Source organism: Arthrobacter sp. Z5-13 (assembly GCF_056499105.1).
On record NZ_CP096460.1, the window covers coordinates 1,250,118 to 1,480,803 of the forward strand.

209 protein-coding genes, 3 tRNA genes, 1 pseudogene and 1 riboswitch (1 of these 214 running past the window's edge) are annotated in these 230,686 nt (G+C 61.4%); of the genes and pseudogenes, 120 read left to right on the top strand and 93 right to left on the bottom strand.

From position 1 onward, the window contains the following. From M1E02_RS05950 to M1E02_RS05985, 8 genes are all read left to right on the top strand, one after another. Positions 1-210, top strand: the 3' portion of a protein-coding gene (locus M1E02_RS05950) for a P1 family peptidase (RefSeq protein WP_479377193.1). 744 nt of this gene lie to the left of the window's left edge; the window shows 210 of its 954 coding nt (coding positions 745-954); its start codon lies off the left edge, out of view; the stop codon is at positions 208-210. Between the two features lie 168 nt (positions 211-378). Next, complete coding sequence (infA, locus tag M1E02_RS05955) at positions 379-600, top strand: translation initiation factor IF-1 (RefSeq protein ID WP_009358723.1); 222 nt, start codon at positions 379-381, stop codon at positions 598-600. A gap of 69 nt (positions 601-669) precedes the next feature. Continuing rightward, the gene (gene rpmJ, locus M1E02_RS05960; protein ID WP_009358722.1) at positions 670-783 is read left to right on the top strand and encodes a 50S ribosomal protein L36; all 114 of its coding nucleotides are present in this window, start codon (positions 670-672) and stop codon (positions 781-783) included. A 182-nt stretch (positions 784-965) separates the two neighbouring features. After that, complete coding sequence (gene rpsM / locus M1E02_RS05965; protein ID WP_011692780.1) at positions 966-1,343, top strand: 30S ribosomal protein S13; 378 nt, start codon at positions 966-968, stop codon at positions 1,341-1,343. Between the two features lie 45 nt (positions 1,344-1,388). Further along, positions 1,389-1,790: a 30S ribosomal protein S11 gene (gene rpsK / locus M1E02_RS05970; protein ID WP_018773682.1), complete on the top strand. Its 402-nt coding sequence runs from the start codon at positions 1,389-1,391 to the stop codon at positions 1,788-1,790. A gap of 134 nt (positions 1,791-1,924) precedes the next feature. Beyond that, positions 1,925-2,935 (top strand): DNA-directed RNA polymerase subunit alpha, encoded by a 1,011-nt coding sequence (locus M1E02_RS05975; RefSeq protein ID WP_056626606.1) that lies wholly within the window; start codon positions 1,925-1,927, stop codon positions 2,933-2,935. 76 nt (positions 2,936-3,011) lie between these two features. After that, positions 3,012-3,605 (top strand): 50S ribosomal protein L17, encoded by a 594-nt coding sequence (gene rplQ, locus M1E02_RS05980; protein ID WP_479377194.1) that lies wholly within the window; start codon positions 3,012-3,014, stop codon positions 3,603-3,605. 31 nt (positions 3,606-3,636) lie between these two features. Further along, positions 3,637-4,527 (top strand): tRNA pseudouridine synthase A, encoded by an 891-nt coding sequence (locus M1E02_RS05985; RefSeq protein ID WP_479377195.1) that lies wholly within the window; start codon positions 3,637-3,639, stop codon positions 4,525-4,527. Positions 4,528-4,553: 26 nt separating this feature from the next. Here the strand turns inward: M1E02_RS05985 and M1E02_RS05990 are convergent, their stop codons facing one another. The 6 genes from M1E02_RS05990 to M1E02_RS06015 all read right to left on the bottom strand — a co-directional run bounded on the left by M1E02_RS05990 (position 4,554) and on the right by M1E02_RS06015 (position 9,789). Next, a complete protein-coding gene (locus M1E02_RS05990; RefSeq protein WP_479377196.1) occupies positions 4,554-5,606 on the bottom strand; it encodes a signal peptidase I in 1,053 nt (350 codons plus the stop codon). A gap of 3 nt (positions 5,607-5,609) precedes the next feature. Further along, positions 5,610-6,179 carry a SipW-dependent-type signal peptide-containing protein gene (locus tag M1E02_RS05995; RefSeq protein ID WP_479377197.1) on the bottom strand — a complete coding sequence of 190 codons (570 nt, stop codon included), beginning with the start codon at positions 6,177-6,179 and terminating at the stop codon, positions 5,610-5,612. After that, positions 6,176-6,787, bottom strand: coding sequence for a signal peptidase I (locus M1E02_RS06000; RefSeq protein ID WP_479377198.1), 612 nt, complete (start codon positions 6,785-6,787; stop codon positions 6,176-6,178). Before M1E02_RS06000 ends, M1E02_RS05995 begins: the two co-directional genes overlap by 4 nt. Beyond that, on the bottom strand, positions 6,784-7,338 hold the full coding sequence (locus M1E02_RS06005) for a hypothetical protein (protein WP_479377199.1): 555 nt from the start codon (positions 7,336-7,338) through the stop codon (positions 6,784-6,786). The genes M1E02_RS06000 and M1E02_RS06005 overlap by 4 nt, the downstream gene beginning before the upstream one ends. Before the next feature lie 23 nt (positions 7,339-7,361). Next, positions 7,362-7,904 (bottom strand): alternate-type signal peptide domain-containing protein, encoded by a 543-nt coding sequence (locus M1E02_RS06010; protein WP_479377200.1) that lies wholly within the window; start codon positions 7,902-7,904, stop codon positions 7,362-7,364. 154 nt (positions 7,905-8,058) lie between these two features. Further along, positions 8,059-9,789, bottom strand: coding sequence for a sensor histidine kinase (locus M1E02_RS06015; RefSeq protein WP_479377201.1), 1,731 nt, complete (start codon positions 9,787-9,789; stop codon positions 8,059-8,061). Between the two features lie 147 nt (positions 9,790-9,936). Here M1E02_RS06015 and M1E02_RS06020 point away from each other — a divergent pair, with 147 nt between their 5' ends. After that, positions 9,937-10,719: a response regulator transcription factor gene (locus M1E02_RS06020; RefSeq protein ID WP_479377202.1), complete on the top strand. Its 783-nt coding sequence runs from the start codon at positions 9,937-9,939 to the stop codon at positions 10,717-10,719. A gap of 8 nt (positions 10,720-10,727) precedes the next feature. Here M1E02_RS06020 and M1E02_RS06025 read toward each other — a convergent pair whose 3' ends face one another. From M1E02_RS06025 to M1E02_RS06110, 18 genes are all read right to left on the bottom strand, one after another. After that, a complete protein-coding gene (locus tag M1E02_RS06025; RefSeq protein ID WP_479377203.1) occupies positions 10,728-11,186 on the bottom strand; it encodes an Hpt domain-containing protein in 459 nt (152 codons plus the stop codon). Positions 11,187-11,314: 128 nt separating this feature from the next. After that, positions 11,315-12,199 carry a type II secretion system F family protein gene (locus M1E02_RS06030; protein ID WP_479377204.1) on the bottom strand — a complete coding sequence of 295 codons (885 nt, stop codon included), beginning with the start codon at positions 12,197-12,199 and terminating at the stop codon, positions 11,315-11,317. Between the two features lie 2 nt (positions 12,200-12,201). After that, entirely contained in the window at positions 12,202-13,134 is a 933-nt protein-coding gene (locus tag M1E02_RS06035) for a type II secretion system F family protein (RefSeq protein WP_479377205.1), read from the bottom strand. Further along, the gene (locus tag M1E02_RS06040; RefSeq protein ID WP_479377206.1) at positions 13,131-14,708 is read right to left on the bottom strand and encodes a CpaF family protein; all 1,578 of its coding nucleotides are present in this window, start codon (positions 14,706-14,708) and stop codon (positions 13,131-13,133) included. Before M1E02_RS06040 ends, M1E02_RS06035 begins: the two co-directional genes overlap by 4 nt. Then, positions 14,709-15,911 carry a CpaE/TadZ family protein gene (locus M1E02_RS06045; protein WP_479377207.1) on the bottom strand — a complete coding sequence of 401 codons (1,203 nt, stop codon included), beginning with the start codon at positions 15,909-15,911 and terminating at the stop codon, positions 14,709-14,711. Beyond that, positions 15,908-16,681: a Flp pilus assembly protein CpaB gene (gene cpaB, locus M1E02_RS06050; RefSeq protein WP_479377208.1), complete on the bottom strand. Its 774-nt coding sequence runs from the start codon at positions 16,679-16,681 to the stop codon at positions 15,908-15,910. The genes M1E02_RS06045 and cpaB (M1E02_RS06050) overlap by 4 nt, the downstream gene beginning before the upstream one ends. Before the next feature lie 24 nt (positions 16,682-16,705). Beyond that, positions 16,706-17,668, bottom strand: coding sequence for a pilus assembly protein TadG-related protein (locus tag M1E02_RS06055; RefSeq protein WP_479377209.1), 963 nt, complete (start codon positions 17,666-17,668; stop codon positions 16,706-16,708). After that, positions 17,656-18,042 (bottom strand): TadE/TadG family type IV pilus assembly protein, encoded by a 387-nt coding sequence (locus M1E02_RS06060; protein ID WP_479377210.1) that lies wholly within the window; start codon positions 18,040-18,042, stop codon positions 17,656-17,658. The genes M1E02_RS06055 and M1E02_RS06060 overlap by 13 nt, the downstream gene beginning before the upstream one ends. 110 nt (positions 18,043-18,152) lie before the next feature. Beyond that, positions 18,153-18,395 carry a Flp family type IVb pilin gene (locus M1E02_RS06065; protein ID WP_479377211.1) on the bottom strand — a complete coding sequence of 81 codons (243 nt, stop codon included), beginning with the start codon at positions 18,393-18,395 and terminating at the stop codon, positions 18,153-18,155. A 336-nt stretch (positions 18,396-18,731) separates the two neighbouring features. Then, positions 18,732-19,613 carry a type II secretion system F family protein gene (locus M1E02_RS06070; RefSeq protein ID WP_479377212.1) on the bottom strand — a complete coding sequence of 294 codons (882 nt, stop codon included), beginning with the start codon at positions 19,611-19,613 and terminating at the stop codon, positions 18,732-18,734. Between the two features lie 15 nt (positions 19,614-19,628). After that, positions 19,629-20,360: a type II secretion system F family protein gene (locus tag M1E02_RS06075; protein WP_479377213.1), complete on the bottom strand. Its 732-nt coding sequence runs from the start codon at positions 20,358-20,360 to the stop codon at positions 19,629-19,631. Between the two features lie 221 nt (positions 20,361-20,581). After that, complete coding sequence (locus M1E02_RS06080) at positions 20,582-21,919, bottom strand: CpaF family protein (RefSeq protein ID WP_479378077.1); 1,338 nt, start codon at positions 21,917-21,919, stop codon at positions 20,582-20,584. A 158-nt stretch (positions 21,920-22,077) separates the two neighbouring features. Continuing rightward, on the bottom strand, positions 22,078-23,283 hold the full coding sequence (locus tag M1E02_RS06085) for a CpaE/TadZ family protein (protein WP_479377214.1): 1,206 nt from the start codon (positions 23,281-23,283) through the stop codon (positions 22,078-22,080). Further along, positions 23,280-24,071, bottom strand: coding sequence for a Flp pilus assembly protein CpaB (gene cpaB, locus M1E02_RS06090; protein WP_479377215.1), 792 nt, complete (start codon positions 24,069-24,071; stop codon positions 23,280-23,282). Before cpaB (M1E02_RS06090) ends, M1E02_RS06085 begins: the two co-directional genes overlap by 4 nt. A gap of 49 nt (positions 24,072-24,120) precedes the next feature. Beyond that, the gene (locus M1E02_RS06095; RefSeq protein ID WP_479377216.1) at positions 24,121-25,110 is read right to left on the bottom strand and encodes a pilus assembly protein TadG-related protein; all 990 of its coding nucleotides are present in this window, start codon (positions 25,108-25,110) and stop codon (positions 24,121-24,123) included. 41 nt (positions 25,111-25,151) lie between these two features. Then, entirely contained in the window at positions 25,152-25,541 is a 390-nt protein-coding gene (locus M1E02_RS06100) for a TadE/TadG family type IV pilus assembly protein (RefSeq protein ID WP_479377217.1), read from the bottom strand. A 109-nt stretch (positions 25,542-25,650) separates the two neighbouring features. Beyond that, the gene (locus M1E02_RS06105) at positions 25,651-25,863 is read right to left on the bottom strand and encodes a Flp family type IVb pilin (RefSeq protein ID WP_479377218.1); all 213 of its coding nucleotides are present in this window, start codon (positions 25,861-25,863) and stop codon (positions 25,651-25,653) included. A gap of 279 nt (positions 25,864-26,142) precedes the next feature. After that, positions 26,143-26,808, bottom strand: coding sequence for a prepilin peptidase (locus M1E02_RS06110; RefSeq protein WP_479377219.1), 666 nt, complete (start codon positions 26,806-26,808; stop codon positions 26,143-26,145). 341 nt (positions 26,809-27,149) lie between these two features. On the opposite strand from M1E02_RS06110, the gene rplM reads away from it, so the two are divergent. From rplM to glmM, 3 genes are all read left to right on the top strand, one after another. Further along, complete coding sequence (rplM, locus tag M1E02_RS06115) at positions 27,150-27,593, top strand: 50S ribosomal protein L13 (RefSeq protein WP_015937805.1); 444 nt, start codon at positions 27,150-27,152, stop codon at positions 27,591-27,593. A 38-nt stretch (positions 27,594-27,631) separates the two neighbouring features. Then, on the top strand, positions 27,632-28,141 hold the full coding sequence (rpsI, locus tag M1E02_RS06120; RefSeq protein ID WP_479377220.1) for a 30S ribosomal protein S9: 510 nt from the start codon (positions 27,632-27,634) through the stop codon (positions 28,139-28,141). Positions 28,142-28,256: 115 nt separating this feature from the next. Further along, a complete protein-coding gene (gene glmM / locus M1E02_RS06125) occupies positions 28,257-29,618 on the top strand; it encodes a phosphoglucosamine mutase (RefSeq protein ID WP_479377221.1) in 1,362 nt (453 codons plus the stop codon). Positions 29,619-29,645: 27 nt separating this feature from the next. Here glmM and mscL read toward each other — a convergent pair whose 3' ends face one another. From mscL to coaA, 3 genes are all read right to left on the bottom strand, one after another. Continuing rightward, on the bottom strand, positions 29,646-30,026 hold the full coding sequence (gene mscL / locus M1E02_RS06130) for a large conductance mechanosensitive channel protein MscL (RefSeq protein ID WP_479377222.1): 381 nt from the start codon (positions 30,024-30,026) through the stop codon (positions 29,646-29,648). A 96-nt stretch (positions 30,027-30,122) separates the two neighbouring features. Next, complete coding sequence (locus tag M1E02_RS06135) at positions 30,123-31,091, bottom strand: M15 family metallopeptidase (RefSeq protein WP_479377223.1); 969 nt, start codon at positions 31,089-31,091, stop codon at positions 30,123-30,125. A gap of 6 nt (positions 31,092-31,097) precedes the next feature. Then, positions 31,098-32,063 carry a type I pantothenate kinase gene (gene coaA, locus M1E02_RS06140; RefSeq protein ID WP_479377224.1) on the bottom strand — a complete coding sequence of 322 codons (966 nt, stop codon included), beginning with the start codon at positions 32,061-32,063 and terminating at the stop codon, positions 31,098-31,100. A gap of 145 nt (positions 32,064-32,208) precedes the next feature. On the opposite strand from coaA, the gene glmS reads away from it, so the two are divergent. The 8 genes from glmS (at position 32,209) to M1E02_RS06180 (ending at position 45,001) form a co-directional block, all read left to right on the top strand. Then, entirely contained in the window at positions 32,209-34,101 is a 1,893-nt protein-coding gene (glmS, locus tag M1E02_RS06145) for a glutamine--fructose-6-phosphate transaminase (isomerizing) (protein ID WP_479377225.1), read from the top strand. Between the two features lie 4 nt (positions 34,102-34,105). Continuing rightward, positions 34,106-34,453, top strand: coding sequence for a holo-ACP synthase (locus M1E02_RS06150; RefSeq protein WP_247046454.1), 348 nt, complete (start codon positions 34,106-34,108; stop codon positions 34,451-34,453). Positions 34,454-34,510: 57 nt separating this feature from the next. Beyond that, positions 34,511-36,061: an NAD(P)H-hydrate dehydratase gene (locus M1E02_RS06155; RefSeq protein ID WP_479378078.1), complete on the top strand. Its 1,551-nt coding sequence runs from the start codon at positions 34,511-34,513 to the stop codon at positions 36,059-36,061. Positions 36,062-36,188: 127 nt separating this feature from the next. Then, positions 36,189-38,444, top strand: a complete 2,256-nt coding sequence (gene glgX, locus M1E02_RS06160; RefSeq protein WP_479377226.1) for a glycogen debranching protein GlgX — start codon at positions 36,189-36,191, stop codon at positions 38,442-38,444. After that, a complete protein-coding gene (gene treY / locus M1E02_RS06165) occupies positions 38,441-40,777 on the top strand; it encodes a malto-oligosyltrehalose synthase (protein WP_479377227.1) in 2,337 nt (778 codons plus the stop codon). The genes glgX and treY overlap by 4 nt, the downstream gene beginning before the upstream one ends. 40 nt (positions 40,778-40,817) lie before the next feature. After that, a complete protein-coding gene (gene treZ, locus M1E02_RS06170; RefSeq protein WP_479377228.1) occupies positions 40,818-42,569 on the top strand; it encodes a malto-oligosyltrehalose trehalohydrolase in 1,752 nt (583 codons plus the stop codon). 54 nt (positions 42,570-42,623) lie between these two features. Continuing rightward, positions 42,624-43,661, top strand: coding sequence for an L-glyceraldehyde 3-phosphate reductase (gene mgrA / locus M1E02_RS06175; RefSeq protein WP_479377229.1), 1,038 nt, complete (start codon positions 42,624-42,626; stop codon positions 43,659-43,661). A 254-nt stretch (positions 43,662-43,915) separates the two neighbouring features. After that, positions 43,916-45,001 (top strand): inositol-3-phosphate synthase, encoded by a 1,086-nt coding sequence (locus M1E02_RS06180; RefSeq protein WP_479377230.1) that lies wholly within the window; start codon positions 43,916-43,918, stop codon positions 44,999-45,001. A gap of 129 nt (positions 45,002-45,130) precedes the next feature. Here the strand turns inward: M1E02_RS06180 and M1E02_RS06185 are convergent, their stop codons facing one another. The 3 genes from M1E02_RS06185 to mshA form a co-directional block, all read right to left on the bottom strand. Then, complete coding sequence (locus M1E02_RS06185; RefSeq protein WP_479377231.1) at positions 45,131-46,087, bottom strand: endonuclease domain-containing protein; 957 nt, start codon at positions 46,085-46,087, stop codon at positions 45,131-45,133. A gap of 190 nt (positions 46,088-46,277) precedes the next feature. Beyond that, entirely contained in the window at positions 46,278-47,960 is a 1,683-nt protein-coding gene (locus tag M1E02_RS06190; protein ID WP_479377232.1) for a formate--tetrahydrofolate ligase, read from the bottom strand. Between the two features lie 33 nt (positions 47,961-47,993). Further along, positions 47,994-49,262, bottom strand: coding sequence for a D-inositol-3-phosphate glycosyltransferase (gene mshA / locus M1E02_RS06195; RefSeq protein ID WP_479377233.1), 1,269 nt, complete (start codon positions 49,260-49,262; stop codon positions 47,994-47,996). 192 nt (positions 49,263-49,454) lie between these two features. On the opposite strand from mshA, the gene M1E02_RS06200 reads away from it, so the two are divergent. Then, positions 49,455-49,889, top strand: a complete 435-nt coding sequence (locus M1E02_RS06200; RefSeq protein WP_479378079.1) for an N-acetyltransferase family protein — start codon at positions 49,455-49,457, stop codon at positions 49,887-49,889. 23 nt (positions 49,890-49,912) lie between these two features. On the opposite strand, the gene M1E02_RS06205 is transcribed toward M1E02_RS06200, so the two are convergent. After that, positions 49,913-51,331 carry a family 4 glycosyl hydrolase gene (locus tag M1E02_RS06205; protein ID WP_479377234.1) on the bottom strand — a complete coding sequence of 473 codons (1,419 nt, stop codon included), beginning with the start codon at positions 51,329-51,331 and terminating at the stop codon, positions 49,913-49,915. A gap of 59 nt (positions 51,332-51,390) precedes the next feature. On the opposite strand from M1E02_RS06205, the gene M1E02_RS06210 reads away from it, so the two are divergent. The 6 genes from M1E02_RS06210 (at position 51,391) to tsaD (ending at position 56,662) form a co-directional block, all read left to right on the top strand. Then, positions 51,391-52,482 carry a carbohydrate kinase family protein gene (locus tag M1E02_RS06210; RefSeq protein WP_479377235.1) on the top strand — a complete coding sequence of 364 codons (1,092 nt, stop codon included), beginning with the start codon at positions 51,391-51,393 and terminating at the stop codon, positions 52,480-52,482. Between the two features lie 71 nt (positions 52,483-52,553). Further along, a complete protein-coding gene (alr, locus tag M1E02_RS06215) occupies positions 52,554-53,756 on the top strand; it encodes an alanine racemase (RefSeq protein WP_479377236.1) in 1,203 nt (400 codons plus the stop codon). An 83-nt stretch (positions 53,757-53,839) separates the two neighbouring features. Next, positions 53,840-54,412, top strand: coding sequence for a tRNA (adenosine(37)-N6)-threonylcarbamoyltransferase complex ATPase subunit type 1 TsaE (gene tsaE / locus M1E02_RS06220; RefSeq protein WP_479378080.1), 573 nt, complete (start codon positions 53,840-53,842; stop codon positions 54,410-54,412). After that, positions 54,412-55,083, top strand: a complete 672-nt coding sequence (gene tsaB, locus M1E02_RS06225) for a tRNA (adenosine(37)-N6)-threonylcarbamoyltransferase complex dimerization subunit type 1 TsaB (protein WP_479377237.1) — start codon at positions 54,412-54,414, stop codon at positions 55,081-55,083. Before tsaE ends, tsaB begins: the two co-directional genes overlap by 1 nt. A gap of 41 nt (positions 55,084-55,124) precedes the next feature. Further along, positions 55,125-55,583, top strand: coding sequence for a ribosomal protein S18-alanine N-acetyltransferase (rimI, locus tag M1E02_RS06230; RefSeq protein ID WP_479377238.1), 459 nt, complete (start codon positions 55,125-55,127; stop codon positions 55,581-55,583). After that, complete coding sequence (gene tsaD, locus M1E02_RS06235; RefSeq protein ID WP_479377239.1) at positions 55,580-56,662, top strand: tRNA (adenosine(37)-N6)-threonylcarbamoyltransferase complex transferase subunit TsaD; 1,083 nt, start codon at positions 55,580-55,582, stop codon at positions 56,660-56,662. The genes rimI and tsaD overlap by 4 nt, the downstream gene beginning before the upstream one ends. Here tsaD and M1E02_RS06240 read toward each other — a convergent pair. The 3 genes from M1E02_RS06240 to M1E02_RS06250 all read right to left on the bottom strand — a co-directional run bounded on the left by M1E02_RS06240 (position 56,659) and on the right by M1E02_RS06250 (position 59,161). Continuing rightward, positions 56,659-57,525: a VanW family protein gene (locus tag M1E02_RS06240; RefSeq protein WP_479377240.1), complete on the bottom strand. Its 867-nt coding sequence runs from the start codon at positions 57,523-57,525 to the stop codon at positions 56,659-56,661. The two genes, tsaD and M1E02_RS06240, sit on opposite strands and share 4 nt — an antisense overlap. Before the next feature lie 119 nt (positions 57,526-57,644). After that, positions 57,645-58,796 carry a glutamate--cysteine ligase gene (locus tag M1E02_RS06245; protein WP_479377241.1) on the bottom strand — a complete coding sequence of 384 codons (1,152 nt, stop codon included), beginning with the start codon at positions 58,794-58,796 and terminating at the stop codon, positions 57,645-57,647. 155 nt (positions 58,797-58,951) lie between these two features. Further along, entirely contained in the window at positions 58,952-59,161 is a 210-nt protein-coding gene (locus M1E02_RS06250) for a hypothetical protein (RefSeq protein ID WP_479377242.1), read from the bottom strand. 79 nt (positions 59,162-59,240) lie between these two features. Between M1E02_RS06250 and M1E02_RS06255 the strand changes: the two genes are divergently transcribed. The 4 genes from M1E02_RS06255 to M1E02_RS06270 all read left to right on the top strand — a co-directional run bounded on the left by M1E02_RS06255 (position 59,241) and on the right by M1E02_RS06270 (position 63,067). Beyond that, entirely contained in the window at positions 59,241-60,674 is a 1,434-nt protein-coding gene (locus tag M1E02_RS06255; protein WP_479378081.1) for a glycoside hydrolase family 3 protein, read from the top strand. 46 nt (positions 60,675-60,720) lie between these two features. Continuing rightward, complete coding sequence (locus tag M1E02_RS06260) at positions 60,721-61,854, top strand: GTP-binding protein (protein WP_479377243.1); 1,134 nt, start codon at positions 60,721-60,723, stop codon at positions 61,852-61,854. A gap of 42 nt (positions 61,855-61,896) precedes the next feature. Beyond that, positions 61,897-62,019: a type B 50S ribosomal protein L36 gene (gene ykgO, locus M1E02_RS06265; RefSeq protein ID WP_011693081.1), complete on the top strand. Its 123-nt coding sequence runs from the start codon at positions 61,897-61,899 to the stop codon at positions 62,017-62,019. Positions 62,020-62,221: 202 nt separating this feature from the next. After that, on the top strand, positions 62,222-63,067 hold the full coding sequence (locus tag M1E02_RS06270; RefSeq protein ID WP_479377244.1) for a shikimate 5-dehydrogenase: 846 nt from the start codon (positions 62,222-62,224) through the stop codon (positions 63,065-63,067). 19 nt (positions 63,068-63,086) lie between these two features. Here the strand turns inward: M1E02_RS06270 and M1E02_RS06275 are convergent, their stop codons facing one another. After that, positions 63,087-64,325: a THUMP-like domain-containing protein gene (locus M1E02_RS06275; protein ID WP_479377245.1), complete on the bottom strand. Its 1,239-nt coding sequence runs from the start codon at positions 64,323-64,325 to the stop codon at positions 63,087-63,089. A gap of 56 nt (positions 64,326-64,381) precedes the next feature. On the opposite strand from M1E02_RS06275, the gene M1E02_RS06280 reads away from it, so the two are divergent. The 7 genes from M1E02_RS06280 (at position 64,382) to M1E02_RS06310 (ending at position 75,007) form a co-directional block, all read left to right on the top strand. Then, positions 64,382-64,765, top strand: a complete 384-nt coding sequence (locus M1E02_RS06280; protein WP_479377246.1) for a hypothetical protein — start codon at positions 64,382-64,384, stop codon at positions 64,763-64,765. Between the two features lie 227 nt (positions 64,766-64,992). After that, a complete protein-coding gene (groES, locus tag M1E02_RS06285; RefSeq protein ID WP_050054380.1) occupies positions 64,993-65,289 on the top strand; it encodes a co-chaperone GroES in 297 nt (98 codons plus the stop codon). Positions 65,290-65,371: 82 nt separating this feature from the next. After that, the gene (gene groL, locus M1E02_RS06290; RefSeq protein ID WP_479377247.1) at positions 65,372-66,982 is read left to right on the top strand and encodes a chaperonin GroEL; all 1,611 of its coding nucleotides are present in this window, start codon (positions 65,372-65,374) and stop codon (positions 66,980-66,982) included. Positions 66,983-67,188: 206 nt separating this feature from the next. Continuing rightward, positions 67,189-69,270, top strand: coding sequence for an acyltransferase family protein (locus tag M1E02_RS06295; protein WP_479377248.1), 2,082 nt, complete (start codon positions 67,189-67,191; stop codon positions 69,268-69,270). After that, complete coding sequence (locus M1E02_RS06300) at positions 69,270-71,318, top strand: acyltransferase family protein (RefSeq protein WP_479377249.1); 2,049 nt, start codon at positions 69,270-69,272, stop codon at positions 71,316-71,318. Before M1E02_RS06295 ends, M1E02_RS06300 begins: the two co-directional genes overlap by 1 nt. A 204-nt stretch (positions 71,319-71,522) precedes the next feature. After that, positions 71,523-73,034, top strand: coding sequence for an IMP dehydrogenase (guaB, locus tag M1E02_RS06305; RefSeq protein WP_479377250.1), 1,512 nt, complete (start codon positions 71,523-71,525; stop codon positions 73,032-73,034). Positions 73,035-73,159: 125 nt separating this feature from the next. Continuing rightward, positions 73,160-75,007 carry an ABC transporter ATP-binding protein gene (locus M1E02_RS06310; RefSeq protein WP_479377251.1) on the top strand — a complete coding sequence of 616 codons (1,848 nt, stop codon included), beginning with the start codon at positions 73,160-73,162 and terminating at the stop codon, positions 75,005-75,007. Here M1E02_RS06310 and M1E02_RS06315 read toward each other — a convergent pair. The 4 genes from M1E02_RS06315 to M1E02_RS06330 form a co-directional block, all read right to left on the bottom strand. Further along, positions 75,004-75,651: a hypothetical protein gene (locus M1E02_RS06315; RefSeq protein WP_479377252.1), complete on the bottom strand. Its 648-nt coding sequence runs from the start codon at positions 75,649-75,651 to the stop codon at positions 75,004-75,006. The two genes, M1E02_RS06310 and M1E02_RS06315, sit on opposite strands and share 4 nt — an antisense overlap. Beyond that, on the bottom strand, positions 75,648-76,280 hold the full coding sequence (locus M1E02_RS06320; protein WP_479377253.1) for a hypothetical protein: 633 nt from the start codon (positions 76,278-76,280) through the stop codon (positions 75,648-75,650). The genes M1E02_RS06315 and M1E02_RS06320 overlap by 4 nt, the downstream gene beginning before the upstream one ends. A 49-nt stretch (positions 76,281-76,329) precedes the next feature. After that, positions 76,330-77,229, bottom strand: a complete 900-nt coding sequence (locus M1E02_RS06325) for a WXG100 family type VII secretion target (protein WP_479377254.1) — start codon at positions 77,227-77,229, stop codon at positions 76,330-76,332. 144 nt (positions 77,230-77,373) lie between these two features. Then, positions 77,374-79,290, bottom strand: coding sequence for a S8 family peptidase (locus tag M1E02_RS06330; RefSeq protein ID WP_479377255.1), 1,917 nt, complete (start codon positions 79,288-79,290; stop codon positions 77,374-77,376). Between the two features lie 224 nt (positions 79,291-79,514). Between M1E02_RS06330 and M1E02_RS06335 the strand changes: the two genes are divergently transcribed. The 7 genes from M1E02_RS06335 (at position 79,515) to M1E02_RS06365 (ending at position 90,676) form a co-directional block, all read left to right on the top strand. After that, positions 79,515-80,651: a GuaB3 family IMP dehydrogenase-related protein gene (locus M1E02_RS06335; protein WP_479377256.1), complete on the top strand. Its 1,137-nt coding sequence runs from the start codon at positions 79,515-79,517 to the stop codon at positions 80,649-80,651. Positions 80,652-80,766: 115 nt separating this feature from the next. Continuing rightward, positions 80,767-82,518 carry a glycerol-3-phosphate dehydrogenase/oxidase gene (locus M1E02_RS06340; RefSeq protein ID WP_479377257.1) on the top strand — a complete coding sequence of 584 codons (1,752 nt, stop codon included), beginning with the start codon at positions 80,767-80,769 and terminating at the stop codon, positions 82,516-82,518. Between the two features lie 45 nt (positions 82,519-82,563). After that, positions 82,564-83,052 carry a PTS sugar transporter subunit IIA gene (locus M1E02_RS06345; protein WP_479377258.1) on the top strand — a complete coding sequence of 163 codons (489 nt, stop codon included), beginning with the start codon at positions 82,564-82,566 and terminating at the stop codon, positions 83,050-83,052. Positions 83,053-83,123: 71 nt separating this feature from the next. Further along, positions 83,124-84,044 carry an SURF1 family protein gene (locus tag M1E02_RS06350; RefSeq protein ID WP_479377259.1) on the top strand — a complete coding sequence of 307 codons (921 nt, stop codon included), beginning with the start codon at positions 83,124-83,126 and terminating at the stop codon, positions 84,042-84,044. Then, complete coding sequence (locus M1E02_RS06355) at positions 84,041-84,550, top strand: DUF3817 domain-containing protein (protein WP_479377260.1); 510 nt, start codon at positions 84,041-84,043, stop codon at positions 84,548-84,550. Before M1E02_RS06350 ends, M1E02_RS06355 begins: the two co-directional genes overlap by 4 nt. A 117-nt stretch (positions 84,551-84,667) precedes the next feature. Beyond that, positions 84,668-86,257 (top strand): glutamine-hydrolyzing GMP synthase, encoded by a 1,590-nt coding sequence (gene guaA / locus M1E02_RS06360; RefSeq protein WP_479377261.1) that lies wholly within the window; start codon positions 84,668-84,670, stop codon positions 86,255-86,257. Between the two features lie 198 nt (positions 86,258-86,455). Beyond that, positions 86,456-90,676, top strand: coding sequence for an AAA family ATPase (locus M1E02_RS06365; RefSeq protein WP_479377262.1), 4,221 nt, complete (start codon positions 86,456-86,458; stop codon positions 90,674-90,676). Positions 90,677-90,709: 33 nt separating this feature from the next. On the opposite strand, the gene cpaB (M1E02_RS06370) is transcribed toward M1E02_RS06365, so the two are convergent. From cpaB (M1E02_RS06370) to M1E02_RS06380, 3 genes are all read right to left on the bottom strand, one after another. Next, entirely contained in the window at positions 90,710-91,435 is a 726-nt protein-coding gene (gene cpaB / locus M1E02_RS06370) for a Flp pilus assembly protein CpaB (protein WP_479377263.1), read from the bottom strand. Between the two features lie 110 nt (positions 91,436-91,545). After that, a complete protein-coding gene (locus tag M1E02_RS06375; protein ID WP_479377264.1) occupies positions 91,546-91,878 on the bottom strand; it encodes an FmdB family zinc ribbon protein in 333 nt (110 codons plus the stop codon). Positions 91,879-92,005: 127 nt separating this feature from the next. Then, on the bottom strand, positions 92,006-92,629 hold the full coding sequence (locus M1E02_RS06380; RefSeq protein WP_479377265.1) for a 5-formyltetrahydrofolate cyclo-ligase: 624 nt from the start codon (positions 92,627-92,629) through the stop codon (positions 92,006-92,008). A 94-nt stretch (positions 92,630-92,723) separates the two neighbouring features. Between M1E02_RS06380 and galU the strand changes: the two genes are divergently transcribed. The 5 genes from galU to M1E02_RS06405 all read left to right on the top strand — a co-directional run bounded on the left by galU (position 92,724) and on the right by M1E02_RS06405 (position 96,330). Further along, positions 92,724-93,629: a UTP--glucose-1-phosphate uridylyltransferase GalU gene (galU, locus tag M1E02_RS06385; RefSeq protein ID WP_479377266.1), complete on the top strand. Its 906-nt coding sequence runs from the start codon at positions 92,724-92,726 to the stop codon at positions 93,627-93,629. A gap of 6 nt (positions 93,630-93,635) precedes the next feature. Further along, positions 93,636-94,253 carry a GNAT family N-acetyltransferase gene (locus M1E02_RS06390; RefSeq protein ID WP_479377267.1) on the top strand — a complete coding sequence of 206 codons (618 nt, stop codon included), beginning with the start codon at positions 93,636-93,638 and terminating at the stop codon, positions 94,251-94,253. Positions 94,254-94,397: 144 nt separating this feature from the next. After that, positions 94,398-95,381, top strand: a complete 984-nt coding sequence (locus M1E02_RS06395; protein WP_479377268.1) for a hypothetical protein — start codon at positions 94,398-94,400, stop codon at positions 95,379-95,381. Between the two features lie 28 nt (positions 95,382-95,409). Further along, positions 95,410-96,210: an SDR family oxidoreductase gene (locus M1E02_RS06400; RefSeq protein WP_479377269.1), complete on the top strand. Its 801-nt coding sequence runs from the start codon at positions 95,410-95,412 to the stop codon at positions 96,208-96,210. A 47-nt stretch (positions 96,211-96,257) separates the two neighbouring features. Beyond that, positions 96,258-96,330: transfer RNA gene (locus M1E02_RS06405), tRNA-Ala, on the top strand. Positions 96,331-96,389: 59 nt separating this feature from the next. On the opposite strand, the gene M1E02_RS06410 is transcribed toward M1E02_RS06405, so the two are convergent. The 4 genes from M1E02_RS06410 to M1E02_RS06425 form a co-directional block, all read right to left on the bottom strand. Next, positions 96,390-96,692, bottom strand: a complete 303-nt coding sequence (locus tag M1E02_RS06410; protein ID WP_247046398.1) for a DUF4193 domain-containing protein — start codon at positions 96,690-96,692, stop codon at positions 96,390-96,392. A 118-nt stretch (positions 96,693-96,810) separates the two neighbouring features. After that, on the bottom strand, positions 96,811-97,284 hold the full coding sequence (locus tag M1E02_RS06415) for a hypothetical protein (RefSeq protein WP_479377270.1): 474 nt from the start codon (positions 97,282-97,284) through the stop codon (positions 96,811-96,813). Positions 97,285-97,290: 6 nt separating this feature from the next. Next, positions 97,291-98,286 (bottom strand): magnesium/cobalt transporter CorA, encoded by a 996-nt coding sequence (gene corA / locus M1E02_RS06420; protein ID WP_479377271.1) that lies wholly within the window; start codon positions 98,284-98,286, stop codon positions 97,291-97,293. An 85-nt stretch (positions 98,287-98,371) separates the two neighbouring features. Further along, positions 98,372-98,923 carry an Lrp/AsnC family transcriptional regulator gene (locus tag M1E02_RS06425; protein WP_479378082.1) on the bottom strand — a complete coding sequence of 184 codons (552 nt, stop codon included), beginning with the start codon at positions 98,921-98,923 and terminating at the stop codon, positions 98,372-98,374. A gap of 170 nt (positions 98,924-99,093) precedes the next feature. On the opposite strand from M1E02_RS06425, the pseudogene M1E02_RS06430 reads away from it, so the two are divergent. Then, a pseudogene (locus tag M1E02_RS06430) lies at positions 99,094-100,308 on the top strand (MFS transporter); the annotation flags it as partial. Here the strand turns inward: M1E02_RS06430 and M1E02_RS06435 are convergent. Beyond that, a complete protein-coding gene (locus M1E02_RS06435; RefSeq protein WP_479377272.1) occupies positions 100,306-100,812 on the bottom strand; it encodes an Lrp/AsnC family transcriptional regulator in 507 nt (168 codons plus the stop codon). The pseudogene M1E02_RS06430 and the gene M1E02_RS06435 sit on opposite strands and share 3 nt — an antisense overlap. A 132-nt stretch (positions 100,813-100,944) precedes the next feature. Between M1E02_RS06435 and M1E02_RS06440 the strand changes: the two genes are divergently transcribed. Both M1E02_RS06440 and M1E02_RS06445 read left to right on the top strand, forming a co-directional pair. Beyond that, complete coding sequence (locus M1E02_RS06440; protein ID WP_479377273.1) at positions 100,945-102,108, top strand: trans-sulfuration enzyme family protein; 1,164 nt, start codon at positions 100,945-100,947, stop codon at positions 102,106-102,108. Positions 102,109-102,195: 87 nt separating this feature from the next. Further along, the gene (locus tag M1E02_RS06445; protein ID WP_479377274.1) at positions 102,196-103,155 is read left to right on the top strand and encodes an N-acetylglucosamine kinase; all 960 of its coding nucleotides are present in this window, start codon (positions 102,196-102,198) and stop codon (positions 103,153-103,155) included. Between the two features lie 16 nt (positions 103,156-103,171). Here the strand turns inward: M1E02_RS06445 and M1E02_RS06450 are convergent, their stop codons facing one another. Beyond that, the gene (locus M1E02_RS06450; RefSeq protein ID WP_479377275.1) at positions 103,172-104,227 is read right to left on the bottom strand and encodes a pirin family protein; all 1,056 of its coding nucleotides are present in this window, start codon (positions 104,225-104,227) and stop codon (positions 103,172-103,174) included. A gap of 319 nt (positions 104,228-104,546) precedes the next feature. Here M1E02_RS06450 and rsgA point away from each other — a divergent pair, with 319 nt between their 5' ends. From rsgA to M1E02_RS06470, 4 genes are all read left to right on the top strand, one after another. Beyond that, on the top strand, positions 104,547-105,740 hold the full coding sequence (rsgA, locus tag M1E02_RS06455; protein WP_479377276.1) for a ribosome small subunit-dependent GTPase A: 1,194 nt from the start codon (positions 104,547-104,549) through the stop codon (positions 105,738-105,740). A 282-nt stretch (positions 105,741-106,022) separates the two neighbouring features. Continuing rightward, the gene (locus M1E02_RS06460; protein WP_479378083.1) at positions 106,023-106,958 is read left to right on the top strand and encodes an ABC transporter substrate-binding protein; all 936 of its coding nucleotides are present in this window, start codon (positions 106,023-106,025) and stop codon (positions 106,956-106,958) included. Positions 106,959-107,019: 61 nt separating this feature from the next. After that, the gene (locus tag M1E02_RS06465; RefSeq protein ID WP_479377277.1) at positions 107,020-108,240 is read left to right on the top strand and encodes a pyridoxal phosphate-dependent aminotransferase; all 1,221 of its coding nucleotides are present in this window, start codon (positions 107,020-107,022) and stop codon (positions 108,238-108,240) included. A gap of 105 nt (positions 108,241-108,345) precedes the next feature. Beyond that, positions 108,346-109,200, top strand: coding sequence for a polyphosphate kinase 2 family protein (locus M1E02_RS06470; RefSeq protein ID WP_479377278.1), 855 nt, complete (start codon positions 108,346-108,348; stop codon positions 109,198-109,200). A 12-nt stretch (positions 109,201-109,212) separates the two neighbouring features. Here the strand turns inward: M1E02_RS06470 and M1E02_RS06475 are convergent, their stop codons facing one another. Both M1E02_RS06475 and xseA read right to left on the bottom strand, forming a co-directional pair. Next, positions 109,213-109,440: an exodeoxyribonuclease VII small subunit gene (locus M1E02_RS06475; RefSeq protein ID WP_479377279.1), complete on the bottom strand. Its 228-nt coding sequence runs from the start codon at positions 109,438-109,440 to the stop codon at positions 109,213-109,215. Positions 109,441-109,511: 71 nt separating this feature from the next. Further along, the gene (xseA, locus tag M1E02_RS06480; RefSeq protein ID WP_479377280.1) at positions 109,512-110,822 is read right to left on the bottom strand and encodes an exodeoxyribonuclease VII large subunit; all 1,311 of its coding nucleotides are present in this window, start codon (positions 110,820-110,822) and stop codon (positions 109,512-109,514) included. A gap of 202 nt (positions 110,823-111,024) precedes the next feature. On the opposite strand from xseA, the gene M1E02_RS06485 reads away from it, so the two are divergent. Continuing rightward, on the top strand, positions 111,025-111,882 hold the full coding sequence (locus M1E02_RS06485) for a hypothetical protein (RefSeq protein WP_479377281.1): 858 nt from the start codon (positions 111,025-111,027) through the stop codon (positions 111,880-111,882). 41 nt (positions 111,883-111,923) lie between these two features. Further along, positions 111,924-113,003, top strand: coding sequence for a 4-hydroxy-3-methylbut-2-enyl diphosphate reductase (locus tag M1E02_RS06490; RefSeq protein WP_479377282.1), 1,080 nt, complete (start codon positions 111,924-111,926; stop codon positions 113,001-113,003). On the opposite strand, the gene M1E02_RS06495 is transcribed toward M1E02_RS06490, so the two are convergent. After that, positions 113,000-114,223 (bottom strand): DNA recombination protein RmuC, encoded by a 1,224-nt coding sequence (locus tag M1E02_RS06495; RefSeq protein ID WP_479377283.1) that lies wholly within the window; start codon positions 114,221-114,223, stop codon positions 113,000-113,002. The two genes, M1E02_RS06490 and M1E02_RS06495, sit on opposite strands and share 4 nt — an antisense overlap. A 119-nt stretch (positions 114,224-114,342) precedes the next feature. Here M1E02_RS06495 and ychF point away from each other — a divergent pair, with 119 nt between their 5' ends. Then, complete coding sequence (gene ychF, locus M1E02_RS06500) at positions 114,343-115,428, top strand: redox-regulated ATPase YchF (RefSeq protein WP_479377284.1); 1,086 nt, start codon at positions 114,343-114,345, stop codon at positions 115,426-115,428. Between the two features lie 566 nt (positions 115,429-115,994). On the opposite strand, the gene M1E02_RS06505 is transcribed toward ychF, so the two are convergent. After that, a complete protein-coding gene (locus tag M1E02_RS06505; protein ID WP_479377285.1) occupies positions 115,995-116,768 on the bottom strand; it encodes an alpha/beta fold hydrolase in 774 nt (257 codons plus the stop codon). A gap of 84 nt (positions 116,769-116,852) precedes the next feature. Here M1E02_RS06505 and M1E02_RS06510 point away from each other — a divergent pair, with 84 nt between their 5' ends. After that, positions 116,853-118,619 carry a GNAT family N-acetyltransferase gene (locus tag M1E02_RS06510; protein ID WP_479377286.1) on the top strand — a complete coding sequence of 589 codons (1,767 nt, stop codon included), beginning with the start codon at positions 116,853-116,855 and terminating at the stop codon, positions 118,617-118,619. Positions 118,620-118,646: 27 nt separating this feature from the next. Here the strand turns inward: M1E02_RS06510 and M1E02_RS06515 are convergent, their stop codons facing one another. Together M1E02_RS06515 and M1E02_RS06520 are read right to left on the bottom strand one after the other, a co-directional pair. Then, positions 118,647-119,444, bottom strand: coding sequence for an alpha/beta fold hydrolase (locus M1E02_RS06515; RefSeq protein ID WP_479377287.1), 798 nt, complete (start codon positions 119,442-119,444; stop codon positions 118,647-118,649). Positions 119,445-119,482: 38 nt separating this feature from the next. Beyond that, positions 119,483-120,085: a hypothetical protein gene (locus M1E02_RS06520; protein WP_479377288.1), complete on the bottom strand. Its 603-nt coding sequence runs from the start codon at positions 120,083-120,085 to the stop codon at positions 119,483-119,485. 525 nt (positions 120,086-120,610) lie between these two features. Here M1E02_RS06520 and M1E02_RS06525 point away from each other — a divergent pair. From M1E02_RS06525 to M1E02_RS06535, 3 genes are all read left to right on the top strand, one after another. Continuing rightward, the gene (locus tag M1E02_RS06525; protein ID WP_479377289.1) at positions 120,611-122,365 is read left to right on the top strand and encodes an ABC transporter family substrate-binding protein; all 1,755 of its coding nucleotides are present in this window, start codon (positions 120,611-120,613) and stop codon (positions 122,363-122,365) included. Between the two features lie 104 nt (positions 122,366-122,469). Continuing rightward, on the top strand, positions 122,470-124,008 hold the full coding sequence (locus tag M1E02_RS06530) for an ABC transporter permease (RefSeq protein ID WP_479377290.1): 1,539 nt from the start codon (positions 122,470-122,472) through the stop codon (positions 124,006-124,008). Between the two features lies 1 nt (position 124,009). Then, entirely contained in the window at positions 124,010-125,101 is a 1,092-nt protein-coding gene (locus M1E02_RS06535) for an ABC transporter permease (protein ID WP_479377291.1), read from the top strand. 21 nt (positions 125,102-125,122) lie between these two features. Here the strand turns inward: M1E02_RS06535 and M1E02_RS06540 are convergent, their stop codons facing one another. Beyond that, positions 125,123-125,752 (bottom strand): PH domain-containing protein, encoded by a 630-nt coding sequence (locus tag M1E02_RS06540; protein WP_479377292.1) that lies wholly within the window; start codon positions 125,750-125,752, stop codon positions 125,123-125,125. Positions 125,753-125,831: 79 nt separating this feature from the next. Here M1E02_RS06540 and M1E02_RS06545 point away from each other — a divergent pair, with 79 nt between their 5' ends. Beyond that, positions 125,832-127,658 carry an ABC transporter ATP-binding protein gene (locus tag M1E02_RS06545; RefSeq protein WP_479377293.1) on the top strand — a complete coding sequence of 609 codons (1,827 nt, stop codon included), beginning with the start codon at positions 125,832-125,834 and terminating at the stop codon, positions 127,656-127,658. A 32-nt stretch (positions 127,659-127,690) separates the two neighbouring features. Here the strand turns inward: M1E02_RS06545 and M1E02_RS06550 are convergent, their stop codons facing one another. Further along, entirely contained in the window at positions 127,691-128,659 is a 969-nt protein-coding gene (locus tag M1E02_RS06550) for an SGNH/GDSL hydrolase family protein (RefSeq protein ID WP_479377294.1), read from the bottom strand. Between the two features lie 272 nt (positions 128,660-128,931). Between M1E02_RS06550 and typA the strand changes: the two genes are divergently transcribed. Further along, the gene (typA, locus tag M1E02_RS06555) at positions 128,932-130,860 is read left to right on the top strand and encodes a translational GTPase TypA (protein WP_479377295.1); all 1,929 of its coding nucleotides are present in this window, start codon (positions 128,932-128,934) and stop codon (positions 130,858-130,860) included. A 107-nt stretch (positions 130,861-130,967) separates the two neighbouring features. On the opposite strand, the gene M1E02_RS06560 is transcribed toward typA, so the two are convergent. Next, positions 130,968-131,471 (bottom strand): helix-turn-helix domain-containing protein, encoded by a 504-nt coding sequence (locus tag M1E02_RS06560; protein ID WP_479377296.1) that lies wholly within the window; start codon positions 131,469-131,471, stop codon positions 130,968-130,970. Positions 131,472-131,512: 41 nt separating this feature from the next. Next, positions 131,513-131,764 (bottom strand): putative acetyltransferase, encoded by a 252-nt coding sequence (locus M1E02_RS06565; RefSeq protein WP_479377297.1) that lies wholly within the window; start codon positions 131,762-131,764, stop codon positions 131,513-131,515. Positions 131,765-131,918: 154 nt separating this feature from the next. Here M1E02_RS06565 and fdxA point away from each other — a divergent pair, with 154 nt between their 5' ends. The 3 genes from fdxA to M1E02_RS06580 all read left to right on the top strand — a co-directional run bounded on the left by fdxA (position 131,919) and on the right by M1E02_RS06580 (position 134,936). Beyond that, complete coding sequence (gene fdxA / locus M1E02_RS06570; RefSeq protein WP_050685972.1) at positions 131,919-132,245, top strand: ferredoxin; 327 nt, start codon at positions 131,919-131,921, stop codon at positions 132,243-132,245. Positions 132,246-132,259: 14 nt separating this feature from the next. Continuing rightward, positions 132,260-133,408, top strand: coding sequence for a succinyldiaminopimelate transaminase (dapC, locus tag M1E02_RS06575; protein WP_479377298.1), 1,149 nt, complete (start codon positions 132,260-132,262; stop codon positions 133,406-133,408). Between the two features lie 229 nt (positions 133,409-133,637). After that, positions 133,638-134,936, top strand: coding sequence for a citrate synthase (locus M1E02_RS06580; protein WP_479377299.1), 1,299 nt, complete (start codon positions 133,638-133,640; stop codon positions 134,934-134,936). Between the two features lie 199 nt (positions 134,937-135,135). On the opposite strand, the gene galE is transcribed toward M1E02_RS06580, so the two are convergent. Then, complete coding sequence (galE, locus tag M1E02_RS06585) at positions 135,136-136,149, bottom strand: UDP-glucose 4-epimerase GalE (protein WP_479377300.1); 1,014 nt, start codon at positions 136,147-136,149, stop codon at positions 135,136-135,138. Positions 136,150-136,261: 112 nt separating this feature from the next. Between galE and M1E02_RS06590 the strand changes: the two genes are divergently transcribed. Next, positions 136,262-136,942, top strand: coding sequence for a TetR/AcrR family transcriptional regulator (locus M1E02_RS06590; RefSeq protein ID WP_479377301.1), 681 nt, complete (start codon positions 136,262-136,264; stop codon positions 136,940-136,942). Between the two features lie 63 nt (positions 136,943-137,005). After that, the gene (locus M1E02_RS06595) at positions 137,006-137,617 is read left to right on the top strand and encodes a hypothetical protein (RefSeq protein ID WP_458111500.1); all 612 of its coding nucleotides are present in this window, start codon (positions 137,006-137,008) and stop codon (positions 137,615-137,617) included. Between the two features lie 44 nt (positions 137,618-137,661). On the opposite strand, the gene M1E02_RS06600 is transcribed toward M1E02_RS06595, so the two are convergent. Both M1E02_RS06600 and dapD read right to left on the bottom strand, forming a co-directional pair. Further along, complete coding sequence (locus tag M1E02_RS06600; protein ID WP_479377302.1) at positions 137,662-138,516, bottom strand: hypothetical protein; 855 nt, start codon at positions 138,514-138,516, stop codon at positions 137,662-137,664. Between the two features lie 76 nt (positions 138,517-138,592). Then, positions 138,593-139,606: a 2,3,4,5-tetrahydropyridine-2,6-dicarboxylate N-succinyltransferase gene (gene dapD / locus M1E02_RS06605; protein WP_479377303.1), complete on the bottom strand. Its 1,014-nt coding sequence runs from the start codon at positions 139,604-139,606 to the stop codon at positions 138,593-138,595. 50 nt (positions 139,607-139,656) lie between these two features. On the opposite strand from dapD, the gene dapE reads away from it, so the two are divergent. Beyond that, positions 139,657-140,808: a succinyl-diaminopimelate desuccinylase gene (gene dapE / locus M1E02_RS06610; protein ID WP_479377304.1), complete on the top strand. Its 1,152-nt coding sequence runs from the start codon at positions 139,657-139,659 to the stop codon at positions 140,806-140,808. 1,310 nt (positions 140,809-142,118) lie between these two features. Here dapE and M1E02_RS06615 read toward each other — a convergent pair. The 5 genes from M1E02_RS06615 to M1E02_RS06635 form a co-directional block, all read right to left on the bottom strand. Further along, the gene (locus M1E02_RS06615; RefSeq protein ID WP_479377305.1) at positions 142,119-142,262 is read right to left on the bottom strand and encodes a hypothetical protein; all 144 of its coding nucleotides are present in this window, start codon (positions 142,260-142,262) and stop codon (positions 142,119-142,121) included. Positions 142,263-142,499: 237 nt separating this feature from the next. Further along, on the bottom strand, positions 142,500-143,351 hold the full coding sequence (locus tag M1E02_RS06620) for an amino acid ABC transporter permease (protein ID WP_479377306.1): 852 nt from the start codon (positions 143,349-143,351) through the stop codon (positions 142,500-142,502). Beyond that, complete coding sequence (locus M1E02_RS06625) at positions 143,348-143,995, bottom strand: amino acid ABC transporter permease (protein ID WP_479377307.1); 648 nt, start codon at positions 143,993-143,995, stop codon at positions 143,348-143,350. The genes M1E02_RS06620 and M1E02_RS06625 overlap by 4 nt, the downstream gene beginning before the upstream one ends. A 63-nt stretch (positions 143,996-144,058) precedes the next feature. Further along, a complete protein-coding gene (locus tag M1E02_RS06630; RefSeq protein ID WP_479377308.1) occupies positions 144,059-144,958 on the bottom strand; it encodes a glutamate ABC transporter substrate-binding protein in 900 nt (299 codons plus the stop codon). Between the two features lie 57 nt (positions 144,959-145,015). Next, on the bottom strand, positions 145,016-145,771 hold the full coding sequence (locus M1E02_RS06635) for an amino acid ABC transporter ATP-binding protein (RefSeq protein WP_479377309.1): 756 nt from the start codon (positions 145,769-145,771) through the stop codon (positions 145,016-145,018). A 161-nt stretch (positions 145,772-145,932) separates the two neighbouring features. Here M1E02_RS06635 and M1E02_RS06640 point away from each other — a divergent pair, with 161 nt between their 5' ends. From M1E02_RS06640 to M1E02_RS06655, 4 genes are all read left to right on the top strand, one after another. Next, complete coding sequence (locus tag M1E02_RS06640; RefSeq protein ID WP_479377310.1) at positions 145,933-146,796, top strand: LOG family protein; 864 nt, start codon at positions 145,933-145,935, stop codon at positions 146,794-146,796. 94 nt (positions 146,797-146,890) lie between these two features. Beyond that, on the top strand, positions 146,891-147,295 hold the full coding sequence (locus tag M1E02_RS06645; protein WP_479377311.1) for a DivIVA domain-containing protein: 405 nt from the start codon (positions 146,891-146,893) through the stop codon (positions 147,293-147,295). Positions 147,296-147,369: 74 nt separating this feature from the next. Continuing rightward, a complete protein-coding gene (locus M1E02_RS06650; protein ID WP_479377312.1) occupies positions 147,370-148,572 on the top strand; it encodes a hypothetical protein in 1,203 nt (400 codons plus the stop codon). Positions 148,573-148,803: 231 nt separating this feature from the next. Further along, positions 148,804-148,971 (top strand): DUF3117 domain-containing protein, encoded by a 168-nt coding sequence (locus M1E02_RS06655; RefSeq protein ID WP_009357720.1) that lies wholly within the window; start codon positions 148,804-148,806, stop codon positions 148,969-148,971. 107 nt (positions 148,972-149,078) lie between these two features. Here M1E02_RS06655 and M1E02_RS06660 read toward each other — a convergent pair whose 3' ends face one another. Next, positions 149,079-149,711 (bottom strand): O-methyltransferase, encoded by a 633-nt coding sequence (locus M1E02_RS06660; protein ID WP_247042416.1) that lies wholly within the window; start codon positions 149,709-149,711, stop codon positions 149,079-149,081. A 244-nt stretch (positions 149,712-149,955) separates the two neighbouring features. Between M1E02_RS06660 and sigE the strand changes: the two genes are divergently transcribed. From sigE to M1E02_RS06675, 3 genes are all read left to right on the top strand, one after another. Then, positions 149,956-150,585: an RNA polymerase sigma factor SigE gene (sigE, locus tag M1E02_RS06665; RefSeq protein WP_479377313.1), complete on the top strand. Its 630-nt coding sequence runs from the start codon at positions 149,956-149,958 to the stop codon at positions 150,583-150,585. A gap of 8 nt (positions 150,586-150,593) precedes the next feature. Next, entirely contained in the window at positions 150,594-151,559 is a 966-nt protein-coding gene (locus M1E02_RS06670; protein WP_479377314.1) for an anti-sigma factor, read from the top strand. Positions 151,560-151,637: 78 nt separating this feature from the next. Continuing rightward, positions 151,638-152,039: a twin-arginine translocase TatA/TatE family subunit gene (locus M1E02_RS06675; protein WP_479377315.1), complete on the top strand. Its 402-nt coding sequence runs from the start codon at positions 151,638-151,640 to the stop codon at positions 152,037-152,039. Between the two features lie 22 nt (positions 152,040-152,061). On the opposite strand, the gene M1E02_RS06680 is transcribed toward M1E02_RS06675, so the two are convergent. From M1E02_RS06680 to M1E02_RS06690, 3 genes are read right to left on the bottom strand one after another with little or no spacing between them, the layout of a single operon-like run. After that, positions 152,062-153,189, bottom strand: coding sequence for an Mrp/NBP35 family ATP-binding protein (locus tag M1E02_RS06680; RefSeq protein ID WP_479377316.1), 1,128 nt, complete (start codon positions 153,187-153,189; stop codon positions 152,062-152,064). A 10-nt stretch (positions 153,190-153,199) separates the two neighbouring features. Then, positions 153,200-153,940: a DUF1003 domain-containing protein gene (locus tag M1E02_RS06685; RefSeq protein ID WP_479377317.1), complete on the bottom strand. Its 741-nt coding sequence runs from the start codon at positions 153,938-153,940 to the stop codon at positions 153,200-153,202. Beyond that, positions 153,921-155,204: a magnesium transporter MgtE N-terminal domain-containing protein gene (locus M1E02_RS06690; RefSeq protein ID WP_479377318.1), complete on the bottom strand. Its 1,284-nt coding sequence runs from the start codon at positions 155,202-155,204 to the stop codon at positions 153,921-153,923. The genes M1E02_RS06685 and M1E02_RS06690 overlap by 20 nt, the downstream gene beginning before the upstream one ends. A gap of 77 nt (positions 155,205-155,281) precedes the next feature. Between M1E02_RS06690 and M1E02_RS06695 the strand changes: the two genes are divergently transcribed. Next, a complete protein-coding gene (locus M1E02_RS06695; RefSeq protein WP_479377319.1) occupies positions 155,282-156,136 on the top strand; it encodes a YflT domain-containing protein in 855 nt (284 codons plus the stop codon). Between the two features lie 140 nt (positions 156,137-156,276). On the opposite strand, the gene M1E02_RS06700 is transcribed toward M1E02_RS06695, so the two are convergent. After that, positions 156,277-157,860, bottom strand: a complete 1,584-nt coding sequence (locus tag M1E02_RS06700) for an aminopeptidase P family protein (RefSeq protein ID WP_479377320.1) — start codon at positions 157,858-157,860, stop codon at positions 156,277-156,279. Positions 157,861-157,988: 128 nt separating this feature from the next. On the opposite strand from M1E02_RS06700, the gene M1E02_RS06705 reads away from it, so the two are divergent. Continuing rightward, a complete protein-coding gene (locus M1E02_RS06705) occupies positions 157,989-158,837 on the top strand; it encodes a PHP domain-containing protein (RefSeq protein WP_479377321.1) in 849 nt (282 codons plus the stop codon). A 53-nt stretch (positions 158,838-158,890) separates the two neighbouring features. Beyond that, entirely contained in the window at positions 158,891-159,499 is a 609-nt protein-coding gene (locus M1E02_RS06710) for a MarC family protein (RefSeq protein ID WP_479378084.1), read from the top strand. On the opposite strand, the gene M1E02_RS06715 is transcribed toward M1E02_RS06710, so the two are convergent. The 3 genes from M1E02_RS06715 to M1E02_RS06725 form a co-directional block, all read right to left on the bottom strand. After that, positions 159,480-160,352, bottom strand: coding sequence for a DNA-methyltransferase (locus M1E02_RS06715; protein ID WP_479377322.1), 873 nt, complete (start codon positions 160,350-160,352; stop codon positions 159,480-159,482). The genes M1E02_RS06710 and M1E02_RS06715 overlap by 20 nt on opposite strands. An 8-nt stretch (positions 160,353-160,360) precedes the next feature. Then, positions 160,361-162,067 carry a DEAD/DEAH box helicase gene (locus M1E02_RS06720; protein WP_479377323.1) on the bottom strand — a complete coding sequence of 569 codons (1,707 nt, stop codon included), beginning with the start codon at positions 162,065-162,067 and terminating at the stop codon, positions 160,361-160,363. Between the two features lie 279 nt (positions 162,068-162,346). Beyond that, positions 162,347-163,888, bottom strand: coding sequence for an RNB domain-containing ribonuclease (locus tag M1E02_RS06725; protein ID WP_479377324.1), 1,542 nt, complete (start codon positions 163,886-163,888; stop codon positions 162,347-162,349). A 41-nt stretch (positions 163,889-163,929) separates the two neighbouring features. On the opposite strand from M1E02_RS06725, the gene M1E02_RS06730 reads away from it, so the two are divergent. After that, complete coding sequence (locus tag M1E02_RS06730; protein ID WP_479377325.1) at positions 163,930-164,649, top strand: ferritin-like fold-containing protein; 720 nt, start codon at positions 163,930-163,932, stop codon at positions 164,647-164,649. Between the two features lie 51 nt (positions 164,650-164,700). Here the strand turns inward: M1E02_RS06730 and thiE are convergent, their stop codons facing one another. Continuing rightward, the gene (gene thiE / locus M1E02_RS06735; RefSeq protein ID WP_479377326.1) at positions 164,701-165,387 is read right to left on the bottom strand and encodes a thiamine phosphate synthase; all 687 of its coding nucleotides are present in this window, start codon (positions 165,385-165,387) and stop codon (positions 164,701-164,703) included. Positions 165,388-165,413: 26 nt separating this feature from the next. Beyond that, positions 165,414-165,533, top strand: a riboswitch (TPP riboswitch). 33 nt (positions 165,534-165,566) lie between these two features. Between thiE and thiO the strand changes: the two genes are divergently transcribed. The 4 genes from thiO to M1E02_RS06755 all read left to right on the top strand — a co-directional run bounded on the left by thiO (position 165,567) and on the right by M1E02_RS06755 (position 168,740). Further along, positions 165,567-166,871, top strand: a complete 1,305-nt coding sequence (gene thiO, locus M1E02_RS06740) for a glycine oxidase ThiO (RefSeq protein WP_479378085.1) — start codon at positions 165,567-165,569, stop codon at positions 166,869-166,871. An 8-nt stretch (positions 166,872-166,879) separates the two neighbouring features. Then, a complete protein-coding gene (gene thiS / locus M1E02_RS06745) occupies positions 166,880-167,116 on the top strand; it encodes a sulfur carrier protein ThiS (protein WP_479377327.1) in 237 nt (78 codons plus the stop codon). Between the two features lie 43 nt (positions 167,117-167,159). Then, entirely contained in the window at positions 167,160-167,969 is an 810-nt protein-coding gene (locus M1E02_RS06750; protein WP_479378086.1) for a thiazole synthase, read from the top strand. A gap of 90 nt (positions 167,970-168,059) precedes the next feature. After that, positions 168,060-168,740 carry a 4a-hydroxytetrahydrobiopterin dehydratase gene (locus tag M1E02_RS06755; protein ID WP_479377328.1) on the top strand — a complete coding sequence of 227 codons (681 nt, stop codon included), beginning with the start codon at positions 168,060-168,062 and terminating at the stop codon, positions 168,738-168,740. A gap of 68 nt (positions 168,741-168,808) precedes the next feature. Here the strand turns inward: M1E02_RS06755 and M1E02_RS06760 are convergent, their stop codons facing one another. From M1E02_RS06760 to M1E02_RS06770, 3 genes are read right to left on the bottom strand one after another with little or no spacing between them, the layout of a single operon-like run. Beyond that, positions 168,809-169,111, bottom strand: a complete 303-nt coding sequence (locus M1E02_RS06760; protein WP_479377329.1) for a hypothetical protein — start codon at positions 169,109-169,111, stop codon at positions 168,809-168,811. Positions 169,112-169,129: 18 nt separating this feature from the next. After that, entirely contained in the window at positions 169,130-169,354 is a 225-nt protein-coding gene (locus M1E02_RS06765) for a DUF3107 domain-containing protein (protein WP_247042468.1), read from the bottom strand. 59 nt (positions 169,355-169,413) lie between these two features. After that, on the bottom strand, positions 169,414-170,133 hold the full coding sequence (locus M1E02_RS06770) for a TetR/AcrR family transcriptional regulator (RefSeq protein ID WP_479377330.1): 720 nt from the start codon (positions 170,131-170,133) through the stop codon (positions 169,414-169,416). A 41-nt stretch (positions 170,134-170,174) separates the two neighbouring features. Between M1E02_RS06770 and moeB the strand changes: the two genes are divergently transcribed. Further along, entirely contained in the window at positions 170,175-171,365 is a 1,191-nt protein-coding gene (moeB, locus tag M1E02_RS06775) for a molybdopterin-synthase adenylyltransferase MoeB (RefSeq protein WP_479377331.1), read from the top strand. Here moeB and M1E02_RS06780 read toward each other — a convergent pair. Continuing rightward, positions 171,362-172,762 (bottom strand): glutamyl-tRNA reductase, encoded by a 1,401-nt coding sequence (locus M1E02_RS06780; protein ID WP_479377332.1) that lies wholly within the window; start codon positions 172,760-172,762, stop codon positions 171,362-171,364. The two genes, moeB and M1E02_RS06780, sit on opposite strands and share 4 nt — an antisense overlap. Positions 172,763-172,920: 158 nt before the next feature. Between M1E02_RS06780 and hemE the strand changes: the two genes are divergently transcribed. The 10 genes from hemE (at position 172,921) to hemL (ending at position 183,760) form a co-directional block, all read left to right on the top strand. After that, entirely contained in the window at positions 172,921-174,051 is a 1,131-nt protein-coding gene (gene hemE / locus M1E02_RS06785) for a uroporphyrinogen decarboxylase (protein WP_479377333.1), read from the top strand. A gap of 61 nt (positions 174,052-174,112) precedes the next feature. Continuing rightward, the gene (gene hemG, locus M1E02_RS06790) at positions 174,113-175,495 is read left to right on the top strand and encodes a protoporphyrinogen oxidase (RefSeq protein WP_479378087.1); all 1,383 of its coding nucleotides are present in this window, start codon (positions 174,113-174,115) and stop codon (positions 175,493-175,495) included. Between the two features lie 103 nt (positions 175,496-175,598). Next, positions 175,599-176,210, top strand: coding sequence for a hypothetical protein (locus tag M1E02_RS06795; RefSeq protein ID WP_479377334.1), 612 nt, complete (start codon positions 175,599-175,601; stop codon positions 176,208-176,210). Positions 176,211-176,309: 99 nt separating this feature from the next. After that, positions 176,310-177,011, top strand: coding sequence for a hydrogen peroxide-dependent heme synthase (gene hemQ / locus M1E02_RS06800; RefSeq protein ID WP_479377335.1), 702 nt, complete (start codon positions 176,310-176,312; stop codon positions 177,009-177,011). Further along, positions 177,008-178,246 carry a ferrochelatase gene (locus M1E02_RS06805; protein WP_479377336.1) on the top strand — a complete coding sequence of 413 codons (1,239 nt, stop codon included), beginning with the start codon at positions 177,008-177,010 and terminating at the stop codon, positions 178,244-178,246. The genes hemQ and M1E02_RS06805 overlap by 4 nt, the downstream gene beginning before the upstream one ends. Then, positions 178,243-179,241: a hydroxymethylbilane synthase gene (gene hemC / locus M1E02_RS06810; protein WP_479377337.1), complete on the top strand. Its 999-nt coding sequence runs from the start codon at positions 178,243-178,245 to the stop codon at positions 179,239-179,241. The genes M1E02_RS06805 and hemC overlap by 4 nt, the downstream gene beginning before the upstream one ends. A gap of 20 nt (positions 179,242-179,261) precedes the next feature. Beyond that, positions 179,262-180,209: a uroporphyrinogen-III synthase gene (locus tag M1E02_RS06815; RefSeq protein ID WP_479377338.1), complete on the top strand. Its 948-nt coding sequence runs from the start codon at positions 179,262-179,264 to the stop codon at positions 180,207-180,209. 74 nt (positions 180,210-180,283) lie between these two features. Then, positions 180,284-181,267, top strand: a complete 984-nt coding sequence (gene hemB / locus M1E02_RS06820; RefSeq protein WP_479377339.1) for a porphobilinogen synthase — start codon at positions 180,284-180,286, stop codon at positions 181,265-181,267. Continuing rightward, positions 181,264-182,373 carry an LLM class flavin-dependent oxidoreductase gene (locus M1E02_RS06825; protein ID WP_479377340.1) on the top strand — a complete coding sequence of 370 codons (1,110 nt, stop codon included), beginning with the start codon at positions 181,264-181,266 and terminating at the stop codon, positions 182,371-182,373. The genes hemB and M1E02_RS06825 overlap by 4 nt, the downstream gene beginning before the upstream one ends. Before the next feature lie 37 nt (positions 182,374-182,410). Beyond that, positions 182,411-183,760, top strand: a complete 1,350-nt coding sequence (hemL, locus tag M1E02_RS06830) for a glutamate-1-semialdehyde 2,1-aminomutase (RefSeq protein WP_479377341.1) — start codon at positions 182,411-182,413, stop codon at positions 183,758-183,760. Between the two features lie 93 nt (positions 183,761-183,853). Here the strand turns inward: hemL and M1E02_RS06835 are convergent, their stop codons facing one another. From M1E02_RS06835 to M1E02_RS06850, 4 genes are all read right to left on the bottom strand, one after another. Next, complete coding sequence (locus M1E02_RS06835) at positions 183,854-184,696, bottom strand: MetQ/NlpA family ABC transporter substrate-binding protein (RefSeq protein ID WP_479377342.1); 843 nt, start codon at positions 184,694-184,696, stop codon at positions 183,854-183,856. Positions 184,697-184,805: 109 nt separating this feature from the next. Beyond that, complete coding sequence (locus tag M1E02_RS06840) at positions 184,806-185,477, bottom strand: methionine ABC transporter permease (protein ID WP_479377343.1); 672 nt, start codon at positions 185,475-185,477, stop codon at positions 184,806-184,808. Further along, positions 185,474-186,508 carry a methionine ABC transporter ATP-binding protein gene (locus M1E02_RS06845; protein ID WP_479377344.1) on the bottom strand — a complete coding sequence of 345 codons (1,035 nt, stop codon included), beginning with the start codon at positions 186,506-186,508 and terminating at the stop codon, positions 185,474-185,476. The genes M1E02_RS06840 and M1E02_RS06845 overlap by 4 nt, the downstream gene beginning before the upstream one ends. A 333-nt stretch (positions 186,509-186,841) precedes the next feature. Further along, positions 186,842-187,552 (bottom strand): exonuclease domain-containing protein, encoded by a 711-nt coding sequence (locus tag M1E02_RS06850; protein WP_479377345.1) that lies wholly within the window; start codon positions 187,550-187,552, stop codon positions 186,842-186,844. 95 nt (positions 187,553-187,647) lie between these two features. Between M1E02_RS06850 and M1E02_RS06855 the strand changes: the two genes are divergently transcribed. The 3 genes from M1E02_RS06855 to M1E02_RS06865 are packed head-to-tail and all read left to right on the top strand — an operon-like array spanning position 187,648 to position 195,052. Then, complete coding sequence (locus tag M1E02_RS06855) at positions 187,648-188,064, top strand: MGMT family protein (protein ID WP_479377346.1); 417 nt, start codon at positions 187,648-187,650, stop codon at positions 188,062-188,064. Continuing rightward, entirely contained in the window at positions 188,061-191,423 is a 3,363-nt protein-coding gene (locus M1E02_RS06860) for an ATP-dependent helicase (RefSeq protein ID WP_479377347.1), read from the top strand. Before M1E02_RS06855 ends, M1E02_RS06860 begins: the two co-directional genes overlap by 4 nt. Then, entirely contained in the window at positions 191,420-195,052 is a 3,633-nt protein-coding gene (locus M1E02_RS06865; protein WP_479377348.1) for an ATP-dependent helicase, read from the top strand. Before M1E02_RS06860 ends, M1E02_RS06865 begins: the two co-directional genes overlap by 4 nt. On the opposite strand, the gene M1E02_RS06870 is transcribed toward M1E02_RS06865, so the two are convergent. Then, positions 195,049-196,386, bottom strand: a complete 1,338-nt coding sequence (locus M1E02_RS06870) for a macrolide 2'-phosphotransferase (protein WP_479377349.1) — start codon at positions 196,384-196,386, stop codon at positions 195,049-195,051. The two genes, M1E02_RS06865 and M1E02_RS06870, sit on opposite strands and share 4 nt — an antisense overlap. A 145-nt stretch (positions 196,387-196,531) precedes the next feature. On the opposite strand from M1E02_RS06870, the gene nudC reads away from it, so the two are divergent. The 3 genes from nudC (at position 196,532) to M1E02_RS06885 (ending at position 200,490) form a co-directional block, all read left to right on the top strand. Continuing rightward, positions 196,532-197,605 carry an NAD(+) diphosphatase gene (gene nudC / locus M1E02_RS06875; protein ID WP_479377350.1) on the top strand — a complete coding sequence of 358 codons (1,074 nt, stop codon included), beginning with the start codon at positions 196,532-196,534 and terminating at the stop codon, positions 197,603-197,605. Between the two features lie 96 nt (positions 197,606-197,701). Next, positions 197,702-199,852, top strand: coding sequence for an ATP-dependent DNA helicase UvrD2 (locus M1E02_RS06880; protein ID WP_479377351.1), 2,151 nt, complete (start codon positions 197,702-197,704; stop codon positions 199,850-199,852). Beyond that, on the top strand, positions 199,849-200,490 hold the full coding sequence (locus tag M1E02_RS06885) for a M48 metallopeptidase family protein (protein WP_479377352.1): 642 nt from the start codon (positions 199,849-199,851) through the stop codon (positions 200,488-200,490). Before M1E02_RS06880 ends, M1E02_RS06885 begins: the two co-directional genes overlap by 4 nt. Positions 200,491-200,557: 67 nt before the next feature. Here the strand turns inward: M1E02_RS06885 and M1E02_RS06890 are convergent, their stop codons facing one another. Continuing rightward, the gene (locus tag M1E02_RS06890; protein WP_479377353.1) at positions 200,558-202,012 is read right to left on the bottom strand and encodes a zinc-dependent metalloprotease; all 1,455 of its coding nucleotides are present in this window, start codon (positions 202,010-202,012) and stop codon (positions 200,558-200,560) included. A 235-nt stretch (positions 202,013-202,247) separates the two neighbouring features. Here M1E02_RS06890 and M1E02_RS06895 point away from each other — a divergent pair, with 235 nt between their 5' ends. Together M1E02_RS06895 and M1E02_RS06900 are read left to right on the top strand one after the other, a co-directional pair. After that, entirely contained in the window at positions 202,248-203,369 is a 1,122-nt protein-coding gene (locus M1E02_RS06895; protein ID WP_479377354.1) for a YlbL family protein, read from the top strand. Between the two features lie 156 nt (positions 203,370-203,525). Beyond that, the gene (locus M1E02_RS06900; protein ID WP_479378088.1) at positions 203,526-206,507 is read left to right on the top strand and encodes a UPF0182 family membrane protein; all 2,982 of its coding nucleotides are present in this window, start codon (positions 203,526-203,528) and stop codon (positions 206,505-206,507) included. Between the two features lie 101 nt (positions 206,508-206,608). On the opposite strand, the gene M1E02_RS06905 is transcribed toward M1E02_RS06900, so the two are convergent. After that, positions 206,609-206,893 carry a PLD nuclease N-terminal domain-containing protein gene (locus M1E02_RS06905; protein ID WP_479377355.1) on the bottom strand — a complete coding sequence of 95 codons (285 nt, stop codon included), beginning with the start codon at positions 206,891-206,893 and terminating at the stop codon, positions 206,609-206,611. Positions 206,894-207,257: 364 nt separating this feature from the next. Here M1E02_RS06905 and M1E02_RS06910 point away from each other — a divergent pair. From M1E02_RS06910 to M1E02_RS06920, 3 genes are all read left to right on the top strand, one after another. Further along, positions 207,258-207,331, top strand: a tRNA-Met gene (locus M1E02_RS06910). A gap of 166 nt (positions 207,332-207,497) precedes the next feature. Beyond that, a tRNA-Met gene (locus tag M1E02_RS06915) sits at positions 207,498-207,574 on the top strand. 266 nt (positions 207,575-207,840) lie between these two features. Beyond that, positions 207,841-208,773, top strand: coding sequence for a cytochrome b/b6 domain-containing protein (locus M1E02_RS06920; RefSeq protein ID WP_479377356.1), 933 nt, complete (start codon positions 207,841-207,843; stop codon positions 208,771-208,773). A 93-nt stretch (positions 208,774-208,866) separates the two neighbouring features. Here the strand turns inward: M1E02_RS06920 and M1E02_RS06925 are convergent, their stop codons facing one another. Together M1E02_RS06925 and M1E02_RS06930 are read right to left on the bottom strand one after the other, a co-directional pair. Then, complete coding sequence (locus M1E02_RS06925) at positions 208,867-209,658, bottom strand: PspA/IM30 family protein (protein WP_479377357.1); 792 nt, start codon at positions 209,656-209,658, stop codon at positions 208,867-208,869. A gap of 110 nt (positions 209,659-209,768) precedes the next feature. Then, positions 209,769-211,820: a TPM domain-containing protein gene (locus M1E02_RS06930; protein WP_479377358.1), complete on the bottom strand. Its 2,052-nt coding sequence runs from the start codon at positions 211,818-211,820 to the stop codon at positions 209,769-209,771. A gap of 285 nt (positions 211,821-212,105) precedes the next feature. On the opposite strand from M1E02_RS06930, the gene M1E02_RS06935 reads away from it, so the two are divergent. The 4 genes from M1E02_RS06935 to M1E02_RS06950 all read left to right on the top strand — a co-directional run bounded on the left by M1E02_RS06935 (position 212,106) and on the right by M1E02_RS06950 (position 216,774). Continuing rightward, positions 212,106-213,959 carry a S1C family serine protease gene (locus tag M1E02_RS06935; protein WP_479377359.1) on the top strand — a complete coding sequence of 618 codons (1,854 nt, stop codon included), beginning with the start codon at positions 212,106-212,108 and terminating at the stop codon, positions 213,957-213,959. A 265-nt stretch (positions 213,960-214,224) separates the two neighbouring features. Further along, positions 214,225-215,025 (top strand): electron transfer flavoprotein subunit beta/FixA family protein, encoded by an 801-nt coding sequence (locus M1E02_RS06940; protein WP_479378089.1) that lies wholly within the window; start codon positions 214,225-214,227, stop codon positions 215,023-215,025. Between the two features lie 15 nt (positions 215,026-215,040). Next, complete coding sequence (locus M1E02_RS06945) at positions 215,041-215,994, top strand: electron transfer flavoprotein subunit alpha/FixB family protein (protein ID WP_479377360.1); 954 nt, start codon at positions 215,041-215,043, stop codon at positions 215,992-215,994. Between the two features lie 3 nt (positions 215,995-215,997). After that, positions 215,998-216,774, top strand: coding sequence for a PIG-L deacetylase family protein (locus tag M1E02_RS06950; protein WP_479377361.1), 777 nt, complete (start codon positions 215,998-216,000; stop codon positions 216,772-216,774). Between the two features lie 5 nt (positions 216,775-216,779). Here M1E02_RS06950 and M1E02_RS06955 read toward each other — a convergent pair whose 3' ends face one another. The 4 genes from M1E02_RS06955 to M1E02_RS06970 form a co-directional block, all read right to left on the bottom strand. After that, positions 216,780-217,583 carry an anti-sigma factor gene (locus tag M1E02_RS06955; RefSeq protein WP_479377362.1) on the bottom strand — a complete coding sequence of 268 codons (804 nt, stop codon included), beginning with the start codon at positions 217,581-217,583 and terminating at the stop codon, positions 216,780-216,782. A 1-nt stretch (position 217,584) separates the two neighbouring features. Then, positions 217,585-218,190: an ECF RNA polymerase sigma factor SigK gene (gene sigK / locus M1E02_RS06960; protein ID WP_479377363.1), complete on the bottom strand. Its 606-nt coding sequence runs from the start codon at positions 218,188-218,190 to the stop codon at positions 217,585-217,587. 203 nt (positions 218,191-218,393) lie between these two features. After that, on the bottom strand, positions 218,394-218,861 hold the full coding sequence (locus M1E02_RS06965) for a tRNA (cytidine(34)-2'-O)-methyltransferase (protein WP_479377364.1): 468 nt from the start codon (positions 218,859-218,861) through the stop codon (positions 218,394-218,396). A 58-nt stretch (positions 218,862-218,919) separates the two neighbouring features. Continuing rightward, a complete protein-coding gene (locus M1E02_RS06970) occupies positions 218,920-219,864 on the bottom strand; it encodes a J domain-containing protein (RefSeq protein ID WP_479377365.1) in 945 nt (314 codons plus the stop codon). A 206-nt stretch (positions 219,865-220,070) separates the two neighbouring features. On the opposite strand from M1E02_RS06970, the gene M1E02_RS06975 reads away from it, so the two are divergent. Both M1E02_RS06975 and M1E02_RS06980 read left to right on the top strand, forming a co-directional pair. Continuing rightward, positions 220,071-220,817: a hypothetical protein gene (locus tag M1E02_RS06975; RefSeq protein ID WP_479377366.1), complete on the top strand. Its 747-nt coding sequence runs from the start codon at positions 220,071-220,073 to the stop codon at positions 220,815-220,817. 72 nt (positions 220,818-220,889) lie between these two features. Next, the gene (locus M1E02_RS06980) at positions 220,890-222,137 is read left to right on the top strand and encodes a cysteine desulfurase family protein (protein ID WP_479377367.1); all 1,248 of its coding nucleotides are present in this window, start codon (positions 220,890-220,892) and stop codon (positions 222,135-222,137) included. Here M1E02_RS06980 and M1E02_RS06985 read toward each other — a convergent pair. Beyond that, the gene (locus M1E02_RS06985; protein ID WP_479377368.1) at positions 222,116-223,372 is read right to left on the bottom strand and encodes an NAD(P)/FAD-dependent oxidoreductase; all 1,257 of its coding nucleotides are present in this window, start codon (positions 223,370-223,372) and stop codon (positions 222,116-222,118) included. The genes M1E02_RS06980 and M1E02_RS06985 overlap by 22 nt on opposite strands. Before the next feature lie 239 nt (positions 223,373-223,611). On the opposite strand from M1E02_RS06985, the gene mnmA reads away from it, so the two are divergent. The 5 genes from mnmA (at position 223,612) to M1E02_RS07010 (ending at position 230,534) form a co-directional block, all read left to right on the top strand. After that, on the top strand, positions 223,612-224,733 hold the full coding sequence (mnmA, locus tag M1E02_RS06990; RefSeq protein ID WP_479378090.1) for a tRNA 2-thiouridine(34) synthase MnmA: 1,122 nt from the start codon (positions 223,612-223,614) through the stop codon (positions 224,731-224,733). A gap of 228 nt (positions 224,734-224,961) precedes the next feature. After that, positions 224,962-226,593 (top strand): ABC transporter substrate-binding protein, encoded by a 1,632-nt coding sequence (locus M1E02_RS06995; protein ID WP_479377369.1) that lies wholly within the window; start codon positions 224,962-224,964, stop codon positions 226,591-226,593. Between the two features lie 113 nt (positions 226,594-226,706). After that, positions 226,707-227,798, top strand: a complete 1,092-nt coding sequence (locus tag M1E02_RS07000; protein ID WP_479377370.1) for an ABC transporter permease — start codon at positions 226,707-226,709, stop codon at positions 227,796-227,798. 1 nt (position 227,799) lies between these two features. Continuing rightward, complete coding sequence (locus tag M1E02_RS07005) at positions 227,800-228,822, top strand: ABC transporter permease (RefSeq protein ID WP_479377371.1); 1,023 nt, start codon at positions 227,800-227,802, stop codon at positions 228,820-228,822. Continuing rightward, positions 228,819-230,534 (top strand): ABC transporter ATP-binding protein, encoded by a 1,716-nt coding sequence (locus M1E02_RS07010; RefSeq protein ID WP_479377372.1) that lies wholly within the window; start codon positions 228,819-228,821, stop codon positions 230,532-230,534. The genes M1E02_RS07005 and M1E02_RS07010 overlap by 4 nt, the downstream gene beginning before the upstream one ends. Positions 230,535-230,686: the final 152 nt, after the last annotated feature.

The window sequence follows — 230,686 nt, forward strand, 5'->3', positions numbered from 1 at the left end:
TTGGCCGATGGGGATACCGTGTTCGCGCTGGCGACGGGGGAGATCAAGCTGGATCGGAGCAGTGAGGAGGCCCGGATGCTGAGTCTCATTACGCTGCAAAGCGCGGCAGCCGACGTCGTGCGTTTAGCCATTCTGGATGGGGTTAACTGCGCGGAGAGTGTCAGCACCCTGGCGGGGGATTTTGCTGCATTTAGGGGCACCGTGCGCTAACATGGCAGGATTTAACATTTGCGCCATCATGGCGTAGTGTTGTCTGTTGGTTGTCTGCCCTGTTGCGCCCTTTTGCGGTCGCTAGGCGATGGCCAATCAATCAAAAAACGTTCACAGTCATGCCCGGTGCAATCCGGAGGGCTGTGGCAACAACAGTTAGCGGAGGATATGGCCAAGAAGGACGGGGTCATAGAGATCGAAGGCGTTGTGACCGAGGCGCTGCCCAATGCGATGTTCCGTGTTGAGCTCACCAACAAGCACATCGTACTTGCACACATCTCTGGAAAAATGCGTCAGCACTACATCAGGATTCTCCCTGAGGACCGGGTAGTGGTGGAGCTGAGCCCTTATGACCTGACACGTGGTCGTATTGTTTATCGCTACAAATAAGCTCTGGGCGGCAAAGGCATCAGCCGGAAGCCGCTCCAGTGGTCCAACTGCAACACGCAAAGGAACGCCATGAAGGTCAAGCCGAGCGTCAAGCAGATCTGCGAAAAGTGCAAAGTGATCCGCCGTAATGGCCGGGTCATGGTGATCTGCGAGAACCCGCGCCACAAGCAGCGTCAGGGCTAATTTCCTTCTGGAAATCCCTGGGTTGCTAACCCACGCAAGTAAATAAAAGGCAGCACAAGCTGAACCGGGACATCGAGTAATAACGAGCCTGGACAGCTAACCCCCGGTCGGAGGCTGGGGCCGCACAGAACGTGCGGGTGTACTGCCTACGACCTCCGGTTTATTCAAGGAGCACTGCCACTATGGCTCGTCTCGCTGGCGTAGACATTCCCCGCGAAAAGCGGCTGGAAATTGCGCTTACTTACATCTACGGCGTGGGCAAGACCCGTGCACACGAAACCCTGGCTGCTACCGGCATCAGCGCTGACGTTCGGGTCAAGGACCTGACGGACGCGCAGCTGGTTGAGCTGCGTGACTACATTGAAGGCAACTACAAGGTTGAGGGTGACCTTCGCCGCGAAGTAGCAGCTGACATTCGCCGCAAGGTTGAAATTGGCAGCTACGAAGGCCTGCGCCACCGCAAGGGCCTGCCAGTACGCGGACAGCGTACGAAGACCAACGCACGTACCCGCAAGGGCCCGAAGCGTACCGTCGCCGGCAAGAAGAAAGCCGGCCGCTAGAAATAGCTGCTGACTTTCCCCAATAAACTTTCTGTAGGAGAAATAATGCCCCCGAAGACTCGTGGCGCGGTTCGCAAGCCGCGTAAGAAGGACAAGAAGAATATCGCGCTTGGCCAGGCGCACATCAAGAGCACCTTTAACAACACCATCGTGTCCATCACGGACCCGAACGGTGCTGTCATCTCCTGGGCTTCGTCCGGTGAGGTTGGATTCAAGGGCTCACGTAAGTCCACCCCGTTCGCTGCCCAGATGGCTGCCGAAGCTGCTGCCAAGCGTGCACAGGAGCACGGCATGCGCAAGGTTGACGTTTTCGTCAAGGGACCGGGATCCGGACGCGAGACCGCTATCCGTTCACTGCAGGCCGCTGGCCTCGAGGTTGGGTCCATCCAGGACGTAACCCCCAGCGCCCACAACGGTTGCCGTCCGCCGAAGCGCCGCCGCGTCTAAGGCTGTTCCCAGCAGCGTGAGCTTGCCCGGACCGTAACAGGTCCGGGCAAGCCCGCCCGCTTTAAGTCTTTAGACCGAACTTTCCACCACCTGTGTTGCGTCATATAGCGGATGCTCGCCGAAAGGAAACCTAAGTGCTCATTGCACAGCGCCCCACCCTCTCCGAAGAGGTCGTCTCCGATAACCGCTCCCGCTTCATCATTGAACCGCTGGAGCCGGGCTTTGGATACACCCTCGGAAACTCCCTCCGCCGTACCCTGCTCTCCTCCATCCCCGGCGCTGCTGTCACCAGCATCCGGATCGATGGCGTGCTGCACGAGTTCACCACGGTTCCGGGTGTCAAGGAAGATGTCACCGAGATCATCCTGAACATCAAGAACCTTTCCGTGTCCTCCGAGCATGATGAGCCGGTTGTTGCTTACCTGCGCAAGCAGGGCCCGGGAGTCGTCACCGCCGCGGACATCGCTCCGCCGGCCGGCGTCGAATTCCACAACCCGGATCTGCACATTGCCACGCTTAACTCGAAGGGCAAGTTCGAGCTCGAACTGACCATCGAGCGCGGCCGCGGCTACGTTTCGGCAGCTCAGAACAAGTCCGGCGACGCCGAGATCGGCCGTATCCCGGTCGACTCGATCTACTCGCCGGTGCTGAAGGTTACTTTCCGCGTGGAAGCCACCCGTGTTGAGCAGCGCACTGACTTCGACAAGCTGATTGTCGACGTCGAGACCAAGCAGGCAATCGCTCCCCGCGACGCCGTTGCTTCCGCAGGCACCACCCTGGTGGAACTGTTCGGTCTGGCCCGCGAGCTGAACACCGCAGCTGAAGGTATCGAGATTGGCCCGTCGCCGACGGATGCTGCCCTGGCAGCAGACATGGCTCTGCCGATCGAGGATCTGGACCTCACCGTCCGTTCCTACAACTGCCTCAAGCGTGAGGGCATCCACACCGTGGGTGAACTCGTTGCCCGCTCCGAGGCTGACCTGATGGACATCCGTAACTTCGGTGCCAAGTCCATCGATGAGGTCAAGGCAAAGCTGGTTGAACTGGGCCTGTCCCTCAAGGACTCGCCTCCCGGTTTCGACCTGGCAGCCCGCGCCGCAGCCATCGAAGAGGACGACGCCGCGTTCAGCGACGACGAGCTCTAACAAGCAGATCTTGGCCAGCGGGCCGGCGCACCACGTTGTGCTCGGCCCACTGGCTTTCATATGAGGAGAAACAATTATGCCTACCCCCACTAAGGGTCCGCGCCTCGGAGGCGGCCCGGCTCACGAGCGTCTTATGCTCGCGAACCTGGCAGCAGCACTGTTCGAGCACAAGCGGATCACCACTACGGTGACCAAGGCCAAGCGCCTGAAGCCGTACGCCGAGCGCTTGGTGACTTTCGCCAAGCGCGGTGACCTCGCTTCCCGCCGTCGCGTACTCGGCCTGATCAGCAACAAGGGCGTCGTCCACGAGCTGTTCACCGACATCGCCAAGGCTGTGGAGAACCGCGACGGCGGCTACACCCGCATCACCAAGATCGGCAACCGCAAGGGCGACAACGCCCCCATGGCTGTCATCGAGCTGGTTCTTGAGCCGGTTTCCGCCAAGCAGGCCGTTGTAGCCGAGGCTACCAACGCTGCCAAGCGCGACGCCAGCAAGAAGGAAGCAGCTGCTGCTCCGGTTGCTGAGGAAGCTGCTGAGGCTGAGGTTGTTGAGACCGAAGCTGTTGAGACCGAAGCTGCTGAGACCGAAGAGGCACCTGCCGCTGAGGCCGAGACTGCTGAAGCTGAGACCGAAGAGGCACCTGCCGCTGAGGAAAAGGACGCGAAGTAATTCGCTAAAACCTTGGCTTAGACTTAAGTCTATGAACGACCAAAAACCCGCTGCCCCCGTTTTGGGGGACAGCGGGTTTTTGCGTATACGGCTGGATTTGGCGTACGACGGCGGGCCGTTCAGCGGCTGGGCAGTACAGCCCGGAATGCGAACCGTTCAAGGCGTCCTGGAGGAGGCCCTGGCCCTGTTGATCCGGCGGCCCGTACGGGTGACAGTTGCCGGACGCACCGACGCCGGAGTGCACGCCCGTGGTCAGGTGGTGCATCTTGATCTGACTCAAGCGGAGTGGCTGGGTCTGAACCGCGGTGCTGAACTGGATCCCGCCCTCGCCCTTCTCCGGCGCCTGAGAGGAGCCCTCAGCAGGGGCCTGGGTGACCTCACGGGGGCCATTGAAGTCCACCGTGTAACCCTGGCGCCCGAAGGCTTTGATGCCCGTTTCTCTGCCCTCTGGAGGCGGTACAGCTACCGCATCGCCGACGGTCCGGCACTCTGGGATCCCCTGGGCAGGTACTCCACCTTGTGGCACAAAACACCCTTGGACGTAACCCTGATGAACGAGGGGGCCGCCAAGCTCCTTGGCCTGCAGAACTTCCTCTCCTATTGCAAACCCAGGGAAGGTTCCACAACTATCCGGGAGCTCCAGCGGTTCGAATTCGCGCGGGGGAAGGACGGCGTCATTGTGGCAACGATCCAAGCCGACGCCTTCTGCCACAATATGGTACGTGCACTGATCGGATCGGCCCTTTACGTAGGCGAAGGAGTCGAGTCTCCAGGGTGGCTGTATGAGCGGCTGCTGCTGAAGAAGCGTGATGCCAGGTCCGTCTTAGCCGCCCCGCATCCGCTCGTCCTGGAGGAAGTTGCCTATCCTTCGGACAGTGAACTGCTGGCCCGCGCCGAACTTACCCGGGCGCTGCGGACGTAGCCGCAGCGCCCGGGGGCAGGTGCGGTCTAGGCGCACCGCAGCTTTGCGGGGGTCAAGCCAATAAACAGGATGTTCGTCTCAGGTGTGTAGGTGACAACTCTTGTGGCGGCTTGCGACGTCCAAAGGCCCAGTTTTGAGAGTCCCCGGAAGGTTACGTTGGTGGTCTGATTAAAGGTGAATGCAGAATGGTCAGCGTCTACCAAGTAGTTGACTGAACCCCCTGCTGGCCAGGTTCCGGTAGTCCAGGTCCTGACCGGCACTGTGGAGTTGAGCTCGTAAAGGGTAGCGGCGCCTCCGGGATGAGTCAGAGTCAGCGTCACGTTGTAACTTCCGGAATTTGTGCATGACAGTGTTGGTGCCTGCAGGGACATCGCCGTAAAGCCGGCCGAGGCGGAGGCTGCGTCCAAAAAGGCAGCCTGGCTGGGGGAGCCGGTCAGCAGGGCACCTGCCGCCACCAACGCGAGACTCGCCACCGAGGTTGCTGCCATCCGCTTGCTACGGCGGCCGGCTTTGCGCCCTGTGCCGGGACGTGAGGCCAAAGCGGTGGCGGGTTCGGCATTCCCGCTATCGTCGTGATCTTCCGGCCGCTCATCGGCGCGGTTGATACGAGCCGATCCGAAGGCCAGGTACAGGAGGAAAGCGGTGAAGAGGCCGCCCACAAACATAGCTGCAGGGCTACTGAGCCACGCCACCACGTAACCAAGCACAGGTACGGCAAGCACCAAACGGTCAGCCTTGGAAACGACATACCGCTCCGAGTCGGCAACCTGGTTGGCATCTCCCTTGATGGTTACAGTTGCTGACCCACTACCTGCCTCCGAGGTCACAACCCGGTGGGTGATCCGGACTCCCGCAGAGTTCTCGACACTGATGACGTCGTTGCTGTGGATCTCTTCTGCCTCGACGGGAAGGCTGATCCCCAAAGAGCCTGTAGGAATGGCCGGTGACATGGAACCCGAACGGAACACCAGCGGCTTAGCACCAAGCAGCATTCCGGCAAGGGCCACCAGCAGGCAGAGTGTTCCCAGAATTGCGCCAACGGTGAGCAGGTTGTTTTGGAGCGGTGACAGCTTACGCATCTGCTAGCTCCCCATGCTGCCGGTAAACGTGAATGTGGCGGCGGAGGCGGCGCCCTGGAGTGCATTGGAGGCGGTGGAAGGCAACTTCACCAGCAGGCAGAGGCTTTCCGTGCTGGCTGCCGGAAGGCTTCGTGCGGAGGAAATGAGCGTCCCCGTGAGCGGCAGATCCGCCGTTCCCAGTAAAGTACCGCTACAGGTTCCGGTCGCAGCGTCGTTGCTTGCCGTCCCTCCCGAATAAACAGTGACCTTCAACGCCGCGCCCAAGGTGCCTGTACCGGTCCCGGCCAGGGTGTATGACAGCGGCACGGTACCGGAGTTGGAGAGTGAGATCATCCCGGCTTTGCTCACCCCCGGATACATGGCCGGCATGTCCAGCGTGGTGAGTGCCACAGTATCTGTGAATGGCCCCTCCGGCAGCGTGCCCAACTTGAGGTCGAGGGTGCCTGCACTGAAGGTGGCCGTGGCTGAGGACTCATCGGTCCAGGCCGCAAGTGTTCCAACAGCGCCAAGGCCCAGGACCATTCCCAAGGACAGCAGGGCCTTGAGTCGAACGCTTCCATTTCCAAAGTTCATGACGTTTCCACCGTTCCGGGAAAAGCGGAGACCTTCCCTTTGGGCTTGCGTGTATCCAGCATTGCACTGACGCCCATGAATGCGGCGTATCCGAAAAGCAGCACCGCCACGGAGCCCACGGCCCAGATGCGCTGCTCGCCGGTCATCCAGGTGTTCGCGTAGCCGGCGAAGGGAATGCTGTACCAGACGACGCCCCGGATCTGCCCTGCCTTGACCGGATTTTCGTCCGGTTGAGGGTTGGCATCCCCCTGTGTGGTGAAGAGAGTTTCTCCAGCCAGGGTCTGCGATACGGAAATAATCCTGTGAGTGACCACGTCAGGCTCACCTGAACGGAGCTGGTAGGTGATGGCATCGCCGACTTTCAGGAGCCGGGCTTCAATTGGCTTCGTGACCACAAGGCTTCCGGGGGCCATGCTGGGCCGCATGGACCCGGTCAAGACGGTGTACGGCGTTGCCCCGGCGGCCCTCGGCAGGCCGATCATTGCCACAAGCAGGGCCGCAACGGTCAGCAGGAGTATCCAGGATGCGGTCTGCAGGATCCACCACAACGGACCCGTCGACCGGGATGTTGAAGTTGGCTCGGATGCCGAAGGCTTCGTCGTGGTCATGGTTTCTGGTCACCCCTGAAAGTGAACGTCGCCGTCGTCGAACCTGACGCGGCGGTGATGGGCGCATCAGCGTCGAGTCCGATTTCGATGCAAAGGGATTCAGAGGACGACGGCGCCAGGTCCCTTCCGGTGAACGTCGCCAAAGCGCCCATTGGTGCTTGGAAAGGAAGGCTTGCGTCCTGCGTTTGTGGAGCGTTGCAGCTGACATCGTCCGTAACGGTGAGGCGAAGCGAGGCAGCCAGCGCATCATCGGCCGGGCCGGAAGTTGAGGTGGTGACGGCTGTGAGACCGTAAACCATGTCAGTGCTTCCCGTGTTACTGATGGTGAGCGGAGCGCGGAGAGACTGTCCCGGGACAAGATTGCTGGCATTCAGCGCCGTGAATACGTACGTTCCTTCCTGGCCTCCTACTTGAAGCACCAGGCTGCCCGAGGTGATGGATCCGGCGTCGACCCTGGCCTGACTGTGCCACAGGGCGCCGGTGGTGCTGGTCGATGCGAGGAAGACGAGCGCCACCATCCCGGCAAGCGCAAACCCCAGGCTCTTAGTCATCCCAGTCATCGCCCAGCCGGGTGTTAGGCCTGCTCCAGCTTCACGGCGATTTGTGAGAGATCGATGTATGCGTCCTGCCCTACGAGATCAGCCACGTCATTGAAGACCACGGTCACCACAACATTGATGGTGTAGGTGCCTGCAGCATCGAAGGTGATTTCATCGCCCACCACATCCAGGCCCGTGACACTCTCAGCGTCAGAATCCATGGTTACGTCAACGTAGTCCACGGACACCCCTTCCACTGTTGCAGCGAGAGCGGAGTCATCCAGCGTGAGTTCACCCTGCAGGTTGTCGCCCGTTGCGGTGACAGTGACAGCCGTGGTGTATGTGACGGTATCGCCCGGCACCATGGCGAAATCCTGAATGTCTGCGATCGTGCCTGTTGATCCGGCAGTTGCGTCGGCCCATATTCCGGGGCCGAGCGCCAGAGTCAGTTCGCCGGTGGAAACGCCGCCGGCGTCGAGAGTCTTGGACTCTTCCCACAGAGCGAAGGATCCTGCTCCCCCCAGGAGCAGGATTCCCGCCGCGCCAGCTGCTACGGCACCTTTAGTTGCTTTATTCATTTTGAGTCCCCCCTGAGACCTTCTTACCGCTGAGACCTTACTGCGGGACCTGAGCGTCCCGTTGCAATAATTGTTGCGATCCCGACTCAAGGAGCCCTTGAGTTCTTCCCAGCGTTGACGCAGGAATGCTCAAGAGTCAGTCAAAACAACCGGACTAGGGCTGCGCAGGGGGCCCGTCCGTTGGAAGGGCCACCGTGAAAGTGCTGCCGGCGCCGGGTTTACTGATGCATGAGATTTCGCCGCCGTGGCGTTCCACGATGGCTTTCGTGATTGACAGCCCCAGCCCAACCCCTGGAATGCTGGCCTCTTTGGCTGCAGCGCTCCGGTAAAACCTGGTGAAGATCCGCGAAGTTTCGGCCTCCGTCATGCCCATCCCGGCATCCTGGACCTGAAGCCTTACCCAGCCCTTTTCCGAGCGTGCCGAAACCTTCACGTGGCCTCCACCAGGGGAGTACTTGATGGCGTTGGAAACGAGGTTGTCCAACGCTTGGCCGATCCTCAGGGGATCAACATGCACCCAAAGAGGGGCAGGGACGTCCGTATCCAACTCCACGCGGGACCGCTCAGCATGGAGATGGGCCGAGCCGATACTGGACTCCACCAAACCCGCCAGATCCGTTTTGCGAGGGTAGATATGGGCCGCTGCGGATGCGGAAACCAATAGGTCGGAGACCAGGGCAAGCAGGCGCTCCGCGTTCCTCTGTGCGACTTCGAGGCGTTCCACTGCCAGTGGCGACAGCGCCGTTTCGTCCTCAAGCACCAGATCCAGATTGCCGATAACCGCGTTCAAAGGGGTCCGGAACTCGTGCGAGACGTTCGCAACGAATTCATCTTTGGCCGAGATGGCCTCCACCAGACCTGTCACGTCGTTGAACACGACGACGGCGCCGTCGAATTCGCCGTCGTCGTTTCGAATTGCCCTGGCCGCGGTGGATACGGCGCGCTGGCGGGGGCTCTCACCAAACCATACGAGGTGATCGGCGAAGGTCTCCCCACGGATTGCCCTCTCTACCGGGTGCCTGTCGGGAGGGAGGGGAGTCTTGCGGTCCTGGCTCAGGAGCAGAGGCTGTGTCTGTTCCTTGTCGTTTCGGGCCGGATGGTCACCGTTCCCGGCAGGGTCAGCGTTGTGGGTTTGGTCAGCCGGACGGGCCGCGGACTCAAAATGATTCTGCTGATCGTTAACCAGCAGGACTTTTCCATCAGCATCAACAGCAATAATTCCCACATCAACTGTGTCCAAAATTGTGTGCAGTAGGCGCTCATTCTCCTTGCTCACGGCAAGAAGATTGCGCATTTCCGCCTCTTGGGATTCGAGACGGCGTTGCTGAAGCCTCATATTTACGCTTGCGAAACGAACGGCCAAGGAAACAGCCAGCATCATGAAGGGTAACAGCACGGCTGTGGTCATATCAGCCGGCGTGATGTGCGGAATTTTCGCCAACAGACTAGGCAGTCCAATGACAGCGGGCCCGAAAAAGCTCAGTATTATGCCTATTTTGGCGGCCATACCTGAGGCGGACAGCCAAATAACAGGAAATATTGCCAGTACGCTGAGTCCCTGCAAATTCGGCGCAGCACCATTGCGGCTGAGCCCGATGGCCACAAGGTCCAGGATGGGTATGGCCAGCTGGGCATGCGCACCCAACCGCTCCCAGGGAACCAACAGGCAACCCGCAAACAACAGGGCGTGTAATACGAGTGATGCAACGAACAGTTCGCTTGTGAGCACGGCCGGCCATGCGGCCGGTGCGGCAATAACCAGAGCCACAACGATGACCGTCAGCGGCAGCTGGCACAACGCCACCTGAGCACGTGGCCCGAGTCTCCGGAAGTACCGGTCAACCGTGCGCGCTATTAGGCGGTCACTCGATTCTTTATTTTGCATTTGGTGTCATGATAAATGACTCGGGGCCATTCGTGATGAAAAAAAGGCGTGCTAAGTGACAATGAGCCTTGTAGCGTAGATAGTGTTGCAGTGAATGCCACATTGGCGCTGGGCAGATGAGGGAATTCACCGGACATGGGGTAACAAATGAACGATCTTGGGGTGGCCGTCGTAATCGAAGACGACGCCGACATGCGTAACCTTTTGGAGGCGGTTTTGGGGCAAGCCGGCTTTGAGGTCCATTCGGCGGCTGACGGACGTCAGGGAGTTGAAATTGTGCGTGAGCATCAAGCCAATATTGTGACGCTTGATGTGGGGCTGCCGGACATCGACGGCTTCGAGGTGCTTCGGCGAATCCGCAATTTCAGCGATGCCTATGTGGTGATGCTGACTGGCCGGACCGAAGAGCCCGACGTGTTGATGGCTCTTCACGCCGGCGCGGACGACTACATCGCCAAACCTTTCCGACCTCGCGAACTACGGGCCAGGGTCGCCGCAATGATGCGTCGGCCCAGATACCAAGGTGAAGGCGTGCAGCCGCCGTCGGCTCCAGCTGCTTCGGCAGTTCCGGCCGTCCAGCAGGACACAGCTGTCCTGCGGCACAACGGGCTGGACCTGAACCGCAAAACCCGTTCAGTCGTGCTCCGCGGTGAGGCATTAGGGCTTACCCGCAGCGAGTTCGACCTTCTGCACGAACTGCTCCGCGGTGGGGGCGCCGTGTGCACGAAGGCTGATCTGGTACGCGTGGTCCGGGGCGATTACTACGAAGAAAATACGTATATCAGCGAATCGGACGAGCGGGCAGTTGAAGTTCACATCGGCAACCTCCGCCGGAAACTCCGTGAGGATCCCCAGTCACCGCGATGGCTTCAGACGGTGCGTGGAGTAGGTTACCGGCTGGCTCCGTCCAAGCCGGAAGAGTCCAGCTGAGGCAAACCCTACTCTGCGACCTCCAGGTAACTGAACCGAAGCTCGCGGATGGTTTGCCCGCCGTGGTCAGCAACGTCTGCCAGGACGGCATTTGCCGCAGTATAGTCCTCACGGCGGATGAGCTTTTCCAAGCTTTCGGCGAGCCATGCCAGCCGCTGTGCGCCCACCATGGACGAGGAGATCTTCAGGCTGATCACAGCATCCATTGCTGCTGGCCAGTCCTGGGTTGCGATGGCCGCGGCCAAACGACGGAACCGCTGTTCCCACATATCCGTGTAGTCACCGACGAACCTCAGTGCTACGGTCCGGCCATCCAGTTGGTCTTCGAGGTCCTTCAACACTGCGGGGTCCACGAGCAGAAGATCGTGCACTCCAAACTCTGATGCCAAGCCGGCGTGCCCGAGCGGTGCTGCTGGCAAGAAGCGGCTGACACCGCCATCACTGGACAAAGGGCTTGAAAAGGACATGGGTTAAGGCTACTTCCTGATTTGGCGGAACTGGCCGCCCTCGGCATATCCTGCGGAAACATTGTGGCTTCCTTGAGAGCCTGAACGCGGGCTTCCCAGCCTGGTCAGGTGCCGCTTGGCCACGCTCATCATTGGCCGCTGAAAGTGGTGATGGCGTTGATGACCGCAGGGCCCAGAATGGCGATAAAGAGCACAGGAAAGATGAAGAAAAGCAGGGGAAAGAGAATGCTCACGGGAAGCTTCATGGCTTTCTCCTCAGCCCGTTGACGGCGCTTCACCCTCATCACCTTGGCCTGGACTCTCAGTACCCGGCTGATGGCAATGCCATAGGTGTCAGCCTGGACGATCGCCTGGACAAAGCTGCGCAACTCGGGAAGGTTCGTCCGCTCGGCGAGCGCGAGATACGACTCCCGACGGCTGCGACCCACTTGCATGTCCTGGAGGGTTCGCACCAGCTCTTCGGCCAATGGGCCTTTGCCATTTTCGCCGGCGCGGGCCATGGCACCTTCGAAACCGAGTCCAGCTTCGACAGCGATGAGCATCTGATCCAAGGTGTTGGCCAGTTCAAGCTGCATGGCCTTCTGTCGTTCCATTCCTTTGCTGTAAAGCATGAGGTCGGGAATGAAGTATCCAAGGAAGAGCACGAAAAGGCCCACAAGCTTGATGAGTGGAGCAGGGCTGCTGGTACTGATCAGGAGTCCCAGCGCAGCACCGATCAGTCCCAAGACCGGTTTCATTGCCAGGATCCGGCCCAGCGGCCAAGCTACAGGCCTGCCGGCGAGCGAAAGCAACCTGTCGAGTTTTCGGACATAGGCTGTCGGCGTTAGACGGTAACCAATGGTGGAAAGTAAGTCGCTGCTGCTTTTCTCCGGAGCGTCCGTGTTCTGCCGGCCGCGCGTCAGGATATCCACTGTGGCTGTCCGGCTCTTGCGGTCAACGGAGAGGATGGACCAGGTGAGATAGCCGATGGACAGGGCCACCAGCAGGAGCGAGGACATTATCAGTGGATTCATGATCAGAACTTCAGATCGATGATTTTGCGCATCCACAAACTTCCGATTGTCATGAGGACGACGGAGAACCCCATCATGATCCAGCCCAGGGGGTTGGTGAACATCGGATTCATGTACCCCGGGTTTACCGCCATGAGCATGACCACGATTCCTATGGGCATCGCGATCAGAATGTAGGCGGAGAATTTTCCCTCTGCCGCCAGAGCCTTGATGTGACCCTTGATTTCGGCTCGCTCCCTAATAGTTTCGTTCACTTGATCGAGCACCTCTGCCAAGTTGCCGCCTACCTCGCGGTTGATCTGGATTGCCTGGGCTATCCAGACGAAGTCTTCGTTCTTCATCCGCTCGGAGGTGTCCGTCAACGAAGCCAGCATGTCGCGTCCAAGGCTGGTTTCGGTGATTACCCGGCGCATTTCTTCCGACGTCGGGCTCTGCGATTCATTGGCGGCGGCATCGATGGCGCGAAGGATACTGTGCCCGGCACGAAGGCCCCCGGCGAGAAGCTGAAGGGTGTCGCCGAGCTGTTGGTCGAATTTGTTGCGCCGTTTGCTTCCTAAGAAATTCAGGATCAGATGGGCAACAAAAGGTGCAAGGAAAAACAGGAGGATGGCGAGGACGGGTCCAACCACAATCAGTCCTGTCAGGGCACCAACAACTCCACCGGCCAGAACCAGGACGATGAATTCCGCCTGGGTCATGCGAAGTCCTGCGTGCTCCAACGCATCCCGGTTGAAGAGGCGAAGATTTCCGCCGGCGAGGGCTTTGTCAAAGGTACCGACCGTCTTACCGGCGATACGGGTGAGCTGCGAGGGAGGGCTGCCTTCGAAAGGCCGCCGTCTGTTGAGGGGTATTTCCGGAGCGGGGCGGACGATAAGGGCAACGCCGAAGAGAACGGCCGCAGCAAGAAAAAGAACTGCTCCGACTGTCAACATCATGGCCGGCCCGCGTTCGGGACGGCTGGAGCAGCAGGAGTGGCGAAGACCCCCGGGGACACGTGGATGCCCAGATCTTCAAAGCGGTCGATAAACCGAGGCCGGATTCCGGTGGCTACAGGGCTACCCATGAACCGGCCGTGCTGATCGACGCCCGCTGAGTAGTCAAAAACAAAAGCATCCTGAAGCGTGACGATGTCGCCTTCCATGCCCTGGACTTCCGTGACGTGGGTGATTCGCCGTGTGCCGTCCCGCAGACGGGAAATCTGGACGATGAGGTTCACGGCAGAAGCAATTTGTTCGCGAATGGCCCTCAGCGGCAGGTCCATGCCCGCCATCAGTACGAGTGTTTCGAGGCGTGCGACGGCATCGCGAGGAGAGTTGGAGTGCACGGTCGAGAGGGACCCATCATGCCCGGTGTTCATGGCCTGAAGCATGTCCAGGGACTCTCCGCCACGGACCTCGCCCACCACTATGCGGTCGGGCCGCATCCGGAGGGAATTTCGGAGCAGCTCGCGGATTGTCACTTCTCCCTTCCCCTCGGTATTAGGTGGACGGCTTTCCAGCCTCACCACATGCTCCTGCTGGATCTGGAGCTCGACGGCGTCCTCGATAGTCACGATTCGTTCATTCGCCGGAAGGAAAGATGAAAGCACGTTCAGAAGGGTTGTTTTCCCGGTGCCCGTGCCACCGGAAACAATGATGTTGAGCTTTGCCTTTACACAGGCGTTCAGCAGCTCCGCCATCTCAGGCGTGAGTGTGCCGAAATCGATCAGGTTCCGAACCGTCAGGGGCACCTTGCTGAATTTTCGGATGGTGAGTGAAGACCCACCAACGGCCAGGGGAGGGATCACAGCGTTGACGCGGGAGCCATCCTCAAGCCTGGCGTCAACCAGGGGCGAAGATTCGTCAATGCGCCGCCCCACCTTGGACACGATCCGTTCAATTACCTTCCGCAGATGTGCCTCGGAACTGAAGCGGGAATCAGTCAGCGTCAATTGTCCCTTGCGCTCCACGTAGATCTGGTCCATGCGGTTCACCATGATCTCGGTGACAGCCGGATCGTCAAGCAGCCGCTGGAGCGGCCCGTAACCCAAGACGTCGTCGGCCACGTCACGAACAAGCCGTGATCGCTCCTCTGCTGAAAGGGGAACCTGTTCGGTGTCGATAATCCTCGTCAGCTCTTCGCGCGCGCTGGTCCTGAGCTCATGTTCGGTGACCGCAGAATCGTTAAAGCGCGATCCCATGCGCTCAAACAACGCGGTAGCGGCCCGCTCTTTGAGGGCGGCAAACACATCAACCGGTTGCTGCGATTTCGGTTTGACCAGATCAAGCTGATCAACGAAACCCCCACCGGAAGGAGCGCTCGCCGCTGCTGCGTGGGGAGCATGGGGTGCTTCCAGACTCGACTTGGTGCCTTGACGGCTGATAGCAGTGAGCCTGGATTCACTCGGCTTAGAAGGGCTTGGCAGTGCTACCCGGGTGTTGTGGGCGGCGGCGGGAGAGGCTCCCGCTACGGTTGCCTGTTGCGGTTGCCCCTTTACTTGGGCCGCCTGGATGCGTTCCGAGAGTTTCATTTAGACAACCACCCTTCGGTGCAGCTTTCGTTGGGCCTGTGCGCGCCAGGTTGGATTGAACCTCTCGACAAGTTGGCGAAGCCCTTTGGTGGCCGGATCTTTAACAGGCTCCTGGAGAACAGGAATGCCTCGATTGGTGGAAAAGGCGACGGCCCTGGAACGAGGGATGCTGATGTCGACGGGAGCGCCGATAGTGGACTCGACGTCCTGGACTGTCAGACCGGCCTTGGCATCAGCCATGTTGAGGACTACGTGACGCGTCTCGGGCAGTATGTCGAGTTGGCGCAGGACATCCAGCCCGGAGCGCAGTCCGCGCACACTCGGGATGTCCATGCCGCTGACCCACACAACGTCAGTGCACCGTTCCATGGCGGCCAAGCCGATCTCGGGGAGACCAGGAGCAGTGTCCACCACAACGTACTGGAACTCCTCCGCCAACTGCTCCAGCAGGCGGCTGATCTGTTCGGGGGCGATTTCATCGGCTTCCACCGGATTAGGCGGCGCGCACAAGGCGTAGATGCTCCCGGGATGGACGGTCAGGAATGCTTTCAGAACCAGGGAGTCCTGGGCTGCAGCCGGCGAAACTGCGTCTGTAACATTGTGCTCCGGATCCAAATAGAGCCCTGAGGCAACATCGCCGAACTGCAAGTCAAGGTCCACAATTACTACACTCATCGGCGCGATCTTGCCGAGCCCGATAGCGATGTTGGTTGCAATTGTCGTCTTGCCCACTCCACCTTTGGGTGAGAACACACCTATAACGAGCCCTTTGGGTGTGCTTGGACTCCCTGGCTGTTTCGGTTCCTGCGCCCTATGGCGGCTTACAAACGATTGGCACGCCCGTTCCAAGAGCACCCGGATCTGGGCGGGATCGGAAGCGGGGCTGAGAATATCGCGAATGCCTGCGCGCATGGCGTGCAGGATGAACGATGGATCCGGTTCATTGACCAGGACGACGCTCAGCTCGGGAAACCCGACGGCCAACACTGTGGAGAGGCGGAGTGCGTCCTCCACGGCAACTTCGGGACCCAGGATAAGGACCTGGGGAAATTCCTGGTCAAGCTGGGCAAACAGCTCGTGGGGATCAGCGGGCAAAGTACTGGTAAAGAAGGTTTGGACTCCTCCTTGGAGTCCGCCGGCTACGGCCTGACGCACACGGCTGTCGAACCCGACGTCGGGAGTTACCAGTACGAAGCGGCTCACTTGTACACCTCCGTGCGTTCAAAGATGCGGGGTCCGTTGTCTTGCGCGTCAAGGGGTTCTCGTGTGAGCCAGATACTCGCAAACTCGGATGCGAAAATAATTTTGGCTGCGTCCACGTCGTTCACTGCCACAGTGAGCATCAGTGAACCTGTGGGGAGGGTGGAGTCCCGGCGGTTTGCCTCCGGGGCAGCGCTCGCGGATGGGGCAGGCTTTTCGTCAGCTTCTGCTTCCGGGGCACGTTGCACTGCCGTCACCAAGGCCTTGTGAACGGACAGCTGAGTGGTTTCTTTGTCTGGTTTGGCTTCAATTCCGCCCTCCGCCATCGAGATGAATACGCCGACGTGATCGCCGGGTGTTATCCGCCCGCCGACGACGCGCTGGGGCTCCAGTTGGAAGGACACCTCCTGCAGCCCTGCGGGTACCTTGACCGATCCGGATGCCTTCAATTCTCCAGGTGCCACGAGGCGCTCCTCGACAAGCTGTTCACCCGGAACGAGGTCCACTGCAGCTACTTTGCCTGTGATGCCGTCGAGGGACTTAAGGGAGCTCTTGGTAACGGATGCGCCAGGCAATTGTTCAAGGGCAACCGACGTCTTGATGGCTTCGACGGACGTACCGGCTGGGATCGCCGTTTTGACTACCAGGACACCCACGGGTTCCATGTTTTGAACCGCCCGCTGGTCTGCTCCCTGGGCGTAGGTGAACATCAGCACGGCGCCGATGATGGCCAGCACTACCGCTGCAACGCCTGCCAACAATCGTGACTTCACTTACTTGCTCCTGTACTTCGGAAACTATTGAGAGATGCGAATGATGGTGGTTCCGTAGTCCTCAGCAGTGCCAAGTTCGAGGGCGTCGGACAAGGAAACAAACTTTTCGAAGTAGCCCCTGAGTGTCTTGTTCCTGATATTCCCGCCGGCGGTCCAACTGTGGCTTTCGAACCTGTAGCCCGTGACGTGAAAGGCAGCAAAGCCCTTGACGTAATACTTTCCACTGGAGCCGTTTCCCGTAGCAACGTCATACAAAGGGAGAAGCACGGTTTGATCTTGCAGAGTACTGACGTCCGAATCGGTGCATGCGCTGGGCACGCTGGCACCGGTTTTGCTGGTGAACCATATCCCCGAGTTGCTTGCCTGGCCAGCTGAAACGGTGACGCCGCATGTACCATTCCCGGACTCAATCCAACTGAATCCTCCTGGAATCTCTCCACAGCCGCCCGTATCGAAGTCCAGCACCTGCTCGGAAGCAGTAGAAGAACCAGACAAGAGATTCAGCTTGCATTGCGGAATCGCCAGAGGAAGAATCAGCTTTGCCTTAGACGGGGTGCCCCAATTTACGCTTGTGCTGGCATCCACCTCCGCGCTGGATATGCCTAGTGCCTGCGCAAAGAAGAGAGTAACTGTGTTAGCCGGCTGGCCTTGCTCCTGGGCCCCGGCTGTCACCTTGACCGTCTTGTTGACTTTGTCCAGGACGATGGACTTTACGTTGCTTCGACCATCCAGGGCGTTGCCGTTGACAATGGAGGCTGCGTAGGTGGAGGTGGAGGAGCACTGGGGGTCGGCGGAATCCTTCGCGCATTTCTGTGCCACCAGCAGGGCGGCCGCATCAGCACCATTCTGGAGCTGTGCCTTCTCGGAGTAAAGCATTCCCACGTCGATGGCGACCGCCGCGAAGCCGAGCAGGGTCACCATAAGAAGGGCTACGATGACGCTGATGCCGCCACGCTCGTTGTCCTGGCGTAAATTTAGCCGTTGCACAGCATGACTCCTTTGCCACTCATCTGGAACGGTCCCGCAATACCAGTCAGCGTGCTCAGCGAGTAGGTGATTGTCACCGTCATCTGGTGGCTGGACGTACAGCTGCTCGTGCCGTTGGTGGCGCTGAAGGCGATATTGGAGTCAACGAGGGCGGGGCTGAGGGAAACTGCCGCATTCCTGGCAGCTGTTCTGGCCGAGGCCGGGTTATTGGAGACTGCCATCACCCGCACGCCCTCGCGGGCGGCGGAGGTCAGGGAGAGTTGTGCGTTGTAGGCCCGGCCAAACTCCATGATGCCCATGAGGATCATAATGAGAACGGGTGCCAAGATAGCGAATTCAACCGCCACGGCGCCGTGTTCGGATGCCCTGGACATGGTGTCGCCTTTCCACAGATTGTACGAATCAACTCGGGTGGCGGCTAGGTTCTGCCGCCACCCGAGTTGACTGATGCCTCCGTCGCGAAACAGCGGCTAACGTTCGGGACCTATGAGCAAGTGGCTCCGACTCGCGGAGCCGTTGCGGTTGCGGGAACAGCTTCGTCGAAGTCGCCGCCGGAGATTGAACACTGAACCTGCACAAACATGTCCGTAAGAGTGCTGCCAAGGAGTGTGACGGCAACGATGATGACAACGGCGATGAGGCCGACCATGATGCCGTATTCGACGGCAGTTGCGCCCTTTTCTTCGAGGCGAAGGCGGGCTGCGACTTTGGTGTAGAGAGAAAGCATTTGAGACTCCTGAGCGAGTTGAGGGGGAGGGAGCTGGTCCTGCACCGGCTCTGAAAAAAACATAGCAACGCTTGACGGAGGCTTGACCGGAACTCACAACATCCTGTGCTAAGGCTTCCCAATCGGCCCTTTTTCCTGCACAAATCCTGCGCAACCTGCGGTTTCACTTGGCTTTAGCTCAAGACTGCTGTTCGTCGGCGTGTGTTCTCTTTCAGGCTCAAATAGTTTGAGCACACACAAGAGGACCCCCCGCGGTCTGGGTTCCGCGGGAGGTCCGGTCTTGGGGCTGCCTCCAAAAGATGGCCATTGCTGGTTGTGCCAGCAAACGCGAGGAGGCTACATCGACGCGAAGAGCTCGATAATGGTCAACGTTGTCGGGCCAAGGACAACTATGAAGAGAGCGGGAAGGATAAAGAAGATGAGAGGAAAGAGCATCTTGACGGGCATTTTCATGGCGTGCTCCTCCGCGCGTTGCTTCCGCTTGATACGCATATCCTGCGCCTGGGCTTTCAGGACACTGGCGATGGCAACGCCGTAAGCATCAGCTTGAATAACGGCCCTGATGAAACTGCGAACATCCGGAACGTCCACTCTCTCCGCTAAAGCCAAATATGCATCCTTGCGCGAGCGTCCTACTTGAATGTCCTGCAGAGTCCTGATCAGTTCGTCGGCTAGGGGCCCACTCCCGTTGCTGCCGGCGCGTCCCATAGCCATTTCGAAACCCAGTCCCGCCTGAACCGAGATCAACATCTGGTCCAAGGCATTCGGCAGCTCAAGCCGGATAGCGGCCCTACGCTTTTGGGCATTGCTTCTCAGCAGGAGGTCGGGTACGAAATAGCACAGTGCCGTCATGGCAAGGAGGATCAGGAACGAAGGCGCTGAGGGGGAGAGCAGGAGCAACAGGCCGCCTAGTACGGCTCCGGCGAAGGCCAAGAGAGGCTTAATGGTCACTACCCGCTCGAGAGGCCAGCTTTTCGGCCTCCCCGCTCCTGCCAATTGCTGGTCCAACCAGCCAGCATAGCCCTTGGGGGTCATCCGCTGCCCAAGCTGTGTCAGCTTCTCGTTGACATTTAGACCGGCTCTCTTCTCCTTCGATTTCCGGCCCAGGTTGGCTTGGATATTTCTCATGCCTGCCCGATCGCCGGAGATCACAAGGAAGGTGAGAACTGTAACTGGCGCCACGATGGCCAGGATTCCTGCGTATGCGAGTGCCTGCATCGAAAACACCGACTTTCAGAACTTTGGTTTGATGAGTTGCTTGAGCCACAAGCCACCCACCGTTAGTAGGACAATTGCCGCCGCGATCAACACGTAACCCGGCAGAGTAGTAAAGAATGTGCGCGCATAGAGCGGATTGAAGAGTGTCAGGCCGACGAACATCACAACAGGCAGCGCCATGAGTACCAGGGCTGAAATTCTGCCTTCCGCACTCAATGCCCGGATCTGCCCTCGTACTTGATTGCGGTCCCGTACCGTTGCCCCCAAGTGATCAAGAACCTCCGCGAGGTCCCCTCCCACTTCCCTATGAATTTCTATTGCTTGCGCGATAGCCATGAAGTCTTCGCTATCTGCTCGCTTAGCCACGTCTGCAAGTGACTCGCCAAGGTCCCGCCCGATTCTCGTTTCATTCACGATGCGGCTCAGTTCCTCGGTCATCGGAATCTGGCTTTCCTGGCCTGCCGCATCAACGGCCCGCAGGAGGCTGTGGCCTGCTCGCAGGCCTCCCGCCAACATTTGGATCGTGTCGGGAACCTGCTGTTCAAAAGTCTTTCGACGGCGTGATGCCAGCATGTTGAGCACCAAATGGAACACAAGAGGCGACGCCAACGCCATGAGTATTGCTGGAACTACACCGCCCAGAAGGAATCCGGTAGCTGCTGCAAGTAGAGCGGCAACGCCGGCGATCAACAGGTAATCGCCAGGGTCCTTTTTCAGACCGCATTCGTCTAAGCGATCACGGCTCAAAAACCCATTCCCTCCCTGTCTCAGGCCTCGGTTCAGTGCACCAACGGTTTGATCCGTTAGGCGGGTTAGCCTGGAGGAATGCACGACTGCATCGGGACGCCGGCGGGAAAGGTCTATGCCCGTGCGGGATTTGAATGCAACCCAACCCATTAGAAACAGCGCCAAGTAAGCGAGGAACAACCCAACAACCAGAATTACTGGTGACGTCTCTTGCGGCATAGCTACCGACCTCGTCCCGTATGGCCGGGAGCGGAAACGGCACCAAAGACGGCCGGCGAAATGGGAATACCCAGCTCGGCAAAGCGATCCGTGAATCGAGGACGGACACCTGTAGGAACGGGCTTCCCCAGGAACCGGCCGTTGGCGTCCACGCCGGCACTATAGTCAAAGACGAAGGCATCCTGAAGGGTAACGATATCCCCTTCCATCCCCTGGACCTCGGTTATGTGGGTAACTCGTCTGGTGCCGTCCCGAAGCCTGGAGATGTGCACGATGAGGTTTACAGCAGAAGCTACCTGCTCTCGGACCGCCCGCAAGGGAATGTCCATCCCAGCCATAAGTACCAAGGTTTCAAGCCTGGCGATAGCATCTCGCGGTGTATTGGCGTGGACTGTGGAGATAGATCCATCGTGGCCCGTGTTCATGGCTTGCAGCATGTCGAGGCACTCCCCGCCACGGACTTCGCCGACAACGATCCGATCGGGGCGCATGCGCAACGAGTTCTTGACGAGGTCCCGGATCGAAACTTCGCCTTTGCCCTCGATATTCTGGGGCCTGCTTTCAAGTCGAATCACGTGGTCCTGCTGCAGTTGAAGTTCTACCGCATCTTCAATAGTGACGATCCTGTCATCGGCAGGAATAAACGACGACAGGACATTGAGGAGCGTCGTCTTTCCCGTTCCCGTACCACCGGAAACGATGATGTTCATTCTGGCGAGTACACACGCTTGAAGGAGTTCCGCCATCTCGGGTGAAAGGCTACCCAAGGCGATCAGGTTGTGAACTGTCAGCGGGTCCCGCCCAAACTTCCGGATGGTCAGGGCCGGGCCGTTTACGGCCAGTGGGGGAATGATGGCATTGACACGTGAGCCGTCGGCTAGTCGGGCGTCGACGAGCGGCGATGACTCATCGATTCGGCGTCCAACTTTGGAGACAATTCGTTCAATGACCCGTCGGAGTGCTTCGTCGGAGCTGAACTTTGTGTCGGTCATGAAGAGCCGCCCCTGCCGTTCCACGTAAACCTGGTCAAACCGGTTCACCATGACCTCGGTGATGGATGGATCGTCGAGGAACCGTTGGATAGGCCCGTGTCCAAGAACGTCGTCAATTATTTCGCGGATGAGCCGTTGGCGCTCGGAGCCGGATAGGGGAACCTGCTCCTCGTCGACCACGAGTTTGAGTTCGTCCCTTACATACTGATGGAGCTCTGCCTCTTCAAGAGAAGAGTCTGTAATGCGTGATCCGAGACGCTCATAAAGCGCCTGACTGGCACGTTCCTTGAGGGTGCTGAGTGCCTCGCTGGCTACTCCGGCAGTCTGTGGTGCCTCCAATTCGACTATGGCGCTAGCTGCTGCTTCCGCAGTTTTGGCTTCATGTATTTTGCCAAGAGTGGAAGGAGAAGGAGGCGCTTGGAACGCAGCGGCGTAAGGGCTCTGAGGCTTCGACTCCTGGGCTGGTTTTGATTCGCCCCGTAGTTGCTGAAAACGATCTGTGAGACTCACTGCACTACCGCCCTTCTGTGGAGCTGCTTATGCGGTCTGGCTTCCCAGCTCGGCTTGAATCGGTCGACGAGCTTTCGCAAGCCCTTCGCAGCGGGGTCCCGACTGCCGTCCTGGAGCACCGGGATTCCCTTGTTTGTGGAGAACGGGAGGGTTTTTGAGCGAGGTAGAACAACATCAACAGGCGCTCCGATCGTCGCCTCGACGTCCTGGAGAGTGAGGCCTGCCCGGCGGTCTGCCATGTTCAGTACCACGTGGCGTTGGGACGGCATCAGGTTCAGTTCATTAAGGATCTGAAAACCGGTGCGAAGGCCACGAATACTGGGAATGTCCATTCCGCAGATCCATACCGCATCGGTGGCCTGCTCCAATGTTGCAAGCACGTGTTCCCCTAATCCCGGTGCTGTATCCACGATGATGTAGTGGAACTCTTGGCGGAGTTGAGTGAGTAACCGGGTCACGTGTTCGCCGGATATCCTGTCCATTTCGACGGGGTTCTGAGGTGCACACAGCGCATAGATACCTGAGGGATGAACAGTCAGGTATGTTTTCAGAACCATAGAGTCCTGACTGGCCGCTCCCACAACAGCGTCCGTGATGGTGTGCTCAGGATCGAGCATCAGTCCGCTGGCAACGTCTCCAAATTGGAGATCCAGGTCCACAATCACAACACTCATTGGTGCGGCTTGTCCCAATCCAACAGCCAGGTTGGTCGCAACGGTCGTTTTGCCTACGCCACCCTTAGGTGACATGACGGCGATGACCCGTCCGCCTTCTCCATGGTCTGCATGTTCTGACGTACCCGGAGCGAGGCCCCGGCGGCGGCCGGCGGCAGCGAGACTTGCCCGCTCGAGAATTATCCGGATGGCGTCCGGATCTGCGGACGGATCCAAGAGGTCCCTGACACCTGACCTCATAGCCTGAATGACCACGTCTGAGGACTCAGGGACTACCAGGACGACGCTGATCTCCGGGTACTGGAGATCCATGATGGCTGCGAGCTTCAGGGAGTCATCGACAGGCAGTCCCGGCCCCAGGACCAGTACCTCCGGGGGCTCACCGACAAGTTGCCGAAGGAAGTCCTGCGGTCCTTCCGGCAGGTAATCGGCCGCAAATGTCTGCAAGGTGCCGGGCATGCCGGATGTAGCAAGGCGGAGGCGGCGTTCAAAGTCAGTATTTGGTGTGATCAGTACGAAGCGGCTCATTGGAATATCCTTGTCGTATCCACTACGCCCCGATTGCTCTCCACAGCGTTTTCTGGCTCCTTGGAGAGGTAGATCTTGCCGAACTCCGTCGCAAAAACAATACGTTCCGCATCTGAGGAGTTGCGCGCAATGGTTATCAGGTAGGTGCCGTCGCTGGCTGCTTCCTTTTTAGCGGAGGCAGCGCCTCCGGCTGGCGTTTCTGTCGGGCCGGATTGTGACTTGGCCGCGCTGCCGTTGCTGTACTGGGCCGCCGTGACCAGAACCTTGTGAAAAGAGAGCTGAGTGCCGCTGAACTCCTTGGTGGTCACACCAGTGGTGGCGTCAATGGTGGCATCTTCGAGAGATATAAAAACCCCAACGGTATCGCCTGCCTTGATGCTGCCCCCTACTACCCGTTCAATAGGCAGTTTCAGAGTGATCTCCTGCAGTCCCTCAGGAACCTGGACCCGTGAAGGACCGAGGAATGAGCCGGAGTCGACCATGCGGGTTGCGAGCAACTGCTCACCCGGAACCAACGAGACGCCTGTAACTTTGCTGCCCAGCTCGTTCAGGTCAGTCACGGTGTCCGCGGCCACCGCTAACTTCGGTACTTCCTTCTTGACCACGGAACCTGCTAGTTTATCCGCGCTCGTTCCGGCAGCAACCGGTTTTTCAACGACATATACTGCAGTAGTTTCGGTATTTGCCAAGGCACGCTTGTCCGCGGTTTGGACGTATGAGACCAATAGCACTGTTCCTATAATTGCCACAAGCAATGCGGCGATGCCTCCCAGTAGGCGTGTTTTCACTTTTTCCCCTTAGAACATAGACCTATATCAATTGATTCTTGATAAATCCTTAGTCGATAAGACGTACATCAACTGTTCCCAAATCCTCTCCGACTCCGGCACCTCCTCCGAAGGCCTCAATGGACTCGTACCTGACGAATTGTCCGATGATTCCAAGGCAATCACCCGTGCAATGGTCAGCAGGGTCGTCGCCTGGGGTGTTCGCATAGACTTGGGGCGTTTTGATGCCGCCAGCGAGCTTCCACCCTTGGATGTCGAAAGTGGCGTAGCCCCGAATATGGAACCATCCGCTGGTGCCAGAACCGCCGGCGTCGTCATAGACCGGAAAGGTGGCCAGGGCCTGGCGCCCGGCTTCTATCTCGGCGATCCATTCCTCCAAAATCGGATCGCAGACATCCGCGAAAGATGTATAGTCCTTGCCTGTGTCAGATGAGGCGGTGTCGTCCGCATCGGTACCGGCGACGCATGGGCCATCCTGATCCAGCCAGCCGAAGCCTCCAGGGATCGCATGTCCGCTGCTTGATGTGCAGCCAGGCACAGCAGGCTTTTTACCGCCTTTGTCCCCTGCGTAAGGTATGAGTTGGACTTCGCCCGTTTCGGAGGCCACGGCGAGGTCGTAATGGCACTCGGACAAGGCCAGTGGGAAGCCGCTCCCGGACGAAGGCGGGTCGATGATTGCAGTAGCGTAGGCCCCCACGGTCACCGGAGGGGCGTTGAGTGCGTTTGAGAACAATTGACTGAGGAAGCCGGCGCCACTTGTGCCGTTCCTTGTGGTGGTCCGAACAGTAACCTGATTGGCAACTGACAAGTCCACTTCAAGAACATTGCTGCCGGCATCGTTGGCGTTTGCGTTTGCTAGAGCTAGCGCTAGATTATCCGCCTCCAGTTGACTGCACTCAGTGCCGTAGCATGCCTGGGCTACGGCCATAGCTCCCGCATCGGCACCGTTTTGCAGTTGGGCGCGTTCGGCATAGATCTGGCCGACATCTACAGCCATGGCCCCCGCGCCGATCAGCACAAGCATTAAGACTGCGACCAAGACGCCCGCTGCTCCACGTTCCGTCTCAGAGTCTTGAGTTTTCAGCCGCCACATCGCATGGCTCCTACTCCCGTGAGCGTGACCGAAGTGCCGAAGAGCCCGGTCATCGTGTTTGCCGTATATGTAATAGTCACGCCGGCGTTTTCGCCTGCCGCGCACGTGGCGGGGTCGAAGTCATAGACAAAAGCGTCTGGATTTAATCCCGGAGCCCCGTCCAAGGCAGCGGTCTCAGCTTCCTCTTGGCTATTGGTGATTGCCATGGTCCGTGCTGCTTCACGCGCTGCCTGGCTAACCGAAATCTGCAGGTTATAGGCATAGGAGAATTCCACAATGCCGGCTATCAGCGCCAAGAGAATCGGGGCAACTAGGGCGAACTCGACGGCAACGGCGCCGCGGGCATGCTCGTTTTTAAGGGAATTGCTGCGTTTCAATGGATCCCCCCATGAATGGATGCAGCTGAAATGGAATAAGCCGGAGCGAAACGAGGGTGCCGCGTCCGCATTCAGCAGACGCGGCACCTGAACTGAAGTGAGGCTACGACTACGGGGCCACGGCCCAAGTGGCGATTTCATCCCCGAGGTCTTCGAACCAACCGCTGAGGGCACCGCCGAACAGCATTGCGCCGCCGATAATGGCAAATGCCACGAACGCAATGAGCAGCGAATATTCAGTTGCCGTTGCGCCCTTTTCTGAAGAGAGACGATCCTTGACGCCAGCGACAAAAGCGATCATTGAGACCATAAGAGAAGTCATTTTAATATCCTTTTCAAGAGATTGGATTACATGGAATTGGTTTACGGAATTCCAGCTGCCCCCATGTTTCCCAGACGCCTGGAGTTCCGTTGGGACAACAATTGCATGGTGTAAACAGGGCGAACAATGAGTGGCGGTACTCGTCTTTTTTCAGTGAAATTTCGGGCAGCACTTAGCCAAGAATTTGGTGTACTCAGTTTCTTGAGGGGTTCTTGAGCGCCGACTACTTGGTTTGCCAAGCAGGCTTAGTAGTTCAGGCGAAATGCAGCGCGCTGGACATCAGATCGGCAGCAGAATAACCGCAAGTGCGGCGGCAAACATGGATGGTCCAAAGGCTACTTCTGCGGGCTTTTCTCCGCGCGCAACCCGCACCAAGACGGCGGTAACCACACCGCCTGCCACGAATCCGAGGGCGCCGCCATAGAACACCTGCGACCAACCCAAGTAGCCAAGGTATAAACCGAGTGGTGCGGCGAGTTTCACATCACCCATCCCGATGCCGCGAGGCGAAATTATTGCCAGAATCAGGTAAATAACGAAGAGAATTGCCCCCGCAAAGACCCCCCGGAGCAGTGCGCCCCAGGAGGGGGAGGCAGCTGCGGCAGTGGCCAGCAATACGGCGCCGGCTATGAGGAGCGCTAACACCAGCCGATTGGGCAAAAGGTGATGGCGAATATCAATTAAGGCGAGCTGAACGGCAAGAATTACCAGGACCAAATAGGCCGCAAGTGCCCAAGACTGTCCAAACCGAAGTGCCATGGCGGCTGAAAGGGCGGCCGTGACGGCCGCCGTCGTGATTTTGAACCGTACTGACGTGTCTACGGAGAGCTGCGGAACGGCTTTCCGGACCCATATCTCCGCCAGTAACCCAAAGCAGGCACCGAGCATGCCGATTACCAGGACGAACAACGGCAGGTTGGCCTCACCAGTGGGGTACAGGGACAACGGTGCTCCTTATAAAGCAGGTCTGATGCTCGGGCTGCGGTTCGGGTCTGATGCTTGGCCGGCAGGTGGATGGAGAGTAGATGTCCTGTCCAGTTACCCCATTTTGACCCGGACGGCCCTGCCACGGTATATTTGACAGTCGTTGTGCGTGTCCTATCTCGATGATGCGTGCCCGCTTGAGAATCCGGTTGCAGGATAACTACTCAACGAGCACATTCGGGACTTCAGGATGACTGGTTACATAGAGCCCTCACCTCTGTTCCGGTAGCGCATAGATAGTAGGTGCACACGCTTGAGTGACACCTAAAAAAGAACGCCAGAATAAGAACGAGGCAAAAACCGTGCGTACGTACACCCCGAAGCCCGGCGATATCAACCGCCAGTGGCACGTCATTGACGCCACAGACGTTGTCCTTGGTCGTCTCGCGAGCCAGACCGCAATCCTGCTGCGCGGCAAGCACAAGGCCACCTTTGCGTCCCACATGGACATGGGCGATTTCGTCATCATCATCAACGCTGAAAAGGTTGCCCTCACCGGCGCCAAGCTGGAGCAGAAGCGGGCATACCGCCACTCCGGTTACCCGGGCGGCCTGACCTCCGTCAACTACGCGGAGCTGCTGGAATCAAACCCGGTCCGCGCTGTTGAGAAGGCCATCAAGGGCATGCTCCCGAAGAACTCCCTTGCTGCCCAGCAGCTGGGCAAGCTGAAGGTGTACCGCGGTGCAGAGCACCCCCACGCCGCCCAGCAGCCCAAGACTTTCGAAATCACCCAGGTCGCCCAGTAGTCCTGGCCACCAAACAACTTATCTATACAAGGAGAACCGTGGCTCAGAACGAAGAGACCACCGAAGCCGTTGAGGCTGAGGAAACCCTGACCAGCTACACCTCGGAAAGCGGAGCGGCTGCTGAAGCTGCTGCGCCGAAGAAGGAGCGCCCGGCCCTGACCGTTGCCGGCGCAGCTGTTGGCCGCCGCAAGGAAGCCGTTGCACGCGTTCGCGTTGTGCCGGGCTCCGGCAAGTGGATCATCAACGGCCGCGAGCTGTCCAACTACTTCCCGAACAAGCTGCACCAGCAGGACGTCAACGAGCCCTTCAAGATCCTTGATCTTGACGGCGCCTACGACGTCTTCGCCCGCATTCACGGCGGCGGCATTTCCGGCCAGGCCGGTGCACTGCGTCTCGGCATCGCCCGTTCATTGAACGAGATCGACACCGAGAACAACCGCGCCATCCTGAAAAAGGCCGGCTACCTCCGCCGTGACGCACGCGTCATCGAGCGTAAGAAGGCTGGCCTCAAGAAGGCACGTAAGGCTCAGCAGTACTCCAAGCGCTAAATCCGCTTCCGGAAGCCCGTCCTGTTCGCAGGGCGGGCTTCCGTCGTTAACCCGTGATGTCACCAGGTAAAGGGGCGGGATGGAGTAAGTGGCTGCGTCGTCTAAACTTGACCCGATGTCTAGATTATTTGGAACAGATGGTGTCCGTGGCCTGGCGAACGGCCTGCTTACAGCCGAGCTGGCACTAAAGCTGGCCCAGGCTGCCGCCGTCGTGCTCGGTCACGACCGCAATACCAACGGCACCCGGCCCCGCGCTGTCGTGGCCCGGGACCCGCGCGCCAGTGGCGAGTTTATCGCTGCCGCCGTGGAAGCCGGGCTGTCGAGTTCAGGAATTGATGTTTACGACGCAGGCGTCCTGCCCACGCCGGCCGCAGCCTATCTGGTAGCGGATTTGAAAGCGGACTTTGGCGTGATGATCTCCGCCTCCCACAATCCTGCCCCGGACAACGGCATCAAGTTCTTCGCCCGCGGCGGCCAGAAGCTCCCTGACGACGTGGAAGACGCCATCGAGGCCGAGATGGCAAATGAGGCCCGCCGGCCGGTCGGCAGCGATGTGGGACGCATCCAAAGGTTCTCCGACGCGGAGGACCGCTATATTGTCCACCTCCTCGGCACTCTCCCGCACCGTTTGAACGGGCTGAAGGTAGTGCTTGACTGTGCGCACGGTGCTGCCAGTGGCTGTTCCCCCCAGGTTTTCAAGGATGCCGGCGCTGATGTGGTGCTGATTGGTGCTGAGCCGGACGGACTGAACATCAATGACGGAGTTGGGTCAACACACCTTGGTCCGCTCAAAGAGGCTGTGCTGCGGCATGGAGCAGACCTGGGCATTGCGCACGACGGCGACGCCGATCGCTGCCTGGCTGTAGACCATGAGGGCAACGAGGTGGACGGCGACCAGATCATGGCCATTCTGGCCGTTGCCCTCAAGGCCTCAGGGAAGTTGCGGGACAACGTCCTGGTGGCCACCGTGATGAGCAACCTGGGCCTCAAGATCGCCCTCACGAAGGCCGGCATAAGCATGCGCGAGACGGCAGTAGGGGACCGTTATGTCCTGGAAGAAATGCGCGACGGCGGGTTCAACCTTGGCGGGGAGCAGTCCGGACACGTGATCTTTGCGGATCACGCCACAACGGGCGATGGGGTCCTCACCGGACTGCAGATTGCAGCGCAGGTGGCAATGACCGGCCGGCCGCTGAAGGAACTTGCCACAGTGATGACCAAGCTCCCGCAGGTCCTCATCAACGTTAGGGGTGTGGATCGCAGCCGGGTCAAGGGTGACGGCGTAGTTGCAGCTGCCATCGTGCAGGCTGAAGCCGAATTGGGTGAAACTGGGAGGGTGCTGTTGCGTCCGTCCGGCACCGAACCTGTTGTCCGGGTGATGGTGGAAGCTGGCGAGCAGACTACAGCTCAGGCGATTGCCGAGCGGCTAGCGGCAGTGGTCCAGAAGGAACTCGCGCTGGAACTCGTCACCGACTGACGTTTTGTATGGGACGTTATCAGCGCCCTACTTGCGCAAGGCGTCACGGATCTCGGTCAGCAGGGCAATCTGCGGGTCTTCGGACGCCTCGTCCTTGACGTCCGCGCTGATGCCCAGCCTGCGGTTGCGGCGTTCAATCATATGGTTCATCGGCACCACCACGATGAAGTAGATGGCTGCCGCTATGAGCAGGAACGAAATAACGGATGAGATTACCGAGCCGTACCGGAATCCCTCCCACGCCATGTCCTCGATGCCCTTGGCGTTGAACAGCCTGCCTATCAGCGGCGTGAGAAGTCCCTCCACGATGGATGTGACGACGGCGCCGAAGGCTGCACCGATCACCACTGCCACCGCAAGGTCAACAACATTGCCCTTAAGAATGAAGTTCTTGAATCCAGTGAACATGTGCCCAACCTAACGAGACCGAAGGCAAGTGGCTGGCAAGCGGAGCACCTGGCGTGATGCGTGTCCCTATGACTAGTCGCATCACGTTACGAGTTTTCAGAGGTAGGCCGGGGCCGCTTCCAACCCGAAGTATTCCTCGAGGGTGGAGATTCCGCGTTTCGCCATGTCTGTGGCGGCCTCGACGCCGATGTAGCGCAGATGCCAGGACTCGTAGTAGTAACCCGTGATCTCGTGGAACATCCAGGGATAGCGGACCACAAAGCCAAACCGGTGTGCCTGCGCCTTGGCCCAGACCGCGGCCGGTTGCTCGGCGAAGCATGGCTGAAAACCACATGCCCCGCCGCCATCGCCGATGTCGAAAGCCCAGCCAGTCTGGTGTTCCGAGTACCCGGGACGGGCCGACGCCGTGTCGGCCTGCGCCTGCCCTTGTGAGCTCACATAGCTGCCGTACGTCGCCGCCTGTGTGGCGTAGGACCGGTAGCCCGAAGCCAGCGTGAGGGTAACCCCCTCTGCGGCAGCCGCAGCGAACAAGTGCTCTGCGGCAGCCGCCGTCGTGCTGTTCAGCAGGGCTGCCTCCCCGCTCACTGCCAGCGGGACATTCGGTTGCACCAGATCGGACGGCGCATACTCCGGGGACGCCAGTGGGCGATGCTTGTTCACCACCAGCCAGGGGCTTGCCGGGTCAGTCAGGGAGTGCTGCTGGGCCAGGGCTGCGGCAGGGGAGGTGGGCGTCGGAACGGGCGACGGCGGCGCCGCAACAGCAGAGGTTGAGGCTGCGGCCGTGTCAGTTACCGGGGTGGCTGGCGCAGCCGCTGTCGGGGTCAGGGATGCCGTTGGCGTTGCTGCCTGTGAGGCTGCAGGGGAGTTGATAGATGCGTCGGTTGGTTCCGGTGTGCAGGCGGCAAGGGCAGTGAGGCCTGCCCCGGCAGCCAGGAGTCGAGTGAAAATCCGTCGGCTGGGCAGCGGCGCAGGCCCAGTAAGGAAGGGCTCGGCGGGCAAGGGCGCGGCGGACAAGGGCGCGGTAAGGAAGGGCTCGGCGGGCAAGGGCGCGCAGTCGCCGCACATGCGTGCTTAGACCTTCCTCAACAGCATGCGCCTGATGGAATGGTCCGCGTCTTTGGTGAGCACAAGCTGGGCCCTGCCTCGGGTGGGCAGCACATTCTCTTCAAGGTTTGGCTCGTTGATGCGCTTCCAAATATCCCGGGCGGTGCTTTCAGCCTCCTCATCGGAGAGCGTGGCGTACCGATGGAAATACGATTCGGGTTGCGCGAAGGCAGTGCTGCGGAGCTTCCGGAAACGGTCCACATACCATTCTTCAATGTAGGACGTCTTGGCGTCGACATAAATGGAGAAATCGAAGAAATCGCTCAGGGCGAGGCCTTGCCGGCCATCGTGACGGGGACGGGCCGGGGCGAGCACGTTGAGACCCTCAACGATCAGCACATCAGGACGCCGGACCACAACTTCCTTGCCCGGCACGATGTCGTACGTAACGTGGGAGTACCAGGGGGCGCGGACCTCCTCGGCGCCGCTCTTGATCTCACTGACGAAGCGCAGCAGCGCCCGGCGATCGTAGGACTCCGGAAATCCCTTCCGGTCCAGCAGCTGGCGGCGTTTGAGCTCAGCAAGCGGGTAGAGGAAGCCGTCTGTGGTGATCAGTTCCACGTTGGGAGTACCAGGCCAGCGGCGGAGCATCTCCCGCAGAACCCTCGCGATGGTGGATTTACCGACGGCGACAGAACCCGCCACGCCAATGACGAACGGTGTGCGCTGGGTGGTGTCACCCAGGAAGGTGGTGGTGGCTGCGTGGAGTTGGCCGGCTGCTTCGACATAAAGGTGCAGGAGCCGCGACAGTGGCAGGTAGACCTCACGTACTTCCTCGATGTCCAAGGGATCACCAAGACCGCGGAGACGAATCACGTCCTCTTCGTTAAGAGGCTGTTCCATCTGGGCGGAGAGCCGGGACCAGGTCTGCCGGTCCAGCTCCACGAACGGGGAGATACCCTCACCGTTCGATTCATTGCGTTGCAAAGTCACCCTAGAGATTCTGCCCTTGTTGCCGCCGAGAGCGAAATGGAGGACATGGAAACGTACGTTCAGGCCTGCGATTTGGCGATCCGCACGCTCCTCCTTTGCCGTCATCCCACAGCTTCAGTCGGGCAGACGCGTTAGGCTTGTGTCCATGTGTGGAATCGTGGGTTACGTTGGCCGTTCTTCGGACGGGAAAATTGCTGGCTATGGTGCGCTGGACGTCGTTCTTGAAGGACTGCGCCGTTTGGAGTACAGGGGGTATGACTCGGCGGGTGTCGCAGTAGTAGCTGACGGCGCTATCTCGTCCCGGAAGAAGTCAGGCAAGTTGAACAACTTGCTCGCTGAGCTGGACGAAAACCCCTTGCCAGGATCCTTGACCGGAATCGGTCACACACGTTGGGCCACCCATGGAGGACCGACTGACCAGAACGCGCACCCGCACTTAGCTGACGGCGGAAAACTGGCCCTGATTCACAACGGCATCATCGAGAATTTCGCCGAACTGAAGCTCGAGCTCGTCAGTAAGGGCGTTACCTTCCTCTCCGAGACGGACACGGAAGTCGCGGCTGCGCTTCTTGCGGACATCTTCCGGACCAAGCTGAACGGCGACGTTTCCGACGGCGGCCTCACCAAAGCAATGCAGCTTGCCTGCCAGCGGCTGGAAGGAGCTTTTACGCTCCTTGCCGTGCACGCTGACCAGCCAGACGTCGTCGTTGCCGCCCGCCGCAACTCACCGTTGGTGGTTGGCTTGGGAGAGGGGGAGAACTTCCTCGGTTCCGACGTCTCCGGGTTCATTGACTACACCCGGCGGGCTGTGGAATTGGGCCAGGACCAGATCGTGACGATCACCGCTGACAGCGTTGAAATTACGGACTTCTTCGGCGCTGCCGCCCAGGGGAAGGAATACCACGTTGACTGGGATCCCGAATCCGCCGAAAAGGGTGGCTTTGCGTCCTTCATGGAAAAAGAAATCCACGACCAGCCGGACGCCGTTGCCCAAACGCTCCTTGGCCGTTCGGATATTCACGGCAAACTCACACTTGATGAGCTCCGTATCGACGTCGAGCTTCTCAAGAACGTCAACAAGATCATTGTCCTCGCCTGCGGAACGTCAGCGTATGCGGGACAGGTTGCCAAATACGCCATTGAGCACTGGTGCCGGATCCCCACCGAAGTTGAGCTCTCGCACGAGTTCCGCTACCGCGATCCGATTGTGGACGGAAACACGCTGATAGTCTCCATTTCCCAGTCGGGAGAAACCATGGACACCCTGATGGCAGTCCGCTACGCAAAGGAACAGGGCGCCAAGACCCTCTCCATCTGTAACACCAACGGCTCCACTATCCCCCGTGAGTCAGACGCCGTCCTCTACACTCACGCCGGCCCGGAAATCGCTGTAGCCTCCACCAAGGCATTCCTGGCACAGATCACCGCTGCCTATCTCCTCGGGCTCTATCTGGCTCAACTTCGTGGAAACAAGTTCCAGGGCGAGATCAAGGACATCCTCGCTGACCTGGGGAAGATTCCGTCCAAAATCCAGCTCATCCTGGATAACGAGGAGCAGATCAAGGAACTGGGCCGCTCCATGGCTGGTGCCAAGTCCGTGCTGTTCCTGGGCCGCCACGTCGGTTTCCCGGTGGCCATGGAAGGCGCCCTGAAGCTCAAGGAACTGGCCTATATCCATGCTGAAGGATTTGCCGCCGGCGAGCTCAAGCATGGCCCCATCGCCTTGATTGAAGAGGGACAGCCGGTCTTCGTGGTGGTCCCGTCGCCGCGCGGTCGGGACTCCCTCCACTCCAAAGTTGTCTCCAACATCCAGGAAGTCCGTGCGCGCGGAGCGAAGACCATCGTCATCGCAGAAGAAGGGGACGAGGCCGTCAAGGCATACGCCGAGCACGTCTTCTACATTCCTGAGGCACCGACCCTGTTGGCGCCGCTGTTGGCCACCGTTCCGCTTCAAATCTTCGCCCTCGAACTTGCCCAGGCCAAGGGCTACGACGTCGATCAGCCGCGCAACCTTGCGAAGAGCGTCACGGTAGAGTGACGCCATGATTGTTGGCATCGGCGTAGACGTAGTAGATATCGAGCGCTTCGGCCGCCAGCTTGAGCGGACGCCGGGGCTGCGGGACAGGCTGTTTGTCCCGGCCGAACGGGAACTCAACACGAGGTCGCTCGCCGCCAGGTTCGCAGCCAAGGAGGCCGTGGCAAAGGTCCTTGGCGCGCCCGCCGGCATGAACTGGCAGGACTGCTGGATCGGACTCGACCAGCACGGCCCCACCATCCAGGTGAAGGGGACGGTTCTGGCGGTGGCTGAGAACAAGGGCGTCAAGCGCTGGCACGTCTCCATGAGCCACGATGGCGGCATCGCCACGGCTACCGTTATTGCGGAGGGCTAGGCACTTCCCGCCACGATTTGACGAGTATGAATGGACCAACAAGATTGGACCACCACGATGATCAGCGCCTACACCGGGACCCAGATCCGCGAGGCTGAAAAGCCTCTGCTGGACAACGGTATGGGCGCTGTTCTCATGGAGCGGGCATCGTACGGGCTGGCCAACGCGGTCATTGGGGAGCTCAAATCCCGTGGACGCCGCATCTACGGCTCCAGCGCCACTGTCCTCGTGGGCAAGGGCAACAACGGGGGAGACGGGCTTTTTGCGGCGGCCCTACTGGCTGGCCGTGGGATGCGGACGACGGCGGTGCTCACCGCCGGTGACGCGCACGCCGCCGGCCTCGCTGCCTTTCTCCGGGCCGGCGGAAGAACCCATTTGCTGGCGGAAGACAACATCCCTGACCTGTCGGCAGCAACCGCAAGCTCCGACGTCGTGATTGACGCGGTACTGGGCACAGGTGCCCGTGGCGGGCTTACGGGAGCAGCGGGCTCCTTGATGGAGCAACTGAGGGAGAACCTCCGGCAGACAGAGCTCCGCGGAGCACCGGGCCTTCCGGCCGTCGTGGCATGCGATATCCCGAGCGGCGTCGACGCCGATACCGGCGAGCTGAACGGACCAGTGCTGCGGGCCGACGTCACCGTTACCTTCGGAGGAGCCAAGGCGGGGCTCCTCACGGATCCAGGGGCCGGGAACGCCGGAAGGATTGTGACCATCCCCATCGGCATCGAGTCGATGCTGCCGTCCCCGGTTCTGCGCCGGCTTGAGCAGGACGATCTGCGGCTGCTGCTGCCCCAGCCGGAACGGAGTTCCCACAAGTACTCGCGGGGCGTGCTGGGTGTGATAGCTGGCTCCGAACGCTACCCTGGTGCGGCTGTTTTGGCCTGCCGTGGAGCGCTTGCCGCAGGTGTGGGCATGGTCAGGTATCTGGGGCCGCCCGAGGTTGCAGCAGCCGTTCGGGCCGCCTGCCCGGAAGTGGTCTGCGGACAGGGACGGGTGGTTGATGCGCACGTCCAGGCTTGGCTGGTGGGATCTGGCCTCGATGATTCTGCCGGGGAGCAGCTGGGCAGGGTCCGTGATGCTTTGGAGTCGGGGCTGCCTGTGATTGCCGACGCCGGAGCCCTCCAGGTCCTCCCCGGCCGCCTTGGAGCCCAAGTTGTCCTCACTCCGCACGCAGGGGAGTTGGCGACGCTGCTTACGGAGCTCGGCGCCGCCATTCACCGGTCCGAGATTGAAGCGGCCCCGTTGCCCGCGGCGCGCCGGGCCGCGACCTTGACGGGCGCCACTGTCCTTCTCAAGGGTTCTGCCACTGTCATCGCCGCGGCAACAGGAGCGGTCTTCAGCCAGGCGGAGGGAACACCCTGGATGGCCACCGCCGGCAGCGGTGACGTACTGGCTGGAGTGCTTGGCTCTCTACTGGCTCAGGTGGGGTCCGACGCCGGCCGGTTTGCCGCCGTCGGAATTGATCCAGACGAGCGGTGGGCAGCGGTAGCTGCGATGGCCGCCAGCATTCACAGCCTGGCTGGAAGCGCGGCGTCCGCTGGAGGGCCCCTCACGGCAGGTCGTCTCGCGGATGCTGTGCCCGGGGTCTGGCCCGCCCGGACAGGATAGTGGTGCGGTGTTTGTCACCGGCAGCGGCTAGTGTGCAATGGTCACACCCGCAATAATAGTAAGCTTACTTTCCAGTAATACGCTGGATGCGCGTGAATTGCCACTGTTGGACAACTGAGGAGTATTGATGGAAATCTGGCCCGGATCGGCTTACCCACTGGGAGCCACCTTCGACGGCACAGGAACCAACTTCGCACTGTTCAGCGAACGAGCGGAAAAAGTGGAGCTCTGCCTTTTCGACGAGGATCGGGTGGAAACCCGCTTCGAGTTGCAGGAAGTGGACGGGTACGTCTGGCACGGTTACGTCCCGCAGGTCCAGCCTGGCCAGAAGTACGGTTACAGGGTCCACGGGCCGTACGACCCCGCATCCGGGCTGCGGTTCAACGCCAATAAACTGCTTTTGGACCCTTATGCCAAGGCAGTCCATGGACAGGTGGACTGGGACCCCTCGCTGTTCTCCTACAACATGGGCGACCCCGACTCGAGAAATGATGCCGATTCCAGCCGGCACATGATGCTCGGCGTTGTCATCAACCCCTACTTCGACTGGGACGGCGACCACAACCTCCGGATTCCGTACCACAAGTCAGTGATCTACGAGGCCCACGTAAAAGGCCTCACGCAGCTCCACCCGGAGATTCCCGAGGAGCAGCGGGGCACCTACGCAGGTGTGGCGCACCCGTCGGTTATCGCCCACCTGCAGAAACTCGGAGTCACCGCGATTGAACTGATGCCGGTGCACCAGTTCGTCAATGACGGCATCCTGCAGGACAAAGGCCTCAATAACTACTGGGGCTACAACACCATCGGCTTCTTCGCCCCGCACAACATGTACAGTTCCACCGGTGACACCGGCCAGCAGGTGCAGGACTTCAAGGCGATGGTCCGCACCCTGCACCGTGCCGGGATCGAAGTCATCCTGGACGTGGTCTACAACCACACCGCCGAAGGCAACCACCTGGGCCCCACGCTGTCCTTCAAAGGCATCGACAACCCCGCCTACTACCGCCTCATGGAAGGCGATCAGAAGCACTACATGGACTACACAGGGACCGGTAACTCCCTCAACGTCCGCCACCCGCATTCCCTGCAGTTGCTTATGGACTCGCTGCGCTACTGGGTCACCGAGATGCACGTTGACGGCTTCCGTTTCGATCTCGCCTCCACCCTGGCCCGCGAGTTTTACGACGTCGATAAACTCTCCACGTTCTTCGAACTGATCCAGCAGGACCCTGTCGTCTCCCAGGTGAAGCTCATTGCCGAGCCCTGGGACGTTGGGCCGGGTGGCTACCAGGTGGGCAACTTCCCGCCGCAATGGACAGAGTGGAACGGCAAATATCGCGATACCGTGCGCGACTTCTGGCGCGGAGAACCATCCACCCTGGGCGAATTCGCTTCGCGGCTCACCGGTTCAGCTGACCTGTACGAGCACTCAGGCAGGCGTCCGGTGGCCTCCATCAACTTCGTCACCGCCCACGACGGCTTCACGTTGTCCGACCTCGTTTCCTACAACGAGAAGCACAACGAGGCCAACGGCGAGGGAAACAACGACGGCGAATCCCACAACCGCTCCTGGAACTGTGGCGCTGAAGGGCCCACGGATGATCCGAAGGTCCTGGCGCTGCGGGCACGCCAGCAGCGCAACTTCATCGCTTCACTGCTGTTATCCCAGGGCGTTCCCATGCTGCTCCACGGTGATGAACTGGGCAGGACTCAGCGAGGGAACAACAACGGCTACTGCCAGGATTCCGAGCTGACCTGGATCAATTGGGACAATGTTGACCAACCCCTGGTGGAATTCACGGCAGCTGTCAATTCCCTGCGGGCGAAACACCCCACATTCCGGCGCAGCAAGTTCTTTGACGGCCGGCCAGTACGCCGAGGTGAAGGCGAGCGGCTGCCTGACATCGTATGGCTGGACGTCGATGGTTCCACCATGCAGCCCGAGGACTGGGAGGCCGGTCTGGGCCGCTCAGTGGGCATGTTCCTCAACGGCGACGGCATCCAGGGCAAGGATATGAGAGGCCGCCGGATCACCGACGTCAACTTTGTCCTCTACTTCAACGCCCAGGACGAAGAAGTGAAGTTCAAACTGCCGTCCGATGAGTACGCGCCGGCCTGGGACATCATCATCGATACCGCCGGACACAATGCCGACACCGAACCCGTCATGGCTGGCGGCAGTCTCCCGGTAGACGCCAAATCCCTGGTGGTACTCCGGGCGCACAGCACTCCCGAAGTGGAGCCGGATCACTCGGTGGCCGCTTCCCTGGCCGCGTTGTCGCAGACTGCCACGCCCGAGTCGGCGGCTTTGACATCCCCGGCGTCACCCGAGCCCAAACACACCAGGAAGATAGGGCAGGCTGAGGAGGCAGGCTCATGAAAACCCCTGTCTCGACGTACAGGCTGCAGATCCGCCCGGACTTCACCCTGCACGACGCCGTAGAAATCGTGGACTACCTCCATGCCCTGGGCGTTGACTGGCTCTACCTGTCCCCGCTGCTAACTGCCGAAAAGGGATCAGGCCACGGCTACGACGTCACCGACCCGAGCGCTGTGGACCCGGACCGTGGCGGCCCCGAAGGGCTCGCAGCCGTGTCCCAGGCTGCCCGCGCCGTCGGCATGGGAGTGCTTGTGGACATCGTTCCCAACCATGTCGGCGTCGCCTCTCCCCACCAGAACCCATGGTGGTGGTCCCTTCTGAAGGAAGGGCGGCAGTCGAAATACGCGGAGGCGTTCGACGTCGACTGGGACTTTGGAGGCGGCCGCGTCCGCGTTCCGGTACTCGGGAGCGATGAGGACGTCGAACACCTGGAGATCCGGGATGGCGAACTCCGTTACTACGACCACCGTTTTCCCTTGGCAGAGGGGACATACGCTCCGGGCGACAACCCCTGCGACGTCCACGACCGGCAGCACTACGAGCTGATCGCTTGGCGCCGGGCGGACGACGAGCTGAACTATCGCCGGTTCTTCGCCATCAATTCACTGGCTGGAGTCCGGGTGGAAATCCCGGAGGTCTTTGACGAAGCCCATGCTGAGGTTGCGCGCTGGTTCAAAGAAGGCCTGGTTGACGGACTGCGCATCGATCACCCCGATGGACTTGCGGATCCGGGCGGGTATCTCCGCAGGTTGAAGGAACTCACCGGCGGCGCATACGTCCTGGCCGAGAAGATCCTGGAGCCGGGGGAGGAGATGCCGCCGGAATTCCAGTGCGAAGGTACCACGGGGTACGACGCCCTGGCCGACGTCGACCGGGTTTTCGTGGACCCCAAGGGTGAGGCGCCCCTGACGCGGCTTGATGCCCGCCTGCGTGGCGGCAAGAAGTCGAGCGACTACGCCGAAATGATCCATGGCACTAAGCGCGCTATCGCGGACGGGATGTTGCATTCCGAAATCCTGAGGCTCGTCAGGCTGCTGCCTGAGGATCTGGGGCTCACTGCCACTGAATCTGCCGACGCCCTGGCGGAGATTATTGCCGCCTTCCCCGTCTACCGCACCTACCTGCCGCATGGCGCAGAGGTGCTCAAGGAAGCCTGCGAAGCTGCCATGGATGCCAGGCCTGATCTGTCCGATGCCATTGCTGGAATCCTGCCGCTGCTCAATGACGCCGACGCGGAACTTGGACGACGGTTCCAGCAAACGTCCGGAATGGTGATGGCCAAGGGCGTCGAGGACACGGCTTTCTACCGCTATACGCGGCTGGGGACACTCACCGAAGTTGGCGCCGACCCCACGGAATTCGCCCTCAGCCCGCAGGAATTCCACGAACGGATGGCCCGCCGCCAGGAGCGGCTGCCACTCTCAATGACCACGCTGACCACTCATGACACCAAACGCAGCGAGGATACCCGGGCACGTATCTCCGTCATTTCCGAAATGGCCCCTGAATGGACGGCGGCCCTGGCGCGGCTGCGCGAACTGGCCCCGCTGCCGGACGGACCCCTCGCGGCGCTGTTGTGGCAGGCAATCACCGGGTCTTGGCCTGCTGATCGTGCCAGGCTCCGTGGATATGCGGAAAAAGCTGCACGCGAAGCCGGGAACTCCACCAGCTGGACTGACCCTGATAAGGAGTTCGAGCAGAAACTCCTGGCCGCTGTGGATGCCGTTTTTGACGACCCCGATGTCCGCACTGAATTGACGGCTCTTGTGGCACGGATTGACCCCCATGGGGCGTCGAATTCGTTGTCCGCCAAACTAGTCCAACTCACCATGCCTGGAGTGCCGGACGTCTATCAGGGCACAGAGTTCTGGGACCGCTCCCTGGCAGATCCGGACAACCGCCGGGCCGTGGATTTCGAGCACAGACGAAACACCCTGGCTGAACTGGATGACGGTCAGCTTCCGGCGGTCTTCCGGGCAGAGGCCTGCAAGCTGCTGGTGACTTCACGCGCCCTGAGGTTGCGCCGGGACCGGCCCGAACTTTTCAGGGGTTACCAGCCGGTGGAAGCCGTAGGCCCAGCAGCTGAGCATCTCCTCGCCTTCAGCCGCGCTGACAGTACGGAACCCGCCACGGCAGGGGCGTTGACCTTGGCTACGAGGCTCCCCTACGGGCTGGAACGCAAAGGCGGATGGCGGGAGACCGCCGTCGCGCTTAACACTGAAATGCAGGACGAGCTCACCGGGACCATCTTTGGCCCCGGTCCCGTGGAGGTGGCGGAAATCCTGCGGGTTTACCCGGTGGCGCTGCTCACCCCTATCAGCGAAAACGGCTAGCCAGCCTCCCAATCCACCCACTGAACGGAGAACCACCCGAATGACTCTTCCAGTGACCGGAAGCGAACGCTTCGACATTTGGGCTCCCGAGCCTGAATCCGTCACCCTGCTGGCGGGCGGCCAAAAATACCCCATGACACGGCGCGACGACGGCTGGTGGACTGCCGCGGACGCCCCGGCGGAGGGCGAGGCGGATTACGGCTACCTCGTCAATGACGAAGCCATCCCCCTTCCGGATCCTCGCTCACGCAGGCAGCCTGAGGGCGTGCACTCGTTGTCCCGCACCTACGATCCGACGGCCTATGAATGGCAGGACCGCGGCTGGAAAGGCCGGGAGCTGCAGGGCGCCGTCATCTACGAGCTGCATCTGGGGACCTTCACCCCTGAAGGGACCTTGGACGCCGCTGCCCAGCGCCTCGATTACCTGTCCGGGCTCGGCGTCGACTTTGTGGAGCTGCTACCGGTCAACGCCTTCAACGGCACTCACAACTGGGGTTACGACGGCGTGCTCTGGTACGCGGTGCACGAGGGCTATGGCGGGCCGGCGGCTTACCAGCGTTTTGTGGATGCCGCCCACGCGGCCGGGATGGGAGTCATCCAGGATGTGGTCTACAACCACCTGGGCCCCAGCGGCAACTACCTGCCCAGATTCGGGCCGTATGTCACGTCCGGAAAGGGCAACACATGGGGCGATTCCGTCAACCTTGATGGTCCGGACTCGGACCAGGTGCGGACATATATCCTCGAGAACGCTGCAATGTGGTTGCGTGACTATCACGTCGATGGGCTGCGTCTCGATGCCGTTCACGCGCTGAAGGACGAGCGAGCCCTTCCCATCCTCGAGGAATTTGGGGCTTTGGCCGCGGCCGTCTCCGTTGAAACTGGCAGGCCGGTCACCATGATCGCCGAGTCAGACCTCAACAACCCCCGCCTGCTCTATCCGCGGGAACTCAACGGGTACGGGCTCACTGGCCAGTGGAGCGATGACTTCCACCACGCAGCCCACGTAAACCTCACGGGCGAGACCACCGGTTACTACGGCGACTTCGATTCCCTGGCCGCGCTGGTAAAGGTACTGACAAGCGGGTTTTTCCACGACGGAAGCTATTCAAGTTTCCGCGGCCGACACCACGGCCGGCCCATCAACTCCAACCTCGTACATCCTTCGGCCTTGGTTGTGTGCACCCAGAACCATGACCAGATCGGCAACCGGGCTGTTGGTGACAGGCTCTCGCAGTCGCTTTCCTACGGTCAGCTGGCCCTGGCCGCTGTTCTGTCCCTGACCTCCCCGTTCACCCCCATGCTGTTCATGGGGGAGGAATACGGTGCCACAACCCCCTGGCAGTTCTTCACCTCGCATCCAGAACCCGAGCTTGGGAAGGCTACTGCGGAGGGGCGCATCAAGGAGTTCGAGAGGATGGGCTGGGACCCTGCTCTGGTTCCGGATCCTCAGGACCCGGCCACGTTCACGCGGTCCAAACTCAACTGGCAAGAGGCCGCAGAGGGGGACCACGCGCGACTGTTGGAGCTCTACCGGTCACTGACTGCTCTCCGGAAGTCCTTGCCCGATCTTGTTGCTCCCGGCTTGGAGGAGACGCAGGTGGAGTTCAACGAAGAGGACGGGTGGCTCCGGTTGGAACGCGGCGCCGTTCACGTCGTCTTCAATTTCTCCAGCGGGGACTGCAGGCTCAATACGGAAGCCGAGACTATCCGTTTGGCCACCGACGACGCCGTCTGGCTGGAGTCCGGAAAGCTGGAATTGCCGGGGCACAGCGCGGCGATACTGATCTGACCGAATGTTGGACGCCAGCCCCGGGATGGTCTCGTGGCTGGCAGGATGGTAAGTATGACTTATTCCGCTGCGGAAGACCGCTACGAATCCATGCCGTACCGCCGCGTTGGACGCAGCGGCCTCAAACTTCCGGCCATCTCTTTGGGCCTGTGGCACAACTTTGGCGATGACAAGCGCTTCGACGAACAGCGTGCCATTCTTCGCCGGGCCTTTGACCTGGGCGTGAACCATTTCGACTTGGCCAACAACTATGGCCCGCCGGACGGAACGGCTGAAACCAACTTTGGCCGGCACCTGCAGGACGATTTCAAGCCTTACCGCGATGAGCTGATCATCTCGACAAAGGCCGGCTACTTCATGTGGCCCGGCCCTTACGGCGAGTGGGGCTCCCGCAAATACCTGCTGTCCAGCCTGGACCAATCCTTGCAGCGCATGGGCCTGGACTACGTGGATATCTTCTACAGTCACCGTCCCGATCCCGAAACGCCGATGGAAGAGACCATGGGTGCATTGGACTATGCAGTGCGCTCAGGAAAAGCCTTGTACGCGGGTATTTCCTCCTACACCCCGGAACAGACCATTCAGGCCGCGGCCATCCTTAAGGAACTCGGCACGCCCTTGCTGATCCACCAGCCCAGCTACTCGATGCTGAACCGCTGGACTGAGAACGGCACACCAAACCTGTACGAGGCTCTGGAACAGGTGGGCGCAGGCTCCATCGCCTTCTCGCCGTTGGCGCAGGGCCAGCTGACGGACCGCTACCTCAATGGCATCCCCGCTGACTCGCGAGCAGCCAAGGAACGCTTCCTCTCCGGGGCGGCGATCACCGAAGACAAATTGGATCGCATCCGCGGGCTAAACGGCCTCGCTGCCGAGAGAGGCCAGACCCTCGCCCAAATGGCCGTCGCCTGGATTCTCCGTGACCAGCCGAAGGGAACTCCTGTCACCTCAGCTCTCATCGGTGCTTCCAGTGTCAGGCAGCTTGAAGACACGCTGTCCGCCATCAACAACCTCGGCTTTACGGAGGAGGAGCTGGCAGCGATTGACCAGTTCGCCGTCGAATCTGACATTAGCGCGGCTCTGAAGGCGTAACCAGTACCGGGGCAGTACGTCTCGGAGCTGAGTGGCTCGCTTGCCAGTTGAGACACTGTTGCCTCCCATCCTGCGGGATGGGAGGCAACAGTTGTCTGTAACACAGGCGGCATTGCCGGGGCCGCAAGGAGCGAAGCGACGGCACCATTGGATAGACTGCAAGGGCGCCGCATGGCGTTGTGCCCATCAGCCGCCGTTCCGCATCAGGGCAGGACCGGCGCAGGGTGCGTGACGTTTGTTCTCAAAGGAGTTCCGTGTCTTCAAATCCCATTCGTGTTGCAATCGTCGGTGTAGGCAACTGCGCCGCGTCACTGGTCCAGGGTGTTCAGTACTATCGGGATGCCGACCCCCAGACGACGATTCCGGGTCTGATGCACGTGGAGTTCGGAAAGTACCACGTCAATGATGTTCAGTTCGTGGCTGCTTTCGACGTCGATGGCAAGAAGGTCGGCGTCGACCTTGCTGACGCGATCCTGGCCAGCGAGAACAACACCATCAAGATCGCAGACGTGCCGCCCTCAGGCGTGACCGTACAGCGCGGCCCCACTCTTGACGGGCTCGGCAAGTACTATCTCGAGACTATCGAGCAGTCGCCGGCAGAGCCCGTGGACGTTGTCCAGGCACTGAAGGACGCCAAAGTGGACGTTATGGTCTGCTACCTGCCGGTCGGGTCGCAGGAAGCCGCTGAGTTCTACGCCCAGTGCGCCATCGACGCCGGAGTGGGCTTCGTCAACGCCCTCCCCGTCTTCATTGCCGGCACTAAGGCATGGGCTGAGAAGTTTGCGGCAGCCGGCGTGCCGATCGTGGGCGACGACATCAAGAGCCAGATCGGTGCCACCATCACCCACCGCGTGATGGCCAAGCTCTTCGAAGACCGCGGCGTTACCCTGGACCGCACCTACCAGCTGAACGTCGGCGGCAACATGGATTTCAAAAACATGCTGGAACGGGACCGCCTGGAATCCAAGAAGATTTCCAAGACCCAGGCCGTGACCTCCAACGTTGAGGCCGAACTTGCTGCCAAGGACGTGCACATTGGCCCGTCGGACTACGTCCAGTGGCTCGACGACCGTAAATGGGCTTTCGTGCGCCTCGAGGGACGTAACTTCGGAGATGCCCCTGTCTCGCTGGAGTACAAGCTGGAGGTTTGGGACTCGCCGAACTCTGCCGGCGTCATCATCGATGCCATCCGCGCCGCAAAAATTGGCTTGGACCGTGGTATCGGCGGCCCGCTTCTCTCCGCTTCGAGCTACTTCATGAAGTCTCCTCCGGAACAGTTCAACGATGACCTCGCCCGTGAAAAGGTGGAGGCCTTCATCCGCGGAGACCTCGAGCGCTAAGCCTAAACGCTCCCTCACGTTTCGCGGGTTTTTCGCTGGCGCTCCCTCACCTTTCGCAGGTGGGGGAGCGTTCGCCGTTCCTCCGACAAACGCTCCCTCACGTTTCGCGGGTTGTTGGGTGACGCTCCCTCACATCGCGTCGACAAATCCGGACGCAGCCGGATGGTCGAGCCGACCGGTGCGCAGTGCCCTGCGGATTTTGACGACGGCTTTCTGGAATCTGTCACTTAGATCGTCTCTATCGAAGATCAGTACGTCCCAGCCAGCGGCTTCGAATGCTCTATCCCGCCGTCTGTCACTCAGTCTCTGTGGCTCCTCAAGGTGATGACCGCCGTCGTACTGGATCGCTAATCGGCGCTGGCGATAGCCGAGGTCGGAAGTAGGCGAGTCCGGGTCCTCCTGCCTTAAAGCCAGCTGAAGCTCAGGTTCCGGTAATCTCGCGTCCAAAATCGCCAGGCGAAGCAGCGTTTCGGGGCCTGAATCGGCCCCCACCCGCATCAACTCCAGGGCTTCCCTGGCGTGCACAACCCCCTGCAGGTTCGGGTGGCGGTTCACGAGAGAGCGCAGACCTTCCAATGTGTCGAACGGCTGGGAGCGCCCTTCAAAATGCAGACGCGGAATTCTGACCAGCTGGTCTCCCATACATACGAGGTCATCAAGGGACACCCTTCTGGCCATGTCCAGCCAGGTTCGGGATGGAGTGCTGATTCGAATCCCGTCTTTCACCTCGATTTCATCGTCCCAAGCGAGGACTGTATGGCCCATGACACCTTTCCGCCGGACCTCGGGAAGTGACCTCGGCTTGCTCAGGTGGAGTTCAGTTGAGTCGGCAAGCCAAGGCGGCAGAATCAAACACTTTATTCGCGCCGCAGTGACGTGGGAGATCCAAGCGCCCGGTGACGCGGCAGACAGGGCTCGCGCCGCTGCCTCCAGGTCAAAGTCCCAGTTCAGAGGGCGGTACAAGCCCCGGCTGATGTGTGCCACATCAGAGTTCCGCAATCTCTTCTCCTTGACGCCCAACTCCAACGCAGATTCAAGAGTGAAGGGCATCGTTCCAAGGTCGCCCGGCAGGTTGGTTTTTTGCATAAGGGAATTGTTACCCCGCCTTGAGCGTTCCGCGCAGAAGTTATCCACAGCCTTGGCAGGGGGCGGCGGGAGGTGAGGGAGGGTTGGGTTTAGGGCGGCGGGAGGTGAGGGAGGGTTGGGTTTAGGGCGGCGGGAGGTGAGGGAGGGTTGGGTTTAGGGCGGCGGGAGGTGAGGGAGGGTTGGGGGCGGGTCAGGTGAGCCCTACCGGGTTGCCGTCGTTGTCGACGTCCATGCGCAGCGCTGCGGGGTCCTTGGGGAGCCCGGGCATTGTCATGACGGCACCGGTGAGGGCAACGATAAAGCCAGCTCCGGTCTTGGGCAGGAGATCGCGCACATGAATGACAAAGCCCTTTGGCGCCCCCATCCGTGAAGCATCATCACTGAAGGAGTACTGGGTCTTGGCCATGCAGACGGGCAGGCCGCTCCAGCCGTTTTTCTCGATCTCCGCCAGCCGCTTGAGGGCCGGTACCGAGAAGTCGACGCTGTCGGCCCCGTACATCTCCTGCACAATGGTGCGGATCTTCTCCTCCACCGACAACTCCAGCGGGTACAGATGCCGGAAAGTGTGCGGAACGTCGAGGGCCGCCGCCACCTTGGCTGCCAGATCGTCACCGCCGTCTCCGCCACCGCCGCGGCCCCATACATCTGCGACGGCGGCCGGCACCCCTTCCTGCGCGCACCAGTCCAGCAACCAGTCGAGTTCCTCGTCCGTGTCCGTCGCGAACTTGTTGACCGCCACCACGGGTGTCAGCCCGAACTTCTCCACATTGTGAACGTGACGCTGGAGATTGGCGACGCCGCCCGCCAACGCCTCAAGGTTCGGTGCAGTCAGGCTCTCCTTGGGTACTCCGCCATGCATTTTCAGTGCCCTGATGGTGGCCACCACCACCACTGCTGACGGGGCCACATCACCTACCCTGGCCTTGATATCCATAAACTTTTCAGCCCCGAGGTCGGCGCCGAAACCTGCCTCGGTAACAACGATGTCGGCGAGGCGCCGGGCAGTCTGGGTGGCAATCAGTGAGTTGCAGCCATGGGCAATGTTGGCGAACGGGCCGCCGTGGACCATGGCAGGAGTACCGGCGATGGTTTGCACCAGGTTGGGCTTGATGGCTTCCTTGAGGAGCAGGGTGAGCACGCCTTGAACCCCGAGATCGGCCACGGTCACAGGCTGGCGCTCATAGGTGTATCCAAAAGTGATCCGGCCCAGGCGTTCCCTCAAATCCGTCAGGTCCGTGGCGAGGCAGAAGACGGCCATGATTTCCGAGGCCACCGTAATGTCGAATCCGTCCTGCCGCGGAACGCCCTGGACCGGGCCGCCAAGTCCAATCACCACTTCGCGCAGCGAGCGGTCATTCATGTCCAGCACCCGCTTGAACGTCATCCTGCGGGGATCGATGTTCAGTTCGTTGCCCTGGAAGATGTGGTTGTCCACCAGCGCCATCAACGCGTTATTCGCCGAGGTGATGGCATGGAAGTCGCCAGTGAAATGCAGGTTGATCTCGTCCATCGGCAGGACCTGGGAGTATCCGCCGCCGGTAGCCCCACCCTTCATCCCCAGGACCGGTCCCAGCGACGGTTCGCGCAGGGCAATCATCACTTTGTGGCCGGCGCGTGCCAGGGAGTCCGCCAAACCCACTGTGGTGGTGGACTTTCCTTCACCCGCTGGAGTGGGCGACATCGCCGAGACCAACACCACCTTCCCGCGCGCTTCAGAGGCAGCAAGCCGGGATGGATCAATCTTGGCTTTATACCGGCCATAGGCCTCGACCGCTTCGTCGTTGATCCCCGCCGCTGCCGCAATCTCCCCGATAGGGCGCATGGTCGCGTGCCGGGCGATCTCGAGATCGCTCATCACCTTTTTCTCAGACATCGTCGTCCTTCGGCTAGGAGTGGCTAGGAGTGGCTAGGATGTGGCTCGGCCCGCCGGGACCTGCTGGTGTCCAAGATACTGCTCGACGGCGGCGTGGTAGCTCTCCAGCGTAATGGCCGCAGTGCGTTGCCAGCCGAAGCTTTCAGCATGCAGCGCTGCCGCCCGCCCCATATCCTCACGGGTGGTGGGGTCGTCGTAGAGAGCTTCAAGGACGTCGGCCCAGTCTGCAGGGCTGTGACCCTCAACAAGCAGTCCGGTCCTGCCATGAAAGACAGCCCGGGAGAGACCGCCCACTTTCGTTGCCACCACGGGCGTTCCGCAGGCCTGGGCTTCCAGCGCCACCAGCCCAAAGGACTCGCTGTACGACGGCATCACCACGACGTCGGCGGAGCGGTACCACCCGGCGAGGTCCATTGCGTTGACCGGCGGACGGTGCGTGACGACGTCGTCCATTCCTGCCGCCTTGATGAGGGCCTTCAGGTCAAAGTCCTTTGACCCGCTCAATGACCCGAGTATGGTCAGCCGCAAATCGATGTCCGGACGCCGGGTCCGCAAAAGCGTGGCCGCCTTCAGTAGAATCTGTGGACCCTTGAGCCTTTGGATGCGGCCGGCGAACAGCAGATGGAAGGTGTCGGGATGCACGCCGTGCTCCTTGCGGGAACGGCTCCGGAACGCCGGGGTAAAGACAGTCAGATCGACGCCGGGCGGGGCAACATCGATGCGGTCAAAATCGGCGTTGTAGTGGGAGACCAGCTCAGAAGCTTCGTGGGCGGTGTTGGCAATCAGCCGGGTGGCGCCGTCGACAATGCGGTGTTCGCCGTCCTCGCGGCGCCTCGGCTCAGGCTTTTCCCCGGAATGCAGGAGCAGGTTCTTGACCTTGGCCATGGTGTGCATGGTGTGCACCAAAGGGACATTCCACAACTGGGAGAGCTCCAGGCCAGCCACTCCCGACACCCAGTAGTGGGAGTGGATGATGTCGTAACGGCCGTGCGGCTGGCGCTCGCGAATCCGTTCGATTTCGGCGACCATGCTGTGCAGCAATTCGGGAAGATCCTCTTTGGGGAGCTTGCGCGGCGGGCCGGAAATCACGTTGTGGACGCAGACACCCGGATCGGGATGTTCGACGGCGGGCTGTCGGGCAGAGGTGGATCGGGTGAAGATCTCCACTTCCACACCAGCCGCCGCCAAGGCTGAAGCCAGCGCACGGACGTACACGTTCATGCCGCCGGCGTCCCCGGAGCCGGGCTGTTCCATCGGAGAGGTGTGCAACGACAGGAACGCGACACGCCGAATCAGGGTCACGGCTCTCCTTTCGGCCTTTCCAACAGCACTCGATAAAACACTACTCCTGTACACCGGGCCCAATTGCAGCCTGGACCGGCTGCTAACGTGGCGCGTGTGAGCCGAACACCAGAATCAGCAGAATCAGCAGAATCAGACCCCTTCAGTATCCGCCCCGCAACCCAGGACGACTGGCCCGGAATCTGGACCATTATGGAGCCGATCATCCGCGCAGGTGAGACCTACACCTGGGAGCGTGACACCACCGAGGGAAAGGCGAAGGATGTCTGGTTCAAGCAGCCACCAGGACAGACCTTCGTCGCGGTCCAGGACGGCACCGTAGTAGGAACCGGCGAGCTGCACCCCAACTACGGCGGCGCTGGAAGCCATGTGGCCAATGCCGGTTACATGGTGCATCCGGACCACAGCGGCAAGGGCGTGGCACGGGCCCTTTGCACCTACTCGCTGGAAGCAGCCCGTGAGGCCGGCTTCCGGGCCATGCAGTTCAACGCCGTCGTCGAGAGCAACACGAGGGCGGTGAAAGCCTGGCAGAGCCTCGGGTTCGAGGTACTGGCTACCATCCCCGAAGCCTTTAACCACCCGAAGGACGGCCTGGTGGGGCTTCACGTCATGTTCCGCAAGCTCTAGCGGCGCCCCCTTACGGTACCGCCCTACCGCCAGCCGTCCCGCAAAGCCGGGAAGGCGTTTTCGTAGCCGTTCAGCAACTCCGACGCCAGGCTCTCTGATGCGATCAACGGATGCTCGGCAAACGCGGCGACGGCAGCATCGCGGTCCCCAAGGGTTGCGGCGCGAATGGTCAGTCTTTCTACCTGCTTGATGAGGAGCATCAGGGATAGCTGCGAATCCTGGGGGACGCTCTGCGGTATAGGCTCGGCGCCCTCGGGGCTTACAACACACGGAACCTCGACGACGGCGTCACGTGGGAGGCCGGGAATCGCGGATAACGCTGTGCTTCCGTCGGCAGCGGGCTTGGCGCCGTAAGTGCCGCCGGCGATGTTGGCAGCGTTGGACGTATTCAGGATGAGTTCTGCGTTTCCCGCTCCTGCGAGCGCCCGCATCACGGAGAGCGCGACCCGCTCGTAGCCGCCGCCGTTGAGGTCCTCGGCGTCGCGTTCCTCGCCCTCAGGACGGGCCTCAGCCAGGTACCCTTTTTCGCGTGAGCGGCGGGCTGCGTCCCACAGGGAGTAGGCCTCCGGTCCTGCTGCGGCAAGGCGCGGGTAGAGGTTCCGCTGCTGGCTGTCGATGGATTCGCCTCGGGTACCTTCAGCTGAGCGCATGGCCGCAACGGCCTTGGCAGTGTCGTAGTAGTAGAAGAGGTACTCGTTGGGCAGGCAGCCCAGCTGCGCCAGGAATGGCTGCGGGAAGAGCCTCCCCTCCTCGAAGCCCGCCAATGCCTGAGGGTCCGATAAAAGCTCGGGCAGCAGGTCCCGGCCACCGGACTCCAGCCGGTACAGCCAGCCCAGATGGTTCAACCCGTAGTAGCCCACGCCGTCGAGCTTTCCCTCAGGAAGGGGTGCTCCGGCAGCTTCGGCTGCGCGCCGGACCAGGCCGCTGGCGGAGTCGCAGATGCCGATCACGCGGTTGCCCAGGATAGGCCTCAGAGCCTCCGTAACCATTCCTGCGGGATTGGTGAAATTGATTAGCCAGGCTTCCGGAGCGAGCTGCCGCATCGACTCGGCCAGTTCCAGCATGGCCGGAATGGACCGGAGGGCGTAGGAAATCCCGCCAGCTCCAGTGGTTTCCTGCCCCAAGAGACCCAGCTCAAGTGCGACGCGTTCGTCGGCTACCCGCCCTGCTGTGCCGCCGGGTCTGACCGCAGCGAATACCATGTCCGTGCCGCTCAAGGCTTGAGGCAGAGAGGTGGTGGTACGGATTGTGGGCTGGCCGCCGGAGGCTGAGGATGCTCCGGCCGCCATAGCAGCGAGCACTGCTTCCATTGCTTCCAGCCGTGCAGGGTCGACGTCGTACAGCACCAGTTCCCGGACCAGACCGGAAAAGGGGCCGGAGGCTAATGCACGGTAGACCAGGGGCACACGGAAACCGCCGCCGCCGGCAATCATAAGCCGCATGACCAGCAGTCTATGCCTCCCCCTTTGCAGCTGTAGCGTCACAGCGTAGTCTGCCGGACATGGACGCTATTCCCGCACGACGGTTCGATCCGCTGTCCAGTGTCCGTACCCCTGGGGCAGATGGTTTCGATTTGCTGCTTTCCGGCACGGTTTTTCAGGACATCATTTTCACCGGCTTGCCGCATGCACCGGAGCCAGGCACGGAAGTTTGGAGCGACGGCATGGGAAGCTGCCCGGGCGGCGTTGCCAACCAGGCCATAGCGGCCGCGAGGCTAGGCCTCCGGACAGGGTTGGCCGCGGCCTTCGGGGATGACGGGTACGGGGACTACAACTGGAAAATCCTGGCAGGGCAGGAACACGTGGACCTGTCCCTCTCCCGGCGGATTCCCGGCTGGCATTCGCCGGTCACTGTTTCCCTCGGCGTGCAGGAGGACCGGTCCATGGTCACGCACGGACACCCCGCACCACTGACGTCGTCGGACCTGATTGGACACCCACCGCCCGCCCTTGCCGCCGTCACCGACCTCGCCGAGGAAATGGAGCCCTGGGCCCTCGCAGCCCAGGGAGCCGGCGTCAAGCTGTTCGGGGATGTGGGGTGGGATCCGAGCGGGGCCTGGCTGCCCAGCAGGCTGGACAACCTGAAGTACTTTTACGCCTTTATGCCCAACCAGCGGGAGGCCATGGCGTTCACCGGCAAACGTGATCCTTGGGCAGCACTGTATTCCTTGGCTGACCGGGTTCCTGTTGCGGTGGTGACCCTCGGACCGCAAGGCGCAATGGCCGTGGATTCCGAGACCGGCGAAGAGGAATGGGTGCCGTCCCTGCCGGTACCCGCCCTTGATCCCACCGGCGCCGGTGACTGCTTTGGTGCAGCGTTCGTGGTGGGATGCCTGGCCGGATGGCCACTGGGTAACCGGCTTCGTTTTGCCAACCTCTGCGCTGCGCTGGCCGTACAGCAGGTGGGTGGGTCCCTGGCCGCACCTGGCTGGGGAGACATCGCTGACTGGTGGAAGAAGGCAAACGCGCGGCCCGAGCGGCAAGGGAGTCAGTGGCTGAGGCGGTACAAATTCCTTGAGGAGATCGTCCGGGATGTCCCGCCGGAGGCCCAGCGCCGCGCGACGGCCACCATCGCGCACCTCTCCGACGCCTGACCCAGCCGGCCCGGCGGCCAATTCGGGCAGCCAATTAAGCGACTCGTCCGGCCGCTACTAGAATCACTAGGGTGACTTATCCAGCAGCAGGCGGCCCTGCACCGGCGCCGTATGCTTCCCCCAACGCGAGCGACGAGCGGTCCGCCGTGATCGATCTTGAGGCGATCCGGCACAACGTGAGGCGACTGGTAGCTGTGGCTTCTCCTGCACGGGTCATGGCGGTGGTGAAAGCGGACGCCTACGGCCATGGTGCTGTTCCCGTGGCGAGGGCCGCGCTCGCGGCTGGAGCACAATGGCTGGGAGTTGCGCACGTCTCTGAGGCTTTGGCCCTCCGGGCTGCCGGCATCGACGCGCCAATACTCGCCTGGTTGCACACGCGCGAAACCAACTTCGTTGCAGCTGTTGCTGCCGGAATAGATATCGGCTGCTCAGGCTGGGAGTTGGACAACATCGTGGCCGCAGCCAGGGATCAGGAGCGGCCCGCCAGGGTTCACCTGAAGGTGGACACCGGCCTCGGGCGTAACGGCGCCACCATCGAGTCTTGGGACAAACTTGTGGGCGCAGCCGTCGAATACCAGGACGAGGGCCTGCTGCGGGTGGCTGGAATCTTCTCACACTTGGCCGTGGCGGACGAACCGGAGCGGCCCGAAACTGATGAACAGCTTGCAGCCTTCCGCGATGCCTTGGCCGTCGCCGAGGATGCCGGAGTGGATCCGGAAATAAGGCATCTTGCCAACACCCCCGCCGCGCTGTCCCGTCCCGATACCCACTTCGATCTGGTGCGAGTGGGGCTCGGCGTCTACGGGCTTTCCCCCTTCAGAGGTCAGACTTCGGCGGAGCTGGGGCTCCGGCCCGCCATGACTGTCCGCACCCTGGTGGCACATTGCAAAGACGTGCCGGCCCACCAGGGAGTTTCCTACGGACTTCGGTACCGTACGGAAGATGCCAGCACGCTCGGACTCATCCCGCTGGGTTATGCCGACGGCGTTCCCCGCGTTGCCACGGGAGGCCCTGTCCGCATTGACGGCGTGACGTATCCGGTGGTGGGCACTATCGCCATGGATCAGATGGTGGTGGACTTTGGACCGTTGCATGTAGCGGCGGGCGGGGACAGTCGGCTGGGAAGCGAGGCGGTTCTGTTCGGGGAGGGGAACGACGGCGGTCCCACCGCGGATGATTGGGCGCGTGCAGCCGGAACCATCAACTACGAGATCGTGACAAGAATAAGTCCGCGGGTGCCGCGACGATACATCAACGAAGAGACGACGCCGTGAGCGCTGAACAGGGCCAGCTACCCGAACCGGAACGGCCCGACTCAGCTGAATGGGACTCAGCTCAGTGGGAACAGACGTTCCACGTGGAAACCGCCGAACAGACTCACCAGCTTGCCAGCGCTATGGGCTCGGTTCTCGAGGCGGGGGACCTCCTTGTCCTTACCGGCGAACTCGGGGCCGGGAAGACCACTTTTACGCAAGGACTGGGCGAGGGCCTTGGGGTCCGGGCAGGAATTATTTCCCCCACCTTCGTGCTGGTCCGGATCCATCCCAACCTGCCGGAGGGGCCTCGGCCGGGCGGACCGGACCTGGTACACGTGGATGCGTACCGGCTGGAATCCGCGTCGGAGATAGATGACATCGACCTCGAGAACACGATGGACAACTCCGTGACAGTCGTGGAATGGGGGAGGGAGCGGGTAGAGCACCTGAGTGAGAGCCGGCTTGAGATTGAACTCCATCGCCGGCTTGGCTCCGCGGGACTTCCCCGTGACAGCAGCTCACCGGAGAGTCCCCGTCCGGCTGACGCGGAACCCGGTGTCCTCGATTTCGCTCCGGAGGACGACGACGAACCACGAACCATAGTGATCCGTGGGTTTGGGCCACGGTGGACCCGGCAACCGTCGTGGCCGGGCACCGCGGAAGGAATCTCCTGATGCTGATCCTTGCCATTGACACCTCGGCTGTGGCCAGTGCCGCCCTGGTTTCCGATGTTGCCATGGAAGGCGTGGTGGGCAACTTCTCCACCGAAGACACGCGAAGCCACGCCGAGGTTCTGGCGCCAGGCATTAACCGGATGCTTGCCGACGCAGGCATTACCGGCTCTGATATTGACGCCATCGTCACCGGCGTGGGACCAGGGCCGTTTACGGGGCTGCGTTCCGGTATCGCCACGGCGCGGACCCTGGCTTTCGTCTGGCAAAAGCCGCTTTACGGGATGATGAGCCTGGATGCGGTGGCCCTGGAGGTGGCTGAATCAACTGAGGCTGCCCCGGAGTTCATCGTGGCCACCGATGCCCGGCGCAAAGAGGTGTATTGGGCCCGCTACACGCTGGAACAAGGGCAATTGCCCCAACTCGTGGACGGTCCCCACGTAGGCTTCGCGGCGGACGTTCCTGATCTCCCCGCCTATGGCGCCGGAGCCGGGCTGTACCCGGACGCCCTCCGGGCCAATGCTGACTTCAGCTCGGAGCAACCGGATGCACTCTTTCTGGGGCAATTTGCCCTTGCCCGTTTGGCTGCAGGCGGGCAACTGCAGGATTCCACGCCGCTTTACCTGCGCGAGTCCGATGCCCAGGTCCCGGGCCCCCGGAAGCGTGCGTTATGAGTGGGGGCTATGAGGACGCGGACAATGTGATTTTGCGGGAAATGACAGCAGAGGACATTCCTGCAGTACACCAGCTTGAACGCAGACTCTTTCCTGTGGACGCCTGGCCCTTGCAGATGTTCGTCGACGAACTGGGCCAGTCAGACACCCGCCACTATCTGGTCGCGGAAACGGCAGGAACCATCGTGGGTTATGCCGGGCTCATGTGCATCCAGCCCATAGCTGATGTCCAGACGATCGCGGTGATCCCGGAGCAGGAAGGCAAGGGTATCGGCTCGGCCTTGCTAACCGCGTTGATCGGGGAAAGCCGCCGCCGGAATGCAGAAGACGTGTTGCTCGAGGTCCGGGCCGACAATCCCCGCGCCCAGCAGCTCTACATCCGCTTCGGTTTTGAGCAGATCCACGTCCGGCCCCGGTACTACCGGGACGGCGTGGACGCCCTGATCATGCGGCTCCAACTTTCGGAAACAGCGCCCACAACGGAAGCAGAACGCCCATGAACGGCAATGAGCCGTTGGTCCTTGGAATCGAATCATCCTGCGACGAGACCGGCGTCGGCATTGTGCGGGGAGCCACCCTGCTGAGTAATACGGTGTCGTCCTCCATGGAAGAACATGTCCGGTTTGGCGGCGTGATACCTGAGATTGCTTCCCGGGCCCATCTCGACGCATTTGTTCCCACCCTCCAGCAGTCACTCGCCGAGGCGGGTGTCACCCTGGACGAGGTCGACGCCGTCGCGGTCACTGCCGGTCCGGGCCTGGCCGGGGCACTCATGGTGGGGGTCTGCGCTGCGAAGGCGCTCGCCGTGGCCACCGGCAAACCCCTGTATGCCATCAACCACCTGGTGGCGCACGTAGGAGTAGGCGTGCTGGAGGCTGACGGTGAAAGGCGAGGAGACCTTCCGCAGAATCTTGGAGCCCTGCTGGTTTCCGGGGGTCACACTGAAATACTTCGGATCAGGAGCATCACCGACGACGTGGAGATGCTCGGCTCCACCATCGATGACGCAGCCGGAGAAGCTTACGACAAAGTGGCGAGGCTACTCGGACTGGGCTACCCGGGAGGACCGGCCATCGACAAGATCGCGCGAACCGGAAACGCCAAGGCAATCCGCTTCCCACGGGGACTGACCCAGCCGAAGTATATGGGCACGGCCGAGGAACCCGGCCCCCACCGGTACGACTGGTCCTTCAGCGGCCTTAAGACCGCCGTCGCGCGCTGCGTTGAACAGTTTGAGGCACGTGGGGAGGCCGTTCCCGTTGCGGACGTCGCGGCAGCCTTCCAGGAGGCAGTGGTGGATGTGATCACGTCCAAAGCTGTCCTTGCCTGCCGGGAGAACGGCATCACCAGCCTGCTTCTTGGCGGGGGAGTGGCCGCCAATTCCCGGCTTCGGCAGCTGACCGGTGAACGTTGCATCGCTGCAGGGATTACGCTGCACGTCCCTCCCTTGGAACTCTGCACCGATAACGGCGCCATGGTGGCAGCCCTCGGAGCCCAGCTCATGATGGCCGGCATCGGACCCAGCGGGATAGCTTTCGCGCCGGATTCATCCATGCCGGTCACCACCATTTCGGCCTAGACGAGGGTGTTGTAAGCCTCGGGACGCACGATTGCTTCCTGTGGCAGGATGTCCGCTGAAATGAGATCCCGGTCGTAGACCACCAGCGCATTGTTTTCCAGAATCTGCTCTCTGGAGACGATCAGGCCGCTCCGTTTATCCCTGGTCAGCCGGACAATCCTGTTGTGCCGGAAAACCTGCCCGCCGGACTCCTGGAAGTAGGCATCTTCTTCTTTGATATGGAACTTCACCGCGGGGACCTTCTCCGCCCGCAGCTCGCCGCACAGGTGCTCATCGGTGACAGATACCAAGAACTGAAAGCTCTGGTCGGTGTCATTGCGGACGCGGTAGTCGAGGTAGTTGTAGATGATGGACGTCCCGGATCCGAAGGGGATCTGCCTGTTAAAGTCAGGGAACAGGTCCAGTTCGCCGTGGTGATGGTGTTCCACAATGGTCAGTTCGCTGTGAAGGACCATCCAGTGCAGGAGGTTTGTGAACTGGCACAGCCCGCCGCCGATCCCTGACTCAGCCCGGCCGTTATTGATGGTGAGACCTTCGCGATAGCCTTTGGTGGCTGTGCAGCTTCCCACCAGATTCCAGAACGAAAACGTCTCGCCGGGCCTGATCTCCACGCGGTTCACCAACGGTGCGGCGATTCCGAGGCTGACGGCTTTATTCTCCTGAAAGCGCAGGTCCACGTTGCCGAGCTTCCTGCGGATCAGGGAGTTGTGCCGGTAGACAACCACCGGCAGCGTTTCGCCACCTCTGACAGCGGCGAACTTTGCCTCGGAAAAGACGTCCTGGAGCTTTCGGTGGAGGACCATCCGCTGTACCGATATCCAGTACGTCAACGGCGACAACTCACAGAACAACTTACGCGGCATACAGTATTTCCCCCGGATCGAACCCTGCATGGCATCGTGCCACACCCTTGAAGTTTCCGTTTCCGGGACTTTGGTTACACCGGTCGTGAACTAATTCTTTGCCCCCAAACGGCTCCCCTTCAGGCTGTGGGTCCGTTCCTCATCTGCTTCACGAGGTCCAGGACCACAGCCTGCAGATTCCCACCGTTTTCGGCCGCCACACGGCGCTGCCGTTGGTAGCCGGCGCCCCTGCGGATGATCTTTTCGACGTCGGCCAGCTCATCCGCGCAACGGAGCTTAGCGGCGACAGGTTCCAGCCGATTGAGTGTTTCCAGGAGGTGGTCGGTCACCAGCTGTTCATTGCCCTTGGCGTCCAGGATGATGATGGCGTCCATGCCGTACCGGGCCGCCCGCCATTTGTTCTCCTGGACGTGCCACGGAGGCATGGTGGGAATGGTGCCGCCGTTATCAAGAGTGGTGGAGAATTCGTCGACGAGGCACTGGGTCAGGGCAGCCACGGCCCCCACTTCCTCAAGCGTCGCCAAGCCATCGCAGATCCGCATCTCGATGGTTCCCAGATTCGGCACGGGGCGTATGTCCCAGCGGATTTCCGAGATGGTGTCGATGACCCCCGTCGTGAACATGTCCTGCACATACGATTCGTATTCATCCCAGGTGGAGAACTGGAACGGAAGGCCCGCGGTGGGAAGTTGCTGGAACATCAGGGCCCGGTGGGAGGCGTAACCGGTATCCTCGCCGCCCCAGAACGGACTTGAGGCAGAGAGCGCCTGGAAGTGAGGGAAATAGTTGACCAGGCCGTCCACAACGGGAAGGGCTTTTTCCTTACGTTCCAGGCCAACGTGGACGTGGACGCCGTAGATCACCATCTGCCTGCCCCACCACTGGGTGCGATCGATCAGCTTGGCGTAGCGGGCCTTGTCGGTGACGGGCTGAAGCTGCGGAGGGCTGAATGGGTGACTTCCCGCGCAGAAGACTTCCACGCCCATGGGGTCGGTGACCTCGCGTACTGCGGCGAGGGAACTGCTGAGGTCTTCTTTTGCCTGGGCCACCGTCTCACAGATGCCGGTCACGAGCTCCACCGTGTTCAGCAGAAGCTCCTGCTTGATGTGCGGGTGTTCGTCGTCGTCATTCAGTTCCGGGTGATTGGCGGCAACACCGCGCAGTACCTCATTGGCCACAGAGGCCAGTTCGCCGGTTTCAGCGTTGACGAGCGCAAGCTCCCATTCCACTCCAAGAGTTGATTGCCTGGAGGCAGCAAAATCAATCTTCATGTGGTCCCTTTACGTTTTACCTGCCGTTGCCCGCTGCCTCCCCCAGAGCGGGCAACCGTGCCTCAAGTCTAGTGCAGGGGTAGCATCGGTATGATGGCCTGGTTTCAAAGCGCACGTGACAGTTTTCACATCGGCCCCCTTCGGAATGGCAGCATTTACCCTGATGCTCCAAGGAATGCTCGTTCCAGCGGTTCTGCCACAGGAACCCTGACGATAATTTTCGCGACCGTCCTGTTGACTGCCGCCTGCACGCCTGCGCCCACCGGAGGCGAGACGCCGTCCCCATCCGCCGGTTCGTCGGCTCCCGTTGCCACCGCCTCACCATCGGCTCCGGAATCGACGACGGCGGCACCTCCGTCCGCCACTGACTCACCGGGCGGTGAACAACTGGGATGGGGCCCCGGGCAGAAGGATTCGGACGCCGCGTCTGCAGCGGTGTCTGCTATGACGGTCAGCCAGAAGGCGGGCCAGGTTCTTTTGCCGTTCTACCAGGGCCTGGACCATAGTGCCCAGACGGCCGCGATTGAGCGGCTGCATCTCGCGGGCTCCATAGTCATGGCGGACAATGTGCCAGGGACTCCCGACGGGCAGGTCGATGCGCCAGCCATGGGCAAGGTCACCGCGGACCTGCAGAAGGCCGCTATGGCCGACGGCCGGAAGTGGCCGGGGATGATCGCCGTCGACCAGGAAGGGGGCCTGGTGTCCAGGCTCCGCTCACCACTCACCGAATGGCCTACGCCCATGAGCTACGGGGCTGCCGGAGATCCCTCCTTGGCTTCCGACGCCGGGCGCTCGCTGGCGGGTGAACTGGCGGGGCTGGGATTCAACGTGGATTTTGCTCCCGACGCCGACGTCACCATAGGCCCGACGGATCCGACCATCGGGTCACGCTCAATATCAGGGAGCCCTGAAACAGTCGGCCAAATGTCTGTCGGCTTTTCCCAGGGCATGCTGGCCGCAGGGGTGCTTCCGGCCATCAAGCATTTTCCCGGCCATGGGTCCGTTACGGTCGACTCGCACCTGGATCTTCCCGTTCAGGCCGCCACCACAGCGCAGCTGGAGTCAAGGGACTGGTTGCCGTTCAAGGCGGGTATTGCTGCCGGCGTTCCCATGGTGATGACGGGGCACATCGCCGTGCCTGCCCTGGAACCCGGTATGCCTGCATCGGTGTCCAAAGCAACCTACACAGTACTGCGCAGCATTGGATTCAAGGGAGTTGCGGTTACCGACGCCCTGAACATGGAGGCTATTCAGAAACAGTTTCCGGGCGGTTCCGCTGCGCCCAAGGCTTTGGCGGCAGGCGCGGATCTCCTGCTGATGCCATCCGACGTTGAGGCCTCCCATCACGCCATTGTTGCGGCCGTGGAAAATGGCTCGCTCGCCAAGGAACGACTGGATGAGGCCGCCCAGCGGGTTGCAACAATGATGATCTGGCGCGGACGGACAGCCGTTCCGCCGGCACCCGGCCCGGGCAGCAGCGCAGATCTGTCACGGAAACTTTCGGCGGCTGCGGTCACTGTACTTTCTGGTCCTTGCCAGGGACCAATCATCCACGGCGGTGTCATGCTGGCCGGAGGTTCGGAAGCGGACCGTGCGCGCTTTGCGAAAGCCGCAGCGAGCGCCGGAGTCACCATCGGAACTGGCCCAACGGTCGGCCTCATGGGTTTTGGTGCAGGGCCTGTTAAAGCCGACGTCGCCGTCTCCCTCGACGCACCCTGGCCCCTGGCTTCATCAACGGCCGCCACTCGGATCGCTCTGTACGGGCGCACGCCAGGCGCTTTTGACGCACTGCTTGCGGTCCTCACCGGCAAGGCTGCAGCACCCGGAAAGCTGCCGGTCGACGTCGGAACTTATCCGAGGGGTTCTGGGTGCCCCTAACTGCAGCCAGTTGCTAATGAGAATGATTGTCATCTAAGCTCGGGGAATGCATTTATCCCTTGTCAGTTCCCTCGATACCCAGTGCCGTCAGGAAGCAACCTTCCGCTTGGGGGAGACCCATACAAATTCCGTAGTGGTGCATCATGATCTCCTTGAGGGGTACGTTGTACTGCGCCGGATATTTCGGAACGGTGTTCTGATCGAGCGGGCAGAGACACCGCTGGAGCATGGCTGCCTCAGCTGCACCGTCCGGCTCGACGTGGTGCCCACGGTGGAGCGGCTGATGGAGACGGACTGCACCCATGTGGTACTCGGCCTACCGCCCGGAGTTGCCACGGGATTGGTGGTTGCAGAGCTGACCGCGCGGCTTGGTGCCAACATCTTTATTGACAATGCCGTGCTCGCGGTCGATCCGGCCGAACTCGAGCACCAGATCTGGGACAGGCACACACTCTTCGAATCCGGATTCACGTCGGCGCGGGGAGATGACCGTACCAGCGGAGAGTTCCTGATCGCCGAATTCGCTCATGTGGACACCGTGATGGTCCAAGCCGGCCTCGGCGCCCAACTCGCCGGCAGCGTGGACAAGGAATCAAGCGACTGGCACTCCGGCATTCAACTTATGACGCAACTGGCACCCCATGCCGTTCTTGTGGAGGCTCAGGACGACTTCCGTCCCCGCTGCTACGACAGGCTGGAAGCCGTATCACGCTCACGGCTCGGTGCCGTCCGGGTTCCTGTCCGGGACCGCTCCGGGGATTTCTGCACCGTGCTGCACAGTGTTGAGCGGCCCCTTCATCCAGAACGTTTCCGGGAGGCGCTGCCTCGACTGGCCGCAGGATCACATTGGCTGCGGGGAAGGCTCTGGATGGCGTCCGCTCCGGCCCAGAGGATCGGCCTGATGGGCATCGGTCCCCGTGTCTGGCTGGAAAATACCGGCCGCTGGATGGCGGACCAGGAAGAGGGACTCTCTAACAACACGGCCGACGCCGAGGCCGTGCTTGCCTGGCACCCGAAGTTCGGTGACCGGAGCACGGTGGTGGCGGTTACTGGCCGCGATGAAGACATCGACGGCGGCGAGATCCGCTCCCTGCTTGATGCCTGCCAGTTGACTGACGAAGAGATGGCCCAGGACTTCGCCACCCTTGAGGATCCCTGGGAGCTGGAAAGCAGTCTGTAAAAATGCCGGCACATTGCCGGTGACAACCATTGAAGGAGAGATATGAAGGTCAGGAATTCACTGCGCGCCCTGAAAAAGATCCCGGGCGCCCAAATCGTCCGCCGAAGAGGAAGAACATTCGTCATCAACAAAAAGAATCCGCGAATGAAAGCCCGCCAGGGCTGAAATGAGTTAAGAGACGCCTCAGGGGTCCCCGCCCGAGGAACGAGGGCGGGGAAAAGGCGGAACGGAAAGCCCGCCAGGGCTGAAATGAGTTAAGAGACGCCTCAGGGGTCCCCGCCCGAGGAACGAGGGCGGGGAAGAGGCGGAACGGAAAGCCCGCCAGTGCTGGCGGTTTAATGGTGCTGTGCCCATTTTGAATAAAGACATGACCTTATGCATCTCGCTGTCGGCCCGGCCGAGCAATAACGGGACGCGTTTCCATAACCACCTGTATGAGCAGCTTGGCCTCAACTGGATCTACAAGGCGTTTGCCCCCACGGATCTGGGCCAGGCGATCGCGGGTGTTCGCGGGCTGGGCATCAGGGGCTGCGCCATCTCCATGCCCTATAAGGAAGATGTCATCGAGCTGATTGACGTCATGGATCCTTCCGCGAAGGCCATTGACTCGGTCAACACCATCGTCAACGACGCAGGCAGGCTTACGGCGTACAACACCGACTACGCGGCCATCGAACAGTTGCTGCAGCGAAACGAGGTCCCTAGCGACTACTCAGTGCTGCTCAAAGGGTCAGGAGGCATGGCGAAGGCCACGGCGGCTGCCCTCCGTGACGCCGGCTTCCGGGACGTGACCATCGTTGCCCGGAACGAGGCCTCGGGGCGCTCGCTGGCGGAGCTTTACGGCTTCAGCTGGCAGGCACAGGCGGATGGGGATAGCGACGGTCCGACGAGGGGGACCAATGGGGCAGGCAAGGCGGAAATGATCATCAACGTCACACCCGTTGGTATGGCAGGAGGTAAAGCCGGGGGAGCGGAGGCGAACGGTCTGTCATTCCCGCCTCGGGCGATTGATGCTGCAAAGGTGGTTTTCGATGTCGTCGCGTTACCGGCGGAAACGCCGTTGATTGCAGCAGGGAGAGCGGCCGGTAAGACGGTTATTACGGGGGCAGAGGTAGCCACCATCCAGGCGTTGGAGCAGTTTGTGCTCTACACCGGAATCAGGCCCACAGATGCCCAGGTTCGGGCAGCGGAGGAGTTCATGCGGGCGCAGTAAACCTGCGCGTCGAGCCGGGCTAAGGCACCTGGACTGGCTCCACAGAGATGGCCACCCGGTCCTCGCCGATCCTGGTGAGAACCAGGGTTGCCGACTTCTTGGAGGCGTTCCTTCCTGAGGACTTGCCACCGGGGAGCAACTGCTTGCGGAGTTCTTCAGGTGTTACGGAGGTGCCCCGCTTTTTGATGTCCAGCACGCCGATGCCGTTATCTTTTACCCACGATTTCAAAGCTTTGACGTTGTACGGCATGACTTCGAGAATCCTGTAGGCGCGGGCAAAAGGTGTATCCCTCAGATCCGCTGCGCAGATGTAGGCAATGTGCTCGTCCACCAGATGGCCATCGAGTTCAAGCGCGACGTCGGCTACTAGACCTGCGCGGATGACGGCACCGTCAGGTTCATAGAGGTAGCCTTCGACCGGCCCCACAGGGGCTACCGGACCGCCGTCGAAATCTTCCTCGCTGGTAATTTCCGCAGCCCCCTGGGCTCCCAGCAGCAGGGCGGCGCGGCGGACTCCAGGCCGGCGCACGGCGTTGAACCAGAGGGCCACTTCCGTGACGTCTCCGCCAACCGATACCCACTGGGCTTCACATCCGGCCGGTACAGAGTCATGCGGGATGCCGGGTCCCATCTTGACACCAACAGAGCGGCCCGATTTGGCAAGGGATTCAACGAAAGAGAGTGGAGGTGAGAAATCCTCCGGGTCCCAGATCCGCCGGGTTCCCGAAGTGGAGGTCGTGCGGCGCGCCGGATCCATCCACACGCCGTCGATGCCTTCAAGGGAGAGTGTGGTGGCGTCGGCATGGACCACGCTGGCGTTCGGGAACGGAATAAGGTTCATAGTGGCGCAGGCTGCAGTGGTTTCATCCTGCTCCACGGCAGTAACGCGAATGTCCAGCGATGCAAGGGCCATGGAGTCCGCACCAAGACCGCAGCCGAGGTCGGCCACATGTTCGATGCCCGCCTTGAGGTACCGTTCTGCGTGGCGCGCGGCAACCGGGAGGCGGGTGGACTGTTCCAACCCGGCCGGTGTGAAGATCATTTGACGGGCAAACTCACCGAATTTGCCCTCCGCCTTGGTGCGAAGGCGCGACTGGGTAAGGACGGCTGAGACGAGGGCAGGCGAGTGCCCGGCTTTTCTCAGCGCCGCATTCTGCTGGAAAGCCTCCGCTTCCCGGTAGGGACCCAGTGAAGCAAGCAGCTCCCACCCCTCGCTGGTCAGCAGTGGGGCAATAAGGTCCTGTGTTGCGTCAGCCATGCAATCAACCCTAGTGGAGGCCATGACTCGCCGGTGTCCCCGCTAGGGTTGAAGACATGGAAGAGCATGAAGAACAGCAGGCAGCTGCAAACAACCAAATTAACGCCGACGGCATCGTGAAGTACGCCCGGCCGGCCCTGATAGCGGCAGCTGCTGTCGCCGTCATCAGCCTTGCACTGCTGGTCATCATCTTCGCGCTCGATTCCTTCAACGCCACCGTGTACTCGGTGGGCGGCAAGAACATCAATGATCCCGGCGACGAAGCCAGGGATATCCGGGAGCTGTACTCAGCTGTCCGCGTCGGCGGCGTCGTTGTCCTCATCGCCTCGGCAGCAACAGCTATCGCCGCAGCCATTGTTTTGTTCCGCAGCCTTAACTCGCAGCAGAACAGGGAAGACAACGGTGAGAACCTTGGATTTGACGACCTGGCGGACTCCTAACCGTTGCCTGAACGTTTCCCAGTGTGTTCACCCGCGACGAAATTCTGGCACTCGCCTTGACCGAGTGCTAACGGTTACATAGAGTCTTCATTAGCACTCTCCCTAGGAGGGTGCTAACACATGAAGAACTGCCAGCCCGGCTGCTGCCGGCACCCGCGACGACGGTTTGCCAGCCAAAGGCACAGTTTTACTGTCCATGAATTTGCTGACGAAAAGGAGAGGTCCGAGTGTCGGTCTCTATTAAGCCTCTTGAGGATCGTATTGTTGTCCGCCCGCTCGAAGCCGAGCAGACCACGGCTTCCGGCCTGGTCATCCCGGACTCCGCACAGGAGAAGCCGCAGGAAGGCGAAGTTGTTGCAGTAGGCCCCGGCCGCTTTGACGACAACGGCAACCGCGTTCCCCTCGATGTCGCTGAAGGCGATGTCGTAATCTACTCGAAGTACGGCGGAACCGAAGTCAAGCACAGCGGCACCGAGTACCTCGTGCTGTCCGCCCGCGACGTTCTGGCGATCGTCGTTAAGTAACTCCTGGACCCCGCGCAGCTGGCTCGTCTGACTTGTCTGACGCTCAGCGGCGCGGGGTTTCTGTCTTTGAAAGGACACAACCATGGCAAAGCAGCTTGCGTTTAATGACGCTGCCCGCCGGTCGCTCGAAGCCGGCATCGATAAGCTCGCCAATACCGTCAAGGTGACGCTGGGCCCGCGCGGCCGCAACGTTGTTTTGGACAAGAAGTGGGGAGCTCCCACTATCACCAACGACGGCGTGACCATCGCCCGCGAAGTCGAATTGGATGACCCTTACGAAAACCTTGGTGCCCAGCTGGCCAAGGAAGTCGCTACCAAGACCAACGACGTCGCCGGTGACGGCACCACCACCGCAACCGTACTGGCACAGGCCCTGGTCAAGGAAGGCCTGCGCAACGTTGCTGCCGGCGCTGCCCCCGGCCAGATCAAGCGCGGCATCGAGGTCTCTGTCGAGGCCGTCGCCGCCCGTCTGCTCGAGAACGCCCGGCCGGTCGAGGGAACCCAGGTAGCCAACGTTGCAGCCATCTCGGCGCAGAGCGACGAGGTTGGCGAACTCCTGGCTGAAGCATTCGGCAAGGTTGGCAAGGATGGTGTGATCACCATTGAAGAGTCTTCCACCACCCAGACTGAACTGGTCCTCACCGAGGGCATGCAGTTCGACAAGGGCTACCTCTCCCCGTACTTCGTCACTGACGCAGAACGCCAGGAAGCTGTCCTCGAAGACGCACTGATCCTGATCAACCAGGGCAAGATCTCCTCAGTGCAGGAATTCCTGCCGCTGCTGGAGAAGGCACTGCAGAGCTCCAAGCCGCTCTTCATCATTGCTGAAGACGTCGACGGCGAGGCACTGTCCACCCTGATCGTCAACCGCATCCGCGGCACCCTGAACGTGGTTGCCGTCAAGGCTCCGGGCTTCGGCGACCGCCGCAAGGCAATGCTTCAGGACATCGCCACCCTTACCGGTGCGCAGGTAGTGTCCCCGGAGCTTGGCCTGAGCCTGGACACGGTTGGCCTCGAGGTTCTGGGTACGGCCCGCCGCATCACAGTGACCAAGGACAACACCACCATCGTCGACGGCGCCGGCACGGCTGAGGACGTCGCAGCACGGGTCTCCCAGCTGCGCGCCGAGCTGACCCGCACCGACTCCGACTGGGACAAGGAAAAGCTCCAGGAGCGCCTCGCCAAGCTGGCCGGTGGCATCGGAGTTATCAAGGTCGGCGCAGCCACCGAGGTGGAGCTGAAGGAAAAGAAGCACCGCATTGAGGATGCTGTCTCGTCCACGCGTGCCGCTCTTGAAGAAGGCATCGTTGCCGGTGGCGGTTCCGCCCTGATCCACGCCCTGAAGGCGTTGGATGAGGATCCGGCCGTCCAGGCACTCGATGGTGACGCAGCAGCTGCTGTTGGCATCGTGCGCCGTGCCCTCGTCCAGCCCCTGCGCTGGATCGCCCAGAACGCCGGCTTCGACGGCTACGTCGTGGTCGCCAAGGTGGCAGACGCAGAACTCCACCACGGGTTCAACGCCAAGTCCGGGCAGTACGAAGACCTCATCGCTGCCGGCGTTATCGACCCCGTCAAGGTGACTCGTGCGGCACTCCGTAACGCAGCGTCCATCGCAGCACTGGTCCTCACCACCGAGACCCTTGTTGTCGAAAAGCCTGCGGAAGAAGAAGAACACGCAGGCCACCAGCACTAGCTGAACCTGCAGTTCGCACAAAAAGCTCCGGCCGGAAAATCCTGGCCGGAGCTTTTTGCTTTCCCTTCACGAAACCGCCGGCCAATTCCCAGAAAAGCGTGAACTAATAGCCCCCGGGGACAAGCCGGCCCATGCTGTGGATTGGTACTAAAGATCACGAATCGGTAACATGGATGTTTTGATTAGGCGCTCCGAAGGGTTTTTCTTTGTCTGTTGCGAGAACCGCGATGCCGCCACGCCGTCATAGCGGTGTCCCGAATTCGCGTCGAAAATCTACCTTCCGCCCGGAAATTCAGGGCCTGCGGTCCCTTGCAGTGCTCATGGTGGTCAGTTATCACGTATGGTTCGGACGGGTTTCAGGCGGAGTGGATGTCTTCCTTCTGATCTCCGCCTTCCTGATGACTCTGCAGTTCGTGGCACGGTTCGAGCAACGTGTTCCGGTGAGCCTCCTGCAGCACTGGCTCCACCTTTTCCGCAGGCTCCTCCCTGCCGCTGTGACCGTGATCATCGCGACCCTGCTGGCCACTTTTCTGTTCCTTCCCCGGACCCGGTGGCTGGAAATCATTCAGCAGGGCTGGGCCTCCTTGGCATACACCCAAAATTGGCTGCTCCAGAGCGAGGCTGTGGATTACTATGCAACAGACCACAGCCTGGCCAGCCCTCTTCAGCATTTCTGGTCACTGTCCATCCAAGGGCAGGTCTTTATTCTTTGGCCGCTGATTTTCGTAATCAGCGCTTGGGCGGCCAGGAAATACCGGCTGCATTACCGGCCCCTCCTTGTTTATGTTTTTGGCGCCATTTTTGTGATTTCGCTGGGGTATTCTGTCTACTTCACGGCCAGCAATCAGGCCGAGGCTTACTTTGACACGTGGGCCCGTCTTTGGGAATTTGCGCTGGGGACACTCGTGGCCCTTATCCTCCCGGGACTGCGCCTGGCCCGGACGGTTCGCGTCGTGCTGGGCTGGGTGGGCATCGTTGCCATGCTGACATGCGGCATCCTCCTCAACGTCCAGGCCGCCTTCCCCGGCGAGGCTGCACTGTGGCCCACGCTTTCAGCGGCCTGCGTTATTGCGGCCGGCCAAACCAGGAGCACCCTTGGGGTGGACAGGATTCTCAGTTCCAAATTACTGGTGAAACTCGGCGACAACTCCTATGCGCTGTATCTGTGGCACTGGCCCATACTTGTCATCGGGCTGGCATGGAGTGGCAAAGAGCATGCCGGGTGGCTGTCCGGGACTTTCATCATCGCAGCGTCGGTGATTCTCGCGTTTCTCACTACCCATTTTCTCGAAAAGCCCTGGAGGGAATGGAAGTGGCCGGACGTCAACAGGCGCCGTTCGGCCTTGGCCATCCTGCTGTGCGCCGTAGTTTGCGCCACTCCGCTGGTTGGGTGGCGGTTCGGCATTGAATCCGAAGCCAAGGCATTGGCTGCGCAAGGTGACAAAGATAATCCGGGAGCACAAGCCATGCTGCCTGGTTTCGCATACGCTGGCGCCACCGATGCCAAAACCAAACCCGATTTGTCCAGTCTCCCGGAGGACTGGCCGACGGAACTTGGCGAATGTAAGTCCTTGCCTGGAAGCACGGATGCAGTAGGCAGGACCGAATGTGACACCGGCGAGACGTCAAATCCGACACGAACGATCGTGATCTTCGGAAGCTCACACACTTTCGTTCTCGCCACGCCATTTCTGGAAATAGCCAAAAAGAACAATTGGCGGGTCATCACCATCACAGGGAGCTTCTGCCCCTTGACCCAAGGAGCCGACAGCACCGTTCCCGAAGGATGTCCTCAGTTCATCGACGAACAGGTCCACAGCATTATCGAAAAGGACCCCGACGTTGTTGTCACCACCAGCACCCGGGCAGGATATTCGGACACCGATGCCGAGTATCTGGATCCGGGGTGGGAGCCTACGGTGAAGAAGTTCACCGATGCAGGGGTGCCTGTTTTCGCTATCCGTGATACTCCCAGGTTCGACAGGCGGGGTGCCACCTCCGGCCCTGACTGCATCGCGGCCCATCCTGACAGCACTGCCGGTTGCTCGGTTCCCAGGGCGGACGTACTCGATCCCGTCGATCCCACCCTTGCCGTCAGGGACCAGCTGCCCGGAGTGCATTTCGCGGACTATTCCAATTACTTGTGCTCGCAAATCGTTTGCCCGGCTGTCATCGGAAACGTCATCGTCTACAAGGACGCCAATCACTTAACAGCTACTTTTACCAGCACGCTCGCGCCGATCATCGAGAAGGATTTCCTGGCGTTCACCGGATGGAAGCAGCCTTGATGCGGACGGAAAAGGCGGTTGCCGTTAAGCCGATCCCCCGCAAGGAGCACTTTCTTTCCGAGGTCCAAGGGCTCCGGGCACTCGCCGTACTGATGGTGGTCACATATCATGTGTGGCTTGGCCGAGTCTCCGGAGGCGTCGATGTTTTCCTTCTCATTTCCGCGTTCCTGCTGACCCTATCCTTTGCCCGCAAAGCGGAGGCCAGGAAGCCCTTACGGCTGATCAGTTACTGGCTGCACCTTTTCAAACGGCTGCTGCCGGCCGCCGTCGTCGTCATTCTGGGCGTACTGATAGGCACTTGGGCGATTCTTCCGCCCGGGCGCTGGCCCGACGTGCTTGATCAGGCGTGGGCGTCGCTGCTGTACCGGCAGAACTGGTTGCTGGCCGACACCGCCATTGACTACTACGCGCAGGACCACGCCGCTGCCAGTCCGCTTCAGCACTTCTGGTCGCTATCCATCCAGGGCCAGGTTTTTATCCTCTGGCCACTGATATTTGCCGGTGCGGCAATCCTGCACCGCACCATTCTTCGGCGTACCGGGATCTCCTATCGGCTGCTGCTGGCTGTGGCTTTCGGGGCAATTTTCGCCCTCTCGCTCGCCTTCTCCGTCGAGCAGACCGCCACCAACCAGGCCTACGCCTACTTCGACACACGGACGCGCCTATGGGAATTCGCACTGGGCTCCCTGCTTGCCCTGGCCCTTCCGTTCATAAGACCCGGAAAGCTCGTGAGGACAGTCCTCGGCTGGACGGGGCTTATCGCCATGATTTCCTGTGGCCTGCTGCTGACCGTGGAGAGATCCTTCCCAGGCTATGCAGCTTTGTGGCCCACGCTATCGGCCGCTGCCATCATCGTGGCCGGCCAGAGCGGCAGCCGCGTGGGGGTCGACCGACTGCTCAGCTGGAAGCCGCTGGTCGCGCTGGGAAACAACTCGTACGCGCTCTATCTTTGGCACTGGCCTGTGCTGGTGTTCGTCCTGGCCCAACTGGGCATCTCAACACCCAGTCTTGCCCAGGGCCTCGCGATCCTGGCGGTATCTCTGGTCCTTGCAGTGCTCACCACCCGCTTCGTGGAGGCACCTTTGCGGCGGTGGCACTGGCCCGAGCGCAAAACCTGGCGCACCGCCGTCGTCGTCGTGGCGTGTGGAGCCCTTCTCGCCGGACCGGTGGCCCTTTGGCAGACCCAGCTCACGGCGGAGGAGGCTGCGGCCGCGGCGCAGCCGAGGGATCTGACCCCCGGCGCCGCGGCTCTAATGCCGGGGAACGCCGGAAAGCCTACTCCGGAGGCCACCGTTATCCCTGCCCCCGTGGCCATGAAGGATGAGTGGGCAAGCCTGGACGGGCCTTGCACCGGAGCCAATGTCCCGGAAGACCCACTCCTTTCCTCTTGCAGGGAGCTTTCAAAACCGGACGTTGTCACCAAGCGCATCGTTGTTCTTGGGGATTCCCATGCCCAGCAATACATGGCCGCCCTTGGCCCGATCGCCAAGCAGCACGGCTGGGAAGTAGTCACGCTGTTGCTGGGGAACTGCAGGTTCGGTGCGGAGTCACCTGACCGCGTGGTGGAGTGCAATGCGTTCAACAAGGCCAGCTCCGAGTACGTACTGCAGCACCGTCCGGATGCCGTCTTCACCGTAGCGTCCCTGACGCACAAGGAGGCGCCCTTCGAGACGGAAGTCCCCGGCTATGTGGACGGAATCCGGGCGTTCACGGACGCCGGCATCGATGTAGTTGGCATCCGGGACAACCCAAGGTTCACCATCAACATGCCCGAGTGTGTCCAGAAGAAAGGTGCGTCGGCGCCCGAGTGCAATCCGCCCCTGGCCGAATCCCTCGCGGCCTCGTCGCCTTTGGACGATTACAAGGGAAAGGTGGGCCGGCTCTACCTCATGGACATGAGCGACTTCATCTGTGCTCGTGGAACCTGCCCTGCTGTAGTGGGAAATGTTTATGTCTACAAGGACGACAACCACCTCACCAAGACCTATGTCCAAAGCATGATTCCCATGTTTGAGCAACGGCTCCTCGCAGCGACCGGCTGGAAATAGGCGGGAGTCTGCCGAGTGCGGTGGGTGCCGTTGCTCACATTAGGCTCACGGAATATGGGGATCGCCGTGGAGGTTCTAGTATTTATTCAACACTCCTGCATGGACCTCCTGCAGCAATCTCTGCACAGGCCAGTCCCGTAATGACGGGCTGGTCATCGGTTGCAACCCCTGACCGACCCCGTGACCAAGGTAAGAGGCGCACTCATGACCCAGCCCGAACACAACCCCTTCGGCTTCATCGGCCTGACCTACGACGACGTCCTGCTCCTGCCCGGGCACACTGACGTCATCCCTTCCGACGCGGACACTTCCTCCAGGATCTCCAAGCGAATCTCGGTTCACACACCGTTGCTGTCTGCAGCCATGGACACGGTCACTGAGTCCCGTATGGCGATCGCCATGGCCCGCCAGGGCGGCCTCGGCGTTATCCACCGGAACCTGGCCATCGCTGACCAGGCTGACCAGGTGGACCGGGTCAAGCGCAGCGAGTCGGGAATGATCACCAACCCGCTCACCATCGGCCCCGAGGCCACGCTCTCGGAACTGGACGAACTCTGCGCCCAGTACCGCGTTTCAGGGCTTCCCGTAGTGGACGACGGCGGCAGGCTGCTGGGCATCGTAACCAACAGGGACACCCGCTTTGTGCCGGAGTCGGACTTCCCGCTTCGCCTGGTCAGCGACGTCATGACAAAAATGCCGCTCGTCACCGGGCACGTCGGGATCAGCCGCGAAGAGGCCTCCCACAAGCTGGCCACCAACAAGATTGAGAAGCTCCCGCTGGTTGACGAGCAGGGCAGGCTCAAGGGCCTGATCACCACCAAGGACTTCACGAAGGCTGAGCAGTACCCGCTGGCCACCAAGGATGATGAAGGCCGCCTCCGCGTGGGCGCAGCCATCGGCTTCTTCGGTGACGGCTGGGAACGTGCCATGACTCTCGTCGATGCAGGCGTGGATGCACTTTTTGTTGACACCGCAAACGGCCACTCCCAGGGTGTGCTGGACATGATCCGCCGCCTGAAGTCCGATCCCGTCGCCGCACATGTGGACATCATCGGAGGCCAGGCCGCGACCCGGGAGGGCGCACAGGCACTGATCGACGCCGGCGCCGACGGCATCAAGGTTGGCGTGGGGCCCGGCTCCATCTGTACCACCAGGGTTGTGGCAGGGGTCGGCGTTCCACAGATCACTGCGATTTACGAGTCTGCCAAGGCAGCCATCCCCGCGGGTGTTCCTTTGATTGCCGACGGCGGGCTCCAGTATTCCGGCGACATCGGCAAGGCATTGGTTGCCGGGGCGGACACCGTCATGCTGGGTTCCCTGCTGGCAGGCTGTGACGAGTCACCGGGAGAGCTGATCTTTGTGAACGGCAAGCAGTTCAAGAGCTACCGCGGCATGGGTTCGCTCGGTGCCATGCAGTCCCGAGGCAAGAACACCTCGTACTCCAAGGACCGCTACTTCCAGGCAGATGTTTCGGGTGACGACAAGCTGATCCCTGAAGGTATTGAAGGACGCGTCGCCTACCGTGGTCCACTGGCCTCAGTCGCCTACCAGCTGGTTGGTGGCCTGCGTCAAACCATGTTCTACACGGGTGCTCCGACCATCGCCGAACTCAAGGCTCGCGGGAAGTTTGTACGCATCACTCCTGCCGGGCTCAAAGAATCCCACCCGCATGACATCCAGATGACGGTGGAGGCACCGAACTACGGTTCCCGCTGATCCTTCCGACTCAGGCAAGTCCTGCCCATCCCCGTTAGGGATAACTCCATGGATATTCGATGGAATCATCCATTGATTGGTGGGGCCGCTACTCTGGTGTCCGAGCATGGAACTAGGCTGAGGACATGTCTGAAGCACGCCATCCGGCCGAACTGAGTCCCAAGAGGGAACCTCAGCGAAGGCTGGCGGTGAGGCCGTACGCCCAGGCTGTGGCACAGGTTCTCCGGGTCAGTTTTCAGGCCTCGCCGGTCGCCGTCGTAATGAAGGTGGCAGGCTCGCTGATCTCGGCCTTGCTTCCCCTGGTGACGACATACTTCGCGGCACTCACCACAACAGCCCTGGCAGCGGCATACGCCGGTGACTCGGCTGCAGGCCAGCAGGCCGTCGTTTATGTCGTTATCACCGCGGCCCTGGGTTTGTTTTGGGGTGCTTTCAGCAGTGTGGACCGCTACATCCAGCAGCTTATGAGTTTCCGGGTCGGCGCCATCGTGGGGGACCTGATGTATGAGCGTTTCCTGGCTCTCGAATTCTGGCGGTACGACGACAAAGAGACCGTTGACCTCTATGACCGTGCCAAACGGTTTTCTGATTCCTACGCCCGCGTGCTGGACCGGATTGCCGCGATCTTCACCCAACTGGTTTCCGTCATCCTGGCCATCGGAGCACTGCTGCTGGTCAGCTGGTGGATTGCAGTGATTGTGCTGGTGGCGATCGTTCCCAGCGTGTACCTGCAGTTCAAGCTCTCCCGCGAGCAGATCGCGCACTGGAACACCCAGGTTGATTCCCGCCGGCAGCGCCGCATGATCGAGAACAATCTGCTGCGGCCCCAGCACATTGCCGAGATGCGGCTCTACGGAATTGTGCGCTACCTGATGGATCTGCGTTCCAGGTTGAGGGATGCGGACGAGCGCCGGCGCCTGGACTTCCAGAAGCGGTACATCCCCAAGCAGCTCGCTGCAGATGCGCTCCAATACGGTGCGGAAGTTGTTTCGCTTATCTGGGTGGTGGGCCAGATCATCGCCCGGGCCCAGCCGGTGGGGCAGTTCCTATACGTCCAGCAGATTGTGAGCCGGGCTTTGTCCACGGCCAACAACCTCGTCTCATCGCTGAGCTCAATCGATGAGGACCTGGCCAACCTCAAGGACTACGAGCAGTTTATGGCGCTGCCGGTTCACTCCGAACATGCCCCGCCGCTGCTCCAGCCGCCGCAGAAAGTGGAGCTCCGCGACATCCGCTTCACCTACACCGGCAGCGACATAGAAGTCATCCGCGGAATCTCCATGACCATCCAGGAGGGTCAGCACATCGCGATTGTCGGGGAGAACGGGGCCGGAAAGTCCACTCTGATCCGCATCCTGGCCGGACTTTACCGTCCGGATTCAGGACAGGTAATGCTCGACGGCGTTGACCTCGCCGCCGTCGACGTCACCTCTTGGCACCGACACCTGGCCGTATTGAGCCAGGAGTTCCTGAAGTATGAATTTGCGACGGCGGCAGAGAACATCTACTTCGGCGACGTCCACTCGTCCCGTGACGATAACCGGATCCGCAAGGCAGCAGCGGATGCTGAAGCACTCGAGTTCATCAACAAGCTCCCCAACGGCTTGGACAATCACGTCAGCAACTGGATGGAGGATCCGCGCGGACGGAAGGGGAGCGGGCTGTCCGGCGGCCAATGGCAGCGGTTGGCGATGGCCCGGAACTTCTACCGCGACGCTTCGTTCATGGTGATGGATGAGCCCACATCGGCCATTGATGCCTTGGCCGAGCACCGGATATTCTCCCGCCTCTTCGCAGAGCGCAGCAGTACCATCATCGCCATCAGCCACCGGTTGGCAACCATAGAAAAGGCTGATGTGGTGTACATGCTCGAAGATGGCCGCATCGTGGAGCATGGTACGCACAAGGAACTGGTGGCGCTTCAGGGCCGCTACTTCCGGATGTTCGAATCCCAGCTCAGCCTGGACGTTTAGAGCGGGCCGTAGCTCGCGTTGCCGTAAGGATCGCGCCAGGTGGCCAGATCGTGTTCCACCGCCGTGCGGAGGGCACGGTTCGTCTGGACCCTTCGTCGGAAGGACTCCCGGGCGCGTCCCATAACGACCGAAGGGACGAGGATGCATGCCACCAGGAGAAGCACAATAAGGAGATAGGTTACGGTTACGGCTGCGACTGTAGCGGTCCCGCGGGAAGCGATCCCTGGCAGGGACATGGCCAGGATCCCACCGAGGACCACGGCCAGTACCAACACCATCGCGATGCCCCCGCGGGCCGAGCCAGGGCCGCGGGTTATTTGAAGCCTGTCTGTATTCGGCAGGGTGGTCCTTGCCCGCTTCCAAAAAAATACGCCAAGGATCACCAGAGCAGCGCCCATGAGACCGAGGAACAGGACTCCGGCAAGATTTCCTGACATAACTGAAATGAACACACCACCCAGGAGCATGACGGGTCCGCCGCCGATCGCAGCGCTCCAGCCTGCCGCCCGGCTACCCTGGGAGTCAGCCAGTTGCCGCAGACGGGAAGGCGCATTCGGCGGACTGATCCGGGCAAGTCCCGGGGACAGCCAGTAATCGAGAGGATGAGCGGGTTGTGCGCCAGCGAAAGGAGCTGAAGTTGTCATGCCGCCAAGAGACCCAGCCCCTGGCGCAACCTGTCATCGAGGTCGTCCGCAAGTACAGGAGCGCTGGGAAGGTCTTCGCCCTCGCCGGTGGCCAGTACCAGGGCCCCATCCGGCCCCGCCTTGACGTGCACGGCCCGGAACGAATCGTCTGCAAGGTGCCTGCGGAGCGTTCCCGCCGCCGGCCGTCCGTCCGGCGCGGTGCCAATGTAGAAGTTCACCATTTCGATGGCGGTGGTGAACATGCCTTCGGCGCTGGTCAGGGGGCGCAACTCGTGAACGCCGTACTTGCTAAGGCTCAGGACCAGGGCCCCGTCGGCTGAACCGAAGAGGAAATAGACATGTTCCGCTTTCGGGGTGACCAAAGCGACTTCAAGCCAAGCGTCTGAGGTTGCCAGCACGGAGGTGACGCCGATTGCAGGACCCACGGGCAGAAGACTTTCTCCCTCAACTTTCATGAGCCCGCGTTCCAGGAGAGTGGCCACCCCGGCTTGTTCAAGGGGGGCGCCAGCGGCGTGGTCAAGCCTGAACATGCTCTGGCATTTGAGTGCCGCGCTGGTTCCTGCCAGCGCGATGAGGGCAATTAGTTCATGTTCGGTGATGAGCAGCGGTGCATCGTCTTGATTAGTCATATCAGCCTTCGGTCGACAGTCTCGGTTCAAGTCTAAGGAAGCTCAGCCGTCAGGTGAGCCAGCCCCAGACCTTCTTGGCGCCGTCGCTCACGGCTTCGGCCGTTTCCTCTGCCGCGTCGGCAACAGCGTCGGCGGTCTTAGTGGCCGCGTCGCCGATCATTTCGGAGGCGGAACCATAGCCGAGATGGGTGGCCAGCAGGCCCATGCCACCCCATGCGATACCGGCCACCGCGAAGAACGGGCCAGCGCCGGGGATGAAGCTTCCGGCAGCAAGGACAGTTGAGATGCCGCCGTCGATTGCCATCCCGGTGTTGCCGGTCGCCAGGCCTTGGGTCAGCTGCACGCCGCCGGTGACAATGCCAAGTCCGCCGGAGAGGCGTCCCAACATCGATGTCCCGTTGAGAAGCTGAGTTCCCCGGACGTACCCGACTCCGGCCGCTTCGCCATATTGTGCGCCAAGCCAGGGCCAGTTGCCCATTTTGGTGAGGAGCCCGCCCTTTGCCATGGTGGCCAGGAGATTGTCCGTGTAGAGGCCAGCCCCGGTGACAGCGGCATTTGCTGCCCACCACTGAGGGCTTCCGGCCACGGAGAGTATTCCTTCAAGCCCCGTGGTCGGGGTGCTTCCGCCTGGACCGGATCCTCCGGAAGCCCCGGTCGGACCATAGCCCACGGCGCCGCCATCGGTGCTCGCATTCTGCTGCTCATCGGCCTGTATGAGGAGCATTTTTGAGGCGTCGATCAGTGACTGTGAGGCCTTGGTCAGCATCGGGCGCAAGGTGCCGCTCCATTCGCGGCGGAACTGCCCGGCGTCGTTGCCTTCCCACGTAGTACTGGAGACCAGGCTACTGATCTGACGTTCCGTGTTCAGCAGACGCGACCCGGAAAGTCCAATGGATTTGGACAGCGACCGCAACTGCTCGACATCGGCACCGTAAAGGCCAGGGGCCATGATTCGTCCTCCTTGGAACTGGGCGCGTGAGGCCCGTGGGTCTCACGTTACGGAGTTCTGAAGACAACTGCCATGGGCAGTGCTGCCCACGTGGAGCCGTCGGAAGTGCTTCGCCTCCGACGGCTCCACTTTCGCGTGCCCTTTCTAGGCGGTGGTCAGGGCGGTGTCATCAAGGAAGAACGTGGTCTTCAAGGAGGAATCCTCTACGCCCAGGAACCGAAGGGTCACGGTCTTTCCTTTGAAGGCCGTGACGTCAAGCTGTTTCTGGACGTATCCGGTTGACCTGTTCAGGTTGGAATAGGTGCCCAGTGTGGTGGCTGTTCCATCGCTGATCACCTGGACTTTGAGGGTGTCATAGGCCGTGCCGCCGGCGCTCTCGTCAGTTTGGACGTTGAGGTGGAACTGCAGAGAAGCAGTGGAAGCGCCCGCAGGGATGGCAACTGACTGGTCAAGGCTGTACGAGCTGGACTGCCCCCAGCCGTTCAGGCCGGCGAATCCGGTACCCGTGCGGGCACCGGCGCCGGTCTCGAAGGTGTCTGCGTGGTCGGAGGACCATGACGCCGCTCCCGTTTCAAACCCGGGGTTCAGCAGCAGGTTGCCGGAAGGCGGCGGCGTGCTGGTTCCGGCGAGAAAACCCATGGTCTTGGCAGCATCCGAGAGCCCCGTCCCGCAGCCGAGGGTGCAGCCTCCAGGCATGGGCCGGGTGCCCTGCTTCAGTGTCGACTCCACCTGGGCGGGAGTGAGCGCGCTCTGCTTGGCCTTCATCAGGGCTACCAGCCCGGCAATGTGGGGAGCTGCCATTGACGTGCCCTGGTAGCTGGCGTATCCGGCTGAACCCGGAGTGGTTGTGCCGGTGTTGATGGTCGAAAGGATCCCGCCACCGGCCACCCTTACGTCCCCGCCGGGTGCTGTCAGATCCACAGCGGAGCCGTAGTTGGAGTAGTAGGACAATGCGCCGCTTGGATTGCTGGCGGCAACGGTGATGACGTTGCTGCAGTTTGCCGGCCGGGAGTTAGCAGCGTTCTGGGTTTCATTGCCTGCTGCCACCACCACTGCCGTTCCACGGTTCACGGCAGCATTGATGGCATTTTGATAGGTGGTTCCGCAAGTGCCTGCGCCTCCCAGGCTCATGTTGATGACCTTGGCGGGATTGGCGTTGGCGGGGACGCCGCTCACGGTTCCTCCGGCAGCCCAAATGATTGCATCAGCGATGTCGGAGAGGGAGCCTCCACATTTGGCCAGCACCCGGATCGGAACCACCTTGGCTCCGGGGGCGACGCCAGCCACTCCGGTAGCGTTGCCCGTAACCGCTGCCACAGTGCCGGCAACGTGCGTGCCGTGCCAGGAGGAATTGGCCGCCCGCGACTGGCCGCATTCTCCGGCTGCGTACCAATCGCCCTGGTCCTGGGGATTGGCATCCCGGCCGTTGCCATCCCGAGCGGCTGTGGCATCAGAGACGAAGTCATAGCCGGGGAGGATGTTGGCATTCAAGTCTGCATGGGAGGTGATGCCGGTATCGATGACGGCCACGTTCACACCCGTGCCGGTGGAGACGTCCCACGCACCGGGGATCCGCATGCCATTCGTGGCTGTGAAGTCCCATTGCTCGCTGTAGCGGGGGTCATTCGGAGTAAGTGAGGCAGTCATCCGGGAGTTTGGTTCCACGTAGGCGACTGCGCCTGACGCCGCCAGTTCTGTCATGAAGTCCTTGGCCGCCTGGCCGGAAAGCGCCTTGTCTGCAGCGATCAGGGTTGCCCCGGTAGCGAGTGAACGTACTTCGTGGACCGAGACTCCCTGCTGCTTCGCTGCCTTGCCCCACGCATTAGCGCGGGCCCCCGGCGTTGCCGAGGAAGGCCCGTCCTTGTATTCGACGATGAACTCTGTGTACGCCTCTCCGGGGGAGACATTCTGCACGAACGCGTCCCCGTTCGAATCTCCTGAACCGCCGCCCCCGCTGCCGGGATCACCGGTTGCGGGGGCTCCGGCCAACGCCATCAAGGCGACGGCTGCCGCCAACGACAATGCCAGGACACGGGGTCTTCTGCATTTTGCACTTTCCATGGGATCTGCTTTCTCGGAATCGGGCACAGCACTTCGTCCCGAATCTGGGTGGAGTGATGATGGTGCAAGCGGGATGGTGCTTGGCAGCCGAGAGCAAATGTAAACAGAATTCTGCCACGTGTAAATGCATTGACAAGATCCGTCAATTGAAATATGGCTATCACTTAACCCTGCCGAGAGTCACGTCTCGCGGGACCGCCTTTGCCGTCAAGTAAAGTGGTGACGTGACTTACGAGATTGAGATCGGCCGAGGCAAGCGTGGACGTCGTGCCTACTCCCTGGATGACATAGCGATCGTCCCCAACCGGCGTACCCGGGATCCCAAGGATGTGTCAGTCTCGTGGCAGATCGACGCGTACAAATTCGATATGCCGGTGATCGCCGCTCCCATGGACTCGGCGATGTCCCCGGCGACGGCTATTGCCTTGGGTCGCCTTGGCGGTCTCGGCGTGCTGGACCTTGAGGGTCTCTGGACCCGGTACGAAGATCCCCAGTCCATCCTGGATGAGATTGGCGCTTTGGAGGACGAGACCAACAGCCCCGCGGTGACAGGGCGGATGCAGGAGCTGTACCGCGCGCCCATCCAGCCGGATCTAATCACCTCGCGCCTCGCGGAAATCCGGGCGGCAGGTGTAACTGTTGCTGGCTCGCTGACGCCGCAGCGCACGCAGGAACACTACAAGACAGTGCTCGCTGCCGGCGTCGACATCTTTGTGATCCGTGGAACCACCGTCTCCGCCGAGCACGTCTCGAAGGACCACGAACCCCTTAACCTCAAGCAGTTTATATACGAACTGGACGTTCCGGTCATCGTGGGCGGTGCGGCCGGCTACACGCCCGCACTGCACCTCATGCGCACCGGTGCGGCAGGCGTTCTCGTTGGTTTTGGCGGTGGAGCAACCAGCACCACCCGGCGGGCCCTTGGGATTCACTCGCCCATGGCTTCCGCCATTTCCGACGTCGCTGCTGCGCGCCGGGACTACATGGACGAATCCGGCGGGCGGTACGTCCACGTGATCGCCGACGGCGGAATGGGCAGCTCTGGCGCCATCATCAAGGCGATCGCAATGGGCGCCGACGCCGTCATGCTGGGCAGCGCACTGGCCCGTGCAGAGGAAGCCCCAGGCAAGGGCTGGCACTGGGGCCAGGAAGCCCACCACCTTGAACTTCCGCGCGGCGACCGTGCAAACGTAGGCACGGTGGGTCCGCTTGAGGAAGTCCTGTTCGGGCCCGGACACCACACAAATGGAACGTCCAACCTGATTGGCGCGCTCCGCCGTTCCATGGCCACCACCGGCTACTCGGACCTGAAGGAATTCCAGCGGGTCGACGTCGTTGTCTCGCCCTACGCCGGCAACTGACCTCCCCAACAGGTGATGCGGGCGCCCGGGTCCTGATCGGCAGTAACTCTGCCCATCCATGAAACATGCAAGTAGTCTGGTGAACTACGAGCTTTGAAGTGGATGGAGACGAGAAATGAGCAGTCTTTCCAGCAGTTCGCCGCACGCAGCCGGGGCGTTGGGGCCCGAGGCCCGGAAGGCTTCCCTGTCCGCCCTGAGGGCTACCAATGATCCGGGCAAGGAACTGGACATCCTCATCGTTGGCGGCGGAATCGTTGGGACCGGCGCTGCCCTGGATGCTGTGACCCGAGGGCTCAACGTCGGGATTGTGGAGGCCAATGACTGGGCAGCCGGTACATCATCACGGTCCTCAAAGCTCATCCACGGTGGGCTCCGCTATCTGGAGATGCTCGATTTCGGCTTGGTCAAAGAGGCCTTGCAGGAGCGGGGCCTGCTGCTTTCGGAGCTCGCCCCGCACCTCGCCCGGCCTGTGCCTTTCCTGTACCCGCTGACCAGGCCATTTTTTGAGCGGCCCTATGTGGGGGCCGGAATTGCCCTCTACGACCTGATGTCTGTATCCAGCGGGCATCAGCGGGGCGTTCCTTTCCACAAGCACCTGACGCGCCGGGGCACCCTCCGGGCGGCTCCAAGCCTCAAGGACGATGCCTTCGTCGGCTCGATCCGCTACTACGACGGCCAGGTAGACGACGCCAAATATGTAGCCAACCTGGTGCGGACCGCGGCCTACTACGGTGCCCATGCAGTCAACCAGACCTCGGTGGTGGACTTCCTGCGCGAAGGGGAACGCGTGGTGGGGGCAAAGGTGGTAAACCACGAGGACGGCTCCACCTTCAACATCCGGGCCAAGCAGGTTATCAACGCCACCGGGGTGTGGACGGACGAGACCCAGGCCATGGTCACAGACCGGGGGCAACTGAAGGTCCGCGCTTCCAAGGGCATTCACCTGGTGGTGCCCCGCGACCGATTCCAGTCAACGGTCGGGCTTATCCTCCGCACGGAGAAATCGGTGCTGTTCGTCATTCCGTGGGGCAGGCACTGGATCATCGGAACCACGGACACTGACTGGAACCTGGACAAGGCCCATCCGGCGGCGTCGAGGAAAGACATTGACTACATCCTGGAGCACGTCAACAGGGTCCTTAAGCGCCCCCTGACCCGGGAGGACGTTGAAGGGGTCTACGCAGGCCTGCGGCCTCTGCTGGCTGGTGAAAACGACTCCACGGCCAAACTGTCGCGTGAGCATGTGGTGGCGCACCCCGTACCCGGCCTTGTTGTGGTGGCAGGCGGAAAGTGGACCACCTACCGGGTCATGGCCAAGGATGCGGTGGACGAAGCCACCCGCAGCATGGACGAGCGGGTTCCGCCCAGCTGCACTGACACCATTCCGCTCTTGGGGGCCAGCGGCTTCAAGGCAGCCTGGAACCGCCGTAACAGAACGGCGGAGGAATCAGGGGTCCACGTGGCGAGGATTGAGCATCTCCTCAACCGATACGGCTCCATGGCGCCGGAAGTCCTGGCGTTGATCAAGGATAATCCAGCACTGGCCGAGCCCATCCCCGGTGCTGATGACTACCTACAGGCCGAGGCAGTCTACGCGGCCACACACGAGGGCGCCCGCCATGTTAATGACGTCCTGACGCGCCGGACGCGGATCTCGATCGAGGCCTGGGACCGGGGTGTTTCTGCCGTTCCGGTAGTGGCTAAACTTATGGGGGAAATTCTTGGCTGGAGCGATGCGCAACGCGAAAGCGAAATCAAGCATTACCTTGCCCGGGTGGAAGCTGAACGGCTGAGCCAGGAGCAACCGGATGATGTATCTGCCGACGCCGCACGTTTGGGGGTCGAGGACATCGTTCCGCTGCGCTGAGCGGGCTGCCGCCTGCACCTCCACGCCGCACCGAAGGGACACCACTTGGCGGAACCACTTGACCGCTACGATGCAGAACTCACCACGCCGGAGATGGTGATTCTGGAGCTGGATGCCAAGGATAAGACCGATGCCGCTGTCCAGTTGGCGACACGGCTGCACGCTGCCGGGCGTGTCTCGGACCTTGAGGGATTCCTCCGCCACGTCAATGCCAGGGAACATCAGCTCGCCACGGGACTCCCCGGCGGAGTGGGACTTCCCCACGCGCGCAGCGAGTTTGTGGACCGGACGTCCATCGCTGTCGGGATTACCAAATACGGCAAGTCGCTGGATTTCGGCGCTTCTGACGGCCCGGCAACTGTCATCCTGCTGATCGCTACGCCGGCGAGTTCCTTCTCTGACCATTTGGAAGTCCTGGCAACCCTGGCCCGGTCCCTGTCCAAGGAATCGTTCCGTGAGTCCCTTCGCCGGGCATACGATGCCGAGGTCATCGCGGAGCTCATCAACTCCAGTCTCGTGTTCTTCGACCACTAAGGCGCTTCCGCAGAGTATCCGGATTGCAGGGCGTTTCGTTGTTCTACGCGGTGACGAAGTACGGTTAATGTGTGTTGAAAACTGCCCTCAAACCCCGCTGGATCTTAGGCTTGGTATTTGCCATAGCCATTTCCGGCGTCTTTGTTCTTTTGAGCCAATGGCAGTTTGGTCGATCCACGCAAGTGGAAGTCCCGGTTTCAACAGGTACGGAGGACGTCCGTTCCTTGACCGCAACGCTGCAGCCGGGCACGTTCTTCCCCGGTTCAGTCGCCGACCAGATGGTTACTGCCAACGGAAGCTACGACCCCAGGAAGCAAGTGCTGGTTCCAGGGCGCTTGAATAACGGGGCCACCGGCTATTGGGTGGTGAGCGCCTTCGCTGTCCAGGATGCCCCGCTTCTTTCCGGGGCAGGGGCGTCGCCTCAAATGTGGATTCCGGTCGCCCGCGGTTGGGTGGCAGATCCCGCAGAAGTGCCGGCACCGCCGTCGGGCGTTATTGAACTAACAGGCAGGCTCCTGCCCTCTGAAGCGCCTTTGCCGAACACAGACGCAGCCCCAGGGCAGGCGACTGCTGTCTCGGTTGCGGAGCTCATCAACATCTGGGAACTGAGCAGCTACCCTGGCTTCGTAACTGCCACCGTCGAAATGGCGGGAAGCTCCGACGTCAGCGCAGCGGCCGTGCCGGGCGATCTGAAGCCTTTGAAAATCGGCCCCCAGCCTCCGCCCCAGCAGGTCAACTGGCTCAATCTTTTCTACTCTGTGGAATGGGTCGTTTTTGCGGGTTTCGCTTTGTTCATCTGGTGGCGCCTCGTCAAGGATGACTATCGCAAGGACCTTGAAGACGAAGACGACGACGGCGTCATCCCCGAAGATGATGGGGACCACTACGGAGCCAAGCCCAGCCCGTCTGAACGAGCCGCCGGCCCTCCTGAACCACCAGCCAGCGCACACGAAGCCCAGCCCAGCCCTTCTGAACAAAAGGTACAACCATGATCGAGCCCAAGCCCGCCATTCAGCCCCAATCGCCCAGCGGAGCCTGGTCAAAAGGTAAGAAGCGCCGATTTGGTGGCACCGAGGCGCAGATCCGTTCGGCACTGAAGTTCTACAAGGTCCTCGCCTATCTCACCGGCGCAATGTTGCTGCTCCTATGCGCTGAACTCATTGCCAGGTACGGCTTCGGTCAGTACCTCTTTGCCGGTGGTACCAACGCGGTCACAGGGCAGCCACACGGCTTCGGTTTCGCTGACGCAGAGCCCAAGGGCGTCCTGGAAGGGTTCAACGTCTCCGTCACCGTGCTTATTGTCCACGGCTGGATGTACGTCGTGTACCTCATGTCGAACTTCCGCCTGTGGTCCCTGATGCGGTGGCCATTTATGAAGATGATCATTCTTGCCCTGGGCGGAGTGGTGCCGTTCCTTTCCTTCATCGTCGAGAAGAAGTTCCATGCTGAAGTGGAGGCAGAACTCGCTGCCAACCCGCAGGCGTCCAAGCGCTACTGATTCCGTACCCTTTGTTCCTGACGCCCACGTGTGAGTTGCCTTACGTCCGGGGGCAGAAGGCGCGTAAGGCGGCTTCTCAAGGTGCGACGGGGCAACAGCGCCAAGTACCCTAGGACAGTGACTACTCCCACTGCATCCCAGACTTCCCAGAAGCCGGTGCTGGTTGTTGACTACGGTGCCCAGTACGCGCAGCTGATTGCCCGCCGCGTCCGGGAAGCGAATGTGTATTCGGAAGTGGTTCCGCATACCCATAGCACCGAGCAACTGCTAGCCAAAAACCCCGCCGCCATCATCCTTTCGGGTGGCCCTTCCAGCGTATACGCGGACGGTGCTCCGAGCGTGGGCGCCGATCTGTTTGAGGCCGGGATCCCCGTCTTCGGCATTTGCTACGGCTTCCAGGCCATGGCGAACGCCCTCGGCGGGAAGGTGGACAAGACCGGTCTGCGGGAATACGGGTCCACCCAGACCACCATCCTCGGCGAAGGCCGGTCCGTTCTGGAAGGGATGCCCCAGCACCAGAACACCTGGATGAGCCACGGCGACTCCGTGCATGAAGCACCGGAGGGCTTCGAAGTACTCGCGACGACGGCGGGTGCTGAAGTAGCGGCTTTCGCCAATGAAGAGAAATGCCTCTACGGCGTTCAGTGGCACCCGGAAGTGAAGCATTCTGCGTACGGCCAGCAGGTCCTCGAAAACTTCCTGTTCAAGGGTGCAAAGCTGCAGCCTAACTGGACCACCGGCAACATTCTTGAAGAGCAGGTTGACCGGATCCGGAAGCAGATCGGCGATGCCAGGGTCATCTGCGGGCTTTCAGGTGGAGTGGATTCAGCCGTGGCGGCTGCATTGGTCCAGCGGGCGGTAGGGGACCAGCTCACCTGCGTCTTTGTGGACCACGGACTGCTGCGCGAGGGCGAAGCGGAACAAGTGGAACGCGATTTTGTGGCCGCTACCGGCGTCAAACTTTATGTCGCGAACGAGCAGGAGCGCTTCCAGGCTGCGCTTGCCGGCGTCAGTGACCCGGAGACCAAACGCAAGATCATTGGCCGCGAGTTTATCCGCGCCTTTGAAGAGGCCGAGCTCGCCATCATCGCCGAAGCTGCTGCCCATGGCGAGAAAATCAAATTCCTCGTCCAGGGCACGCTGTACCCGGATGTCGTTGAATCCGGCGGCGGCGAAGGCGCAGCCAACATCAAGAGCCACCACAACGTGGGCGGCCTTCCGGAAGACCTGCAGTTTGAGCTTGTTGAGCCGCTCCGTGCCCTGTTCAAGGACGAGGTTCGTGCTGTAGGAGCTCAACTCGGCCTGCCTCAGGAGATCGTGGGACGCCAGCCGTTCCCCGGACCAGGGCTTGGCATCCGTATTGTCGGGGAAGTCACGAAGGAACGGCTGGACCTGCTCCGTAAGGCTGACGCCATCGCGCGGGCAGAGCTCACCGCTGCCGGACTGGACAACGAAGTCTGGCAGATGCCGGTTGTGTTGCTGGCGGACGTGCGAAGCGTTGGTGTCCAGGGCGACGGCCGGACATACGGTCATCCGATCGTCCTTCGTCCGGTGTCCTCGGAAGACGCCATGACTGCCGACTGGTCAAGGCTGCCTTATGAACTGTTGGCCAAGATTTCGAACCGGATCACGAACGAAGTCGAGGGCGTGAACCGTGTGGTCTTGGACGTCACCAGCAAACCACCGGGAACCATCGAGTGGGAGTAGTCCTCTGAGTGGCCGGTCTCCGTCGGGAGGCCGGCCACTCTTTTTAATCGGTATGGGCTAAAACCCTGCAATTTTGCCGGCCCCAGTGTTGCGGAGTCTCACAGACGGCCAATTCCGGCTACGCTCGAAACTATGCCGGTATGGTCCAGGGCGTCACGCGCGAGCACAGAAAACGCGAGCACAGAAAAGAAGGCAGCAGTGTCAGTAGGGCAAGACAACCCAGAGGGCTCTGAGGAGTTCAGAAAATGGCTGTCGGGGCTCAAACCGGTAACCGGTGCAGACACAATGCTGCGCTTCACCAAAACCCCTGAAGGTTCCATCGACCTCACCCATGCCCATCCCTCAGGGCTCGCCCAGCTGATGGCAGGGCGGCGGACCCGTTTGTCCACCCTCATCCGGGACCGTCAGCAGTATGTCGTAGCGGCCCGCGCATCACGGAACCTCCGCTCCAAGATCTTTGAACTCGCCAATGATCGGGGAATCGACGCAGCTTACTTTTCCGCAGGCACCGTCGTGTGGACTTCCGCGGTGGGGGGCAAGCCGCAGCGTGTCTCGGCGCCGGTCATGCTTACTGCCATCTCCCTCACAGTCCGGCCCGGTGAAGATGACTATGAACTGCAGCTGACCGAACAGGCGCAGATCAACCCTGCCCTTATCCGGCACCTGAAGAAGATCCATGGCATCGTTTTCGATGTAAACGCCGTCACGAGAATGGCTTACAGCACCGCCCGTTTCGATCCTCAGCCTGTTCTCGACCGGCTTGCAACCCTTGTAAAGCCTATTCACGGCGCCGAGGTGGAGCACAACCTCCTGGTTTCCACTTTTGCGGACCTGTCAGGAAATCTCGACGATCCCTGGATCAATCCGAACCACGCCGTGGTGGCTGAATTGGCCAAAGCGGCCGCAGGGGAGCATGTTGACGTCCCTTCCCTCAAGGAAGACCGATTCCCCCCGCTCGACGAGCGTGATCCGGCCAACGAACTGCTTCTGCTCGACGCCGACGTGGATCAGCAGTACGTGGTTGACTCCGTACGCGCCGGTGAGTCACTGCTGGTCAGCAGCCCGCCAGGCACCGGGCAGACGCAAACGGCCATCAACACCATCGGGGCGTTGGTCGATGAAGGCAAGTCCGTTCTTGTAGTGGGGGACAGGCGCGCCAGCCTTGGCGAAATATCCTCAAAGCTGGAAAGCCTGGGGCTGGAATCCATCCTCTTCCAATTGGCCGGCAACGCTGCCCCGCTGCAGCTGAAAGGCCAGTTGATCCGTGCGATTGTTCGGAACGAGAAGTCACTCCAGCCACAGTTGGATAATCTTCACAAGACGCTGACTGAGCATCGTCATGCCCTGCTGGATCACGTGGCTTCCCTGCACAATGTCCGCCAGCGTTGGGGATGCTCGCCATACCAGGCCATGCAGTCACTGGCCGAGTTGACGTCCATTCAGCCGGCACCTGCTACTACGGTCCGGCTCAAGCGAAGCGTACTGGACAGCATCAGGGACCGTGCCGAACTTGCCGGACGGCTCAAGCGCGCGGCAGAGCTTGGCAGCTTTAGCCGTGCTTCTACGGCAAGTCCGTGGCACGGGGCGCGCCTGGTGACGCGAAAGGAGACAGAAGAAGCCCTCGATGTGGCTCGATCCGTTGAGAAAAAGCTTCCGATGCTCCGGGACCGGATGAAGGATGTGGCCGAACACGCAGAAATCAGCCTGGGTTCCACCTTCTCTGAGTGGGGAGCTCAGCTCGAACTGCTGATGGCGGTCCGGGAAAGCCTGGATAAGTTCACGCCCGACATCTTCGACCGCCCCGTCCATGACCTTATTTCCGCTACTGCTTCCTCCGCTTGGCGTCGGGAGCGCAGCATCGACATGCCCTCCATGCAGCGGTCACGCTTACGCCGGGTCGCGAAGGAGTACGTGCGCCCGGGCGTTCACATCGCTGACCTCCACAGCTCGCTGGTGCTTGTTCAGGATCAGCGTGCGCTGTGGGCCAACTACGCCACAACCCAACGGCACCCTGCGGTGCCTTCGGGCCTGGGCGAAATGAACGTTATGTATCGGGGCCTCGAACGGGAACTGCTGCAGCTTGGAGCGGCATTGGCCCACACCGCGGCCGGGGGTGACCTCCACCACGCCCGCTACGAGGAACTGATGGAACGCCTCGAAGGGCTCGTGGCAGACAGCCGGACCCTCAAGACCCTTCCCGAGCGGACGCTGTTGATTGAAAACATGCGCGAACACGGCCTCGGGGAACTCCTGACCGACCTGGCCGACCGGGAAGTGCCGCCGGATGCCGTGGCTGCCGAACTCGAGCTCGCCTGGTGGCAGTCAGCACTGGAAGCCATGATCAGTGGCGATGATTACCTGGCGATGTCCGATGGAGATGCCTTGCGCCAGCTTGAAGCGGAGTACAGGCTGGCGGACAACGCTCATATAGCCAGTGGCGCTGCACGGCTGCGGTGGCAGTTGGCAGAGCGGTGGCGTGCGGGAATCGCACAGCACGCGCGCCAGGCAGATCTCCTCAGAAGCCTGCTCAAGGACGGACGCATCACCCTGAGCGCCTTGACCGCCCAAGCACCGGACCTCGTGCCTATGCTCGTCCCGGTATGGTCGGTAAGCCCGTACTTGCTGACCGGGCTCCTCCCCGTTGAACAGCGCTTCGATGCCGTTGTTATCCTTGACGCCGAAGCCACCTCGCTGCAGGCCGTCCTGCCGGCCATCGCCCGTGCGCGGCAGGTTATTGCCTTCGGAGATGACAAGATTGCCAGCCCCCGGACATTCACCGTAGGTGTGGAACGGCTGGCTGCCGGCGAAACCCCGTTGCAAGGTGTGGAGAGCGCCTACACGGCACTTTCAGCGGTGTTACCGGTATGGCGGCTGCGGTCGGTATACCGCGCGGTGGACGAGGACCTCGTGCTGCAGTTGAGCAAGAGCTTTTACGACGGCGAGCTCCGCCGCCTGCCTGAGGGACAAGCCGCTACCGGCCTGGATCGTTCCTTGTTCGTCGAGTACCTCCCGGACGGAACAGGCCTTCCCAGCGCGGATCAGGAAGGGGTGGAATCCGCGGCTGCAGAGGTCAACCGTGCCGTACAGCTTGTCTTCGAACACGCACGGCTGCGTCCCAGGACCTCCCTTGCGGTGGTCACGGCGAGCCTTCGCCATGCTGCCCGCATCGGTGAAGCCATCCGCCTGCAGCTTCCCAATTATCCGCTGCTTGCCAGCTTTTTCACCGCCGGTCCTGAATCATTCCGGGTAGTTGATCTGGAGCGCGCGCAGGGCCTTGTGCGTGATCACGTGATCTTTTCCCCTGGGTACGGCCGTACTCCACATGGGCGTGCACTTCACACGTTCGGACCCTTGTCGGCCGAAGGCGGCAGCGCCAAGTTTGCCCTTGCGATGACCCGGGCGCGCCGGTCGATGCACGTTCTGACCTGCTTCCGCCCGGAAGATCTGGACGTCAGCCGGTTGAGTTATGGAGCCCTCAACTTCTACGAATTGCTGAACCGGGAGATCGCCGGCAACACGGACCTGGGGACTCCGGCGTCACGCGCCGCCGCCAGTGAGCAGGCCTTGGGAGCCGACCCGCTGGTCGCGGATTTGGGTGACCGACTGCGGGCGCGCGGAGCAAGGGTCTGGCACCAGTACGACGGCGTTCTCGATGTTGTGGCAGCTGCCGATCCAATGAACACTATTGGCCAGGAAGATGCTGAGATACCGCGGCCCGTCGCCATCGAATCCGACGGCACCGAGCAGTACAGGCTGATGAGTGTCCGTGAACGGAGCCGGCTCCGCCCGCAACTCCTGGAGCGGCTTGGCTGGAGGTACCTGTCACTGTGGACTATCGAAGTGTTCACTGACCCTTCAGCCTGTGCAGACCGCATCGGAGGTTACCTGGGATTGGAAAAACCGGTGGCGTCTGCCCGGTCAACACCTGTGGGGTTCCTGGATGAAGACGTGGATGGGTTGTTGTCCTTCGACCCCGAAGCCACAGGCGAGGGGACAACCGCACATGGGACAACTGAGCATGGAACAACACAGCACGGAACAATTGACCATGGGACGATTGACCATGGGACCACTGATCAACGGGCGGTTGAAAGCGGAGCCAGCTCTGCTGCCACAGACAGTGGGGACGAGGAACATCAGGAAATGAATCAGAACGACGAACCAGCGGTGCCCGTAAGCGCCAGCCAGAACTCCTCGAACGTTACTGCCCGTCAAGAGGATGGAACTCATAAGAACGAAACGGAGAGTTCTCCCAGCCAGGATCGGAGTGTATCCAAGCCGGTGCTGACCGGGACGGCATCGAACGACGTCCTCCCGAACAAGGCCTCCGAAGATGACCCGCGCCGATGGGGAGATAACGCGTCCGGGTACGATCACGATTCATGGCTGAAGGAACAGAAACCGCCACACTGGGACTGAGCCTTCCAGGAGATGTCGGGAATGGCCGTCCGGTCAGCCCACCAGAACGAAGAACAGTTTCCCTTTCGTTGAGGCTCCGGCAAGCCGAACCGCCTGATCCGGATTGGCTGTGACGACTATGAGGCCGTCGGCGTCTTCGTTTTCCAACCATTGACCTGTCTTGCCGCCTTGGGAAGAAGTCCACAAAACTGGCACCCCTTCGGCCAGAACCTCCGAAGTACCCTGTTGTTCGAATCCGTTGCCTGCGGTCAGGACAACGTTGATGAGTTGTCCCGGTGCAAGAAGCTGGATGGATGACGGATCCGCCAGGCGGAGCGGGACGGCTGCAGAACCGGGCGGCGCTCCAGTGAGAAGGCCCGGCCCCACCAGATGGGAATCGGCGAACAACTGTCCCTTCCTCAAAGGTGCCGCCAGCTGTTTTCCCTTCAGCCCGTTGGAGTCCGTGAAGGTTCCTTCCGGCAGGAGCTCCATGGGAAGATGGACCTCCGCAACGTCATCAGGGCCAAGCGTCCTACCTGCGGGAAGGTCCTGGACAGCTGCCATGACGGCCAGCGTTTGTGCTGGGGCAGGGGTGAGCTGGTGGACTCCGATGCCGGCTGCTGCGCTGAGCAAAAGCGCTACGGCAAGCCGACGGTTCCTGTTGAGCCAGCCCAGCAGTCTGCGTTGAGGTGATCTCGAAGGATGCCCGATACGGGCGCTTCGCAAGCGGGAACTACGGAAGTTTGGACCGTTGGCACGTGCGGTTCCTCTGGGCGGCATACAGCCAAGCTACAGAGGACGGTATGCCAGAAACAGAGTTGCCTGTGCCTATGTGGAAAACCGCTGTGCGGCTAAAACCGCCGTGCGCTTGAAAAACTACTGAGGAAGCGTCAGCTGGCCGCGGCAGGCGCGGGAGTGGCGGTGCTGGAAGAAGCTGTGGTTGAAGAAGCGGCCCCGGAGGAAGCGGTGCTCGAAGCAGCTGCACCCGAAGTGCTATCCCCTGCAGCATTGCTGGGGGCTGAGGCGGAGATGCCACCTGCCTTGGAGTCGCGTGAATCCGTCCGGTAGAAGCCCGAGCCCTTGAACACAACTCCGACGCTGTTGAACTTTTTACGCAACGTACCCTGGCACTCAGGGCAGGACGTGAGGGTGCTGTCAGTGAAAGACTGCACGATGTCGAAGGCGTGGCTGCAGTCCTTGCAGGCATATGCATACGTGGGCACTGAAATTCCTCCTTTTGGGCATACGATCAGGTCCCGCGCTGCCCGACAGATTTCCGTTTCCGGATGTCAGTCATTAGCAGTCGCAGGGCCTGAGTGCCAATTCTATCATCCCGGCAGTTGGCGTCGATCAAAGCTGGATGATCGCCGAGGGTGTCAGGATTGAGCGGACCGGCCGGTCGAAAACTTCAGTCGGAATGGAACCCTCTGCCAACACTTCGTTGTCATAGACAATGGCGATTCCGGGAACATTCCACCCGCCTTCACCGAGTTCAGCCAGTAGGCGGTCGTAATAGCCACCTCCCTGCCCAATTCTGTTGCCCGTTCGGTCCACTGCGGTTGCTGGCAGGAAAATTCCTGCTGATGACCCGACAACACTGATGTCATGATGTTCCCCCACTGGCTCTTGTATGGGGGCGTATTCGCTTCTTGTGAAGGCTGATTCGGGGGTCCAGTAGACCCAGCTCAATTTGCGCTCCGGCATGCAGACCGGCAGCAGAATCCGGTTGCCGGCCGCGTAGAGTGCATTTATGAGGGGGAGGGTGGGCGGTTCCGTTCCAACTCCGAGGTAAGCGGCAAAGGTGGCTGATCCTGTTGGTCGCAATCGACCCGAAGCCAACTGCTCCGAAATCTGCTGGTTTGCCCAGGTCAGACCGTGGATCACCAGGTCCTTACCTGCCTGGTCCCGGGCATTCGCGGGCATGGCGGCACGTGCCGCCCGGTGCCGGGAACGCAACATTTCTTTCACTGACATTAGGCCCCTTTCAGCCTCCGCCACCGCGTCTTTTAGGGCAATCTCAACACATGAACGATTACCCAATAGCTGGCTCCTCCGTTAGATTAGTCCAGTGACTACCACCAACGCATCCGTCCGCAAAGCTGTCATCCCCGCCGCGGGTCTCGGAACCAGATTCCTCCCGGCAACGAAGGCAATGCCGAAGGAAATGCTCCCCGTCGTGGACAAGCCAGCCATCCAGTACGTCGTCGAAGAGGCGGTCAGCGTGGGTCTCAGTGACGTGCTGATGATTACGGGCCGGAACAAGCGTGCACTGGAGGATCACTTCGACCGGGTCCCGGCCCTTGAGGCCATGCTGGAGGCCAAAGGGGATACCACCAAGCTGGAGTCTATTCAGGCAGCAAGCAACCTGGGCGACATTCACTATGTGCGGCAAGGCGATCCCAAGGGGCTTGGCCATGCGGTCCTCCGCGCCAAACAACACGTTGGGCATGAGCCCTTTGCCGTGCTTCTGGGCGATGACCTGATTGACGCCCGGGATGAACTGCTTAGCACGATGATCGAGGTGCAGGCCAAAACAGGTGGCTCAGTTGTGGCGCTCATTGAGGTGGAACCTTCACAGATCAGTTCCTACGGTTGTGCCGACATCGAGGAGCTTGATGGCGAGAACTATGTCAAGGTCAACCACTTGGTCGAAAAGCCCGAACCGCATGAGGCCCCCTCAAACCTGGCCTTGATTGGCCGTTACGTCCTCCACCCCGCAGTGTTCGAGGTGCTGGAAGGCACTGAACCAGGCCGTGGTGGGGAGATTCAGCTGACGGATGCCCTGCAGGAACTGGCTGCTAGCGACGCTGATGGTTATGGAGTCTATGGTGTTGTTTTCCGGGGCCGGCGCTACGATACCGGTGACAAACTGAGTTATCTGAAAGCCTGCGTGGAACTGGCCTGCGACAGCGACGACCTTGGCCCAGGGCTTAGGGACTGGTTGCCTGACTTCACGGCGAGCCTGTCTAAATAGCTGTCGATGGGCAGTTCCATTTGGCCGGTGACGCTAACCTGCGGCGAGCTCGTACTACGGCCCATCCGCTACCGGGACCGCAAGGAATGGACAGAGGTCCGTTCCCGCAACCGGGACTGGCTGGCGCCTTGGGAGGCTTCAAACCCCACGCCTGGCGGCGGACTTCCCAGTTACCGTCAAATGGTCAGATCGCTCAACATCCAAGCGGCTCAAGGAACGGCGCTGCCTTTTTTGATTACCCAGTGGACTCCGAATGTCCGTGAGCCGGTAATTATCGGGCAGCTCACTGTGTCCTCAATTGTGTGGGGCTCTGCCATGATGGCAACCCTCGGCTACTGGGTGGACAGGTCGCATGCAGGCAGGGGTGTTGCCCCCACTGCGGTGGCTATGGCCACTGACCACTGCTTTGGTGCCCTGGGGCTTCATCGCATGGAAATCAACATCAAGCCAGATAACGGCCCCAGCCTTCGCGTTGTGGAGAAGCTCGGTTTTCGGGATGAGGGTTATCGGCCGCGTTTCCTCCATATCAATGGCGAATGGGCGGACCACCGGTCATTCGCTCTCACATCTGAAGAAGTTCCGGAAGGAATTCTCAACCAGTGGCTCCAAAACGGTCCACACTAGGACCAGCTCAGACTCAGGTTCAGATGTCCCTGGAAGACAACGCGATGCCGAAGGCCACGATTAGACCACTGATTTTGACACCGACCTGCGACACACCGTGGCCAATGCGAGTCCCCTTCGTGTATTGCTCATACCGTTTTGAGTGTGGACTTCCCTCTTAGCAGCTCAGTGATCCTTGTTATCGCTGTCGCGCTCTGGATTGTTTGGGTTGCCCCCTATGTGCTCCGTAACGGCCGGCAGCAGCTGCAGGCCGCTGGTGAGGCAGTATTGGAACCCGTCGACGTCGAAACAACAGACCCCCAAGCCGGAACGGTCATGAAAATGGCCGTCCAGCAGGAGAAAACCATGGACAGCGTGCCCGGTACTGAATCCGTCAGGGAAGCATCACCCCGCGACTCGGAACGCCAGCCTGCGGTGCCTCCTAAACCATTCAGGATCCGCTATGGGCGCTGCGCAATTGCGCTGATCGGATTGCTGTCCCTTCTCGCTGCGGCAACGTCGGGGGCCTTTCGTCTTTTCAGCATTGGGCCGATTTGGTTGCCGTTTGTTGCTTTGGCAACCGCCATTCTGACAGTGGCTTTGCTCCGGCGGCTCGCGGTGCGGGATCGGCGCGCTAAAGTGCAGGCCGCGTTCAGATCCGCGATGAGCGCTCCAGGAGGGAGTGCCAGTCAAGGCGCGGATCGGACCACGGGAAACCAATCTGATGTCCGGAACCGCTCGGAAACCCGATCGAATGGTGACGTCCCTTTATTTGATGCCGAAGCTTCCCGCCCGCAGGTCAAGCCGCTGACCGCATTGGAACTTCGGCAGGCTGCTTTGGCTGAAGCGGTGGCGTCAGGGGATCACAGTGTGCGGCGTCCGTTTATGTCGGCCGATGTGCCAGGCGGGATGGGTGCCAGCTGGGAGCCGGTGGAGGTTCCCAAGCCCACGTATGTTGAGGCAGCCAAAGCCGAGCGCGCAGCGCCGGGACCCCTCGAACTGCCGGAGGCCCCGAAGGCAGCAGGCAAGCCTTCCTTGAAACAGGGCGCGTCCGCTGCGCCTGCCGCCCCGCAGGCAAAGCAGCCAGTCACGAAGCCTCAAAGCGCGCTGAGCAACCTGGATGACGTCCTTCAGCGCCGTCGCGCCTGATAAGCCCAAGCTGTCGTGACCTCTGAACATGTTTAGTATCTGCGTTGCTGGTGGCACCGGCCAAGTGGGCAAGGAAGTTGTCCGCCTGGCACTTGAGCGTGGTTTAGAGGTTGCCGTCTTCAGCCGCCACCCACCAAGGCCAGGCTCGACTGAGTATCACGAGGGCGCCATCTATTGGACTGCAGACCTTGAATCGGGATCAGGCGTGGCGGAAGCCTTGGCGGGTGCCGACGTCGTCGTAGATTGCGTCGAGGGGCGATCGCCAAAGGCGACTAAGGGCTTCGCTGATGCGGGAGAGCGGCTGCTGCACGCTGCGAGGCTGCAAGGGGTCCGGAAGGCCGTGCTGCTTTCCATCATCAATTGTGATCAGGTCAGCCTGGCTTACCAGAGATCAAAAGCTGAGAAAGAACAAAGGTATGCCCGCGCGGACTTGGGGACTGTTGTGGTCCGGACGACTCAATTCCACAGTCTCCTGGCAGAGGTGTTCTCGGCGGGTTCACGGGTGGGGCTGATACCGGTTATCAAGGGTGCACGCTTCCAGACGATTTCTCCCTCAGAAGCAGCTGCTGCCCTGCTGGAGGAGGCTTTGGCCGACCGACCGCCGGAGGCTCACCGCGTGCTTACGGTTGGCGGTCCTGAGATCCTCACAATGAGGTCGATGGCAGAAACCTGGCAGAAGACGACGCACGGCCGCGGAAAAGTCATTGAACTGCCGTTGCCAGGCAGTATGGGTAAGTACCTTCGAGGGGGACACAACCTGATCCCTGAACAAACGTTTGGCCGCGAGACCTTCTCCGCCTGGTTGGCAAAGAATGCGGATAGTTTGTAGCCTAAGGACGGCAGTACTGGACCAGACGCAAAAAACGTTCTTGTCTGGGGGCTATAGCTCAGTTGGTAGAGCGCTTCGTTCGCATCGAAGAGGTCAGGGGTTCGAATCCCCTTAGCTCCACATTTTGCAGGGCCTGAGGAAGGCCGGGAAACCCGGCCCTCCCACTTGCTTGGAAGTTCTCAGCCTTCGCAGTCGATGCAGTAAGCGTGCCCGCCCTTTTCACGGGCGATCTGGGAACGATGCCGGACAAGGAAGCATGAGTAGCAGGTGAATTCATCCGCCTTCTGGGGGATGACCTCAATACTCAGTTCCTCACCGGACAAATCGGCGCCCGGCAGTTCAACGCCGTCTACCGTGTCCGTCTCGTCAAGTTCCCGCACGACGCTCCGTGCATCCGGAGAATTCGCAGACTTGAGCGCCTCGAGTGATGCGTTCCGCGTCTCCGCGACGTCTGATCGGATTTCGTCGTAGTCCGTTGCCACCTGATATGTCCCTTTGCTTTGCCTAAACCTGTCGGGATAGAACGGTACATCATGAAAGCAAGTACTGCCCGTTTCTTTGCCCGCATACGAAACAGGTTGCGCTAAGGCCAGACGATGTTCAGGACCCCTGGACACCTTCAACCGGCAGCACTTCTGAGGATTCAACAAGCTCGAGGGCAGAAAGCGGGTTCGCAGGATCCAAGTTCAGCGGGCTTGCTGAGACAAGAAACACGGTCACGTTGCACTGCTCCAAGACGCCGGCGACTTCAACAAAGCGATTCGCCAACCGGCTGGATCCGCTGACCATCCCCGCGACACCGGCGTCCACCACCCACGTCCCATATGCGGCCGCAAGTTCAGTCAGCTCCTTTGCCGGAATGTTCTGCTCCAGCAAATCGCCGAGGCTTATCCACAACACTCCGCCCTCGGGGTGATCACCAGTCAGACGAGGCTGGCCGTCCCTGGGTGGCTGTCCCTGGTGAGGCGGAGGCCGGAAGAGCCCGAAAGCACCCAACTGCCGTGCTGTCCCAGGGACAATGATCCGCCCGCCACCGAAACCCAGGCTCCAGTCAGTATTCTCTGTGCCGGTCATCCTGAGCTACAGCCAGCCCTTCTTTTTGAAGATGACGTACATGAGTCCGGCCATGCCTGCCATCAATGCAAGGGACATGGGGTAACCGAATGCCCAATGAAGCTCCGGCATGAAGTCGAAGTTCATGCCGTAAACGCCGGCCACAAATGACGGGGCAAAGAAGATAGCCGCCCAGGAAGAAATCTTCTTTACCTGTTCGTTCTGTTCTGCACTGGCTTCGTTTTGCCGATTGGCGGTCAGAGTGCCGTCCAGGGTCAAGGCGTTCTGCAGCAAATCACGGAACGAATCTGCGCGGGAAATCAGCCGTTCCACGTGGTCCTCAACGTCCCTGAGGCTGTGCTGGAGTTCGGTGTCGACGCTGTATTTATCGAATCCCCGCTTGAGGAGTTGCATCATTCCCGGTAGCGGATGGATAGCACGTTGGAATTGGATGACTTCCCGGGCCAGTTCGTAGATTCGTCGGGAAACGTGGGAGTCACCGCTGAAAAGCTGGTCCTCGATCTCATCGATATCATTTTCCAGCCCGGCCACCACTGGAACATAGTCGTCAACCACCTGGTCCATGAGCGCGTAAAGAACGGCCTCCGGTCCGTGGGCGAGCAGTTCCGGCTTGCTTTCGAGCCTGCGCCGCACACGGGCAACGCCGCCCGTTTCAGCGTGGCGTACGGTGACCACGAAGTTTCGGCCGGTAAAGATGTGCAGCTCGCCGAACTCCACTGTTTCGGATTCGTCGATGTACCTGGCCGGCCGCAACACGGTGAAGAGGTTGTCCCCGTACCGCTCCAGCTTGGGACGCTGATGGGCAGAGATCGCATCTTCGACCGCAAGCTCATGGAGCCCAAACTCTTCGGCTACCTCTGCCATCTCGGTTTCAGTGGGCCGGTACAAGCCTATCCATGCCATTCCGCCATGCTGGCTGAGCGTCTCAAACGTCTGCTCAAGAGTGTGGGGTTGCGAACTGCGGACCCCGTCCACGTAGACGGCGTTGTCGATGATCGTCACGAAACGGACAGCCTGTCATTCAGGCATGCGGAAGCCCTTAGGGGCTCGCATGGGGCCGGGTGGGTAGGAGACGGGGGCACCAATTTCATGTTGAAATCCTATTCCCCTCTTTGGGACCGGATGTTCCCTCCGCGGGGTTGCCCCGATTCTGTTGCCGGGCCAGCGCATCTCCCTGCGTAAGGCGGCTAATCAATGGCTCAGTCCGGTAAGGAATGTGAGTGTGCAGAGCCAAGACCGTCTCTGTCCGGATTACGCCTTTGATCCGGAGAACGGAGCGAAGAGCTGACTGGAGATTATGAGTGTCAGTGGCCACCACCCTGCACCACACGTCTCCACGACCGGAGATTTCGTGGACTTCCAGTACCTGGGGCAGCAACCGTAAGGCGCCAACCACTCCGTCGAGTTCGCGGTGGGTCACTTCGATGGTGACAAAGGCGACGACGTCGTATCCCACAGCTTCAAGGTCAATTTCGCGACCACCATGGTGAAGGATGCCCGAGCGGAGCATTCGCCGTACCCGGGACTGAGCGGTGTTGCGGGCAATCCCCAGCAGTTCGCTGAGTTCGCCGATCTGAATCCGCGGGTCCCGGATCAATTCAAGAAGGATCTTCAGATCCGTGGGATCTAGTTGGTTCAAATCGTCACTCCGGCTCACTGTAGCGGTCACTGATTGACAGTTTTGATCAAGTTTTGCATCTTTTTCAGTTCTGGGAGTCATTCGGGAGGGACTATGTAGCTATCAGATTTGCCCGGCAAGCTCCGGATCCCACAAGGATCAGGTTGTCCGGAACAAGAAAAGGCATTGAAATGACTGTCTTCAGCGAGCTCCGTATGTCCGCCGCCGCCGTCAGCCCCAGGGGCTGGGATGCTTCCACCACGGCCCGCCTGGTCCTGGCGGGCATCGTGATCTTCACCTTGCTGGTTGGAGCGAATTTAGCGACGCCGCTGTACTCCTTGTACCAGTCCCAGCTCGGGCTCACTTCGCTGGATATCACCCTTGCCTTCTCCGCGTATGTGCTCGCTCTGGTGGCCACGCTTGTACTTGCCGGCCATTGGTCGGACCATATTGGCAGGCGCGCTGCACTGCTGCTGGCAGTTTTGGTGGGGTTGATGGGCGGCCTGGTCTTCGCGACGGCGGGTAATCTTGCCGCGCTTTCGGCAGGCAGGGCACTCCAGGGCATTGCGGTGGCACTCGCGACAGGCGCAAGTTCTGCAGCGCTTCGCGAACTTCTGCCCTCGCGGCCGGACTGGGCTTCCCGGTTCACGCTGCTTGCTTCGGCCGGCGGTGTGGCGGCCGGTCCAATGATCGGGGGAGTGCTTTCGCTTCTGCCGGGGCCCACATCGACGCCCTTCGTCGTCCACTCCCTTGTCCTCAGCGGCCTGCTCGTGCCTCTGTACCTGCTGAAGGCCCGCCCTGCCGCCCGGCCGGTGGAGGGTGCATGGCCCATCAAGGCGCTGGCGCCCCGGCGGCCATCGGTCTCCCCGGAAGCCCGTGGGGCGTTCTGGCTCGCCGCCGCCGTGGGCTTCCTCAGCTTCGCGGTGTTCGGATTCTGCCTGTCCCTTGCCCCGGGGTTCTTTGCCGCGATAGTCCATGTGGATTCGAGGCCCATGATTGGTGTCCTCGCAGGATTGACGCTGGGTTCATCAGCGCTGAGCCAATTGCTTGCGGTCCGCGGCCGTTATGTGGTCCCGGTGGGCCTTGTTATCCTCGCATTTTCGGTCGGGCTGATAGCCGTCGCGGCTGCTTGGAGCAGCCCTTGGTTATTGGTCCTTGCGAGTATGGGCGCAGGACTCGGCCAAGGCATTTCTTTCCGGGCCGCCTTCAATGACTTGGCTGGCAGGACACAACCGTCCCGGCATGCGCAGGTCATCAGCGCTGTCTATGTCATCACGTATCTGGGCAGCGCCGTGCCGGTGATCGGCTTGGGGTTTGCGACGACGGCGTGGGGCCTTCCGGTGTCCGTCACGGTCTTTGTGCTGCTCTGCGCATGGTGCGCAGTCATTCTCGCGGTGGTCAGCTTACTCCGGCAGCGGGCCGTGGTTGCCCTGAATATGCTCGAACACCAGGGTGGTTTCGGTGTGGCCCACGACGGGGTCGGTGGCCAGGTTGTCCAGCACCCAGTCCCTGAGGTCTTCCGTCGTGGCGACGGCGATATGCAGCAGGTAATCGACCGAACCTGACGTGTGAAATGTCGACAGTACCGCTGGGAGTTGAGGTACGCGGGCCGTGAACCTGTCAATCTGGTCACGGTCGTGCGCGCGCAGCCGGACGGCCACGAGTGCCTGAACCGATCGACCGATTGCCGAGAGGCTCAGTTTTGCCTCATAGCCTTGCACTATTCCCCGCTCGGACAGGGCACGGGTGCGCATCAGCGCTGTTGAAGGGGCAATTCCCACCAGTTCAGCGAGTTGCTTGTTGGAGATCCTCGCATCGGCCACGAGAGCCGCGAGAAGTTTCTCGTCAATGGCGTCCAGCGGCTCGCTGGTCAGTGATCCCGGCCGAATATTCTTCGCATTACTCGCCACAAGTCCTCCTCAGGGTGTGCTCGGTTCATCATAAACCGCTCCTTCTGCTCAAAGAATTCAGCCCACCTGTGCAATCCCGAATAAATGCCACATACTTTCGACGTTCAATGATGAATATTCAGAAGGAGTCCGGTGCTTTCGTTCGATTCACTTGCGGTACATGCGGGGCGCGACGGGTTGACAGAACAAGGCGTGCACGCAGTCCCTATCGATTTCTCCACTACCGCACCGCTGCCTTCTGTGGTGGAAGGCGGGCTGGCTTATGAACACCTGGCGACCGGCGGTGCGCATCTTAAGGATCAGAGTACGGTCTACCAGCGGTTATGGAATCCGACCGTCGCACGGTTTGAAGATGGGCTTGCTGCCTTGGAAGAGGCTCCTGAGGCTGTTGCCTTCGCCACGGGGATGGCTGCTCTCTCGGCAGTGCTGCTTGCCGTTGCTTCCGCTGGCAAAAAGCACGTTGTCGCGGTCAGGCCGCTCTACGGCGGAAGCGACCACCTCCTCGCCACAGGATTGCTTGGGACAGAGGTTACCTTCGCAACTGTTCAGGAAATCAGGTCTGCCCTTCGACCGGAAACTGGCATGGTGATTGCGGAGACCCCCGCAAATCCAAGCCTGGAGCTGGTAGATATTGCGGCGTTGGCCGCCGCCGCTGATGGCGTTCCACTGCTCGTGGATAACACTTTCGCAAGCCCTGTCCTGCAACAGCCGCTGAGGCACGGGGCAGCCTTGGTTCTGCATAGCGCCACGAAGTTCCTGGGCGGCCACGGAGATGCAATGGGCGGAATTGTGGCAACCTCGCCCGAATGGGCGGCCAGGCTCCGCGCCATCCGCGCGGTCACTGGAGGGATCCTCACGCCCTGGCCCGCCTACCTGCTTCACCGCGGACTTGCCACCCTGCCCATCAGGGTTAGGGCGCAGCAGGCCACGGCGTCCAAGGTGGCGTCGGCGCTGGCGGGACACGGTCTGGTCAAGAGGGTCCTCTATCCGGGATTGCACGAGTGCGATCCCTTGGGGCTGGTGGGCACTCAGATGTCCGGTCCGGGCTCCTTAATGGCCTTTGAGGTGGGCAGCCCTGAGCATGCCCAACGCATTCCATCGGCGGTCAGCCTGATCACTCATGCGGTATCACTAGGTGGAATTGACACGCTCATCCAACATCCTGCAGGCCTGACCCACAGACCGGTGAGCGGGAAAGCGCGGCCAGGGCCAAACCTGCTGAGGCTCTCGGTGGGGCTTGAAGGTGCCAGCGATGTGGTGGCGGATCTCGTACAGGCCATTGAGCGCACCCACTAAATGACGGAAGTAAATCCCAGACAATGTTGCAGCCTTTGTTGCGCCTTCATTGCAGGGCGTCTGCCGCAGGTTAAGTAGTCTGTTCAGGTGAACAGTGCAGACAGCTTCCCGGAATCGAATCCAGTCGACGCAGACCGCCTCCCTGCCGGGACGGTTGCAGGCAGTGTCATCGGCCTGGACATTGGAGGAACCAAGACGCACGGTGTCCGCTTCCTCGACGGCGAAGCGGTCGCAGACGAGGTTGTGGGCAGCGCCAACGTCCAGAACGTCAGCCGTGACGAAGCGGCTCGGAATCTAGCCGAACTGTTCGCCCGAATAGGCGGAGGATCCGTCGCGCACGTGTACGCCGGGGCCGGAGGAATAGACACCGACGACGACGCTGCCGCGCTCGCGTCGCTGATCGCACCCCATGTACCGGGGGCGCGGATCACCGTTGTCCATGATTCACGGCTGCTGCTTGCTGCGGGGAGCGCCAGCACGGGCGTCGCTGTTATTGGTGGCACAGGATCCGCGGCCTGGGGGCGAAACGAGGCCGGCAAAGAAGCCAGGGCTGGCGGCTGGGGATACCTCTTGGGAGACGAAGGCAGCGGCTACTGGCTCGGCCGTGAGGCTGTCCGCCACAGCCTCCGGCGAATGAACCAGGGCTTCGAACCTGACGAGCTCACCATTGCACTGCTTGAATCCTGCGCTGTTGATCACCCCAACAAGCTCATTGCACTCTTCCATTCGGCTAAGACAGGGCGGCGGTATTGGGCCCAGCGGGCCCGCCTGGTCGTGGAGGCAGCCGCGAACGGCCACGCCACCAGCCTGGCCTTTCTGGTACAGGCAGGCAGCGACCTGGCGGATTTGGCCGCGGAAACGCTTCGGCAGCTCGACGCCGACGGCCCCGTAATTCTTGGAGGAGGGCTTGCCATGCACGTTCCGTGGATCCAGGACTCCTTCCGTAAACACCTGGCCGCCGAAGGTATCAAGGACGTGCGGGTGTTGGACCGGGAACCGGTATTCGGGGTTCTTCAGCTTCTTCAGGAGCAGCCGGCAGGGGACTGATCCGCACCACCCCCGATCAGGAACGTGTTCGCGGCCTAAGCCGTACACCCGGCAAGGGCGGGGCGGCTATGCGGCCAGCTTCGGGGCCAGCGTCGGGACCATGCCCCCTCACCACTCCGAAACGGCCGGCCTCCACTGAATATTCAGTAATGCCTGCCTGGGCCTCCCAATCCTCACGGGCCAGCGCCACTTCATCGTGGGTCCGGCCAACGAAGTTCCACCACATCAGCAGCTCTTCCTGGAAAGGCTCGCCGCCCAGCAGGATGAAGCGGGTACCTGCAACCGCCTCGAGATCAAGGAAATCCCGTCCGGTTCCGAGATAGCACAGGGGGCCCGGCGTCACGTGCTGCCCTTCAATGCCCACGCTGCCGTCCAGAACCAGGACGGCATGCTCAAACTCCGGGTTAAGGGGTAACCGGATAGGTCCCTGGGCTGTGATGTCCGCTCCTACGATGGGCGAATACACGGTTGCCGGCGACGTTGATCCGCCGAAAGTTCCCACCATGACCGTTGCCAGGAAGCCCTCGCCCTCAACAGTGGGCAACTCGCGGTGCTGCTCGAATGCTGGCGTCCTGTCCCGTTCGCTGTCCGGCAAGGCAACCCAGAACTGAAGTCCCCGCTGCAGCGGCAGTCCCTGGCCGCCGTCGGGCGTTTCCTCCTGATCCGTGACATGGGAAGGCTGAGGGAGCACGGCGAATTCTGAGTGTGAAATGCCATGGCCGGCTGTCATGATATTCAGTTCACCGGGGCGGACGATAACGTCGCTCCCCACGCTGTCGCGGTGGCGGATGGTGCCGAGGAGTGGCCAGGTGACCGTTTGCAGGCCGGTGTGCGGATGGGGCAGGACGGACATTGCCACTCGGTCGGGCCCGAAGCTGTCCAGGAAGCACCAGGCTCCCACGGTTGGCAGGCCTCGCTGGGGGAGAGTGCGCAGGACATTCATTGCACGTACACCGCCCAGCGGAACTTCGCGGGCCGGCCACAGCTGCAGGCAAGGACCGGCCCCTGAACCTTCGCCAATGTCTGCAGGCGGGCATATTTGTTCCCGGGGACTGACTTCAAGATTGGTCACCTCCCCACTGTAGAACCGAATGCAGCGCCTGTGCATGGCAATGGCAACGGCAATCTGCGGATCCTGCAGCCGGTATCTGGTCCTGCCCGTGGTATGGCCAGCAGCGCCAGAGTTCGATAACCTGTCAGAGTTGCCGGTTTGCCCGGCCATTTCAAGGACGCTCTGTGGAAGTAAAAGGGAGGTGGAAGTGATGACTGTCATAGTTCTGCGCGCCTCGCGCCTCAATCACTTTAATCTTCCTGCCCTGTCTGAACAGACTTCCTAGCGGCTCACAGAATCGCTGTCGAAGCACTGGCGGGGCCTAGCAAAAGGCTTCCCATTGAAAAACATCAACAGCCTTTCATCGGCTGAATACCCTCTAGAAAGACCCTCAAACAGCAGATCCGAGCTGGCCGGTCCCGTTCAATACGGATTCACGCCAGCCAGAGCTGCGTACTTCGCGGCCAATCCTTCAACAGGCGGAACGATGCCTGGGCGGGTGGCGCGGGTGGACCGCAACCTCGTGTTGGTGGCGGCCGCTGAGCAGTTTTTCCATGTCCCCTACCCCCTCCATAGCTCTGTCCCTGCAACGGGCGACTGGGTCTGGCTGGGCATGAACGCATCAGCCGAGCCCGTCATTGCCGGTGTCCTCCCGCGCTACTCGGAACTAAGCCGAAAACGTGCATTTGCAGCGTCTTCGGAAGTCCAGGTACTCGGGGCGAACGTGGACATCGTGGGGGTCGTGGTCCCGGTGGACCGCCCGCTCACCCACAACAGGATCGAGCGCACCCTCGTAGCGGCCTGGGATTCAGGCGCCACTCCGCTCGTCATCATCACAAAGGCGGATCTGGCCAACGTCGCGGACGACGTCGTGGGTCAGGTCATGCTTCAAGCAGCCGGTGTGGATGTGGTCACCACATCGGCAGAACAGCACGACGGTTTGGAGGAACTCTCAGGCCGTTTGCCGGCAGGGAGCACAGTGGTTCTGTTGGGGCCTTCGGGAGCGGGAAAATCCACGCTGATCAACGCTTTGGTCGGATACCAGGCACAGGACACCGGTGATGTCCGCGCCGGCGACGGCAAGGGCCGGCACACCACTACCGCGAGGGAATTGGTTCCGCTGCCTGGCGGTGCCGTCCTCATGGACACCCCCGGCGTTCGTGGCTTCGAACTGTTCGACGCTGAGGGCGGCATGGGCCAGATGTTCGGCGACCTTGCGGAACTCATGGAGGGCTGCAGGTTTTCTGATTGCGCCCATGATCTGGAGCCCGGATGTGCTGTGCAAGCTGCACTGGACGACGGATCCCTGGATAGCCGTCGCTGGGCCAACTACCTGAAGCTCCAGCGCGAGCTTGCTGCATTGAACAGGCGCCACGATGCTGCGGCGCGGAGGGCTTACCAGCGGGAATGGCATCAGAAAGTGGTGACGGCAGGCAAAAGCCAGCGGGCCGCTGAACGCTATGGCCATGAACAGTCTGTGGGGCGGGACGGTAAACCTCGAAAGCCCGGCAAATCCGGAAAGTCGAGGAATTAGGGCAACTCCGGAAGGAACTAGCGGCCGCAATGGGGACGGATTCGCATCAGGACCCATCCACTGCCGGCTGGTTCCGAATCCAGGGTGACACCATTCTGGCCTACCCGGTCCCTCAGACTTTCTTTGAGGGGCTGGGTAGGCTGTGGTTGGCACTTCCGCTCATCGGGACCGCCCACAATGCCCGACCGCGGCCAGCCAGGCTGCAGTCGATTGAACAGCCTCCGCAACGCTGGAGCCTGTTGTCCGAGGAGGTACGTTTTGAAGGATTTACGACGTCAATTGATGCGACGCCGTGCGTGGGGCGGATTCGTCGCAGGTTTGGGCCTGGCCCTGGCCTTGAGTGCTTGTGTGGGCTCATCGGATCCGCTGACCCCTGCACCTTCGACCAGCAGTTCCGGTTCAGCCAGTGAGCCGCTTGTGATCGCTTCGGGGGACTTCGCAGAGAGCCAGATCATCGCCGAGGTGTACGCGGGAGCTTTGAACGAAGCCGGGATTACGGCCAGCACTACGCCCAATATCGGCTCCCGTGAGGTCTACTTCAAGGCGATCCAGGACGGCTCCATCGACGTCGTCCCGGACTACAGCGGCAAGCTGCTGCTGCTGACGGACAAGGAGGCCACCCAGGTCTCAGCCGATGAGATTTTGAAGGCGCTGCCCGGCAAGCTGCCGGACGGCCTGGGGGTGCTTGATGCCTCCAAAGCCGAGAACAAGGACGCCATGGTGGTAACAAAGGCAACCGCGGAAAAGTATCAGCTGAAATCCCTCGCCGACCTGGCGAAGGTATGCAGCGAAGTGGTGGTGGGTGCTCCGGCCACGTTTGCCGAGCGCCCCCATGGCCTCCCCGGCCTGAAAAAGAACTATGACTGCGTGCCCAAAAAGCTGGAACCGTTCAACGATGGTGGCGGAGCCGTTACTGTGAGGGCACTGCTGGAAGACCAGGTGCAGGTTGCCGATATCTACACCACCAGTCCGGCCATTGCCGACAACGATCTTGTGGTGCTGGAGGACCCGAAGAACAACTTCATTGCCCAGCAGGTTCTTCCGCTCTACAACAAAGCCAAAATGACCGACAAGGCGAAGGAGACGCTGAACAATGTCTCCAAGGCGCTGACCACGGAGGACCTCATCAACCTCAACCGGGCTGTCAGCGGCAACCAGAAGCAAGAGCCAAAGGAAGCAGCACTGGCCTGGCTCAAGGACAAGGACTTCATCAAGTGAGGGCCCCGGGTGTGAGTCAAGTCTCAGGGGATTAACATCCTCCATATGGCATATTTGATGGATGGCAGAATTCAAGCAGTCCACCAAGCTTCATAATGTCCTCTACGACATCCGTGGACCGATCCTCGAGGCTGCGCAGCAGATGGAGGCGGAGGGTCACCGAATCCTCAAACTGAACATCGGCAATCCTGCCCCGTTTGGATTTGAAGCGCCCGACGCCATCCTGGTGGACATGATTCGCCATCTTCCCCATGCCCAGGGATACAGCGATTCCCGAGGCATCTTTTCTGCCCGGACAGCCGTTTCCCAGTATTACCAGACCCGCGGCATCCAGAGCATAGACGTTGACGATATCTACTTGGGCAATGGTGTGAGTGAGCTCATCACCATGTCTCTGATGGCATTGCTCAACGATGGCGACGAAGTGCTGATACCCACCCCGGACTACCCCCTTTGGACGGCTTCGGTGGCACTGGCAAGCGGAAAGCCCGTGCACTACCTCTGTGACGAGGAGTCGGGCTGGCAGCCTGACCTCGAGGATCTGGAAGCGAAGATCACTCCCCGCACCAAGGGGATCGTAGTGATCAACCCGAATAACCCCACTGGCGCTGTTTACCCGGAGAGCACGCTCCGGAAGATTGTCGCGCTTGCCGAGAAGCACGGGCTGGTGGTTTTTGCGGACGAGATTTACGAGAAGATCCTGTATGAGGACGCCGTCCATGTGAATATGGCTGGCCTCACGGGTGACGCCGTTCTCTGCCTTACTTTCAGCGGCCTCTCCAAGGCCTACCGTGTCTGCGGCTACCGCGCCGGATGGATGGCCATTTCGGGACCCAAGAAGACAGCGGCTGATTACCTCGAGGGAATCAACTTGCTGGCCAATATGCGCCTGTGTGCGAACGTGCCTGCGCAGCACGCCATTCAAACGGCGCTGGGGGGCTATCAAAGTATCAACGACCTCATCCTTCCCGGCGGCCGGCTCCTTGAGCAGCGAAACAAGGCCTACGATCTTCTGAACGCCATCCCTGGTGTGAGTACGCAGCAGGCCCGTGGTGCGCTCTATCTCTTTCCCCGGCTGGACCCCGAGGTTTACCACATCCGGGACGACGAGAAGTTTGTCCTTGACCTGCTGCGTGAGCAAAAGATCCTCGTGTCTCATGGGCGGGCGTTCAACTGGGTGCGGCCGGATCACTTCCGGATGGTCACGCTTCCGAACGTGAAGGATATTGAGGAAGCAATTGGACGCATGGGGGACTTCCTGAGCCGATACCAAGGCAACTAGCCTGTTCTCATCAGTTCACGCCCGGTTCCCGGAGGTGAGCGTGCGGATTGTGCTGCTTAAGCAGTCACAGCCGTCAGGATGCACGGCAGCGGAAAGAGGCTTCCCATGGCAGCGGTTGTGAAGTTCGGACAGAAACCCTCGCAAACTCTCGTGTCGGCAAAAGGCTTCAAGTTGGTGGATGTCGATGCTGACTCGACGCCTGGCTACGCCGGTGTAAAAGAGGACGGCAAGGCCCTTCTGAAGAACCTTGATGGCGAACTGACGGAATTGCAGGAGATGCTTTTCGCGGAGGCCAAGTTCGGCGGAACCAAGCGCATTCTGTTGATTTTGCAGGCCATGGACACAGCAGGCAAAGGGGGCGTTGTCTCTCACGTTATGGGCGCTATGAATCCGCAGGGGGTGCAGTTGAAGGCCTTCAAGGCACCCACGGACGAGGAGAAGTCCTACGACTTCCTCTGGCGGATTGAAAAGGAAGTGCCGGCAGCGGGCATGGTGGGAGTCTTTGACCGCTCGCACTACGAAGACGTCCTGATCCACCGTGTATACGGCTGGGCTTCAAAGAAAGAGCTGGAACGCCGCTACATTGCCATCAACGAGTTCGAAGCGCGGCTGACCGACTCCGGAACCCGGATTGTGAAGGTGATGCTCAACATCAGCCGGGATGAACAAAAGAAACGTCTGCTGGCCAGGTTAGACAATCCTGCGAAGCACTGGAAGTACAGCACCGGGGACCTGAAGGAACGGGCCTTCTGGGGCGACTACATGGATGCTTACCAGGCTGCCATCGATGCAACGAACACCAAGATTGCGCCTTGGCATGTCATTCCTGCGAACAAGAAGTGGTATGCGCGGATAGCGGTCCAGCAGTTGCTCCTGGACGCGTTGAAGGAGCTGAAATTGAAGTGGCCGGTGGCTGACTTCGACGTGGATCAGGAAAAGGCACTTGTTGAGCGGTCCTGAGTAACGCTCTGGTCAGCTCTCCTGGACGTGGTCCCGTGCTGCGGCGAGCCTCTTACGTGCGCCTTCGAGCCACTCCTCACAACGTTTGGCCAAGGCTTCGCCACGCTCCCAGAGGGCAAGCGATTCTTCCAGGCTGGCTCCTCCCGCCTCCAGCTTTCCCACAATTCCCACCAGTTGCTCCCGCGCTTCTTCATAACTGAGCGAATCGATGTCCGCCTGGTGGTTCTGTGCCGCTGCCATGGTGGTGCTCCTTGCTGGGTTATCGGGTTAGTGCGACGTCCAAGGTGAGGGACGTCAGTGCTGGATGACTATCAGTGTTCGATGATTTCTGTTCCGCCGGTGGATACGGCCGTAAACCTGCCACCGGCCACGCGGACCGACAGTTGCGCGTCCGCAGGAGCCTGGGAAGGGTGGCGCACAATTTCCCTGCGCGGGGGTTCCCCGGGATTTCCTGAGCTGCCGTTCAGGGCAAGCTGGACCACCGCGTATCCCCGGTCCAGGGTCTTCTGGGGTGACAGGGCACGCACTTGCGCTGTCAGGTGTACCAGCCCATCGGCTGCCCTTGCCAACGCGATGTCTATTGACGAACCGGAACGGCTCCTCAATCTTTCGAGATCTTCGTGCCGGCTGGTCAGGAGGGCCTCGGGTGCTGCAAGAACGGGACGGCTTCGCAAGGAACCCAATCGCTCGCTTTCCCGTTCCACAAGGCGGGTTACACAACTGCGAAGACGGTCCCTGGACTGCCTGACCCTGAACAGTTCCTCCACAACATCCGGAACAATTCTTTTCGCCGCGTCTGTGGGGGTTGAAGCACGTAGATCAGCGACGTCGTCGAGGATAGGACGGTCCGCCTCGTGGCCAATGGCGCTGACCACAGGCGTGGCAGCCCGTGAAACGGCCCTGACGAGCTCCTCGCTGCTGAACGGCAGGAGGTCCTCCAAGGCGCCTCCGCCTCTGGCGATGACGATGACGTCGACCAGAGGTGCCTCGTCCAGTTCCTTCAGTGCTGCGATCATTTGGGAGACCGCCGTGTTCCCCTGGACGGCGACTTCCCGGATCTCGAACTCGACGGCAGGCCAGCGCAAAGCCGCGTTCCGGAGGATGTCCTTCTTGGCGTCTGAATCGCGGCCCGTGATGAGTCCGATCCTGTGGGGGAGAAGGGGGAGTGGTTTCTTCCTTGCGTCGGCAAAGAGTCCTTCAGCGCCCAGCGCCTGCCTGAGCCTTTCGATCCTTGCCAGAAGATCGCCGAGGCCGACAGGACGTATGTCTTTCACGGCCATATTCAGCCGGCCTGTTTTTACCCAGAACTCCGCTTTGAGCAGCGCGACCACACGTGATCCACGCTCAAGGGGCGCGGTTTGGCGGTCCAGAAGTTTGGTCCAGACGGAAGCGGGAAGGGAGATCTCCGCATCGACATCCCGAAGGGTGAGGAACGCGTTGGTTCCCCGGCGGTTGAGCTCAATAACCTGGCCCTCCACCCAGACCGACGGCGCCCGTTCAATGTGCGCCTTGAGCTTTTGGGACAGCAGTTGCAATGGCCACGGGTTCTCAGGGCTCGTTTCCGCAGCCGTAGCCGGCACCGTCGTTGTGGTCGTGATGTCTTCAGACACGCGGCAATCCATCGGTGGTACCTGGCTGATGCATGGGCGGTGATCCTTTGAGGGTGTTTAGAGCGGGGTGTTTCTGGGCGTTCCGCAAGGTGGTTCAGATATTAATCACTCTATCCATAGCTCTATCATCACGGGCCGACATCCCTGTCTGGCACGTGGCTCTCCGGCCCGGCCTCTAGGATGGCTGTATCCCAACCAACAATTTAGGACTCCCTTGCGCACATTTGTTTCCGCCATAGCGGTCATGATCGGCTTACTGCTTGCGGCTGTGGCCGTTCCCGCGATGTGGGTCGATCAGAACGTTGTTCAGGAGAACGGTTTTGTCCGGTTGGCGTCTCCGCTGGGTCAGGATCCGGAATTCCAGCGACGCCTGGCATCAGCTGCTGTAGCCAGTTTCAACCCGGCAGGACAGACGCCGGATTTCCTGGCGGACGGCATGGTGCCGGTCCTGGAGGCTGCGGCAAGTTCCCTTACGGGCCTGCCAGGCTATCCTGCAGCGTGGGAGGAGACCTTGCGGAGGAGCCACAGGCTCAGCTTCGCCGAGCCCGGCAGCTTTCCGCCCGAGGCTGCTGCCTCGACGGCCCTGACACTTGATGTTGCCCCGCTGCTTGGTCTGCTGACACAACAGGTTTCGGAGGCCTCGGGATTGCCCTTAGACCCTCCAGGCGAAACGCTCATCAACGTCGGACAATCCGGACACCGCGAACTGATCGCGAACCTTACTGCGTACGCGCCCATGGGATATGCCGTGGCCGCCGGCTCCGGGCTGGCCTTTGTCCTCGCGCTGGTCTCGGCCCGCCGTCGCTGGCTCATTTTCCTGATGGCCGGGGTAGGAGGACTATTTCTGGCAGCAATTTGGAAGCTTGGATCTGATTTCGCATCCGCCGCCGCCTCCGCATTGCCGTCCGGGAACGCTGTTGCAGAAGTTTTCCAGAAGGAACTCGTCGACGCGTCGGCTGGATCGTTTGGCCAGTGGATCAACACGTCTTTCTGGACGGCAGGGTTCCTGTTGCTGGCAGGAATAATTCTGGCGATCTTCCAGGGACGTCGGGCTGGATCCCGCCCGGACTGACCGAAGCAAGGCACCTGCAACGGAGCCGGTAGCATTGAACAATGACCTCCACAGCTGTATCCGTACCAATGCCAACAGTTCCGCGACGGCGGCGAACGCCTGAGGAAGTGCTGGCGGCGGGCCCCGTCACGGGCCCGAAAAAGGTCCTCCTGGCGGCTCCCCGCGGCTACTGCGCCGGCGTCGACCGCGCCGTTATTGCAGTGGAGAAGGCCCTGGAGCACTACGGCCCGCCGGTCTACGTTCGCAAGCAGATTGTGCATAACGTGCACGTTGTCAGTTCCCTGGAGGAAAAGGGAGCCATCTTTGTTGACGAAACTGACGAAGTCCCCGAAGGTGCGCTGGTGATCTTTTCGGCACATGGCGTCTCCCCGGCAGTGGTTCAATCAGCCGAGGACCGCGGGCTTAGGACCATCGACGCCACCTGCCCCCTCGTCACCAAAGTCCATAAGGAAGCGGTGCGTTTTGCCAAGGATGATTTCGATATCCTCCTGATCGGCCATGACGGCCACGAGGAAGTGGAAGGAACGGCAGGCGAGGCGCCCGAGCACATCCAGATCATCAATGGTCCGCATGAAGTGGACAAGGTGACGGTAAGAGACCCGGAGAAAGTAATCTGGCTGTCCCAGACCACTTTGAGTGTGGACGAGACCATGGAAACCGTCCGCCTCCTCAAAGAGCGTTTCCCGACGCTTCAAGATCCGCCCAGTGACGACATCTGCTACGCCACGACCAACCGACAGGTGGCCATTAAGAAGATCTCCCCTCAGGCCGAACTGGTTATAGTCGTCGGCTCCGCCAACTCGTCAAACTCGGTTCGTCTTGTGGAGGTCGCTCTGGAGTATGGCGCGAAGGCGTCCTACCGGGTCGATTTTGCCAACGAAGTGGACGAGACCTGGTTTGAGGGTGTCGCGACAGTCGGCGTCACTTCCGGTGCCTCCGTACCTGAAGTGCTGGTCAAGGACGTCCTCCGCCTCTTGGCTGACTACGGCTACGGAACGGTTGAGGAGGTCGTCACCGCTGAGGAAGACCTCCTGTTCTCGCTGCCTAAGGAGCTCCGCGCCACCCTCAAGCAGGCCGGCGACGTGACAAGGGCCTTGGGCGGGCGCGGAGCCCGCTCCTAGGCCGCGGATTCCTCTTCGCGCAGTTCGGTCTGCAGCTCGGGAGCTGCGATGGAACGAGGCGTGACCTCGACGGCGGCGGGTGTTACCAGGCCGCTGGCATCAAGGGCGTTCAGCTTGCGTGCGGTGGGCAGAACCCTTGCCTCAAGGGTGCCTACCAGCGAGTTGTAGCGGTCTACGGACGTTTTCAGCGACGAACCCAGCTTGGTGACGTTCTCTCCCAGCGTTCCCATGCGCTCGTACAGCTGCTGACCCAGCTCAAACAACTCCCGTGCGCTGTCAGTCAGGACATCCTGCCGCCAGGTGAAGGCAACCGACTTCAGGACCGCCAATAAAGTCCCGGGCGACGCCAGGACCACGTTCTTGTTCAGTGCATAGTCCAGAAGCCCAGGGTCTGCCCCTAGAGCCGCGGCGAGAATGGATTCTGCGGGCAGGAAGCAGATCACGAGTTCCGGCGAATTGCCCGGAATGTCCCAGTACTTCTTATTGCTCAAGGAATCCACGTGCGCCTTTAGTGCCTTTGCGTGCGCGGCCAGAAGCATCTGCTGGGCGTTTGCCCCTGCCGCAGGTTGTGACCGGACGTCAATGGCCACGGACTCCTGAGCCTGCAGATAAGACGACAAAGGCACCTTGGCATCGACAACCAGTTGCTTGTCACCTGGGAGCTGAACCACCAGGTCAGGGCGGACCGAGTTGTCTGTTCCTGCGCTGTGGAGCTGCTCATGGAAGTCAACGTGGCGCAGCATTCCGGCGGCTTCAACAACACGCCTGAGCTGCACCTCGCCCCATTGGCCGCGTGCGCTGTTCGAACGAAGGGCTGATTCCAAGGCATGCGTTGACCTCAGGAGCTGTTCGTCGGAGAGGCGGGCCTCCTGCAACTGCTGGGCCAGCTGCCCGTACTGCTCCAGCCGGTCACGCTCGAGAAGCGACACCTGCTGCTGTACCGCGGAGAGCTTTTCGGCTACAGGGCCCAACGCCCGGAGAACGCTTCCGTCCTGGTTCCGCGACTCACCCAGCTCCCGGTTTTGTGCCGCTAGGAGCCGGCGTTCGGCGTCGGCTGCCGCAAACTGTGCCGAAACCTCGGAAAGCCGGGCGGAGACGCCGTCGAAATCCTCTTCAAGGTCCCGATTGCGGCGCCGGAACATTACAAAGGTGACAACGGCCCCGGAAACGGCACCCAAGAGGAACATCAGAAGAGCGAGAATCAGTGCAAAAGCGTCCATGCCTTCACTGTGACATGCGCCTACGACAGTTTTAGGAACAGACGCACCAGGTTCGGCCCCCTGGTGGATTTTCGGCACCGGCCCCGGCTTTTACGGCGGTGCGGGTAGAATCTATGCTCGTGGCTCTTACTATTGGCATCGTCGGACTGCCCAACGTCGGCAAATCAACTCTTTTCAACGCACTGACCCGGAATCAGGTGCTGGCTGCGAACTATCCGTTCGCCACCATCGAACCGAACGTGGGCGTTGTGAACCTGCCCGACCCCCGGCTTCAGGAGCTCGCGAAGATCTTTGGCTCCGCGCGTCTCCTGCCGGCGGCCGTCTCCTTCGTTGACATCGCAGGCATCGTCAAGGGCGCCTCCGAAGGTGAAGGCCTGGGTAACCAGTTCCTGGCGAATATCCGCGAGGCAGAAGCCATCGCTCAGGTGGTCCGGGTCTTCGATGACCCCGACGTCATCCACGTCGACGGCAAGGTGGATCCCCGCTCCGATATGGAGACAATCAACACCGAGCTGATCCTCGCAGACCTGCAGACCATCGAGAAGGCCATTCCCCGGATCGAAAAAGAAGTCAAGATCAAGAAGCGGGAAGCTGCCGAGCTGGCAGCCATCAAGGCTGCCCAGACCGTCCTGGAACGCGGCGACACCATCTTTTCGTCCATCAAGAGCGACAAGCTTGAGATGGAGCACCTCAAAGAGCTCAGTCTCCTCACCGCCAAGCCCTTCATCTACGTGTTTAACTCGGACGAAGGAATCCTCGGCAGCCCCGAGAAACAGGCTGAACTGCGGGCCTTAGTGGAACCCGCCGACTGCATCTTCCTCGACGCCAAGCTGGAATCCGACCTCGTTGAGCTGGACGAGGAAGAGGCACGCGAAATGCTGGAAATGAACGGCCAGGACGAATCCGGACTGGATCAGCTGGCACGCGTGGGCTTCCACACCCTCGGGCTGCAGACCTACCTCACGGCGGGCCCGAAGGAAACCCGGGCCTGGACCATTCACCGGGGGTACACTGCGCCACAGGCGGCGGGGGTCATCCACTCGGACTTTCAGCGCGGCTTCATTAAGGCTGAGGTTGTTTCCTTCAAGGACCTCATCGAGGCCGGATCCATGGCCGAGGCGAAGTCCCGCGGTAAGGTCCGCATTGAAGGCAAGGAATACGTCATGGCCGACGGCGACGTCGTGGAGTTCCGCTTCAACGTATAGTCGAGTTCCGTCTGACCTGGGGTTTGGTCTTCCTGACTTTGGGTGATGCTTGACGACAAACTGATTCTGTTGGTTTGTCAGCGCCAGTCTAGAAGCTCTCCGGTCGCCAGCCCGATAGATCCTTGTCCGCGGGCTGGAGAGCTTCGTTCAACAAACTCGGTCTGAATCTGCTCGGCGAACGCTTCATTCATGAGCTTGTGACCAGCGACCTCTCGGTATCCGACGCTATGTATGAAGTCGGCGCATGGCGCAAAAGATGAATGCGACGCCCCCATAGGGTGTCGCAGAGTAAGACGTTGGTCTGTACCGGAACTCGGTGGAGTTTAGAGCCGCTGAGAACCAGTCCGAATGCTTGCAGCCGCAACCGCCAGCCAGCAGGCCAGCGCATTCACGTCCGGCGAATTGACCAGATTGCACTGTCGGACAACTGTGCGGGCATCAACGCGGCTTCCTGGGCCCTGCGGCGATCGCATCGGAGCGTTGCAGGGCTGATGAATCGGAAGAAGCGCGGCGAACAGACGAACGGTCGGCTTGAGGCCGACAGTGAGTAAGCGGTCGAGTAATAGTCAGGTGGCGACGTCCTGGCTCAGAATGCTGGGCCAGGTCTCGACATCTCCTGGTGTGCGGGCGACCGTCAGCGTTGCTTGCGGGAGCAGCCCGGCAAGGGATTCCGCGGTTGACAGCGGGTGGCCCGGATCATCGACCCACGCCAGGATCGTTGTCGGTACGTGGATTCGCGCGAGGGAATCAGGAGCAGGCAGATCACTGAGTGCCGCGCCTCGAAACACCCACGGCAACAGGGCGCCGTCGACGTCGGGCACCGTCTCCGGGGCACCAGTCATGGCTGGCGGCGGTGCCGCTCCCCGCGTGGTGGCCAGGAATGCCTCGACACCAACGGACTCGATGAGCGCAGCGGAAACCCGGTAGTTTTCAGCTTGTGCAGCTCGGGTTCCCCACGCGGTGGGCGGCACCATAAGCGTGAGCCCGGTAAAGCGGTCCGGCTCGCGGGAGGCGGCGTGCAAGAGCGTGCCGGTGCCCATGGAGGGACCAACCCCGTGTACACGTTCTCCCGGGAACCAGTGATCGAGCAGTCGCAGGAGATCGTCGGCGAGGCTTTCCCATTGATAGTCCTCGGGAACCTTCCGTCCCGTCGAGCGGCCATGGCCGCGTGCGTCGTACCGCAGCAGCCGAGTTCCACTAAGCCCCCGACCGAGGTCGAGGTTGAGCACCCGATCGTGCGCGCGGCTTGAGGTAAGGCCGTGGAGTTGGACAACTGGATGTCCGCCTTCGTCGCTCAAAGCAACTGCAAGCTCGGCTCCGGGAACCTCGAAAGTGGGCATCAGGCTCCTCGTTTCGTTACTGACGGCTGCGCCGCGAGCGGCCGCGTTGAGCATTCAGGCTATCTGGGCGGATAGGATACTGCCATGCGGCTGACCAACGTCACGCACCTGCGCCTACCGTTCGGACGACTTTGGGGCTATGACGTCAGTGTGTCTGCTCTCCACGGGCGTCTTCCTGTGTCCTTTGACCAGCGGCTGCATGTGGGGGCAGGCGACCGCCCCGGCTCCTGGATGGCATTGTCTTTTCGGCTGCCTACACCAACCCGTCGTGATGCTATAGCCGATGCCTGGCTGGCTGTAGTCAACCGTCACGGAACACTTCGAACGGCGTTCGTGCCCGGAGCCGACGGTGATCCGGAGCTCCACGAAATATCCATTGGTCAGGGGACATGGGTGGAGCATCAGGTATCTCCTGGTCAGGCCGTCAATGACGCTGTGAAGGAAATTCTCGACGCCACATGTTCGCCCTACGCACAGCCCTCGCACCGGCTGTGCGTATTGGAGACTGCTGCTGGACTTACGGTCGTGATTGCGGCCGACCACGCCCACGTCGATATGTGGTCGATGCTGGTGATCGCGCGCGACCTGTTGTCGGTCCTGGAAGCTGGGAGTGCGAGCCACGAACTGTTGCCCGGGCCAGCGCCCGCATTTGTTGAACACACACAAGCACTGCTGGATCGGAATGCGGCGCCGGACCACGTGCGTCATAGATGGAAGGACATCATCGGGGACAGCGGCGGCGTAATGCCGCAATTCCCCCTGCCGCTGGGTGCGCCGGATCCCCAGCGCGAGCGCGTAGAAGTGCGGGACGTGTTCGACGTCGACGACGCCGCGGCATTCGCTGCCCAGGCCCGCAACGACGGTGTCTCGACCCTCGCACTCGCTGTTGTTGCGATGACTGCAGTGACCCGAGAGTTGGCAGGAACCCCCCTTCGAGCCGTTTTCCCCGTACACAGCCGCTTCGACGACAACTGGCATGACTCAGTCGGCTGGTTTATTACCAATTCCGTGCTTGAGTCGGCGGTGGCGGAACCACACTCTGCTGCGGCCGCGGTAAAAGAGGCAGTACAGCTCGGCTCGTGGCCGCTCGCGGATGTGCTGGCTCCATGGGGCGGCATGCCTGTAGCTCCAGGTATGTTCGCGATCTCCTGGCTGGACCTGCGCAGGCTGCCGGTGCGAATCGATTCTGTCGGACTCGACGCCCACTATGTGAGCGCGACAATCGACACCGACAACGTAATGCTTTGGTTCATCCTGGACGAGTCCGGTCTGCACTTGAGATGCCGGTATCCCGACACCGATGAGGCCCGATTCAACGTTGGGGGATGGCTTGATCTGCTGGTTACCCGTTTGCAGGCGGATGCGCGATCCTCGGTTCGAGGACTGCTGCGGGTGGCGGGCCGGACCTTCAGGCTGGAGCGGGCAAACCGCGATGACGTTGGGGCCATTGCCGCGCTGCTCTCCGATGATCAGTTCGGTCCTGATCGCGAGTGCGTTGAGCTCGAACGATACGAGGCCGCCTACAGCGTGGTTGTTCGCGACAGTTCCAATTATCTGGGGGTTGTCCGCAATGGTGCCGATCGCATCGTTGCCACAATGCAACTGACTGTCATTCCAGGTCTTTCCCGCGGTGGGTCTTCCCGGCTACAGATCGAGGGACTCCGGGTTGCGTCCGCGGAACGTTCACAGGGCTTGGGGACGGCGATGCTTGAGTGGGCTCACAATTTCGGGCGGACACGCGGGGCGGAACTGGCACAGGTGACCACAGACGAAGCACGGGAACGGGCTCGAGCCTTCTACACCAGACTCGGATATCGGACTGCTCATGTCGGGTTGAAACGGCGCATCTAGGCGCCTCATCTTCCCGTCCCTAGTTAGCTACGAATGACCTCTGTCCGGTTCAAGGCTGCACCGCATCAGCCAATCCTTCAATAGGGCGGCGGTGAGGTCCGGGCGTTCAAGGTGAGCGTTGTGGCCGGCGGCGTCGAGCACCGCATAGGTGCCGCGAACATAGTGGTCCCTCAGGTTCCACCCGTCCTCATATCCTGTTATATGGTCCTGACGCCCAAATAGATGCAAGGAAGGCGCTTCAAAGGGAGCAGGGTGAGCGACCTCCGGTTCGACAGAGAGCGCGTAGTCCGCCCCCACCCGTTCCAGAACGGTTTGGTTCGCGCCGCGAAGGCCGGGAAGTGCGTACCGGATGAATGCATGGAGTGTGGCCTCGCTCTGAACGACGGTCAACTCTTCGTAGTCGTCCCTCACCTGACCGGCCGTAGCCAGGACGGAAGGATCGTTTCGGACAACCTGCCGAGGGGGAAGGCTGCGTGCTTGATGGACTGGTTCGAAGACACCCGCAAGAGTGGCCAGGCCAAGGACCTGATCCCGGAGTTCGTGCGCTACGTACCGGGCGATCATGCCGCCGTAGGAATTGCCGATCACCGCGAACGGTTGGTTTCCTAGATAGTCCTGGATGTCCTCCAGAGCCCCTTGTGCGACCTGGGTTGCGCTGGACGCGTGAATGTCGGTGTTCCCTTCAGCCCAAGGGAGGTCAATGTAAATGCGCTGCCACCCGGCACCATCGATGACGTCCTCCAGCGGGAGCATGATTCGATGGTCTACCCCGAATCCGTGGACGGCGACGAGGGGGAGACCTTCTCCGGAGACATGAGCAATCACGAACCAGAGCATACTAGCCTCAGTCGATGCAGCAGATTTCAGGCCGGGTTGACGTGCACAATGATGACCTGGACGTCCTTGGATCGGTCGTAGCGGAGATCGTAGGTAATTCGGAGCCCCGTCGATTTACCCGACACCAGTGCGAAATTGCTCTTGTCCTCCGGGCTGCTGGAGGTGGATTTGTTCCAGCGCTCCGCCGAATCAGAAGGGATGCCGTACCGGTCTACGCCGTCACGAATCAAGGCAGTGTAGTCCTCCAGCGAATGGGCCGCGAGGAAGTACGTGACCTCGCTGAAGAAGGGCCCCTTGTTCATGCCGTTCAGGCGTAAGCGGTCAGTTCTGGCGCTGATGCTCCCTTGGGGTCCTGCAATATCCAGCGTCATGGTGCCGCTGCTGATCGTGACGTCAGGGGCTTGGCTCGTGCCGTCCTCGAGGCCGACGCTCTCTTTAGTGAGCTTGCCCGAAGTCATATCCAGCCGTGCGGCTTTGGACGCCTTGATTCCTGCAATAGCCGCGGCATCCAGTGTTGAGTACCCGTTGGCGGCGGTGGCCGTCGCAGTTGCGTCACTGCCTCCATGGTGCACGACACAGCCGGTGAGCAGCAGCGGTACGAGCAGAAACGACGCGGCAACGCATCTCATATGGGGCCACTTCGACCGCCTCCGCCGACAGCAGGCGCGGGAATCGATAGGGTCCCAAATCGACAACGCGCGCCAGACAATCATTTCGTTAGGTTATCTGGGCTCTCCCCGATGTCCGCCGCAAGCGATGCGGAGGCCAGGCCGAAAGCGGCTCGAACTTCCAATGAGGCGATGAAAAACGGCCTGTGCAGGAGGGCCAAATGGAGGGCCATTCTTCTGCCGCCTCTCCTTCAAGTCGGTGATTTCAGTGATTGAGGATTAACAGCAGAGGCGCCAATTCCTTTGAATCAGGGCTTTCGTTGTGATTGGGGATTGTTCCCGACAAGTAACAGGCATGTTGCGTCGAGGAGGCCAAAAGCGGCCGGGAACTGCCCTTGGTTGCATCTCGATAACAAACCTTACTAAGAGGTAACTTTCGCGCCAGCGGCGATACTTTCGGGTCTAGGCTTCTTCTCATGTGAGACACGGCACAATCCCGCCTGGGATTGCGGCGGTCTTTTTCCAGACGAAAACATAGGAGGCGGAATGCGTTTCGGACGTATTTCCAAAGCAGTTGGCCTTGCGGCTGCTGCAGCGCTCGCACTGAGCGCCTGCGCAACGCAGGGTGGCGGCGGCAATTCGACGCCAGCACCTAGCGCGAAGACCGGCGGTACCGTGACCGTGGCGGAGGTGAACGGCTTCAGCTCGTTCAACCCGGGCACGGCGGACAACAACGTGGATATCAACGGCCGCATCGGCTATGCCACCCACTCGAACTTCATCTACATCGACAACAAGCTGAACATTGTCAAGAATGACAAGTTCGGTACGTACGAGAAGACCTCCGACGATCCCTTGACGGTGAAATACACCATCAAGGAGGGCGTCAAGTGGTCTGATGGCGCGCAGGTCAGCGCTGCGGACATGATCCTCTCCTGGGCATCAGGTTCGGCGTACTACGACAGCGATGCAACGACGTACTTCACCACCGCTGCGGATACGTCGGGTCTGAATCTGACGGATTTCCCGGAGATCGGTGATGATGGACGCACCATCACGCTTAAGTACTCCAAGCCCTTCGCTGACTGGGAGCTTGCTTTCGGCACTGCCGGAAACGGTGGCATCGATGTTCCGGCTCACGTAGTTGCCAAGCAGGCTGGCCTCGCTGACGCTGATGCTCTTGTAGATCTCCTGAAGTCCATCCCGCGTGGCGCGGCTTCGGGAGACGCTGCAACCCTGAAGAAGGTGGCCGATTCCTGGAATACGGGCTTTGACGCCACTTCATTGCCGGCAGACTCGAGCCTGTACCTTTCAAACGGGCCGTTCATTGTCAAAGACATGGTCCCGGACCAGTCGATGACCCTTGTACGGAACAAGGACTACAACTGGGGTCCGGTTCCGAACATCGACGAGGTCGTTGTCCGTTACATCGGTGAAGCTCCCGCCCAGGTTCAGGCGCTGAAGAACGGCGAGGCAGACATCATCGCCCCGCAGGCTTCCGCCGATACCCTTGAGCAGCTCAAGGCACTTCCCGGCGTCACGGTCCAGACGGACAAGCAGCTCGCCTACGATCACCTCGACCTCAACTTCAGCGGCGTTTTCGCAGAGCAGGATGTACGTACTGCATTCATGCTGAGCGTGCCGCGCAAGGACATCGTGGACAAGATCGTGAAGAAGCTCGATCCTGAAGCTACTCCGCTGGATTCCCAGCTCTTCGTGCCGGCTCAGGCTTCCTATGATGAGACCGTAAAGGGCAACGGATCCTCGGACTACAGCGATGTGAACATTGACAAGGCTAAGAGCCTCCTCGCCGGTAAGACTCCGGAAGTCCGCATCATGTACAACAAGGACAACCCGAACCGCGTCGATGCGTTCTCCCTGATCCGCGAATCCGCAGAGAAGGCCGGCTTCAAGATCGTCGACGCCGGTCTCCCCAAGGATCAGTGGAGCAAAGCCCTGGGTGACGGCAGCTACGACGCTTCGATCTTCGGCTGGATCAACTCGGGCGTCGGCGTGACCGGTGTACCGCAGATCTTCAAGACGGCTGCAGGAAGCAACTTCAACGGCTTCTCCAGCCCTGAGGCGGACAAGCTGATGGACGAGCTCGTGGTCACCACGGACAAGGCCAAGCAGGATGAGCTCCAGGTGAAGATCGATGCGCTGATCTGGAAGAGCAGCTACGGGTTGCCGCTGTTCCAGTCGATCGGTGTCGATGCCCACAGCGACAAGGTCACCGGCGTTCAGTACATGCCAAACCTGACCGGTGTCTGGTGGAACATGTGGGAGTGGTCGGTCAAGTAGTCTGATCGATTTCTCAGGCAGGGAGGAGCGTTGGGATCGGGCAAGTGGGTCCCAGCGCTCCTGTCTGTGTCATCCGTCGCATCTTCCGATCCGAGGTACACCCCATGGTGACGTACATCGTCCGGCGGCTCATCACAGCCGCGTTTATCCTGCTCGGCGCCTCATTCGTCGTCTACATCCTGACGGCCATCTCCGGTGACCCCCTTGGAGAACTCCGAGCCCTTAACACCGCCAACCGCGATCAGCTCATTGAGGCCCGCATTGAACTGCTGGACCTGAACACTCCGGCCCCCATCCGATATTTCAAATGGCTCGGCGGGGCCGCCCAATGCCTCGTTCCATTCGCTAATACCTGCGATCTCGGCCGCAATGTCACCGGCCAGCCAGTCACCGAAGCTCTCGGCCTGGCGCTGATCCAGACCCTCTCGCTCGTTACCGCAGCCACCGTGCTCGCCATCCTGATCGGCGTCGCGCTGGGTATTGTGACCGCCCTGCGGCAGTACAGCACCCTTGACTACGGCGTTACGTTCATGGCGTTCCTGTTCTTTTCTTTGCCGATCTTCTGGGCGGCCGTGCTGCTCAAGGAATACGGTGCCATTGGTTTCAACGACTTCCTCCGGAACCCCGACATCCCTTGGTATACAGCATCCGGCATAGGTATCCTCGCCGGAGTTGTCCTTGCGGTCGCTGCCGGAGGCGACATCAAGCGCAGGCTGATTCTCGGTGCGGTCGGCTCCGGCTTTGTCACTGCAATCCTCGTTGTGGCATCCGTTACCCGCTGGTTCACGACTCCAGGCCTCGGGATCGTTGTCATCCTGTTGGCCGGTGTGGGCCTGGCTTTCGCCATTACGGTCCTTGTTTCCGGTCTGCAGAACAAGAAGGCCTTGTACACAGGGCTCACCGCGGTGGCAATCGGCGTCGTCGTGTACTTCCCGATCCAGGGACTGTTGAACGTGGCCACGCCACTGATGATCTTCATCCTGGCCATTGTTGCCGTTCTCGTGGGCGTCGGTGTTGGCTGGCTCTGGGGAGGCTACGACCGCGGTCAGGGAATGCGGGTTGGTGGAATCACTGCCTTCCTCGTCGGAGGACTCATCGTCCTGGACCGCTTTATGCAAGCCTGGCCCTCCTATTTCAACAACGGGAAGATCAGGGGAAGGCCAATTGCCACCATCGGCGCAAGTACACCGAACCTTGAGGGTGACTACTGGGTCACCACCCTGGACTCCTTCACCCACCTGATCCTGCCCACCATTGCCCTGATTCTCATCTCGCTGGCGAGCTACACGCGTTTCACCCGCTCGTCCATGCTCGAGGTGATGAACATGGACTACATTCGTACGGCGAGGGCGAAGGGTGCCACCGAGCGTTCAGTGGTGATGCGTCACGCTTTCCGCAACGCCCTCATCCCTATCGCCACAGTTGTTGCATTCGACATCGGAGCACTGATCGGTGGCGCAGTCATCACTGAACGCGTGTTCTCCGTGCAGGGCATGGGAACGCTGTTCTTCGACGGGCTTGGACATGTAGACCCCAACCCGGTGATGGGCGTTTTCATCTGCACGGCCGTTACGGCATTGGTATTCAACCTCGTCGCTGACCTGGCCTATTCAGCACTCGACCCGCGCGTAAGGGTGAAGTAACATGACTCAGCCATCCCAACAGAACGAAATTCTGGCCGAGCGGGCTGCGAAGCTCGAGGAGCCCTTGGCCGGCATCGAGGACGTCCGCGAGGCGAAAGGCCTGAGCCAGGGCCAGATCGTCCGCAAGCGTTTCTTTGGACACACCGGAGCCCTCGTAGGGCTCATCACCTTTGCCTTCATCTTCCTGCTCGCCTTCACGTCATTGGGCTGGGCGGGCATCCCGGGCTGGTGGAAGTACAGCCACATCGACGTCGCACCGCTGGTGAACGACGGCGCTCCCACCCTCTCGCTGACGTCCATCGGCGAACACCCCTTTGGGCAGGATCGCATTGGCAGGGATCTCTTTGCCATGACGATGCGCGGCGCACAACAGTCCATCACTGTGATGTTCATCATTGGGCTGATCGCAGGCCTGATCGGGGTTGTCGTGGGCGCTCTTTCCGGCTACTTCCGCGGCTGGACCGAAGCGGTGCTGATGCGCATTACGGACATCATCATCATCGTCCCGGCCCTGCTGCTGGCTGCGGTGGTATCGCAGATAGCAAACCGTCGGGACTCCGGAAGCTGGTTCTCCGCCTTTGCAACGAACTACGGCATCGTGGTGCTCGGTGTATTTCTGGGATTTGTGGTGTGGGTGGGCCTCGCGCGGCTGGTACGCGGCGAGTTTCTGTCCCTGCGGGAACGTGAGTTCGTTGACGCGGCCAGAATTTCCGGCTCAAGCAACGCCCGGATCATCTTCAAGCACATCCTGCCCAACGCCATCGGTGTGGTGATCGTTAACGTCACGCTCACCATGTCTTCAGCCATCCTGCTGGAGACCTCCCTCAGCTATCTCGGCGTGGGTGTAAAGGCTCCCGATACCTCCCTGGGCCTGCTCATCTCTCAAAACCAGGAAGCCTTCTCTACCCGCCCCTGGCTCTTCTGGTGGCCGGGCCTGTTCATCGTAGTCATTTGCCTTTGCATCAATTTCATCGGCGACGGGCTAAGGGACGCTTTCGACCCCCGGCAAAAGAAGTTCAACGCCAAGAAGGCCGCAGACTCCGCTACCAGTCCGGCACCGGCAGCAGCCATCGATTTCTCGAAAGGCGCCTAAATGGCAGCCTTGGCAGAATCGTTAGAACAGGAGAATGGCGCCGTAACCGGCGCCGGCGAGGATCACGGTCACGGCTACGCGGGACCAGACGACGGCGGTCCGCACCTGTGTCTCTTCGGCTTGCCCGGACTCCACACCGCCGCTTTCCAGGAGCTGCTGCCAGCGGGCCCTGACAATCTGGGCTGCGGCGCCGGAGTCAGTGCTTTTGAGATCGCCGGGGCGCACGAAGTTCCCGGGCCCATAGCTCGATTCAGGCAGTCCGCGGAGATGGTCGGGGTGCGCGTTGCGGCCTCCCCAGATCCCCGGCGCCGGCGCAGCCCAGGCCGAATACTTCCCACGTGGCGTGATCAAGGTGAGGGAGTAGCGTGTGTCGACCTGAACCAAGGCTTCCCACGGGACCTCCACCACGCGGAACGGATTCTCGAGGGTTACTCCGGTATCGCTGACTGTAACGGCGGGACGCCAGAACAGCAGCCAGCCGAGGTAGGCCACAAACAGCAGGGGAGGAGTGCCGGCCAGTGCCGCCGTTCCGCCGCTCAGCACGGAGACCACAATGCCGAACGCCGCTACAGCCCAGCAGGTCCAGGCGAACAGCCGGCTGATGCCAGGTTGGAAGACTTCGACATTTTCGGCGTTGGGCAAGGGACTCATGCCTCCAATAATTCAGGATTCAGGGCCACGGAACTAATCACCCTCTATTCAGTGGCTCCGGTGAAAGGAAACCCAAACCATGACTGATAATCTCAGCCCTTATCCCGCCGCTACCGGCGGCCCGGAATCCGCCAAAAGTCCCGTAGTCCTTGAGGTGCGTGACCTCAGTGTTGACTTCGGAGTGGACAAGAAGTGGGTGCCCGCGGCGATCGGCTTGAACTACGAGGTGCGCGCGGGAGAAGTCCTGGCCATCGTCGGAGAGTCGGGCTCCGGCAAGAGCGCCAGTTCGATGGCATTGCTCGGCCTCCTTCCCAGCAACAGCAGGGTGACTGGCAGCGTTAAGCTGGCAGGAAAGGACCTGCTTGGAGCCGATGAAACCAATCTGCGAAAGATCCGTGGCCGGGACGTCGCGGTGATATTCCAGGAGCCCATGACGGCACTCAACCCGGTTTACACCGTGGGCGCCCAGATTGTGGAAACACTCCGGCTCCACAATCAGATGTCCCCGGACGAGGCCAAAGAGCGGGCCCTGCACATGCTGGACCTCGTGGAACTTCCCGATCCTGAAAAGGCCTACAAGTCCTATCCGCACCAGCTCTCCGGGGGACAGCGGCAGCGTGCCATGATCGCACAGTCGCTGTCCTGTGACCCCAAGCTGCTGATTGCTGATGAGCCAACCACAGCCCTGGACGTTACGGTCCAGGCCGAGATCCTGGATCTCATGAGGAACCTGCGCAACAAGCTGGACAGCGCAATTGTCCTCATCACCCACGACATGGGTGTTGTGGCCGACCTCGCGGACAGAATCGCCGTGATGCGCAAAGGCCTCATTGTTGAAACGGGCACGGCAGAACAGATCTTCAGCAACCCTCAGCACCCCTACACCCAGGCGCTTCTGGCGGCTGTGCCGCATTTGGGGCAAGGGGCCGATACCGACGTCGAGGTGGACGTCACCGCGGCCTTGGCCGCTGCGACGCAAGCAGAGCTTACGTCCGTCGATCCTGAGGAACTCGTTCGCAGGGAACGTGAGAACGCTGCTGCCCTTGCTGCCGCTGAGGCAGCCAGGCCCAAGGGCGATCCGGTCCTCGAACTGACTGACGTCGCCATCGAATACCCCAAGCAGGGAAGGGTTCCGGCTTTCAGGGCAGTAGAGGGCGCCAACCTGGTCATCTATCCCGGTCAGGTGGTGGGACTGGTAGGGGAGTCAGGCTCAGGCAAGACCACCATCGGTCGTGCCGCCGTCGGCCTCTTGCCTGTCGCCGCGGGAACAATGCGGGTGGTGGGGGAGGACATCTCCGCGGCCAAGAAAAACGGGAAACAGCTGCACCAGGTGCGGCGCCATATCGGCATGGTGTTCCAGGATCCTTCATCGTCCTTGAACCCCCGGCTTCCTATCGGTGAGAGCATCGGCGAGCCGATGTTCCTTGCGGGGGAGGCCAAGGGGTCAGCGTTGCAGAAACGGATCGAGGCCCTGCTGGACCAGGTGGAACTGCCCCGGGACTACCGCAACAGGTATCCCCACGAGCTATCCGGTGGCCAGAAACAACGGGTAGGAATTGCCAGGGCACTGTCCCTCAAACCCAAACTGATGGTGGCGGATGAGCCGACGTCGGCCCTCGACGTTTCCGTGCAGGCGAAAGTCCTGGAACTGTTCCAGAACCTGCAGAAGGAACTCGGCTTCGCCTGCCTTTTCGTGACGCATGACCTGGCGGTGGTGGACGTCCTCGCAGACAGGATCTGTGTCATGCAGCGTGGACGGATCGTGGAGCAGGGAACCCGGGACCAGATTCTCCGCAACCCGCAGGAAGCCTACACTCAGCGGCTTCTCGCCGCCGTTCCGTTGCCTGATCCCGAGAAGCAGCGTGAGCGCAGGGAATTGAGGGCTCAGTTGGCAGGGATCGAGTAGCAGTACAGCGCTGAGGGCCGGGACGTCGGCCCTCAGCCCAACTGGGGACCCGGCCCCTCACCTGGTAGGGGAGCCTGAAGACGCAGTTGGGCCAGACGTCCTGCCAGCAGCTGGCCGAGGGCTTTGTGGCCGTGCGCGTCCATGTGCACGCCGTCAGCCATGTTCCGGGCGAGGCCATAACGGGTCAGCCAGTCGCCCACGCTCACGAACGGCAGGGAATGTTTGGCGGCAACAGTGCCCAGCAGCGCGTCAACTTCCGTGCGGCGGCCTCCGCCGTGCCCGGCTCCCTTTGCCAGGGTGCCGATCATAGCCATTTCCGCATCCGGGTATCTCTGCTTCAAGGCGGCTATCAGCCGCTCAGCGTTGGCGACGATCTGGGTATCGGTGGCTCCCTTTCCCGCATCGTTCCCGCCGCCTTCAATTACCACCAGGGGCAGCGAACCGTATGGCAGCGTCCACTCTCCTCGATTCAGGGCGTCTATATAGTTCCCGTAGCGCCCGTTCGCCGCGACGAAACCTGTTCCACCCTTGCCGCAGAAGACCACCTTGTAGCCGGCGGCGGCCAACCCGGCACGAGGCCAGGAGTTGGACGGCTCGGACTGGGAATCGCCAATGAGCAGTACCGTGCGGCGGACATCGGCCACGATGAGTTCATTCTGGCCAGTGGCAGGATTCAGGTAGATCGAACCGGGAGCTAACGCGGCCGGATCGGGGAGAGCGGGTCCTTTGGGTGCAGGCGCAACAGCTGTTGACCGGGCCCCTGGCCCCGTCTTGGCACCGGTCGCAGAGGACTCCGCGGTGCGGGGGGATTTTGTCCCTGAGGCTCCGGTTGAATGATCTGATCCCGGCTTGGCAGCGTCGGAAGGTGCCGGCGTTGCTTCCGAGGCGTTGCCGGCCCTGGCGGCGTTAGGTGAGGCGGGTGGCTGTCCGCAACCAGTCATGATCAGGCCCAAAACGACCATCGGCATGGCGGCGCGGTACAGAGCCGTGGCAATTGGCATTGATGGTCTCCGGACTTCCTTGCAAGTAACACAGTCATCATGGGCTATCAAGTCAGGAATATCCAGTGACTTTAGCTTCATGTCCGCAACGCTCTGCTCACGATTTGGTCACGGTGCCTACCGGGACTGTTTTTCGCTTTTTAGGCCAATAAATGCACGTTCGACTAGACTTGCTATAGGTGCCCTGTGCAAAGGGCCTGATCTGTCGTGCGTTCCGATTGGAAATGTCGCGATACTACAGCTGACTTCACCATCGAATCGAGCCATTACGCATGTCTGAAACCACCACCAAAACCGCCGCAAACACTGCCTCGCGCAGTGATCTGCGCAACGTCGCGATCGTGGCCCACGTTGACCACGGCAAGACCACCCTGGTCGACGCCATGCTCAAGCAGACCAACTCCTTTGCCGAGCACAACCATCTCGAAGACCGCGTTATGGACTCGGGTGACCTGGAGCGCGAAAAGGGCATTACCATCCTCGCCAAGAACACGACGGTTGCCTACAACGGCCCGTCGTCCAAGGGCGAGACCATCACCATCAACGTGATCGACACCCCGGGGCACGCTGACTTCGGCGGCGAAGTCGAGCGCGGCCTGTCCATGGTTGACGGCGTTGTGCTCCTCGTTGACGCCTCCGAGGGTCCCCTCCCGCAGACGCGCTTCGTACTGCGCAAGGCCCTGGCTGCCCACCTTCCCGTCATCCTGCTGGTCAACAAGACGGACCGCCCCGACGCACGGATCGATGAAGTTGTCCACGAGTCCATGGACCTGCTCCTCGGCCTGGCGTCCGACCTCGCTGACGAAGTTCCGGACCTGGACCTGGACAAGATCCTCGAAGTTCCCGTGGTCTACGCGGCAGCCAAGGTTGGCCGCGCTTCCCTCGAGCAGCCGGCAGATGGCACCGCCCCGGAAAACGAAGACCTGGAACCGCTGTTCCAGACCATCATCGAGCACATCCCGGCACCGACCTACAACCCGGACGGTGTCCTGCAGGCGCACGTCACCAACCTGGATGCCTCGCCGTTCCTTGGCCGCCTTGCCCTGCTCCGTATCTACAACGGAACCCTCCGCAAGGGCCAGACCGTTGCCTGGGCACGTGCCAACGGCGAGCTCAAGAACGTCAAGATCACCGAACTCCTGGCCACCAAGGCCCTGGATCGCGTACCCACCGAATCCGCAGGCCCGGGTGAAATCGTCGCCGTCGCCGGTATCGAGGAAATCACCATCGGTGAGACGCTCACCGACGCCGACAACCCACAGCCGCTGCCGCTGATCACGGTGGATGATCCTGCGATCTCCATGACCATCGGTATCAACACCTCGCCGCTGGCCGGCAAGGTTAAGGGTGCCAAGGTCACCGCCCGCCAGGTGAAGGACCGCCTGGACAAGGAACTGATCGGTAACGTCTCCATCAAGGTGCTCCCCACCGAGCGTCCGGATGCCTGGGAAGTCCAGGGCCGTGGCGAGCTCGCACTGGCTATCCTCGTGGAGCAGATGCGACGCGAAGGCTTCGAGCTGACCGTCGGCAAGCCGCAGGTAGTCACCCGGACCATCGACGGCAAGATCCACGAGCCGATGGAACACATGACCATCGACGTGCCGGAAGAATACCTCGGCGCTGTTACCCAGCTCATGGCAGCCCGCAAGGGCCGGATGACGAACATGGCAAACCACGGTACCGGCTGGTGCCGCATGGAGTTCATTGTTCCCGCGCGTGGCCTGATCGGTTTCCGCACCAAGTTCCTGACGGACACCCGTGGCGCAGGCATTGCAGCCTCCATCTCCGAGGGCTACGAGCCGTGGGCCGGCCCCATCGAATACCGCACCAATGGTTCGATGATCGCCGACCGCGCAGGCGTCGTGACACCCTTCGCCATGATTAACCTCCAGGAGCGCGGTTCCTTCTTCGTGAAGCCGACCTCTGAGGTCTACGAAGGGATGATCGTTGGCGAGAACTCCCGCGCCGATGACATGGATGTCAACATCACCAAGGAAAAGAAGCTCACCAACATGCGTGCCGCTTCATCCGACACCTTCGAGAACCTGACGCCGCCGCGCGACCTGACCCTCGAAGAGTCCCTCGAATTCGCCCGCGAGGACGAGTGCGTTGAAGTGACGCCGGACTCCATCCGTATCCGCAAGCTCATCCTGGACACCAACGAGCGTGCCAAGGCCAACCGCGCCCGCGCCAAGGTCTAACCAGGCGAGGCCCAATCCGGCCAAGCTTCATAAAGCAGCAACCACAAAACTGCCAGTACGGCAGGCGGTCCGCCGTCGTCGTACTGGCAGTTTTTGCTTGTTCTGTTTCAGTCGGCCGAAGGATCCCGGTGGTGGGCAATCATCAGCGACGTGGCCTCGCCGTCGTCATCGGGCGGCAGTTCCGTGTATTCCTCCAGGACGGCCTTCAGTTTTGCCAGCATTTCCCCCCGGCGCTGAGCGTTGAACTTTACGCCCAGGCGCCACACTTCCATGTCAGTCGGGGGCAGGCCCCTGGTCTCCTGCAGGAAGGTCTCGATGAGGATGGGGGAGACGTTCGGCAGGGGTGTCCGCCACGATTCCTTGCTTGCAATGTACGGTACCTCGGTGGCTCCGCGCTTGCCCTTCCTGCGCTCTTCCGTGAGCAGCAGTCCGGTACGCACAAGGATGCGCACATGGTGAAGGCTGGACGCCGGATTAATTTCCAACAGCTCGGCTATTTCCTTGTTGGTGCGCGACTGGTGAAGGCATAAGCGCAGGATCCGCAACCTCAGCGGGGAGTTTAATGCACGCTCCCTTGCCGCCAGGTCTGCTTCCGTGCCCTCGTCATCCATAGTGGCTAGTGTAGTCAGCCACGGAGGGGCTGCAGAAGCGCTCAGGCAGAGCGGCGGGCGCGCCGTCGGGGCGGCGCCGGAGGGACTTCCTTCGCGGCCACCACAAGGGCCAGGGGTATGACGACGTCGGTGCGCCGCGTACGCACTGTGCACTCCCCGCCGGTGACAGACACAGAAATAAGATCTCCCAGGGCATCGGTGAGTCCGCCCTCGATCCTGTACCGGACTACGACCCGCGTTCCGGGGGCTGTGCCGGCGAGGAAGTCCTGAGGCGTTTTCGGTGGGGAGGTCACCCCTTCATCGTAAATCGGCCCGGCAGTATGACGCTCCGCTACGTTCGCGCGAAAGGCTGGGAGATAATAGGCTCGGAAGTCGATAAGTCCGGCGCGCGCGCCGGAAGCATTAACTGGCAGGATTGCCGGAACCAACGTGGAAAGGCAAAGGGACGTGACGTACGTAATCGCGCAACCGTGTGTAGATGTCAAAGACAAGGCATGTATTGAGGAGTGCCCCGTCGATTGCATCTATGAGGGTGAGCGGTCCCTCTACATCCACCCCGACGAGTGCGTGGACTGTGGCGCCTGTGAACCGGTGTGCCCCGTTGAGGCAATCTACTACGAGGACGACACCCCGGATGAGTGGGCCGACTACTACAAGGCCAACGTCGAGTTCTTTGACGACCTCGGTTCGCCTGGCGGAGCTGCGAAGGTCGGCAACACCGGTAAGGACCACCCCATGATCGCCGCCCTGCCCCCGCAGAACCAAGACCACTAAGGGCGGACGCGCCAGTGACCTCTGCCCTCCGCAGCTTTGGCCTCAGCCTTCCTGACTACCCGTGGGAAGCCATGGCGCCCTATCTCGCTACGGCGGCAGCGCATCCCGGCGGAGTAGTGAATCTGTCCATCGGCACTCCCGTAGACGGCACTCCTGCCCTGATCCAGGACGCCTTGCGCCGCGCTGCTGATGCTCCCGGCTACCCGACGGTCCATGGGACCCAAGGACTGCGCGAAGCGATCTCCGGCTGGTTCGAACGGCGCCGCGGCGTCCCCGGGCTGGATCCCCGGGACATTATGCCTACCGTTGGCTCGAAGGAACTGGTGGCCTGGCTTCCGTTCCTGCTGGGACTCAAGGCCGGCGACGTCGTCGTGCGTCCTACTGTTGCCTATCCCACCTACGACATCGGCGCTACATTTGCGGGCGCCGTTCATGTGGCAGCCGACGACTTGGACGAGCTGGATGCCCCTACGCGCTCACGCGTCCGGCTGATCTGGATAAACTCTCCAGCCAATCCCACCGGCAGTGTCCGCGACGTCGCTTCCCTCCGAAAGATTGTCGACCAGGCCCGGGAGATCGGCGCTGTGGTTGCCTCAGACGAATGCTACGCCGAACTGGGCTGGGACGAATGGGACCTGCAACTCGGCGGGGAAGCCGTACCAAGCATCCTGGATCCACGGGTCTCCGGCGGCTCCAATGAGGGTCTGCTGGCCGTGTACTCACTCAGCAAGCAGTCGAATCTTGCGGGTTACCGGGCAGCTTTTGTTGCAGGCGATTCAGCCATCATGGCCAACCTGGTTAACAGCCGCAAGCACGCCGGCATGATTGTGCCCTATCCCGTTCAGGAAGCGATGCGGGTGGCTATCGGGGACGACAACCACGTGCAGCTGCAAAAGGACATCTACCGTTCACGCCGGCAACGGATTGTCCCGGCGCTGAAGGAATTCGGCCTGGAGATCCAGGAATCCAAGGCCGGCCTCTACCTCTGGTGCACTGCCGGCGAGGCCACGTGGGACACCGTGGGGAGGCTGGCGGAGCGCGGAATTGTTGTAGGCCCGGGTGTCTTCTACGGCGATGCAGGCCATGGCTTCATCCGGGTGGCACTGACCGGAGCGGACGACAGAATCGACGCTGCAGTTCAACGGCTCTCCGTAGCGCCGTAACAATCATGTGACTCGTGCCACAACTCGGCGGTTTTGCGGCAGTTTCGTAAGGGTCGGATTAGTACCACCTGCGCGGGGGCGGTACTTTTTAACTGAATATCAATGGTGGCTTTCTACAGGAAGGCAGCCCGGCTGTTGGAAACCTGCCTGTGCAGCGACTGCGGACGGTCCCACCTGATGTTGGATCAAGCTTTCTAGAGAGGCCCAGAGGCCTCATGAAGGGGACTCCATGACTGAGACCACCAGTACTGAGACCACCAGCGCAGTCCTGCGCCATGCGGGCGGCGAACTCGAACTGCCCCGTATCAAGGTTGTAGAAGGAAACGAAGGCTACGACGTTTCCCAACTGCTCAAGCAGACCGGGGCTGTCACCTTTGACCCCGGCTTTATGAACACCGCCGCTACGACTTCGGCCATCACCTACATCGATGGTGACGCAGGAATCCTGCGGTACCGCGGCTATCCCATCGAGCAGCTTGCCCAGCACTCAAGCTTCCTCGAGGTCTCGTACCTGCTGATCTACGGCAACCTGCCCACGCCTACCGAGCTGGACGGGTTTGACCAGAAGATCCGCCGGCACACGCTGCTGCATGAGGAGCTGAAGGGCTTCTTCGGCGGCTTCCCCCGTGACGCCCACCCGATGCCCGTGTTGTCGTCGGCCGTGTCTGCGCTCTCCACCTTCTACCAGGACTCCCTGGATCCGTTCAACGAAGAGCAGGTGGAACTCTCCACCATCCGCCTGATGGCCAAACTCCCGGTCATCGCGGCCTACGCGCACAAGAAGTCCATTGGCCAGCCGATGCTGTACCCGGACAACTCTATGAACCTGGTGGAGAACTTCCTGCGGCTCAGCTTTGGCCTTCCGGCTGAGCAGTACGAGCTGGACCCCGTGATTGCCAAGGCCCTGGACCTGCTCCTGATCCTGCACGCGGACCACGAACAGAACTGCTCCACCTCGACGGTGCGCCTGGTGGGCTCCTCCAACGCCAACCTCTTTGCTTCGGTGTCTGCCGGCATCAACGCGCTCTTCGGCCCGGCCCACGGCGGCGCCAACGAGGCTGTGCTGAAGATGCTCCGCCAGATTCAGGCCGACGGCATCAAGCCCGAGGACTACATGGAGAAGGTCAAGAACAAGGAAGACGGCGTCCGCCTCATGGGCTTCGGACACCGTGTCTACAAGAACTACGACCCCCGCGCCAAGATCATCAAGGCGACGGCGCACGAGGTCCTCACCAAGCTCGGCGGCAATGACGAATTGCTGGACATTGCCATGCGCCTCGAAGAGAAGGCGCTTGGTGACGATTACTTCATCCAGCGCAAGCTCTACCCGAACGTGGACTTCTACACCGGCCTGATCTACAAGGCCATGGGTTTCCCGGAGAAGATGTTTACTGTCCTGTTCGCAATCGGCCGTTTGCCCGGCTGGATTGCCCAGTGGCGTGAAATGATCAACGATCCGAACACTAAGATTGGGCGCCCGCGCCAGCTGTACATCGGCGAGCCCGAGCGCAACTACCCGGCCCGCTAATCCCCACCGGCTCCCAAACCTCGCACGCTCGGTTCGGGTCCCTCGCCAGTGTGGGCCCTCCCACCGGCTCCCAAACCTCGCACGCTCGGTTCGGGTCCCTCGCCAGTGTGGGCCCTCCCACCGGCTCCCAACGACGACGGCGGCCGCTCACCTTTCCAGGTGAGCGGCCGCCGTCGCGGTTAACCCGCGTTTTAACCAGCTAGGAGTTGTAGCCCTGGGGGTTGTTCTTTTGCCAGCGCCAGTGGTCCTCGCACATCTGGTCGATGGTCTTGGTGGTGGACCAGCTGAGGTCGGCCAGGGCTGACGCCGCGTCGGCCCAGAAGGCGGGGAGGTCCCCGGCACGCCGGCCCGTGATCTCGTAGGGGATTTCCCGCCCGACGGCTTTTTCAAACGAACGCAGGACTTCAAGCACGGATGAGCCCTTGCCTGACCCGAGGTTCCAGCGGAAAACTCCGGGGCGGTCTGCGATGTGGTTCAGGGCTGCGAGATGGCCCTCGGCCAGGTCGACGACGTGGATGTAATCACGCAGGCAGGTTCCGTCAGGGGTGTCGTAGTCGCCACCGAACACCATGAGCTTCTCGCGCCGGCCCACGGCGACCTGGGCTATGAACGGCACCAGGTTATTGGGAATGCCCTGCGGATCTTCGCCGATCCGGCCGGAGGGGTGGGCGCCGACGGGGTTGAAGTAGCGAAGCAATGCAATGTGCCAACGGTCATCAGCGGCCCCGAGGTCAGAGAGGATGTCCTCGATCTGCTCCTTCGTGCGGCCGTACGGGTTGTTGGCACCGATTTCCATTTTTTCGACATAGGGGATCTCGTTGTGCTCGCCGTATACGGTCGCCGAGGAACTGAAAACAATTGAGCGTACGCCGTGACGGTCCATGGCGCGGAGGAGGTTCAGCGTTCCCACCAGGTTGTTGTAGTAGTACTTCAGGGGCTCCTGAACAGACTCACCCACAGCCTTCAGACCCGCAAAGTGGATCACGGCGTCTACATTCTCTTTGGCGAAGACGGTGTTTACGGCGTCTTCGTCCACCAGGTCCACTTGATGGAAGGCTACCTGCTTGCCGCTGAGCTCCGAGACCCGCCGCAAGGCTTCGTCACTTGAGTTCACCAGATTGTCTATGACCACAACATCATGGCCCGCCTCCTGAAGGGACAGGACCGTGTGCGAACCGATGTAGCCGGTGCCGCCAGTTACCAGAATTCTCATGGCTCCACGCTATCCCAAATTGCCGTACCCGCACTGAACGGCCGGAAGTGCTACGAAACTGCGGCCGGTGTGCCACCGACGTTTGCCCGCACATGTGTGCTAGATAGGACTGGTGCCCAAATACGTAGACGCCGACCTGCGCCGGCAAGATGTAGTGGAAGCTGTATTCAGGATCATCGCCAGTGATGGCCTTGAGCGCGCATCGCTCAGGGAAGTTGCGGACGAAGCAGGCCTTGCGGTGGGCTCAGTCCGCCATTATTTTTCCAGCAGCGAAGAACTGCTGGTGCACTCGTTCGGGGTGGTGGTGGATCGGATAACCAGCCGCCTTGATGAAGCAGCTCAGGCCGTAGCCGCATGCGCCCCTGCTACCACAGAGCATAGAGCGGCTGTGTTAACCCTGTTGGGCCAAATCCTTCCGCTCGATGAGGAGCGGGCAGTGGACAGCTGCGTCTGGCTCGCTTTCAAGAACGCTGCCCGCATCAGGCCCTTCCTGGCTGCGGAGGCTGACCGGAGTCACCGTACCGTTGCTGCCGCCATGGGGCAGTTGGTCATGGAGCTGACCGCACCTCCGCCGGATGTCGACGGCGGCACTATCGGCGGTACGACTGGGCAGGCCGGCGGCCATACTGTCGATCGGCAGGTCCTCGTCACTGAGGCAGAGCGCTTGCTTGCCATGCTGGAGGGCCTGAGCATGCACGCGCTGCTCCAGCCGGAGTGGATGACGGCCCAGATGTGCCACGACGTCCTGGAGTCCCATCTGGACACCCTTGCCGCTCCCGCCAAAGGCCATTAACGCGGCCACATATCGGGAATACACTGGGACGGGGGAGATCCAACATCAAGGGAGGCCATTCGGATGCACCAGACAGGCGGTCCCGCCTGGGGGATCACCATGGACACCTCAGGTCCCATGCTCATCGCCCTCTATGTACGGGACGCCGCAGGGCTTGATGGTGCCGGCCGGCCTGCCCTCTCGCATGCAGCCCCAAAGGTTCACCGGGCGAACCACAACCACCTCACTGCCGATGTCGGCGGGATCAGCGCACTCAAGACCGAGTGGGAAGCCTGGTGGGAAAAGCTGCTGAGATCGCACCCGCAGATGACGCCGGACCTGACTCCTCCTTCCTTCGAGGCGTTCGCCAATTCACCTGCCCTCCAGCGCGTGCTGCAGGCACATTTTGGCGGTGCACTTAGCTGGGCGCGTGAACGCAGGAGCGACTACGCCACTCTTGAAGCCGAACGGGAGGCGGGAGGCGCCTGCCAGCTTCTTGGCGACATTGTGGAGGACAGGCTGATGGAGGTAGGCCGGGAGTCGAGGGATTTCAACCTGACCATTATTGAGTTGCCGCTCGATGAGCCGCGGGCATGGTACCTGGAGCCCGACAAAATAGTGATGAGTCAGGACCTCTTGTCACACCCGGACACCTTCAGGAGCTATGTCCAGCCTGTTGTGGAGATGCTCGCCTGACTTCTGCTCGCCTCTGTATGAGCTTGTCTGACGACTGGGACTGGCTACGGAGAATCCTGGGTGGCCACAGTGACGGAGACCCGACCATCTGGTGCACCGCTTGGCTGCCAGCCATTCCGCGATTCCCTCATCCAGCTGTACCCCGACACGTCGACTGACGTCAGGGAATGCTGCTTGGCGTTGGCTACAGCCCACTGGGCGATAGCCCATGCCTGGCTCTCATTGGCCTGGACCACCAAAACGGAGCCCTCCAAGGACGCTGGAACGTCGCCGAATGTCGACGTCAGTTCGTCCAGCACCACCTGGGGATCACCCGCTTCTTCCGGGGCGCGCAGGGTGCAGTCGAGCGCGGCGGTGGACTGCCCAGTCAAAGCAGAAGCAAAGGCCCTCGCCATGCCCTCATGTTGGGCATAGGCACGCGGGAAGGCCGAGCGCTGGACCTGCTGGGCGGCAGCGGTAATTTCCAGCTCTTCGTAATCCGGAACCTTGACCAGGACTGCGTAGAACGCAGCACTGGCGTAATGCGGATCCATGACCTGCTCTTCGCTTCCCCAGCCTTGGGAGGGCCGTTGCTGGAATAGCCCACGGGAGTCCGGTCCTGCCTCGTCTCCATACCTGATATTCCGCAGTTTGGATTCCTGCATGGCGGTAGCCAGGGCAATCGTTGCAGCCCTTGGGGGAAGGCCGCGCTTAACGGCCTCCCCGGAAATCAAAGCCGCGTTGCCTGCCTGATCCGTTGCCAGTTCGGCCCGCTGGTCACCGGCAACGGCCGTACAGCGTTCAACGATCACATTCTCTGACCGCTGCACGATGGACACGGCGATGTAGATTGCACCAACCACGAGGGCCAGTGTCAGCACCAGCACTAATGCGCGGCGACGCCCACGTCTGTGTGCCACGAAGATGCTCCCTCAGGCCCTTCGGGGGCCGGTCCAGGTGATGTGCGGTGAAGTTGCTGCTGTCCGTCAGCGTGCCTCAGTTGGCGTGCAGGGCCTCGTTAAGCTCAACAGTCTGTCCCTTGCGGGGGAGCACCTCCACTGCACCTGTGGAAGAATTCCGGCGGAACAAAAGGTTGGGGACCCCGGAAAGTTCCACAGCTTTGACAACCTTGCTTGTGCCCTCGCCGTCGGCGTCCTTGGCCCCGACTACGAGCACACGGGTTCCCGCGGTGACATAGAGCCCGGCTTCGACGACTGAATCGCTGCCGATGCTGATCCCGACGCCGGAATTGGCACCGAGGAGGACCCGCTCACCCAAGGCGATTTTCTCTTTGCCGCCGCCCGAAAGGGTACCCATGATGGAGGCGCCACCGCCAACATCGGTGCCATCTCCTGCGACTACCCCCGCTGAGATGCGGCCCTCGACCATCGAGGTGCCCAGGGTGCCGGCATTAAAGTTCACGAAACCCTCATGCATGACAGTGGTGCCTTCCGCGAGGTGGGCTCCGAGGCGCACGCGGTCGGCGTCGGCTATGCGCACGCCACTGGGGACAACGTAGTCCACCATGCGCGGGAACTTGTCCACACCGTAGACGGTCACGGCTCCGCGTCGGCGGAGCTTAGCCCGGGTGAGCTCGAATCCATCGACTGCAGCAGGGCCGAAGTTGGTCCAGACGACATTCGGCAGCTTCCCGAAGACGCCATCGAGGTTGATGGTGTTCGGTTGTACCAGCCGGTGTGAGAGCAGATGCAGCCGCAGATACGCGTCGGCGGTGTCCGCCGGGGATTCGTCAAGGTCAATCTGGACGAAGACAACCTTCTGTTCCGTTCCGCGATCCTGGTCGGTTCCGCTGGCAGCGATCTCCGCCAGTACATCATCCGCGTTGTCTACATCGCGGAGGTGATCGGCTCCTACGCCCAAGGCCGGTGCAGGGAACCAGACGTCCAGCACAGTGGAATCGCCGTTGCGCGTGAAGATGGTGGCCACGCCATAGCCATGGGCGGAACGGGTGGCAGAGGGCACGGCGGAAGCAGCAACGGTTTCAGTCATGGCCCCAGTGTATCGAGAGCCGGGTGCCGGACTCGAACTAGACTGTCACCGTGACTGCTCAAACTACTCCAGTGTCCTTGCCTGTGTTGAACCTGCGCCAGGATGTTGCGCTCCTCACAGCGGCCGTGATCGATGTGAACAGCGTGTCCGGCAATGAAAAGCCTCTGGCTGACGCAGTTGAGGCTGCGCTGGTTAAGATTCCCCAACTGCGGCTGATCCGTGACGGTGATGCGATCATTGCCCGCACTGACCTGGGCCGTTCTCAGCGCGTCATCCTCGCAGGCCACCTGGACACGGTTCCGCTTCCCATTGCCGAAGGATCCTTGGGGACTGTTCCGTCGACGTGGGTGTCCGGGATACCGGGCGAGGGCGTGCTCTACGGGCGAGGGGCCACCGACATGAAGGGCGGGGTTGCCGTGCAACTCGCCCTCGCAGCGTCAATGTTCGACGACGGCGCGGAGCCCAATAAGGACGTGACCTTCGTTTTTTACGATCATGAGGAAGTGGAAGAGGCTAAGAGCGGCCTCGGCAGGCTGGTCCGGAACCATGGCCATCTTCTTGAGGGAGATTTTGCGATCCTCCTTGAACCAACGGATGGAACCGTGGAGGGCGGTTGTAACGGGACTTCCCGTTTCGAGGTGACCACCATAGGCGAGGCAGCGCACTCGGCGCGGGCTTGGATGGGCAGTAACGCTATCCATGCTGCAGCGCCCATTCTGGAGAGGCTCGCGGCGTATCAGCCTGCAACTGTGACGGTGGACGCCTTGGACTACCGCGAGAGCTTGAACGCGGTAAGGATTCATGGCGGCACCGCCGGCAACGTCATTCCCGATCGGTGTGTAGTGGAAATCAACTACCGCTTCGCGCCCGACAAGTCCCTGGACCAGGCAGAGGCACATGTTCGGGAGCTGTTGTCCGGCTTCGATGTGGTCCGCACGGACGGGGCACACGGAGCCCGCCCGGGCCTGACCCACCCTGCTGCCGCATCCTTCGTGGCTGCCGTCGGGGCTGAACCAAAACCGAAGTATGGCTGGACCGACGTCGCCCGCTTCAGTGCCCTGGGGATACCGGCGGTAAACTTCGGTCCGGGAAACCCGCTGCTGGCGCATAAGGACAACGAGCACGTTGAGGCCGAAGCCATCCGGGAATGCCTCCGTGCCTTACAGACGTGGCTGGTCAAGAGTCCGAATACATCTCGCTGAAGGGCCTCGTCCTCGGGGCGAACCCGGCTTACCCCGAGGACGAGCTTGGCCAGCAACCAGGAGAGCATCCAAGCCAATAAGGACATGAAACTACGTGTTCCAGTTCCTAGACTGGATCACAACCGAGTACAGGGCCGCGACGAATAACTTTGTGCCCCTGAAGTGTAGACCGAAAGGTCGATCTGCACGCAATATTCGCCTGATCCTTGAATTGGGACCACCACTCCAGTTCCCGAATGCCACACTCCAGCCGCGGGACGTGTCCACTGATTTCCTCCGTTGCTGGGAAAGGTGGCCATTGACGCGCTTAAGGGTGAAAACGAGCAGCTAAAACTCGGGTAAAAAATTATGACGCCATGGTAGCCGTCCACTTCGGTCCATGTGTTTATTTCACAGCCTGCAGCGTTGGCAGGGGCGGACCCTGCGATCAAAGAGGCGGCGAGAAGTGTAGCGCATGAAAGCCATGCCCCTAGTCTACGGACCGGCCTCATCAGGGGCACCCCGATCCCTGGCTGGAGGACGATTGAGTCCAATTCCCCGAGGTTGGATCTCTGTAGTCCACCGTTATGCGGGAGCACCAGTTCCCAGAAGCGTAGCCAGACCTCACAGGAATTCCGTAGCAGTCTCCTCCGGACTGAGGTATGGAGCATGAATTGTATGAACTGTCGACGTTCCAGCCGTTGTGGTACAGGGTCACTGTTACCCCGAGGGTTAGGGGCGGCGTTCCCGTGCAGCGCCCGAAACCGCTTGCCTCAACAGGCGAGCCAACATAGAGGCTCGGGCTGGCAAAACATCCTGCCCACATGAGAGATAAATCTCCGCCTTTCTGAATTCTTTCTGGAGATGAATTACTGGCGGCATTTGCAGGACTTGCCCATAACAACGACATTACGAATACGAATAAGGTAGCTAGTAACTTTGATTTCATTGCTTCCTCCCGATGCTTTGTCTAATTGTGTTGACAGTTTCTCGTAATCTTTGTTACTAAAGTTTACAAGTCCTGTCACACTAGCCCAAGAGCGCCTGTTGCGTCTACAGACGTCGACAGGGTGGCTCTGCAGGAGCCACGCTATTCAGGAGTACGGATGCAGCCCTTGAGCGGGCCTAACATTCTTGTGTTTTACAAAATGTCCACGGACGGCCAGTAAAACTGCCCGCCGGTGGCCATGAGATCTGCCCGCTTCCTTACGAATTTGCGCGTCTTAAGCGGCGGGGGCCCCTCCCCGGGATTTGATGACGGTGTCTAGTCGCACCAAATGTCGTCCCAGGAAGAGGCCCTGTTTGAAGTCTGACGGAGAAATCATGGCAATTCAGGCGTCCAAGGGCGGATCCGCGCGGGCCAGCTGATATCCGGACCGGACTCGATGCTCTGTGGGGAGGGATTCCCAAGCGATAGCCGACGCTTGGAACCATTCCGCGGACGGCGCATAGGCCACCACCATCGAGGACGCCACACGTTCCCAGTATCCGTGGCTAGTACACCTGATAGGCAGGTATCGCTTGTCAAGCGCATGAGGAAGCGGTCCTCTGGCTGGGTTGCCTCGGACCGCTTCCTTTTTGTGGCCGGGAAGAGCGTTGTGAGTAGCAGCGTCTCGTTGGCGACTGCGAGGTTCTGCGCCGGATGGTTCAGGAATGGTCTTCCGAAGGACCAATCCCCTTCGGACCCCTGCCACCTAATGCCTTATATCGCCCTAAACTTCCTGCGGGACGGCGGCCGCCGGGAGGACGGCAACGCCGGGCTTCCGGGATAGCCGCTTCTCCAGCCACTTCGCGAATGCGGCCAGGATCAGGCACATTCCTATGTAAAGGACACCAGCGATGATCGCCGCGGGGATGATCGGTGACCCGTACTGGACCTGGCTGCCAAAAAACTTGGCCTGGAAGAGGATCTCGTTGTAAGTGACGATGAATCCGAGCGCGGTGTCCTTGAGGATCACAACGAGCTGGGAGATGATCACCGGCAGCATGGACCGTACAGCCTGCGGAAGCAGGATGCTGGTCATGACAGCACTCTTGGGCAGGCCGATTGCGTAACCGGCCTCGCTTTGACCGCGTGGCAAAGACTCTATGCCGGCACGGAACACTTCGGCCAGAACGGACCCGTTATAGAGTACGAGTCCGGCCACGACGGCAGTGAACGGCGTGATCCCCTGGACCCCAACGGTCGGCAGCCCGTAGTAGAAAATCATCATCAGAATCAGCAGAGGAACTGCCCGAAAGAGTTCAACAAACCCGTAGCAAGGCATGCTGATCCAATTACGGTCCGACAGTCGTCCGAAGGCCAGCAGCACTCCCAGGATGAGACTGAGTACGGCTGCGGTGCCAAATGCTGACAGTGTCGCCACGACCGATTGCGCCACGGTCTGTTGGACGAGTGGGAAGGTGAAGAGTTGCCACTTGCTGGCATCGAACTGGCCGCTCTGCGCGAGCCGCAGGATGACGAAACCTACAAGCAGTAGAATCACAAGGGCGGTGGCAACGCCGAAGATGCGGTACCGCGCCCGGGCCTTGGGACCAGGGACATCGAAGAGAACTGCACTCATGAGGTAACCTTCCACTTTTGTTCAAGCTTCCGTTGCAGCGCAGAAAGTATGAGCACAAGGACGACAAACACGAGGGCGACCCACAGCAGACCAACCAGTGCCGGTTCGCCACGCTCCGATAGATTTGCCCGGATGGCTCCGGCCTCGAAAACGGAGAAACCTGCTGCTACCGTCGTGTTCTTCAAGAGGGCGATGAATACGCTGAACATCGGGGGAATGACCGCCCGGAATGCCTGGGGCAGGATGACGAGGGTCAGCGACTTTGCGAAGGGCAATCCGATTGCCCTGGCTGCTTCTGCTTGCCCCACCGGGACGGTGTTGATGCCGGATCGGACGGCCTCGGCTACATAGGTCGCGGTATAGAGGCTGAGCCCGATGATGGCCGCCGTGGTGAAGTCAATCGGAACGAGCCCGAGTTTCGGATATCCCAGGGCAAAGAAAAAGAGAACAAGGGTCAGTGGCGTGTTGCGCACGACGTTGACGTAGAGGGTGCCGGCGGCACGGGTGGCCGGTATGGGGGAAACCCGCATGGCTGCCACGATGGTGCCGAGGATCAGGGCAAAAATCGCCGAGAAGAAAAAGAGTAGGAGGGTAGTCCGGAAGCCCGTGAGAAACAGGTCAGAATTATTCAGCAGCGTATTCACAGAATCGTCGCTTTCAGCAGATGTTGAGGGGCGGCCACGCGCGGCCGCCCCTCAAGATGTCTTTTAGTAGTTGTCTACGGCGGGCTGCTCGACCTTAGTGCCAGACTTTCCCAGTGACTGATCGTAGATCTTCTGCCATACTGCGCCACCATCGGTGAGCGTCTTGTTGATGAACTGGCGCAGAGCGGTGTCACCCTTCTGGAGGCCGACGCCATACTTCTCGGTGGTGAATGGTTCTCCCGTTACCTTCAGGTTGTCCGGGTCCTGGGCGGCATAGCCGAGCAGGATGGCCTGGTCCGTGGTGACAGCATCCACCGCGCCATCCTTCAGGCTCTGGACACAGATTGAGTAGGATTCGAATTCAGTGGTCTTGGTATCCGGGAAGTTGGCCTTGATGTTCTGGATCGGTGTGGAGCCAGTGGCAGAGCACACGTTCTTGCCGGCCAAGTCCTTTTCGGAATTAATGGTCGAGTTGTCCTTCTTCACGAGCAGGCCCTGTCCGGTAACGAAGTAAGGCCCGGCGAAGTCAATCTGCTTCTTGCGGTTATCCGTGATGGAGTAGGTGCCGACGTAGTAGTCGATGTCGCCGTTGGTAATAGCCGACTCGCGGTTGGCAGACGGGATCGGTTTGAATTCGATCTTGTCCTTGCTGAGCCCCAGCGACGCTGCGATCCACTGGGCGATTTCGATGTCGAAACCGGTATATTGCCCGGTAGCTGCGTCCTGGAATCCCAGGCCAGGCTGGTCGTTCTTGACGCCGACCCGTACCTTGCCCGCGGCCTTGATCTTGTCAAAGGTGGGACTGCCGGAAATCGACACATTCTCTGCGACTTTGTACGGCGCTTCCTCAGCTGTGGTGGGAGTGGCGCCCCCGCCCCCGCCGCCACAAGCGCTCATGGACAGCGCCAGGGCTGCGGATGCTGCTACCAGGAGTGTCTTCCTCCGGGTGAAAATTGCCTTCATGACAAACCTTTCATTGGTGGGCCGCCTTCGACGGCCAGGGTGCGAATTCAGGGGGTGTCAGTGGGTGAGGAGTTTGGACAGGAAGTCCTTGGCCCGGTTGCTCTGGGGATTGGTGAAGAACTCCTCGGGCTTAGTGTCTTCCACGATCTGGCCGTCAGCCATGAACACCACACGGTCTGCGGCTTTTCGGGCAAAACCCATCTCGTGAGTCACCACGATCATGGTCATGCCCTCCTTCGCCAGCTGGACCATGACGTCCAGCACTTCGTTGATCATCTCCGGATCAAGAGCGGAGGTGGGCTCGTCAAAGAGCATGACCTTGGGCTTCATGGCCAGTGCCCTGGCAATAGCAACTCGCTGCTGCTGGCCGCCAGACAGTTGTGCCGGAAGTTTGGCGGCCTGATGACCGACGCCGACCCGTTCCAACAGAGCCATGGCTTCCTTCTCTGCCGCCGCCTTGGAAAGGCCCTTGACTTTGATGGGACCCAGGGTCACATTTTCCAGGATGGTCTTGTGCGCAAACAGGTTGAACGACTGGAAGACCATACCGACGTCGGCACGAAGCCGCGCGAGTTCCTTGCCTTCGTCCGGGAGCTTCTTCCCATCAATGGCGATCTCGCCGGTATCAATAGTTTCAAGGCGGTTAATAGCCCTGCACAGAGTGGACTTGCCGGAGCCTGAGGGCCCGATGACTACGACTACTTCGCCCTTGCGGACGTTCAGGTTGATGTCCTTCAGGACGTGCAACTGGCCGTAGTGCTTGTTTACAGCAGTAAGGGAGACGAGGGCATCGCCGGGCACTTGAGTAGTCATAGGAATGAATCTAGCGAACATTGGACATTTATGACCCCAATCACTCCTACTTCCTGCAGATCGTAATTCAAGAGATACCTCCGAAGCCCGCATGCGTGCAGCCCAGCGGGAATAGGGAAAGGAAAGGCGGCGGACACTCCGATCCGCGCTAGCCTTGGTGGATGAGTACCGATCCGCACCCACAGCCAGTCCCGGGCATCACCGGAGAAACTTTCCCAACCTCCGAACAGGGCACAAACAATCATGTGGCGACTCGGCATAAAGGTCCTTTGGAGTTGCGGCGGAAACAGGCCGCCGTCGAGATGTCCGACCAGCATTTGCTGGACACCAAAGGTGCCGGCCAGTTCATTCACACGGATCCGTGGCGGGTACTGAGGATCCAAAGTGAATTTGTGGAGGGCTTCGGTGCCCTTGCGGACATCGGTCCGGCAGTCAGCGTGTTCGGTTCGGCACGGACACGACCCGGCACTTCCTATTACGACCTGGGCGTGGAAGTAGGAAGGAAGCTGGCAGAAGCCGGCATTGCCGTCATCACGGGTGGCGGACCTGGATCCATGGAGGCCGCCAACAAGGGAGCAGTGCAAGGCAACGGGCTCTCAGTCGGCCTCGGGATTGAACTCCCTTTCGAGCAGGGTCTCAACCAATGGGTGGACCTAGGGATCAATTTCCGTTACTTCTTCGCCCGCAAGACTATGTTCGTCAAGTACGCCCAAGGGTTCATTGTGCTCCCGGGTGGCCTGGGCACGTTGGATGAACTCTTCGAGGCCATGGTGCTGGTCCAGACGCGGAAGGTCACGTCCTTCCCGATCGTCCTGCTGGGAACCGCGTTCTGGGGGCCGATGATCGATTGGATCCGCGGCACTCTGGTGGAGGAGGGCATGGTGTCCGAGAAGGACCTCGACCTTATCCAGGTGGTGGACGATCCCAGTGAAGCCGTTGACCTGGTACTGCGTGGTTCAGTGACGGGGGCTTCAGCCAATGGCCGGATGAACGGCCGGCCCAATGGAGAACAGCGGCCCGAATAGCAGGAGTTCAAGAGGACTCGTTTCGACAGTGCCGGGGTAGGCGCGCTCCTGTTGAGGCGGTAGGCAGTTAGGCGCATGGCCGATATCTGGCACGATGGGTGCTGTGAGCTTCTTACTGGTATTTCTCGCCGTCGCATTGCTCGGCGTCACGGTTTTCTTCGGCACGGGCGTCGGCTCAAAGTTCCGCAGCAGGAGCGCCGTCAGCGGCGTGCTTGAGGCGGGCTTTGACGAGCCCGTGGCATCGCTTCCGCCGGTATTGCTGCCAGCGGACGCGAAACCGTCCGACGTCGATCATGTCCGTTTTGCCCTTGGCCTGCGGGGATACCGGATGGACCAGGTGGACCAGGTGCTGGATGAACTCCGGGATCAGCTCGCGGAGAAGGACGCTGAAATCGCCAGGCTTCGCGCCGCTCTTGGTTCCGCAGGCTCCGCCGGTGCTGCCGGCTCCACTGCTTCTCCAGACGCCCCTCGGCGAGAGATGCAGGAGGAGGGCTCTTGAGCGGTCAGGAAACGGCTCCGGGCAGAAACTGGAGCGGTATTAACCCGCGCTCCGGGCTGCGTCACAAAGGGCTAATGGCTGATGCCCTTACCGCTGCCGGACGATGGCCGTGGTGGGTGCAGGTGGGGGCGGTGTACCTGGCCGCCCGGCTGATCAGTGCTTGCATTTTCATGGCGGCCGCCCTGCACCAGGGTACTAATCCTTGGTTTCCTGCCAAGCCGGATTACTGGAACTTCATCAATATCTGGGACGCCCGTTGGTACGGCGAGATCGCCACTAACGGCTACCCCTCTGAACTTCCTTTAAGCGATTCCGGCAACGTCCAGGAAAACGCTTGGGCATTTTATGCTCTCTTTCCGGTACTTGGCCGGGCGGTCTCAGGGATGACCGGACTGCCGCCGGCCGCAGCGCTGACTGTCATCGCGATGTTTGCAGGGCTTGGAGCTGCCTTGGTGACTTATCGGCTGTTCCGCCAGAAGGCCTCCCATGGTGCTGCCCTGTGGGGAATTGTATTTTTTTCCACGTTTCCTGTGACTCCAGTGCTGCAGGTTCCCTATGCGGAGTCCCTGAACCTGCTGTTACTGGCTTCCGCCTTGCTGCTCCTGATCCGGCGGCAATATCTGTGGGCGATGCCCGTAGTGCTGCTGATGTGTTTGTCCCGGCCCACAGGAGTGCCGTTCGCGGCGATGGCCGGACTCCTCCTTTGCTACCGCCTGTGGCAGCATTTCCGGCCTGTGGAGCGGAGAGGAGGCAGCAGCCACAGCGCCGGCGAATTGTGGAGCCTCGCCGGTCTTACCGCGGTCAGTGGCATTGGGGCCCTCATGTGGCCCGGAATCGCTTGGCTGGTGACGGGCGATATCGCGGCGTACACCAAAACTGAGACCGTTTGGCGCGGACACGACCTCGTACCTTTCATGCCGTGGTTCGACACAGGCATCCTGCTTTTTGGCCCGATCCTGGGGATTCTGGCGCCCTTCGTGTTCGTTGCAATTTTCGGCCTCGTGATGGTGACCAGGCCTGTGCGTGCACTCGGTATTGAGCTGCGCCTCTGGTGTATCTGTTACATGGGCTACCTGCTGATGTTCCTGCATCCCCAGACCAGTACTTTCCGGATGCTCCTTCCTCTGTTTCCGCTGGCACTCAGCGCAGCCTTGGTCTCGAGATCAGGCGCCTACCGGACCATGGTTGCGATCATGTTCGTCCTGCTGCAAATCGTCTGGATAGTGTGGCTCTGGGCCTGGGCGCAGTTGCCCGGAGGCGGAGATTACCCGCCCTAAGCCCTGATTCCCGGCTCTTCCCCGGCGTGTTTGGAGACAGCGTGTCGAAAGTCCATCAATTAGCTGTGCGCGGTCAATTACGGGATAATAGAGGTAAGCAAGGACAAATGGCATTCGACAGTGTTCAGCCATGGCGGCTGCAGTAGCGGCCGTCATAGCGGCTTGTTTGACCATGCGGACACAGCCCGTCCGGGCTGGTATGTCCTGGGACTACTGGAGGGGATATTCCTCATGGCGGCTATGAAACCACGCACCGGCGACGGCCCGATGGAAGTAACCAAAGAAGGCCGCAGCCTCATCATGCGTGTGCCGCTCGAAGGCGGAGGACGGCTTGTAGTTGAGCTCAACGCTGCAGAGGCGGCAAACCTGAAGGAATGCCTGGTGGGCGTTACCGAATAGATTCTCCTGGGCGGGGCCGGTAGCCAACAGGCTGCCGGCCTTGTCCTTTTTAATGCCCAGCCCTAAGGCGTTAACTCCGGGTCCTGCACATGCCCCACCGGCCCGCCCTATTTCTTGACGGCTACGAGCAACCCATCGCCGGTGGGCAACATGGCCGAGACCAGACGTTCGTCGTCGCGGATTGCCTTGCCTACCTGCCGCAGGACCACGGTGCTGGCATCCCGGGCGGCCGGATTGGAGACTCTGTCCTTATCCAGTGCATCGTTGACGATAAGCAAGCCACGGGACTTGAGCAGGCGGATGGCCTGTTCGACGTAGCCGGGAAGCCCTTGCTTGTCCGCATCCACAAACACAAGGTCGTAGGCAGCATCGGTCAAACGGGGGAGGACGTCTGCCGCGCGGCCGGAGATAGTGCGGGTGCGGTTGGCCGGGCTGCCGGCTTCCTGGAAGGCTTCGCGTGCTGCCTTGAGGTGTTCAACATCGACGTCAATGGTGGTCAGCACTGATTGCGGCCCCAGCCCTCTGAGAATGCAGACACCGGAGACGCCCGCGCCGGTGCCGATTTCGACCGCCGTTTGCGCCTTTGATGCTGCCGCGAGCACAGTCAGGGCGGCGCCGACGCCGGGACCGATAGGTGTCACGCCGAGTTCGAAGGAGCGTTCACGAGCGTGCAACAGCACCTCATCCTCAGCAGGCAGATCTTCTGCGTAGGACCAGCTCGTGGACTTATCGGCGCTCATGGAGGATTCGCTTTCTGGGCGGCAAGGGGCGTTTGTATCAGAGTACTGTGTCTAACGCAGTTGGCCGGGGAGGTGACGTGCCCTCATCGCAATTCCGCCTTGGGCTGAAGCACCTTGAATGTCAGGAAACTCCCAGCCAAATTTGACATGATAATTATCCGGTCATCCAACAGATGAACGGCACCGAATCACTGGTGTCAGAGCACCATTCGGCGTTAGTACCCATCCACGAGGGGAGTGGACGATGTCAGCATCAGTTGTGGCACCTGTCCCTGCAGTTGAAGATTCGGGAACCCCGGCGGAAGCCGCATGGGTAAGGCCAACCTGGGAAGAAGTGGTCACCAACCACTCAGCCAAGGTTTACCGCCTTGCGTTCCGCCTGACCGGCAACAAGTACGACGCCGAAGACCTCACCCAGGAAGTGTTTGTGCGGGTGTTCCGTTCACTGGAAAACTTCAAGCCGGGCACCCTTGACGGCTGGCTGCACCGTATCACCACCAACCTTTTCCTCGATCAGGCGAGGCGCAAGAACCGGATCCGGTTCGATGCTCTTGCCGATGACGCCGAGTCCCGGTTGCCTGGCCGCGAACCCGGGCCGGAGCAGAGTTTTGAGCTCAACAACCTGGACCTCGATGTCCAGGCGGCGTTGGAAGAGTTGCCCCCGGACTTCCGGGCTGCCGTCGTCCTCTGCGACCTCGAAGGTCTGTCCTATGACGAGGTGGCCTTGGCCCTCGGCGTCAAACTTGGCACCGTTCGCTCCCGGATTCACCGTGGACGCACCATGCTGCGTGAGAAGCTGGCGCACCGGGATCCCCGTCCGGCCCAGGGTTTGAAGCCGCGCCTTAACATGCCCCGCATCGCCGGCGTGCTCTGATCGGCCTAATGGGCCGGTTACGTCATCCTGGTGTGTTTCGGCGGCTGGTTCAGTCCGTAAAAGCCTGCACCCGCAAGAAGCACGGTGCCTGCAGGGCAGCCTTGGAAGCCTGCCCTGACTGCTCCTCTGCTGTGCAGCGGGAACGGCAGTACCTGGAGCGGCTCCACAGCGCGGCGGTGCCGGACGCGCCCGATGATCTCGTTGCCCGGCTGTTATCCAGGACCCAGGAGCTCGCGATGGCTGTTCCGGAGCCTGTTTCCCGGCCACGCTCAAGAATGAAGCTGGTTCACCTCCTGCTGGCGTGCACTGCGGCAGTGGCAGGATCAATGGGTGTGGCCGCGTTTGTGGCGGGTGCTGATCCGGCTCCCCAAGCGGGCACAGCAGCCGCAGGCTCACTGACAGGCCGCGGCGGCACACTGCCTGCAGTAAGGGTGGAGGAACTGCGAAATCAAGGATGGATTTGCCCTGACCTGTCCCGCGCAGGTTTTCATTTGGTTTCAGCCAAGGCCGACGTCGTGGCGGGGGAACCGGTTATCGAGTTGCGCCTTTCAGATGGCGAGAACTACGCCACGATCATTGAACAGCACTCCTCTTCTGCCGGAACGTCCCAGGGGCTACCGGCAGCTGCACGCGAGCCTGTGAATCCGTTGACGGGGCATGCCGCTTCAGAGGACGGGTTTTCCCAGGCGACGACGCGGGAAGGTTCGGACCGTGGCAGCCTCTGGGTTTCCTCAGCAACCCCTCAGCGGGCGATCTACCAAGTCAATGGCATCACGTTCACTTACGTTTCAGACCTGCCCCAGCAGCACACGGAGTCCGCCTTGTCTGCGCTGATCCAGTCTGCTCCTGACGCTTCCTTGACGGGGCAGGCAGCTGAGCCCGGATCCTCGGCGGAACATGCTGAGGGCGAGGATCTGGTAGGTCGGCTTCAACGGGGGATAGGCCGGATCTTTGGTGGCATCACCGCTTCATGACAGGCTTCCGCTGCTGTATGCCTCCCTGCCTTTCGCAGGAATCGTCACCGGGCTCCCGGAGAGGGTAATCTTCCTAAAGTGTTTGGAATCAATGGCCCGGAGTTTTTACTTCTGCTGATCATCGGCGTGATGGTGATCGGTCCCCAGCGTCTGCCCGAATACACCCAGAAACTCGCGAATCTGGTGAAGGAAGTCCGCCGGATGGCGTCGGGTGCCCGGGAACAGATCAAAGACGAAGTGGGGATCGACATCGACGATGTCGATTGGAAGAAGTACGATCCGCGGCAATACGATCCTCGCCGCATCATCAAAGAAGCTCTTCTGGATGATGACACCAAACCGGTAAGCGCAGGCGCCCCCGGGGCCGTGGCCGGAGTGGCAGGTGCTGCGGCCGGTGCAGCTTCGGAATCCCGCCCCGCACGTGTTATCGAGCGACTTGCTGCCGGTGCAGTTGCCCCTTTCGACTCTGAGGCCACCTAAAGCAGAGATCTTGCCTTACGGGTCAGCGGGGCTGTAGTCCCAGAGACAGGCCGGTGAGTCCTCGTGGTCTTGCAGCAAGTTTCCCGGCGATGCCGTTCAAGGCGGATGCAGCCGGTGTCTCCGGGCGGTTGAGCACGATCGGAAGGCCTGTATCTCCGCCTTCCCGCAGAAGGATGTCCAGCGGAATCTGTCCGAGCAAGGGGACGTCGGCGCCAACGGTGGCCGAGAGACGCTCGGCAAGCACTGCTCCGCCTCCGGTACCGAAAAGGTGCATCCGGCTGCCGTCGGGCATTTCCAGGTACGACATGTTTTCCACCACGCCCGCCACCAACTGACCTGTCTGGGTTGCAATGGCCCCGGCGCGCTCCGCGACGTCAGCAGCGGCAACCTGTGGAGTGGTGACCACCAGGATCTCGGCCTTGGGCAGCAGTTGGGCCACGGAGATGGCAATGTCGCCGGTACCAGGAGGCAAGTCGAGGAAGAGGGCATCGAGGTCGCCGAAGTAGACGTCGGTGAGGAACTGTTCGAGTGCGCGGTGCAGCATAGGCCCGCGCCAGGCCACCGGCTGGTTACCTGAAACGAACATCCCGATGGAGATCACTTTGACTCCGTAAGCCACCGGCGGCAGGATCATGTCGTCCACCCGGGTGGGCGCCTGGGTGATGCCCATCAGTGCGGGGACGGAAAAGCCGTAAACGTCGGCGTCGATAATACCCACCCGCAGGCCTTGGGCGGCCAGGGAGCAAGCGAGGTTCACCGTGACAGATGACTTGCCAACCCCTCCCTTGCCACTGGCTACCGCGTAGACCTTGGTCAATGAGCCCGGCTGGTTGAAAGGAACTCCGCGCTGGCCGCCTGGCCCGCGGAGCTTTTCCTTCAGGGCATCCCGCTGTGTCTGACTCATCACCTGGAGGTCAACTTCGACGCCGGATACTCCCGGGACCGCCGTGAGCGCAGCTTCGGCGTCGGCTGTGATGGTTCCCCGGAGGGGGCATCCGGCGATAGTGAGGAGGACGGTGAGACGCACCAGCCCATCCTCTGAAATATCGACTCCGGCCACCATGCCCAACTCCGTAATGGGTCGGCGCAGCTCGGGATCGATGACTGTGGCCAAAGCAGCGTTAACTGCCGGGGCCAATGAGCTACTCATGGAGCGGTACTCAGCTTTCAGGGTGGTTGGGGCTTTCCGGCGGGTTGAGATGTGCGGGCTTTCCGGAGCTTTCCGGCCTGATCTTGGGGATCTGCTGGGTCCGGGGGTTGCGCTGCTTCTCCCTGCGTTCCTTCAGTTTTTCGCGGACCTTATCCTTGGGCGACTCGTGGCTGCCGGCGCCTGAGGGATCGTGCTTGCGCAGTTCCTCCTGGGCTTCCAGTATGTCCTCCAGCAGGCTGCGGAGTTCGGCTCGAACGTAATCACGGGTAGCTACTTCCCGCAGGGCAATTCGCAGCGATGCCAGTTCCCGCGTCAGGTACTCAGTGTCGGAGAGGTTCCGCTCGGCACGCTGGCGATCCTGCTGCAGGGACACGCGGTCCCTGTCGTCCTGCCGGTTCTGGGCCAGCAAGAGCAGCGGAGCCGCATATGAGGCCTGCAGGGACAGCATCAGGGTCAGCAAGGTGTAGCCAAGGGCCCGGGAGTCGAATTGCCACTCCACTGGGGCCCAGGTGTTCCAGACGAGCCAGACGACGACGAATACAGTCATGTAGACGAGGAACTGGGGCGTACCCATGAAGCGGGCAAAACCCTCAGTACTCTGGCCAAAAGCATCCGGGTTGGGCGAGAACTTGGGGAGAATCCGCTGACGCCCGCTTAGGGGGGTATCCAGGCCGCCTGTGACGCTTTGCCTGCCGACCAGCCGGCCATTGAGCTTCCGGGGAGCGTTCTGATCAGCCAATGCGGCCTCCAAGTTTCCTTATGGGGACGTCATCCTCGTGGGCACGCCAGTCATCAGGCAACAGGTGATCAAGCACGTCATCAACGGTCACCGCCCCCACAAGCCGGCCGTCGTCATTGACCACAGGAAGCGAGTTCAGGTTGTACGTGGCGAGCGCGCGGGCGACTTCGCTGATGTGCGCCTGGTCCGACAACGGTTCAAGGTTCTTGTCAACCAGGTTGCCCAGGGGTTCGGGGGGAGGATAACGCAGCAACTGCTGAATGTGCACAACACCCAGGAACCGACCGGTGGGGGTTTCCAGCGGGGGCCTGGTGATGAAGATCGACGAAGCCAGGGCAGGGGAGAGCTCCTCGCGGCGGACGTGTGCCAGCGCTTCTGCGACGGTGGCCTCAGGAGGAAGGATCACCGGGACGGGGGTCATGAGGCCACCGGCGGTGTCCTCGTCGTATTCCAGCAGGCGCCGAACATCCTCTGCGCCCTCGGGCTCCATGAGTTGCAGGAGTTCTTCGGCCTGCGCTGAGGGCAGTTCGGCAAGGAGGTCCGCAGCGTCGTCGGGATCCATCTCCTCCAGAACGTCGGCAGCACGCTCGACATCGAGGGAGGAGAGGATCTCCACCTGATCGCCTTCAGGCATCTCCTGCAGGACGTCTGCCAGCCGTTCGTCCTGGAGTTCGCTGGCCACTTCAAAGCGGCGCTTGTCGCTCATCTCCTGCAGCGCTTCGGCGAAGTCGGCGGGTTTCAGGTCTTCGTGCGTGGCCACGAACTGGGTGGCGGCCTGGGGCTCCGTCTTGGCTACCTGCAAGGCGTCAGCCCAGTCGATGATCATGGTCTCGTTGCGGCGGAGCCGGCTGAGCGGGGAGAGTGAATGGCCGCGGCGGACAAACAGCTTGCTCACAAACCAGTCACCGGAGCGGTGCCGGTCCATGGCTATGTCCTCGATGGTGGCGTCGCCGCTGCCATCAGCGAGGGTTACCCGGCGGTCGAACATTTCAGCCACCACAAGGGTTTCTGCGCCGCGCTGTTCGAAGCGGCGCAGGTTGACCAGCCCGGTGCAGATGATCTGCGTCTGGTCAATCGAGGTGATACGCGTCATCGGTACAAAGACCCGTTTTTTCCCGGGAACTTCGACGACGATGCCCACCACGTGCGGGGCACCGCGGCTGCCGCGGGAGAGCACCACAACATCGCGCAACCTGCCCAGACGGTCGCCCAGGGGGTCGAAGACGTCCAGTCCAAGTAAGCGCGCGACAAATACCCGCGAATGATTGGTGCTCACTTGTACAGGCTACCGAGTCTGCTCTCTTTTAGCTGAATTTACAGCCGCCACACATGATCATGGGCAAGAATGGGGGTATGTCAAATATTTTTGGTGCTCCTAAATCGGGCGTTCCCGGGTCCGAAGAGTCCCGCACTGTCCCCACCGGGGACACCGTCGGGTCATACAACTCCTATCTGGATGCCCAGAAGGCGGTGGATTACCTGGCCGACCAGCAGTTTCCGGTGCAGGTTGTATCCATCGTGGGCAACGAGCTGAAAATGGTGGAACGCGTTACCGGCCGGTTGAGCTACCCAAGGGTTGCCTTGTCCGGTGCCCTGAGCGGTATGTGGTTCGGCCTGTTCGTGGGCGTCATGCTTTCCTTTTTCTCCCCGACGGGCGGCTACTTCTCCATCGTGGCGTCGGTCCTGATGGGTGCTGCTTTCTTTATGCTGTTCGGCATCGTCACCTATGCGATGCAGCGCGGGAAGCGTGACTTCACGTCCACCAGCCAGGTCGTAGCTACCAACTACGACGTCGTGGTCGCCGTCGAAGCCTCAGGTGAGGCGCGCCGCTTGCTGCAGCAGCTGCCCATGACGCCGTCGGACGCTGGTTCCGGTGCACCCCGCTACAACGGCCACCAGGGGCAGGCTCCGCAGCGCCCGGCCAGCTGGAATGACCCGTACGGCCAGGCACCGGGTGCAGGGCAGCAGCAAACCCCCGGCGCCACCCAGCAGCCGGGCCAGGCACCTGCCACTTCCCCTCAGGAAGCGCAGCAGATGCCTGCCGGCACCCGGCCTGCGGCAGTCCGCTACCCCGACCTTCCGGACGGGCGTCCCCAGTACGGCGTCCGGGTTACCGACCCGCAGCCGCAGTCACAGCCGCAAGCACCGCAACCGCAGCAGCAGAACCAGCAGCAAGACCCACAGGACAGCGCCGAGGGCAAGTCCTAGCCAGCCAAGGATTCAGCGCCAAAGTCAGGACACAGGGAAGGCCCGCCGGAGATCTGAGCAGTTCAGATCACCGGCGGGCCTTCCTTTGTCAGTTCTTCCAGGCAGTCCTTGCATACCAGGTTCGGCAGACTAAGCCGTTGTTACGCTGACTGGGCTTCTACGTCCTGGTAGATCCCAGCCATCCAGGCCTCCACGTCAGCGGAGCCGCGGGGAAGGGCTGCACTCAGATTCACTGGCCCCTCAGCTGTCATCAGGACGTCGTCCTCGATGCGGACGCCGATTCCCCGATATTCCTCCGGGATGCCGAGGTCTTCATTCTTGAAGTAGAGGCCAGGCTCAATGGTGAACACCATTCCCGGCGTGAGCACGCCATCCAGGTAGAGTTCCCGTTTGGCCTGTGCACAATCATGGACATCGAGGCCAAGGTGGTGGCTGGTGCCGTGGGGCATCCAGCGCCTGTGCTGCTGCCCCTCGGGACTGATGGCCTCCTCGACGGAGACGGGGAGCAGACCCCACTCAGCAAGCCTCTCCGCCAGTACTGTAGTGGCGGCAGTATGGATGTCGCGGAATTTCATTCCGGGACGGGCGGCGGCGAATCCGGCATCGGCAGCGTCCAGCACTGCTTCATAGACTTTGCGCTGGATGTCGGAGAAAACGCCGTTGGCAGGAAGAGTGCGGGTGATGTCTGCCGTGTAAAGGGACTCTGCTTCCACCCCGGCGTCCAGCAACAGGAGTTCGCCGGCATTGACCTTGCCGGTGTTCCTGGTCCAGTGCAGGACAGTAGCGTTGTTCCCGGAAGCGGCGATGGTGTCGTAGCCGAGTTCGTTGCCCTCTTCCCGGGCACGCGCAAAGAAGGCTCCCTCCACAACGCGCTCGCCGCGATGATGGGTCAGGGCCCGGGGAAGCGACTTGACCACTTCGGTAAAGCCTTCAACGGTGGCTGCCACGGCAATCTTCATCTGCTCGATTTCCCACTCGTCCTTGAGCAGCCGCAATTCAGACAACGCCTCAGCAAGCTTGTCATCCAGGGCATCCAGGACTGCGAGATCGAGCGTGTCCGGGTCCTTGGCGGTGTTGTAGCGGGCGGTGTCAACAAGGGCATCAATGTTCTCGTCCACCTTGCGGACCAGCCGGACGGACACCCCACCGATTTCCGGAGCGCCCACATTCTTGGTGATGGCTGTCTCGAGCTCATCTATGTGCGCCGTGGCGACCCCGAGGCGGGCGTGGAACTCCGCCAGGGTGGGACGCGCTCCGATCCAGAACTCTCCCGAGCGGGAGTCAGCATAGAACTGTTCCGTGTCCCGGCCGGCCAGCGGACGGAAGTAAAGGGTGGCGTGGTGGTGACCGCCGTCGTCGCCCTTGCCTTCTTCTACCGGCTCCATAATCAGTACGGCGTCGGGCTCATGGTCCACGCCGAGACCGGTCAGGTGCGCGAACGCTGAGTGCGGGCGAAAGCGGTAGTCGGTGTCGTTGGAGCGGACCTTCAAGGGCCCCGCAGGAATGACCAGGCGCTCGCCCTTGAACTGTCCGGAGATGGCGTGCCGCCGGGTGGCCGCATAGCCTGCCACCGCTTCCCGCTCGGGACTGTGCTCAGGGGCAGGAGCCCAATTGCTGGCCATAAAGGCCTTGAAGGCATCGGAACTTGGCCGTTGAGAGCGGTTGTTGACACGCTCCTCAAGTGGCTGGGCAGCGGAGTTTTGGTTGGTTTCAGCATGGTTCACCGTCCCATCGTCTCACCAGCAGACCAGCCGTTGCCAACACCTGCCGTCGGCTTCGTCCCGGCCGCTGAAGATGCCCCATGAAGATACAAGGACCGGCCCCTCACCTGGTCATCTACTAGGCTGGGCTGGTGAGGATAGACCTGCATGCCCACTCGAACGTTTCCGACGGCACCGAAACCCCTGCTGTGGTGGTGCAGGCGGCCGCTGCTGCCAAGCTGGACGTCGTGGCCTTGACTGACCATGACTCGACCGACGGCTGGGCCCAGGCCTCCGAGGCTGCCCTTCTGGCCGGCGTCGCTTTCGTGCCCGGGATCGAAATCTCATGCCGGACAGCTGAGGGGATCAGCGTTCACCTGCTGAGCTACCTCCATAACCCCGCACACCCTGGCCTCTTGGAAGAGATCACCAAGGCAAAGGATGCACGCCTCACCCGCGCGGAGCATATGGTGACTTTGCTCGCCGAGGACTACCCACTGACCTGGGACGACGTTATTCACCATGTTGCTCCAGGGGCAACCCTGGGCCGACCCCACATCGCTGATGCCTTAGTGGCGGCCGGAGTCGTTTCGGACCGCTCAGAGGCCTTTTCATCGATCCTGACATCCCGTTCCCGGTATTTTGTTCAGCATTATGCGCCGGACCCTGCCGTCGCCGTCGAACTCGTCCGGGCGGCCGGGGGCGTACCGGTGTTCGCCCATCCCGTGGCATCAGCGCGGGGAAGGATCGTCAAGGAAAAGACGTACCAGGAAATGATCGACGCCGGACTGGCCGGGCTCGAGATCGAGCACCGGGACAATCCGGAGGAGGGCCGACGGTTCCTTCGGGAGGTGGCGGAACGCCACGATCTGCTCGTGACAGGCTCCTCTGACTATCACGGGACCGGAAAGCCGAACCTGCTCGGTGAAAACCTTACGGCTCCCGAAGTGCTTGCCCGGATCGAGGAGATGGGCACAGGAAGCAGCGTGGTGCGTACCTGAGCCGGCAGTCCGGGAGCATCTGTCCCACAGTCTAAGCTTGCCCAGTGGAATGGATAGATCTTCAGCTGTTCGCGTCAGTTCTAGTGACGCTCTTTGTGATTATGGACCCACCGGGGACGGTGCCGATCTTCATGTCTTTGACGGCACAGATGACGGCCAAGGACAGAAACCGGTCGGCGTTGCAAGCGCTGCTGGTTGCCGCGGGCGTCATCATCCTCTTTGCACTTTTCGGCCAGTCAATCCTCAACTACATGCACATCTCGCTCGCTGCCCTGCAGGGCGCCGGCGGATTGCTGTTGATCCTGATTGCACTGCAGTTGCTCACCGGTTCAACAAGCGGCGAAGATAACGCCGCCAAGTACAAGAACGTCGCTTTTGTTCCCCTGGGGACGCCGTTGATGGCTGGACCGGGGGCGATTGTAGCGGTGATGGTGTTCGTTCAGCAGTCCTCCTCCGCGGCGCAGTACCTGGCGGTGGGGCTCGGAATCGCCGTCACGCTGTTCTCCCTGTACCTGGCGATGCGTTTCGCTGGCCTGGTGCAGCGGGTCCTTGGCGAGAACGGTGTGGAACTGGTGACCAGGATCGCGGGCCTGCTGCTGTCCGCGATCGCAGTGCAGATGATCGCGGACGCAGTCCATGCCTTTATGACGAGTTGGGCCTGACGACTTCCGCCACAGGTCCCAGGCGCTTGGTCATAACGTCGATGGCCGGAAGATTCTGGTCAACGCACACAAATCTGCGGTTGAGTTTGGCAGCTACTGCGCCGAGGGTCCCGGAACCGGCGAAGAAATCAAGGCACCAGTCGCCGGGACGGCTGGATGCCGCCACCACCCGCCGCAAAAGGCCTTCGGGTTTTTGCGTGGGGTAGCCCGTTTTTTCCTTGCCCGTGGGAGAAACGATGGTGTGCCACCAGACGTCAGTCGGCAGCTTCCCGAGTTCCCGCTTCGCCGGAGTGACCAGACCCGGCGCCATATAGGGCTCACGGTCCACTTCCGCACTGTCGAAATGGTACTTCGCGGGATTCTTCACGTAGACGAGGATGTTGTCGTGCTTTGTGGGCCAGCGGAATTTGGCCCGGGCCCCGTAGTCGTAGGCCCAAATGATCTCGTTGAGGAAGCACTCCCGGCCGAAAATGGCATCCAGCATGACCTTGGCATAATGCACTTCCCTGTAATCCAGGTGCAGATACAGGGTTCCGTCGTCCGCCAGGAGCCGCCAGGCTTCCACCAGCCGCGGTTCGAGAAAGGACCAGTAGTCGCTGAAGGCATCGTCGTAGCTGTGCAGTGCGCCCTTGATGGTGTCGTAGGACCTGCCTTTGAAACCGACGCGGTCCCCGGCACCATCGGCGTTCACCACCATCTTCGTTTCCTGCCGACGCTGGGAGCGGCCGGTGTTGAAGGGCGGGTCTACGTAGATGAGTGTGAAGGCGCCGTCCGGCAGCGTGGGGAGAAAAGCCGCGTTGTCCGCGTGTATCACCAGGTTGCTGCCGTCCGGCGCCCAGACAGTGTCAGTCATTGAGGGCTTTAGGCCTCGGTGGTGCTGGACTGCGCGTCGCCACCAGCCACCACTTCGCCGTTGCGGCGGCGGGTGCGGTTCCGCGTGCGGCGGCCACGTGCCGGCCGCTCCGTGTCCGCCTGGGCCGGGGCTTCGGCAGCCGCGGGGGCAGCAGCGCCGTTGGCCGTTTCGTTTTCGGGGGAACGACGACGGCGGTCACCTGTGCGTCCCCCTGCATCGCCGCTACTGCGGCGGCTGCCTGAACGGGCGCCGTCGCGGTTACCGGAACGTGCGCCATCCCGCCCGCCGCTGCTGTCACGGCCCCCGTCACGGCCGCCGGAGCGGCTGTTCTTCTTGCCCGTTTCGCCCAGGTCCTCCAGGACCTCGGCGTCCACACCGGCCAGGGTCCGCTTGCTGCGGGGCAACCTTCCCTTGGTGCCCTCCGGGATGTCGAGTTCCTCGAACAGGTGCGGCGAGGACGAGTAGGTCTCCACCGGCTCCGGAACGCTCAGGCCGAGGGCCTTATTGATCAGGCCCCAGCGGGGCATGTCATCCCAATCCACGAACGTGACGGCGGTGCCCTTGTTGCCGGCGCGGCCTGTGCGTCCAACACGGTGGAGGTAGATCTTCTCATCTTCAACGCACTGGTAGTTGATGACGTGGGTGACGTCGTCGACGTCGATGCCGCGGGCGGCGACATCCGTGGCGACAAGGACGTCAACCTTGTTGTTGCGGAAGGCCCGAAGCGCCTGCTCGCGGGCACCCTGCCCCAGATCGCCGTGGATTGCGGCGGCCGCGAAGCCGCGGTCCACGAGTTCCTCGGCCACTTTGGCGGCGGTGCGCTTGGTTTTGGTGAAGATGATGGTGCGGCCACGGCCGCGGGCCTGCAGGATGCGGGCAACAACCTCAATCTTGTCCATGCTGTGGGCACGGTAGATCAACTGGCGGATATCGCGCTTGGTCAGGCCTTCGTCGTCCGGGTCTGCAGCGCGGATGTGGGTGGGCTGCGTCATGTAGCGGCGGGCCATGGCGATGACCGGACCGGGCATGGTGGCGGAGAACAGGAGTGTTTGCCGCACTGCCGGGGTACCCGCAATGAGGGTTTCAACGTCCGGCAGGAAGCCAAGGTCAAGCATCTCGTCGGCCTCGTCGAGGATGACCATTCTGACGTTTTTGAGGCTGAGGTGCTTCTGCTTGTAGAGGTCAATCAGGCGGCCAGGCGTGCCCACGACCAACTCGACGCCCTTCTGCAGCGCGTCAACCTGGGGCTCATAGGCACGGCCGCCATAAATGGTGACGATACGGGCGTTGCGCTTGCGGGAGGCGTTCTGGAGGTCATTGGCCACCTGGACGGCCAGTTCGCGCGTCGGAACGATTACCAGCGCCTGGGGAGCACCTGGGACCGCTAGCTTGTCAAAGCCCGGATCGTCCCTGCCCACAATGCGCTGCAGGGCTGGAATGCCGAAGCCCAGCGTTTTGCCGGTACCTGTCTTGGCCTGGCCGATGATGTCGTGGCCGGAAAGAGCCACCGGCAGGGTCATGGCCTGGATCGGGAACGGATGGGTAATCCCGGCATCGGCGAGGGACTCGACGATGTCGGCGCGGACGTTGAAGTCAGCGAAGGTCTTTTCCTCGATCTCGTGCGGTTTCTCGTCCGAGATGATGGTTTCTTCAGGCTCGATCGATTCCGTTCCGGTGTCGTCGGTCAGAAGTTGGTGCGTGTGCAATTCACTCACAGTGGAGTTTCCTTATTCATTTGGGCTTAGGCGCTGCCTGCTCAACGGGGCGGTTTGATGAGCCGTTCCGGAGCACGCTCGGGCGCGCTAGCAAATCCAGTGGAAGCCGATCGCGGGCTATCTATGCTGGCACTGGTGACCAACGGGTGTGTCTCAAGATCGCGTAGGGGCGGGCTTGTTGATTCGTTAAAGGTTAGGAAATCAACGACCGGGCATCCATTACTACACACTCAGTCTAGCTGTTGACGCGAAAAGCACCGGACGCGACCCGATTTGGGGTCATTCCACGAGCTCCAGCAGGACCTCCGGGGCGGAGATGTCGCAGGTCACCAGCCGGACCCGGACGTTGGTGCCCGGTTCCAGTTCGCCCGTACATCTGGCCGTGACCGCCGGTTCCGCGATCTGCACGATTCCCGAAGGCCCGGACCCGTTCAGGCCGCCATTGCCATTGTTTCCGTTGCCGTTTCCGTTGCCGTTTCCGTTTCCGTTGCCGTTACTTCCGCCGTTTCCGCCATTACCGTTGAGTTTGCCTTGCCTCGATCCGGAGATAACCACGGCCTCGAATTCCTGGCCGATGTGGTTGACCATGAGGGCGGCTTCGACAGTGTTCAGGGCCAGCCGTTCCATCCGGCCTGCGAGTTGGTCTGAAGCTGCCATGATGGCCGGTAGCGAGGGAAGGGCTTCCCGTGCCCAGCGGGGGACGTCAGTGCCGTTGCTCAGCGCGTCGCAGATGACCAGGACAAAGCGGTCCACGAGTCTGCGCAGCGGGGCAGTGGTGTGCGCATAACTGGCACCAATGGCGGACTGAATGGCGTTCTCCGGAACCGTTCCATCAAATGGCGTGTAGTTCGCGCCCCGGAACAACATCCCGGCTGAGTGCAGGATGGCCAATTGCTTCGGATCACGGGGATCCAGGGTGCGCAGGTATTCCCCGTAGCTGAATTGACCGTCCCAGGGCTTGCCCAAAGCCTGCGTTTGAGTCCGGAAATTATCGAGTGACCGCTCGTCGGGCGCGGGCATGGTCCGGAGAATCCCCACCTTGCCTGCCAGCATGAGTTTCGCCGCTGCCATGCCTGTCATCAGGGAAATCTGGGCGTTCCAGTCCTCCACCGGAAGCTGCGGTGTTGCGATAATCCGGTAGCCGCCGTCGGGAAGCTGTTGGATTTCCTGTTCGGGCATGTTCAGGCTTGCACCCTCTCTGCCCCGCTCCAGTTCGACCCGCTTGATGCCCACTTCCTTGAGGAGTTGCAACAAGACGGGCGCGGTGCCGGCATCAAGTTGTGCCTGGGCCTGCCTGTAGCTGAGCTTCGCCCGGCTCCGGACCGTTGCCCGACGCACCACTACGTTCAATACTTCGGCCGCCTGATCGAGTTCGAATTCCCAGACGAAGGCCGAGCAAAGCTGCCCCTCCAGCAGGCTGCCGGCCTGCTCGCTGATTACTTCGGGATGCAAGGGGATCCGGCCATCTGGCGCGTAGAACGTCTGGCCGCGCCGACGGGTTTCTGCGTCCAGGGGACCGCCCGGTTCCACAAAGGACGGGACGTCGGCTATGGCGTAATAGACCTTGTAACCGTCGCCGGCCCTGTCGATAAAAACAGCCTGGTCAAGGTCGGTGGAGGACGCCGGATCAATGGTGATGAACTCGATAGCCGTCAGATCCAGGTCCGGAAGGCGGTGGCCGGCCACTGCCTTTTCAGCTTCTTTGAGGGCCTCGTCCGGGAAGGCTCCGGGCAGCTCCAGACGCGTGCGCAGAGCACTGAGCGCCTCGGCCAGCTGGTTGCTCTGAGCGTGAACACTGGGAGCAAGACGATGATGTGACACGAAAATCAGGTTAGCCCGATTTGCGCCATTAGTCTTGGACCATGAGCACTTCCCCCACAGACAACGCTCGCCGGGACCGCTTTCTGACGGATCTCCTCGGAGTCATGGCCTACGGGGAGCTTTCCGCTTTTGAGCGATACTCTGCGGACGCGCGCTACTCACCGACCCTTCACGACCGTGCCGTTTTGGGCAGGATTGCGGTGCTGGAATTCCAGCACTTCGAACTGGTCAGTGCAAGGCTTGCCGGAATGGGAGTTGACGCCGAGGAAGCCATGCTGCCATTCCAGCCTGCCATTGACCATTTCCATGACCGTACGCGCCCGGCTGACTGGTACGAATCCCTGATGAAGGCGTACGTGATCGACACTGTTTCGGCAGACTTCTACCGAGCCGTGGCCGAGTACGTGGAGCCTGAAAGCAGGCAGCTGATACAGCAGGTCCAGTCAACGGAAGACGTCACCGAAATCCTGCGTACACGGCTCAAAAAAGCGTTGTCCGATGATCCCAGATTGGCCTCCAGGCTGGCATTGTGGGGCAGGCGGTTGCTGGGGGAGGCCCTCACCCAGGCGCAGCGGGTGGGGTTCGAACGCGCATTCCTCTCAGGCCTTATGGTCAGCCCGGGCAATGAGGCACGAGATGCGGGCTCCCCAGCGGCCGCGGGCCAGGACGACACCGAGGCCAAACATATGGTTACTGCCTTGATAAAGGAGCTCGCGGCGAACCATTCCCGGCGCATGACCCAACTTGGCCTGACAGGCTAGCAATCAGCTTTCGGACGATCCTACGAGCCGGACAATCGCATATCAGCCGGGTCAGGCCCCGGCGTCGAGCACTTGCAGGATAGCTTTGGCAGCGGCCGCAGGATCATCGGCCTCCGTGATGGCCCGGACCACCACTACACGCGAGGCGCCGGCTGCTACCACCTGCTCCACGTTGGTGAGGTCGATGCCGCCGATGGCGAACCAAGGCAGGAGTATGCCGTCAACAGTCATTTGGTCTGCCGCGCGGATCGCGTCTGCTGCATAACTGACCAGCTCAAGCCCGACGGCTGCCCGTCCGGGTTTAGTGGGAGTGGACCAAACCGGCCCTACACAGAAGTAGTCCAGGCCGGTTCGCCCCGGTGAAGCGGCGATGGCGGCATCGATTTGCCCTGGCGTGTGAGTGGAAAGGCCGATCACTGTTTCACTGCCGACGAACGTCCTTGCCGAATGCAGCGGAAGGTCCTTCTGGCCAAGGTGCAACACCGGGGCGCCGGACAAGGACGCGATGTCGGCCCTGTCATTGACCGCCCAAAGCCGTCCGTGCCGATGCGCCGCCGCCTGGAGTACTTCCAGCAGTTCCAGTTCCTCCGCAGCTTCCAGCTGCTTGTCCCGCAACTGGATGATGTCGACGCCGCCTGCATAGGCGGCGTCGATAAAGTCCTCAAAATCCCCCCGACCCCGGCGGGAGTCGGTGCAGAGGTACAAGCGGGCGGTGGTGTGGACGGCAGGCTCGGTCATGGCACCAGCCTAGTTCCTCTAAACTGGGGGAGTACCGCGGGAGCCCGCCGCAGCTGTCACAAACTGCCGGGCTGAGAGGGCTTCAGAGCCGACCGCTTGACCTGATCCGGTTAGTACCGGCGTAGGGAAGGAATCCAGTGCTCTCCCACCCAGCACTCTCTCCGTCTTCCAGCGGCTCTATGAGTGTCCCCGCCCCCGGCTCAGATATCAGCGTCGATGTCGCAGTCATTGGTGGCGGAGTGGTTGGCCACGCCATTGCGTGGGAAGCGGCAAAAAGCGGGCGATCCGTGGTGCTGGTTGACGATGCCCCCGGTACCGGTGCAAGCTGGGCTGCCGCCGGGATGCTTGCCCCGGTCAGCGAACTGCACTATCAGGAAGAAGACCTGCTGGAACTCATGCTTGAGGCCTCGTCCCTCTGGCCGGAATTCGCAGCCGGGCTTGCCCCTGACCTTGATCAGGCAAATGGGGCAACTGAAACGGCTAAAGCGGACGCAGGCACCGGATACCTCACCCCTCCCACGCTGACCATCGGCGTTGACCCTGCAGACCGCCGTGCGCTGGACGATCTCAGGCGGGTGCAGGCGGCGAACGGGCTCACCGTTGAACCGCTGACAGTCCGGGAAGCCCGCTCCATTGAGCCGTTGCTCAGTCCCGGGGTCTCCTGTGCCTACCGCATTGCCGCTGACCATCAGGTTGACCCTCGAAGGCTCCTGGCCCGGATCGCTGCAGCTCTTGCCGATCCCGAGCGGGCCGGAGGAACCTGCAAAATGATCCCGGCAAGGGCCTCCGGCCTGCGATGGGACGGCGGCCGCGCAGCCGGCGTCGTACTGGCCGACGGAAGAGCCATCAATGCAGGCGAAACTGTCCTGGCCAACGGCTTAGGGGCCGGGAGCCTGGAAGGCCTTCCGCCGGACCTTAGTCTTTCCTTGCGGCCTGTGTACGGGGATATCATCCGGCTCCGGGTGCCGGCTCACCTGCGTCCGCTGCTGAACTCCACGGTCCGTGGCCTGGTTCATGGTGTGCCGGTGTACATCGTTCCCCGGGATGACGGGACCGTAGTGATCGGAGCTACGCAGCGGGAGGTAGCCCTGGAAGAAGGCGCAGCAGAAGCAGCGGTCTCCGCTGGAGGTATTTACCAGTTGTTGCGGGACGCGCAGGCACTTGTACCGGCAGTGGCCGAACTCGAGCTGCTGGAATGCACCGCCCGGGGGCGCCCGGGAACTCCTGACAACGCCCCGCTGCTCGGAAGGGTGCAGGACCGAACAGGCGACTCCGGCATTCTGGGCCTCATTGTTGCAACAGGATTCTTCCGCCACGGCATACTGCTGGCTCCTGCAGCCGCGTCGATCTGCCTGCAGCTGATGGAGGGCCGGTCCGATCCCCGCTGGTCAGCGTTCCACCCTGGACGATTCTCCCCACGCTTCTCCACCGGCCACGTCCCTGGCCACCCCGATCCGGCAACAGCCGCTACCTCTCTGCAGTAAGGAACAGCATGAATATCACCCTGAACGGTGCGGCGCGTGCCATTGATGACGGCGGCTCGGTGACCACACTGGTCTCCCTCGTAACAGGCAAGAGTCTTGGCCCTGACGGCCAGGCAGCCGACGGACAGAAACTTGGCGTTGCGGTTGCCCGCAATTCCGAAGTGGTTCCCCGGAGCCGGTGGTCACTGACGGCGCTCGCTGACGGCGACGACGTCGAACTGGTCACTGCGGTACAGGGAGGCTAGGCACGTGCACCAGGACCCTACTCCAACAGGAAATGCAGGAAAGATGATGCTGACCAACACATCCAGTCCGGCCGACCAGGCGACTGACGGGCTGACCATCGACGGCGTCACGTTCGATTCACGGCTCATCATGGGGACCGGTGGTGCTCCAAGCCTTGACGGGCTCGGCGCCGCTTTGCTGGCCTCGGGAACGGAACTGACCACCGTGGCAATGCGGCGGTACTCGCCGGCCCAGACGGGTTCCCTCTTCCAGCTCCTCGTGGACCACAACATCCGGGTGCTGCCCAACACAGCCGGCTGCTTCACGGCCCGGGACGCTGTCATGACGGCCGAACTTGCCCGCGAGGCCCTTGAGACGGACTGGGTCAAACTTGAAGTCATAGCCGATGAACACACCCTGCTGCCCGACGCAGTGGAACTGGTCGAAGCGACCGAGCAGCTGGTGAATCGGGGGTTCAAAGTGTTTGCCTACACCAATGACGACCCCGTGCTGGCACTGCGCCTAGAGAACCTCGGCGCCGTCGCAGTCATGCCTTTGGGCTCGCCCATCGGAACGGGCCTGGGAATTCTGAATCCTCACAACATAGAACTGATTGTTTCCAGAGCCTCCGTCCCCGTAGTGCTGGACGCCGGAATCGGCACCGCGTCCGATGCCGCCCTGGCCATGGAGCTGGGCTGTGACGCCGTGCTTTTGGCTACTGCAGTCACGCGGGCCCAGAACCCGGTCCAGATGGGTGAGGCCTTCAAACACGCGGTCATCGCCGGTAGGCTGGCGAAAACCGCCGGCCGGATTCCGCGCCGTGAGCACGCCTTGGCCTCATCGGCTATGGAAGGCCGGGCCGAGTTCCTTTAGCCCGTTCTTCCGGGTCCGGCCTCTTGGCACAGCTTTCCGGGACGGCCGACGGCGGACCTGTCCGCCCGCTATCAGTTCCAGGAGCGCGTGATGCCTGAACCAGTCGTACCCGAAAAGACGGTCCCACTGACCCGGCCGCAGATTGACGAAGACCTTGCCGGGCTACCGGACTGGCGTTACCGCCTGGGAGGCCTAGTGACGGTTTACAAACTGCCCACCGCCGCCAAAGCGCTGGACCTCATCGCCGCCGTCGGACGTTTGGCAGAGGCACAGAACCATCACCCTGACCTCGACTGGCGGTTCAACAGGGTCTTCATCCGCTTTACGTCCCATGACGTGGGGTCGGAAGTCACCAGGCGGGACATTATCGCCGCAAAGGCAGTGAGCTCAGAGGCGGAAACGGCCGGCGCAACCGCTGAACCAGGGCTGTACAGAACGGTCGAAGTGGCCATAGACACAGCCGATCCAGCCGAAATCACAGAGGTATGGCGGATCGCCCTCGGCTACAAAAAGGGCCGCTACGGGGATTTGGTGGACCCCTATGGAAGGGGGCCGAGCCTTTGGTTCCAGAAGACGTCCACGCCAAGCCCTAACCGGATTCATCTGGATATTCACCGGAGCAAAGAGGAATCAGCTCCAGCGCTTGAGAAGACCGCGGGCACTGGCGCCCTGATGGACTACGGCCACGCCCCTCATTGGGTTGTTGTGACTGACAGCCAAGGAAACAGGCTTTGCCTGTGCACCGAAGAGGGCCACGAGCCGGACCTCTGATGGTTGGCTGCAGCCCTCCCCGGTGAGGGCATGAGCCCTCTGAGCCGGTTCCGTTAGAGTCTGTTCCCTTAGAGCCTCAATGCGGCGGTCAGCCGTGCTGTGTCGTACCGGGCCCGGACCTTCCCAAGGTAGATGGCAGCGGCCAGGGCGGCCGCCGTCCCTAGAACCATCGGAAGGATCCACGGAATCCAGGTCAGGCCCGGCTGGTAACCGAACCCGGCGGTCATAAACAGGATCCAGCTCAAAAGCCCCACCGCTGTAGCTACTCCCGCCGGCATCAGAATGCCGTATTTGGCATGCCTGCGGTCATTCGCCCAGATGATGAAGCCTGCAGCTACTGTCACGAAAGAGACGATGACGAGAGAAAGCATGGTGGAACTCCTGCCAGGTTAGAGTGCGCCGAAACCGACCCTGCGGACTTCTTCCGCTCCGATTTCTACATAGCCAAGGGTATTGGAGGGAATTATCACCAAACGGCCTTTGTCGTCCTTCAGCCTCAGCTCAGTGCCTTTGGAAATGGCTTCTGCAACAACCTTGGCGACCTCGTCAGCATCCTGAGCCGATTCCAGCACAATTTCCCGGCCGATGTTCTGAATGCCGATCTTTACTTCCACAGCGAGGCCTCCCAGCCAATCAAAGTTAAAAAATTCCGAAGACAGTTTCTATTTGTAGTCTAGGTCTCTTTGGGGAAGCGACTGATTCCGCGCCAAGCTAAACGGTAAATCAGGTCGCTGGCAACATCGAGGTCCAGGTTGCCGTCAGTTTCAAGCCAATACCGTGCACTTACCTGGGCCATTCCGGCGAGTGCCCGGCCCAGCAGCTGTGCTTCCAGCGGCGGAAGTTTTGTGTCCTCGGCTATGACATGGGCCACGGCGTCCGCGAAGGTCTTGTTGAACGTTTCCAGCCTGGAACTGACGTCCGGATCGTTAATGAGGTCAGATTCGAAAACCAGGCGGTGGGCCTGGTCATCATTCGCAATAAAGCGGAAGTAGGCGCGCATCACTGCCTGCACACGCTCGTCATTGTCCGTGGTGGAGTTCAGGGCACCGAGCAACAGTTCTGTCAGTGCGGTCAAGTGGCTGTCCAGCAGTGCGAGGTACAGCTCGCGCTTGGAGGGGAAGTGCTGGTAGAGCACCGGCTTGCTGACGCGGGCCGTCTCTGCGATCTCGTCCATGGCAGCCCCATGGTAGCCGTTGGCAACAAAGACCTCCTGGGCTGCGGACAGCAACTGGACCCTGCGTTCATCACGGGGTAGCCGCGCCGAACGGGGACCGGAAGTGCGCGCCTGCCCGCCATCGGGCTTTCCGTCCTGTGCCCGGCCGACCGGTGCATGATGAGCCACTGTTGGCCTTCCTTCCCTTGCAGTTACCTCTACTTTACGCGGGGGTAACATGACCTGACGGCATCTTCGGCATACATTGAAGTATGGCTTCCATGATCTCCACAACAGCTGCCCCTACGGCCATCGGACCATTGGTGGAACCGGCAGATGGGCTGAGTCCCCAAGAGGTGGAACGGTACTCCCGGCATCTCATCATTCCTGAGATCGGGACAATGGGCCAACGGCGCCTCAAAAACGCCAAGGTGCTGGTGATCGGTGCCGGCGGACTGGGTTCACCTGCCCTGCTGTATCTGGCCGCTGCCGGAGTGGGGACGCTGGGCATCGTTGACGATGACGTTGTTGATCTCAGCAATCTTCAGCGCCAGGTCATCCATGGCGTGGCAGACGTCGGCAGGCCAAAGATTGAATCGGCCAGGGACGCGGTGGCCGCCCTGAATCCGCTGGTTGATGTCAAGCTCTATGATGTCAGGCTGGATGCCTCCAACGCCCTGGAACTTTTCGCGGACTACGACCTCATCCTGGATGGTGCCGATAACTTCGCCACGCGTTACCTCGTCAATGACGCTGCCGCCATCCTTGGCAAGCCCTACGTCTGGGGTTCCATCTTCAGGTTTGACGGCCAAGTCAGCGTCTTCTGGGAAAAACATGGCCCTACCTACCGCGATCTCTATCCGGAGGCACCGCCTGCCGGATCTGTTCCCTCCTGCGGGGAAGGGGGAGTGTTCGGCATGCTGTGTGCTGCTGTGGGCTCCCTGATGGTGACCGAGGCAGTCAAGCTCATTACCGGCGTCGGACGTTCCCTGCTGGGGCGCGTGGCCCTCTTCGACGCACTGGGCGGAAGCTGGCGGGAGATCAAGGTCTCCAAGGATCCCGCGGCTGAGCCCATCACCGGGCTTACTGACTATGAGGCCTTCTGCGGCATCCTCCCGGCATCCTCCATTGCGAATGAGAACACCATCACGGCGAAGCAGTTGGCCACCATGCTGGCCGCCCGCAAGGCCGGCCTCAAAGAGTTCGACCTCGTGGACGTCCGCGAATCCGGGGAGCACGACATCGTCAGCATCGATGGATCAGTACTTATCCCGCAGGGCAGGATCCTGGCCGGTGAGGCCTGGGCCGAACTGCCCCAGGACCGGGAAATCGTGTTCCATTGCAAGGCCGGAAGCCGCTCGGCCACTGTTCTGGCCGCAGCAAAGAAGGCGGGGTATGAACGGGTCAGCCATCTCGACGGCGGTATTCTCGCCTGGGTGAAGGACGTGGAGCCGGGAAAGCCCGTCTACTAGGCGGACTCGCGCCTGTCCTCGATGGAGATCTGGGTGTGATCCACCGGGCACTCTGCCTCGGCATCGTAGCCTTGCATGGAGGCCTGCGCTGAGGTGTGCCCAGGAGTGTTTCCAGGGGCCTGGACTGGTGCCGGTGCAGCTGGCTGTTCCACACTGATGCCGTAAAGGGCCTCAAGGGCGGCGACGTACTCGTCCTGTTGGCCATTGGCAGCGAGTTCGCGGGCCCGGACCGTGGGAACGTGGAGTAACTGCTTGACCATGCGGCGGAGGGCAAACTCCACCTCTTCGGCGGCTGCGGTACAGCCGTGGCGCGCGCGTACCTTTTCCATCTCGGCGTCGAGGACGTTCATGGTGTGGCGGCGCAGTGCAACGATGGCTGAATCGACCGAACGGGCTTCGCGTTCCTGTTCGAACGCCGTGGCTGCTGCCGTGACGATGGTGCTGGCCTGTGACAGGGATTCAGCCTGCTCCTGCGGGGCGGCGAGCCGAACGGATTCAAGCGTCAGCAGCTCCACGCCGTCAAGCTCTCCCACTGCAGGGTCAAAATCATGGGTCAGGGCGAGGTCGATCGCAATCAGCGGCTGCGGAGAGTCAGCCCGGACACGCGCCAGCTCCCCGGCTTCCACCCGGGTGTCTGATCCGCTGCAGCCGATCATGACGTCCGCTGCGGCGACGGCCACCGGAAGGGAGTCCTCGTCCAGTGCCACACCGCCCCGGGTTGCGACGAAACCGGCGGCACGGCCTGAGGAGGAAAAGACGGAAACATCTGTGCAGCCGCGCTCACGCAAGAGGGACATAGTGGCCCCGGCGTAGGCGCCAGTTCCGAAGATGACAGCCTTCTTATTTGCCCAATCCGCGTTTTCGGAAAGATCAGCGGCCAGGTCGAGGGCAACGGAAACGATGGATAGCCCCCGTGACCCGAGCGCGGTCTGGGCACCCACGTCCTTGGCGGTTTTGGACGCGGCCTGGAACAAGCGGACCAGCCCTGAGCTTGCGGTTCCCTCATGCTGCGCCTGGATGAGGGCACGGCGGACCTGGCCGGCAATTTCGCGTTCACCCACGACGGCGGAATCCAGTCCGGAACTGACGGCAAAGAGGTGTTTGGTCACTTCGGTACCGGTACGGGTGCTGAATGACCTGGACACCAGTTGCTCACTGAGGCCACTGCTTCCGCTGATCTGTGCCACCAGGGCAGCCCGGGCGGCCTCAACATCATCGGCGTGGACAGCTTCGCCGTAGATCTCGAAGCGGTTGCAGGTGGCAAGGACTATCGCACCCGTGACTTCCGGCGATCCGGAGAGTGCGGATGTAGCGAGCTCTGAAGCGCCGGTGCTCAACTGAGCAACGGTTTCGAGGTCGATGTCGGCGTGTGTAGCCACCAATGAAAAAAGAACCACAGCAGCACAATCATAGCTTTTTCGTGCCCGTGTAGAACAACTCAATGAAGTGGAGTGCAGCACCGCCCCTTGTGATCCCCGCCACCATGTAAGGCCGGTGCCAACAGATGACAGGCTGTCGTTATCTTTTGGGGCGGAATTTGGGCACAATCGAAGGCATGATCTCTAGCGCTGCAACTTCAGACGGCACGGCATCCAACGGTACGGTGGGCGACACCCCGCGCGGCAGCCTCGACGCAGGCCATCCCCTGATGGACGGGCGTACTGCGGACTCACCCCTGATTACTGCCTACCGGGGCGGGAAGCCGTCCCGCCGCCCCGTGTGGTTCATGCGCCAGGCCGGGCGCTCCCTGCCCGAATACCTGAAGGTCCGCGAGGGCGTCGCCATGCTCGAGTCCTGCCTGCGGCCCGAGCTCGCCTCTGAAATCACCCTGCAGCCGGTGCGGCGTCACGACGTTGATGCGGCCATCTTCTTCTCGGACATCGTCATTCCCCTCAAGCTCGCCGGCGTTGGCGTGGATATTGTCCCGGGGGTTGGCCCGGTCCTGGACAAACCGGTCCGGACGGCTGAGGATGTAGCGGCGCTGCCCAAGCTGACGTGGGAAGCGCTGGAGCCCATCAGGGAAGCTGTACGGCTTACAGTGGCGCAGTTGGGCAAGACACCCCTGATCGGATTCGCCGGTGCGCCTTTCACGTTGGCTGCCTACATGGTGGAAGGCAAGCCGTCCCGGGATCACCTGGGCCCGCGCACCATGATGCATGCTGACCCGGAAACGTGGCAGGCTCTGGCCAACTGGGCAGCTGACGCCTCAGGGCTGTTCCTGCGGGCGCAGCTGGAGGCAGGGGCTTCCGCCGGCCAGCTCTTCGATTCGTGGGCTGGTTCCCTGGGCCTCGCTGACTACCAGCGTTTTGTTGCCCCGGCGTCGGCCCGTGCCCTGGACCACGTGCGGCACCTGGGCACACCGCTTATCCACTTCGGCACAGGCACTTCCGAACTCCTGGTCGCCATGCGCGACGTCGGTGTGGACGTCGTCGGGGTGGACTACCGGCTGCCCCTGGACGAGGCCAACCGCCGCTTGGGCGGAACGGTGCCCTTGCAGGGCAACATCGACCCCGCGCTGCTCCCGGCTCCGTGGCCGGTGTTGGAAGCCCACGTCCGCGAAGTCATCGCTGCCGGTTCAGCAGCACCTGGCCACGTGCTGAATCTTGGACACGGTGTTCCGCCGGAAACCGATCCCGCTGTCCTGACCCGCGTCGTCGAACTTATTCATTCGATTTCCCCCGAATAAGGCCGTGGCAACAGCTCAGGAAATCCGTTCCAACCGAACAGCAGTGGTGGTAGGCGGTGGAATGTCGGGCCTCCTGGCCGCCCGCGAACTCGCCGGGGCGGGCTTCGATGTAACAGTGTTGGAAGCCAGTGATTCATGGGGCGGTTGCGTGGGCAGCCATGTTGTTGCGGGGCTGAAACTGGACAGCGGAGCGGAGTCCTTTGCAACCCGCTCCTCGGCGGTGGCAGGCCTGGCAGCAGAACTGGGCCTGGCCGGAAACATCGTTGCGCCCGATCCCTCGGGAGCATGGGTGCAGTTGCCCGATGGTCCCCGCGAACTTCCAAAAACGGGGATCCTCGGGATTCCGGCGTCCCCTTGGGACCCGGAGGTCCGCAGGTCTCTAGGCTTGCTGGGTGCCCTCCGCGCATCCATGGACAAGTGGCTGCCTGCCTCATTGGGGACCTCGAAGGACGTGGCCAGCGTCTCCTCCCTGGTGCGGGCAAGGATGGGCCGAAGGGTACTGCAACGGCTGGTGGAGCCCATAGTGGGAGGCGTCCACTCCGCCGATCCCGGATTGCTTGACGTCGACGTTGTAGCCCCCGGGCTCCGCGAAGGTGTCCGCAAACACGGCTCGCTGGCAGTCGCCGTGGCCGCCCAGCGCAGGTCAGGCGCTGCGAAGGCCGGGGCGAAAGCGGGATCTGCCGTGGCAGGGCTCCGCGACGGAATGCATACCCTGGTGACCGCTCTTATCCAGGATCTTCGGGGCAGGGGAGTGCATCTGCAAGCCGGCGTCCGTGCTGAAGCCGTGACACGCACTTCCACGGGATGGCTCGTCTCCGGGACGGGGCACGCCCTTGAATGCGAAGTGCTCGTGGTTGCCCTTGACGGGCCGTCGGCAGTGTCACTACTGGAAGCAGGTCTTCCTGCTTTGGCAAGCCACAGGCCTGAGAAAGGGCCGGACATCCGGCTGGTGACACTGGTGCTTGATTTTCCCGAACTGGACAGCAAACCCAGGGGCACCGGCGTCCTGGTGGCACCGCAGACACCCGGAATTGAGGCCAAGGCCCTCACGCATGCAACCGCAAAATGGGAGTGGCTGGCAGCCAAGGCCGGACCGGGGACGCATGTGCTCAGGTTGTCCTACGGACGCAGCGGGGATGCCGTCGGGGATTCCGGAACGGATCAGCAGCTGTTGAACGCAGCCCTCACTGATGCTTCCGCCCTGCTGGATGTGCACCTCCGCGAAACGGACGTTGTGGGCTGGGACGTAGTGCGGTGGCCAGGCTCCCTGCCATTCGCTTCTGTGGGCCATAAGCAGCGCGTTGACGCCATCAGGTCCATCTGCGCCGAAACCGGGAACCTCGCCATTGTTGGTGGCTGGCTTTCAGGCAACGGCCTTGCCGCGGTTGTTGCAGATACTCCCAGGCAGGTCCGGGCCCTGGTGTTGGAGCAAGGGGTGCCCTGAAGCAGGGGATCCCCGCTCGTGGGCAGAATTTCCGTCGTCGCCCGCCATCATCGGACGACTGCAAATTCCCATAGTCCGGCTTCAGTCGCTAGGGTCGTTATTTATGGTTACTCAGAGGTCCATCATTTTCAGGACGCTGACTGGTTTCCATGGGGGTCTTCGACGCGGTACGGCAGCAGCCTCGCTTGGAGCGGTTCTGGTCTTCGTCGCAGGCACACCTGCTTCCAATGCGGTGGTCGCTGTTCCAGCGGCCCAGTCTTCATCTTCTGCTCCGATGCAGTCGCCCACGGTGACGACTGATTCTTCGGATACGCAGCTTCCGGCCGACGCCAAGGGCACTCCCGCGCCGCCAGCACAGGAGCCGAAGCGTGGGAAACCCGTGCCGGAACCGGCTGTATCCCCAACAGCGGAGCCTGCCCCTCCGGCCGCTGAAACTGTTCGTCCTGACCCGGATGGTGTTGCATCAGATTCTGGTGTCGCTGGGGAGCCCATGTACTCCCCGCCGCCGGCAGCAACTGATTCTGTCTACGGCCAGGCGCCTCTGAACCGTCCATACGGAGAGGTCCAGGCCCAAGGCAGCACCAGTGAGAAGCCGGCCCTGAGGCAGGTGGCCAACGTTGACCACGAAGCTTCACGACTGCTTTGGTGGGGCATTGCGTTGGTTCTTTTATCCGGCGTTTCGGCTGTCATTTATTACAGGTTACGCAGGGCATAAAAGCGCAAAAAGTGCCCAGTTTGTGATTTGCACCACTTCTACGCACTGTAGAAGTCACTGGTTTCGACTTAGGCGCCAGCAGGGGGCAGACTTGTACCCATGAGCCACACTTCTGCCGAATCTGTCACCAAAACCGAAGAATCAACAGAGCAGTTTTTCACCCTCTGGACGGTATTCAAGCGCTCTGAGGACGTCCTTCGCAGCGGCGATGCTGCCGCCGACTTCGAAGCTCTTGTTACACGACTTGGTGAAGACGGTGTGACGCTGCGCGGCAGCTACGATGTGTCGGCCATGCGTGCAGAGGCCGACGTTATGGTGTGGCTCCACGGATCCAGTCCTGAAGCACTCCAGCAGGGCGTGCGGTCCATCCGTCGCAGCAAGCTCTTCGCCGGTACGGAAATCGCCTGGTCGGCTATGGGTGTGCACCGGGAAGCCGAATTCGCCAAGAACCACACCCCTGCGTTCTCCCGCGGTGTGGAGCCTGCTGAATGGCTCTGCGTCTACCCGTTCGTCCGTTCCTACGAGTGGTACCTGCTCCCTGAGGCCGAGCGCGGCAAGATGCTGCGGGACCACGGAATGCTCGGACGCGAATTTCCCCAGGTCATCTCCAACACTGTCTCCTCCTTCGCCCTCGGCGACTGGGAATGGATTCTGGGCCTCGAGGCTCCCGAGCTCGTTGACCTCGTTGACCTTATGCGCCACTTGCGCGCCACTGAAGCACGCAACCACGTCCGCGAGGAAATCCCCTTCTACACAGGCCGGCGGATTTCTCCTGCAGAGATTGCCGAGGTCCTTTCGTGAGCCCACTTGATCCCCAGGATGAGCTGACGGCCGTGAACGTTGTTACCGAAGCGGGCCGGATGGATCCTAAAGAGTACGACGGCGTACTGCTCGCCTCGTTCGGTGGCCCTGAAGGGCAGGACGACGTGATCCCGTTCCTTCGCAATGTCACTCGCGGACGCGGAATTCCCGACGAGCGGCTCGAAGAAGTGTCACATCACTACCGGGCCAACGGCGGGATCAGCCCCATCAACCAGCAAAACCGCGAGCTGAAGGCTGCTTTGGAGGCTGAACTGGCCGCCCGCGGTATGAGCCTTCCGGTGATCTGGGGGAACAGGAACTGGGATCCGTACATTCCGGAGACTCTGCAAAATGCGTACGACGCCGGCCACCGCCGGCTCCTGATGGTCACCACCAGCGCCTACTCGTCTTACTCGAGTTGCCGCCAGTACCGCGAGGACATTGGCATGGCCCTGACGGAGTCGGGCCTGGACGGCAAGCTTGAAGTGGACAAGGTCCGTCAGTATTTTGACCACCCGGGATTTGTTGAGCCTTTTATCGAAGGAACAGCCGCCGGGCTCGCAGATGTACAGGCAAGGCTGGCTGCTGCCGGAACCCCTGACGGCCCAGTCCATATCCTGTTCGCCACGCACTCCATCCCCACCCGCGACGCCGAGGCCGCCGGCCGCTCGGCGGACGAGCCGCGTCACTTTGCCGAAGACTCCGCATATGTGGCGCAGCATCTGGCGACGGGTGCAGAAGTGATGCGCCGGGTGGAATCACAGAGTGGACAAACGGCACCCTGGTCGCTCGTCTATCAGTCCCGCTCAGGCGCTCCCCATGTTCCTTGGCTGGAGCCGGACATCAACGACGCCATCGAAGAATTGGCCGAAAAGGGCATCAAAGGCATTGTGATCGTGCCTCTGGGCTTCGTCAGTGACCACATGGAGGTTGTCTGGGACCTGGACACGGAAGCGTTGGAAACATGCTCCAATCTCGGAATAACAGCCACGCGGGTTCCGACGCCGGGTACCCACACAAAGTTCGTCAAGGGCCTCGTTGACCTGATCTGTGAGCGAACTGCAAGCGACAACATCAAGGACCGTCCCGCGCTGACCCAGCTGGGCCCCTGGTATGACGTCTGCCGTCCCGGCTGTTGCGCCAACTTCCGCGGCGAGAAGCCGACCATCGCGGGAGCCGACACCACAGTGGGAACCGGACACGATCCTTACCCTTCCGAGCGGGTAGCTCCATGACCGTACGGATCGGAACAAGGGCGAGCAAACTGGCTCTCACCCAGACGCAGCAGACAGCAGACCAGCTGGCCGCCGTCGGGGGATTTACCGTTGAACTCGTGCACATCAAGACCGAGGGCGACGTCCTGACGGGCTCCCTGTCCCAGATGGGTGGAACCGGTGTCTTTGTAGCCGCCTTGCGTGATGCTCTCCTCCGCGATGTCTGCGATGTGGCTGTGCACTCCCTCAAGGACCTGCCCACCGGAGGCACTCCCGGACTGGCTCTCGCTGCCACTCCCAAGCGCGTGGACGTCCGGGATGTCCTGTGCGCCCGTGACGGCCTCAAACTGGCAGATCTGCCCACGGGGGCCAGCGTCGGGACAGGCTCACCGCGTCGCGCCGCCCAACTTCGCGCCGCCCGGCCCGATCTTCAGATCGTGGACATCCGCGGCAACGTCGATACTCGATTGGGTCGTGTCCCCGGCTTGCCGGGAAACACTAGTGACGCCGTCGTCAGTGGGAAGTCCTGCGATCTCGACGCCGTCGTCCTCGCCGCTGCGGGCCTGGAAAGAATCGGCAGGCTGGACGCGGTAAGTGAGTTCCTCGAAACGGACGTTATGATTCCCGCAGCAGGGCAGGGGGCGCTGGCCATTGAATGCCGTATCGCCGACGCTCCAGCAAGGCCAGGCTCCAGCGATGGATCACGAGGCGTGCTGGCCCAGTCACTCGCGGCACTCGAGGACGCCGACACTCGCCTGGCGGTGACAGCCGAACGTGCCTTGCTCGCCCGGCTGGAAGCTGGTTGTGCTGCTCCGGTGGGAGCCTACGCCTACCGCAAGGGGAGCATGCTGTACCTCGAAGCTGTGGTGTGCGCCGTGGACGGCACGGCAACGGTACGGGATCAGCGGGCCTCCGATGGACTTACCGAAGTAGGAGCCACGCTCCTGGGGATCGAACTCGCCGAAGTCCTGCTGGGGCGCGGTGCAGCCGACATCGCCGATCTGGCTGCTTCCTGAGCCGGACGGCATCCAGCAGAATGGGACGGCACAGCGCGGAGTCCACCTCAGGCAGCGTGCTTGGCGCAGGTTCGGGCCCAAGGCTGCTCGAAGGAGCACGGATCCTGATTACCCGCAGCGCGGACCGGGCGGAACCTCTGGCTGCCGCCCTGCGGGCTCTGGGTGCCGAGCCTCTGGTGCTGCCGTTGATCGATTTTGAACTCGCCAGCGACCAGCACTCCCTTGATGTTGCTTTCGACGCGTTGGGCGCAGGGGCTTACCAATGGCTGGTGATCACGAGCACGACGACGCTGCAGGCCCTGGAGATCAAGGCTGCGGAGCGTGGGACCGACCTTCGCCGCTGGGTCCCGGGCTCCGTGCGGGTTGCCACTGTTGGTACCAGGTCCCGGGACGCCCTGCTCTCCAGAGGGCTGCACGTGGATCTCCTGCCGGAGGAGGATCAGCAGTCCGCGTCAGGGCTTTTGGACATCTGGCCTCCCACTCAGGGCATGGTGTTCCTGCCGCAAGCTGACCTTGCCGATCCGGGACTTGCCCGCGGGCTGCGGTCACGGGGGGCCACCGTGCAGCCTGTGACGGCTTACCGGACCGTTGACTACCCTGCAGACCCAGGCCGTTCCCTGGCCGTACGGCTCGGCACAAATGTGGGGCCTGGCTTAGACACGCAGGGCGGCCCAGGTGCAGATGAATCCGGACCATTTTCAACCGCCGCACTGACGCCGGCCGCGGCCAAAGCCGAGTTGGCCGCGGGCAGGCTGCACGTGGTGGTAGCTGCTTCCCCGAGCGCCGTCGAGCGCATCCACGCAGCCCTGCGGCCGCTGGGCGATTGCCGTCTGGTGGCAATTGGACCGTCCACAGCCGCCCAAGCGGACTCTGTCGGACTCCCTGTGGCTGCCACAGCCGATGCCCCCACCACCGAGGGCCTGGTTCAAGCGATTGCCGATGCCCTCTCCGCAGATTCTTCCCACTGAACCCGCTCTCCCAACTTACCCCCACCACATTGCGCCATCCGACAGTAGCCAGGACACGTGAAGGACCACACACCATGAGCTTCCCGAATCAACGACCACGCCGGCTGCGCACCACACCCGCCATTCGAAGGATGACAGCTGAACACCGTCTCGCGCCGGCAGAACTCATCCTTCCGGCGTTCATCAGGGAGGGGCTGTCCGAACCCAACTCCATCGCGTCCATGCCGGGAGTGGTGCAGCACACCACCGACACCCTCAAGCGGGCGGCCGCCGAAGCAGCAGGCCTGGGGCTCGGGGGCATCATGCTCTTCGGCATCCCGTCGGTACGGGACGCAGAAGGAAGTGCGTCGCTTGATCCGGACGGTGTCCTTAACAAGGCGATCCGTGATGTCAGGTCTGAAGTGGGCGACGAACTGGTGGTCATGAGCGACGTCTGCCTCGACGAATTTACCGATCACGGACATTGCGGTGTCCTGGATTCCGGCGGCTATGTGGACAATGACGCGACGCTGGAGATCTACGCGAAGATGGCGGTGGCCCAGGCCGACGCCGGCGCGCACATGCTCGGGCCTTCGGGAATGATGGACGGGCAGGTTGCGGCAATCCGGGACGCCCTGGATACGGCCGGACACACGAATACTGCTGTGGTGGCTTATGCCGCCAAATATGCCTCCGCTTTTTACGGGCCGTTCCGAGAGGCGGTGGACTCGCAGCTCAAGGGGGACCGTCGCACGTACCAGATGGATGCGGCCAACCGGCGCGAAGCCATCCGCGAGGTGGAGCTGGACCTGGCTGAAGGCGCTGACATCGTCATGGTGAAGCCTGCCATGAGCTACCTGGACATCCTGGCAGACGTCGCTGCCATGAGTCCGGTGCCCGTTGCCGCCTATCAGATCTCGGGGGAATACTCCATGATTGAAGCCGCGGCAGCCAACGGCTGGATCGACAGGCAAGCGGCCATCACCGAGTCAGCACTGGGTATCAAGCGCGCAGGAGCCAACATGATTCTGACGTACTGGGCAGCTGAGCTCGCAGGCTGGCTGAAGGAATCCCTGTGACCACCGATATCGCCGATCCCACGGCTCCTGTTGGGCCGGAGCGGATTCTTCTGGGCCTGAACACTTTTGGTGATGTAGGCGTTTACCCCGACGGTCAGCCGGTTCCGCATGCCCAAGTGCTGCGGCAGGTGCTGGAACAAGCTGAACTGGCGGACGCCGTCGGACTTCATGCCTTCGGAGTGGGGGAGCACCACCGCAAGGATTACGCCATCTCGGCCCCCGAAGTTTTCCTTGCCGCGGCTGCTGCCCGAACCAAGCAGATCAGACTCGGATCCGCAGTGACAGTCCTGAGTTCTGACGACCCGATCCGGGTCTTCCAGCGTTTCTCGACGGTAGACGCCATCTCCAACGGGCGCGCTGAAGTGATGTTGGGCAGGGGCTCCTTCATCGAGTCGTTTCCGCTGTTCGGACTGGACCTCGCCGACTACGACCTCCTCTTCGAAGAAAAGGTGGAGCTGTTCGACAAGGTCCGTATTCAGGAACCCGTTCATTGGGAGGGACGGACCAGGCCTCCGGTCAAGGGCCTCACCGTCTATCCGCCACTTGAGCATCATCTCCTGCCGGCCTGGATCGGGGTGGGTGGCACCCCCGAGTCCGTCCTGCGCTGCGCAGAATACGGTTATCCGATTATCTTTGCCATCATCGGCGGCGAGCCGCGCTCGTTCGCTCCGCTGGTTGGCCTCTACAGGGAAGCCATGTCCAAGTACGGGCATCCCATGCGGCAAATCGCCACGCATTCGCCAGGCCACGTCGCCGGCACCGATGAAGAAGCCCGGGATGAGTACTTTCCGCACTGGCTGGAACTCCGTAACCGCATTGGCTCAGAGCGTGGTTGGGGACCGGGCAGCCGGCGGGAGTTCGACGCCATGTGTACGCCCGAAGGTGCCCTGTACGTTGGCTCTCCCGAGACCGTGGCGCAGAAGATCGCCCTGTTGAAAAGAAACCTTGGGGTGGATCGCTTCGACCTCAAATACAGCAGCGGTTCTCTACCGCACCCGGCCATGATGCGCTCGATTGAACTGTTCGGCACCGAGGTGGCTCCGCGGGTGGCCCGGCTGCTTACTGCAGCGGCAACCTCCCCGGCCCCGCAAAAGACGAACCAGTGACTCCGAACCGCTGCCCTGAACTGAAAGAATAGGAATCATGATTTCCAGCACCCCTCGTAACGAGGCACTCTTTGACCGCGCCCGGCAGCTCATGCCTGGCGGTGTGAATTCTCCCGTCCGGGCGTTTGGATCGGTGGGTGGCACACCCCGCTTTATGGTCTCGGCGCAGGGGCCCTACCTCACCGACGCAGATGGCAACGAGTATGTAGACCTGGTCTGCTCCTGGGGACCGGCGCTCCTGGGCCACGCCCACCCCGCGGTTCTCGAGGCCGTCCACGCCGCAGTGGACCGGGGACTGTCCTTCGGAGCATCAACGCCGGATGAAGCCAACCTCGCAGCCATCGTCAAGGAACGTGTGTCCGCGGTAGAGCGGGTGAGGATGGTATCCACCGGTACCGAGGCCACCATGACGGCCATCCGGCTGGCCCGTGGATACACAGGCCGTAACCTCGTGATCAAGTTTGCCGGGTGCTACCACGGGCACCTTGACGGACTGCTGGCTGCGGCCGGTTCGGGCCTGGCCACCCTTGCGCTGCCCGGATCCGCTGGGGTGACCGCAGCGACTGCTGCCGAAACTCTTGTCCTGCCCTACAACGACATTGAAGCCGTTGAGGCCGCCTTCGCAAAGCATGGTCCGAACATCGCGGCCGTGATTACTGAGGCTGCGCCGGCGAACATGGGCGTAGTGACTCCGGGGCCCGGATTCAATGAGGGTCTTTCACGCATCACCGCCCAACACGGGGCGCTGCTGATTCTCGACGAAGTCCTCACTGGATTCCGCACCGGGTATTCGGGATATTGGGGCCTTACCGGCGGTGCAGCGGGCGCGGTTGATCCCTGGAGTCCTGACCTGCTGACGTTCGGAAAAGTAATCGGCGGAGGAATGCCGACGGCGGCGCTGGGCGGCCGCGCCGATGTCATGGATTACCTCGCTCCCACAGGTCCCGTCTACCAGGCAGGTACCCTCTCCGGGAACCCCGTCGCGATGGCCGCGGGAGTTGCCACCCTTACCCATGCGACGGCCGACGTGTACTCCTTTGTGGATGCGCGCTCACTGGAGCTTTCCGCGGCCCTGACTTCGGCCTTGGATGCGGAAGGAGTGGACCACTCCATTCAACGTGCCGGGAACCTGTTCTCGCTGGCTTTTGGCACGTCAGCGAATGGCATCAGCAACTACGAGGAGGCGCAGGCGCAGCAGACCTACCGCTACGCTCCCTTCTTCCACTCAATGCTGGAGTCGGGAGTCTACCTGCCGCCGTCGGTCTTCGAGGCCTGGTTCCTTTCAGCTGCGCATGACGACACGGCCATGAACAGGATCTTCGACGCGCTTCCAGCAGCCGCCCGGGCTGCTGCAGCAGCGAAGGCCCCCGTCAGCCTCAACGTTTAGGTTCCTGTCGAAGTAGTGCCCCTTAAATGTCTTTGGCACCCGCTGTAGCGGGTGCCAAAGTGATTTAAGGCCTGAAGTACAAGCGCCAGCGGCTTAGAAGGCCGAGGTTACGTCCCCGTTAGGCCATTCCTTCTCGATGAAGGCCTTCACCTCGGGGGAGTGCAGGAGCTCATCGAGCTTCTTGATGCGTGCGTCATCCTTCGATTCTGCCCGCCACGCGAGGAAGTTGGCATACGGATTGTTGTCCGTGGACTCGACAGCCAACGCGTCCTTCGTGCTGAGCCCGGCCTTGAGGATGAAGTTGCCGTTGATCAGCGCCAGGTCCACGGACGGATCCTTGAGGTCGTTGATCAGCAGTTCCGGCTGGTTTTCCGAGAACTTCAGCTTCTTCGGGTTCTGGGCATCCGTCAAATTCAGCACGGAGGAGTCATCCTTGATGTCTTCGACCAGGCCGGCAACCTGCAGGACCTTGAGCGCGCGCACCTGGTTGGACGGGTCGTTGGTGATGGCAACCTTGGCGCCGTCGCCGATGTCCTTGACGTCCTTGACCTTTTCAGAGAAGGCGGCGTAAGGCTCAATGTGGACGCCCTCACCGTGGGCGAAGTCATAACCCTTGGTTTTCACCTGGTCCTCGTACCACGGCAGGTGCTGGTAGAAGTTCGTGTCCAGGGAGCCATCGCTCAACGCGGTGTTGGGGGTCTGGTAATCCTCGATTTCCTTGATGTCCAGCTTGAGGCCGGCCTTCGGAGCGAGCTCGGTGTTCACGAATTCGAGAATCCTGGCGTGCGGAACGGGGCTCGCTCCAACAGTGAGGGTCACCGGGTTTGCCGGGTCAAGTTCCTTGACCTCGGAGGTGGAGGTGGCTGAACCGCCGCAAGCGGTCAACGCCAATGCTGTAGCGATCCCTGATGCCAGGAGAGTGAGTGACTTACGCATTTAGTGCGTTCCTTTCGAATAACTGGGAGCACGCAGGCAGGGCTGTTACCCAGATGGTGTTCCGGCGTAAATGCAGCCGGTGGTTACCGCTGCAGTGATCTAGGAGGGCCTAGCGGTGATCGAGGCTGCGGGCGATCCATTCGCCCACGAGCTGGATTATCTGCACCAGGACGATGATGAGGACGATGGTGATGATCATGACGGTCACGTCAAAGCGCTGGAAGCCGTAGTTGTAGGCCAGTTTGCCGAGTCCGCCGCCGCCAACCAGGCCGGCCATTGCGGAATATCCCACCAAGGTGACAACGGTGGTGGTGGTCGCAGCCACCAGCGCCGGAAGCGACTCCCGCAGCATTACTTTGTTGATGACCTGCATAGTGGTGGACCCCATAACCTGCGCAGCATCGATTTTTCCGATGTGGACGTCACGCAGACAGGTTTCAACCAAGCGGGCAAAGAACGGAATCGTACCGATGGAGAGCGACACGGATGCGGCAACGGGGCCCAGGCTCGTGCCAGTCAGCAACCGCGCAAGCGGGATAAGCGCCACCATCAGGATCGCGAAGGGAATGGAGCGGGTGATGTTGACGATGACATCACTCATGACCCGGTTTGTGACGGGCATGGGACGCAAACCGCCCGGGGCGGTCACGTGTAGAAAGACACCAAGGGGCAGGCCAATCAGGACGGTGAAGAATGCTGAGATTCCCACCATCTGGAGTGTTTCCACGATGGCCTCCGGAAGCGCCTTCGCAAGTACAGGGTTGCCGAAGATCTCGTTCACTTCTTCTCTCCTGTCGCCTGGTACTGAACCTGGGCTTCGGGAGTGGCGCGCTTGGCGCTGATCCCGCGGGCGTTCAGATAAGCCAGCACGGCGTCGATGTCCGCGTTCCGGTCCAGTTGCACCCGGAGGTGCCCGAATTGCTGGCCACCCAATGTCTCTACGCTGCCAGCGAGGACGTTCAGATCTATGTCGAAATGCCGCGCGACGCCGGTAATTACGGGTTCCTTGGCGCTGTCGCCCGCGAAGAGGATTTCAAGTACAGGTCCGTCCTCGAGGGAACCCTGGAGGGATTCCGACGGCGGCAACGGCAGGAGCGCGCGCGCCAGCTTGCTTTCCAGATCGCCGGCGACGTCCTGCAGGGCGCCGTGCTCAATGATGCGCCCCTTGAAAAGCAGGGACACTGAATGGCACACGCGCTTAACCACATTCATCTCATGGGTGATGATCAGCACGGTCAGCTGCAGCCGCGTGGTGAGATCCTGGATCAGGTCAAGGATCTCGTCCGTCGTGGCCGGATCCAGTGCAGAGGTTGGCTCATCGCACAACAGGACATCGGGATCCGAAGCCAGTGCCCGGGCAATGCCCACGCGCTGGCGCTGGCCACCCGAAAGCTGCGACGGGTAGGCGTTCTCGAACCCCTCGAGCCCCACGAGCTTCAGGAGCGCGGCAACCTTGCCCTGGGCTTGGTCCTTGGGCGTTTTGACGAGCTCCAAGGGGTGCGCCACGTTACCGGCGGCGGTGCGGGAGTCCATGAGGTTTGCATGTTGGAAGACCATGCCGATCCGCCGCCTCGCCGTCCGGATTTCGGAATCCTTTACGGAGCTCAACTCGGTGCCGTCAATGCTGACGGAGCCGGACGTTGGACGGTCCAGGAGGGTCAGACAGCGCACAAGAGTTGATTTTCCGGCGCCGGAATGGCCAATAATGCCATGGATGGACCCTTTGGGAACGGAAAGGGTGACGCCGTCGAGGGCAACCACTTCCTTTTTCCCCTGGCGATAGACCTTACGAAGGTCGGTAACTGTGATCATTTATCCTCAGGCGGTAGGGCTTGGGCAGGACATAGCACAAGCTCGCTTCTGCACTAAATTATGTCAGCGGGCCTGTAAGGGAGTCGATTCCGCATTAAATTCGGTTAATCGAGTGCCTGGCTGCACAATTCGGGATTTCTCGGTCAATCCCGCCTGAGGGTCTCAGTGGATTGTGACTAAGGCTGAATTGTTGGCAGCCAAAACTGTTGCGGGAAGGGTGGCCTGAGGATGTGATGTGTGTCCCATGGAGAAACCCACGCAAACGGCTGCGGCGAGCGATCTGCAGGACAGAAAGGAGAGGTCAGCTTCGTGAAACGGGTTTGAGGCTACAGGCTAGAAGTCCCCGCGGCTGGCATCCTCCGGCGGAAGAACCGGCCACTCGCCTTCAATAACTGCTGCCGGCTTTGTCTTCCGCAGATAGGTCTGGAAATCGGTAGCCTGAGTGGCTGCCCAGTCCACCTGGAGCTGATGCAGTTGACTGGCCGGCATTCTGAGTTTGGGAAACTTGCCCGCCATGGCATCGAGGACGCGGAGTGTAGCAAGGGCATCGGCTGCCGAGGTGTGTGCGTTGTCCAGGTTCACCCCGTACTCCTCACAGAGGGCTGTCAGCGTGCGCTTGCCCTTCCGGTAGCGGTCAACCTGCTTGTTCATGATGAAGGGATCGAGCACCGGGAAACGCGTGAGTTGCGGAACGCCGTACCGGGCGGACTCTGCAGCAAGGACCGTGAAATCGTAGCTGGCGTTGAAAGCGATGACAGGGACGCCGTCGTTAAAAAGCTCCTGAAGCACCGCGGCAAGCTCACGGGTGACTTCGGGGGCCGGCCGTCCCTCATTTCGGGCACGTTCGGTGGTGACACCATGCACCTCGCTGGCCTCTTCAGGAATCTCCACCCCGGGGTCGGCCAGCCATTCGTGCTCCCTGACCACTTCGCCGTCGGCATCCACAAGCGTAACTGAGGCTGTCACAATCCTTGCCGCTCGCGAGTTCCGGCCAGTGGTTTCGAGATCGAAGGCGGCGCGGGGGCGGGTGTTCCAGGTGCTCATGCGATTACGCTACCTGCAGGCGCGGACAATATTCGGAGTGCCGCGCCGGGGCGGCTGAACCCTATCTGCTGAAGGCAGCAGATAGTCTGGAGGCCATGCGGACGGAGTATGTCGAGGCTGTTATTGCCGTCGTTGAACTGGTTCCGGCAGGCAGGGTCCTGGCATACGGTGATGTAGCCGAACTCTTGGGCTCAGGTGGTCCACGGCAAGTCGGAGCTGTGATGAGCCACTACGGTAATCCGGTTCCCTGGTGGAGGATCCTGCGGGCCAGCGGCGAAGCACCTCCCGGACTCGAAGCGAAAGCCTTTCGCCACTACCTTGAAGAAAGGACTCCGCTGCGCGGGGATATCGAGGAGTATCTACGGACGGGTGAAGGGCGATGGCGGGTGGACCTCAGGTCCGCGCGCTGGGCGCCTTCTGACAACGACTTTGACCGTATTGATGAAATTGCCCGGCACCTTGAGAGCCGGCTTCAAGAATTGTCGGTGGCGGATGATGGAATGTCTGGGTGACTGCAACTATCCAGGACCAGCAAGTGCACTCATTCGAGGCTGCGGGGAAACGCCTCCGGCTCCTTGCGCCCAAAAGAGTCCATCATGGCGTCCCGGAACTGTCGCCTGACCAGCTTGCTGCGGTGGCTGTTCCCCAGGGCTCCGGGCCGGTCCTCCTTCCCGGAGCCCCGGGGACAGGAAAGACCACGGTACTCGTGGAAGCCGCAGTCCGGCGCGTGGAACAGGACGGAGTGGATCCCGAGAGGATCCTGATCCTGGCACCTGGGCGGCTTGCCGCCGATTCCCTTCGTGATCGCTTCACCGCACGGCTGGACAGGAGCCTGAGTACGACGCCGGCACGCACCTGGGCCTCGTACGCATTCGATGTGATCCGGCGCGCCAAGGCGGAAGGCATACTCCCACTGCCAAGACCACCCAAGCTGCTCTCAGGTCCGGAGCAGGATCTCATCATCAAGGAACTGCTTGAGGGCCATTCCGTCCCCGGCTTGGAGTTGCCTTGGCCGGGAGATCTAGGAGCCGCGCTGGAAACCCGGGGATTCCGGCAGGAGGTACGACAGCTTTTCGACCGCATCATCGAGTCGGGGCGGACTCCGGAAGACGTGGCTTCCCTTGCAATGAAATGCGACCGTCCTGACTGGACCGCGGCCGCAGCCCTCTACGCTGAGTATCGGGATGTACTGGACCTGCGCATGCCGGAAGCCTTTGATCCTGCCGGGATCATCACTGCGGCCCGTCAGATATTCCAGGATCATCCTGGCTTTCTTTCGGCCGAACGGGACCGTCTGCAGCTCATCCTGGTGGATGACATGCAAGAGGCAAACCCTGCCGTTTTTGAGCTGCTCACTGACATAGGTACCGGGAAGGATGTCTACGTCGCATCGTCCCCGGACACAGTAGTGCAGGGCTTTCGCGGCGCCCGCCCGGACCTTGTATCCGCTTTGCCTGAGCTGCTGGCACCACACGGCCACAGTGTTTTGGAACGTCCTCTCAGCCACATGCACCGGCATAGTCCCGTCGTCGCTCAAGCCTGGTTATCGGTTGCTTCCCGGATATCCCGCCGAGCCGGTGGGAACTCCGCACGGCGCCTGGAACTTGGCGACAGCCGAAAAAGCAGTGGAAGGGTGGAGGCACACCTCTTGCCATCCCCTGTTCATGAACTCCGTTATGTGGCGCAACGCATTCTCGAAGCACAGCTGAAAGACGGGCGCGAACTCGGTGATATCGCTGTAATTGTCAGGAACGGCGGGCAACTCAGCCAGCTTCAGCGCTATTTGTCTGGGCAGGGGATTCCGGTGCGGGTCCCCGTCGCGGAGTCAGCGGTTCGTGACGAGGTGGCTGTCCGTCCGCTCCTGGATGCCTATGCGGTTGCGCTGGAGCCAGATGATCTCACTCCGGAATCGGCTGTTTCGTTGCTTACTTCCCGTATCGGCGGCTCCACCCCGATCGAGCTGAGGCGCCTCCGTCAGGCCCTTCGCTCCGAAGAGATTCTGGGTGGAGGAGGGCGTTCCAGCGATGCGCTCCTGGTGGAAGCCTTGTTGGAACCGGGCGCACTGGGAAGTCTTGGTATCGAGGGGCAGTCTGCTCGCCGGGTGGCGCGCATGATCCGGGCCGGCCGGGAGGCTGCCGGACAACCGGGGGCGAACGCTGAAACAGTTCTTTGGGCGCTCTGGAGCTCGACGGGACTGGCGTCGAGGTGGGCCGAGGCTGCCTTGAACGGAGGGGCGGCCGGTGCCCGCGCGGATCGGGATCTTGATGCCATGATGGCGCTGTTCCACACGGCCGAACGTTTTGTTGACCAGCTGCCGGGCTCGGGTCCCGAACAATTCCTGGAATACCTGCTGAATCAGGAACTGCCCATGGATACCTTGGCTGCCCGGGCCCAGCTCGAGGATGCCGTTGAGCTTATGACACCGGCCAGTGCTGCCGGCAGGGAATGGCCAATGGTGATCATTGCAGGCTTGCAGGAAGGCGTTTGGCCCAATACCCGCTTACGCGGCGAATTGCTGGGGAGTACCCTCTTCGCGGACGCGGTGGAGCACGGGGTGGACTACGCACTGCAGCTTGGCCCACTGAGCAGACTGCATGAGATCCGATACGACGAACTGCGAAGCTTTTCAACTGCCGTATCCCGCGCCCGGAACGTATTGATTTGCACTGCTGTTTCCTCTGAGGACGATCAGGCCTCCTCTTTTCTGGACTACGTTTCACCCTTGCACCCGGGGCAGGAGAGGCGGAGCTTCACCACCGTGGAGCGGCCCCTGACACTGCGCGCCCTGGTGGCGGAGCTCCGGCAGTACGTTCAGTTGCAGGGAAGATTTGCACCCGAAGCCCATGAAGCAGCCAGGATTCTCGCCAAACTCGCCTCCGTGGAGCCGCCTGTCCCAGGGGCCCACCCCGATACGTGGTGGGGCTTGGCCCCGTTGTCGTCTGATCGGCCGGTAGTGCCCGAAGGCGGGACAGTGTCGGTGTCACCGTCAAAGGTCGAAACTGTCCATAAATCGCCCCTGGACTGGTTTATCCAGGCTGCCGGAGGTGAGCCTGCTACGGACTTTGCCCGTAGCCTGGGAACGCTCGTGCATGCGATCGCCCAGGATCTGCCCGATGCCTCTGGCGGTGAGTACCTCGCCGAACTCGTGCGCCGCTGGCCCACGTTGGGCATGAAGGAGAACTGGGAAGGCAAGCTTGACTTCCAGCGGGCTGAATCGATGGTACGCAAACTTGCCCAGTACGTGTTGCTGATGCGGAGTGAAGGCCGGAGTCTGGTGGGCGTCGAAGAGAATTTTGAAGTCAAGCTTCCGGACGTGGTGGGTCCAGTTCCTGGCGAAAGGGTTCCTGGCGATAACAGTGCTGGGGGGAGCGTCCCTGGCGATGACAGCTCCGGCGCGGGAGAAGCCTCCGAAGCGATCCGTTATGCCGTTCTCCGTGGCCAGGTAGACCGGCTGGAGATTGACGCTGAGGGCCAGTTGGTGGTGGTCGACCTCAAAACCGGCAAACGGCAACCTGCAAAGGCGGAAGTCGGCCGGCATCCCCAGTTGGGCGCTTATCAGGCAGCCGTACTCGCCGGTGGCTTCGACTCGACGACCACTCCAGATGGCGTTTCCAGGCCTGCCTTCCAGCCCGGGGGAGCGGTTCTCGCGCAGCTGGGAACCAGCAGCAAGAGTCCCTCCGTTCAGCAGCAGGACGCCTTGGATCCCGCGGACAACTGGGCATTGGACCTGGTGATGGAGGCTGCCCGGGCCATGTCTGGCAGCACCTTTGAAGCGCGCCACGATCCTTCCAAGGGCGGGCACGGTGGCCACGGCTGCAGGTTGCCTGAGGTTTGCCCGCTGTGTCTTCGCGGAAAGCAGGTCACCCAATGAGCATCCAAACCGTCCCCACGACGCCCCCGTCAATCGGGGCCCCTTCACCAACGCCGGAACCACGCTTTACCCCGGAGGAATTGTCGGCTCTCCTCGGGGAAAGGAACCGTCCTACGCCGGAACAGTCGGCCATCATCTCCTCCCCGCTCTCACCCCGGCTCGTGATTGCGGGGGCGGGTTCCGGAAAGACGGCCACCATGGCGGACAGGGTGGTCTGGCTGGTCGCAAACGGGTGGGTGAGTCCCGAGGAAATACTCGGCGTGACGTTCACCCGCAAGGCCGCGGGCGAGCTGGCCAGCAGAATCCGGGCCAAGTTATCGGTGCTGCAGCGCATCGCCGCCGAGGACAAGCAACATCAGATCCTCCCGGCCGGTCTCGTGGACGCAGATGCCCTCGAACCCAAAGTCTCCACCTACCATTCCTATGCCAGCGGCATCGTGTCGGACTACGGTCTTCGCCTGGGCGTGGAACGGGATGTTGTGCTGCTTGGCGGTGCACAGGCCTGGCAGCTCGCCAGCGAGGTGGTAGAGGCCTACGACGGCGAGTACGCGCACTTCCGGGCCGCCAAGTCCACCCTGGTCAAGGCCGTCATCCAGTTGGCGGGAGAATGTGCCGAACACCTCCAGGAGCCCGCTCAGGTTCAGGATTGGCTGATGGCGCGTGTGGCAGAGTTTGGGTCTTTGCCATATGTGGAAGGTGCTAAGAAGAATCCGACGCAGGCGGTGGCGGAGCTCGAAGCCATGCTCCGGACCCGGGCGAGCGTGGCGGACATGGTGGCACGCTACTCACAGGCAAAACGGGCCCGGGGTGCATTGGACTTCGGCGATTTGGTAGCGCTTGCAGCCCGGGTGGCCAGAGACATTCCCCTGGCAGCCGACCTGGAGCGGCAGCGATACAAAGTCGTCCTGCTCGACGAGTTCCAGGACACGTCACACGCTCAGCTGGTCCTGTTTTCACGCCTGTTCGGAAACGGCCATGCCGTAACGGCAGTCGGTGATCCCAACCAATCCATCTATGGGTTCAGGGGCGCCTCGGCCGGGCAGCTGTTCCATTTCGTCCGCGAGTTTCCTTTGCTTGTACCGGCAGCTGGCCCTGGGCAAGGCCCACGACGAGCGGGCGCAGGCGAGCCGGCGAAGGTGTGGACGCCTGCCCCGGTCTCGTACCTGACTACAGCCTGGCGCAACGGAAAAAACATTCTCGCTGCTGCCAACGTTATTTCAGCCCCCCTCAGTGCTGCCGGCGCGCAAAGGGGGCCGGCAGGTCAACGCAGTGCCGGTGCAGCGATTGAGGTGCCCCCGCTGCAGCCCAGTCCTGCTGCCGTTTCCGGACAAGTGGTTATCGGGCGCTTCGCGACCGATGCAGACGAGGCCGTGGCTATAGCCGGAGACGTTTTGAGATATCGGCTCACCGACTTTGAAGAGAACATCCAGGCGGACAGGGTTCCGCCATCTATGGCCGTGCTCTGCAGGCGGAGGGCGCAGATGGAATGTGTCCGGCGGGAGTTTGAGGTACGGGGGATACCCTACGAAATCATCGGTCTCGGTGGACTCCTTGATACGCCTGAAATCATTGACCTTGTATCGACGCTGAGGGTCCTGGCAGACCCGGGGCGTTCAGATTCCCTCATGCGTTTGCTCGCCGACGCAAGGTGGCGGATAGGGCCAGCAGACCTCATGGCTTTCCGGGACTGGTCTGGATTCCTTGCACGGCGGAGGTCCCACGAAGGCTTTATTGCTCCCGAAGACACTGAATCGGACGACTCGGTAACGGTGATCGAGAGTGACCTTACAGATGCTGCCAGTCTTGTCGAAGCACTGGATCGTTTGCCAAGGGAAGGGTGGGTGTCAGCACATGGACGTGTGATCAGCAATGACGGCCTGGACAGGCTCAAACGGCTCTCGGCTGAGCTGAGGCAATTGCGTGGCTTCATGGGAGATGACCTCACCACCCTGCTTGGAGAAGTGGAACGAGCCATGTTGCTGGACATCGAAGTCGCTGCCCGTCCCGGGGTCAGTATCCACCAAGCACGGCGGAATCTGGATGCCTTTCACGATGCCGCCGTTGGATTTCTGCACACCTCCCAGCGGATAGATGTCCTCGCCTTCCTCGCCTGGCTGGAAGCCGCTGCGGCAGAGGAGGGAGGGCTGGACGCCGCCCCGCCGGAGGTGAACCACGAGGCCGTGCAGCTCCTAACCGTTCATGCATCCAAGGGGCTCGAATGGGACGTCGTTTTCGTCCCTGGCCTGAACGCGGGTTCATTTCCCAGCAATCGTGATTCGCGATGGAGCAGCGGGAGCGCGGCCCTGCCTTGGCCCTTGAGGGGCGACCATGCAGACCTGCCGCAATGGGATCTTGACCAGCCGGATCAGAAGGGGTGGCTTGACGCCGAAAAGGACTTCAAGGCAGCCGTCCAGACGCACTCCGAGGCGGAAGAGCGAAGGTTGGCGTATGTTGCCTATACACGCGCTAAGTTCGTCTTGTGGGTCTCAAGCGCCGCTTGGGTGGGTTCCCGCTCGGGTATGGCGGAGATGTCGCCTTTCCTTTCCGATCTTGCCCCTCTGACAGCACCTCTGGCGCCAGCCGGAGGGGAGCACCACGTCGGCGGGCAGCGGAGAGAACCGCCACAAGGCCAAGCTGTTGTGCACGTTTCCTCCATAGAGGAGGCGTCCGTTCCCGAACAAAGCCCATTGAGGCAGGAACTTGAGGTGGCAGAGTGGCCTTATGACCCGCTTGAGGGACCGATTGATCCCCGTACCGGGACACGCCTCAGCCTGGTTCCAGGCCGTCGCGAGGTCATGGAAGCTGCCGCAGCCCGCGTCCGGGCGGGTCTGGAAACAGCTGCAAACTCCGATACGGACGAACAGCTGCCAGAGGCAGTGAAACAGCAGCAAGCTGACCTGACACAGCTCAGCGCGGAGCAGAAGGAACTTAAGGGAGTTGCAGGAGCCTGGGCGAGGGAAGCCTCGATGCTGCTGGAGCGCCGCTTTAAGCGTTCAACTGTGCAGGACGTTCACCTCCCGGGCCACATTTCTGCTTCGACTTTGGTGGATCTCAATGACGATCCCGGCGCCGTTCTCGCCCGGCTTCGACGGCCGGTCCCCCGCGAACCGGGGATGTCCGCACGGAAAGGAACCGCATTCCACGCCTGGGTGGAGGAGTACTTCGGCACGGCCGGAATGCTGGATCTTGATGAAGCGGCAGGATCTGACGAACACATCGACGAGGCCTACGGGCTGGAGAGCATGGTGGAGACTTTCCGGTCCTCGGAGTGGGCGGACAGGGCACCTGTCCACGTAGAAATTCCGGTGGAAACCCGCATTGGAGAGGTCGTCGTGCGTGGCCGGATCGACGCCGTGTTCCGGGACGCGGACGGACGCTGGGACCTTGTGGATTGGAAGACAGGCCGCCCTCCGTCTGCCCGCCAGCTTGAGACCAAGGCCGTCCAGCTTGCGGTGTATCGGCTCGCATGGTCCCGGCTGAAGGGCGTGCCCCTGGAATATGTCCGGGCTGCCTTTTACTATGTCTCCGAAAACCAGATTATCCGTCCGCACGACCTCGGCTCGGCCGGGCAGCTCGAGAAAATCATCACCGCGGCGCTCAGCTCGGGCCACCCGGAGGGACAGCCCTAGGAAGTCTTCAGGTCAACGATTTTCAGGGCGGCGGTGGAAGTGTCATCGGGGGAGCCTGCCACGCCTGACGAAGGAGAGGGGTTGCTTCCGTCCGGGTCGTTCCGGTCCTTCTCTGAGCTGCCGCGTGCCGGCACGTCTTCCTCAGGCCGAGCCTCTGCCTCGGCATCTTTTTCAGAGGGGGCTCCCTCGCCAAGGCTCTCGTCCGAATGCGTCAACAGCGCGGCCTTGTCCTTCGACGGCGATGCCTCGGTAACCGGGATCGGTGTCACCTGGACCGCCGGGAGGGTCTCCTCCACCCGGCCCCCTTCGGAAGCACCCCGGGGGATGGGTGTGACCGAGTACGCGTTCACCTGCCCCGTTTCCCCCACGGAGGTGGTCCCGGCCGCCGGAGGTAGTGGCTCGACGCTGATGGGTTGTCCGCCATGTTCGACGATGTCCCCCGCTAAGGCGGACAGCATCTCTTCGGCTTCGGAAATCATGCCCTGGTCGCCCGAGGCCACGCCCTTAACCAGGAACTGCGCCAACGCGAATTCCGCTGACAACGCTGCCCGACGGAGCAGATGGTTGTCCGGAGAGTCCCGCCGGGCACTGGTGTAGTGGCGAAGAACGGCGTCCACGAAACCCTGTTCGTTGGAAGCTACGAGCCAGGCGATGTCATCCGCCGGGTCGCCGATGCGCAGGTCAGTCCAACCTGTTACTGCCGTTACACGCTGTCCCTCGACCAGGAGATTGTCTTCGTGCAGGTCGCCGTGCACTACGCAGGGGTTGAAGCGCCACAGCGAAACGTCTTCAAGGGCATGCTCCCAGCGGCGCAGCAGGACGGCGGGGATTTTGCCGGTGGTTGCAGCCTGGTCGAGCTCGTTGAGGCGGCGCTGACGGAACTCGTTAGGGGTATAGCTCGGCAAATCAGCGTTGCTGACCAGCCAATGAGGCAGATCATGGATTGCACCCAGGGCCGCGCCGATCTCCCGCGCTAATTCGTCTGAGCCTGAACTGAGTTCTTCGACGCTCCGGGTTGCTCCGGCCAGGTGTGAGTATACGAAGGTTGTGAGGGCGCCTTGCCGCACGGTTCCCGCCACCGTCGGCATCAGGAAAGGGAGCTCTGCCCGGATACCGGGCGCAAAAGCCTTAAGCACCATAAACTCGGTCTCCAACCGGGTGCTAGCCTCTGCATGCCTGGGGGAACGTACCCGCCAGCGTTTTCCTTCTGAGTCGAGGAGGAGAGCCGAGTCGAAGTCCGCGGGGTCGTCAGGGGCAGATGAAACGGCAGTAGGAGTCAGTCCTGGGACTGCTGCAGTTGCTACGGCTGCCAGTTCGATCGGTTTTCTTCTCACGGTTCCACGGTAGATTGACCCGCGCCCAAGACAATGATGTGGTCCGGCGAGTCCTGAGATAAGGAACAAATCACAGAGTTCTGCACTCCAGCGCGGTGAAGGGCGCGAAATATCAATTGTCAGCCCGAGTCAGTACGGTAGGTACATGAGTCTTGCTGAGCCACCTGTACCGCAGCACGGATTTGCACAGGAGCACCAGCGGCTGCAGGAATCGCAGGAACCAGGCGGGCTTGCGGCTCACTCCGTGAGCGCCAACCATTTGGCGGACAACGTGCTTCCCGTCCGCCCGGCCCTGATGGATCGTGGATCCTCGGAGCGCCTCAAACCAGGAATGGTCCAGGCCCTCATCGAATCGGGAAAAGCCCAGGCTATGGTCCTCGCTGGCAGGAAAGCCTTGGTGCATGCAAACAAGCTTGTGCTCCTCGAAGCTAACTCCCTGGCTCGCAGCCTGGCCCAAGCGGGCGTGCAGCCGGATCACACCATTTATCTCGGGTCGCCACTGGAGGATGACCAAATCGCCCCAGGCACCGGGATCGTCCTCTTCGTCCTCGCTGACACCCTGGCTCCTGGCACTCCGGGTATTCCAGAGGCAGCAGAGTGGGCCGCTTTTCGAGACGTAGCCGCACAATTGGATGCCCTGCATACCTCGCTGTTCGTCGAAGCAAGCGCCATTGCCAACTGGCACGGCACCCATACGCACTGTCCGCGCTGCGGAGCCAGGACCATTGTTGAAGCCGGCGGCTGGGTTCGCCGGTGCCCTGAGGACGGTTCGGAGCATTATCCCCGGACGGATCCGGCGATCATCGTCACGGTGGTTGGCGCGGACGGCCGGTTGCTTCTTGGCGGCGGAGGGCCTGCGGATGCCAAAAACTATTCAACGCTCGCTGGCTTTGTGGAGCCGGGGGAATCCCTTGAGCAGGCCGTGGTCCGGGAAATCTTTGAAGAGGTAGGGGTGCGCGTAACTGCTTGCCAGTATCTTGGCTCGCAGCCCTGGCCTTTCCCTGCGTCCCTCATGCTGGGGTTTACTGCCCTGACGTCCGACGTCGAGCCACGGCCCGACGGCGTGGAGGTCACCAGGGCCCGCTGGTTTAACCGCGCAGAACTGCAGGACGCAGTCCTTCGGGGTGACGTCGTGATATCGAGCAGGCTTTCCATCTCGAGGTCCCTCATTGAGCACTGGTATGGCGGAGTGATTGAGGACCGACCGGCCGATTCCTGAAAGGGCTGTACTCTTGAACGCGCTATTGATCCGCTGCTTCCCATCGCATTAATGCGCACCACCGATCATGGCCCATCCATCAATTGAGCAGCAGAAGTGACAACAGAGAACCTGGACGGAACAGCGCCCCTCGACGGCGCAACCCTTGAGGAGCGTATCCTTGGCGGCCTGGATGACGAACAGCGTGAAGTCGCCAGCACCTTGAACGGACCCCTGTGCGTGCTTGCAGGCGCAGGAACGGGAAAGACACGGGCGATCACCCACAGAATCGCCTACGGCGTGCATTCTGGGGTGTACAGCCCCCAGAGGCTCCTGGCTGTCACCTTTACGGCCCGGGCAGCGGCGGAAATGCGGAGCAGGCTCCGCGACCTCGGAGTCGGCAACGTTCAGGCCCGGACCTTCCACGCAGCCGCGTTGAGGCAACTCCAGTTTTTCTGGCCGCAGGCAGTGGGTGGAACCTTACCGAATCTGCTGGATCACAAGGCTCAGATGATTGCCGAGGCGGCGCGGCGACTTCGGCTCAGTACGGACAGGGCGTCGATTCGTGACCTGGCTTCTGAGATTGAATGGGCAAAGGTGTCAATGCTCACCCCCGCCAACTACCTGGAGAACGCGCAGGACAGGGGTACACCCGGGGGCTTCGACCTGACCGCCGTCGCACGGGTTTTCCAGTCCTATGAGGACGTCAAGACGGACCGGAATGTCATCGACTTCGAGGACGTTCTGCTTATCACCGTCGGGATCCTTCAGGAGGACCCCAAGGTGGCAGCAACCGTCCGGGAGCAATACCGCCACTTCGTGGTGGACGAGTACCAGGATGTGTCGCCGCTTCAGCAAAGACTCCTCGAGCTCTGGCTCGGCGGACGCGACGAATTGTGCGTTGTGGGAGACGCCAGCCAGACCATTTACTCCTTTACGGGCGCATCGCCTAAACACCTTTTGGGCTTCAAGACGATGTACCCTTCGGCGAATGTGGTGAAGCTTATCCGCGACTACCGTTCCACCCCGCAGGTGGTGAAACTGGCAAATGACCTGCTTGCCAACCGTCGAAGCGGGGGAGCCGTCGCCGATGCGGCCTGGGCCACACCCCTGAAGCTTGTTGCCCAGCGGGCACCGGGGCCTGTTCCTCAGTTCACCGAATGCGCGGACGACGAAGCGGAGGCGGCCACGGTGGCCGGGAAAATCCGCACCCTCCTCGATTCCGGCGTGCCTGCAAGCCAGATCGCGGTCCTGTTCCGGACGAATGGTCAATCGGAGGCCTATGAGCAGGCGCTTGCTTCGGCGGGCATCGGTTATCAGCTCAGGGGCGGGGAGCGGTTTTTCGCCCGTAAGGAAGTTCGGGACGCCATCCTCCAACTGAGGGCTGCCACCAGGGCCGCGGCGGAGTCGTCCGCACCGGAACCTCTCGGCCAGCTGGTCAGGGATATCGTGGCTTCCTTGGGGTACACAGACTCTGCACCGCATAGCGGCGGGGCCTTGCGGGAACGCTGGGAATCGTTGGCCGCATTGGTTGCGCTTGCCGACGAACTGGTTCTCAGCCGGGGGCCGCAATTCAACCTTTCGGACTTCGTCAATGAGTTGCAGGAGCGTTCCCTCGCCCAGCATGCCCCTACGGTCCAGGGCGTCACGCTTGCGTCGTTGCACGCGGCCAAGGGCCTGGAATGGGACGCCGTCTTCCTCGTTGGTCTGAGTGAGGGGCTCATGCCGATTTCCTTCGCTGATACCCCGGAAGCGGTGGACGAGGAACGCCGCCTCCTCTATGTGGGGATCACTCGAGCACGTGAGCACCTGTCACTGTCCTGGTCCTCCGCCAGGACGCCGGGCGGCCGGGCCAACCGTAAGCCGTCCCGCTTCCTTGATGGCTTGAGGCCGGACTCCGTGGTCACCAGCTCGACCAAGGGTGTGGGAGCGGCGCCGCGTCGGAAGGCCGCCGTTCCGTCGACGTGCAGAGCGTGCGGAAGCATGCTGTCAACGGGAGCGGAACGCAAGGTGGGGCGCTGCAGCCAGTGTCCGCCCAGCTATGAGGAACAGACGTTTGAGGCACTGCGGCAATGGCGGAAGGACGTTGCGCTGACCGCGGACGTACCCGCATTCGTTGTCTTCACCGACGCGACGCTGACGGCCATTGCGGAGGCGCGCCCGTCGTCCTTGGAAGAGCTGGCGAAACTGGCGGGAGTCGGTCCTTCCAAACTCGAACGCTACGGCCCGGCTGTCTTGGCTGTGCTGGTGGAAAGCAGCACTGTGTGACTCCGGGTGAGGGAGATGTGCAGTTAACGCACGACGGCGCGCCGGTGGTGGTACGCCGCTCGGCCCGCCGTCGTCGGACTGTCGCTGCTTTCTGGGAAGACGGCAAAGCCGTCGTCGCGATCCCGGCGTATTTCAGCCGGGCCCAGGAGAAGGAGTGGGTCAGCCGGATGTTGGATAAACTCCGGCGGCAGGGTCTGCGGCGCTCGGCGGGTGCCGGCAAACGGAAGCCTGCCACAGATGCTGCCTTGGCGGCGCACGCTGCTGCTTTGTCAGCGCGCTACTTGGCGGGGCGTGCGGTTCCCACGTCTGTTCGCTGGGTCAGCAACCAGAACTCAAGGTGGGGCTCAGCGACACCATCCGAAGGCACCATCAGGTTGTCAGACAAGCTGCGGCCCATGCCCCAGTGGGTGATTGACTACGTCCTGCTCCATGAACTGGCCCATCTCCTGGTCGCCGGACACAATGCCGCTTTCTGGCGTTTATTGGAGTCCTATCCGGAGACAGGCCGTGCTAAAGCCTTCCTGGAGGGCGTTTCCTTTGCCACATCCCGTGGCATCGGGGTGCCTTCAAGCGGGGCGACGTCAGATGGCAGCCCACAGGCTGGCAGTGTGGATCCCGGCTGCGCCGACGCTGACTGACCAGCCGGGAAATGCCGGCTGGGCAGTCGCAGGCCAACCTGGGTCTTACAGGCTTCCCTGAATTCGGTCAGCTCTTGGCGTTGCCGGCGTCATCGTTTGAATCATTCTCGGTGTCGTCGGCCTTGACGTCGCCGCCTTCAGCTTCAGCTGGAGTTTCCAGCTTCTCCTGTTCTTCCCTGTCAAACCCGCCGCTGAGCAGTTTTTGGAGCGCATCGTCCACTTCCGTCTCACTGGCCTCTGCAAGCTTGCGGCGGCTGCTGAAGCCCTGAGGATCATCGAGGTCCTCGGCTGTGGGGAGCAAATCAGGGTGATGCCAAATGGCGTCCCTGCCGGCAACGCCACGCTCGGCCTTTAGTGTTGCCCAGAGGGTGGCAGCTTCACGGAGCCGGCGCGGACGCAGTTCCAGTCCAACCAATGAGGAGAAGGCATGTTCGGCCGGGCCTCCGGTTGCCCGTCGGCGCCGGACGGTCTCACGAAGCGCAGAGGCTGACGGAAGCATCTTCTCAGTGGCTGCTGCGGTGAGCTCATCCACCCACCCCTCAACGAGGGCCAGTGCGGTTTCGAGCTTTTCAAGTGCCTGTTCCTGTGCAGTCGTCCGCTGGGGCATGAAGACCCCTTGGGAGAGCGCCTCCTGGATACCTTCAGGATTGCCGGGATCCAGTTCCCTTGCCAGCTCTTCAATCTTGGTCATGTCAATATGGATTCCGCGGGCGTAGGCCTCAATGGCTCCAAGAAGATGCCCCCGAAGCCAAGGCACCTGCACGAACAACCGGGCATGGGCAGCTTCGCGGACCGCGAGGAAAAGACGGATGTCGCCCTCGGGCAGGCTGAGCCCCTCGCCAAACTTGGCCACGTTGGCGGGGAGCAATGCCATCTCAAGATCGGCCAGGGGCACCCCGATGTCAGTGGAGCTCACCACTTCGGCTGAGAGGGCGCCGATCGCCTGGCCCAACTGCATGCCGAAGATGGCCCCACCCATGTTTTGAAGCATGGAGGAAGCCCCACCCATCATGGACTTCATTTCCTCGGGAAGCTGATCACTCAAGGCGTTCGTCAGGGCGTTGGCGATGCTGTTTGCCACAGGTTCAGTGAGCCGCTTCCAGGTGCCGAGGGTTTCTTCAACCCACTCGGCGCGGGACCAAGCCCGGCCGATAAGCCCTGTGGCCGGAAGCTCGGTGACCTGGTCCAGCCAGAGCTCGGCGAGGCGAAGGGCTTCATCAATTTCTCGGGATTGCTGCGCGGTAACTGATGGGTCTGAACCGCTGGCCGCAACTCGGCGGGCGTTCTCGTGAGCCAGTTGCCAGTTGACAGGGCCTTCTGAGGTGGAGCTCATCATGGCCTGGACCTGCGAAAACATCTGGGCCAGCAGGTTGGGGTCCTCGGGAAGGCCGGCTGCTTTGGCAAGTTCAGCGGGATCGATATTGCCCATACCCTTGCCACCCATCAGGTTCTGCAGCATTTCTGCCAGCGGATCCTTCGGGTTCTCGTCGCCATTGGACGGATTGAGTGGGTTGGAGGTCATGATCCCGCCGATCGTCGGTGTGACTGTTGATCAAGTTCACGGTACCCCGGCCAATGAGGGGCTGTCTGCCGAAAGCATGCTTCGTTCGCTCTAGGCAAAGAGCCACCCTGCGGATGGACCGCGTAATGTTAGAGGCTGAACACATTGGCACGCCTGAGATTGCGCGTGACCCGAGATGAGTAGCGCTGACAGCGGCGCACCTGAGGGTCGAAAGCCGTAGGGGAGAGGTTCTTCATTGACGCTAACTGAGGGTGACCAGCACGCGGGCTTGCCCGAAGCAGGCCTGGAAGGCAGTACTCCGCCGGAGGACAAAAGGTTCACCGCGATGGGCGTCTCGGCTGTGCTGACTCTCATACTGGGCATCGGGCTGTTCGCGCTTCCCGTGCCCTACGTGGTGGAAACTCCGGGCCCGACGTTCAACACCCTCGGTGTGGACAAGGCAGGCAATCCCGTCATCAGCATCAGGGGGCGTGAAACGTTCCGGGCCAACGGGAACCTTGATCTCACCACGGTCTACGTTGAAGGCGGTCCCAAAAGCAACATCTCATTGCTATCGGCATTTGCGGCCTGGGTGGATAAGTCGAATGCCGTCTATCCCGTCGAAATGATCTACCCGGAGGGCGTCACCAAGGAGGAAACGGACCAGGAAAGTGCAGTAGCGATGGCTACCTCCCAGGAGGACGCGGTGGCTGCGGCCTTGAACGAGCTCCGCATCCCCTTTGACCAAAAGCTGAAGATAGCCGACGTTCCGGAATCCGCTCCCTCGCATGGAAAGCTGGAATCCGGAGACATTTTCGTGTCAGTTGGGGGGAAACCCGTGACGGCCTTGAAGGTTATTCAGGACGAGCTGGCAGCAGGGGCAGGGCAGCCGGTCGCCGTCGTCGTTGACCGTAACGGCAAGAGTGTCACCGAAATGATCACCCCCGGAAAAAACGCCTCGGGCCGCTACATCCTGGGCGTTCAACTGGAATACGATTTCACTTTTCCCGTTGAGGTAACCATCTCCCTGCAGGAGGTTGGAGGTCCGAGTGCGGGCATGATGTTCGCGTTGGGCCTTGTGGACACCATGACTCCTGGCGACCTCACGGGCGGCCGCAAAATTGCCGGAACCGGAACCATTTCCCCTGACGGATCAGTGGGTCCCATTGGAGGCATCGGCCAAAAGATGGTGGCTGCACAACGTGCCGGCGCCGCCCTTTTCCTTGCCCCCGCAGCAAATTGCGAGCAGGTGCTGGGCCATATTCCCGACGGTCTTCAGGTGGTAAAAGTCGGGAATCTGGCCGAGGCGAAGAAAGCCGTGGAGTTGGTGGGCGCCGGACAGGACACGGCCGCGCTCCCCACCTGCACCACCGACTAGACTAAATCGAGGAACTTAGCTCCACTGCCACTCGTGGCATATATACCAGTCAGCGCCGGTCTGAGGACGGGAGCTGGCACCTGCGCCACTCCAGCTTTACCCGTGAATCAGACGACCAGCTATGAGGTACAAAGTTTGTCCCGTCCCGCCAGCTCCATGCCGCCCACAACCACGCAGTCGAGGCGCAGCGCCCTGACACCGACCCTGATCGTCGTCGCCTTGGTTGTGGTCGGATTCATCTTCTTTGCCAACACCTGGACAGATGTTCTGTGGTACCAGCAACTCGGATACTTTGAAGTCTTCCTGACAGAGAACTTGGCCCGGATCGGAATATTTGTTGCGGGCTTCGCCATCATGGCCGCCGCGATGTACTTCGCCATCCGCCTCGCTTATAACGCCAGGCCGGTCTACGCTCCTGACGCGGAAATCAGGGACAACCTGAACCGCTACCAGGCGCAGCTTGAACCAGTCCGCCGTGTGGTGATGACCGGCCTCCCCATCCTCTTTGGCCTTTTTGCCGGCAGCGCCGCTGCAAGCCAGTGGCAGAAAGTCCTCCTGTACTTCAACCAGGTTCAGTTCGGCCAAACCGATCCAGAGTTTGGGCTGGACATCAGCTTCTACCTCATGACCCTGCCGTTCCTGGGATTCGTCACCGGCTTCCTGATCAGTGTGGCTGTTGTTGCAGGCATCGCTGGGATACTGACGCACTACCTGTACGGCAGTATCCGCATCATGGAACGCGGGATCTTCACCAGCAGGGCAGCGCAGATCCATCTCGCTGTCACCGGCGGCACGTTCCTCCTGTTGCTGGGCGCGAACTTCTGGCTGGACAGGTATGCCGCCCTCCAGAGCAACGGCGGGCGCTGGGCGGGTGCGCTCTACACCGACGTCAACGCCGTCATTCCCACCAAGGCAATCCTCGCCGTGGCAGCCGTCCTGGTTGCAATTCTCTTCATCGTCGCTGCGATCATCGGCAAGTGGCGGTTGCCTGTCATTGGCACAGCAATGCTGGTTATCACGTCCATTCTTGCGGGTGGAGTTTATCCCTGGGTGATCCAGCAATTCCAGGTCCGGCCCTCCGAGCAGACCCTCGAGAAGGAATTCATCGAGCGGAACATCGGGATGACCAGGACAGCCTATGGTCTGGACAAGATTCAGGTGGAACGCTACAACGCCACCAACACGGCAACATCAGGGGCTTTGGCCCCGGACGCCCAAACAACGCAGAACATCCGCCTCCTTGATCCCAACCTGATCTCGGACGCATTTGCGCAGCTGGAGCAGTACAGGCCGTACTACACGTTCCCTGAGACCTTGAACGTGGACCGCTATGAGGTGGACGGCAAAGTTCAGGACACCGTTATTGCGGTCCGCGAACTCAATCCAGGCGGGCTGAGCGCAAACCAACAGTCGTGGCTTAACACGCATGCTGTTTACACCCACGGTTACGGCGTGGTTGCCGCCAAGGGCAACAAGTTCACAGTGGACGGAAAGCCTGACTTCCTCCAGGCAGGTATCCCTTCCACCGGCGTGCTTGGTGATGACTCCACATACGAGCCGCGCATCTACTTCGGTGAGAACTCTCCTGAATACTCCATTGTCGGGGCCCCGGAGGGCTCACCGCATCGTGAACAGGACCGTCCCTCGGCGAGAGAAGGCGGTGGGGACACCCAGTACACCTTCACGGGCGACGGCGGCCCGAACGTGGGCAGTTTCCTGAACAGGATCCTCTACTCAATAAAGTTCCAGTCTTCTGACCTCCTGCTCTCCGACGCTGTGAACCCCGAGTCGCAGATTCTGTACGAACGGAGTCCCCGTGAGCGGGTGGAAAAAGTAGCGCCCTACCTGACCGTGGATGGCAACGCTTATCCGGCTGTTGTAGATGGACGAGTGAAGTGGATCGTTGACGGCTACACCACCAGCCAGTACTACCCGTACTCACAGCAGGAGCAGCTTTCTGAGGCAACTGCGGACTCGCAGACAGTGGCCGGAAGGTCTGTGGCTTTGCCCAACAGCTCAGTGAACTACATCCGCAACTCGGTGAAGGCAACCGTCGATGCCTACGACGGCTCGGTGGAGCTCTACGCGTGGGACGATCAGGACCCGGTTCTGAAGGCCTGGCAGAAGGTCTTCCCGGCGTCACTGAAGCCCTACTCCGAAATGTCCGGAGACGTGATGAGTCACGTTCGGTACCCGGAGGACCTGTTCAAGGTTCAGCGTGAGCTCCTGGGCCGGTATCACGTCACCCAGCCCGATAGCTTTTACCAAGGCGATGATGTCTGGAGCGTCCCCAACGATCCAACGGTGGAGCGTGAAGTAAAACAGCCTCCGTTCTACATGTCGCTCCAAATGCCGGATCAGGAGAATTCAGCATTCCAGCTCACATCCTCGTTTATTCCACAAATCGTTGATGGCAGTGCACGGAATGTGCTCTACGGCTTCTTGGCCGCTGACTCGGATGCCGGCAAAGAGAAGGGCGTCAAGGCGGAGAGCTACGGCAAGTTGAGGTTGCTGGAGATTCCGCCGGAAACTCAGGTGCCCGGTCCAGGACAGGCACAGAACAAGTTCAACTCTGATCCGACTGTGTCGCAGGCCCTCAACCTGTTGCGTCAAGGTGCTTCGGATGTGCTCAACGGAAACTTGCTCACGTTGCCTGTAGGCGGCGGTATCCTCTACGTCCAGCCGGTTTACCTCAAGTCCACCGGCGAGACCTCCTACCCTACGCTTCAGCGAGTGCTAGTAGCTTTTGGTGACAAGATCGGCTTCGCACCCACCTTGGACGAAGCTCTGAAGCAGCTCTTCGGAGGCGATTCCGGTGCTGCTGCAGGCGACTCCGCCAACAATGGCCAGGCTCCGCCGGCACCAGGCGGAACAACCCCTCCGGCGCCGGGCACCACGGATGCCAAGGCAGAGCTGAAGGCTGCTCTTGATGCAGCGAATGCCGCCATCGCGGCCGGCCAGGCAGCACTGGCTGACGGCGACTTCGCTGCATATGGCGCGGAGCAGAAGAAACTGTCCGATGCCTTGAAGAGGGCAATCGACGCTGAGGCTAAGTTGGCTGTTCCCGGAGCGGCGGCGTCTACGGCACCTCCGACTACCACGGCGACTCCGACGCCGTCACCCAGCCCCACGGGCTGACCGTCGCAGGCCCTCTGGGTGAAGGCCCTGTCCCATGCGGGACAGGGCCTTCGTTGCGATTTCTCGTTCAGCTGCTCAAATTACGGACAACGGCCACTTGGTCAGGAGACTGTACTCGCAGTTTGGGATGACCTGCGTCCGGCAAGGAACCAGAGCAGTGGACCGAGGACAGGCACGGCGAACACGACCAAGATCCAGAGCAGGGTGACCACGGGCGTTTGCTTCCTGTTCCGCGCGATGCTGATCAGTGCAGCTATAAACAGTGCGGCAATTACCAGGCCAGCCAGCAGGGATGTGGCTTCCCATGCCGTGGGAATGATTGGGTTGGCATTTTCGGATTCAGCTTGCGTCAAAAACACGTAGTCCCCCATTTGTAGCTTTTGCATCCTCTGATTAGGGCATTCGGTTTCGGACAGCCTACCGCTCGCGTCCCTTTTGGGGACAGTCACGGCTGCGGTTGAGCTTGGTGGAGATTCTTTCGGTGTTGTACCAGTTGTCCTAGCAGTTGGCCTTGCGGGACATCGATTGGACCGCGCCGGCGTTCTGCAGCAGTAGGCGCCAGTAGGCGCCAGGAGGTGTGCTGGTACTCTCCACAGGTTGTAGCTGCATAAAGACTGCTGCGGGACCGGCCTTCTTCGTCCTATCGTCTGTCCTTCCGGGTCTCGACAGATGCAATTCCGGGGCGGAGACGTACATCACCCCGCTTCGATTTGGCCTCCCGTTGGGCGGCGGGTAGAGTTGATCTTGCGACGCGGGGTGGAGCAGTTCGGTAGCTCGCTGGGCTCATAACCCAGAGGTCACAGGTTCAAATCCTGTCCCCGCAACTGAAAATGAAAGTCCGGAATACCTGAAAAGGTATTTCGGACTTTCTGCTTTAACAACCCGATGGAAGTACGGAACCAGTCCCGGAGCGGCACCTGCTGCAGGGGTGGGCTCCGCTCCCGACGTGGACTTTCCGGCCCGAAATCTAGGGTAGGCTTGATCATGCGACGCGGGGTGGAGCAGTTCGGTAGCTCGCTGGGCTCATAACCCAGAGGTCACAGGTTCAAATCCTGTCCCCGCAACCACAAGAGGCCCTGACCGGCAATGCGACCGGTCGGGGCCTCTTCTTTGGATCCCTCATTTAGTAGCATTTCCTAGTATTCTCAGTCCCAGGACGCCGGGGAAGAATATGTTGCGGGGCATGACTGAGGCCATCGCCATATTTCGCTCCAGCGGCCTGTGATGATCCAAGCTTATTAAGGCGGTCAGCAAATAGGCCGTGCCTCCTGCCGCCGGCGGAAGCAAGCAGCTTTTACTATCGGTCGATCATTCTCGAGAGGAATGCTTTTCGATGTCAGTGCCAACGAAGAAGTCCGGAACCGCGAAGAGCAAGTGGGTGCAGCGCTACTGGGCGGTGCCGGCAGCCTTGGTTGCCTTGGTCTTGATCGTGCTTCTTACTAAGTGGCTGACGGGGTTGTCCGGGGTCAAAGACTTTCTGGAGCAGTATCCCGGCCACTCAGAGTTGCCCAGCGGGGCTCCCGTTGGCTTTCCTGCCTGGCTTGCGTGGCAGCATTTCCTGAACGGCTTCTTCCTCCTTCTCATCATCCGCACAGGATGGCAGGTCCGCACCACCGCCAGGCCCGCAGCCCACTGGACCAGGAACAACAAGGGGTTCATCAAGACCAAGAACCCGCCGAGCAAAATAAGTCTCGATTTGTGGTTCCACCTCACCCTGGACGTCCTGTGGATCCTGAACGGCATAGTGTTTGCCATCCTCCTCTTCGCCACTGGTCAGTGGATGCGGATCGTTCCCACATCATGGGACGTCGTCCCCAATGCGCTCTCGGCTGCGCTCCAGTACGCGTCGCTGAACTGGCCCACGGAGAACGGCTGGATTAACTACAACGCACTGCAGCTGCTGACGTACTTTGCCACAGTGTTTATCGCAGCACCCCTCGCTTTCATCACCGGTTTGAGGATGTCGTCAGTCTGGCCCAAGAAGGCGCCCACGCTCAACAGGCTCTTCCCGATAGAAGCGGCAAGGGCGGTGCACTTCCCCGTCATGATCTACTTTGTCGCCTTTATCGCGGTCCACGTTTTCCTGGTTTTGGCCACGGGGGCGCTGCGAAACCTGAACCACATGTACGGCGGGAGCGACGACGAGAACTGGGTGGGCTTCTGGATATTCGCCATCTCCATAGCCGTTATGGTGGGCGCTTGGTTCCTTGCCAGGCCGCTCTTCCTGCGACCCATAGCTTCCCTCATGGGTAAGGTCACCCGGTAGCCCGTATCCACAAACTGAAGGCCGGGATTCCATTGGAACCCCGGCCTTCATTTTGCCCTTATTTCATGGGCTGAAAACTTCCACGAAAATTCTCTAGAGCTTGTCGAAGTCTGCTTCCTCGACAGTTGTCTCGGATGCCGCAGAGCCGTTTCCTGCGCCGATGGCAGGCTTTGCGCCGCCGGACTTCAGGGCGGCCAGACGCGCTTCAATCTCGGTCTGTTCGCCGAGGTCCTCAAGCTGGTTGAACTGTGAGTCCAGGCTGGATTCTGCCAGTTCCTGCTGACCACGGACCTTGGCTTCCTCCCGGCGGATCTTTTGTTCAAAGCGGCCCACTTCGCTGGTGGGATCCATGATGTCGATGCTCTTGAGCGCATCGTGGACCTGGGACTGGGCGGCGGCAGTCCTGGACCGGGCAACCAGCTCGTTGCGCTTGCTGGTGAGCTCGTTGAGCTTGCCCTTCATCATGTCCAGTCCGGACTTGAGCTTGTCCACCACTTCGGTCTGGGAGGCAATGCTTGGCTCCGCCGACTTCGCCTCGTTTTCGGACGAGATCTGGCGCTGCAGTGCCACCTTGGCTAGGTTGTCGAATTTCTGGGCATCAGCAGCATTGCCGGCACCGCGGTACTCGTCGGCCTTGCGTGAAGCAGCCAGGGCCTTGTTGCCCCAGTCCTGGGCGTTCTTGACGTCTTCGTTGTAGTCGTCCTGGAGCATCCGCAGGTTGCCGATGGTCTGGGCAACGGCAGATTCCGCCTCAGCGATGTTGTTGGAATAGTCTCTGACCATCTGGTCCAGCATCTTTTGCGGATCCTCGGCCTGGTCCAAGATGGAGTTGATATTCGCCTTCGCAAGCTGCGCCATACGGCCGAAAATGGACTGCTTAACCATGGTGTTACCTTTCGTCCTGCTCGGTTGTTCCCACTGATTTCAGTGAACAGTTGATGTACCGCTCTATCCGCCTCAGGGGACATTCCCTTTCGGCGCCTAGTCATTAGGGGCTAGAAATCCCCACCGCCGCCGGAATCTCCGCCCCAGCCACCGCCGGAGTCGCCGCCTCCAAAATCTCCCCCGCCGGAATCTCCGCCCCAGCCTCCACCGTCGCTGTGGCCGCCGCCCCAGCCGCCGCCTCCGCCGTTAAGGATGGAGTTGATGAGGATGCCGCCGAGGATGGCGCCACCCAGGCCGCCGCCTCCTCCGCCGCCGAACATCCCACCGCCGCCGTATCCCTGGTTGGCGTAGCCACCGAAATGGTCGACGTCGGTCTGCGCGAGCTGGGCTGCCTGGGCAGCCAACGCGTGTGCCTGCTGGGCGTAGGTCAGTGCGGTGACGGGATCGTTCCTGGAGATGGACAAGGCGTAGTCCAAATTGCGCTGCGCCTCAGCCAGCCGGGTACGCGCCTCGGTTCCAACTCCTCCGCGCCGCGCCGTGATGTAGTCAGAGGTGGCGCTGATCTGGGCTTGGGCCGACATGATGGTTTGCTGCAGTGAAGCCTGTGCCCGGCGAGCCTGTTCCTGCTGGTCCCTGATGCCGCTCAGCGACTGGTCCAGGGACTGATGGGCAGCTTCCACACGTTCCAGAGTGGCAATGGGATCGATTTTGCCGCCTTGGATTTCCTCTTTTACCTGAGCCAGTGCAGCTTCTACACGCGCCACAGGCCCAGCCAGCTCTGGATGAGCCCCGGACTGAATCATCGCCTTCGCCTGGGCCAGATCCTGGGAGATGTCCACGACGGCGGCTTCCAATCCGTTACGGGCCTCTTCAAGGTTGCCGGACACCTTGGAAATGGCGTCGATCAGAACGTTTGTCTGGTGGAGGCTCTCTTCTGCAGCGCGCACTGCCACGGCCGCGAGGCTGCCTTCACCCGATGCAAGCTTCTCCTGGGCCGTCTCCGTGGCGTTCTGAACGAAGGCGAGGCGATCCTTTGCCTGGCTAATGTTGTCAGAGACCTGCACCAGGGCGCTGTCGGCGTACTTACCCCGGAGGCCCGTCAACGTCTGCTCGGAGTTGGCGATTTTCGCCTCTGCTTCACGTGCTCCGGCGTTCACCGCGGCAAGAGCCTGCGGTGCGGTCTTCTCCAGTTCCCGGAGGGAATCGAAGTCTGCCTTCTGTTCCCGGAGGGAGGCCAGAGCAGCTTCGGAGCGGCGGATGATCTCGCCCAGCCAGGTGCGCTGCTGCTCCTCCGTGTCTGGAATGTGGTCATCCAGCTGCTGCTGTAGCTTGAAGGACTCGGACATATGGCCCTTGGCGTCCTGCAAGGCCTTGGTGAAATTGCCCACTGCAGATTCGCCATATTGGGCCTCGGCGAAGCCGAGTTCCTGCTCGCTGGATTTGATGGCATCGTCAGCTTCGATGAGGAGGGAACCGCTCTTCCGACGCAACTCCTCGACCGTCAGCGAAGCCAGGGGGTCAAGCTCAGCACCTTGAGGGCCGTAGCTGGCGCTGGATGCCTGGGATGCCTTTTTCCGCCGATTGCGGAGATACAGGTAGGTGCCCACGCCACCAGCCGCGACCACGCCCGTACCAACCAGCACGGCCGTTCCCGCGCCATCACCCGGCACGTTACCTTGACCGCCGCTGGCGGCATCGCCGATGGCGGCAGCTGTCTTGATGGCAGCCTGAGCGTAGTCGTCGTTCCGTAGCTGGGGGTCAACAGCGCTTTTCACGATGTTTTCGCGCTTTGCGTCAGTGATCTTGCTGTTTGATGGCTTGCTCAATAGATACTGACGGGTGTCTGTTGCAACGGTCAGCAGCATGGCGTTGGAACCGAGGCTTGCCTTTTCGGCTACGTCGGCTGCCCACTCGACCCTGTCTGTGGGGTTCTCGAACTTTTTGACGAAAACCACGTGCAGGGTCATGGCGTGGTCCGTGCCGAGCTTCTTGATGGCAGCTTCGACGTCGGCCTTCTTACCGCCCAGCACTCCGGCGGAATCTACTATCTTAGATGACGGGTCCAGCGTTACCGGATCTTCGGCCCAGGCCGCAGTGGCGGGAAGCGCCAGCAGGCCGGTCAGACCGATCACGGCGAGAACACGTCTAAAGTTTGACCGCATGTGCAACCCTTCAGCACTTCCGCGGCCGGTCCAGGCTGAACCAGCCGTCACAGAAAGCACCAGCGCCCCCACGCATGTCTAGCCGCAGGGTCGCTGAGGCATTTCCATTTGATTCTATGGTGCACCTTTTGGGCCGTCCACATGAGGGAATATGCCACCAGCGAAACGCGCTTAAAGCCTTACGGCAGCAGTGAGAGAGTCTTTCAGGAACCTCCCAGCAAACGTCCGCATTAGTTTCAGTCGCAGCATCCATAGTTAATGCAGACACGGATGAAAGGAAGTCCAATGACTGAGAACCCACAAGGCGGTTCGCCCGAGAATCGGGAACCCCTGGAACCGGGCGTCGAAGAGGCCAGGTCCCGTAAGGCAGCAGGGGAGCCGGGTGCCCCTGACGCCGGAGCTGTGGCCTCAGGTGAGGAGCACTCCGCAGGAGGTCCTGCACACTCTCCGGACACTGCCAGCCCCGAGGCATCGCAGCAGGCCTACGCGAGCGGCCACACGTCCGCTGAGTACGGGTCCGCCCGCAGCGAGGGGCAAAACGCCCCCACCGAACGGTCTGCCCCTACCGAACGATTTGCCCCCACCGAACAGTTCGCCCCGCCGGCGGCCCACGCCCAGAATGCGACCACCGCGCAGTTCGCCTCTCCAACCCATGAGCCAGCAACCCATGAGCCTGCAACCCATGAGGCCACTGGCCAGCAGGCCGGCCAGCAGCCCCCGAACACCCGGGCCTTTGGCAACCATAGCCACACACCGGGCCACCAAAGCCACGCACCCGGCAACCAAAATCACGAAGCCGGTCAAGGAGCCCACAGAGGCAACGGACCGCAGTTCGGGCAGCAGACCCCGTTCTACGGTTCCCAAAGCGGAGCCCACGCGGGCGGTGGCCAGCCTCCGTACGGCCCGTCGCATGTATCCCACCCCGCGAATTCCCCGAAGCGAAAGGCGACTTTCGGCGTCGGCACACTTGTGGCCAGCATTCTTGCAGCCGGCCTGGTTGGCGGCGGCGTTGTGGCGGCGAGTGACGCGTTCCTGGACGAGGGTTCTCCCGCAGCCGTCAGCAGCAGCCAGCAGGGCACAGTGATCGTCAATAACAAGGATGACGTCAACGTCATCACTGCCGCGGCGCAGAAGGCTTCCCCGAGCGTCGTTACCATCAAAGCCACCGGTGGCGGGGAAGGTGGAACGGGATCGGGCATCATTCTCGATGCCGAGGGCCACATTCTGACCAACACCCATGTGGTGACGCTTGACGGCAAGGCTGCCAATGCCACGGTTGAGGTGCGTACGAGCGATGGACGGGTCTTGCCGGCCAGCATCGTCGGTACCGACCCGTTGTCCGATCTTGCCGTCATCAAAGTGGACAACGCTTCCGGCCTGGTCCCCGCTACGCTGGGGGACTCGGCAAAGCTCAACGTGGGGGACACCGCCGTCGCCATCGGATCCCCGCTGGGTCTGACCGGCACGGTCACGGACGGCATCGTCTCCACGCTGAACCGCACCATCAGCGTCGCCTCCTCTGCCGCGCCCAAGGGTGGCGGCGATGATTCCCAGGGCGACGACGAAGGCGGCTTCAAGTTCGCACCACCGGACGGCGGGCAGGGCCAGAGCAGCGCGGATCAGGGCTCCATCTCCCTCAACGTGATCCAGACTGACGCGGCTATCAACCCCGGGAACTCGGGCGGGGCGTTGGTTAACAGCAAGGGTGAAGTTATCGGCGTGAACGTCGCCATCGCCTCCGCCGGGGGCGACTCCAGCAGCAGCGGCAACATCGGCGTCGGCTTCAGTGTTCCGATCAACCACGCCAAACGGGTTGCGCAGGAGATCATTGACACCGGCAAGGCAAGCCATGGTCAGTTCGGTGTCAGCGTCAAGGCGAAGTCGGCGAGCAACACAGCGTCAGCGTTCTCGATAGGTGCCGAAGTGGCAACGGTCGAGTCCGGTTCGCCGGCAGCCAAGGCCGGCATCAAGGTTGGCGATGTGGTTACCAAATTCAACGACCTCGCCATCAGCGATCCGAACCAGCTGACGGCGGCGGTGCGCGAACAGCCGGCAGGAGCTTCGGTCAAGGTCACCATCCTTCGAGGCGGCCAGGAGCAGCAACTGGATGTGACGCTCGGAGCAGCGGCAGAACAATAGAAAACCGAACAGGAATGACGGCGGGGCGCCCATTGGTGCCCCGCCGTCGCTTTGTTCGCGTCAAAGTGCTTGGGCTCGATTTGCGGGGAACCGGACCGTTGACCGCAACTGGGTCTGAAACAGGCGTTAACGCGGGCCGCAGGTATGGGCCGCTATATGGTTAGCTAGGATTTACCCGCACCCCTGGGAAGATCCGCGGACATGACCCCACCCGGCTGGCATTCCATGGACATGGAGTGCCGCTGAACAGAAAGTGGAAGAGACATTGAAGATCATCGTGCTGGTCAAGCATGTTCCTGACGCCCAATTGGACCGTCACCTTAACGGCGCGGACTACACAACAGACCGCGCTGAGAGCATCCTGTCCGAGCTGGACGAATATGCGCTTGAAGCCGCCCTGCAGCTGACAGAGGCCCAAGGTGGCAAGGGAGCCGGCCACCAGGTCATCGCCTTGAGCATGGGCCCGGCAGGAGCAGCCAACGCCATCAAGAAGTCCTTGCAGATCGGCGCCACTGAAGGCGTCCACCTCAAGGATGACGCCCTCGCCGGCTCGGATGCCGCCGCCACGTCCTTGGCGCTGGCCGCAACTGTCCGCTATCTGAGTGCTGGCGGCCCCGTGGACCTGATCCTCACGGGTATGGCTTCCACGGACGGCGAAACCTCCCTTGTGCCTGCACAGTTGGCCGAACGCCTTGGCCTCCCGCAGGTGACGTTGGCTTCGGAGCTTGAGGTCTCCGACGGTCGGATTACCGCCCGTCGCGACAGCGACACCCACTACGACACCATCGAGGCGCCGTTGCCTGCGGTGGTATCAGTGACGGACCAGATCAACGAGCCGCGATTCCCCAACTTCAAGGGCATCATCGCTGCGAAGCGGAAAACCATCACCACCTTGTCCCTGGCGGATATTGGCGTCAACCCGGCCGAGGTGGGCCTGTCGGGCTCCTGGACGGCCGTGCAGAATGCCGAGCCGCGTCCGCCGCGCACAGCCGGCACCATCATCACCGACGAGGGAGACGCCGGCATCCAGCTGGTTGACTTCCTGGCCGCCCAGAAGCTGCTCTAAGGGGAATCCACGAATATGGCAAAAGTACTTGTATTCATTGACAATCAGGGCCCCGCTCTCAAAAAGAGCAGCCTTGAGCTGCTGACCATTGCCCGTACGCTCGGCGAGCCGGTTGCAGCCTTCAACGGCGAATTCAACGACGACGTCGCTGCTGCCTTGGGCTCCTACGGTGTCACTGCGTTGTACCGTCCGGGCAGTGAAGACCTGGACAGCTATCTCGTAGCTCCCAAGGCCGCCTACCTGGCCGAAGCTGTTGCCGCGACGGGTGCCGCCACGGTGCTCATCGAGAACTCATCGGACGGCAAGGAAATCGCAGCCAGGCTGGGCATCAAGCTCGGAGCAGGCGTAGTGACCGACGTCGTTGGAGTCGACGCGGACGGCGGGGCTCACAAGTCGGTTCTGGCCGGGTCCTACAAAACGGTATGCCGTGCCACCACCCCGGTCTCGATTCTGACAGTCAAAGCGAACTCAGTAACCCCTGAACCTGCTGCCACCGCTGCCGCACCCGAATCCCTCACCATTGATGTTCCAGCCACCGCCACGGCGAACGCAGCCCGCATCACAGGACGCAGCAACAAGGCAACCAGCGGGCGCCCGGACCTTCTCGATGCCCGGATCGTAGTGGCCGGCGGGCGCGGTATGGATGGCGATTTTGGCCCCGTGGAGGAGCTGGCGGACGCGCTGGGAGCTGCAGTGGGAGCTTCCCGTGCTGCTACCGACGCCGGCTGGATCAGCCACGACGCCCAGGTGGGTCAAACCGGGAAGACCGTTTCTCCTGAGCTTTACATTTCCGCCGGCATCTCGGGGGCGGTGCAGCAGAAGGCAGGTATGCAAACGGCCAAGGTCATTGTGGCAATCAACAACGACGCCGAGTCGCCTGTTTTCGAGATCGCTGATTTCGGCATCGTGGGGGATCTCTTCGAGGTCCTGCCGCAGGCCACCGCAGAAATCAAGAAACGCAAGGGCTGATGATTGAGCACTGATCCTGTATCAGCACAGAGCCCGTTCAACCCGGCCTTCCGGGTTGAGCGGGTCCTCTGTTTTGGAGCCCATCCCGATGACATCGACTTCGGCGCTGCCGGAACGGTCGCTGCCTGGACCGCGGCGGGTGTGGAGGTCAGTTACTGCATCATGACCGACGGCGACGCCGGGGGGTTTGACCCTTCCCAGCGTGAAGCCATTGTGGCCCTTCGTGCAGAGGAGCAACGCAGGGCAGCTGCCCTGGTCGGAGTGTCCCAAATCCACTACCTCCATGAGCGTGACGGCTTCCTGGAACCCTCGCATGACGTGATGCGGGGAGTCGTGAAAGTCATCCGGGAAGTCCGCCCCGACGTCGTACTCTCCATGCACCCGGAGCGCAACTGGAACCGGATCCAGAAGAGCCATCCGGACCATCTGGCCGTGGGGGAAGCCGTGACGCGCGCCGTGTATCCGGCCCTGGAAAACCCTTTCGCCTATCCTGAGTTGGCCGAGGCCGGGCTTGAGGCTTACAAGTTGCCTTGGCTATGGCTTTTCGCGGGACCGGAGGAGCGGGAGAACCACTTTGTGGACGTCACCCACCACGTGGAAGACAAGCTCGCCGCCATTCACGTCCACACCAGCCAGCATCCCGATGTTCAGGCCATGGACAGAACCGTGCGGGGACTGATGTTGCAGAACGGGCAGCGCGCCGGCCTGAAGGAAGGCCGCAGCGCAGAAGCCTTCCACGTGGTCAGAATAAATGGAGACAGCACCATCGCCGGTTTCTGAAGGAGTCAGGCTCCCAAAGTAGCTGCGGCGACCGGTGGCGTGCTGGGTGACCCGGATCCGCCCAGCGGTTCCACGGTGATTCCCAGCGAGGCTGCCGTCTGGATGCCGTCGACGACTGCTGGTTTCGACAGGGCTTCAGCGTCCATCAGGCCCTTAGAGACCGGTGCTGAACCGTCCTTGGGGATCAGCCACATCTGGTAGACCTTGCCTTCCGGGGGTGCCGGAACACCGTCCATCGTGACCACCAGGGCATTCTTCGACGGCGAGATCGCCAGGTTTGCGGTGCCGCCGCCGGTTACGCCAACACTCGCCTTACGCAGATCCTGGGCCTGGAGCACCTGGTTCAGGGGATCGTTCTGGTACGCGTTGTAAGCGCCTATCCCTACTCCGCCCAAGGCCAAGGCTGCGGCGGCCGCCACACCAACGATCCAGTTCCTCATCGAGCCGGACCGGCGTCGTTCCTCACGCCGTTGGCGCGCGGCTGCCAAGGCGTCGGGGACGGGCGCAGGGGCTTCCTGCTGTACAGGCAACTGAGCCATGATGCGGCCGAAGAGGTCCGACGACGGCTCCTCCTCGGCGGTAAAACTTGCGGCGAGCGTCTCGCGTGCCTGGCGCACCCGATCGTTGAAGGCCTGGCGTTCTTCCGCTGCCGCTGCTGCTATGTGCCTCTCCAGCGCCGCCCGCTCCTCATCGCTTAGCGCGTCCAGGGCGTAGAGTTCAGCCAGTTCCGCTGCGCGTCCGGCAGCAAGGTCGGTGGCAATGTCTCCGGAAAAAGTCATCGGATCACGATCGTTGTTGTTTTCAGTCATCTCAACTCACACCCAAACAGGTCTTCAACCGGATCAGTCCGTCACGGATGCGGGATTTGATAGTGGGCACGGCGGCGTTCAGCTTCTCGGCAACTTCGCGGTAGGTCAATCCGCCGTAGTAAGCAAGGCGAACGGACTCCTGCTGGGTTTCAGTCAGCGTGCCCAGGCATCGCACTACGGCCTCAGCCTCCAGCCGGCTGTCCACTTCGTCCGAAACGGAGTCGTGGTCAATGTCCTGGCTGTTGGCTCCGTACTTAGCTTCCCTGTCCGTGGCGGACTGGGTGGAGCGCACCTTGTCCACTGCGCGGCGGTGGGAAATGGTCATCAGCCAAGCCAAGGGGCTTCCAGCTTCATTGTTGAATCTGGACGCATTTTGCCAAACCTGGAGAAAAACCTCCTGAGTTGTATCCTCGCTAAGCTCCGCATCGATCAGGACCCTCCGCGCCATTCCATACACCCGCCTCGAGGTGAGCTCATAAAACTCCGAGAAGGCGGGCTGGCTTCCGGCCGCTATCTGGGCGAGCAGTGAGCCCAGGCGGCGGTTCAGGTCGAGACTGGTGCCAGTCGAGGCGGCGGCCTCAGAATTGGGCGCATTGGGAGTGTCCATCACTGTCAAGCATATGTCGGCGGGAGAGCGTGCGGGAGCGTGGAGGCCAAGGGAGGACCCGCCCGGGGCAACAGTCTCTCTTTCCCCGCCAAGGCTTGCCGTCAGTGTTTTCACCTTCCGCTCTCACGTTCCCTCCGCTAGCTTTCCTGCTAGTGATTCGGCGCTGGCGGGGTTTCGGATGGGAAGGAGGCAGCTGCTGTCTCCTACAGCCTGGCTCCGGCGAATCCATTCTGCCGCCATGCCTCGTAGACGGCAATGGACGCAGCGTTGGCCAGGTTCAGCGAGCGCAAGGACGGGAGCATCGGCAGCCGGACACGCGAGGTTACATGGGGATCGGACTTGATGGATTCCGGAAGTCCCACGGATTCCTTGCCGAACAGCAGGACGTCGCCCGGCCGGTAGCTGATGTCGGTATAGGACGCCTCGCCGTCGGAAGTGAAAGCGAAAACCCGCTCCGGTTGAAGGGCCTCCCACGCGGCGTCGAGGTCCTGGTGGACGGTGACAACGGCGAGGTCGTGGTAATCCAGCCCCGCCCTGCGGAGCTTGGCGTCGGAGAAATCGAACCCGAGAGGCTCAATAAGGTGCAACTCTGCGCCGGTTATGGCAGCCAGCCGGATGGCGTTGCCGGTATTGCCGGGAATTTCAGGGGTGTGGAAGAGGATGCGGAACACTGTCCCATAGTAGCCACCCTAATCGGCTGCCGTTGGCCCGTCCGATGCTGCCGCTGCGTCAGTGCATTCCGCGGAGCAGCCTGGCCAGCACGGGCACGTTCACCGTGTTGGGAGCCGGCCCTGAGCTCAGGAATTGTTTGAGCCCCCTCGCCAGTCCGGCAGCGTTGACCACCTGCACCATGTCCAGGCTGCTCCGGGAACGCCCGTGGTGGTCGATGACGGGCTCATGGAGGTTGCCGTCAGGGCTGTGTATGACTGTCCAGCCTGTGACGTTCAGTTCAGGGAAAATGTCCTGCATGCGTCTCACTACATGCGCCAACTGTGGTGGGGCAATGGAACGTCCGCCGTGGTTGAGGGTGCTGCCATTCCAAGCATAGGCACCCTTTGGAAGCAGCATGGAACCAATGATGGCAAGCCGGTATCCGGAGAGGACCGCATGATCGATGTGGCTGTTGTCCGCCGGGGACTGCAGCCCATTGATGAGTCTGGCAGCGGGAATGGCGGGAAGGATCTGGCGCGTGACCAGCTGTACGGTACGCATTTCACGCTGGATACGGGCCTCGGCTCCGAAAATCCCACGTTTGCGGGGCATTCCGTGCACCTGCTGGCTGGCCAATTGAAAGGGAATGAGGGGAACATATCCCTCTTGGCTGGCGGAGTCGAACGGCGGAATATAGACGGCGGGGTCCCCGGCCGTGTTCCGGGGAGTGTTTGGTCGCCGGACGGTGGACGCGGCATGGCTGCCTGCCGCGGGAGCGTCGAAGTGGGCGCCGTCGTCGTCCTCTGAGGTTCCCGTCGCGTAGGCGCGGTCGTACGCTGAACGGCGCTTGGGATCCATCAGGGTCTCGTAAGCGAGAGTGACCCGGCGGAAAGCGGCGGCGTCACCGCCCTGGTCAGGATGGGAGAGGCGTGCGGCTTTCCGGTAGGCCACCTTGATCTCCTTCTCCGTTGCCGTGACGGCGATACGGAGAACCTGATAGTGGGAGCTGCTGCCCTGGGTCAACCACGGATCCTTTTCTTGATGGTGCCAGCCCGCTCAGGCAGTCCGGTCGGGCCAGTTTAACCGGCTAGGAACACAACGACTGCACAGCCGCTCTTGGTTCCCTCCGTGGCGGGGGCATGTCCGTGGGAATCGGTTGTGGCGGCGCTGGAGATTAGACTTTTGCGGAGGCCCGTGCAGGACGGCGTCTGGGGCAGTGGGGGGACTGGGTGCAGGACGTGAATTTCAAGGCGTGGCGGGAAATGCGGCGGGATAAAGCGACTAACGGTGCCGGACATCTGTCCGGGACGTGGAGGAGCGTTCCTCGCGCACTTCTTCTCTCAGCCGGTGTTGCGCTGATGACAGCCGGCTGCAGCCTGGGTGTGCCGGATCCTGCCGCTCCCAAGGTTCTTCCCACCACCCCGGGAGTAGCCACCCCCACCATTACTCCCGGATACGATGCCGCAGCGGTTGCCGGTAAGGACATGCCCTTCTCTGCCGGCGATACGCTGCCTGCAGGGGTGCCGGTGGGGATTTCTGACGGGCTGGCCAAAGCCCCGGGTTGGACGCCCGGAAAGCAGGATGTGGCGGGCGAAAACCAGTACGTCAAGGCCGACGGCTGTGTAGTGGCTGCCAAAGTGCGGACCAACCAGTGGCCTCTGACCACCAGCGGCAATGACAAAACGTCCACCGCTGAGCTCTTCACTTACCTGGATTCAACTATCCTCCCGGACTACCTGACGCCGGCCAATCTGCGTTGGGGAGGGGAGCCGGACAAGCCCGCTCCGAACGTGGAGGTGCTGGTCCTTGAAAGCAAGCCCGGTCCCGGGGCCAAGGCGACGTCGATAATGGCCAGGATGTTCGCCAAGACCGGCTCTTCCGTCTATATCTCCATTTCCTGTCCGGATCAGGGGACGTTGTCAGCTGCAAAGGCCGACGTCGTCCAAAGGCTGGCCATTATGCCGCCCTCGAACTGACGCCAGATTCCCTCAGGCTCCGCCATGTGCTCTGCAGCCGAAGCGGCACCACCCCAACGCTAGAATTGGTGTGTGCCTGTCTATCTTGATCACGCCGCCACCACGCCCTTATCTCCGGAGGCGCTGGCTGCTCTGACGCGGGAACTTTCCCGTACCGGCAACCCCTCCTCCCTGCATGGCTCCGGCCGCCGGGCTCGTCGCTCAGTGGAGGATGCCCGTGAAGTGCTTGCAGCCGCGGCGGGAGCCCACCCCTCAGAAGTCATCTTTACATCCGGAGGCACTGAGGCGGACAACCTTGCAGTTAAGGGACTGTATTGGGCCCGCCATGGAGAAGACCCTTTGCGTACGCGCATTCTCTGCTCCGCCGTCGAGCATCCCGCCGTCCTGGACACCGTGGAGTGGCTTGAAAAACATGAGGGAGCCGAGGTCTGCTGGCTTCCCGTGGACGGCGACGGCGTGGTCCGGCTGGATGCGATCAAAGCCGAGCTTGCCCGCGACCCAGGGTCCATCGCGCTAGCAACGGTGATGTGGGCCAACAACGAGGTGGGAACAATCCAGCCGATTGCGCAGATCGTGGAGCTGGCCCATGCAGCAGGCGTGCCGGTGCACTCCGACGCTGTCCAGGCATTTGGCTCGCTGCCGGTGGCCTTCAGGGGTGTCGGCCTGGATGCGATGTCGATTTCAGGACACAAGATAGGTGGCCCGGTGGGTGTCGGGGCCCTGCTGCTGGGGCGATCAGTGAAGCTTACCCCTGTGCAGCACGGGGGAGGCCAGGAGCGGGATGTCCGCTCTGGAACGTTGGATGCAGCGTCCATCGCAGCCTTTGCCGCGGCGGCCGAAACCGTCACTCGAAACCTCTCGGCAGAATCAGCACGAATTTCCGGACTCCGGGACCGCCTCATCGCAGGAGTGGAGGCAGCGATACCGGCTGCAGTCCGGCGGGGGGCGCCTGGCGAGGGGCGTTTGCCGGGCAACGCGCACTTCACCTTCCCGGGATGCGAAGGGGATTCATTGCTGTTCCTGCTGGATCTGGCCGGCGTGGAATCGTCCACGGGCTCTGCCTGCACTGCCGGAGTTCCACGCCCCTCCCACGTGCTCCTTGCCATGGGCCTGGACGAAGAGACAGCCAGGGGAGCGCAGCGCTTCACCTTGGGGCATGCATCCACGGACGCGGATGTTGACGTGCTGCTGAGGGCATTGCCTGAGGCCTACCAACGCGCCACCCAGGCCGGCATGGCGGGACATGTGTCCTCCATTCAGACAGCCGCCACTGTTGCCCGTCAGGGTTCAGTTGCACATCAGGGTTCAGCGAGCAGCTGATCCAGGGGCACCTCGGCATCGGCAAGGGTAACCGCTGCCAGGGGCCGCCGGGAACTGATCAGTTCTTTGATCACCTTTTGGGCGGAGGGTTTGGGCTTGGGGGCTTTTGGCCAGTTGACGCTCATGCCCGCGACCACCCGCCCTTCACGCTGCCAGAAGGCTATGAACTCCTTGGTTTCGAGCGAGCCGCGTATCACGGGACTTTCCCCAGCGAGAGTTGGGAATCCCGAGTACTCCATGCTGACATCGAACTGGTCGGTGTAGAAGTAGGGGATCGTGTCGAACACGGCATCCTGCCCCAGCATGGCTTTCGCCACGGTCTTGCCGCCGTTCAAAGCATTAGACCAGTGCTCGCTGCGGTGGTGCTGCCCGGTGAAGGGGTGCAGGGCATTCGCAACGTCCCCGGCAGCATAAATGTCCGGAGCCGAAGTCCGCAGTGAAGCGTCAGTCAAGATGCCGTTGTCCAGTTCCAGGCCCGCTTCCTTGGCAAGTTCGACGTTCGGGACGACTCCGACGGCGATCACAACAATGTCTGCCGGAAGGAACTCGCCGGAGTCGGTTGTCACACCGGTTGCCTTTCCTGAGGTCCCTCGTATTTCGACGGCGGATGCGCCAAGCCTGAAACGGACGCCGTTGGCCTCGTGGAGGGTGTGGAAGAATCTGCCCAGATCCGGCCCGATGGCAGCAGACAACGGAATGTCCTCGAGCCCGATGAGGGTCACCTGGTTGCCGTAGGTGCACGCGGCCGCGGCCAACTCCATGCCTATCCAGCCTGAGCCGATCATCACGACGTTCCTGCCGCCGCCGGACAGCCTCTCCCGGAGCCAGCGGCTGTCATCGACGGCACGGAAGTCAGTTACCCCCTCAAGCCCGCTACCCGGCAGCGGTATGGTGCGGGGCTGGGCACCAGTGGCGAGTAGCAGAGAGTCGAACTGCAGCCGGCTCCCGTCAGCCAGGGTCACGCCATGAGCAGCTGGGTCAATTTCAGTGACCCTGAGCCCCAGGTGGAGGTCGACGGCGTTCTCCTGGTACCAGGAGTCGGGCACAACTGGAAGGGCTTCTTCGCCCTCTTTGCCCAGGAGGTACTCCTTCGAGAGCGGAGGTCGCAGGTACGGATGATGCTTCTCTGCGCCAATGAGTGTCAGAGTACCGGCGAAGCCTTCCGCGCGGAGCGTCTTCGCCGCGGTGGCTCCCGCCAGCCCGCCCCCGGCGATGACGATATGTTCGGCAACCATGGTGGGCCTCGATTCTGACTGGATACTGCAGGCGTCGTCTTCGCTTCTAAAACGGATACGCTTGACTTTAGAAGCGAAAGCCGGGGGCGGTCAAGGGATTTTGGGCCCTGATTCGCAAGGACAGTAGAATAAATAGGCGGGCGGTGTGCCTACCCGTATCTCAGCCGGACAACCGGCCCCGAAATCCCTAAATTTCCCGAGTTTGTCTAAAGAAAGCCAGTATGCGAGTTCTTGCAGCCATGAGCGGTGGAGTGGACTCCGCCGTTGCCGCCGCCCGTGCCGTTGAAGCCGGGCACGACGTCGTCGGTGTCCACCTGGCGCTCTCCCGCATGCCCGGAACTCTCCGGACCGGAAGCCGTGGCTGCTGCACGATCGAAGACTCACGCGATGCGTGGCGGGCTTGCGACGTCCTCGGGATTCCCTATTATGTCTGGGACTTCTCCGAGCGGTTCAAGGAAGACGTCGTCCAGGACTTCATTGACGAATATGCCGCGGGCCGGACGCCGAATCCATGCATGCGCTGCAATGAGCGCATTAAGTTCGCTGCATTGCTGGAAAAGGCAATCGCCTTGGGGTTCGACGCCGTCTGCACCGGACACTATGCCAAGGTGATTGAGGATTCCAACGGCAACCCGGAGCTTCACCGCGCTGCAGACTGGGCAAAGGACCAAAGCTACGTGTTGGGTGTACTCACGCACGAACAGCTGAAGCATTCGATGTTCCCGCTGGCCGATACACCCTCCAAGGCCGAGGTCCGGGCTGAAGCTGAGCGGCGGGGCCTGTCTGTGGCCAACAAGCCGGACAGTCATGACATCTGCTTCATCCCGGACGGCGATACCGCCGGTTGGCTCGCCGAGAAGATCGACATGACCACCGGGGACATCGTTGATGAAACCGGCTCCAAGGTGGGCGAACACCCGGGCGCCAACGCTTTTACCGTCGGCCAGCGCCGCGGATTGAAGCTGGGTACTCCCGCCGCGGACGGGAAGCCGCGCTTTGTCCTGGAGATCCGCCCCAAGGAAAATAAAGTGGTTGTCGGCCCTGAGGCGTTGCTTGCCATTGACGAAATCCGGGGCATCAAGGTGTCCTGGGCGGGCCTCCCCATCGGTGAGATCAGTACGGGTGAGCAGTTCGACTGCTATGCCCAGGTCCGCGCCCATGGCGACCCCGTCCCTGCCCGTGCGTGGATGGAGCGCTCAACTGACGAGGACGGCCGCAGCCAGGAAAACCTCGTGGTCACTCTCACCAACCCACTGCGGGGAGTTGCGCCCGGACAAACAGTGGTCCTGTACCAAGGGAGCCGTGTACTTGGTCAGGCCACCATTGATACGGCCCGCTCCCTGCAGCGCGCCGCCCTCTAAGCCGCGCGATATCCTGTTGGCCCACTCGGGCCGAAGAAAACGATAGTCCTGCATCAATCCGGTAAACATTGTGTTTCGAATCACCTGATCCGGCCTTTCCGCACCGGATTCTCTGATTGAATCTAGGCATCAGCACGGCGCGCCGTAATACGGAGTAACTTTCGAGCAAGAAAGTACTTCGGCATACCTTAGGCGGCGCGCGGTAGTCATCGAACAGAAAGTTCACAGATGCCAACAACTAAGAAAGCCCTGCGGAGTGCTATCGCGCTCGCGGGCGTTTCCGCCCTCGCCCTGACTGCCTGCACGGGCCCGTCAGGCGGCGGAACGAATACCGGCGGAGCGGGAGGTGGAACCATTACCTATGGCACCACTGACAAGGTGGTCACTCTGGACCCCGCAGGCTCCTACGATGCCGGTTCATTCATGGTGATGAACCAGATCTACCCGTTCCTGATGAACGCCAAGCCCGGAACCGCTGACTCCACCCCTGATATCGCTGAGTCAGCAGAATTCACGAGCCCCACCGAGTACACCGTCAAGCTGAAGTCGGACCTCAAATTTGCGAACGGCCACGCATTGACGTCCTCAGACGTGAAGTTCTCCTTCGACCGCGTGGTCAAGATCGCTGACCCCAACGGCCCGGCCTCCCTGCTGAGCAACCTCGCCTCCGTCGCGGCCACTGACGACCAGACAGTGGTATTTACGCTGAAGAAGGGCAACGACCAGGTCTTCCCCGGTGTCCTGGCAGCCAACTCGGGTCCCATCGTCGATGAAGAGGTCTTCCCGGCTGACAAGATCATGACCGACGACGACATCGTCAAGGAAAAGCCTTTCGCCGGCCCTTACACCGTTGAAAGCTACAAGAAGAACGAACTGGTCAGCCTCAAGCCCAACCCGGACTACAAGGGCCTCTTGGGCAAGCCGGCAAACGACGGCGCCAACATCAAGTACTACGCGGACGCCAACAACCTCAAGCTGGAGGTCCAGCAGGGCGGGATCGATGTCGCAGGACGCAGCCTGACGGCCACGGATGTCGCCGACCTTGAGAAGGATTCCAAAGTCAAGGTTCACAAGGGGCCCGGTGGTGAGCTGCGGTACATCGTTTTCAACTTTGACACCATGCCGTTCGGCGCCAAAGCACCTGATGCGGATCCCGCCAAGGCGCTCGCTGTCCGCCAAGCCATGGCCAACATCGTAGACCGGGAAGCGCTTGCTACCCAGGTTTACAAGGGAACCTACCTCCCGGCGTACTCGGTTGTTCCGGACGGCTTTGTCGGCGCTACCCAGCCGCTCAAGGAAATGTATGGCGACGGCACCGGCAAGCCCAGCCTGGACAAGGCGAAGAAGGCCTTCTCGGATGCTGGCGTCACTGCTCCCGTGACCATCAAACTCCAGTACAACCCTGACCACTACGGTGAGTCCTCAGGCGACGAATACGCCATGATCAAAGAGCAGCTGGAAAAGTCGGGACTGTTCAAGGTGGACCTGCAGTCCACTGAATGGGTGACGTACTCCAAGGACAGGACGGCCGACGCTTATCCTGTGTACCAGCTGGGCTGGTTCCCGGATTACTCAGACGCCGACAACTACCTGACGCCGTTCTTCATTCCGGGCAACTTCCTGGGCAACCACTACGAGAACCCGGCTGTGACCGATCTGATCGGCAAGCAGCTGACAACCGTTGAGAAGGCCGAACGCGAGAAAGTCCTGGGTGAAGCCCAGGAGGCCGTTGCCAAGGACCTCTCCACCTTGCCCCTTCTGCAGGGTGCACAGCTGATGGTGGCCGGGGCGAATGTGAAGGGCGTTGATACCACCCTTGATGCTTCCTTCAAGACCCGTCTTGGCGTGATTTCCAAGTAAGAGTCCCATCAGGTCCTGACCAGCCACGGAGGCGGGGCGCCACCACGGCGTCCCGCCTTTTGCTGGTCACCCGGTCCCCAACAACGCCGGGAATCTCTAGATTTTAGGTACGAATGACAACCCTTATTGATGCGCCGCCAAGCGACGCAGACGGAATCCTCCCGTCGAAAAAGAAGTCATCGGGCGGCGGTCTCGGCCAGTACATACTGGTCAGGTTTCTCCTGATCTTCCCCACGATCTTTATCCTCGTCACCATGGTTTTCTTCCTCATGCGGATCACCGGTGACCCCATAACGTCCGCCATGGGCGGCAGGCTTCCCCCCGACCAACTGCAGGAGCGGATCCACGCCGCAGGCTACGACAGGCCAATCCTGGTGCAGTACCTTGAATACCTTGGCCAACTCATTACGGGGAACTTCGGCACCACGTTGTCGGACAACCGCAAAGTCTCGGAAATGTTGACCACCTATGGGGCGGCCACCCTGGAACTGTCCATCAACGCCGTTCTCGTTGCCCTGTTGGTGGGAATTCCGCTGGGCATGATCGCGGCCCACCGGCGGGACAAGGCCCCGGATGCAGTACTCCGCATTTTCGCCATCCTTTGCTATTCCACTCCGGTGTTCTTCGCCGGGCTGCTCCTCAAACTGACGTTCTCTGTCTGGCTGGGCTGGCTGCCAGTGGCAGGCCGGGCCACCACCTCCACCGAGCTTTCGCTAACGGGCCTGGGAGCCCCCTCGGGAATTTACTGGCTGGATGCCCTCCGCAGCGGGAACATGGCAGCCCTTGGTGACGTCGTGGCCCACGCCGTTCTGCCGGCAATTGCCTTGGGCCTCCTGACGGCCGGAATCTTCCTCCGGCTGGTGCGGACCAACGTCATCGGCACCCTGGGCAAGGACTATGTAGAAGCCGGGCGTTCACGGGGCGTCAGCGAATTCCGGCTCGTGACCAAACACGCCTACAAGCCTGCCCTGATCCCCATCATCACCGTTATGGGGCTTCAGATCGCCGTGCTGCTCGGGGGAGCAGTGCTGACTGAGACCACCTTTGAATGGAAGGGCCTGGGCTTCCAGCTGGCTTCATACCTGACTGCCCGCGACTTTGTCGCCGTCCAGGGCATTGTGGTCCTGTTGGCGATAATCGTGGCCTTCACCAACTTCATCGTGGACATCGCGGCCGCGCTGATCGATCCCCGTGTGAGGTACTGACATGAGCACTGTTTCCCCCCTGCCGATCGTGGCGGATCCGAGGCAACCTCTTTTCAAGCGGCTGCCGGTGATTTCGCATTTCAACAAGAGCGTAGGCCTCCAGCGCGGCATGCTGGTGGCCGGTCTTGTGCTGACGGGAATTTTCATCCTGACGGCGGTCTTTGCCCCGCTGATTGCACCCTTCGGTTTCTCACAGATCTCCGACGCCGACGGCAGCTTTCCGACCCAGCAACCCCCGGGCGGCAAGCATCTCTGGGGTACCACCGTGGGTGGCTACGATGTTTTCTCGCGGGTTGTTTGGGGTGCACAGACGGCAATCATGGTGATCATCGTTGCCGTCGTGATGTCCATCTTTATCGGAGTAATCCTCGGCCTGGTGAGTGGATACTTTGGCGGCTGGCTGGACCGGGTACTCGTTGTGGTCGCCGACGCTGTTTACGCCTTTCCCTCCCTCCTCGTGGCTATCGTCATGGCCATTGTCATCAGCGGGGGAAGGTCCAGCCTCATCGGCGGAATCCTGGCTGCGGCGATCTCCATAACGGTCGTGTTTATTCCTCAGTACTTCCGGGTTATCCGGGCGGAGACCATCCGCTTGAAGGCCGAGCCGTTTGTGGAATCAGCCAAGGTGGTGGGCGCCTCGAATATCCGGATCATGACCCGGCATATCTACGGGAACGCCACGCGTACCTTGCCGCTCATATTCACCCTTAACGCCTCAGAAGCCATTCTCACGCTTGCAGCGCTGGGCTTCCTGGGCTTCGGCATCGAGCCGACGTCGGCCGCTGAGTGGGGGTTCGACCTGAACAAGGCCCTGGCTGATACGACGTCAGGAATCTGGTGGACAGGCGTGTTCCCTGGCCTTGCAATCGTCCTCACAGTTCTGGGCCTGACCCTTGTAGGCGAGAGCATCAATGATCTCAACGATCCCCGTCTGCGGGGACGCAAGCGCGCCGGTGGTAAGGGTGGAGCAGATGCTCCCACCGCTTCCCAGGCAGCGTTGGAAGCGGAAGCGAGGACGTTATGACCATCAACATCGATCCCATAGAGGACAACGCCGTCAGCACCGGACCGGTATTGGATATCGACCATCTGAAGGTCACCTTCGCCACCGACGGAGGTGACGTGCATGCAGTGAAGGACGTCAGCCTGCAGGTAAAGCAGGGCGAGGTCCTGGCCATCGTGGGGGAGTCCGGCTCCGGCAAGACGGTGACAGCGAAGACGATCCTGGGGCTCCTTCCGGAAACGGCCACAAGCTCGGGGGCCGTGCTCATCAATGGCAACAACGTCATCAGCGTCAGCGCTGCGCGTTTGCGCCAGATCCGTGGCAAGGACGTCGCCATGGTTTTCCAGGAACCGTCGACGGCACTCAACCCGGTCTTTACTGTTGGCTGGCAGATTGCGGAGGGTCTCCGAGCCCATGCCGGGAGGGGAGAGGGCGGTAACCGCATCAGCAAGCGGGAGGCGAAACTCCTGGCGATTGATGCGCTGCGCCGGGTAGGCATCCCTGATCCTGAGACCAGGGTCAACTACTACCCTCACCAGTTTTCGGGCGGTCAAAAACAACGTGTTGTCATCGCGGCAGCCCTAGCATTGAATCCTGGGCTCATTGTTGCGGACGAACCCACAACCGCCCTTGACGTAACCGTGCAGGCTGAGATTCTGCAGCTGCTGAGGGACCTGCGGGACGTCTATGGCACCTCGATTGTCCTGATCACCCACAACATGGGAGTGGTGGCGGACCTGGCCGACCGGGTGGTGGTCATGTACCAGGGGGACGTGGTGGAGGAAGCTCCTGCACGGATCCTCTTCGCCGAACCGAAACAGGAGTACACGCGGAAACTGCTCGCCGCGGTTCCCCACCTCGGCAGGAATTCTGCATCTGAGGGCCTGAAGGAGCGGGCGCACCAACACGGCAAGGTACTGGTTGAGGCCAAGGACCTGACCATTGAATATCCGGGCAGGCTTGGCAGCCCCGGGTTTAAGGCGGTGGACCGTGTCAGCTTCACCCTCTCCAAGGGCGAAGTTTTTGGCCTGGTGGGTGAGTCAGGATCCGGTAAGACCACTATCGGCCGGGCGATTGCCGGGCTGAACCGGACCACCGGAGGCAGCCTGAAAGTCCTTGGCTACGAAATGCTCAACCTCAAGGAGCGCACTTTCAAGCCTCACCGCAAGGACATCGGCTTTGTTTTCCAGGATCCTGCCGCCTCCTTCAACCCGCATCTGACAATTGGTGACTGCGTTGCTGAGCCTCTCATCATCCATGGCGACCCGACGCCTGCCCAGGCACGCCAGCGGGTGGGTGAGCTGCTCGAATCAGTGCAGTTACCGGCGTCGTATGCAGGCAGGTACCCGCACGAGCTCTCCGGAGGGCAGCGGCAGCGGGCTTCTTTGGCCCGGGCCCTCATCCTGAACCCCAAGCTGCTCATCGCCGACGAGCCGACGTCAGCCCTGGACGTCTCCGTCCAGGCTAAGGTGCTTGAGCTCTTCAAGGAGATCCAGCAGGAGTTCGGCTTCGCGGCCTTGTTCATCAGTCATGACCTTGCCGTCGTTGACATCCTCTCCCACTGGGTGGGTGTGCTTTACAAAGGCAAGCTCGTGGAACAGGGTCTGGGACATGTGGTGATGGGTGCCCCGCAGCATGACTACACCAGGCGGCTCATCGCATCCTTGCCTGTGCCTGATCCCGAAGAACAGGCCCGACGACGCGAAGAGAACAGGGCACTGCTCGCTACCTAGTCCTAAACCGCGCAGGAGACAGGACCCGCCGCCGGTCCGCACCGGTTTCGTATCGGGCGGCGGCGGGTTTCTCCTGAGGCGGTCCATATTAGGGTCTTTCTTTTTCCCGCGCGCAACACTTTCCGACCGGACACGCACCGGCTCGGGACGGG

Bases quoted from the DNA above. Each gene is read 5' to 3' on its own strand.
- M1E02_RS06655 (WP_009357720.1), top strand. From the start codon at position 148,804: ATGGCGGCTATGAAACCACGCACCGGCGACGGCCCGATGGAAGTAACC.
- galE (WP_479377300.1), bottom strand. From the start codon at position 136,149: ATGAGAATTCTGGTAACTGGCGGCACCGGCTACATCGGTTCGCACACG.
- M1E02_RS06525 (WP_479377289.1), top strand. From the start codon at position 120,611: ATGCGTTTCGGACGTATTTCCAAAGCAGTTGGCCTTGCGGCTGCTGCA.
- M1E02_RS06240 (WP_479377240.1), bottom strand. From the start codon at position 57,525: ATGCCGCGTAAGTTGTTCTGTGAGTTGTCGCCGTTGACGTACTGGATA.
- M1E02_RS06760 (WP_479377329.1), bottom strand. From the start codon at position 169,111: ATGCTTTCTCTCGTCATCGTCTCTTTCGTGACAGTAGCTGCAGGCTTC.
- M1E02_RS06315 (WP_479377252.1), bottom strand. From the start codon at position 75,651: ATGACAACTTCAGCTCCTTTCGCTGGCGCACAACCCGCTCATCCTCTC.
- M1E02_RS06560 (WP_479377296.1), bottom strand. From the start codon at position 131,471: ATGGATGACGAGGGCACGGAAGCAGACCTGGCGGCAAGGGAGCGTGCA.
- M1E02_RS06415 (WP_479377270.1), bottom strand. From the start codon at position 97,284: ATGACCGGCACAGAGAATACTGACTGGAGCCTGGGTTTCGGTGGCGGG.
- M1E02_RS06330 (WP_479377255.1), bottom strand. From the start codon at position 79,290: ATGGAAAGTGCAAAATGCAGAAGACCCCGTGTCCTGGCATTGTCGTTG.
- M1E02_RS06085 (WP_479377214.1), bottom strand. From the start codon at position 23,283: ATGAGCCGCTTCGTACTGATCACACCAAATACTGACTTTGAACGCCGC.
- glgX (WP_479377226.1), top strand. From the start codon at position 36,189: ATGGAAATCTGGCCCGGATCGGCTTACCCACTGGGAGCCACCTTCGAC.
- M1E02_RS06550 (WP_479377294.1), bottom strand. From the start codon at position 128,659: ATGCCAATTGCCACGGCTCTGTACCGCGCCGCCATGCCGATGGTCGTT.
- M1E02_RS06595 (WP_458111500.1), top strand. From the start codon at position 137,006: ATGCACCAGACAGGCGGTCCCGCCTGGGGGATCACCATGGACACCTCA.
- M1E02_RS06935 (WP_479377359.1), top strand. From the start codon at position 212,106: ATGACTGAGAACCCACAAGGCGGTTCGCCCGAGAATCGGGAACCCCTG.
- M1E02_RS06020 (WP_479377202.1), top strand. From the start codon at position 9,937: ATGAACGATCTTGGGGTGGCCGTCGTAATCGAAGACGACGCCGACATG.
- groL (WP_479377247.1), top strand. From the start codon at position 65,372: ATGGCAAAGCAGCTTGCGTTTAATGACGCTGCCCGCCGGTCGCTCGAA.
- M1E02_RS06030 (WP_479377204.1), bottom strand. From the start codon at position 12,199: ATGAATCCACTGATAATGTCCTCGCTCCTGCTGGTGGCCCTGTCCATC.
- M1E02_RS06815 (WP_479377338.1), top strand. From the start codon at position 179,262: ATGGGACGGCACAGCGCGGAGTCCACCTCAGGCAGCGTGCTTGGCGCA.
- hemB (WP_479377339.1), top strand. From the start codon at position 180,284: ATGAGCTTCCCGAATCAACGACCACGCCGGCTGCGCACCACACCCGCC.
- treY (WP_479377227.1), top strand. From the start codon at position 38,441: ATGAAAACCCCTGTCTCGACGTACAGGCTGCAGATCCGCCCGGACTTC.
- M1E02_RS06995 (WP_479377369.1), top strand. From the start codon at position 224,962: ATGCCAACAACTAAGAAAGCCCTGCGGAGTGCTATCGCGCTCGCGGGC.
- M1E02_RS06985 (WP_479377368.1), bottom strand. From the start codon at position 223,372: ATGGTTGCCGAACATATCGTCATCGCCGGGGGCGGGCTGGCGGGAGCC.
- M1E02_RS06465 (WP_479377277.1), top strand. From the start codon at position 107,020: ATGGCAGAATTCAAGCAGTCCACCAAGCTTCATAATGTCCTCTACGAC.
- M1E02_RS07000 (WP_479377370.1), top strand. From the start codon at position 226,707: ATGACAACCCTTATTGATGCGCCGCCAAGCGACGCAGACGGAATCCTC.
- M1E02_RS06390 (WP_479377267.1), top strand. From the start codon at position 93,636: ATGGGCAGTTCCATTTGGCCGGTGACGCTAACCTGCGGCGAGCTCGTA.
- M1E02_RS06520 (WP_479377288.1), bottom strand. From the start codon at position 120,085: ATGAGATGCGTTGCCGCGTCGTTTCTGCTCGTACCGCTGCTGCTCACC.
- M1E02_RS06060 (WP_479377210.1), bottom strand. From the start codon at position 18,042: ATGTCCAGGGCATCCGAACACGGCGCCGTGGCGGTTGAATTCGCTATC.
- M1E02_RS06660 (WP_247042416.1), bottom strand. From the start codon at position 149,711: ATGAGCGCCGATAAGTCCACGAGCTGGTCCTACGCAGAAGATCTGCCT.
- M1E02_RS06545 (WP_479377293.1), top strand. From the start codon at position 125,832: ATGACTGATAATCTCAGCCCTTATCCCGCCGCTACCGGCGGCCCGGAA.
- M1E02_RS06380 (WP_479377265.1), bottom strand. From the start codon at position 92,629: ATGTCAGTGAAAGAAATGTTGCGTTCCCGGCACCGGGCGGCACGTGCC.
- M1E02_RS06000 (WP_479377198.1), bottom strand. From the start codon at position 6,787: ATGACCACGACGAAGCCTTCGGCATCCGAGCCAACTTCAACATCCCGG.
- M1E02_RS06340 (WP_479377257.1), top strand. From the start codon at position 80,767: ATGAGCAGTCTTTCCAGCAGTTCGCCGCACGCAGCCGGGGCGTTGGGG.
- M1E02_RS06580 (WP_479377299.1), top strand. From the start codon at position 133,638: ATGACTGAGACCACCAGTACTGAGACCACCAGCGCAGTCCTGCGCCAT.
- M1E02_RS06205 (WP_479377234.1), bottom strand. From the start codon at position 51,331: ATGCGGCTTATGATTGCCGGCGGCGGCGGTTTCCGTGTGCCCCTGGTC.
- glmM (WP_479377221.1), top strand. From the start codon at position 28,257: ATGTCTAGATTATTTGGAACAGATGGTGTCCGTGGCCTGGCGAACGGC.
- M1E02_RS06460 (WP_479378083.1), top strand. From the start codon at position 106,023: ATGCGACGCCGTGCGTGGGGCGGATTCGTCGCAGGTTTGGGCCTGGCC.
- M1E02_RS06920 (WP_479377356.1), top strand. From the start codon at position 207,841: ATGTCAGTGCCAACGAAGAAGTCCGGAACCGCGAAGAGCAAGTGGGTG.
- M1E02_RS06640 (WP_479377310.1), top strand. From the start codon at position 145,933: ATGAGTACCGATCCGCACCCACAGCCAGTCCCGGGCATCACCGGAGAA.
- hemC (WP_479377337.1), top strand. From the start codon at position 178,243: ATGACCGTACGGATCGGAACAAGGGCGAGCAAACTGGCTCTCACCCAG.
- M1E02_RS06040 (WP_479377206.1), bottom strand. From the start codon at position 14,708: ATGAAACTCTCGGAACGCATCCAGGCGGCCCAAGTAAAGGGGCAACCG.
- M1E02_RS06930 (WP_479377358.1), bottom strand. From the start codon at position 211,820: ATGCGGTCAAACTTTAGACGTGTTCTCGCCGTGATCGGTCTGACCGGC.
- M1E02_RS06260 (WP_479377243.1), top strand. From the start codon at position 60,721: ATGCATTTATCCCTTGTCAGTTCCCTCGATACCCAGTGCCGTCAGGAA.
- M1E02_RS06795 (WP_479377334.1), top strand. From the start codon at position 175,599: ATGGTTACTCAGAGGTCCATCATTTTCAGGACGCTGACTGGTTTCCAT.
- typA (WP_479377295.1), top strand. From the start codon at position 128,932: ATGTCTGAAACCACCACCAAAACCGCCGCAAACACTGCCTCGCGCAGT.
- M1E02_RS06190 (WP_479377232.1), bottom strand. From the start codon at position 47,960: ATGTCTGAGAAAAAGGTGATGAGCGATCTCGAGATCGCCCGGCACGCG.
- thiO (WP_479378085.1), top strand. From the start codon at position 165,567: ATGAGTGTCCCCGCCCCCGGCTCAGATATCAGCGTCGATGTCGCAGTC.
- M1E02_RS06185 (WP_479377231.1), bottom strand. From the start codon at position 46,087: ATGCAAAAAACCAACCTGCCGGGCGACCTTGGAACGATGCCCTTCACT.
- mscL (WP_479377222.1), bottom strand. From the start codon at position 30,026: ATGTTCACTGGATTCAAGAACTTCATTCTTAAGGGCAATGTTGTTGAC.
- hemE (WP_479377333.1), top strand. From the start codon at position 172,921: ATGATCTCTAGCGCTGCAACTTCAGACGGCACGGCATCCAACGGTACG.
- M1E02_RS06400 (WP_479377269.1), top strand. From the start codon at position 95,410: ATGTTTAGTATCTGCGTTGCTGGTGGCACCGGCCAAGTGGGCAAGGAA.
- M1E02_RS06300 (WP_479377249.1), top strand. From the start codon at position 69,270: ATGCGGACGGAAAAGGCGGTTGCCGTTAAGCCGATCCCCCGCAAGGAG.
- rimI (WP_479377238.1), top strand. From the start codon at position 55,125: ATGACAGCAGAGGACATTCCTGCAGTACACCAGCTTGAACGCAGACTC.
- M1E02_RS06035 (WP_479377205.1), bottom strand. From the start codon at position 13,134: ATGATGTTGACAGTCGGAGCAGTTCTTTTTCTTGCTGCGGCCGTTCTC.
- M1E02_RS06865 (WP_479377348.1), top strand. From the start codon at position 191,420: ATGAGCATCCAAACCGTCCCCACGACGCCCCCGTCAATCGGGGCCCCT.
- M1E02_RS06005 (WP_479377199.1), bottom strand. From the start codon at position 7,338: ATGACTAAGAGCCTGGGGTTTGCGCTTGCCGGGATGGTGGCGCTCGTC.
- M1E02_RS05985 (WP_479377195.1), top strand. From the start codon at position 3,637: ATGAACGACCAAAAACCCGCTGCCCCCGTTTTGGGGGACAGCGGGTTT.
- M1E02_RS06355 (WP_479377260.1), top strand. From the start codon at position 84,041: ATGATCGAGCCCAAGCCCGCCATTCAGCCCCAATCGCCCAGCGGAGCC.
- M1E02_RS06715 (WP_479377322.1), bottom strand. From the start codon at position 160,352: ATGACTGACACTGTCTGGGCGCCGGACGGCAGCAACCTGGTGATACAC.
- M1E02_RS06890 (WP_479377353.1), bottom strand. From the start codon at position 202,012: ATGACCTCCAACCCACTCAATCCGTCCAATGGCGACGAGAACCCGAAG.
- M1E02_RS06200 (WP_479378079.1), top strand. From the start codon at position 49,455: ATGGAGCCGATCATCCGCGCAGGTGAGACCTACACCTGGGAGCGTGAC.
- sigK (WP_479377363.1), bottom strand. From the start codon at position 218,190: ATGGACACTCCCAATGCGCCCAATTCTGAGGCCGCCGCCTCGACTGGC.
- M1E02_RS06015 (WP_479377201.1), bottom strand. From the start codon at position 9,789: ATGCAAAATAAAGAATCGAGTGACCGCCTAATAGCGCGCACGGTTGAC.
- sigE (WP_479377313.1), top strand. From the start codon at position 149,956: ATGTCAGCATCAGTTGTGGCACCTGTCCCTGCAGTTGAAGATTCGGGA.
- M1E02_RS06245 (WP_479377241.1), bottom strand. From the start codon at position 58,796: ATGAAGATTGATTTTGCTGCCTCCAGGCAATCAACTCTTGGAGTGGAA.
- hemG (WP_479378087.1), top strand. From the start codon at position 174,113: ATGTCGGGCCTCCTGGCCGCCCGCGAACTCGCCGGGGCGGGCTTCGAT.
- mnmA (WP_479378090.1), top strand. From the start codon at position 223,612: ATGAGCGGTGGAGTGGACTCCGCCGTTGCCGCCGCCCGTGCCGTTGAA.
- M1E02_RS06150 (WP_247046454.1), top strand. From the start codon at position 34,106: ATGATTGTTGGCATCGGCGTAGACGTAGTAGATATCGAGCGCTTCGGC.
- glmS (WP_479377225.1), top strand. From the start codon at position 32,209: ATGTGTGGAATCGTGGGTTACGTTGGCCGTTCTTCGGACGGGAAAATT.
- M1E02_RS06270 (WP_479377244.1), top strand. From the start codon at position 62,222: ATGACCTTATGCATCTCGCTGTCGGCCCGGCCGAGCAATAACGGGACG.
- M1E02_RS06855 (WP_479377346.1), top strand. From the start codon at position 187,648: ATGCGGACGGAGTATGTCGAGGCTGTTATTGCCGTCGTTGAACTGGTT.
- dapD (WP_479377303.1), bottom strand. From the start codon at position 139,606: ATGACTGAAACCGTTGCTGCTTCCGCCGTGCCCTCTGCCACCCGTTCC.
- M1E02_RS06945 (WP_479377360.1), top strand. From the start codon at position 215,041: ATGGCAAAAGTACTTGTATTCATTGACAATCAGGGCCCCGCTCTCAAA.
- hemL (WP_479377341.1), top strand. From the start codon at position 182,411: ATGATTTCCAGCACCCCTCGTAACGAGGCACTCTTTGACCGCGCCCGG.
- rplQ (WP_479377194.1), top strand. From the start codon at position 3,012: ATGCCTACCCCCACTAAGGGTCCGCGCCTCGGAGGCGGCCCGGCTCAC.
- M1E02_RS06635 (WP_479377309.1), bottom strand. From the start codon at position 145,771: ATGACTACTCAAGTGCCCGGCGATGCCCTCGTCTCCCTTACTGCTGTA.
- xseA (WP_479377280.1), bottom strand. From the start codon at position 110,822: ATGGATTGCCGCGTGTCTGAAGACATCACGACCACAACGACGGTGCCG.
- M1E02_RS06695 (WP_479377319.1), top strand. From the start codon at position 155,282: ATGTCAAATATTTTTGGTGCTCCTAAATCGGGCGTTCCCGGGTCCGAA.
- rpsM (WP_011692780.1), top strand. From the start codon at position 966: ATGGCTCGTCTCGCTGGCGTAGACATTCCCCGCGAAAAGCGGCTGGAA.
- M1E02_RS06155 (WP_479378078.1), top strand. From the start codon at position 34,511: ATGATCAGCGCCTACACCGGGACCCAGATCCGCGAGGCTGAAAAGCCT.
- M1E02_RS06620 (WP_479377306.1), bottom strand. From the start codon at position 143,351: ATGAGTGCAGTTCTCTTCGATGTCCCTGGTCCCAAGGCCCGGGCGCGG.
- M1E02_RS06470 (WP_479377278.1), top strand. From the start codon at position 108,346: ATGGCAGCGGTTGTGAAGTTCGGACAGAAACCCTCGCAAACTCTCGTG.
- guaB (WP_479377250.1), top strand. From the start codon at position 71,523: ATGACCCAGCCCGAACACAACCCCTTCGGCTTCATCGGCCTGACCTAC.
- M1E02_RS06755 (WP_479377328.1), top strand. From the start codon at position 168,060: ATGCCTGAACCAGTCGTACCCGAAAAGACGGTCCCACTGACCCGGCCG.
- ykgO (WP_011693081.1), top strand. From the start codon at position 61,897: ATGAAGGTCAGGAATTCACTGCGCGCCCTGAAAAAGATCCCGGGCGCC.
- rpmJ (WP_009358722.1), top strand. From the start codon at position 670: ATGAAGGTCAAGCCGAGCGTCAAGCAGATCTGCGAAAAGTGCAAAGTG.
- M1E02_RS06510 (WP_479377286.1), top strand. From the start codon at position 116,853: ATGCGGCTGACCAACGTCACGCACCTGCGCCTACCGTTCGGACGACTT.
- M1E02_RS06900 (WP_479378088.1), top strand. From the start codon at position 203,526: ATGCCGCCCACAACCACGCAGTCGAGGCGCAGCGCCCTGACACCGACC.
- M1E02_RS06535 (WP_479377291.1), top strand. From the start codon at position 124,010: ATGACTCAGCCATCCCAACAGAACGAAATTCTGGCCGAGCGGGCTGCG.
- thiE (WP_479377326.1), bottom strand. From the start codon at position 165,387: ATGACCGAGCCTGCCGTCCACACCACCGCCCGCTTGTACCTCTGCACC.
- cpaB (WP_479377263.1), bottom strand. From the start codon at position 91,435: ATGCCGCCCAGAGGAACCGCACGTGCCAACGGTCCAAACTTCCGTAGT.
- M1E02_RS06925 (WP_479377357.1), bottom strand. From the start codon at position 209,658: ATGGTTAAGCAGTCCATTTTCGGCCGTATGGCGCAGCTTGCGAAGGCG.
- M1E02_RS07005 (WP_479377371.1), top strand. From the start codon at position 227,800: ATGAGCACTGTTTCCCCCCTGCCGATCGTGGCGGATCCGAGGCAACCT.
- moeB (WP_479377331.1), top strand. From the start codon at position 170,175: ATGATCTCCACAACAGCTGCCCCTACGGCCATCGGACCATTGGTGGAA.
- M1E02_RS06650 (WP_479377312.1), top strand. From the start codon at position 147,370: ATGGCTGATGCCCTTACCGCTGCCGGACGATGGCCGTGGTGGGTGCAG.
- M1E02_RS06530 (WP_479377290.1), top strand. From the start codon at position 122,470: ATGGTGACGTACATCGTCCGGCGGCTCATCACAGCCGCGTTTATCCTG.
- infA (WP_009358723.1), top strand. From the start codon at position 379: ATGGCCAAGAAGGACGGGGTCATAGAGATCGAAGGCGTTGTGACCGAG.
- M1E02_RS06845 (WP_479377344.1), bottom strand. From the start codon at position 186,508: ATGATCACAGTTACCGACCTTCGTAAGGTCTATCGCCAGGGGAAAAAG.
- M1E02_RS06310 (WP_479377251.1), top strand. From the start codon at position 73,160: ATGTCTGAAGCACGCCATCCGGCCGAACTGAGTCCCAAGAGGGAACCT.
- M1E02_RS06105 (WP_479377218.1), bottom strand. From the start codon at position 25,863: ATGACTTCTCTTATGGTCTCAATGATCGCTTTTGTCGCTGGCGTCAAG.
- tsaD (WP_479377239.1), top strand. From the start codon at position 55,580: ATGAACGGCAATGAGCCGTTGGTCCTTGGAATCGAATCATCCTGCGAC.
- M1E02_RS06630 (WP_479377308.1), bottom strand. From the start codon at position 144,958: ATGAAGGCAATTTTCACCCGGAGGAAGACACTCCTGGTAGCAGCATCC.
- mgrA (WP_479377229.1), top strand. From the start codon at position 42,624: ATGACTTATTCCGCTGCGGAAGACCGCTACGAATCCATGCCGTACCGC.
- M1E02_RS06835 (WP_479377342.1), bottom strand. From the start codon at position 184,696: ATGCGTAAGTCACTCACTCTCCTGGCATCAGGGATCGCTACAGCATTG.
- thiS (WP_479377327.1), top strand. From the start codon at position 166,880: ATGAATATCACCCTGAACGGTGCGGCGCGTGCCATTGATGACGGCGGC.
- treZ (WP_479377228.1), top strand. From the start codon at position 40,818: ATGACTCTTCCAGTGACCGGAAGCGAACGCTTCGACATTTGGGCTCCC.
- M1E02_RS06850 (WP_479377345.1), bottom strand. From the start codon at position 187,552: ATGAGCACCTGGAACACCCGCCCCCGCGCCGCCTTCGATCTCGAAACC.
- M1E02_RS06280 (WP_479377246.1), top strand. From the start codon at position 64,382: ATGGAAGAGCATGAAGAACAGCAGGCAGCTGCAAACAACCAAATTAAC.
- M1E02_RS06025 (WP_479377203.1), bottom strand. From the start codon at position 11,186: ATGTCCTTTTCAAGCCCTTTGTCCAGTGATGGCGGTGTCAGCCGCTTC.
- M1E02_RS06010 (WP_479377200.1), bottom strand. From the start codon at position 7,904: ATGAATAAAGCAACTAAAGGTGCCGTAGCAGCTGGCGCGGCGGGAATC.
- M1E02_RS06955 (WP_479377362.1), bottom strand. From the start codon at position 217,583: ATGACTGAAAACAACAACGATCGTGATCCGATGACTTTTTCCGGAGAC.
- M1E02_RS06670 (WP_479377314.1), top strand. From the start codon at position 150,594: ATGGGCCGGTTACGTCATCCTGGTGTGTTTCGGCGGCTGGTTCAGTCC.
- M1E02_RS06210 (WP_479377235.1), top strand. From the start codon at position 51,391: ATGGACGCTATTCCCGCACGACGGTTCGATCCGCTGTCCAGTGTCCGT.
- M1E02_RS06645 (WP_479377311.1), top strand. From the start codon at position 146,891: ATGGGTGCTGTGAGCTTCTTACTGGTATTTCTCGCCGTCGCATTGCTC.
- M1E02_RS05995 (WP_479377197.1), bottom strand. From the start codon at position 6,179: ATGAACTTTGGAAATGGAAGCGTTCGACTCAAGGCCCTGCTGTCCTTG.
- M1E02_RS06730 (WP_479377325.1), top strand. From the start codon at position 163,930: ATGAGCACTTCCCCCACAGACAACGCTCGCCGGGACCGCTTTCTGACG.
- M1E02_RS06505 (WP_479377285.1), bottom strand. From the start codon at position 116,768: ATGCCCACTTTCGAGGTTCCCGGAGCCGAGCTTGCAGTTGCTTTGAGC.
- M1E02_RS06320 (WP_479377253.1), bottom strand. From the start codon at position 76,280: ATGACTAATCAAGACGATGCACCGCTGCTCATCACCGAACATGAACTA.
- M1E02_RS06770 (WP_479377330.1), bottom strand. From the start codon at position 170,133: ATGTTACCCCCGCGTAAAGTAGAGGTAACTGCAAGGGAAGGAAGGCCA.
- M1E02_RS06495 (WP_479377283.1), bottom strand. From the start codon at position 114,223: ATGGACGCTTTTGCACTGATTCTCGCTCTTCTGATGTTCCTCTTGGGT.
- nudC (WP_479377350.1), top strand. From the start codon at position 196,532: ATGAGTCTTGCTGAGCCACCTGTACCGCAGCACGGATTTGCACAGGAG.
- M1E02_RS06135 (WP_479377223.1), bottom strand. From the start codon at position 31,091: ATGTGCGGCGACTGCGCGCCCTTGCCCGCCGAGCCCTTCCTTACCGCG.
- hemQ (WP_479377335.1), top strand. From the start codon at position 176,310: ATGAGCCACACTTCTGCCGAATCTGTCACCAAAACCGAAGAATCAACA.
- M1E02_RS06475 (WP_479377279.1), bottom strand. From the start codon at position 109,440: ATGGCAGCGGCACAGAACCACCAGGCGGACATCGATTCGCTCAGTTAT.
- M1E02_RS06275 (WP_479377245.1), bottom strand. From the start codon at position 64,325: ATGGCTGACGCAACACAGGACCTTATTGCCCCACTGCTGACCAGCGAG.
- M1E02_RS06065 (WP_479377211.1), bottom strand. From the start codon at position 18,395: ATGCTTTCTCTCTACACCAAAGTCGCAGCCCGCCTTCGCCTCGAAGAA.
- rpsK (WP_018773682.1), top strand. From the start codon at position 1,389: ATGCCCCCGAAGACTCGTGGCGCGGTTCGCAAGCCGCGTAAGAAGGAC.
- M1E02_RS06490 (WP_479377282.1), top strand. From the start codon at position 111,924: ATGACCTCCACAGCTGTATCCGTACCAATGCCAACAGTTCCGCGACGG.
- M1E02_RS06905 (WP_479377355.1), bottom strand. From the start codon at position 206,893: ATGCAAAAGCTACAAATGGGGGACTACGTGTTTTTGACGCAAGCTGAA.
- M1E02_RS06070 (WP_479377212.1), bottom strand. From the start codon at position 19,613: ATGCAGGCACTCGCATACGCAGGAATCCTGGCCATCGTGGCGCCAGTT.
- M1E02_RS07010 (WP_479377372.1), top strand. From the start codon at position 228,819: ATGACCATCAACATCGATCCCATAGAGGACAACGCCGTCAGCACCGGA.
- tsaB (WP_479377237.1), top strand. From the start codon at position 54,412: ATGCTGATCCTTGCCATTGACACCTCGGCTGTGGCCAGTGCCGCCCTG.
- M1E02_RS06750 (WP_479378086.1), top strand. From the start codon at position 167,160: ATGATGCTGACCAACACATCCAGTCCGGCCGACCAGGCGACTGACGGG.
- M1E02_RS06680 (WP_479377316.1), bottom strand. From the start codon at position 153,189: ATGAGTAGCTCATTGGCCCCGGCAGTTAACGCTGCTTTGGCCACAGTC.
- M1E02_RS05990 (WP_479377196.1), bottom strand. From the start codon at position 5,606: ATGCGTAAGCTGTCACCGCTCCAAAACAACCTGCTCACCGTTGGCGCA.
- M1E02_RS06325 (WP_479377254.1), bottom strand. From the start codon at position 77,229: ATGGCCCCTGGCCTTTACGGTGCCGATGTCGAGCAGTTGCGGTCGCTG.
- M1E02_RS06255 (WP_479378081.1), top strand. From the start codon at position 59,241: ATGACGGTCAGCCAGAAGGCGGGCCAGGTTCTTTTGCCGTTCTACCAG.
- M1E02_RS06540 (WP_479377292.1), bottom strand. From the start codon at position 125,752: ATGAGTCCCTTGCCCAACGCCGAAAATGTCGAAGTCTTCCAACCTGGC.